The sequence below is a fragment of the Haliea sp. E17 genome, assembly GCF_048323675.1.
Taxonomy (GTDB): Bacteria; Pseudomonadota; Gammaproteobacteria; order Pseudomonadales; family Halieaceae; genus Mangrovimicrobium.
Map to the genome: position 1 here is coordinate 114618 of NZ_JBLWFK010000005.1, position 230686 is coordinate 345303.

The following is a 230686-nucleotide window of genomic DNA, read 5'->3' on the forward strand; positions in this document are numbered from 1 at the left end:
TTCAACTCGTCCTGCAGGGCCTGTTGCAGCGCCGCGGGGTCGGTCAGTTCCTTGCGCGATACCCGCTGGGTGAGGCGGCCGATGATATCCATGGTGGCGTCCACCCCGACGTCCGCCAGCAGCAGGCGCGACTCCAGTTCCTCGAGCAGGTCGGCATCGATTTCCTTGCGCCCGAGGAACAGGTTGCCCAGCCCCTGCACCAGGTTGTCGCTGGTACGACTGAGGCCGCGGCGCAGGCGGGTAAACAGGCCGGGCTTGTCCTGCTCCCGGGCGGGCTTGTCCGCCGCAGCGGGAGCGGACACCGGGTCAGGTTCCGGCGACAGCGCGGCCGCTTCCGGCTGAGGCTGGGGTGCGGCAGCTTCCGCCTCCGGGGCTGCCTCAACGGCGGGCGCTATAACCGCCGTTGTCGTGACAGCGGGCTCCATCGGTGCCGCTTCCGGCTGCAGGTCCCGCGCCACAGTTTCAACCAAAGCGGGCTCAGTAGTGCCCTCGGCACCACTGTCTGCGCCGGGTAGTACGGCCTCCTCGGCAGGGGCCTCGGCCACCGGCTTCTTTTTGCGTTTGAAAAACTTCATATCGATCATGCTAGAGTGTGCAGTCGCCAGAACGGCGCCCGCGAAAGCCAGCTATCCTACCATTCCTGAACAGGGTGAAGAAATGTCGCGTACCTCCAACCGCCGGGGTCAAAGTGTTTTGCGCATTATCGGCGGCCAATGGCGCGGACGGAAACTCGGCTTCACCCCCGCGGAGGGACTGCGACCGACCACCGACCGGGTGAGGGAAACCCTGTTCAACTGGCTGGCGCCCGACATTCACGGGGCGCGCTGCCTCGACCTGTTCGCGGGCAGCGGCGCACTGGGGCTGGAAGCCCTGTCGCGCGGCGCGGCGCACTGTGACTTCGTCGATAATTCCGCCCAGGTGATTCGCCAGTTGTACGAGCACCTGCAGGTGCTCGACGCCGTGTCACGGGCCCGGCTGGTCCAGGCCAACGCCCTGGAATTCCTGCGCCGGCCGGAAAAGCCCTGGGATATCGTATTCATCGACCCGCCCTTCGGGCTCGGCCTGGCGGCGCCCTGCTGCGAACACCTGCAACAACCCGGCATGCTCAGCGATAACGCGCTGGTGTACGTGGAAACCGCGACCGGGGAGGCGCCGCCACAGGTACCACCCAGGTGGCAGTGCCATCGGGAAAAGGTCGCGGGGGGTGTCGCCTACCGGCTGTACATTGTGAGCGCGGGGTGAAACGGTATACCATCCGCAGCTCTTTTGCCGTGACAGGAACCCCGCGATGCGTACCGAGACCGTGATCTACCCGGGCACCTTCGACCCGCTGACCAATGGCCATGTGGACCTGGCCGAGCGGGCTTCGCGGCTGTTCGACCGGGTGGTACTGGGGATCGCCTACAGCGAAAAGAAAACGCCGCTGTTTTCCCTGGAGGAACGCATCGAGCTCTGCCAGTCCTGCCTCGCGCACCTCGACAATGTGGAAGTGGTCGGGTTTTCCAACCTGCTGATCGACTTCGCCCGCAGCCAGGGCGCTCGCTGTGTGCTGCGCGGCCTGCGCGCGGTAGCCGACTTCGAATACGAATTCCAGCTGGCAAACATGAACCGGGCAATGTTTCCTGAGTTCGAGAGTATCTTCCTGACACCCTCCGAGCACCTGTCGTTCATCTCCTCGTCACTGGTACGGGAGATTGCCAGCATGCGCGGTGACATCACGGCCTTCGTGCCGCCGCAGGTAGCGGCGGCACTGGAAAAGAAATTTGCCTGATTAGGGCGCCGGCGGCGAACCCGCCGGCCCTGGATTACTGCGCGGCCTCGGCCTCGTCGCCTTCACTCGCCTCGCGCACCAGTTCCACGTCCTTGTAGGTGTAGCCGGTGTTGCGGCAGCCGAGACAGCGGGCGAACGTCGCCGCACCCGGGCCGATGATCAGCTTGTCCGCCGCTTCGCCGGCGTGCCCCGCCAGCAGGGTGAAGGGCAGGCTCACCAGCCAGACCGCGGCTCCGCCTACCGTCATCACCGCACCCAGCGGCCGTGCGACCACCAGGTCCCCTACCATGGCCCATTCGTTGGGGCTTTCATCGATCGCGCTTTCCGCCCAGAGCATCTGTGGTGCCAGCAGGCAGGAAATCAGAAATGCTGTCGCGGCGCGGTGTGCGCCCATATGTTTTTTCATTGTTTTCAGTCCCCCGGAGCTCACACCCCGTCCCCTGTGATTCTCCTAAGTGTAGCCTGTTCAGCGCTGGCAGGTCACGCAATAGACCGTGGCCCTCTGGCCTAATCTGGAGTTTTTTAAAGTTTTTCCGCAGCGGTTGCAGGGCTGCCCCTCCCGGCCGTATACGGCCAGTTGCTGGGCGAAATAACCGGGCTTGCCATCACCGCCGACGAAATCGCGCAGCGTGGTTCCGCCCTGGCCTATGGCGTAAGTAAGTACTTGCTTAATTTCCTCGGCGAGGCGCTGGTAGCGGGGCAGGGAGATGCGCCCCGCCGCGCGGTCGGGGCGAATTCCCGCGGCGAACAGGGCTTCGGCGGCGTAGATATTGCCCACCCCGACGACGATCTTCTGGTCCATGACGAAGGGCTTGACCGGCCCCTTGCGCTTGCGCGAGAGCGCGAACAGGTGCTCCCCGCTGAAGGCCTCCGACAAGGGTTCCGGTCCCAGGCCCGCGAGCAGCGGGTGACTCTCGCCCGGGGCCACCCACAGGCAGCAGCCGAAGCGGCGGGGGTCGTTGTAGCGCAGGGCGACACCGCCTTCCAGTTCGATATCGATATGGTCGTGCTTGCCGGTGGGGCTGCCGGCTTCCACCACCCGCAGTGATCCGGACATGCCCAGGTGTACCAACAGGCTGCCGCGCGCGGTATGGAAAAGCAGGTACTTGGCCCGGCGTTCCGCGGCCTCGACGGTGCTGCCGGCAAGCAGGCCCGGCAAATCCGCCGGCACCGGCCAGCGCAACCGCGGCTCGCGCACCACCATGCGCCGGATCCTGCGGCCGACGATGTGCGGCGCCACGCCGCGGCGCGTGGTTTCTACTTCGGGCAGTTCAGGCATGGCGTCGTTCGCTTGGAAAAGTGCGCCAATGATAAACCTTCAGGCACAAAAAACCCCGGGTATTCCGGGGTTCTTTGGGGCGGGTCAAAATCCGGGCTTACTTGATTTTGCCTTCCTTGTAGACGACGTGCTTGCGGACGACGGGATCGTACTTCTTGATTTCCATCTTTTCCGGCATGTTGCGCTTGTTCTTGTCGGTGGTATAGAAGTGACCAGTGCCGGCAGTGGAGTTCAGGCGAATCTTGTCTCTCATGATTGCTCTCCGGGCTTAAACTTTCTCGCCGCGAGCGCGCAGCTCGGCGAGGACGGTGTCGATGCCTTTCTTGTCAATGATGCGCATGCCCTTGGAGGACACTCGCAGACTGACGAAACGCTTCTCTGACTCCACCCAGAAACGGTGCTGGTGGAGGTTGGGCAGGAACCGACGACGGGTGCGGTTCTTTGCGTGCGATACATTGTTTCCGGTGACCGGTCGCTTGCCGGTGACCTGACATACTCTTGCCATGATGCTCTCCCAAGTCGCGGGATATAGGTAAACTGGTTGGCTTGCCGGCCCCCTCAAAAGGGTGCCAGCTGCGCGGAGCGCGACTTTATACCAGAAGGGATTTTCCATATCAAGGAAATTTCCAAAAGACTTTCGAGCGTGCTGGCTTACTTCGATCCGTTCTGGCGCTCCGTCGCCGGCGCAGAACTCGTCACTACCGGGTAGAACACGCCAAAAAGCGCACATCCCTGTGCAGGCTCGGGCGGCGACGTCCTGTCGCCGCACGGTTCTACCCGGTAGTGACGAGCCCTGCGCCTCACCCGGGGCACAGGCAACGACGATTTGGTGCCACTAAGCTGGCGTAATCCGGCTCCTCGCCTCGGACACCGGACTGCTATCAAAGCAAACCCTGCTCCGCAAACGAAAACTCCCTCCCCCGCCCCACGATAATGTGGTCCAGCACCCGGATATCCAGCAGGCCCAGCGCCGAGCACAGGCGCTCGGTGATGCGCCGGTCCGCTGCGCTGGGCTCGGCGATACCCGAGGGGTGGTTGTGGGCGAAGATCAGGGCGGCGGCGCTGTACTGCAGGGCGCGCACGGCGACTTCCCGGGGGTAGACGGCGGCGCCGTCGAGGGTGCCGAGGAAGAGGTCCTCGCAGCGGATAACGCGGTGCTGGTTATCGAGGAAGATCACGGTGAACACCTCGCGGCTGCGGCCGCCGAGGTGGTGCTGGAGGAAACGCCGGGTGGCGGCGGGGCTGGAGAGCACGTCGGAGCCGTCGAGTTCCTGCAGGGCCTGGCGGCGGGCGAGCTCCATCGCTGCCTTCAATATAGCTAGCTTTGCATTGCCGACTCCCGGGCAGGCCAGCAGGCTCGAGGCATCGGCGCGGGTGAGGCCGGTCAGGCCGCCGCAGTGCTCGAGCAGTTCCCGGGCAAGGCCGACGGCATTGCAGCGGCTGTAACCGGTTTGCAACAGCACGGCCAGCACTTCGGCGTCGGATAGTGTCGCGGCGCCGTGACTCAACAGGCGGTCGCGTGGACCTTCTCCCGGTTCCCAGGCCATAGGGGCTCCTCCCTGAGCATGCCTGACTCGGTGTCAAATGACCGGGGCAGGTGGTATCTTTCCCTTCCTCAAGCTGGGGTATTGTGACAATTCAGGCGCGCCAATGGGACATCTTTTCAATCGCAATGTACTGCTCGGTGTGAGCGGCGGTATCGCGGCCTACAAATCGGCGGAACTGGTGCGCCAGCTGCGCAGCCTGGGCGCCAACGTGCGCGTGGTCATGACCCACGGCGCCCGCGAATTCATCACCCCGCTGACCCTGCAGGCGCTGTCCGGCAACCCGGTGCATACGGAATTGCTGGATGAAGAAGCGGAACAGGGCATGGGCCACATCGAGCTGGCCCGCTGGGCCGACCTGCTGCTGATTGCCCCCGCCACCGCGGACCTGATCGCCCGGCTGGTTGCCGGACGCGCCGACGACCTGCTCTGCGCGGTGGCGCTCGCCACAGCGGCGCCGAAGCTGATCGCGCCAGCCATGAACCAGCAGATGTGGCGCGACCCGGCCACAGCGGCCAATATCGCCACCCTGGAACAGCGCGGCCTGCGGCGCATCGGACCCGCGGAGGGTGAGCAGGCCTGTGGCGACATCGGCCCCGGTCGCATGGCGGAGCCGGTGGATATCGCCGCCGCCGCAGCCGACCTGTTTCCGCGCAGCCTGCTGGCGGGCAAGCGGGTCCTGATCACGGCGGGCCCGACCCGCGAGGCGCTGGACCCGGTGCGCTACCTGTCCAACCACAGCTCCGGGAAAATGGGCTATGCACTGGCCCAGGCCGCCGCCGAGGCCGGCGCGGTCACCACCCTGGTGAGTGGCCCGGTGGCCCTGTCCGTGCCCGAGCACGTGCAACGCCACTCGGTGGAAAGCGCGACACAGATGCTCGAAAAGTGCCTCGAACTGCTCGATGAATGCGACATTTTTATCGCCTGCGCCGCGGTCGCGGACTACCGTCCGGCGAATGCCGCGGGCGACAAGATCAAGAAGGGCCCGGACGAGATCACCCTGCAACTGGTCAAGAACCCGGATATCGTGGCCACGGTTGCCGGGCGCGAGAACCCGCCCTTCACCGTGGGCTTCGCCGCGGAGACCCGCAATGTGGTGGAGTACGCGCGCGGCAAACTGGCAAACAAGAAACTCGACATGATCGTCGCCAACGACGTTTCCGACCGCGCTATCGGCTTTAACAGTGAACAGAACGAAGTCACCGTCATCTGGCCCGCGGGTGAAGAAATCATTGCACGCGCCAGCAAGCTGACCCTTGCCGGCAGGATCATCGAACTGGTCGCCCGGGCGGAAGCGGCAAGCCGGAATGGTTAAATCGGGCAGTTTGCAGGTGCAGCGCAGCCTGCGAAGGTAATATCATGCCCTGCGGGGAATGCAACGGCCGGGGAAAATGCTGGACAAGCTGAAGAAGAAAACGGAAAACGCGGGCAAGCAGAACAGCAGCGCCGCGCGGGGGATATCGGCATCCGGCAACAGCATCTATGCCGTGACCGGCGTGGGACTGGGTGTCGTGGCCCTGGTCCTGATACTCAGTTTCGCGTTTTTGCTGCTGGTTCGGGAGCCCTCCATACGCTCCAGCCAGATGGCGCAAGTCTCCGGCGCCTATTCGGAACAGCAGGCCAATAACCTCAACGCCTACCTGAGCCTGCTGCTGCAGCGCCTGCAGCGCGCCGCCACTTCCAGCCAGGCGGCGAGCGCGATCGCCAGCGGCGACGCCACCGCGGTGGGCACCGCCGCCGCGGCCATGCTGCCGTACTTTCCCGACCTCAGCGAACTTCGCCTGGTTCCCGTGGGGGAGATGGGCACCGCGGAACTCAACCCCGGCGACTACGGCCTGCACAACCTGATCGAACTCGACATGGTGCGCCGGGCCGCCCGCGGCGAGCAGGTCCTGCCGGAATCCTTCCAGGTGGGAGAGCGCTGGGTCACCGGCCTCGCCACCCTGGTCAAGGACTCGGTGAACCCCCTGCAGCGGGCAGTCATGCTCGCCTCGCTGGATAACAGCGCCTTCGAAACCGCCCTGACCGCCATCAACCCGGATACCGGGGCCTACGCGCTGGAACAGCTGTACACCAACCGCGACGGCAGCACCAGCACCAGCACCATCGCCAGTGTCGGCTTTGGCCAGGTCACCAAGTACCAGAGCTTCGCGGTCATCCCCGACACCAACTGGCGCATCGTGTTCACCCCCGCCGCGAGCCTGGTGAACGAACTGGGCGGAAGCTCCCGCTCACTGTATGTGGTGCTTGCCATGTGCCTGGTAGCAATGCTCGGCGGTTTCGCCATTGTTGCGCTGCGCATTCCCAAACTGATAGAACTCGACGCATTCCGTATGCTTGACGCGGCCGACCGCAAAACCGACCTGACCCTGGGAATTCCCCAGCTGGTGGATGTCGCCCGGCAATTGCGCCGCGCAACGCTGCGGGCCGTGCGCAGCAGCGGGCCCACCGAGTCCGCCTCCCGCGCCCAGGCCGCCGACCCGGACGGATTCGAACTGGTGGACCTGGCCGACGCGGAGGACCTGGGCGAAGTACTGGAACTGGATTCGGAACTTTCGGAGCCGGCCGACGCGCCGGACATACCACGGGACTTCCCCGCCCATATCTTCCGCGCCTATGACATCCGCGGCAACGCCAGCAGCGAACTGACGCCGGAACTGATGACCAGGATCGGCGGTGCCCTGGGCACCATCGCCGGGGAGAGGCAGCTGCAGAGCCTGGTGGTGGGCGCCGACGGCCGCAACTCCAGCCCCGCGCTGAAGAATGCGCTGATTCGCGCGCTGATGGAATGCGGGCGCGACGTCATCGACATCGGCCTGGTGCCAACCCCGGTCCTCTACTTCGCCACCCGCCATCTCAGCGCGCATTCGGGCCTGATGATCACCGGCAGCCACAACCCGAAATCCGACAACGGCCTGAAAATGGTCCTCGACCAGGAAACCATCCACGCAGGGGCTATCCAGAACCTGCGCGACCGGGTCCTGCAGGGCAACTTCGCCCGCGGCAAGGGCCGGCTGGTTGCGGAGAACCTGGTGCCCGCCTACATCGACCACATCCAGCAGGACATCGCCATCGCGGTGCCCCTGAAAATCGTTATCGATGCGGGCAACGGGGCTACCAGTGAAATTGCGCCGCTGCTGTTCGAGGAGCTCGGCTGCGAGGTGGTACGCCTGCACTGCAGTGTCGACGGCAATTTCCCCAACCATCCGCCCGACACTTCCAATGAAGCCAACCTGGAGGACCTGATAGTCCGGGTACGCGAAGAACAGGCGGACTTCGGCGTGGCCTTCGACGGCGACGGCGACCGCCTGGCCGTGGTCACCGGCAGCGGTCGCATCCTTCGTTCCGACGTTCTGCTGATGATCTTTGCCCAGGATGTGGTCTCCCGCAATCCTGGCAGCGACGTGGTCTTCGACGTCAAGTGCAGCCGCAACCTGACCGAACTGATCACCCGCTGTGGCGGCCGTCCGGTATTGTGGAAAACCGGCCACGCCTTCATGAAACAGAAAATGGCGGAGACCGGCGCCCTGCTCGGCGGGGAGTTTTCCGGCCATATCTTCTTTGGCGAGCGCTGGTTCGGTTTCGACGACGGCATGTACGCCGCGGCGCGCTTGGCGGAAATCCTCAGCACCCAGGGTGACAGCCTCGACACCATCGTCGATGCCTTCCCCGCCAGCGTGAATACCGCGGAGATATTGATTCCCGTCCCCGATGCCAACAAACTGTCGCTGATGGAGCGCATTGTCCGCAATGCGGATTTCTCCGGCGGCTCGGTCAATACCCTGGACGGCATCCGGGTCGACTTTCCCGAGGGCTGGGGCCTGTTGCGCGCCTCCAACACCAGCGCTGCCCTGACGGCCCGCTTCGAAGCCCGGGGCGAGCAGGAACTGGAATCGATCATGAGCGAATTCCGCGAACAGATCGCGCTGGTCGACCCCTCCCTTGATATAAAATTCTGAGCCCCCGGCTCGCAGGAACTGGAACATGTCTCTCAATCGCGATTCCGCACTCAATGTCGCCAAGGTACTGACCGAGGCACTACCTTATATCCAGCGCTTCACCGGCAAGACCGTGGTGGTCAAATTCGGCGGCAACGCCATGGTCGATCCCGAATTGCACGAAAGCTTCGCCCGCGACGTGGTACTGATGAAGCTGGTCGGCATGAACCCGGTGGTGGTGCACGGCGGCGGCCCGCAGATCGGTTCGCTGCTGCAGAAACTCAACATCAACAGCGAGTTCGTCGACGGTATGCGGGTCACCGACGAGCAGACCATGGACGTGGTCGAGATGGTGCTCGGGGGCAGCGTCAACAAGGAGATCGTCTCCTCCATCAACCGCAATGGCGGCAAGGCCATCGGCGTCACCGGCAAGGACGGCCAGTTGATCCGTGCGCGCAAGCTCAAGGTCACCCGTAACGTACCCGGGATGGACGCTCCGGAGATCATCGACATCGGCCACGTGGGCGAAGTTGCGCAGATCGATACCGAGGTCATCGACCTCATTCTCGGCAGTAACTTCATCCCGGTGATCGCCCCCATCGGGGTCGACCGGGAAGGCCACAGCTACAACATCAACGCCGACCTGGTAGCGGGCAAGCTGGCCGAGGTGATGCAGGCCGAAAAACTCATGCTGCTCACCAACGTACCGGGGCTGCTGGACAAGAACGACAACATCCTCACCGGGCTGTCCACTGCGCAGGTCGACGCGCTGATCGCGGACGGCACGATCTATGGCGGCATGCTGCCGAAGATCGGCTGCGCCCTGGACGCGGTCAAGGGCGGGGTCGCCAGCGCCCACATCGTCGACGGCCGGGTGCCCCACGCAGTCCTGCTGGAAATCTTCACCGATGAAGGGGTGGGCACGCTGATTACCAACCAGCGCGGATGAATGTGCAAACTGAGGCCTGAATCACAGCAGAAATACGTTGCGCTTGTTGCAGCTCCGATAGGTAATCGCTAGCATGAGCAACGGTCAGCTGCCACTTGTCACCACCCATGCCACCTAAAAGATCGCAACGGCGCCAGCAGATTCTGGAAGCGCTTGCCCAGATGCTTGAGGCCAACCCGGGCAACCGCATCACCACCGCGGGACTGGCCCGGCAGGTGGGTGTTTCCGAAGCTGCGCTGTACCGTCACTTCCCCAGCAAGTCAAAAATGTTCGAGGGCCTGATCGAGTTTATCGAGGAGACCCTGTTCAGCCGCATCAAGCTGATCCTCAACGAGGAACAGACCGCGGCGGGGCGCTGCGAAAAGATGCTGACCCTGCTGCTGGCGTTTACCGAGCGCAATCCCGGCATCACCCGCATCCTGACCGGCGACGCCCTGGCGGGCGAAACCGAGCGCCTGCATGCCCGGGTTGCCCAACTGTTCGATCGCTTCGAAACCCAGATCAAGCAGGTTATCCGCGAAGCGGAAATGCGTGAGGGCCTGCGCCCGGTGATTCCCCTGCCCGCGGCCGCCAACCTGCTGATGGCCACCGCCGAGGGGCGAATTTCACAGTATGTGCGCTCCAACTTCCGCCGCTCGCCGACCGAAGACTGGAAAGCCCAGTGGGATTTGTTGATGGCAGATTTCTTCAGGGATGCCGTCAGCCAGCCGGTACCGGGGGGATTCGCCCGGCCCGCCAGCCAGGCCTGAGAAGTCAGCGACGCGGGTCGATCTGGCTGCCCGATCCGCTTTTTGCCGAGCTCCGGTTGGCCATCTGCCGGCGAAATTCCACCATGTCCTCGAGTTCGCCAAAGCGTTCGATATCCGCGGCATAGGTGGCTTCCACAGCTTCGATTTCCACTTCCCGGTCGGCAATTGCATTGTCGGTGATGCCGATTTCCGACTGCAGGTCGCTGATTGCTTTGAGGTGTTCCTCACTCACCGACTGGCCCCGGCGCTGCGCCTCCGCCGCCTGGGACTGGTAGTTTTCCACCTGCTGCCGGAGTGAGCGCTTGTTGCTTTTCAGGATGCTGACCCGGATGCGCAGGTCGCCGAGGGCGCGCTCCCGCGCGGCCTCGATATCTTCCACCGAACTGTAGCGGCGCAGCAGGGATTCGTCCCATTTGCGCAGGCGCTCCGCCTCTTCCTGGGCGCGCATCTCATTCGCCACCGCGGCCTGCTGTTCGGCAGTGACCTGGGGCGGCACCACGCGGATCACCACACCGTCCTTGTTGAGAACCTCGTAGCCATTCTTCACCGACTCCGGCGGGATGTTGTCGTCCATCACCGTATTGCCCTCGCTGTTCTTGTAGCGGTAGAGATTCGCCGCCTGCACAAGGCTGGCGGAGACGGCGCATACGAGGGCGAGGCACAGGGCTGTGGTGTTTTTGCTCATAGGGCCAATATAGGGTCTCCCGGGGGGGGCGGGCAAGTCACACGCCGTATTGCTGGCGATAGTCCTTCATCGCAGCGACGACGCCCTCCGGGGCGGATGCCGACGCTTCCAGGTAGTCGATGATGTGGCTCATGTCGATAATGCTGAACACTGGCAGGCCGTGACTTTCCTCCAGCTCCTGGATCGCGGAAAGCTCGCCCGCTCCGCGTTCCTGGCGGTTGAGGCCGATTACCACGCCGGCCGCGGTCGCGCCGGCGCCCTCGATCATGGCGAGAACTTCGCGCACCGCAGTACCCGCGGTGATGACATCGTCGATCACCAGCACCCGCCCCTGCAGGGGCGCGCCTACCAGGATGCCGCCCTCGCCGTGATCCTTGGCCTCCTTGCGGTTGTAGGCAAAGGGAATGTCGATGCCATGCTGGTCGGCGAGGGCGATCGCCGTGGCAGCGGCCAGGGGAATGCCCTTGTAGGCGGGGCCGAGCAGCACATCGAACTGGACCCCGGAATCAACGATCCGCTGGGCGTAGCAGCGGCCCAGCGCCGCCAGGGCGCGCCCGCTGGCAAAGGCGCCTGCATTGAAGAAATAGGGGCTGCGCCGGCCGGATTTGAGGGTGAACTCGCCAAAGCGGAGCACTTCGTACTCGCGCGCGAGCTGTATGAAATCGGACTGGTATTGCTGCATCAGGTATCCGGCCTCGTTGTGGTGTCCCAGGTACTCCCCCGCACAGGGAACTGGGCTTTGTATTCAGCCGCATCCCCCGATAGAATGAGGGGTCATCCACTCCCGGCCGCCCTCTGTAAAAACCAATCCCAAGGGGAGGTTCAGCGGTCGTGGGAATAACTGTGGAAGAATTAGCTGTTTGTGGACAATTACCCACCCTTTCGGGGCAGCAGGAGTGCTGCTCCGCCGAGGGCTCAGGTATCATACACGCTCAATACACAAGGGACCATGCATGAGGATCATCAGCTTCAGCGCCGACGGCATCAGGGAGGCGGCTGAAAAAGGTTTTTACGACTGGCTGGAGGAACAGGACGCGGACTTTGTCTGCATCCAGGACCTGCGCTGCTCGGAGTATGACCTTCAGGACAACATGTATTTCCCTCCGGACTACAACCCCTACTTCCTCGATAATATCGACGGCAAGACCAACGGGGTGGCCCTGTACTGCCGCAAACTGCCCAAAGCCATCATGACCGGCCTCGGCTTTACCGAATTCGACATGGAAGGCCGCTACATCCAGGCGGACTACGAGAACATCAGTGTCGGCTGCCTGCTGGCGCCCTACGCCGCCCCCGGCGACGCCGACCAGCTGGCCCGCAAGCAGGAATTCTTCCAGCTGCTGGGCAACCACCTGCAGAAAGTGCGCAACAAGCGCCGCGAGTTCATTATCTGCGGCGGCTGGCATATCGCCCACACCCCCGGCGATGTCGAGGACACCGAGCGCAACAGCACCCTGCCCGGCTTCCTCGCCGAAGAGCGCCAGTGGATCAACGAACTGCTGGAAAACGGCTACGTCGACGCCTTCCGGGAAATCAACTCGGACCAGGATGAATTCAGCTGGTGGCCCGACGGCGATCCCGAGAGCGGCAACGGCTGGCGCACCGATTACCACATCGTCTCCCAGGGGCTGAAATACAGCGTGGACTACGGCGCCATCTACAAGGTGAAAGAGTTCTCCACCCACGCCCCGGTCATCATGGATTACGACATCGAGCTGTAGGGCCTCAGCAGAGGCCCCGGCCGCTCAGCAAGCTGTAATCAACCCTCCGCCAACGCCGCTTTTTGCGCGGCGACCAGTTGGCCGATACCCCCGGCCGCCAGGTCGAGCATGGCATTCAGGTCTTCGCGGGCAAATGGCATGCCTTCCGCGGTGCCCTGCACCTCGATAAACCCGCCATCTTCACCCATGATCACGTTCATGTCGGTATCCGCCGCCGAATCCTCCGGGTAATCGAGGTCCAGCACCGGCACGCCCCGGTATACGCCCACCGAAACCGAGGCCACCATCTGCAGCAGCGGGTCGGTCCTGATCAGCTTCTTGCGCTGCAGGTGGTTGATGGCATCGACCAGCGCCACGCAGGCGCCGGTAATCGAGGCGGTGCGGGTGCCGCCGTCGGCCTGGATCACATCACAGTCCACGGTGATAGTGAATTCGCCGAGTTTCTTCAGGTCGATCGCGGCGCGCAGGGAGCGGCCGATCAGGCGCTGGATTTCCACCGTGCGCCCGCCCTGCTTGCCCCGCGCTGCTTCCCGGTCCATGCGCGACCCGGTCGAACGCGGCAGCATCCCGTACTCCGCGGTTACCCAGCCACTGCCGCTGCCGCGCAGGAAGCGTGGCACACCCTCCTCCACCGAGGCGGTGCAGATGACCCGGGTATCGCCAAACGACACCAGCACGGAGCCCTCCGCGTGACAGGTGAAGTGTCGTTGGATGGAAATATCCCGGAGCTGGTCCGGCGCGCGGCCACTGGGTCGTTGCATCAATCTACTCCTTCGTCTGGGGGGCGACAGTATACGCAATCGGCCCGCCCGGCGTACTGTGCCCCCCCAGTGCAAGCTGATAAACTTCGCTCTTTGGTTTGCAGCAGGAGCCGCAGCGTTGACCAGCATTCGCAGTATGACCGCATTCGCCCGGGAGAGCGGCAGCACCGAACGGGGCGTGCTTACCGTGGAGCTGCGCACGGTCAACCACCGCTACCTCGACTGCAATTTCAAGCTGCCAGACGACCTGCGCGCCCTGGAACCGCAACTGCGCGAACAGCTGGCCAGCAAACTGACCCGCGGCAAGGTGGACTGCCTGGTCCGCCTGCAGGCCACCGCCACCCAGGCCAGCGGTTTCAACGTCAACAGTGAAGCCCTCGCGCAACTCGCTGCCGCCGCGGACCTGGTTGCCGGGGAATTCAAACTGCGCAAACCCAGCGCCCTCGAAGTCCTGCAGTACCCCGGCATCTGCCACGCACCGGACAGCGACGAGGAGACCCTGCAGCAGGCTGCCAGCCAGCTGTTCGGCAAGACCCTCGATTCCCTGTTGCGCTTTCGCGAGCGGGAGGGCGAAAAGCTCGCCGCCCTGGTCGTCGAGCGGCTCGCCCTGGTAGATGCCGAAGTCGCCACCACCCGCGCGGCGCTTCCCGCGCTGCGCCAGCACCAGCACCAGCGCCTGCAGCAGCGTATCGCCGAGCTGGGTGTCGAGGTCGACCAGGGACGGCTGGAGCAGGAACTGGTCTACCTGGCCCAGAAAGCCGACGTGGACGAAGAGCTCGACCGCCTGACCACCCACTGCGAGGAAGTGCGCCGGGCCCTGAAAAAAGGCAGCCCCTGCGGCCGCCGGCTGGACTTCCTGATGCAGGAACTCAACCGCGAGGCCAACACCCTGTCCTCCAAGTCCAACTCCAGCGGCACCACCCAGAGCGCCGTGGAGCTGAAAGTGCTGATCGAGCAAATGCGCGAACAGATCCAGAACATCGAATGAGGTCAGGACACCGCAGATGAGCCCCACTGGAACCCTGTACACCGTCTCCGCCCCTTCCGGCGCCGGCAAAACCAGCCTGGTCAATGCGCTGATCGACAGCAGCAAGAACCTGCGCGTTTCGGTCTCCCACACCACCCGCGACAAGCGGCCGGGAGAGACCGACGGTGTCGACTACCACTTCATCTCCGAAACGCAATTCCTCGGCATGCTGGAGCGCGCCGAATTCCTCGAGCACGCCAATGTCTTCGGCAACCTCTACGGCACCTCCCAGCTCTGGGTCGAGGAGCAACTTGCCGCCGGCATCGACGTCATTCTCGAGATCGACTGGCAGGGCGCCGCCCAGGTCAAGCGCCTGCGCCCGGATACCCTGTCCATCTTTATCCTCCCGCCCTCGCGACTCACCCTGCTGCAGCGCCTCACCGCCCGCGGCCAGGACGACGCCGCCACCATCGACGGCCGCATGGCCAAGGCGGTGGAGGAGATGTCCCACTACGTCGAAAGCGATTTCCTGGTGGTCAACGACGATTTCGACCACGCCCTGGCCGGGCTGCAGTCGATCATCCAGTGCCAGCGGCTCAAGACCAGCAAGCAGCAGGTGACCCAGGAGGCCCTGCTGGGTTCGCTGTTCGACTGAACCCCACCGCTGTTTGTACACAAAGTATCTGTTAAAAGGCTTCGATCCATAGCACCAGTCACGGCCGTCACCCCCCGCCACCAGATGTGCCGGGGCTAGAGTGTGAGGCGCAGCCTGCCCGGAACCCGGGCCAGCCAACCGACGCGTACTTTTCACGCTGGAGCGAACCCCCACTCCCGGGGTATAATTTCTGGTTCTGTTTTATTGCCTTATCTGAGGACGATTCACCAATGGCACGTGTAACCGTAGAAGATTGCCTGGAAAACGTAGCGAACCGTTTTGAACTGGTCATGGTCGCCAGCAAGCGCGCCCGCCAGATGGCCACCGGCGGCAAGGACCCGCTGGTCGAGGAAGAATCCGACAAGCCCACCGTTATCGCCCTGCGCGAGATCGCCGACGGCCTGATCACCCCGGACATCCTGCTCCGTGAAGACGAACTGGACGCCGAGGATGAGCTCGCCGAGGTGATGATGGAGGCGGACCACGAGTCCCGCTAAAACTCTCTGGCATCGACGCTGTCCGGTCCCCCGCCCATGACTGCATTACAAAGCCTTGATGCCTTTAACGCCCAGCTCCGGGGTTACCTGACCCCGGAGCAGAGCAACCACGTCATACGTGCGTACTATTTCGCTGAGCAGGCCCATTTCGGGCAGTTACGGCGCAGCGGTGACCCCTACGTCTCCCACCCGCTGGCGGTAGCCAGCATCCTCGCCGAAATGCACATGGACCACCAGAGCCTGATGGCCGCCATGCTGCACGACGTTATCGAGGATACCGGCATTCCCAAGGCCGCCATCAGCGAACAGTTCGGCACCGCGGTGGCCGACCTGGTGGACGGGGTCAGCAAGCTGACCCAGATGGAATTCGAGTCGCTGGAAGAAAAGCAGGCGGAGAATTTCCAGAAGATGGCCATGGCCATGGCCCGCGATATCCGCGTGATCCTGGTCAAGCTGGCGGATCGCCTGCACAACATGCGCACCCTCGGGGTGCTGCAGCCCGCCAAGGCCCGGCGCATCGCCCGGGAGACCCTCGACATCTACGCGCCGATCGCCATGCGCCTGGGCATGAACAACGTGCGCATGGAATTCGAGGACCTCGGCTTCAGCGCCCTGCACCCGATGCGCTCGCGGCGCATCGAGACCGCCCGCGAAAACGCCCGCGGCCGGCGCAAGGAACTGGTGGACAAGATCCGCCAGCAGATCCAGGCCACCCTCGAACACGAGGGCCACGAGGCCGAGGTGATCGGCCGCGAGAAACACCTGTACAGCATCTACAGCAAGATGAAGTCCAAGCGGAAATCCTTTTCCGAGATCATGGACATCTACGCCTTCCGCATCATCGTCGATTCGGTGGACACCTGTTACCGGGTGCTCGGCTGCATTCACTCGCTGTACAAACCGGTGCCCGGGGAATTCAAGGACTACATCGCCATTCCCAAGGCCAATGGCTACCAGTCCCTGCACACGGTGCTGATGGGCATGCACGGCGTGCCCATCGAGATCCAGATCCGCACCCGCGAGATGGAGGAGATGGCAAATAACGGCATCGCCGCCCACTGGCTGTACAAGAGCGAGTCCGACTCCGCCAACGGCAGCCACCAGCGCGCCCGGGAATGGGTGCAGGGCCTGCTGGAGATGCAGCAGCGCGCCGGCAACTCGCTGGAGTTCATCGAGAGCGTCAAGATCGACCTGTTCCCGGACGAGATTTACGTCTTCACCCCCAAGGGGCGCATTTTTGAACTGCCGCGGGGTGCCACCCCGGTGGACTTCGCCTACGCAGTGCATACGGATGTCGGCAACAGCTGCGTGGCGTGCCGCATCAACCGGCGCCTGGCGCCGCTGTCGGAACCGCTGCAGAGCGGCCAGACCGTGGAAATCCTCACCGCCCCGGGGGCCAGCCCCAACCCCTCGTGGTTCAATTACGCGGTCACCGCCAAGGCGCGCACGAATATCCGCCACTACCTGAAGCACCAGACCAGGGACGATTCTGTCGCTCTCGGCCGGCGCCTGCTGGATCGCGCGCTGGCCTCGCTGGACAGCAGCCTCGACAGCGTTCCATCCGATGAGATCGAAGAGTACCTGCGCGAGCACGGATACCCTAAACTCGAGGACATGCTCGAGGATATCGCCCGCGGCAACCGCCTGCCGGCCATAACCGCCCAGCAAATCCTGGGCGCCGAAAGCGCCGAGCAGCCGGAACCGGAGGACACTGAACCGGTGGCCATTCGCGGTACCGAAGGCTTTATGCTCACCTTCGCCCGCTGCTGCCACCCGATCCCCGGGGACCCGATCGAGGGCTACCTGAGTTCCGAGAAAGGCGTCGTGGTGCACCGCGAGCGCTGTCGCAACCTCGCCGAGATTCGCGAGAACAGCGACCGCCTGGTGGCACTGCGCTGGGACGAACGGGTGGAGGGCGACTACGCCGTGGAACTGCGCATCGAGGTGGAAAACCGCCGCGGTATGATCGCGGTGATCGCCACGCGGATTAACGCCATGGGCGTCAACATCGAAAAAATTTCCACCGAGGACAAGGACTACCAGTTCACCTACGTCGACCTGGAAATCCTGGTCCATAACCGCATACACCTGGCGCGCATCATGAAGCGCCTGCGCAGCATCAGCCATGTGCGCCGGGTAACCCGTTTCAAGACGGGCTGATCGCCTCACCGACAATAAGCCGCCAGTAGCACACCAGCAGGAGTAGTATCGTGACCAACCGCGCCATTATTTCCACCCCCCGGGCTCCCGAGGCCATCGGCCCCTATTCCCAAGCCGTGAAGGTCGGCAACACCGTGTGGATTTCCGGGCAGATTCCCCTGGTCCCGGAGACCATGGAACTGGTCCAGGGGGACATCCGCGCCCAGGCGACCCGGGTGTTTGAAAATCTCGCGGCGATTGCCGAGGCCGCCGGCGGCAGTCTCAACCACGCGGTCAAGATCAACATCTCACTGACCGACCTCGGTGATTTCGCCGCGGTAAACGAGGTGATGGCCAGCTTCTTCAATGAGCCCTACCCGGCGCGCGCCTGTGTCCAGGTCGCTGCGCTGCCGAAAGCCGTCGACATCGAGGTGGAGGCCATTCTCTCGGTCTGAGGTCGGTCGGCGAATACCCTGGAATCCCGGATGGCGAGCCTCGCCGGCGACCCGGTTACCCAGCTTCGCGGCGTCGGCCCGAAACTGGCGGAAAAGCTCGCCGAGGCCGGCATCCACCGGGTGGAAGACCTGCTCTTTCACCTGCCGCTGCGCTACCAGGACCGCACCCGGATCACCCCCATCGCTGCCGTCCGCGAAGGCGATGACGTGGTGGTGGAAGGCGAGGTGCGCATAGCGGACGTCGCCTTCGGCCGCCGCCGCAGCCTGGTGGTGCGCCTGCAGGACGGCAGCGGCACGCTCACCCTGCGCTTTTTCCATTTTTCCGCCGCACAGAAGAATGCCCTGCAGGCCGGGACCCGGCTGCGCTGCTACGGACAGGTGCGGCGCGGCGCCAGCGGCGCCGAGATGTACCACCCGGAATACCGCCGGGTAGAGGAGGGCGAGTCCTCCGTGGAAGACACCCTCACCCCGGTCTACCCAACGATCAACGGACTCGGCCAGCAACAGTGGCGCAATCTCTGCGGCCAGGCGGTCACCCGGCTGCGCGGTGCCGCGCCGCCGGAACTGCTGCCGCCACTGGCGGACTTTCCCATCGGCCTGGTCGACGCCCTGAGCTTCCTGCACGCGCCCCCTCCAGATGCCCCGGTGGCCGCCCTGCGCGACGGCGAACACCCGGCGCAACTGCGCCTGGCCCTGGAGGAACTGGTGGCCCACCAGCTCAGCCTGCAGGACCTGCGCGCCCTGCAACAGCGCGAGGGAGCGCCGGCGCTGCGCCAGGGCGAGGCCCTCCTGCAGCAGTTTCTCGCGGGCCTGCCCTTTTCCCCCACCGCCGCCCAGCAGCGGGTGATCGGCGAGATCCGTGCCGACCTCGCCGAACCCCGGCCCATGCTGCGCCTGGTACAGGGGGATGTCGGTTCCGGGAAAACCCTGGTCGCCGCGGCGGCGGCGCTGCTGGCCATCGCCAGCGGCTACCAGGTGGCGGTGATGGCGCCCACGGAAATCCTGGCCGAGCAGCACCGGCGCAATTTTTCCGCCTGGTTCGAGCCGCTGGGGATCGCCATCGGCTGGCTCAGCGGGCGCAGCAAGGGCCGTGCCCGCAGCCAGGCCCTGGCGGCCATCGCCAGCGGTGAGGCCGGGCTGATCATAGGCACCCACGCGCTGTTCCAGGAGGACGTCGCCTTCCAGCGGCTGGGGCTGGTGATCGTCGACGAGCAGCACCGCTTTGGTGTTCACCAGCGCCTGACCCTCACCGAGAAAGCCGGCGCCGAGGTCGGCCGCCCCCACCAACTGGTCATGACGGCGACACCGATACCCCGTACCCTGGCCATGGTCGCCTATGCCGACCTCGACTGTTCGGTGATCGACGAACTGCCCCCCGGGCGCAAACCGGTGGATACCGTGCTGATCGACAACAAACGTCGCGACCAGGTCGTCGCCCGGGTGGCCGCGGCCTGCAGCAGCGGGCGCCAGGCTTACTGGGTGTGTACCCTGGTGGAAGAGAGCGATGTGCTGCAGGCGCAGGCGGCCGAAGCCACCGCCGAGGAACTGCGCACTGCGCTGCCGCAATTGCGCGTGGGGCTGATCCACGGGCGCCTGAAAAGCGCGGAAAAGGACGCCGTAATGACCGGTTTCAAGGCCGGCGAACTCGACCTGCTGGTCGCCACGACGGTCATCGAGGTGGGTGTCGACGTGCCCAACGCCAGCCTGATGATTATCGAGAACCCGGAGCGCCTGGGCCTGGCCCAGCTGCACCAGCTGCGCGGCCGGGTGGGACGCGGTGATACCGCCAGCCACTGTGTACTGCTCTACCAGTCGCCGCTGTCCCGCAACGGGAAACAGCGCCTGGGGGCCATGCGCGCCAGCAACGACGGCTTCTTCATCGCCGAGAAGGACCTCGAACTGCGCGGCCCGGGCGAAGTGCTCGGCACCCGGCAGACCGGCCTGATGGAATTTCGCGTCGCCCGGCTGCCCGAGCACAACCACCTGCTGGACCGGGTCCAGGCCATCGCGGGGGAAATCCAGGCCCGGCAACCGCAGCTCGCCGGTCCCCTGGTGCGGCGCTGGACCGGCAGCAGCCAACGCTATGCCAAAGTCTGAGTCCGCCGCTTGCCCGCGGGCGCCGGATGGCGCATCCTGCGCCGCCATGCCCACTCGCGAACCACACTGGCGTCCCGCCGAACGCTTCACCAACGCCGAGCTGCCCGCGGTCCATCGCCGCTGGCTGCTCGACGATGGCTCCCTCACCGGGCGCCTGATCGAACTCGACGCCGGCAGCTTCGGTGTGCGGCGCCTTTACCAGGGCTGGTCGGTACCGCGGTTGTCCGAACGCCGCCTGCTCAATCTCCCCGCACGTCAGACTGCGATTGTCCGCGAGGTCCTGCTGACCCTCGACAACCGCGCCGTGGTGTTCGCCCGCAGCGTCTTGCCAGTGGCCATCCTGCAGGGCCGGCTCGCCCACCTGCGGCGCCTGCAGAACAAACCCCTCGGGGCGATCCTGTTCCGCGACCCGGGCATGCAACGCAGCCCCTTTGAGCTGGCTCGCCTGCCCGGCGACAGCGGCTACCTGCCCCGCGAACTGTGGCAGCCGCAAGCCCTCTGGGGCCGCCGCTCCTGCTTTCGCCTGCGCGGCCACGACCTGATGGTCTCCGAGGTCTTCCTGCCCGGCTTTACACCCTGGGAGGCGATCCTGCCGGTGCACCGCACCCAGCGGGGCAAGGTCAGCGCGGCGATCCTGCACCGGGATGTCGGCGACTGATTCCCTGCGGATAACCAATAGCCACTTGTAGTTTGCCTCGAGTTCTGGATTTGCAGGATTCCCGCCGAGCGCGATCCGGAACATGCCTGCTGGAACACGTCAAAAAGCGCACGTCCCTGTGCAGACTCGGGTGGCGACATCCATGTCGCCTCACGGTTCCAGCAGGCATGTTCCGGCTCACACTCTACCTGCGGCGCGAGATTCCAATTGCATCTCCATCAAACCTTCTGGTGGTTAGAATTCCACGCCCAGAGCAAGTAAGCTTGGTGTCCCTTTCGTATAATTGCCACCATGCCCGGAACACCTTCACTTAAAGCGCTGCTGCAACTGATGCGCGCCGACAAACCCATCGGTACTCTGCTATTGCTCTGGCCAACCCTGTGGGCGCTGTGGATCGCCGCGGGCGGCGTGCCGGACCTGTCGTTGCTGGTGATTTTTATCCTCGGCACATTCCTGATGCGTTCGGCGGGCTGCGTCATCAACGACCTCGCCGACCGCCACTGGGACGGCAGTGTGCAGCGCACCCGGCAGCGCCCGCTGGTAACCGGGGCGGTCACCGTGCGCCAGGCGCGTATCGTCTTCGTGCTGCTGCTCGCTGCCGCCTTCTGCCTCGTACTTCTGACCAACCCTCTGACGGTGAAACTTTCGTTTGTCGGCGCAGCACTGGCTGCAATCTATCCTTTTACCAAACGCTTTACCCACTTCCCGCAAGTGGTGCTGGGTGCCGCTTTCTCCTTCGGCATACCGATGGCTTTCAGTGCCCAGACCAATTCACTGCCCCCGCAACTGTGGCTGATCTACGCGGCCAACCTGCTGTGGACGGTGGCCTACGACACCAAGTACGCGATGGTCGACCGGGACGACGACCTGGAGGTCGGCATCAAATCCACCGCGGTGTTCTTCGGCGAGCACGACCGCCTGATGGTGGGCCTGTTCCAGCTCGGCTTCCTGGTCGGCATGCTGCTGGTGGGGGCCGCCTTCGGCCTGGGTTTGTGGTACTACCTGGGACTGGCGGCAGCCGCGGTGCTGTGCGGCTATCACCAGTACCTGATTCGCGAGCGCGACCGGCAGGCCTGTTTCCGCGCCTTCCTGCACAACAACTGGGTGGGGGCGGCGATTTTCCTCGGCCTGGTGCTCGATTTCGCACTGTCGGGAAATCCATGAACCTGACCGCCGAGTTTCTCACCAGTATCGCGGAAATCCCGGCGCAGGAGTGGGAGGCGGTTTGCGGTACCGACTACCCCTTCCTGCGCCACCATTTCCTGCTGGGCCTGGAAACCGCCGGCTGTACCACGGAGGACAGCGGCTGGCAGCCCTGCCATTTGCTGTTGCGGGACGACAGCGGCAGCGCCCTTGCCGCCCTGCCGCTGTACCTGAAATCCCACTCCTACGGTGAGTATGTCTTCGACTGGTCCTGGGCCCAGGCCTGGCAGCAGGCGGGGCTGAACTATTACCCGAAGCTGGTGAGCGCGATTCCTTTCACCCCCGCGACCGGGCCGCGGCTTTGCCATCGGCCCACAATTTCACGCGAGCAGGCCTGGCAGGCGGCTTTGTCGGCCCTCGAGACCTTCGCCGGCAAACACGCCATTTCCGGCTGGCACCTGTTGTTTCCGGAGCGAGCTGACTCCGACTACCTGCTCGCGCAGGGTTACGCCCAGCGCCGGGCCGTGCAGTTCCACTGGGTCAACGAGGGCTACGGCTGTTTCGACGATTTCCTCGCCACCTTCGCCAGCCGCAAGCGCAAGTCCCTGCGCCGCGAACGGCGCCTGGTAGAAGAACAGGGGCTGGCGCTGGAGACCCTGGAGGGCGATGCCATCAGCGCGCAGGACTGGGAAACCTTCCACCGCTTCTACCAGCTCACCTATGCCAAGCGCAGCGGCCATGGCGGCTACCTCACGCGGGAATTCTTCACCCGGGTGGCGGCGGGGATGGGCTCGCAGGTGATCATGGTGATTGCCCGGCTGGCGGGTGAAGCAGTAGCCGCGGCGCTCTATTTCCGCTCGTCGGACACGCTCTACGGGCGCTACTGGGGCTGCCAGCGGGAGTTCGACTGCCTGCATTTCGAGGCCTGTTACTACCGCGGGATCGAGTACTGCATCGAACAGGGCATTGCCCGCTTTGATCCGGGAGCCCAGGGCGAGCACAAGATCCAGCGCGGGTTCCGGCCGGTGGAGACGGTGTCCAATCACTGGGTCGCGGATGAGCGGCTGCGGCGGGCGGTGGCGGATTTCACCCGGCGGGAGGGGCCGCACATAGAGGCTTACCGGCGGGAGGCGGAGACCCTGCTGCCTTTTCGGCGCTGAGCCAGGTGGACTCCTTTTCCGGTGGCAGGCCTGTCTCATCGACACTGACCATTTGGGAGACTTCCATTCACTCGGAGAACTTTCACCTGGTACTTCGTCGCACGGCCCGCTGAAGCGCATGTCCCTCACCGGGACCGCCAAAAAGCGGCATCCATGCCAGGCTCGGGCTCGGCCATCCATGGCCTCGCACGCCCCGGTGAGGGACATGCGCTTCAACACGCCTCTGGTGGTACCAGGATAAAAGTGAGTGACCTTTTCTTGCTGACCGCTTTTCAGGAACGCCAGACCACCAGTCGATTGTTCGCCGGCATGGCATTGTCTTCCTGCAATGTAAAACCCGCCGATTCAGCCAAAGCATTTACCGCTTCGAAATCGCGAATGGCGCTGTAGGGACTCTGTTGTGCCAGCCACTGGTCGAAACGTGAATTGCTTTCCGAGGTATAGGCGCCGTTGTAGTTGAAGGGGCCGTAGATCGCCAGCAACGTGCCTTCGGGGGCGCTGTCACCCAACTCGGCGAAGAAGTCCTCCACCGAGGAGAAGGGCATGATGTGCAGGCTGTTGGCGCTGAAGATCGCGGTGGGAACGGTGATGGGCCAGGGGCGCTGGCTGACGTCCAGTACCAGCGGCGGGCGCAGGTTGGTGCCCGCGTAGTGTTCGCAGCGCGGCATCAGGACGGGAAGGTGCTCCGGCAGCTCCGTGGGTTGCCAGCTGAGGTGGGGCAGGTGTCCGGCGAACCAGGTGGCGTGCTGGCCGGTGCCGGAGGCCACTTCCAGGACTGCGTTGCGATCCGCGAACACGCGGCTGAGCACCTCGAGAATCGGCGCCTTGTTGTTTTCGCAGGCCTGGGAAAACGGCAGTGCGTCCATGCTCAGCCCTTCGCTGCCGGCGCTGTGTCGCGGGTGAAGACCCATTCGTGGGCGGTGGAATCGGCCTTGCTGTAACGGTAGCCGTCGAGGCGGTATTTTTTCAGCTCGGCGGGGTCGTTGAGTTCCTTGTCGATGATGTAGCGTGCCATCTGGCCGCGGGCTTTCTTGGCGAAGAAGCTGATGATTTTGTACTTGCCGTTTTTCAGGTCCTTGAACACGGGCGTGATCAGCTCTGCGCTGAGTTCGCCGGGTTTGACCGCGCGGAAATATTCGTTGGAGGCGAGGTTGACCAGCACCGGGCTGCCGGATTTTTTCAGCTGCTTTTCCAGCTGCCGGGTGATTTCGTCGCCCCAGAATTCGTAGAGGTTTTTGCCGCCGCGGTTGGCGAACTTGAGACCCATTTCCAGGCGGTAGGGCTGCATCAGGTCCAGCGGGCGCAGCAGGCCGTAGAGACCGGAGAGGATACACAGGTGTTGCTGGGCAAAGGCCAGTTGTTCGCTGCTCAGGGTTTCCGCCTCGAGTCCGGTATAGACGTCGCCCTTGAAAGCCAGTACGGCCTGCTTGGCGTTATCCAGGGTGAACGGCGTCGACCAGTTCATGAAGCGGCGGTGATTGAGTTCGGCGATGTTCTCGCTGACACCCATCAGGCTGCGGATATCCGCGGGGCTGAGGGCACGGGCATCCTCCACCAGTTCGGCGGAGCGCTCGATAAACTGCGGCTGGGTACTGCGGCGGGTGGTGGGCGGGGTGTCGAAATCCAGGGTTTTGGCCGGGGAGATGACTGTCAGCATCGGGTCCTGCTCTTGGTAAGTGGCTTTGCAAGGGTGTCCCCTTCAATGAGACGGCTATGATACTCTGCACGCCAAGCAATAAAAACGCCTCCCGGGAAATGGGCCTGACAGTTTCTATCATCGCAGCTATCGACCGTTTCACGGACTTCAGCGGCCGCCTGCTGGCCTGGCTGGTGCTGGCCATGGCGCTGGTGACCAGTGTCGTCGTGGTGATGCGCTACGGCTTCAACACCGGCTCCATCGCCGCCCAGGAAAGCATCACCTACATGCACGCCTGCCTGTTCATGCTCGGCGCCGCCTATGCGCTCAAGCACGGCGCCCATGTACGGGTAGATATTTTCTATCGCGGCTTTTCGCCGCGCGGCAAGGCCTGGGTCGACGCCCTGGGCGGCGTCATCTTCCTGCTGCCGATGTGCGTGTTCATAGCGCTGACCAGCTGGAACTTTGTCACCGGGTCCTGGGCCATCGGCGAGGTTTCCACCGAGCCCGGTGGCCTGCCCTTCGTCTACCTGCTGAAATCCCTGATCCCGGCGATGGCGATCAACCTCCTGTTGCAGGGTGTGGCGGAGACCCTGCGCGCCCTGAATGTATTGCGGGGCATTGACTGACCGTGGTCGAGTACGCCTCGCTGTACATGTTTGCCGCGGTCTGCCTGCTGCTGATGCTGGGCTATCCGGTGGCGTTTACCCTTGCCGGCACGGCGCTCGGTTTCGCCGCGGGCGGTATCCTGCTCGGCCATTTCGACGCGGGCTTCCTCTCCGCCCTGCCCGGCCGCGTCTTCGGCACGATCAACAACACCACCCTGATCGCGGTGCCGCTGTTCATCCTCATGGGCACCATCCTGGAAAAATCAAAAATCGCCGAGGAACTGCTCGGCAGCATGGCCCGGGTGTTTGGCAGCCTGAAGGGCGGCCTCGGTATATCGGTGGTGGTGGTCGGCGCCCTGCTCGCGGCGAGCACCGGCATCGTCGGCGCCACCGTGGTGACCATGGGCCTGCTATCGCTGCCCAGCATGCTGCGCGCGGGCTATTCGCCCGCACTCGCCACCGGCACCATCTGCGCCACCGGTACCCTCGGGCAGATCATCCCGCCCTCCATTGCACTGGTGCTGCTCGGCGATATTCTCGGCAACGCCTACCAGCAGGCACAGCTGAAGATGCACGTGGCGGCGACCAAGACAGTCTCGGTGGGCGACCTGTTCATCGGTGCGCTGGTCCCCGGACTGATGCTGGTAGTGGCCTATATCCTCTACCTCTGGTGCGTGGCGCACCTGAAACCAGAAGCGGCTCCCCCGGCGGAGGAAACCCGCATCTCCTCGCGGGAAGTGCTGCAGGGACTGCTGCCGCCGCTGGCGCTGATCGCGCTGGTACTCGGCTCCATCCTGCTGGGCGCCGCGACCCCTACCGAGGCGGCGGGCTTTGGTGCGGTCGGCGCCCTGCTGCTGGCACTGCTGCGGCGCCAGCTGAGCCTGCAGCGCCTGCGCGAAGCGGTCATCAGCACCATGGAAGTGACCTGCATGGTGTTCATGATCCTGATCGGCGCGGCGATATTTTCGCTGGTGTTTCGCGGTTTTGGCGGGGAGGAGCTGATTCACCACCTGTTCGAGCAACTTCCGGGGGGCGTGCTCGGGGCTACCCTGGTGGTGATGGTGGTCATTTTCCTGCTCGGTTTCATCCTCGATTTTATTGAAATCACCTTTGTCGTGGTGCCGATCGTCGCGCCGATCCTGCTGGCCATGGGGCTCGACCCGATCTGGCTGGGGGTCATGATCGCCATCAACCTGCAGACATCCTTCCTCACCCCGCCCTTCGGTTTTGCCCTGTTTTACCTGCGGGGCGTGGCGCCACCGGACTTGCACACCGGGGCTATCTACCGCGGCGTTCTACCCTTTATAATCATTCAGCTCCTGCTGATTGTGGCACTGTGGTACTGGCCCTCCATAGCAACCTGGCTGCCCACCTTACTCAAGTAACAGGGATTTCACGCGCAACGGATTCAGGCTCCCGACATGAACGATATCGACTCCAATCCAGTCCCCCAGGGTGAACTGGCACTGCAAACTGTGGCGATGCCCAGGGATACCAATCCCAGCGGCGATATCTTTGGCGGCTGGCTGGTCTCGCAGATGGACCTGGCGGGCATGGTCACCGCCAGCGAAGTGGCCCGCGGCCGCGTCGCCACCGTCGCCATCGAGGGCATGGCCTTCCTGACCCCGGTCCACGTCGGCGCGGTGGTCACCTGCTACTGCGATGTGCTGGAGATCGGCCGCAGCTCGGTGCGCATCGTCGTCGAAGTGTGGATCAACTCGAAGCACGACGGCGAACCGCTCAAGGTGACCGAGGGCGAGTTCGTCTTTGTCGCCATCGACCAGAACGGCCGTACCCGGGCCATCAACCGCTAGGCACTTTTCCCCGGATTTCTCCGGCCCGCCCACACAGGCGGAATCAAGGCCAGGGCAAAAAAAACGGCGCTACCATTACAGTAGCGCCGTTGCTGTTTTTGTCCCGGCGGGCCATCGGGATGACCCGCCGGGAGTCTGGGGTCACTTCACATCGAAGCGGTCGGCAGTCATCACCTTGGTCCACGCGGCGACAAAGTCGTCGACGAACTTCTGCTGCGAGTCGTTCTGGGCGTAGAACTCGGCTACCGCGCGCAGCTCGGAGTTGGAACCGAAGATCAGGTCCACCGGGGTGGCGTTCCACTTGACCTTACCGGTCTCGCTATCGGTACCGATGTACAGGCCCGGGGTCCCGGATTTCTCCCACTGGGTGGACATATCCACCAGGTTGACGAAGAAATCGTTGCTCAGGGTTCCGGGCTTGTCGGTCAACACGCCGTAGCTGCTGCCGTCGGCATTGGCGCCGAGGACGCGCATGCCGCCGACCAGTGCAGTCATCTCGGGCACGGTCAGGTCGAGCAGCGCAGCCTTCTCCACCAGGGCGACAGCCGGCGGGCGCGGGTAGTCCGCAGCGATATAGTTGCGGAAGCCATCAGCCTTCGGTTCCAGCACCGCGAAGGAGGTCACGTCGGTCATTTCCTGGGTGGCGTCGGTGCGGCCGGGTACGAAGGGTACCTCGATCGTGTAACCGGCATCCCCGGCGGCCTTCTCGATCGCCGCGGCACCACCGAGAACGATCAGGTCAGCCATCGAGACCCTGGTCTTGCGACCGTTGAAGTCCTCCTGGATCGCCTCCAGTTTGCCGAGTACCTTGGCAAGTTCAGCCGGATTGTTGGCCGCCCAGTCCTTCTGCGGTGCCAGGCGAATGCGCGCGCCGTTGGCACCACCGCGCATGTCGGTGCCGCGGAACGATGACGCCGATGCCCATGCGGTGCGAACCAGTTCGGGGACGGTCAGGCCAGAATCGAGAATTTCCTTCTTCAGCTTCTTGATGTCCTTGTCGGAGACCTGCTTGTAGTCGGCCTTCGGCACGGGATCCTGCCAGATGAAGGTCTCCTGCGGCACCCAGGCGCCCAGGTAGCGGGACGTCGGGCCCATGTCGCGGTGGATCAGCTTGAACCAGGCGCGGGCATAGGCCTGCTCAAACTCCTCCGGGTGCTCGAGCCAGCGCTGGGTAATCTTGCGGTAAGCCGGATCCTCTTTCAGCGCCAGGTCCGTGGTGAACATCATCGGCGCGTGGCGCTTGCTGGCGTCGTGTGCGTCGGGAACCATCCCCGCGCCCTTGCCATCCTTCGGCTGCCACTGCTGCGCGCCACCGGGGCTGGTGGTCAGTTCCCACTCAAAGCCATAGAGGTTCTGCAGGTAGTTGTGGGTCCACGCGGTCGGGTTCACCGTCCAGGCGCCCTCCAGGCCACTGGTCACGGTGTCCGCGCCCTTGCCCGTGCCACACTTGTTTTTCCAGCCCATACCCTGGTCTTCCAGCGGTGCCGCCTCCGGCTCAGGACCGACGCAATCGGCGGCCTTGTGGGCGCCGTGGGCCTTGCCGAAGGTATGGCCACCGGCGATCAGCGCGGCGGTTTCCTCGTCATTCATCGCCATGCGGCCAAAGGCGTCGCGAATCGCCTGCGCCGCTGCCAGCGGGTCCGGGTTTTTGTGCGGACCTTCGGGATTGACGTAGATCAGGCCCATTTCCGTGGCGCCGAAGGGTCCTTCGATGCGGCCTTCCGCATTGCGGCGCTGGTCGGTCAGCCATTCGCCCTCGGGACCCCAGTTGACATCTTCGGGCTCCCACTCGTCTTCCCGGCCGAAGGCAAAGCCCAGGGTCTTGAAGCCCATATCGTCCATCGCCATATTGCCGGCGAGCACAATCAGGTCGGCCCAGGAGACCGCATTACCGTATTTTTCCTTGATCGGCATCAGCAGGCGGCGGGCCTTGTCCAGGCTGGCGTTATCCGGCCAGCTGTTCAGGGGGGCGAAACGCTGCATGCCGCCATCGGCGCCGCCGCGGCCGTCGATCGTGCGGTAGGTGCCTGCGGCGTGCCAGGACATGCGGATGAAGAACGGTCCGTAGTGACCGAAGTCCGCGGGCCACCAGTCCTGGGAGGTGGTCATCAGCGCCGCGAGATCTTTTTTCAGGGCATCCAGGTCCACGGTCGCGAAAGCGTCCGCATAGTCGAATCCGGCAGCCGTGGGTGCTGCAGAAGCCGTGGAGTCACGCAGTGGTGTCAGGTCCAGTCGGTTGGGCCACCAGTAATCGTTGTCGCGCACCGCCATTTCATCGGCGATGGCGGATGCAGAACCAATCGCACACAGCGTGGCGATGGTCACGGCCTTACGCAGGGTCGTTAGTTGTTTCATCGTTGTCCTCACTTCCTGGTATTCATTTGGGCGTTTATTTATGGGTAGCGAGGAAACGTCCTGCAAAACGCACTGACCAACCACTCGGTAAATCAATCCCGCTACCTGTAACCAGCATAGACGCAGGAAGTCCGATAGGCACAATTTGAAAAATAGAACCTGACGTTCGGTTTTTTATTAGTTCAGAGGACTGACAACCCCTGGATCAGAGGCCGTCGCCGATGATGTCGTCGCGCATGTTGAGGTAGGACTGCTCGGATATGTGGTGGTATTCGCGCACGTTGCGGTAGAAGTCACTGTAGGACGTGTAGACGCGGGCCGACAGGGGGTCGCGGGCGGTCAGTTCCTGCATCGCCTGGCGGGTACCCTGCCAGAAAGCGCGCAGCACATCCTCGGGGAAACGGCGCACCTGCACGCCGTCGGTATTCACCAGTTCCACCAGCGCCTCGTTGTTGCGCGCGGTGTACTCGGCGAGCATGTCCTCGCTGGCCGCCCGGGCCGCGGCGCGCACGATGGCCTGCAGGTCAGCGGGCAGGGCCGCCATGGACTGCTCGTTGATAATGAACTCGAGGATCGAGCCCGGTTCATGCCAGCCAGGGTAGTAGTAGTATTTGGCGACTTCCTGGAACCCCATGATGCGATCGTTGTAGGGACCCACCCACTCGAGGGCGTCGATGACGCCGGTTTGCAGCGAGGTATACAGCTCGCTGCCCGGCAGGGTGATGGAGGTACCGCCCGCCGCGGTAAAGACCTCCCCGGCGAGGCCGGGAATACGCATTTTCAGGCCCTGCAGGTCGGCCACCGAGTTGATCTCGCGGTTGAACCAGCCGCCCATCTGCACCCCGGTACTACCGCCGGGAAGGGGAATCAGGTGGAATGGCGCGTAGGCTTCCTGCCACAGCTCCAGGCCGCCCCCGTAGTAAAGCCAGCCGTACATTTCCTGGGCGTTGAGGCCGAAGGGTATCGCAGTGAAGAACACCGAGGAGGGCACCTTGCCTTTCCAGTAGTAGGCGGCGCCGTGCCCGGCATCTGCCACCCCCTGGGAAACTGCGTCGAACACGCCGAGGGCGGGCACGATTTCACCGGCGCCATAGACCCGCACGGTAAGCCGGCCGTTGCTCATCTCCCCGATGCGCTTGGCGAACAGCTCCGGCGCGCTGCCGAGGCCGGGAAAGTTCTTCGGCCAGGTCGTCACCAGCTTCCAGTGGAAGGTCTCGGTCTGGCCGGCCTGCGTCGCCTGCAGGTCGCGACTGCCCGCTCCCGCCTTGTCCCTTGCCCAGAGGCCGATCACCAGCACCAGCGCGGCAACCAGCGCGAGGATGATCAGTGGAGAGAAACGCTGTTCCAGTGTGGGTTTGGACATTCCCCGGTTCCTGTTTCTATTGTTATAGCAGCTGCAGGTTGGCGTACTGCAGCACCAGCCACTTGGCGCCCTCGTCGTCGAAGTTGACCTCGACCCGGGCGCTGCCGCCCCGCCCCTCGAAGTTTAGCACGGTGCCCTCGCCAAAAATCTGGTGGTAGACGCGCTGGCCGAGGCTGATGCCGGTGTCCGGCACGGCGGCGCGCTCGAAACTGCTCACCGGCCTTGCCACCGTATTGTTGATGCGCACTTCCTGCAACAACTCCGCCGGAATCTCGCGCAGGAACCGCGATGGCGTGTTGAAGCTCTCACTGCCGTGCAGGCGGCGGGATTCGGCATAGGTGATGTAGAGTTTCTGCATGGCGCGGGTAATGCCGACATAACACAGGCGGCGCTCCTCCTCCAGGCGCCCCGGCTCCTCGACCGACATGCGGTGGGGGAACAGGTTTTCCTCCATCCCGGCGAGAAACACCAGCGGAAACTCGAGGCCTTTGGCGGAGTGCAGGGTCATCAGCTGGACACTGTCCTCGTGCTCGTCGGCCTGGGCGTCGCCGGCATCCAGCGCGGCGTTGGCGAGGAATTGCTGCAGCGGCGAAAGCTCTTCCGCCGGGTCGGCCTCGAACTGGCGCGCCGCGGCGACCAGTTCCTCGAGGTTCTCCACCCGCGCCTGGCCCTTCTCACCCTTTTCCAGGCGGTGGAACTCCAGCAGTCCCGAGCCCTGCAGTACGTGATCCACCAGCTCCTCCAGGGGCAGCTGGTCGCTGCCGCTGTCCAGTTCGTCGATCAGTACGGTGAAGCCCTCCAGCGCGCTCAGCGCCCGCGCCGGCAAGAGTTTTTCCTCGCCGACAACCCCGATCGCCTGCCACAGGGTGACCCCGCGCTCCCGGGCGGTATCGCGCACCTTGTCCAGGGTCTTGCCGCCAATGCCCCGCGGCGGAGTATTGATCACCCGCTCCATCGCCGCGTCGTCGCCGCGGCTGGGCAACAGGCGCAGGTAGGCCAGGGCGTTGCGGATTTCCAGCCGTTCATAGAAACGCTGGCCGCCGTAGATACGGTAGGGCAGGCCCGCCCGCAGCAGCGCTTCTTCCAGTACCCGGGACTGTGCGTTGGAGCGGTAGAGGATAGCCGCGGAGGACAGGGATTCCCCCTCTTCCCGCCAGCGTTCGATCTGGTCGACGATAAAGCGCGCCTCGTCGTGTTCATTGAAGCCCGCGTAGACGGTTATGGGTTCGCCCTGGTCGCCCGAGGTCCACAGCTCCTTGCCGAGCCGGCCGAAATTGTTGGCGATGACGGCATTGGCCGCCTGCAGGATGGTCTGGGTGGAGCGGTAGTTCTGCTCCAGCCGCACCGTCTGCACCGGATGGAAATCGTCGCTGAAGCGCTGGATGTTCTCGATTTTGGCACCCCGCCAACCGTAGATGGACTGGTCGTCGTCACCCACGGCGACCACCGGTATGCGGTTTCCGGCCAGCACCCGCAGCCAGGCGTACTGGATGGTATTGGTGTCCTGGAACTCGTCCACCAGTATCTGGCGGAAGCGCTGCTGGTAGTGCGCCAGCACCTCCGGGTGCTGCAACCAGAGTTCGTGGGCGCGCAACAGCAGCTCGGCAAAATCGACCAGCCCGGCGCGTTCGCAGGCGGTTTCGTAGGCGCGGTAGACCTCCAGCATGGTGCGGGCGAAGAAATCCCCGGGCGGGGGCTCGATATTGCGTGCGCGCAGCCCCTCGTCCTTCTGCGCATTGATGTACCACATCGCCTGCTTGGGCGGCCAGCGGCTCTCGTCCAGCTGCAGTTCCCGGCACACCCGCTTGACCAGCCGCAGCTGGTCGTCGGCATCGAGGATCTGGAACTCCTGAGGCAGGCCGGCCTCGCGCCAGTGGGACTTGAGCAGACGGTGGGCGAGGCCGTGGAAGGTGCCCATCCACAGCCCGTGGCCGCGAATCTGCAGCATTTCCTCCACCCGCGAGCGCATTTCGCGCGCGGCCTTGTTGGTAAAGGTCACTGCCAGGATCGAGCCCGGCGACAGGCCCTCGGCGCGGATCAGCCAGGCAATGCGGTGCACCAGTACCCGGGTCTTGCCGCTGCCGGCACCGGCCAGCACCAGCAGGTTCTGGTTATCGGCGGCAACGGCCTCCCGTTGGGCCTGGTTCAACCCGGAAAGAATATCGGAAACGTCCATCGGGCCATTCTACCCGAGAGGTAGCCGGATGGGTTCGGATTTTAGTGGCCGCAGCGCACCAGGCGGAGCGGAAACAAGATAATTCACCCCGAGTAAATGGATGATCGGCGGCGGTCTGGTAGTATCGAAACCGGGATCATCACGAGTGACACAGGCAGATGAGCGACAATAAATTCCGGGACGACGATTACGACTGGGAAGAATCCCGCTTCGACACCATCGAGGAAGACGAATATGAAACCTCCGATCGGGATAGCGACTTCGCAGCTATCTACACCGAGGAAGACGAAGATATCGATGCGCCTCCCGGCAACATCGTCGGGGAACTCGAACTATGGGACTTCGTTGAAGAAGAGGATGACGGGGAAAAGTTTGACCGGGACACACTGTCCGACCGGAACAGTGATATGGAACTCGTCGAAGAAGTCTCCATCTGGGATACCGACGAGAGCGACCAAGCCTACTGGGTTGAAACTGAGAATAAAGGCCGGGGCGGGAGCGACGCGCCCCGCGAGCGACACCTGTCGCTCGGCCTGATAATTGTCGCTATCGTCGCCCTGGCCCTGCTGGCATTCGGCGGTTACGGCACCATCGAGCAGCGGGCGACGCTGCGCGAAGAAGTCCGCCAGCTGCAGGCCCAGCTGGCGACTTCTGCGCCACCAGCGGAAGTCAGCGCCAGCCGCGCGGCCGCCGAGGAAGCCGCTGGCCGCAATCGCGAACTGGCTGAGGAAGTCGAGCAGCTGTCACAGGAGAACCGCAGCCTGCAGGCTATCGTCAACGGCCTGGAAGCACAGTTACAGACCCAGCAAAATGCCCTGGACCGGACTGTGGCGAGCACCGTAACCACGCCCCCGGTCCCTACCCCTAGCACCCCGTCGAAAACCACTGCCACAAGCACCTCGCCGGCGACCACGGCAACCGGCAGCCCGGGTACCTGGTTTGTCAATTTCAGTTCCTATAATCAGCGCGAAACCGCTGAGAAATGGTCGGGTAAACTGCAGCCCGAAACCGGCAAGGTCATCGTGGCAAGCGGGGAAAGCGCGGGGCGCACCGTCTATCGCGTACGCGTGGTCGGGCTGTCGGACAAGGCAACCGCCGACCAGGTGGCGCGCGCGCTGGAAATAGAATTCAAGCTGCCCAAACTCTGGGTGGGCCAGGAGCGCTGACTTGGCAGATTCAACCCGGGCTGCTAATGTTTTCCTCCCCGAATAACCAAGACACAGGAAGCTCCGATGAAACCATTCACTCTCACTGCCCTGGCCCTGATCCTCGGTGCGAGCCAGGCCATTGCCGCCGATTGCAGTGCGCCCGAAAAACCCGTCCTGCCGGACGGCGCCACCTCTACCATGGAGCAGATGCTGGAGGGGCAACAGGCGGTCAAGACCTACCAGGCCGAGAACATCGCCTACCGCGAATGCCTGGAACCCGCCATGGAGGAGGCCAAGCTGGCGGCGGAACAGGGCGATAGCGACGAGGAATCCGATGAGGCGACCCAGAACTTCATGGCAATCCAGGATGCCTACAACGCGTCCGTGACCGCTGAAGAAGAGGTAGCCGGCCAGTTCAACACCGAAGTTCGCGAGTACAAGGCCGCCAACCCCTGATCCCGGTTCGACCCGGCAGCGGATACCGGAACCCGACCGGTATCCGCTCATTTCCCCCCAGGCTTCTGTTGGCCTATAGTCCCAAATTCTACGCTGTCACCCGTTCCAGGCGGATTCGGTACAAGCGGTTTCCGGAATCAATCGACGCAAGGTAACGACAATGCGGTGGGTTCGCTGTTTTCTCCTGGTCATTGCCGGTACGGCGCTCGCCTCCTGCCGCCTGGCATTCGAAACCCAGGGCACCGGGTTCATCTACGCTGAAACTGCCGCGCAGGTCTACCGCAACGGGCGTGTGCTGGAGATCAACGAGGATTTCGACGAGCGTTTCCACGCCATTCCATTCCCGGGGCGCCAGTTTGCGCGCTGGCATTTTCTCTGCGCGAACACCTACGCTGCATGCCCGCTGCAGGTAGGGCAGAACCTGTGGGCCCGGGATCAGCAATTCCCCCTGCGGGCGGAATTCACCGATCACTACGCGGGTCCGCTGAAACTGGTTGATTTCGACCTGTGGTGGTATCCGCAAAGCCGTGAATGGCGTATGCCGGCAAACTCCGTGGCCATCGCCGGTATCCCCGACCTCGACGAAGCCCGGTTTTTCATGGCGACGATCGACCGCAAACGCGTCATACCCGGCACACTCCGCGGCGGTGACTACGTATTCCCCCTGGCGCGGAGCGATGACCCCGATGACTTCTGGCCGTTTATCAGCGCGCGCGACCGCGATGGCCTGATCGCCAGCGCGTCCATCGACCTTCGGTTCCAGGAACTGGCCGCCGCCGAACTGCACCCCTACAACAGCACCAGCCGCTGGGCTGAGGTCCTGCATGATTGTGCGGCGCCACAGGGCCTGTTTGACCTGTGCAATTTCGACACCCTGCCCTTCATCGGCGGCACCACCGATACGCTCGCTGTCACCGACATCATGCAGCGCACCCTGGTATCCCATGCGTGGATGGGCAAGCGGCTGCGGGAGGTGCTGCTGGAACTGCCGCCGGAACTGCTGCAAATGTTCCGCAGCGTGACCAGTGTGGTTATCAGCAGCGAAATACGGCCTTCATTCTATTCACCCGCCACCGGAGCCATTTACCTGGACCCGGACGATTTGTGGCTGACGCCCACGGAACGCCGCAGTATCAGCAGCGAACCGGACTACCGGGAGGAATACGGCTCGGTATTCCGCTTTTTCCCCTTCTGGCTGTATGTCGAAGGCCGCACCGAAGCCTGGATTCCCTCGGCTGAGTGGCCGGATGGTGTCGAGCGCAGTGTTGCAGACATTCTCCGGCCCATGGCCACCCTGCTGATCCACGAACTCACCCATGCCAACGATTCGGTGCCTGCCGCGCAACTGGTGCACACAACCGGCAATGCGACACCGCTTGATATGTTCAGCAGGGTCTACGACTTTTCGCCGAGCGCGCAACTCGCGGCCACGTACCCGCTGGCTTCCGCATTGCTCTATGAATTGGCCGACAGTCTTTACTACGGCGCGGCACCGGGCAGCAACCTGCTGCAATTGACCGCTCGGGATGTGGGGCTGGAATTTGGCAGTGAATACGCCAACGACCTCTATGCCTTCTCCAGCCGGGCGGAGGATACCGCCATGCTGGTGGAAGAGGTGCTCTCCAACCACTTTTTCGGCATCGAACGGATCGTGGCGTTTGTCGATGATCCGGGCTCTGACTATCGGCCGACCTGCGACGACTACACACTGCGCTGGGGGCGTCGCAATCGCGTGTTCGACCCGGCAATCAAACAGCGGGCCCGGCTGGTCATGGCGGATATTCTCGACGACAGTGACCTGTCAGCCTACCTGGATGATACGCCCGCCCAGCAAGCCCTGACTGCGGGACAGGGCCTGTGCGACTACTTCGACCTGCGCACCTTCGACAGTGCCAGCCGCGGCCAGTCCCTGCCCCTGCCCCAGCGCGTGGCCCGACAGCGGGAGCAGGTCAGCCATCACCGCAATATCCAGCAGGTCCTCGAGGGCCGGCACAAGGTTCACAGCGAGCAGTAAGCGCACTCAGAACGGGAATACCAGCAGGAATCCCCGCGGGGAATGGGTCAGCGCAACGCTGACGATATAGCCCGCCGTGCACAGCGCCGCCACGTAGGCCAGGCTGCGCCCGAGCCCGGTGGTGGCGAACCGCAGGGTGATCATGCCGAGCAGGATGTAGATCACCAGGGCTATCAGCTTGGCCTCCAGCCAGCCCACCGCGAGGGGCGAAACCCGCCAGAGCCACAGCATGCCCAGGGCCGAAGCCAGCAGCAGGGTATCGACGACATGTGGCAGGACCCTGGCCAGGCGGTGCTGCCGCAGGGAATTACCGGTGAGCGCCCAATAGCCGCGCAGGGTGAATCCCGTTATCGAAATGAACGCGCAGGAGACATGCAGTAACTTCAACAGCGAGAACACGGCGCTGGAAAACTCAGGCCTGTGTTAGCGGGCGCGGCGAAGGTATTGCGCGCCTGCGGCGTCCATCGGCCCGGGCGCCCACCAGCCCCCTGCTCCCGGCGGCTATCCCGGTCATTCCACGGTGACGGATTTCGCGAGGTTGCGCGGTTTGTCGACATCCGTCCCCTTTTGCACTGCCACATGGTAGGACAGCAGTTGCAGGGCGACGGTGTAGACAATCGGTTTCACCACCTCCGGACAGTGGGGCATGTTCATGACGGTGACCCGGGCGTCGCTGTGCAGGCCGGCGTTGCGGTCCGCGAACACGAAGAGTTCACCGCCGCGCGAACGCACCTCTTCGAGGTTGGACTTCAGCTTTTCCAGCAGGTCATCCCCCGGCGCCACGGCAACCACCGGCATTTCGTCGTCGACCAGGGCCAGTGGCCCATGCTTGAGTTCGCCTGCGGGGTAGGCCTCGGCGTGGATGTAGGAAATTTCCTTGAGCTTCAGGGCGCCCTCCATGGCGATCGGGTACTGGATACCGCGACCGAGGAACAGCGCGTGATACCGGGGAATAAATTCCTCGGACAGGGCCCTGATTGCATCGTCGAGTTCAAGCGTCTGCTGTACATAGTCCGGCAGCTGCCGCAAGGCGTTGAGCAACTCCTGTGCCTTCTCCTCACCCAGGCCACGGCGCCGTCCCAGCACGAGCGTCAACATCAGCAGGGCCACCAGCTGGGTGGTGAATGCCTTGGTGGAAGCAACACCGATTTCGGGGCCGGCCCGGGTGAGGAATACCAGGTCGCTTTCCCGCACCAGGGAGCTGCTGGCGACGTTGGTGATCGCCAGGCTGCCTATGAACTCCCCGGGCGCAACATTGCGCAACGCGGCGAGGGTATCTGCTGTCTCGCCGGACTGGGAAATGGTCAGCAGCAGCGTACCGGGCTGCGCGACCCGGCTGCGGTAGCGGAACTCCGAGGCCACCTCCACCTGGCAGGCAACGCCGGCCAGTTCCTCCAGCCAGTAGCGGGCGACCATTCCCGCGTGAAAGCTGGTGCCGCAGGCGACAATCTGGATGCGTTCCACCTGGTCGAACAGGGCCCCGGCGGCGGCGCCGAAGGCGCGGTCGGTTACATCCTCGTTGCCACCGGCATTGAAGGTGGCCGCCAGCGCCCTGGGCTGTTCGTGTATCTCCTTCAACATGAAATGGCTAAAGCCGCCGAGTTCGGCGGATTCGACCACGTCATTGATCCGGGTCATCTCCCGCCGCTGTTCCCGATCCTCGAGGTCGAACACGCGGACACTGGACGGGGTCAACTGCACCAGGTCTCCCTCTTCGAGGTAGATGAAGCGGTCCGTCACCTGGCGCAGTGCGAGCTGGTCAGAGGCGAGGAAGTTCTCACCGATACCGACACCGACCACCAGGGGGCTGCCGCGCCGCGCGGCAACCACCGTGTCCGGATGGGCGGTATCGATTGCGGCGATCGCGTAAGCGCCCTCCAGCCGTGCCACGGCTGTGCGCATGGCAGTGGCGAGGTCCTTGCCGCCGCCGGCCAGCTGCTGGTGCAACAGGTGCACAATGACTTCGCTGTCGGTGGCGGAGTGGAAGGTGTACCCCGCGGACTGCAATTCGCCGCGCAGCTGTTCGTGGTTTTCAATAATCCCGTTGTGGACCAGCGCCAGGCGCTGCCCGGAAATATGCGGGTGGGCATTGACCGCCGAGGGCTCGCCGTGGGTTGCCCAGCGGGTGTGGGCGATACCGATACAGCCCAGGAAGGGCTGCAGCTGCTGGGCCGTTTCCAGTTCCGCCACCTTGCCCAGGCGTTTGTGCAGGAGCAGGTTGTGCTCGTTGTCGAGCAGGGCCATCCCTGCGGAGTCGTAGCCCCGGTATTCCAGGCGCCGCAAACCCTCCAGCAGGATCTCGGAAACCTCGCGCCGCGCCGCGGCTGCCACAATGCCACACATCGTCAGTGACCCTCCTTGTTACTGCTGTTTGGCCGTTGCCAGCCCTGGATATTGCGCTGGCGCCCGCGCGCCACCGCCAGTTCGTTTTCCCCTACCGCCATGGTCAGCGTGGAGCCGGCGGCCACGAATCCGCCGTCCGCGATCTCCACCGGCGCCACCAGGGTGCTGTTGGAGCCGACGAACACGCCATCGCCGATGGTGGTGCGGTGTTTGTTCACGCCATCGTAATTGCAGGTGATGGTGCCGGCGCCGATATTCACGCCCTCACCCATCGCACAGTCGCCGATGTAGGTCAGGTGGTTCACCTTGCTGGCGACCCCGATGTCCGCGTTCTTGGTCTCGACGAAATTACCGATGCGCGCGCCGGCGGCCATCCGGGTGCCCGGGCGCAGGCGGGCGAAGGGGCCCACGCTGGTATTCTCAGCGAGCACGGCGCCCTCGAGGTGGCTCATGGCGTGGACTGTACTGCCCGCGCCAATGGCCACATCGCGAAGTACGCAGTTGGGCCCGATGGACACCCCGTCACCGAGGGAGACCTCGCCCTCCAGCACCACGTTGACGTCGATGCTGACATCGCGCCCGCAATGCAGGGTTCCGCGCAGGTCGAAGCGCCGGGGATCGGCGATGGCGACGCCCTCGCGCATGAAGGCATGGGCGCGGCGCAGCTGGTATTCGCGCTCCACCGCGGCGAGCTGGACCCGGTCATTGACCCCCAGTATCTCGATTTCCGACAGCGCCAGTTGCGCCGCCACCGCCAGGCCGTCGCTGACGGCGAGACCGAGGACATCCGGCAGGTAGTATTCGCCCTGGCTGTTGGCGTTACCCACCGCGGGCAGGTACCTGGCGAGCAGGCTCGCGGGCGCTGCCAGCACCCCGGAGTTCACCTCGCGCAGGGCGCGCTGTTCCGGATTGGCGTCCTTTTCCTCCACCACAGCCACTACACTGCCGTCGGCGGCACGGATGATCCGGCCGTAACCCTGCGGATCGCCCACCTCTGCGGTCAACAGCGCCGGCGCCTGGTCAGCCTGCGCCACGAGGGCGCGCAGGGTCGCGGTTTCTATCAGTGGCACATCGCCGTAGAGCACCAGCACCACACTGTCTCCGGCGATGTCCGGCAGTGCCTGCAGGACCGCGTCCCCGGTGCCCAGTTGCTGCGCCTGCACCACCCAGTTGAGGTCTTCACCGGCCAGTGCCGTGCGGACCTCATCGGCGCCGTGCCCCACGACAACGTGGATGGCCACGGGATCCAGGGCGCGGGCGGTCGCGATGACATGGGCGAGCATCGGCCGGCCGGCCACCGGGTGCAGCACCTTGGGCAGCGAGGATTTCATGCGGGTGCCCTGCCCTGCGGCAAGTATCACGATATCGAGTTTCATGGCCCTGGTCCCAGCGTGCCCACCGGGCTCGCTGTCAGCGATTTATTGACATAAGTTTTGGATTAAGCGCATAGTAAAAATCAAGTATTGGCAATACAACGCCATTTGTCACAAATTTAATGACAACGAATGAAACTGGATAGCCTGCGCCAGCTGGGTCTCGACGAGCGCGAGATCAACATCTACCGGGCGCTGCTGCGGCTGGGGCCGGCATCCATCCGCGACGTCGCCGCGGATGCGGGCATCAACCGCGGCACCACCTACGAAACCCTGAAACAGCTCGCCGCCAAGGGTGTGGTCAATTACTTCCCCCGGGGCAAGCGCCGCGTGTTCCAGGCCGAGGAACCGGAGCGCCTGCTGCAACTGGGTGAACAGAAACAGCAGGCGCTGACCCAGGCCCTCGACCAGTTGCGCACCGAGGTCATTCCGGCGCTCAAGCAGTCACAGGCAAAATTCAGCCCCGGCAATGTGCGCTTCTACGAGGGCGATGACGGGGTCGAGCTGGTGCTGCGGGATATCCTCGACAGCGCCGGCCGCGACCCGGAGCGCGGGTACTCGGTGATTTCCACCCGCACCCTGCGCCGCCACCTCTATCGCCCGTTTCCGAATTTTACCCGCCTGCGCGAGAGCCGCGGCATCCGGGTGCGGGTAATCGCGGTGGGTGAAGGCGGCGACGAAGCCGAATACGCCGAGCGCAAATGGCTGCCGACCAGCACCGACCCGGACGCCTCCTATATCGCCATCTATCCGCCGAAAGTGGCCATGATCACACTGGCCGAGGAAAACTATCCCGTGGTGATCATCATCGATTCCGCGGCGATTGCGGCTACCCAGCAAATTCTCTTTGATACCCTCTGGCAACTACTCTGATCAGGCGCAAAACAGCGCATTCGACAGGCGGGCTCAACCCCTCTCAAATAGCAGGCACAAATCGCATTGCGATTTGGACTTTGCGTTCTAGTATAAGAAGCCAGGTCTTTATACACACAGGGGAATAAAGCGATGTTCAGGGGTGGCGTAGGTAAGCGTGTCAGCCGCGGTTTGCTGGTATTTTCCACGATGCTGTGTGCCGGTCAGGCAATGGCACAACCATCCATCGAGATTACAGCGGTAACGCTCGTTGAATGTAGTGAAGATCGCTTTACCGCAGAAATTGACGTCACGTTTAACGTGCCCGATCCCAACGACCAGGCCATCATGTACCGCATTGAGGTACCCCGGGGTACCGTTGTCCTGGACAATAGTTCGAGCCTGAGTAACCCTATTTATGTCTCCCCCCAAGCGGGCTGGTCGGTCGGCGCGACGTACCCGCCATCATTGACCTATCCGTATAGCGGAACCGTGACATACTACATTGCCGACAGCAGCTCCAATGAGTTGTCCTCTTCCTATTTCGATTTCACCTGTTCCGGGGTCGACACCGGCTCGGCGACCCTGCCGCCCCCACCGGCACTGCCCGCGCCACCTGCACCACCTGCACCGGTTCCCCTGTTCGGAAGTTGGGCCTTTGCCCTGCTGTCGGCCTGCATAGCCGGCCTTGGCGGGTTCCGCCTGCGCTCACGACGCAGCTAACCTCGCCCTTCACGGCCGTAACGCCACGGGTGGAAACAGATTCCACCCGTGGTATTCGCTTATGCGCCGCTTTACTCTATGCTGCACGCGTTATCCAACCTGTATCGGGTTCATTCAAGGTAAACGCACATGACTCGCACGGTACACTTTGCGGCGATTCAACTCGCCATGAGCTGGGACATCGAGGCCAACCTGCACAAGGCGGAGTCTGCCGTGCGCGACGCGCATGGCCGCGGCGCCCAGGTGATCCTGCTGCCCGAGCTGTTCGCCACGCCCTATTTTTGCAAGGCCCAGGTCTACCCACACCTGGACCTGGCGCAGCCGCTCGAGGGCAATCCGGTTATCGCCCGCTTTGCCGCCCTCGCCGCCGAACTGGGGGTCGTTCTGCCTGTCAGCTATTTCGAACTCGACGGCAGCACTCACTACAATTCGCTGGTCATGATCGACGCCGATGGCAGCGTGCTCGACAACTACCGCAAGAGCCATATTCCGGACGGTCCGGGTTACTGCGAGAAGTTTTACTTCACTCCCGGCGACACCGGTTTCAAGGTGTGGGAAACACGCTTCGGCCGCTTCGGGGTCGGCATCTGCTGGGATCAGTGGTTCCCGGAAACCGCGCGCTGCTGCGCCCTGCTGGGCGCCGAGGTCATGTTCTTCCCCACCGCCATCGGCTCCGAGCCACAGGACCCGACCCTCGATTCCAGCGGTCACTGGCAGCGGGTCATGCAGGGCCACGCCGCCGCCAACATCCTGCCGGTCATCGCCGCCAACCGCACCGGCGTGGAAATCGACGACGGCGTGAAAACCACGTTCTACGGTTCATCGTTTATCGCCGACCATACCGGCGAGAAAATTGTCGAGGCCGGTCGCGATGAGGAAACCACCCTGATTACCGCCATAGACCTCGATGCCTGTGCCACCTATCGCCGGTCCTGGGGCCTGTTCCGCGACCGCCGGCCGGAACTGTACTCAGTGATCAGCGGCACCGCGCGGAAACCCTCTTGAACAGCAAGCCACTGCCAAGCCGTCCCGCGGCCGACGGTTTCCACATGCCCGGTGAGTACGCCGCGCAACAGGCCGTGTTGATGGCCTGGCCGCAGCGACCCGACAACTGGCGGGAGGGGGCGCGCCCGGCGCAGGCCGCGTTCGCCGCCGTCGCCGCTGCGATCCTGCCCGCCACCCCGGTGCACATGTGCGTTGCGGACGCCGATTATGACGCTGCCCGCGATGCGATGCCCGCAGGGGTGACGCTGCTGCGAATTCCCAGCGATGACTGCTGGATGCGCGATATCGGCCCCAGTTATGTGATCAACGGCGCCGGCGAATTGCGCGGCGTGGACTGGCAGTTCAACGCCTGGGGCGGCGAGGTCGACGGCCTCTATCCCGATTGGCGCCAGGACGATGCGCTGGCCTCCCAGCTGCTGGACCTGCGCGGCGAACAGCGCTACCGTGCCCCGCTGGTCATGGAGGGCGGCGCCCTCCACGTCGATGGCGAGGGCACCTGCTTTACCACCGAGGAGTGCCTGCTGCACCCCGGGCGCAATCCGCAACTCGACCGGGCCGCCATCGAACAACTGGTCAGTGACTACCTGGGCGTCAGCCGCGTGATCTGGCTACCGAGGGGTGTCTATAACGATGAAACCAACGGCCACGTCGATAACCTCATGCATGTGGTTCGCCCCGGGGAAGTGGTACTCACCTGGTGCGATGACCCGGGTGATCCCATGTACGCTATCTGTCGCGAGGCGATGACGGTACTGGAAGCGACGCCGGACGCGCGGGGCCGCAAACTGCGGGTGCACAAACTCCCGCTGCCGGGACCTCTGTATATCAGCGACGAGGAAGCGGCTGGAGTAGCAGCCACGGCCGGAATGTCCCGCCGCGCTGGCGAACGCCTCGCCGGTTCCTACGCCAATTTCCTGGTCACCAATTCACGGGTGGTGTTTCCCCTGCTGGATGCGCGGCACGACCAGGAGGCGCACAGGATCCTCGCCGAGCTCTTTCCCGAACGGGAAGTCGTGGGCGTGCCGGGACGGGAAATACTGCTCGGCGGCGGCAATATCCACTGTATCACCCAGCAGATTCCCCTGGCCTGACCCCAAAAAAAAGCCCCGGCGATTGGCCGGGGCTCTGGATACGCGAAACGGACGGGCCTTAGCCGCGGCCGGCCCGGTTTTTCATCTTGCGCAGGGTGGCGAGCTGGGCAGCGGCTTCCGCCAACTGCGCGGAGGCGCGACCGTAGTCGAACTCGCCGCTCTGGTTGGCAAGGGCGTGCTCCGCTTCGCGGCGTGCTTCCTCGGCCGCGGCCTCGTCAACGTCATCGGCGCGCAGTGCGGTGTCTGCCAGGATGGTAACCACGCCGGGCTGCACTTCGAGGAAGCCGCCGGAGACGTAGTACACTTCCTCGTCACCTTTTTGCGTCACGATGCGAACCGGGCCCGGTTTCAGGGCGGTGAGCAGCGGCGCGTGGCCGTAGTTCACACCCAGTTCACCTTCATTGCCGCTGGCGACCAGCAGTTCGACCAGTCCGGAGAAGATTTCCTCCTCCGCGCTGACGATGTCACAGTGAATAGTCATAGCCATAAGTCTGGTGGCCTCTCCCTAACGAGTCAGGCTTAAAGTTTCTTCGCCTTCTCGACGGCTTCTTCAATGCTGCCGACCATGTAGAACGCCTGCTCCGGCAGGTGATCGTACTCGCCAGCGAGAATCGCCTTGAAGCCGGCGATGGTGTCTTTCAGGGACACGTACTTACCTGGAGAACCGGTGAAGACTTCCGCCACGTGGAAGGGCTGCGACAGGAAACGCTCGATCTTACGCGCGCGGTCCACGGTCTGCTTGTCTTCCTCGGACAGTTCGTCCATACCGAGGATGGCGATGATGTCCTTCAGCTCCTTGTAGCGCTGCAGTACGGTTTGTACACCGCGGGCAGTATCGTAGTGCTCGTTGCCGATCAGCAACGGATCCAGCTGGCGCGAGGTGGAGTCGAGCGGATCTACTGCGGGGTAGATACCCTTCGCGGCGATGTCACGGGACAGTACCACGGTCGCGTCAAGGTGGGCGAAGGTGGTCGCGGGTGACGGGTCGGTCAGGTCGTCCGCCGGTACGTATACCGCCTGGATGGAGGTAATGGAGCCCACCTTGGTGGAAGTAATACGCTCCTGCAGTACGCCCATCTCTTCAGCCAGGGTCGGCTGGTAACCTACCGCGGAGGGCATACGGCCCAGCAGTGCGGATACTTCGGTACCGGCCAGGGTGTAACGGTAGATGTTGTCGACGAACAGCAGTACGTCACGGCCCTCGTCACGGAACTTCTCGGCCATGGTCAGGCCGGTCAGGGCCACGCGCAGACGGTTGCCCGGCGGCTCGTTCATCTGGCCGTAGACCATCGCCACCTTGGAGTTGCTGAAGTTTTCGACGTCGACAACCTTGGATTCCTGCATCTCGAAGTAGAAGTCGTTACCTTCACGAGTACGCTCACCCACACCGGCGAATACGGACAGGCCGCTGTGCTCGGTGGCGATGTTGTTGATCAGCTCCATCATGTTAACGGTCTTGCCCACGCCGGCGCCACCGAACAGGCCGATCTTGCCGCCCTTGGCGAAGGGGCAGACCAGGTCGATAACCTTGATGCCGGTTTCCAGCAGTTCTTCCGCGGCAGCCAGTTCCTCGTAGGTAGGTGCGGCGCGGTGAATCGAGGCTCGCTCTTTCTCGCCAATGGGGCCGCACTCGTCAATCGGGTTGCCGAGTACGTCCATGATGCGGCCGAGGGTTTCGAGGCCCACGGGCACGGAGATCGGGGCGCCGGTGTTGGCGACCGCCAGACCGCGCGACAGGCCCTCGGAAGAACCCAGTGCAATGGAGCGCACGACGCCGTCGCCGAGCTGCTGCTGTACTTCCAGGGTCAGGCCTTTTTCGGTGACAGTCAGTGCGTCATAGACCTGCGGCACTGAATCGCGCGGGAATTCCACGTCGATTACCGCGCCAATGATTTGTACGATGCGTCCGCTACTCATGTTCGGATCCTCTCTAAATAAATTCTTTCAACCCGGGGTCAGAGCCCTTTTTCGCAGAGCGAAAAAGGGCTCTGACCCCTATTGTTTAGCTAATCGCCGCGGCGCCGCTCACAATTTCCGACAGCTCCTGGGTGATCGCCGCCTGCCGCGCCTTGTTGTAGATCAGCTGCAGGTCTTCAATCAGGTCACCGGCGTTGTCGGTGGCGTTTTTCATCGCCAGCATCCGCGCTGCCTGTTCACAGGCACCGTTTTCGACGACCGCCTGGTACACCTGCGACTCGATATAGCGCTTCAGCAGGCCTTCCAGCAGTTCTTTTGCATCGGGCTCGTAGATGTAGTCCCAGTGGTGCTTCATCTCGTCCGACGCTTCCGCTTCCAGCGGCAGCAACTGCTCGACCGTGGGCGACTGGGTCATGGTGTTGACGAACTCGTTGCTCACCAGGAACAGGCGATCGATGCGGCCTTCCTCGTAGGCGTCGAGCATGGCCTTGACGCCGCCGATCAGGTCGCTGAGCGTGGGCTCTTCGCCGAGATCGCGAACCGCTGCGATCACATTGCCACCGTAGCTGTTGAAAAACGCGGAGGCCTTGGCACCGACCAGGCTGAGATCGATCTCGACCCCTTGCTGGTGCCACTCTTTCATCGCCCTGACGGTGGTCTTGAACAGGTTGATGTTCAAGCCGCCGCACAGGCCGCGATCGGTGGACACCACGATGAAACCGACGCGTTTGACTTCGCGCGTTTCCATGTACATGTGGCGGTATTCCGGCGCCGCGTTGGCCAGGTGGCCGACCACGGCACGCATGCGACGGGCGTAGGGCTTGCCCAGCTGCATGCGCTCCTGCGCCTTGCGCATCTTGCTCGCCGCTACCATTTCCATCGCACTGGTGATCTTCTGCGTGCTCTGGATGCTGGAGATCTTGGTGCGGATTTCTTTTCCGACTGCCATCTGCAGGTCCTCGGGCGCTTACCAGGTCTGGGTGGCTTTGAACTTCTCGATCGCGGACTTGAAGGTCGCGGCGATCTCGTCGTTGTAGTCACCGGTAGCGACGATCTTGTTCATCAGCTCGCCGTGTTCGCCGTGCATGTAGGACAGCAGCGCCGCTTCGAAATCACCGATCTTGGCGACTTCCACGTCGTTCATGTAGCCCTCGTTGGCGGCGTACAGCAGCACGCCCATATCGGCAACGCTCTGCGGCGAGTACTGCTTCTGCTTCATCAGTTCGGTTACGCGCTCACCGTGGTCCAGCTGGGCCTTGGTGGCGTCGTCGAGGTCTGATGCAAACTGGGAGAAGGCCGCCAGTTCACGGTACTGCGCCAGTGCGGTACGGATACCACCGGACAGTTTCTTCATGATCTTGGTCTGCGCGGCACCACCCACACGGGATACCGAGATACCGGCGTTCATCGCCGGGCGGATGCCCGCGTTGAACATGTCGGCCTCGAGGAAGATCTGGCCGTCGGTAATGGAGATCACGTTGGTCGGTACGAAAGCGGATACGTCGCCGGCCTGGGTCTCAATCACCGGCAGTGCGGTCAGTGAGCCGGTCTTGCCTTTGACTTCACCGTTGGTGAACTTCTCGACGTAGTCGGCGTTGACCCGCGCGGCGCGTTCCAGCAGGCGTGAGTGCAGGTAGAACACGTCACCGGGATAGGCTTCACGGCCCGGAGGACGACGCAGCAACAGGGAGATCTGGCGGTAGGCCCAGGCCTGCTTGGTCAGGTCATCGTAAATGATCAGGGCGTCTTCACCGCGGTCGCGGTAGTACTCGCCCATGGTGCAACCGGCGAAGGGCGCCAGGTACTGCATGGCGGCCGGATCGGAGGCAGTTGCTGCGACCACGATGGTGTGTTCCATCGCGCCGTGTTCTTCCAGTTTGCGCACAACGGCTGCAACCGAAGACGCCTTCTGGCCAACGGCGACGTAGATACACTTAATGCCGGTGCCTTTCTGGTTGATGATGGCGTCGACCGCGATGGCGGTTTTACCGATCTGGCGGTCGCCGATGATCAGCTCGCGCTGGCCGCGACCGATCGGCACCATGGCGTCGATGGCCTTGAGGCCGATCTGTACCGGCTGGTCGACCGATTGACGGGCAATTACGCCCGGCGCAACTTTTTCCAGAGCATCGGTGAGGCTGGTGTTGATCGGGCCCTTACCGTCGATCGGGTTACCCAGGGCGTCGATTACGCGGCCCTGCAGCTCGGGTCCGACCGGCACTTCCAGGATGCGCCCGGTGCAACGGCAGCTCTGGCCTTCCGCCAGCGACTTGTAGTCACCGAGGATTACCGCGCCGACAGAATCGCGCTCGAGGTTCAGCGCCATACCGTAGATGCCGCCCTCGAACTCGATCATTTCACCGTACATCACGTCGGCCAGACCGTGGATACGAATAATACCGTCTGTGACGGAAACTACGGTGCCCTCGTTGCGGGCCTCGCTGGAGACATCCAGCTGCTCGATGCGCTGCTTGATAATCTCGCTGATTTCAGATGGATTCAGTTGCTGCATGCTCTGTTCCTCAAATCCTTTACCCTGACGCGTGTCAGGAGTTCATTGCCTCGGCCAGCTTGTTCAGGCGGCCGCGCACGGAGCCGTCGATCACCAGATCACCCGCCCTGATAAGTACGCCACCAAGAAGATTGCTGTCGGTGGAGGTGCTGACTTGCACTTCTCGCTCAAGTTTCCTGCCGAGTGCCTGGGACAGCTTGTCCAGGGCCGCGGCATCCAGGTCGAATGCGGAGATGACCTCGACATCCACCCGTTGTTCCAGGCTCGCCTTGAGTTGCTCGAACTGGCCGCGAATATCCGCCAGCAGCGCCAGGCGCTTGTTGCCCGCCAGCACTTTCACGAAATTCTTGAAATCCGCGCCAGTGGCATCACCGCACAGGTCGTTCAAGGCCTTCGCCTGTTGTTCGCTGGTATACGACGGACTGTCCAGCAACTTTGCGACGCGCGCGTCGGCAGCCACCGCCGCACAGGTTGCCAGTTCCTCGGACCACTGCGCCAGGACACCTTTTTCGCGGGCATGCTCGAAAGCTGCCCGGGCATAGGGACGTGCCAGTGTGCTTAGTTCAGCCATGTTGACCCTGCCTTAAAGCTCGGAAGCCAGTTTTTCGACCAGCTCACTGTGCGCATTCTGGTCGATCGCCGCACCGAGAACTTTTTCCGCGCCGGCCAGCGACAGTGCGGCGACCTGCTTGCGCAGTTGCTCGCGGGCACGGTTCGCTTCCTGTTCAATTTCAGCCTGGGCAGATGCCTTGACCCGGTCCGCTTCAGCAACGGCCGCGTGTTTGGCTTCTTCCACCAACTGGTTGGCGCGCTTGTTGGCAGCGTCGATAATGCCCGCGGCCTCTTCCTTGGCTTCTTTCAATCGCTCAACAGCCTTCTCTTTGGCCAGCTCGAGATCGTGGCTTGCACGATCAGCGGCGGCCAGGCCATCGGCGATTTTCTGCTCCCGCTCTGCCATGGCAGCCAGGATCGGCGGCCAGACATACTTCATGCAGAACCACACGAAGACCACGAAGGCGACCATTTGCCCGATAAGCGTAAGATTGATATTCACGCTCTACTCCTCACTGGTTGCTGGGGGCCGATACTCTGTACTTCCCGGCCCCGTGAATCGAAAAACCCGTTAGCCAGCAACAACGAAGATCAGGTACATCGCGATACCAACACCGATAATGGGGATCGCGTCTACCAGGCCGGCGCCCAGGAAGAAGGTCACCTGCAGTTTGGGGGCCAGTTCCGGCTGGCGAGCAGAGCCTTCGATGAGCTTACCGCCCAGCAGGCCAACGCCGATAGCGGCACCCAGACCACCCAGACCCATCATGATGGCGGCAGCAACGTAGATCAGTTCCATGGTTTTCTCCTAACGTTAAGAACCAGTATGTGGTTGATTAATGATCTTCATGGGCCATGCTGAGATACACGATCGTCAGCACCATGAAGATGAAAGCCTGCAGGGTGATTACCAGAATATGGAAAATCGCCCAGCCAATCTGCAGCAAGCCCGCGGGCGCCATCCAGGCGATACCGGCACTGAACAGCGCTGCAATCAGGATAAAAATCATTTCGCCAGCGTACATGTTGCCGAACAGACGCAGGCCGAGTGAGAAGGGCTTGGCCAGCAGGCCCACCACTTCCATGAACAGGTTCACCGGGATGAAAATCCAGTGGTTGAAGGGGTTCAGGGTGAGCTCCTTGACGAAGCCGAAGCCCTTCACCTTGATCGAGTAGTAGAGCATCAGGATGAACACGCCGACCGCCATGCCCATGGTGATGTTGGGGTCGGTAGAGGGCACGATCTTCTGATAGTCGACGCCGAGCAGCATGAGTGTGCTGGGGATCAGGTCTACCGGGATCAGGTCCATCAGGTTCATCAGGAACACCCAGACGAAAATCGTCAGGGCCAGGGGAGCAATCAGTTTGTTATGGCCGTGGAAGGTATCCTTCACGGTGCCGTCGACGAAGCCGACGATCATTTCCACCGCGTTGACCAGGCCGCTGGGCACGCCGGATGAGGCTTTTTTTGCGACGCTGCGGAACAACCGGCAAAAGATGATGCCCAAGCCAATCGACCAGAGCATGGAATCGACATGAATAGCGGTAAACCCCATCGCCGAAGCTTCAACGCCACCGTGGGCCATGGTCCACACGCCGCCATCGCCGACGATGCTGCCGTCGTAACGCTCATAACCCGCCGGCAGCTTGCCATAGGTGAGGTTTGACAGGTGGTGGACAATATATTCGGAGACTGTCTGTGATTCGCCTGAAGCTGCCATCAATGGTGACTCTTGGGTCTGACTTTCATCTCAGCGGCCGCAACAGCAGCCAGCTACCTATTAATTGTATTGCCAGCATCGCCATATACCCGGCGAAGACTGCGAAGCCGTGAATCGGCCTCATGCTGGCGAAAACGACGGCAAAGCCAGCCGCGCTCAGCATAAATTTGCCCACTTCCCCCGCGTAACTCGCTTGGGCGATCCGCCGTGCGTCGCCGGCTCCTCGCCTGCGGAACGCCTGCAGTGCGAAATATGCCTGCGGCACGATCGCAACCAGGCCGCCGGCCGCCATCGACCGGGCTATAACCGGCGCGTATGCCGCCATCGGGAGGCACACGATGCTTAGGATCGCCAGTTGAGCCAGGGTGATACGATGGACGGGAGGCCGCGCTATTTCAGCACCTCGCATTAGCGCCTCGCCGGTCTCCCCACACCAAAAGCCACACGGGTTTTAATCCTCGTACAGGGCGGCGCGCATTATAGGTTGAATGCCCCGGGGGTTCAACCAAAGGCGGCGCCGCGCAGGTATTTATTCGCCACACGCAAGCCCGTGATATTCCAGCAGTTTTTTTCCGGCTCCCGGTACCAGTCGGAGCACATACAGGATATTGTATCTGGGTAATTATTGAGCACCATATAATGTGTCTGGCGGTGCCTGATCGCGCTGCTGACTGGCCCACTGCAGCCCTGTTTTCCTACCATTATTTAATGTGTTTCAGGATGCCGTCCAGTTCGTCCAGGGAATTGTAATTGAGGATCAATTTACCCTTTCCCTTCGCCCCGTGCTGAATCTGTACTTTCGCCCCCAGCCGGGCTGACAGGTCGTCCTGCAGGTGGCGGATATTGGGGTCGATCGCCACCTCGGTGGCGGGTTTTTCCCGCGCCGCCAGCAACTGCCGCACCAGCGCCTCGGTCTGGCGCACGGAGAAACCCCGGGCCACCACCTGGCCGGCGGCGTGCGACTGGTCGCCGTCGCTCAACGCCAACAGGGCCCTGGCGTGACCCATTTCCAGGTCGCCGTGCTCCAGCATGCGCCGCACATCGTCCTGCAGGCTCAGCAGGCGCAGCAGGTTGGTCACCGTCGAGCGGGATTTGCCCACCGCCATGGCCACTTCCTGCTGGGTCAGGCCGAACTCATCCTGCAGGCGTTTCAGCGCCACCGCCTCCTCCACCGGGTTGAGATCCTCGCGCTGGATATTCTCGATCAGCGCCATGGCGATGGCGGCCTCGTCCGGCACGTCGCGGATCAAGGCGGGAATGGTGTCGAGCCCCGCCAGCTGGGTGGCGCGCCAGCGGCGCTCACCGGCAATGATTTCATACCTGGTGTCTGAAATCGGCCGCACTACGATGGGCTGCATCACGCCCTGGGCCTTGATACTGTCGGCGAGTTCCTGCAGCGATTCGGGTTCGATATCGCGACGCGGCTGGTATTTCCCGCGCTGGATCAGGTCGACTGGCAATTCGCGCAGCGGCGCTTCCGGGTCGGCACCGGTCCCACTGGCGGCGGCACCGGGCTGTTGCGCCGGTATCGCACTGGCGCCCAGCAGTGAGTCCAGACCTCTTCCCAGTTTTTTGGCCGCCATGCTCAGGGTTCTCCGTTCAATCAGTGGGCTGCGCAAGCGCTGCCAGTTCCGCAGTCGCCGACTCCAGGTCTGCGCGGCGGACTATCTCCCCGGCGAGCGCCATGTAGGCCTTGGCCCCGCGGGAATAGCGGTCATAGTACATCGCGGGCACCCCGTGGCTGGGCGCCTCTGCCAGGCGGATATTACGCGGAACCACCGTGCGGAAAACCTTGTCGCCGAAGTGGGTGTGCAGCTGGCTGGACACCTCGTTGGTCAGGGAATTGCGCGGGTCGTACATGGTCCGCAGAATGCCCGTGACGGTCAATTCGGGATTCACCGTCTGGGCGATACGGCCGACTGTGCCGAGCAGGTCGGACAGGCCCTCCAGGGCAAAATACTCACACTGCATCGTCACCAGCACCCCGTTGGCCGCAACCAGCGCATTCAGGGTCAGCATGTTCAGGGACGGCGGGCAATCGATCAGGATGTAGTCGTAGGCGGCGCTCACCACGGCGAGGGCGGCGCGCAGGCGGCGTTCCTTGTTCTCGACATTGACCAGTTCGACTTCGGCCGCAGTGAGGTCGCTGTTCGCGGGCAGCACGTGATACCCGGCGGGGACCGGACGCTGGATCACCTCGGCGACGGTGGCCATGTGCACCAGGACATCGTAGGCGCCGACCTCCACGGTGTACTTGTCCACGCCGCTGGCCATGGTGGCGTTGCCCTGGGGATCGAGGTCCACCAGCAGTACCCGTTTTTTCATAGCGGCTAGCGCGGCAGCCAGATTGACGCAGGTCGTGGTCTTGCCCACTCCGCCTTTCTGGTTAGCAATAGCGAGTATGTTTGCCACGTATCCCCATCCTGTTAATGGCCGCCTGAGTCGCGAGGTACCAGTTCCAGGAGATGGCGCTCAGCATCCAGCCCTGGCACCTTCAGCGGGTGGGAGGCTCGCAGTTCGCACTGGTCCTGGACCGCCTGCAGCTCCGCCTCCGGAAACACCCCTTTCATGGCGAGGAAACTGCCGTCCGCGGCGAGCAGGTGCCGGCAGCCGGTCACCATGTCGCTGAGCGATGCGAAAGCCCTGGAAAGTACAGCATCGTAAACACCACCGTCGTGGAACTCCTCGACCCGCGCATGGTGCACGGTCATATTATCCAAGCGCAGGGCAGTTTTCACCTGAAACAGGAAGCGGGTTTTCTTGACGTTGCTGTCGAGCAGGTGAATTTCCTGCTCGGGGTACACGATTGCCAGGGGTATGCCGGGCAGGCCGGCGCCGGTACCCACATCGATCAAGCGGCCCCGGGGTACATGGGGAACAATGGCGAGGCTGTCGAGCAGGTGGCGTCGCACCATTTCCAGCGGGTCGCGCACCGCGGTCAGGTTATAGGCCCGGTTCCATTTTTGCAGCATCGCCAGGTAGTCGAGCAGTGCGCCCTGCACCGCTGCATCTTCGGCTACACCCAGTTGCCTGCAACCTTGGGCCAGTATCTGCGCCAGTTCCGGGTTCAAGTCAGGCCAGTTTGCGGTCGCTGGAGGTGGACAGGCCGGCCAGCAGGCCGCGCTTTTTCAGGTAGATCAGCAGCAGGGAGACCGCCGCCGGCGTGACGCCGGGAATCCGGCTGGCGCGGGCCAGGGTTTCCGGCTGCGCGGCGCCCAGTTTCTGCTTGACCTCGTTGGAGAGACCGTCGACCTGCTGGTAGTCGAAGCCCTCGGGCAGGCGGGTGTTCTCATGCCGGCGCAGGCGCTCGATCTCGTCCTGCTGGCGATCGATGTAACCGGCGTATTTGGCCTGGATTTCCACCTGTTGTGCGGCCTGCAGGTCTTCCGTGGGCACACCCTTCAGGTGGGCAATATCGGCGTATTCGAGTTCCGGGCGGCGCAACAGGTCCAGCAGCGAGTATTCCCGGGTCAGCGGTGAGGTCAGTTTCCCGGACAGGGCCTCGGCAGCCTCGGTGCCGGGCTGTACCCAGGTGCTGGCCAGGCGCGCGGTTTCCTGTTCCATAGCTTCGCGCTTGCTGGCAAAGCGCTGCCAGCGGCGCTCGTCGACCAGGCCGAGTTCGCGGCCCTTTTCGGTCAGGCGGATATCGGCGTTGTCTTCACGCAGCAAGAGGCGGTGCTCGGCACGCGAGGTGAACATGCGATAGGGTTCGCTGGTACCGAGGGTAATCAGGTCGTCGACCAGTACGCCGATGTACGCCTCGTCGCGCCGCGGGCACCAGGCACTTTCGCCGCGGGCAGCGAGGCCGGCATTGAGGCCGGCGAGCAGGCCCTGCGCCGCGGCCTCCTCGTAACCGGTGGTGCCGTTAATCTGGCCGGCGAGATAGAGGCCGGGCAGGACCCTGCTCTGCAGGGAATACTCCAGGTCCCGGGGATCGAAATAGTCGTATTCGATGGCGTAGCCGGGCCGGGTAATGTGCGCCTGCTCGAAACCCTTGATGGAATGCACCAGGGCGACCTGGACGTCGAAGGGAAGACTGGTGGAAATGCCGTTGGGATAGAGCTCCGGGGTATTCAGGCCCTCGGGCTCGATAAACACCTGGTGCGAGTCCTTGTCGGCAAAGCGGTGGATCTTGTCCTCGATGCTGGGGCAGTAGCGCGGACCAATACCTTCGATCACCCCGGAGAACATGGGTGAACGATCGAGGCCGCCGCGAATGATGTCGTGGGTCTGGGCGTTGGTGTGGGTGATCCAGCAGCAGCGCTGCTGCGGGTGCTCCGCCACATCGCCGATAAACGACATGACCGGCATCGGCTGGTCACCCCACTGCTCTTCCAGGCCGTCGAAATTCACCGTGCGCGCGTCAATCCGCGGCGGCGTCCCGGTTTTCAGGCGGTCGACGCGAAACGGCATCTCCCGCAGGCGCCGGGCCAGCGCGATGGATGGCGGATCACCGGCGCGACCTCCGGAGCTGTTCTCGAGACCGATGTGGATTTTGCCGCCGAGGAAGGTACCGGTGGTCAACACGACCTGCGCGGCGCGGAACACCACGCCCATCTGGGTTACCACACCGGCTACCCTGCCCTGTTCGACCACCAGGTCATCGACTGCCTGCTGGAAAATAAGCAGGTTTTCCTGGCCCTCAAGAATCTGCCGGATGGCATTGCGGTAGAGCACCCGGTCGGCCTGGGCGCGGGTTGCGCGCACCGCCGGTCCCTTGCGTGAATTCAGGGTGCGGAACTGGATGCCGGCGCGGTCGGTGGCGCGGGCCATGGCGCCGCCGAGGGCATCCACTTCCTTGACCAGGTGGCTCTTGCCGATGCCGCCGATGGCCGGATTGCAGGACATCTGGCCGAGGGTGTCCACACTGTGGGTCAGCAACAGGGTTCGGCAACCCATGCGCGCGGCAGCGAGGCAGGCCTCGGTCCCGGCGTGTCCGCCGCCGACGACAATAACATCGAACTGTTGCTTGAAATTCACAGCCGGGCCCTCGCAGCCTGACAATTCCGGGGGGCGCGATTATACGGCTGCAGTGGCGGCTGTTCAAAATTTGTTCTGGTATTTTGTGTCATGGAATCCCGAAAAACTGCCAGCTGGCGTCTGCATGACTTCATGTTTGCAGCCGTTTGGACAAATATAGGCCAGGTTGTAGAGTATTTTCCGCTAATTTCGCCATCAACTGGAATCGATCATGGACTGGATACTGTGTTGCCTCGCGGCGTTTGGCCTCGTTTCTCTCTATCTCAGCCTGCAACCGCGCAACGTCAAACGCAAGGCCATTCCCTGGTCGGTATTCGGTGTCTCCCTGCTAACCACTGAACTGGCCTGGCTGTGGCTGCCGCTGCAGATCCTCCTCAGCCTGCTGCTGGTAGCCGGCGGCGCCCTGGACAGCGTGATCGGCAAGCTTTCACTGCTGGTTCTGCTGTTGTCCTGGTGCGGACTCGCCTGGCATATCTGGCAGAGCCGGGCAGCCGCCGAAGTGCTGGAAGACGCACTGTGCGAAGGACTCGGCAAACACTACCGCGAACGGCTCGACGCGCGGCGGGTCGCGCAACTGCGCCAACAGGTGGGCTTTGCCGACTGGAAGCTGCCATTCCGGATGACCCGTCCGGGCGTCGAGGTGATTCGCGACATCCCCTATGGTCCGCTCGGCATGCGCCAGCACCTCGATATCTACCGACCGCAACAACGCCGGGGTAATTGCCCGGTACTGCTGCAGATACACGGCGGCGCCTGGACCATGAGCCGCAAGGAAGACCAGGGCCAGCCCCTGATGTGGCACCTGGCAGCCCGCGGCTGGATATGCGTTGCGGTCAATTACCGGCTCAGCCCCAGCGTCGGTTTTCCCACCCACCTCGAGGATTGCAAACGCGCCCTGTGCTGGATTCGCGAGAACGGTGCGGACTACGGCATGGATACCGATTTCATCGCCGTCACCGGCGGTTCCGCCGGTGGTCATCTCGCTGCGCTGGTGGCGCTGACCGCCAACCGTCCGGAGCTGCAGGCCGACAATCCGCAAACGGATACCGCGGTACAGGCGGCAGTGCCGCTCTACGGCATCTACGATTTCGTCTCCCGGTTCCAGCAGTACCGCTACCCGGAACCGCTGAAGAAATTCCTGATCGGCCGGGTAATGTACGAGGACGAAAGCGCCAACCCCGAACTGTGGGACCTGGCATCCCCGGTAACCCTGGTGAATGCCGAGGCACCGCCGTTTTTTGTTTTGCACGGCACCCAGGACAGCCTGATCCCGGTACGCGATGCCCAGCTGTTCGTGGAGAAACTCCGTGCGGTGTCACAGCAGGCCGTAGTGTACGCAGAACTGCCCTACGCCGAACACGGCTTTGAACTGTTTCACTCCCAGCGCGCGGAGCTTACCGTGGATGCGATACACCGCTTCCTCGAGTGGTCCTACGCGAAGCACCTGCAACAATCACCCGGCGTAGCGGGCGAGGAATTGGCTCAGGCCACGGGCGGGGGTTGATCACACCTGCAGCGGCAGGCCGGGCAGGGTTTCACACCAGGCCAGCAAGTCGGCAAACACCTGCTCGTGTTCCGGTTCATTGAAAATTTCATGGTACAGCCCGGGGTAGAGCTTAAGGGTCTTCTGCTTGCTGGAAACGCGTTCAAACAACAGCTTTGAGCCCTTTGGAGAGGTCATCGAATCGGCTTCACCGTGCATCAGCAGGAGGGGCAGGGAGATTTTTTGTGCCTCCTCCTGCACCCGTTGCATGGTCGCGAACAACTCGCTGACGAATCGCGCGGAGTACTTGCCGTGGTGAACCAGCGGATCGCTGGTGTATTCCTGTACTACCCGCGGGTCGCGGCTGATACCGCCCGCTTCCAGTTGCATCACGCCCAGCGTCGGCAAAAAGCGCGACAGCAGGCGGATCAAACCTATCTGTAAAGCGCCGGGCTCGAGTTCCGAGGCAATCGCGGGGCCGGAGAGCGCGCAGCCGATAAATTCCTGCTGGTGACCGATCAGGTAATCGGCGCTGATCAGGCCGCCCATGCTGTGCCCGAGTAATACGATCGGCAGGCCGGGAAAATCGGCGGAAATCTTTTCGCGGAATTCCCCGAGACTCTCCCGGTACTGGCTGAAGCGCTCCACATGGCCATAAGTGCCATCCGACTTGCCGTGGCCGGGATGATCCAGTGCGGCAACCGTGAAACCATGTCCGGTCAGAAAACTGGCAAGGGGCTGGTAGCGGGAACAGTGCTCGCCGGCACCGTGCGCGATCAGCACCACCGCGCGCGGCTGCGGGGCAAACCAGTACTGGAAGTAGAGCGACAGCCCATCGGGTCCATTGAAACGACCATCCCTGTGTGTTTCAGCCATGGAAAATCTCCCCCCTCACTGGTCGATACAAGGTTTTGCGGGTTGTCGCGAGTGGCTTGTGCCAATCCGTGAATTTTGGTTAGCATGGCCAGGCGGGATCAATAATAACACCATGGAGTCAAGCTATGTCTGGATTTCACGTGGTACCCCCTGTCCTCGGACTCGCCGGCCTGGCAGTCGCGTTTATCATCTATCACATCATGGTTCGCCACGATCACGGCGACGGCACCGTCAAGCATATCGGTGACCAGATACACCTCGGTGCAATGGTCTTCATGCAGCGGGAATACCGCATGCTGGGGATTTTCGCGCTGGTGCTGCTGGCCTGCCTGTATGTCTCACCGCTGGGAGCCGACACTGCAGTCGCCTTTCTGGTCGGGGCGGTATCCTCTGCCAGCGCCGGGTTTCTCGGTATGTTCGCCGCTACCAAAGCCAACGTTCGAACGGCGGTGGCGGCCAACAAACACGGCCAGGATGCAGCCCTCGCGATTTCATTTTACGGCGGCTCCATCATGGGCCTGTGCGTCGCGTCGCTCGGATTGCTCGGCCTGGGAACCCTGTACTGGTATTTCGGCGGCGACCCGGAAAGTGCCCACGCCATCCACGGTTTCGGGATGGGTGCTTCGACGGTGGCCCTGTTCTCCCGGGTCGGGGGCGGGATCTTCACCAAGAGCGCAGATGTCGGTGCCGACCTGGTCGGCAAGGTCGAGGCCGGGATTCCCGAAGACGATCCACGCAACCCCGGAGTGATTGCCGACAACGTCGGCGACAACGTCGGCGACATTGCCGGCATGGGATCCGACATTTTCGAATCCTATTGCGGCTCGATGATTGCCTGTATCGCGATCGCATCGACCATGTCCGTGCATTCCCAGGGCGCACTGATGTTCCTGCCACTGGCCCTGGCAAGTATCGGCCTGCTGGCCTCCCTCTGCGGCATCGTGCTTGTGCGCGCCCGCAGCAACGCCGCACCGGAGGTTGCGTTGCGCTCCGGCACCCTGGCTGCGCCCGTGGTTTTCGCGATTGCCGCCTGGTTCCTGGTGGAGTCGATGGGCCTGGATAGCACAATCTGGTGGTCGGTAGTCTGCGGGGCCGTTGGTGGCGTCTGCATCGGCCTCATTACCGAGTACTACACCGGTTCGAGACCGGTGGAACGGATCGCCCGGTCCGGTGAGACAGGACCGGCCACAGTCATGATTACCGGCCTGGCGGTCGGGATGCAGTCGGTGGTGCTGCCGGTTCTGGTACTGGCCGGCATCATCTTCCTTTCGACCTGGCTCGCCGGGCTTTACGGTGTGGGCATTGCGGCAGTTGGCATGTTGGCTACCGTGGGCATCACCATGGCGATCGATGCCTACGGACCGGTGGCGGACAATGCCGGTGGGATCGCAGAGATGGCCGGCATGGGTGAGGAAACCCGCAAGATCACCGACGGACTCGACGAGGTAGGCAACACCACGGCGGCGATCGGCAAGGGCTTCGCGATCGGCGCCGCAGCGCTGGCCGCCCTGGCGATAATCGCCGCCTTCGTCCAGACCGTCGAGGTCCACAATCCCGGATTCAGCCTCGAACTGTCCAACCCGGTGGTCCTGGTGGGAATGTTTATCGGCGGTACGATTCCCTTCCTGATCGCATCGATCACCATGACTGCTGTCGGTGAAGCGGCGTTTGACATGATCAACGAGATCCGGCGGCAGTTCCGCGAAATTCCCGGACTGCTGGAAGGCAATGCAGAGCCGGATACCGCGCGCTGTGTCGATATCGCCACTTCCGCGGCGCTGCGGCGGATGCTGTTGCCCGGCGCGATAGCGGTGGTAGCGCCGGTACTGGTCGGCTTTGGTCTCGGTGCAGCCGCCCTCGGCGGGATGCTCGGAGGCGCATTGCTGGCCTGCGTACTGATGGCACTGATGATGGCCAATGCCGGTGGTGCCTGGGATAACGCGAAGAAATTCGTGGAGAAAGGCAACCTGGGCGGGAAAGGTTCGACTACCCATGCGGCGACGGTGGTTGGAGATACCGTGGGCGACCCTTTCAAGGATACCTCGGGTCCAGCCATGAATATCCTGATCAACGTGATGGCAATCGTCAGTCTGGTGATTGCGCCCCTACTCTGACCACCAGCCGGTTCACCTCGTCATTCAGCAGCAGGGAAGCGCGAACTTCCCTGTTCGCTGAATGCTGTCCTGCCATTTAATGGTAGTCACATATGCTCTCCGGGTCCTATTACGCAGTCTTACAAAATAGAGAAAAGTATAAATATATTGATGTATAGGATTAGAGGATTGTTGTTGTAGTTATTATTAGGGCAGCCTCCACTTGTGAGTAACCAAAGAAAAGCGCGTAAAAGCAGTAAGTTACGTCAATGACAAGGCAGCGGAGAACACCTGAAACCGGCGTGTGGAGGCGGTGGGTTGAGCGGGGATGGTTTCTGGACAAAATCGGCCCCCGGTTTCCGCGAAGGTCTTATCCCGGATTCGTCCCTCCTTCCGTTCAGGGTTTGTCCCAGCAGTTTTCCCCAGGGCCAGGCAGCCGCTGCCGAGGCTGTGGTGAGCCTGTCATTTAGCTGTGGATGTTTTTGATGTCTGTGGTTTGCCTGTGGATATGGCGGGGATACTGCGTCGATGGGCTGGGGTTTACTTGCCGATGCAGAAGCTGGAAAAGATTTCACCGAGCAACTGGTCCGAGGTCACGGCACCGGTAATTTCCCCCAGGGCGTCCTGGCACAGCCTCAGGTCTTCGGCCAGCAGTTCACCGGCACCAGCCTGTTCCAGTTGGTCACGCCCCGCCTCCAGCGCCTGGCGGGCTGCGGCCAGTGCGGACAGGTGGCGCCGCCTGGCACTGAAGCTGCCTTCACCGGCGTAGCCCATACACTGTTTCAGGTGGGTGCGCAGCAGGTCCAGGCCTTCACCGGTGCGTGCTGACAGGGAAATGACGGTATAGCCATCGCGCTCGACAAGGGCGCAGGGCTGGCCGCTGATGTCAGTTTTATTGAGGATGACGCAGACCGGAATATCCCGGTCCAGTTGCTCGCGAATGGCCGGCCAGATCTGCGCGGGATCCTGCGCGACGGCGGTATTTGAACCATCCACCACCAACAGGATGAGGTGGGCGCTGTTCATCTCGTTCCAGGCCCGCCGAATTCCCTCGCGCTCGATGTCATCGGGGCTGTCGCGCAAACCCGCAGTATCGACGATGTGCAGGGGCAGCCCGTCGATCTGGATATGCTCGCGCAGTACATCCCGGGTTGTGCCCTCGATGGGCGTAACAATTGCGGTGTCCTGCCCTGCCAGGGCGTTCAGAAGGCTCGATTTTCCCGCATTGGGACGTCCGGCGATCACCAGTTTCATGCCCTCCTGAACCAGGGTACCCTGGCGGGCCTCCGACTCAACGCTGGCGAGGTGGTCGAAAATCTCCTGCAACTGGCGTTGTACCTGGCCATCCGCGAGGAAATCGATTTCCTCTTCGGGAAAATCGATGGCTGCCTCCACGTATACCCGCAGCCGTGTGACCCTCTCTACCAGGGCGTGGATGCGCTGGGAAAAAGCGCCCTGCAGCGAGCGCGTGGCATTGAGCGCGGCCTGTTCCGTGGTGCTGTTGATCAGGTCGGCAATCGCCTCGGCCTGGGTCAGGTCGAGTTTGTCGTTGAGATAGGCGCGCTCCGAGAATTCGCCGGGGCGCGCCTGCCGTGCACCCAGCGCCCTGCAGACGTCCAGCAGAAGGTCGAGAATGACCGGGCCGCCGTGCCCCTGCAGTTCAACCACGTCTTCTCCGGTAAAGGAGTGGGGAGCGGGAAAATAGAGGCTGATGCCGGAGTCCAGGACCACACCCTCGCGATTGCGGAACTGGCAGTAGTGCGCGAGGCGCGGCTTCAGTGATTTGCCGGTGATGGCGGTGGCGATGGGCAGGGCCCGGGCCCCGGAAAGCCGCAGGATACCGATGCCCCCGCGTCCGGGGGCAGTGGCGATGGCGACGATGGTGTCGCCATCCAGTAGCGCAGTGTGCATGGCAAACTCTCCCTGCGCGGGGTGCGTCGGGTCAGGCCGTGTCGGATTTCTCGATTTGCCGGGTGATTACCCATTGCTGGGTAATGGACAGCAGCTGGTTAACTACCCAGTACAGTACCAGGCCGGCGGGGAACCAGAGGAAGAAGAAGGTAAAAATAATCGGCAGCCACTGCATGACTTTCGCCTGCATCGGATCCGGCGGCGGCGGGTTCAGTTTCTGCGCGAACCACATACAGGCGCCCATGATGATCGGCAGGACAAAATAGGGGTCCATCACCGACAGGTCCTTGATCCACAGCATGAACGGTGCCTGGCGCAGTTCGACGCTTTCCATCAGCACCCAGTACAGGGCGATAAATACCGGCATCTGTACCAGGATCGGCAGGCAACCGCCCATCGGGTTGACTTTCTCCTTGCGGTAAAGCTCCATCATGGCCTGCGACTGCTTTTGCTTGTCGTCGCCGTAGCGTTCGCGCAGTTCGACAATTTTCGGCTGAACCTTGCGCATTTTCGCCATTGAACGGTAGCTGGTGGCCGACAGTTTGAAGAACGCACCTTTCACCAGTACGGTCAGCAGGATGATCGACACACCCCAGTTACCGACCAGGCTGTGTATCTTGGTGAGCAGCCAGAACAGCGGCTGCGCGATCCACCACAACCAGCCGTAGTCGACCACCAGGTCGAGGTAGGGGGAAATTTCCTTCAGCCGGTACTGGTCCTTGGGTCCCGCATAGAAGGATGCGCCGACGGTTCCGCTGCTACCCGGATCGACGGTCAGGACCGGGCTGGTAAAACCGATGATATTGAAGCCGGAGCGGGTAGTGCGCATGCTGTAGTTGTTGGTCTGTTCCGGGTTGGGAATCCAGGCGCTGATGAAATAGTGCTGGATGAGTGCCACCCAGCCACCCTGGATCGCTTCGCGGAAGGGCTTTTCCGCGATGTCGTCAAACGAGTACTTGGCGAAGTTGTCTTCCGGCGTGGTAATCGCCGCACCGAGGAAGGGGTGCAGGCCCATACCCGAAGATGTGCTCGGCCCGGGTGAATTGTCGCGCTTGATCTGGCCGAACAGGTTGCCCTGCCAGCGCTGGTCGCTGCCGTTGTTGACCAGGTAATCGACCTTGATCAGGTAATCGCCGCGCGTGAAGGTAAATCGCTTGGTAATGCCGACGGCGCCTTCGCCCTGCCACTGCAGGTCGACGACCAGCTGGTCCTGGCCATCCGCCAGCTGGTAGCTTGCCTGCTTGCTGGAGAAGCTGGCGCGGCCGGACTGGTCAATGCCGTCCTTGCCGATCAGGCCACTTTGCGCAACGTAGATGCGCTGGTTGGTCTGCTCCATCAGCACAAAGGGCTGGTCCGGCGTGTCGATGTGCGCCGGGTGCCGGGGCAGGGCCACCTGGGTAATGTCGCCGCCATTGAGGTCGATATTGACCTGCAGACTGTCGGTGCGGACGGTAACCTGGCTGTGCCGGGTTTTATGTTCCGCGGTAGCAAGACCCGTCGCTGCTGGTGTATCAGCCTGAGGCAGCGAGGGGACTTCATCGCTGTGGTCGCCATTCTCGACGAGTGACGGCAGTTCGGCGGCAGTTTCACCGGCCTGTACCTGGGCAACCGGTGCTGCGGCCGCAGCCTTGTGTGACTCCTCGAAGGCGACCCACTTGGTCAACAGCATAAAGGAGAGGACCGCGAGGGCGCCAATAAGCAGTGAACGTTGCAAATCCATGGTTATAGTCTGAGCATCAGTGTTTGTGGTGACAGGGTGGAACCGTATCCACACCGCCTTCGTGCCAGGGATGGCATTTGGCTAATCGGCGCAGGGCCAGCCAGCTGCCCCGTGCGACGCCATGTTCGCGGATGGCCTGCTGGGCGTAACTGGAACAACTGGGGTAAAAGCGGCAGTTGTTGCCAAGGAACGGGCTGATAGCCAGCTTGTAGCAGGAAATCAGGAAAATGAGGGCTTCACGCATCAGGGGTCATGGCTCTCGAGTGACCGGGAGGCATTGCGGCTCAGCTTTTGCCATTGCTGCCGCAATATAGTGGATAGCTGGTCATTGTCCAAACAATCCATTCCCTGGCGGGCCAAAAGAATCACATCCATCGGCGGCTGGGATGCCGGCAGGTGGCGGAAAAACTCCCTTGCGACTCTCTTGATCCGGTTGCGCTGCACCGCCAGGCGGACATTTCGCTTGGCAATGACAAGACCCAGACGATGTCCGGGTTCCTGGTTATAGGTCGCAAGTAAAAGCAGGTGCTTGTGACCTGCCTTTACTTTGACGTCATTGAAGACCCGCTGGTAATCCCCGGCATTGAGAAGGCGACTTCGTTTGCTGAAGTGGCAATCACTCTGTACCAAGGGACCTGCCTCAGGTCAGTACAGCTGCCTTATCAGGCAGTCAGTACTTTGCGGCCCTTGGCGCGACGACGGCTCAGCACCTGGCGGCCGTTCTTGGTAGCCATACGGGCGCGGAAGCCATGGGTACGTTTGCGCTTCAGAACGCTGGGCTGGAATGTTCTCTTCATGCTTGCTTACCTGAAAAAGGTTTAAAGTGACCCGCTCTCGGGACCGTGGCCCCTGGCGGCAAAAAAAGGCTGGCTATTCTAGGGTAAGGGTGGCGCGAATTCAATCTGGCCTGAAAGTAAATTTAACCGCTTCCCGCAGCGCGGCGCGACGGGTGCCGGAGGGCGTTTTCAGGCACTGCTGCCATAATCCGCAGAGGCCTTGAGGGCCCTGTGTTGCAGCCATCGCCCCACAATTTTTCAATATTTTATTAACAACTTATCCACAGTCCGGCAAAATTATTTTTTTTCCGGCGAGCTGAACAAAAAACCATCAATAATGATCTAACTATATGAAAATAAAAGATAAAATAATTTCAGGGCACTCGGAAATTTTTGTGGATAACTGCCAGTCGCAGCGCTATTATCTCCACTCCGGAGCGTGTTCTGGCCGGGTACCAAAAAAATATACGACTTTGCAGAAATGGCGAGAGTTTTATCTTCGCCGTGGGGGATTATTTTGCCTGGAATGGTGTGGGAGCAATGTGTTGAACGGTTGCAGGATGAGTTGCCATCAAAACAGTTCAATACCTGGATACGCCCGCTGCGGGCAAGTCTGGATGGCCAATTGCTTCGACTGTTTGCCCCTAACCGCTTCATCAAGGACTTTGTTTCCGACAAGTTCGCAGCCCGCATTTCAGAGCTGATCGCCGAGCAGGAATCCGGCGCGCCGATGAACGTAGTCTTCGAAATTGGCGGCCAGAGTGTCGGCGGCATAGCCACCAGCACAATGAACCACTCACCGGCGCCGGCAATGCAGGAACTGCCAACCATTCCGCCCGCGGTGTCGGGCAGCGCGGTGGCCTCCGGTTATAGCGCCGCTGCGCGGCCGGTGCGCGCAGTGGCCAAGGTGTCCCCGGATACCGCACGGCAGGCAGAAATCGAAGGCTCCCTGCAGCACCAGCACAACCTCGTCGAGACTTATACCTTCACCAATTTTGTTGAGGGCAAGTCAAACCAGCTGGCACTCGCGGCTGCCCGTCAGGTAGCAGAGAATCCGGGGGATTCCTATAACCCGCTGTTCCTGTATGGCGGAGTTGGCCTGGGCAAGACCCACCTGATGCACGCCGTGGGTAATGCGCTGAAACTGCGCAAACCCGATGCGAAGATCGTCTATTTGCACTCCGAGCGTTTTGTCGCCGATATGGTAAAGGCGCTGCAGTTGAATGCCATCTCGGACTTCAAGCGCTACTACCGCTCGGTAGATGCCCTGCTGATCGATGATATCCAGTTCTTCGCCAAAAAAGACCGTTCGCAGGAAGAGTTTTTCCACACTTTCAATGCCCTGCTGGAAGGTGGACAGCAGATGATCCTCACCTGTGATCGCTATCCCAAGGAAATCGACGGCCTCGAGGAGCGGCTGAAATCCCGTTTTGGCTGGGGCCTGACGGTGGCGGTAGAACCCCCCGAGCTGGAAACCCGGGTGGCTATCCTGATGAAAAAGGCCACCCAGGCACGCATCAACCTGCCGCCAGATGCCGCGTTTTTTATCGCCCAGCGCATCCGCTCCAATGTGCGCGAACTGGAAGGCGCGCTAAAGAGAGTGATTGCAAGTGCTCACTTCATCGGCCGCGAAATCGATATCGACCTGATCAAGGACAGCCTAAAGGATTTGCTGGCGCTGCAGGACAAGCAGGTCAGCCTCGACAATATCCAGCGTACGGTCGCCGAGTATTATAAGATCAAGGTCGCCGATCTCATGTCCCGGCGCCGCAGTCGATCCGTCGCCCGTCCGCGCCAGGTGGCGATGGCGCTGTCCAAGGAGCTGACCAATCACAGCCTGCCTGAGATCGGTGACAGCTTTGGCGGCAGAGATCACACGACAGTCTTGCACGCATGTCGTAAAATCAAGGAACTCCGCGAAACCAACTCGGATATTCGCGAAGATTACAAAAATTTGCTGCGATCCCTCACCACCTGAGGGGCCACGAAATCTGGGCGCGGTCCCGGCGACCGCAATACCTACCGGTTTAAGGAACGACACTACCTATGAAGTTCACTGTTTCGCGGGATGCACTGCTCAAGCCATTGAATCTTGTTGCGGGTGTAGTCGAGCGCCGCCAGACGCTGCCGATTTTGTCCAATGTCCTGTTGGTGGTGGACAAGGATCATTTGTCACTGACCGGGACAGACCTCGAGGTCGAACTCATCGGCCGGGTGCCCCTGGCGGAGTCTCGCGATGAAACCGGCGAAGTGACGGTGCCGGCACGCAAGCTGGTGGATATTTGTCGTTCATTGCCCGACGGTAGCGACATCCAGTTCAGTGTCGAGGAAAGCAAGGTCACCGTCAGCTGTGGTCGCAGCCGCTTTACCCTGTCCACCCTGCCCGCCCGGGAATTTCCCAGTCTTGAAGACAGCATGGGCACTCATCAACTGAGCCTGAAGCAGGGACAACTGAAGCGCCTGATAGACCGCACGGCTTTCGCCATGGCCCAGCAGGATGTGCGCTATTACCTGAATGGCATGCTGTGGGAAATAAAGGACCACAAACTGACGGTGGTGGCGACGGATGGTCATCGCCTGGCGCTGTGTTCGCTTCCCGGGTCGCTGGAAGTGGAAAGTGACACCCAGGTTATCCTCCCCCGCAAGGGTGTTCTGGAACTCGGCCGTCTGCTGCTCGATGATGAAGGTGATATCCGTATAGTGATCGGCAGCAATCATATTCGCGCCACCACGGCGGATTTCACTTTCACCTCGAAACTTGTCGATGGGAAATTCCCTGATTACCAGCGGGTAATGCCGCGCAACGCCGACAAGATCGTTATCGGTTCACGGCTCGAGTTGCGCCAGGCCTTCGCACGTACCGCTATCCTTTCCAATGAAAAATACCGCGGCGTGAGGTTGAAGCTCGAGGAAAACAACCTCGATATCATTGCCAATAACCCCGAGCAGGAACAGGCGGAAGAAAGCGTATCCGTGGAATATTCCGGTGGTGAACTGGAGATTGGTTTCAACGTCAGCTACCTGCTCGATGTACTCGGCGTCCTTTCAGGCGAAAAAATCAAGCTGGCGCTTTCCGATCCGAACAGTAGCGCGCTGCTCGAAGAGGTCGAAGATGACGGTGATTCGCGCTATGTGGTCATGCCGATGCGCCTCTAAACGAGGCGCCTCCAAGCGCTGATGCCTGCATCACTGCTGTATCGCCTGCAGATTTCCGGGGTTCGTAATCTTCGCCAGGTCAGGCTCGATGAGCTGGGCCCGGTGAATGTATTTTTTGGTCCCAACGGTTCAGGCAAAACCAGTGCCCTGGAAGCAATCCATCTTCTCGGGATGGCGCGGTCGTTCCGCGGCAACCCCCGCTCGCTGATCACCCACGGAGAATCCAGTTGTACCGTGTTCGGCCAGCTCGTGCAGGGCAATATCGGCCTCGGTGTTGAGCGCGAGATGGGTGGGGAGGCGCGCATCAGGGTCTCCGGAAACCCCATCCAGTCTGTTTCAGAGCTCGTTGAGTACCTCCCCCTGCAGGTAATCAACGCTGACTCCTTCGATCTGCTCAACGGCCCTCCAGCAGGACGGCGCCGTTTTCTCGACCTCGGTGTGTTCCACGTGGAACATGGCTTCTACCCCCAATGGAAGCGCTACCAGCGGGGTATAAAGCAGCGGAATAACTTGTTGCGCCGTGGTAAAATTCCGGATCCGCAATTACCGGTTTGGACCAGGGAAGTCGCGGACACCGGTGAAGCAATAACCAGCTTCCGACGCGCGTACTTCGAGCGGTTGGCCACACGATTCTTATCCTATGTCCAGTCACTCGCGCCGGCGCTCAGCGGTATCGAACTGCGCTATCGCCGAGGTTGGGACAGCAAACTTGAGCTGATCCAGGCCCTGGAGAGTTCTCTGGTGTCTGACCTGGACCAGGGGTTTACCCACGTCGGGCCGCAACGCGCGGATGTGCGTGTGCTGATCGAGGGTCGTCCCGCGGCGGAGGTGCTGTCCCGGGGCCAACAGAAGCTGGTGGTTTGCGCGCTGAAGTTGGCCCAGGGTGAAATCATGGCCGAAGCGGGTGGCAGGAGCTGCATTTATTTGATCGATGACCTGCCCTCTGAGCTTGATCGGCATCATGCAGCTCTGGTCTGTAGTGCGATAGCGGCGATGGACAACATTCAGGCTTTCGTGACCTGTGTAGAAGGCGATGATCTTCGCAGCGTCTGGCCACCAGAGAAGTTGGAACAGCTGAAAATGTTCCACGTGGAACATGGAACCATCACAAGTGTGACAATACCCGATTGAAGCGCGGGTCCAGGAATTGGAAAACATGAGCGAAACCGAACAGAACTACGATTCCAATAGCATCAAGGTACTCAAGGGCCTGGATGCTGTCAGGAAGCGCCCCGGGATGTATATCGGCGACACTGACGATGGAACCGGCCTGCACCACATGGTCTTTGAGATTGTCGATAACTCCATCGATGAGGCGCTGGCAGGTTATTGTTCGCGCATCGATGTAGTCATCCACCCCGATGAATCTGTCACCGTGGGCGACAACGGTCGCGGCATTCCCACGGAAATGCACGAAGAGGGTGTATCTGCCGCAGAAGTCATCATGACCGTGCTGCACGCCGGCGGTAAGTTCGATGAAAACTCCTACAAGGTTTCCGGAGGCCTGCACGGCGTGGGGGTCTCGGTTGTTAACGCCCTCTCCGAGGAGCTGACCCTGACGATTCGCCGTGCCGGGAAAATGCACGAGCAGGTGTATCGCCACGGGGTACCCCAGGCGCCGCTGGCGGCGATAGGCAACACCACTACCACTGGCACCTCCGTTACCTTCAAGCCCTCAAAGAACACCTTCAGCAATATCGAGTTCCATTTCGATCTGCTGGCCAAGCGCCTGCGCGAGCTCGCTTTCCTGAATTCCGGGGTGTGTATCGTCCTTAAGGACGAGCGCAGTGGCAAGGAGGAGACCTACAGCTATGACGGCGGCCTGCGCCAGTTCGTGGACTTCCTGAACCAGAACAAGACTCCAATCAACAAGCCCTTCTACTTTCAGCTGGATACCGATGAAGGCATCGGGGTGGAGATTGCACTGCAGTGGAATGATTCATTCCAGGAAAATATCCTCTGCTATACCAACAACATTCCCCAGCGCGATGGCGGTACCCACCTGGCCGGATTCCGGGCCGCCCTCACCCGCAGCCTGAACGGTTATATTGAGCGAGAAGGCCTCGGGAAAAAATCCAATGTGGCGACAACCGGGGACGACGCCCGTGAGGGGCTCACCGCGATTATTTCCGTTAAGGTTCCGGACCCCAAGTTCTCCTCGCAGACCAAGGACAAACTGGTCTCTTCAGAGGTGAAAACCGCCGTGGAACAGGCCATGAACCTGCGTTTCAACGACTACCTCCTGGAGAACCCCCAGGAAGCCAAGTCCGTGGTCGGAAAAATGCTCGATGCGGCCCGCGCGCGCGAAGCGGCCCGCAAGGCTCGCGAGATGACTCGCCGTAAAGGTGCCCTGGATATTGCCGGACTGCCCGGCAAGCTGGCGGATTGCCAGGAAAAGGATCCGGCACTCTCTGAGCTGTTCCTGGTAGAGGGTGACTCCGCCGGAGGTTCGGCCAAGCAGGGCCGCAACCGGCGTTTCCAGGCGATCCTGCCCCTGAAAGGTAAAATCCTCAACGTTGAAAAAGCCCGCTTCGACAAGATGCTGGGTTCTGCTGAAGTCGGCACGATTGTTACTGCCCTGGGCTGCGGTATCGGCAAAACAGATTTTAATCCGGATAAACTGCGTTACCACAGCATCATCATCATGACCGATGCAGACGTGGATGGATCCCATATCCGGACCCTGCTGCTGACATTCTTTTTCCGCCAGATGCCGGAGCTGATTCAGCGGGGGCATGTCTACATCGCCCAACCCCCCCTGTACAAGATTGCCCGCGGCAAACACCATGAATATCTCAAGGACGACGATGCGCTGAACCAGTACCTGACCCAGTCCGCCCTCGATAATGCGGCGATCTACGTCAACCCGAGTGCCCCGGCCATCACTGGCGAAGGACTGCAGTCGCTGGTCAACGAATATCGCTCCGTGGCGGCCACGGTTGATCGTCTGTCGCGACTGTACTGGCCGGATGTCCTGTGGGAAATGATGTACACCCAGACACTCGATGTTGAGCAGATGTCTGACGAGTCCGTGGTTGCAGCCTATACCCGGAAGTTAAGTGAGCGCTTACAAACCTTAGATTCCAATACTAACCAGTACTCTGCCGTAGTCCGGCGCAATCCCGAACGCGAAATCTATTACCCCGTGGTCAAGCTCTTCGCCCACGGCGTGGAATCCGAGTCCGAGTACGGCCGCGAGTTCTTTGCCTCCGCGGAATACCGCCGCCTGGTGGCATTGGGTGCAACGCTCACCAACCTGATCGATGACGAGGGCTACTTCCAGCGTGGGGAGAAGTCTCTGGCGACCACCGATTTTGTCGAGGGTTTGAGCTGGCTGATGGCTGAGGCGCGCAAGGGCTACACTATCCAGCGCTACAAGGGTCTCGGTGAAATGAACCCGGACCAGCTGTGGGAAACCACCATGGACCCGGATGCCCGTCGCCTGCTGCAGGTGACCATCGAGGACGCTATCGCCGCAGACCAGATCTTCACTACCCTGATGGGAGACCAGGTGGAGCCGCGCCGCGACTTCATCGAGGAAAACGCCCTGTCGGTCGCCAATCTCGACGTGTAGCCGGAATGTCCGGGCCGCTATCGCTGCGGCCCCTGACTTCCCTGGACAATCCTGCTGCCGGAGTAGCCATGCCTCGCTGCTGCCCCGGGACTCCTGCCAGCCCGGCTGTCATCCGGCACCCGGAAAAACGAAGTTCCATCCACTGTCCGCACAAACAGGTTCCCGGTGATTGCCAGGACCGCCCCTCGTTTCACCGCCTGCCGGCGCAACTCATCGCACTATCCATGCGACTCGTCGCCTGAGCACCGCAACCCGGCGAAACGCCCTGTTTAGGCCGGGCGCTTGCCACTATCTTTGTCTGCAAGGCTGGTCGGTACGGGATGCCGGCCTCTTAAAAAAGGAAATTCTCTAAAGGTAGGGAGCGGGAAAATGAAAACGAATTTGCTGAAAAAACTGGTTGGTACTTCGGTTGCACTGCCGGTCCTGGCACTGGCCCTGGCTGGCCCGGTTGCCGCCCTGGATGAAACCACGGTACGGGCGTCCAACGTGCCCTCTGAAAAAGTGAGCTACAAGCGCTCTGAACTGACCACCTCCGAAGGCCGGGCGCGTGTGGAGCAGCGTATCCGCCGCGCCGCGGAAGATGTATGTGGCCATTCCGATTACCGGCGTTCAGGCAGCCTGCATGTGTCGGCAAAGCGTGAGGAATGCTATGACCGCGCAGTGGACGCAGCGATGAGCCAGATTGGCGCTGACCAGGTGGCCACCACCGACTGAACAAGGCAACTCCCGGTTCCTGCAACCCCTGGTGGGAACCGCCCCGGGGCGCTGCTTGCGGAGGCAGCGCCCCATTTTAGTGTCAGGAATCTGCCTCCACTGACTCGGGGAGTGCGTTTTCCGGCTCTCCGTTATCGGGCGCGCTGGTTTCGCCCTCATTCTCCAGTGGGGCCTCTGGCAGCTCGATGGCCTGCAGACGCTCCACCTCGAAATCCGCGTGCAGCGGGTCGAGTTCCACCATATTCTTGCTCGCCTTGCTGGAGAGCTGCCGGAAGCGCTCCACCTTGCCGATCAGGCCCTGCTGGCCCGCCAGACCGATGACCGTCTGGTTATAGTGGTTGCTGGCCGTATTCAGGGTTGCCCCGAGCTTCTGCAGGCGCTCGGCGACCAGGCAGACCTGGTTGTAGATGTCCCCGGCCCGCGCACTGATTTCCCGCGCCTCGCGATTACTCTGGTCGATGCGCCAGAGGTTGGCGACGGTGCGCAGGATGGGCATCAGGGTGGTGTGCGAGACCATCACCACACCGCGCTGGTAACCGTAGTTGAACAGGTCGCGGTTCATTTTCAGGGCCTCGATATAGGCGGGCTCAACGGGCATGAACATCAACACGAAATCGGGGCTGACCATACCGGGCAGGTTGGCGTAGTCCTTGGCGTGGAGGTCGTCGATGTGCCGGCGCACCGCCGCTGCGTGGGCGGCAAGGGCGGTTTCGCGCTCTTCATCGCTGTCTGCGGAAATCGCCCGGTCGTAGTCGATCAGCGAGACCTTGCTGTCGATGACCAGGCTCTTGTTGTCCGGCAACTTGATTACGAAGTCCGGCATCCGGCGCTTGCCCTGCGCATCGGTGAAGCTCTCCTGCCCGCTGTAGTGGTCCCCCGGCAGCAGGCCCGCGAGTTCCAGCGTGCGCTCGAGCTGCGCCTCACCCCAGTTGCCGGCGGTTTTCTTGTCGCCCTTGAGCGCTGTGGCCAGGTTGCTGGCCTGGGTGTTCATGGCCAGCCCCACTTCCAGGACCTTCCTGATCTCGGCTTCGAGGGCGGACTGCCCCTTGACCGACTCGGTATGTACCTGGTTGATACGGCTCTGGAACTCGGTGATCTGCTGCTTGAAGGGGCGCAGCAGGAGGTCCAGTGATTCCCGGTTCGAGGCGCTGAGGTTCCTGCCCTTTTCCTCGAAGATACGGTTGGCCAGCACCTCGAACTCCTGTTTCAGGTTATCGCGGGCTTCCTGCAGCAGCTTTAGCTGCTCTTCGTGGCGCTCGCGCTTTTCTTCCTGCTGGGTCTGCAGGCGGGTGTGGTCGTTCTGCAGGGACTGGAACCGCTGCCCCAGGCCGGCGAAGTCGGCCTGCAACTGGTTGAGCTGCTGGGCTTTTTCCTCGAAGCGTTGCGCCAGCTGCTGTTCGCGGGCGTGCAAACCGGCGTAGCGGATTCCCGCCTCGTTAAGCTGCGAATGTAGCAGCTGGGCCTGGGTCTCGTGGCCCGCGCGCAGCTCGCTCACCGCCCTGCTGCCGCGCAGCGAGGCCCAGAGCAGGCCCAGTGCCAGCCCGAGCAGGCCGGCAACGGTACAGGACAGGGCCAGCACGTAGTCGGGGTTATCGAAAAACTGTTGTAGTGTCATGCCGCCAGTGTAATGCAAACAGGCGCCAAAAGCGGGCTTTTCCCCGCTTTGGCGTCACTACCTGTAGCGTTTTCGGGCCGGTTTCAGTCCTTGCCGACGACCAACTGGGAGATATCCGCTACCTGCAGGAACTCATCGCGCAATTGCTTGAGCAGGTTGAGCCGGTTGTGCCGCAGTTGCGGGTCCTCGGCGTTGACCATGACGTCGTCGAAGAAGCGGTCTACCGGTTCGCGCAACTCGGCAAAGGTTGCCAGGGCGTCGCGATAGTTTTCACTGGCCAGGTGTTCGCCGGCGACCTGCGCCAGCCGGTCGAGAGAATCGGCCAGGTCCTGCTCGGCGGGTTCCTGTAGCAATGCCCGGTCGACGGCGGCGAAGCTGAACCCCGCCTCGAGTTTGCCGAGAATGTTGGAAACCCGCTTGTTGGCCGCGGCGAGGGCGCCGGCTTCCGGCAGCTGGCTGAAGGCGTGAACGGCGTAAACCCGGCGCTGGATATCCAGTGGCTTGCTGATATTGCGGGCGGATACGGCGCGGAACACCTCGGCGGGAATCGCCTCGTCCTCGTACCAGGCGCGGAAGCGCTCCAGCATGTAGTCCAGCACCTGCGCCGCTGTGCCATCGGCGATGACCCCGGCGGGATACTGGTCCACCGCCAGGTCGAGGCAGTCGCGCAGGTCCAGGTCCAGCGCCCTTTCCACCATGATACGCAGCACGGCCAGGGAGGCGCGACGCAGGGCGAAGGGGTCGCGGGAGCCGCTCGGCGGCTGGCCGATGCCGAAAATACCGACGATGGTGTCGAGGCGGTCGGCGATACCCAGGGTTGCCGCAACCGCGGCCTCCGGCAGTCGGTCACCGGCAAAGCGCGGCCAGTACTGCTGCGCCAGCGCCGCGGCGACCTCGGCGGCTTCGCCGTCGTTGCTCGCGTAATAGGAGCCGGCAATACCCTGCATGTCCGGGAACTCCAGCACCATCTCGGTCACCAGGTCGGTCTTGGCGAGCAGGGCGGCGCGCGCCGCGAGCACGGGGTCGGCACCGATCGCCGGAGCGAGGGCCTCGGCCAGGGCCTGCACCCGGCGGGTCTTGTCCGCCAGTGTGCCGAGCTGTTGCTGGAAGACGATGGATTCGAGCTTTTCCACGCGGGCCGCGAGCGGCGTCTTGCGGTCGGTCTCGTAGAAGAACGCGGCGTCGGACAGGCGCGGGCGGATCACCCGCTCGTTGCCGGCGATCACCTGGATCGGGTCCTTGCTTTCGATATTCGACACGGTGATGAAATTGGGCATCAGGCGCCCTGCCCCATCGACGACGTGGAAGTACTTCTGGTGTTCCTTCATCGAGGAAATCAAGGCTTCCTGCGGTACTTCGAGGAAGCGCTCCTCGAAAGAGCCGGTGAGGGCGACAGGCCACTCTACCAGGCCGGTCACCTCGTCCAGCAGGTCCGCATCGATCACCGCGGTGGCCTGCAGGGCGCTGGCTTCGACTTCCACCTGGTCGCGGATCGAGCGCTGGCGCTCTTCGAAGCTGGCGATAACCTTCGCCGCGGCCAGCTTTGCCGGATACTCCTCGGGGCGCGCCAGTTCGATGTCGTAGGCGCCGTGGAAGCGGTGACCGCGAGTGCGGTTGCCCGTGGGCAGGTCCAGGACGCGGCCGTGATCGCAATTCTCTCCCAGCATCGCCACCACCCAGTGTACCGGGCGTACGAATTCTGTCCGGTTGGCACCCCAGCGCATGCGCTTGGGTATCGGCAGTGCAGCGATTGCCTCGTGGATGATGTCGTTCAGGGCATCGGCGGTCGCGGCGCCGGCCTCGGTGCGGCGCAGGCCGAGTCGCGGGCCCTTGGGGGTGTCGATGATTTCCAGTGCGTCCGGGTCGATGCCCTGCTTTTTCGCGAAGCCGGCAGCGGCGGGCGCCCAGTTGCCATCGGCATCGCGGGCGCGGTCGGCGGGCGGGCCGAGCAATTCCACCTGCTTGTCGGCGCCCTGTAGTTGTACCCCGGCCACCAGCACGGCGAGGCGCCGCGGCGTCGCAAACCACAGCACCTCGCCGTGGCCCAGCTCGCGCTGGGACAGGCCGTCGACGATACCGTCGCGGAACGCGAGGCCGAGGGACTTCAGGGCCTTTGGCGGTAATTCCTCGGTGCCGAGTTCAACCAGCAGCGTATCCGTACTCATGCCGCGCTCTCCTGTGCCAGCCGTTCGAGGACCTCGCAGCGCAGGCGTTCCTCAGCGAGCGGGAAACCCAGCGCGGCGCGGGCGTCAAAGTAGGCCTGGGCCACGGCGCGGGCCAGGGTGCGCACCCGCAGGATGAAGCGCTGGCGCTCGGTCACGGAAATCGCGTGCCGGGCGTCCAGCAGGTTGAAACTGTGGGATGCTTTCATGACCATCTCGTAGGCAGGCAGGGGCAGGCCGGCTTCCACCAGCCGCAGGGCCTCTTTCTCGCACTGGTCGAAAAAGCCGAACAGGTAGTCGACGTCAGCTTCCTCGAAGTTGTAGCGCGACATTTCCACCTCGTTCTGGTGGAACACGTCGCCGTAGGTGACCTTGCCCGCGGGACCCTCGGCCCAGACCAGGTCGTAGATGCTGTCCACACCCTGCAGGTACATGGCGATGCGCTCGATACCGTAGGTGATCTCGCCGGTGACGGGATAGCACTCGAGGCCGCCGGCCTGCTGGAAATAGGTGAACTGGGTCACTTCCATGCCGTTGAGCCAGACTTCCCAGCCCAGGCCCCAGGCGCCGAGGGTGGGCGATTCCCAGTTGTCCTCGACAAAGCGCACGTCGTGGACGTCGGTGTCGATGCCCAGCGCAGCCAGTGAATCCAGGTAGAGCTGCTGGAACTCCAGCGGCGAGGGCTTCATGACCACCTGGAACTGGTAGTAGTGCTGCAGGCGGTTGGGGTTCTCGCCGTAGCGACCGTCGGTGGGCCGGCGGCTGGGCTGCACGTAGGCGGCGTTCCAGCTCTCCGGACCCACGGCGCGCAGGAAGGTCGCGGGGTGGAAGGTACCGGCGCCCACTTCCATGTCCAGCGGCTGCAGCACGACGCAGCCGCGCTCCGCCCAGAATTGCTGTAGCCTCAGGATAAGTTCCTGAAATGTCGAAGGTTTACTCTGTATCTCTGCCAAGGGACTGCCCCTGCGGTGGCTGCAAAAAGCCCGGTATTATACAGGCTCTTTTGTCGGCATAATACGCGCTTTGCCCGAAAGTGACCCCCGCCCATGAACGGCATCAAGGCTGGCCTGGTTAAGCTCATCCTGCGCCTCAGTGCCCTGCTCCCGCTGCGCTGGGTGCGCGCCCTGGGACGCGCGGCGGGGCGTGTTGCCTGGTGGCTGAACAGCGGCGGTCGCCGCGTCACCCAGCGCAACATCGACCTCGCCTTTCCCGAAAAAACCCCGGACCAGCGGCGCGAGCTGGCCCGGCGCAGCCTGCAGTCTACCGCTGAGCTGGCTCTGGAAATGGGGCACGTGTGGCTGCGGTCCTGGAATTATGTGGACGGCCTGATCGAGTCCGTCGAAGGGGCGGAACTGGTGACGCAGGCCCTCGCCGCGGGCCGCGGTGTGGTGGTGCTCGGGCCGCACATCGGCAACTGGGAAGTGCTCGGCCTGCATCTCGCCACTCTGGGTCCGGCGGTGTCCCTCTATGAACCGCCCCATCTCGCCGGGCTGGACGGTATTGTCCGCGCCGCCCGTGAACGCAGTGGCGCCACCCTGGTACCGACCGACAGCCGCGGGCTGGCGACCCTGCTGCGCTGTATCAAGCGGGGCCACATCGCCGGAATCCTGCCGGACCAGGTGCCGCGCCATGTCAACGCAGGGGAAAACGTGGCATTCATGGGGGTGCGTTGTTTTACCCCTACCCTGGCCTCGCAGATGATCCGGCGCAGCGGCGCGGTCGCCCTGTTTGCCATGGCCCTGCGCAGTTCGCGGGGTTTTCGCATCGTCTATTTCCCAGCGGACGACGCAATTTATGCGGACGACATCCTGCAGTCGCTGAGCGCGCTGAACCGCGGCGTCGAAACCTGCGTGCGCGCCGCGGAAGATCAGTACCAGTGGGAATACAAACGCTTCAAGGTGCGCCCGAAAGAAGGACCGGGCGCGTATCATGATCTCTGACAGGTAGCCTTTCCTATGTTGGTTTTCGGCAAAATGATCGGTGGGCTGATCGGCCTGCTTACCCTCGGTCCCATTGGATTGGTGCTGGGGCTGTTCGTGGGGCACATGTTCGATCGCGCGCTGGCGAGCAATTTCCGTTTCGCCTCGCCGGAGAACCTCGCCCGCATCCAGCGTTCCTTCTTTGAAACCACCTTTTTGTTGCTCGGGTACCTGGCCAAGTCCGACGGGCGGATTTCCGAACAGGAAGTTGCGCACACCGAGCAGGTCATTAGCAACATGGGCCTGTCCGGCGCCCAGCGCAGCGAGGCGATCGCCCTGTTCAAACGCGGTGCGGCGGCGGAGTTCTATCCACAGGCGGCGGTGTCGGGCTTTCTCGAGACCTGTGGACGGCAGCCGCAACTGCAGCAGGCGATGCTGCTGTTCCTGGTCGGGCTGGTGCTGGCCGACCACCAGATCGACCGAGCGGAACACCAGGCACTCACCCGTATCGCGGGGCTGATGGGGTACGGTGAGGCGCAGCTGGAACAACTGTTGCGGATGGCCCAGGCGCAGTCAAGGTTTCACGGCGGATCGCGGTCGGCAGGCCCCGAGGCGGCGAAGGACCGCTTCGCCGAGGCCTGCACGGCGCTCGGGGTAGACGCCAATGTCGACCAGAAGACCCTGAAGCGCGCTTACCGCAAGTTGATGAGTGAGAACCACCCGGACAAGCTGATCGCCAAAGGTGTGCCCGAGGACATGATCAAGCTGGCGACCGAGCGCTCACAGGAAATCCAGTCGGCCTACGAAGTGGTCTGCGAGGGGCGGGGTTTCCGCCACTAGGCGAACGGCACTCCCCGGGCGGGTTGCACCAGCAGCGGATAGAGCGCCAATTGCGCTGACCGGTTCTGGTGTCAGGTGCGCCAGAACGCCGGGGTAAACAGCACCAGCAGGGTGAAAATCTCCAGCCGGCCGAGCAGCATGGCAAAACAGAGAATCGCCGTTGTCGGCTCGCTCAGGGCGCCAAACCCGCTTGCCACGCCGCCGATCCCCATGCCCAGGTTGTTGAGGCAGGCCGCCACCGCGGAGAACGCAGTGACGAAATCCAGGCCGGTCATCATCAGCAGGAGCAGCAGTACGATATAGATCGTGGTGTAGATGGCGAAAAAGCTCCACACCGCGCTGACGATACTCGCCTCGACCCGGCGCCGCCCCACCTTCAGCGGGATCACCGCCTGCGGGTGCACCAGCTGCTTCAGTTCGCGCACGCCCTGCTTGGCGATCAGCATCAGGCGCATCACCTTGATGCCGCCGGCGGTGGAGCCCACGCAGCCGCCCATGCAGGAGAAGAATATAGCCATGATGGGAATGGCGATCGGCCACACGGCGAGGTTCTCGGTGGAGTAGCCGGTGGTGGTGATAATGGAAATCACCTGGAATACCCCGTGAATAATGCTCTCCTTGTGGCCGTGGGTGTTGGAATAGATCAGCAGCGCGATGGTGGTGAGGATGCACACGCTGACAGCCGCCAGGTAGAAGCGGGTCTCCGAGTCCTGGCGGTAGACCGACAGTGTGCGGCGGCGGAAGGCCAGGAAGTGCAGGCCGAAGTTCATGCCCGATACCAGCATGAAGATACTGGAGGCAATCAGGATGGCGTCGCTGTCGAAGAAGCCCAGGCTGGCGTCGTGGGTGGAGAAACCGCCCAGGGCGATGGTGGAGAAGGCGTGACCGATGGCATCGAAGGCGGACATGCCCAGCACATAGTAGGTGGTGGCGCAGGCGATGGTCAGGATCACGTAGACCAGGAACATCGCCTTGGCGGTACCGGCGATCCGCGGCGTGAGTTTGTTGTCCTTGGAGGGCCCCGGCGTTTCCGCCTTGTACAGCTGCATCCCACCGACGCCGAGCATCGGCAGCACCGCTACCGCGACGACGATGATGCCGATCCCGCCCATCCACTGCAGCAGCTGCCGGTAGAACAGGATTGAGGGCGCCAGCTGGTCGAGTCCGGTAATCACCGTGCCGCCGCTGGAAGTCAGGCCGGAAATGGACTCGAAGATCGCCTCGGTGGGCGCCAGTTCGATCCCCTCGGCGAGGGCGAAGGGCAGTGCGCCGAAGATCCCCAGCACCGTCCAGAAGAGCGAGGTGATCAGGAAGCCGTCGCGGATACGCAGTTCCTGCTCCACCTTGCGCAGCGGCGCCCACATCAGCAGGCCGGAAAAAAAAGTGATGCCGAGGGCAGACAGGAAACCGACGGCGGAGTGATCATCGGCCAGCAGCGCCATGAACAGCGGCGGCACCATGGTCATGGAGAACACCATCAGCAGTATGCCGAGTACGCGCAGGGTGACGGCAAAATGCATGTGTCGTCAGCTCCTAGAAAAAGCCGAAACCGACCGCGAAGAGTTTTTCCACGGCGCGAATGGTGTTCTTGTCGACGAGGAAGAGGATCACGTGGTCGTCGGTTTCGATGACCACGTCGCCGTGGGCGATCAGCACCTGGTCGCCGCGCACGATGGCGCCGATGGTCACCCCATCGGGCAGGTTGATCTCGTCGAGGCGGCGGCCGACCACCCGCGACGAGTAGGGGTCGCCGTGGGCGGTGACCTCGATTGCCTCGGCGGCGCCCCGCCGCAGGGAATGTACATTGCTGATGTCGCCGCGGCGCACGTGGGTCAGCAGGCTGCCGATGGTAATCTGCTGGGGCGAGATGGCAATGTCGATCTCATCCCCGACCAGCTCGGAATAGGCGGGATTGGCGATCAGGGTAATGACCTTTTTGGCGCCCATGCGCTTGGCCAGCATCGACATCATGATGTTGGATTCGTCGTTGTTGGTCAGGGCGCAGAACACGTCGCAGTTTTCGATGTTTTCCTGCGCCAGTAACTGCGGTTCCGAGGCGCTGCCGTTGAGCACGATGGTATGGCGCAGGCGTTCGGAGAGTATCTTGCAGCGGTCGTAGGACTTCTCGATGACCTTGACCCGGTACTTGTTCTCAATGCTCTGGGCCAGGGTGGCGCCGATATTGCCGCCGCCGGAAATCATCACCCGCTTGTAGGGCTTGTCCACCTTGCGCAGTTCGCTCATCACCGAGCGGATGTGTTCCCGTGCGGCAATGAAGAACACCTCGTCGCCGGCCTCGATGACCGTGTCGCCCTCGGGAATGATCGGCCGGTTCTGGCGGAAAATCGCGGCGACCCGGGTGTCCGCGTGGGGCATGTGGTTGCGGATCTCGCGCAGTTCGTGGCCGACGATCGGCCCATCGTGGTAGGCCTTTACCGCCACCAGCTGGATGCGGCCGTTGGCGAAATCCAGTACCTGCAGTGCACCGGGGTTCTCGATGAGCTGCTCGATACTGCGGGTGACCAGTTGTTCCGGACCGATGATGACGTCTACAGGTATGTGCTCGCGGGTGAACAGTTCCGCCTGGTGGGCCAGGTAATTGGGGGAGCGCACCCGGGAGATCTTGGTCGGCGTGTTGTAGAGCGTATGCGCTACCTGGCAGGCCATCATGTTGATCTCGTCGGAATTGGTGACCGCGATGAGCATATCGGCGTCTTCGGCGCCGGCCTTGTACAGTGTGGCGGGATGGGATGCCGCGCCGAGTACCACGCCGATATCGAGGCGGTCCTGCAGCGCGCGCAGCTTGCCGCTGTTGGTGTCCACCACAGTGATGTCGTTCTGCTCGTTTGCGAGGTGTTCTGCCAGGGTGCCGCCGACCTGCCCCGCACCCAGAATGATAATTTTCATAACTCGCCGACCCTGTTAGGGCCTGTATGCCGTGCTGACAAAGTTTCTGTACCGGCCCGCGGGAGGTTCACCGGCTACCGGGTGTCTATTTGGCATTAACAGGCGCTGAGCTCCGGGAACGATAAAGAAAAGCCCCGGAGAATGTAAGCCACCGCAGGGGAAATTGTGCACAATGCCCGGCTCAGGCTTTTCTTAATACCGCATAAAACAGGCCATCAGGACCCCCGGTTTCCGGCAGTAGCTGCCGGCCGGTGGTGGTGGCAATCCCCCATTGCGCCGCGATGGGCTCCAGGGCGGCATCGCTCGTTGCCGCTGCGAATGCGGCGACGACATCGTCGTTTTCCGCCGGCAGGATCGAACAGGTCGCGTAGACCAGCCGGCCGCCGCCGCGCAACAAAGGCCACAAGCCCTCGAGAATCGCGCGCTGGAGCTGGCCCAGTGCGGCGATGTCCTCGCGGCGGCGCAGTACCTTGATATCCGGGTGGCGGCGGATCACGCCGGTGGCGCTGCAGGGGGCGTCCACCAGTATGCAGTCGAAGGGGGCAAACTCCGCCACGGCGGCTGGCGCACTGGCATCGCCGGCGACGCAGGTGGCCCGCAGCTGGAGCCGCTGCAGGTTTTCCTCGACCCGCTGCAGGCGGCTGGCGTCCACATCCATCGCTACGAGGCTGGCGATGGCGGGCTGGATCTCCAGCAGGTGGCAGCTTTTCCCCCCGGGCGCCGCGCAGGCATCGAGTATGCGTTCGCCCGCCCGGGGTGCCACGACCGGGGCGGCCAGCTGGGCGGCCTCATCCTGCACACTGACCGCGCCGCTGGCGAAACCGGGTAAGTCCATGACATCCACCGGCTGGTCCAGGTAGATTGCCTGGGGCGAAAAACTGCCGGCGCGGCAGCCGATGCCGGCGGCGGCGAGCTGCTGCAGGTAGCTGTCGCGGTCACCGCGCAGCTGGTTGCTGCGCAGGGTCATTGGCGGACGCTGGTTGCTGGCGTCGATGATTTGCTGCAGTTGTCCGGGCCATTGCTTTTGCAGTTCGCGGTACAGCCACTCCGGCTGGGCCGCCTGTTGCGCCGGGGACAGCCGGGCGAAAAGCGTTTCCCGCTCGCGCAAAAAACGGCGCAACAGGGCGTTGGTCAGGCCCTTGGCCCAGGGCTTTTTCAGCCGGGCCGCCGCGGCGACGGTTTCCGCCACGGCGGCGTGATCGGGAATCCGGGTGTCTTCAAGTTGGTAGAGGCCGCACAGCAGCAGGCCCTGGACGTCGCGGTCGCGCTCGCGCAATGGCTTGTCGAGGAGCTGGTCGAGCAGGCCCAGCAGTGTCGGTGCACTGCGCAGGCTGCCGTAGCAAAGCTGCTGCAACAGCGGGCGGTCCGCCAGGGCGACCCGCGCCAGCGCCGGGGGCAGGGCCTGGTTCAGGGAGCGGCCAGCGAGAACCTGGCCGAGGACCTGTGCGGCGGTGGCGCGGGGGTTGGTCGCCATCAGGCAGGGTCGGCCGCGCGGGTGAATTGCGCCCCGCGGCGCAGCAGGTCGCCGCTGCCGTTGAGGATCTGGGCGGCATCCAGCGGTTTGCCGCCCGGCAGTTGCAGGCGGGTCAACAGCAGCTGGCCGCTACCGGTATTCACCAGGATGCCCTCCCGGGAGACCTGCAATATGCTGCCCGGGGGTTCCGGCAGCGGTGCATTGCCAGCCACCCTGCCCTCCCAGACCTTGATGCGCTGGCCGTCGAGGTGACTGAAGCAGACCGGCGCCGGGTTGAAGGCGCGAACCTGCCTGCCAAGTTGTTCAGCGGATTGCGTCCAGTCGAGCTGGGCCTCCTCCTTGCTGATTTTGGCCGCGTAGCAGGTGGCAGTTTCGTCCTGTACCTCGGCCCGGGCCTGGTGGCCCGGCAAGTCGCCGAGGACCTCCAGCAACAGGGGCGGGCCGACGTCGGCCAACTCCGCCTCGAGGCTCGCGGCAGTGGTCTGCGCGCTGAGCGGAATGTCCCTGCGGGCCAGCATGGCACCGGTGTCGAGACCGGCGTCCATCTGCATGATGGTGACGCCCGAGGACGCGTCACCCGCCTCGATAGCCCGCTGGATCGGCGCCGCGCCGCGCCAGCGGGGCAACAGTGAGGCGTGGACATTGATGCAGCCATAGCGCGGCGCATCGAGCACCGGCTGGGGCAGGATCAGGCCGTAGGCCACCACCACGAGGACATCCGCCTGCAGCGAGGCGAATTGCGCCTGTGCCCCGGCGTCGCGCAGGCTCTGCGGCTGGTACACCGGCAGCCCGGCCTCCAGGGCCACCTGCTTGACCGGGCTGGCCTGCAGTTTCTTGCCGCGACCCGCGGGCCGGTCGGGTTGGGTATACACGCCAATGAGTTGGTGCTCACTATCAATAATGGCCTTTAAATACTGGGCAGCGAAGGCCGGCGTGCCGGCAAAAACAACTCTCATGGCGGCCATGCTCAGGCGCGGCGGCGCTGGGTCTTTTCCAGCTTTTTGCGGATACGGGTACGCTTCAGCGGCGAGAGGTAGTCGACGAACAACTTGCCGTCCAGGTGGTCGATCTCGTGCTGCAGGCAGATCGCGGCGAGGCCCTCGAGTTCATCGGTAAAGTGCTCGCCGTTGCGGTCCTGCGCGCTGACGCGGATGCGCCGCGGCCGGTTCACGGTCTCGTAGAAACCGGGTACCGACAGGCAGCCTTCGTCGTATTCGCCCAGTTCGGGGTCGAGGACTTCAATCTCGGGATTGATAAATACCATCGGCGCGCTCTGGTCGTCGGACAGGTCCATGACCAGCAGGCGCTCGTGCACATCGACCTGGGTGGCGGCGAGACCGATGCCCGGGGCGGCATACATGGTTTCAAGCATATCGTCGATCAGGCTGCGGGTGGCGTCGGTGACGCTGCCGACGGGACTGGCGACGGTGCGCAGCCGGGGATCGGGAAATTCAAGTATCTCGAGAGTGGCCATGGGGTGTCTTGCTCACTGCCAGCCGTAACAGGCTGTAGAAATAGTAACTTTAGGCTTGCCAGCGACACAACGCGGCAGCACACTTGCTACTATTATACTGTCCGGGAATAAGGGGCGCCCAGTGTTTGAGAGTCTATCTGGGTGACATTGCCGGCCAGTCGCCGTGCGGACACCGCAGGTGGCTGCTCTGGGGAGCCGTCGCGACCACAGGTCGGGCGCAGCATAACAAGGCCATGCAGGGACGAAAACAATGAAAGTAAGGTCACTCTCACTGGGACTGCTGCTGGCGTCGCTGTTCTTCAGCGCCTGCCTGCAGGCGGTGGAATTAAAGGACGATGTGCCGGAAACCTATATCGTCAAGAAGGGTGACACCCTCTGGGGTATCTCCGGCATGTACCTCGACGAGCCCTGGCGCTGGCCGGAGCTGTGGGACGTCAACCCGCAGATCGACAATCCCCACCTGATCTTCCCCGGCGATGAACTCTACATTATCTGGGTCGACGGCCAGCCCCGCCTGCGCTTGCGGCGCGGCGACCTCAAGCTGGAGCCCAGCATGCGGGTATCCGCACTGGACCTGGCCATACCTGCGATCCCGCTGGACCAGATCGAGGCGTTCCTGCTCTACCACCGCATCATTCACGCCGATGAGCTGAACAATTCCGCCTACGTGGTAGCCGGTGCCCAGGAGCACCTGATCAGCGCACCGGGCGACCACATCTTCGGCCGCGGCCCCTTCCCCGAAGGCGAGCGCGCTTACGGCATCTACCGCACCGGCGATACCTACCGCGACCCGCTGACCGACGAGCTGCTGGGCTACCAGGCCAAGGACATCGGCAATGCCAAGCTGCTCTCGAGCAGCGAGGAAGCGATCAAGGAACTGGAGATCAACCGGGTCACCGAAGAGGTCAGGATTGCCGACCGCCTGTTGCCGCTGCCCGAGCGGGTACTGGATTCCACCTTCTACCCCAAGGCGCCCAACGTGCCGGTCGAAAACGGCTACATGATCGCGGTTGACGGCGGGGTTACCCAGATCGGCGCGATGGATATCGTGGTGATCAACAAGGGCGAGCGCGACGGCATGGAGGTGGGCGATGTGCTCGCCGTCTACCAGACCGGTGAACTGGTCTTCGACCAGGTTGCTGAAGAAAATGTGCGCCTGCCGGACGTTCGCGCAGGACTCGCCATGGTGTTCCAGACCTATGAAAAGGCCAGCTATGCGCTGGTGTTGAAGTCCAATCGACCGCTTAAGGTGTTGGACAAAGTCAAGAATCCCTAGCACTATCTCCCGGGGGCAGCAGGATGCCGCCCCCCGCCAGGCTGTAGCGACCACCACCTGACATCAAGGACGATGTATGGATGCTGTTCACCCCTCCGGCAGTGCCGATGCGCTGCTGCGCCCGTCTGATTGCACCTTCCCCGCGTTGCTGCGCAGCATCCCCGATCCGCCGCAACAGTTGTATGTTCGCGGCGATCCCGGCCATTTGCAGCGGCCGATGCTGGCCCTGGTGGGGGCCCGCAATGCCTCTGTCGCGGGCCTGCAGGCGGCGACATCCCTCGCGGCGGCCGCCGTCAGGGTCGGGCTCACGGTGTGCAGTGGCCTGGCCACGGGTATCGACGCGGCCGCCCACAGCGCGGCACTCGACGCCGGCGGCAGTACCGTGGCGGTGATGGGCACCGGCATCGACGCGATCTACCCGCCGGGCAACCGCCAACTGGGGGAGCGCATCACCGCTGCCGGATGCCTGGTCACGGAATACCCGCCCGGAACACGGCCACTTCCCCACCACTTCCCCTGCCGCAACCGCATCATCAGCGGATTATCACTTGGCGTGGTGGTGGTCGAGGCGGCGCTGCGCAGCGGCTCGCTGATCACCGCGCGACTGGCGCTGGAACAGGGCCGCGAGGTCTTTGCCCTGCCCTGGTCGAACGCCCATGGGGGCGGTGCGGGCTGCCTGCACCTGCTGCGCGATGGGGCTAAAATGGTCCAGGGAATCGACGATGTGCTCGAGGAGATCGGCAGCCTTTACGCCGCGCTGCGGCAGGCCGCGCCCCGCCAGTCAGGCGCGGCGCCGGAGGTAGCAGATGAGGAACCCGGACTGCTTGCGCTGATCGGGGATGCCGAGGTCCCGGTGGACCAGTTGATCCAGATCGCGGGACTGCCCGTATCTGCTGTGCTGGCCCGTTTGTCGGCCCTGGAACTTGCCGGCCGGATCAGGCGCGGGTCGGTAGGTTATTATCGCGCGGACTGAGGCTTTATTGGCTTGCCAAGCGCTTGCCGCTCTGGTTAAATTTCGCGCTTTTTTCCGGGCAGCCTCGCCCTTAGACAGCCTGTGGAGCATTTCGATGAGCAAACCTTTTGTCGCGATTGTCATGGGGTCGGATTCCGACCTGCCGGTGATGGAAGCCTGTTTCGCGGTTCTGCGCGATTTCGGCATTGCCTTTGAGGCCCGCATTACCTCGGCGCACCGCACCCCTGAAGTCACCAAGTCGTATATCAAGGACGCGGAATCCCGCGGCTGCGCGGTGTTCATCGCGGCTGCTGGCATGGCAGCGCACCTGGCCGGTGCGGTCTCCGCCACTACCGTCAAGCCGGTGATCGGCGTGCCGATGAATTCCTCACTGGACGGCCTCGACGCGCTGCTGTCCACCGTGCAGATGCCCGCCGGCATCCCCGTTGCCTCGGTCGCCATCGGCAAGGCCGGCGCCAAGAACGCCGCCTACCTCGCCGTGCAGATCCTGGCGACTTCCGATGCAGAGCTCGGCCAGAAGCTGCGCGACGAGCGCGCCGCCAACGCCGCGGCCATCGCGGAAAAAGACGCGGCCCTGCAGGCCTCGCTCAAGGCTTGATCGGGCCGGGCAGCACTGCGCCGGGCCTGGGGTCCGGCATTCCCCCGCTGCGCCTGGCGATGGCGGTGCAGGCACTGCAACGCGAAGGCGTCGTCGCCTGCCCCACCGAGGCCGTGTGGGGCCTCTCCTGCGATCCGCAATCTGAGCGCGCGGTAGGCCGCGTGCTCGAATTGAAGCAGCGTCCGGTGGAAAAGGGGCTGATCCTGGTCGCGGCCAGTGAAAGCCAGCTCGCCTTCCTGCTGGAAGGCCTGCCCGGGGAGCAGCGCCAGACCCTCTCCGCCAGCTGGCCAGGTCCCAACACCTGGCTGGTGCCCCACCACGGGCGGGTGCCGCCGTGGGTGCACGGGCGTTTTGATACCGTCGCCGTGCGGGTCAGCGGCCATCCCGGGGTGCAGGCGCTGTGCCGGGCGTGGGGTGGTCCCCTGGTCTCCACCTCTGCCAATCCCGCCGGCGCACAACCGCCCCGCCAGCGCTTCCAGGTGCGCCGTTACTTCGGCGATTCGCTGGACTATATCCTCCCGGGCGCGGTGGGCCGCTCCGGACGGCCGAGCCAGATCCGCGACCTCGCCAGCGGCAAAACCTTCCGCGCCTGAACAATTGCACTCGCGCCTGTCGGTGCCCTGCCGGTGTGCGTATAATGCACCCGCGGTGGTACCGAGGAAGTCACACATGCAGATAGAACAGGTCAAAAATTACCTGCTTTCCCTCCAGGACAACATCTGCTCGGCGCTGGCCGAGGAAGATGGCGAGCGCGATTTCATTACCGACGAATGGCAACGAACCGAAGGCGGTGGCGGACGCAGTCGCGTCCTCAGCGAAGGTGCGGTGTTCGAGAAGGCGGGGGTCAACTTTTCCCACGTCAGCGGCGCCAACCTCCCGCCATCGGCCAGCGCCTCGCGGCCGGAACTCGCCGGGCGCAGTTTCCAGGCCATGGGGGTGTCGCTGGTTATCCACCCGCGCAATCCCTATGTGCCGACCTCACACGCCAATGTGCGCCTGTTCGTGGCCGAGCGCGAGGACGCCGAACCGGTATGGTGGTTCGGCGGGGGCTATGACCTGACCCCCTACTACGGGAATCGCGCTGACTGTATCGAGTGGCACCGCACCGCGGAGCGCGCCTGTGCCCCCTTCGGGGCGGACGTCTACCCGCGCTTCAAGGGTTGGTGTGACGAGTATTTCCACCTGCGCCACCGCGGCGAACCGCGCGGCGTGGGCGGCCTGTTCTTCGACGACCTCAACGAGTGGGACTTCGACACCAGTTTCGCTTTCATGCGGTCGGTCGGTGATTCCTACATCGAGGCCTACCGGCCGATCGTCGCTCGCCGCAAGGACACGCCATGGGGCGAGCGCGAACGCCAGTTCCAGCTCTACCGCCGGGGACGCTATGTCGAATTCAACCTGGTGTACGACCGCGGTACCCTGTTCGGCCTGCAATCCGACGGCCGCACCGAGGCGATCCTCATGTCGCTGCCGCCGCTGGTGCGCTGGGAGTACGACTATCACCCGGAGGCCGGCAGCGCGGAAGCGGAACTGACCGCCTACTACCTGCAGGACCGGGACTGGCTGGCGGAGGCTGGCGCATGAATGAGCGCGACAAGTACGCGGTATTCGGCAACCCCATCAAGCACAGCAAGTCCCCGGTAATTCACACCGCCTTCGCGGCCCAGTCCAACCAGTCCATGCAGTATCGGGCGGTGCGGGTCGATGAAGGCGATTTCGAGCGCGCCGCCCGGCAGTTTTTCGGCAACGGCGGCGCCGGCCTCAACGTTACCCTGCCCTTCAAGGAAGAGGCCTTCCGGCTGGCGGACCGGTGCAGCCAGCGGGCCCAGCGAGCGGGTGCGGTGAACACCCTGACGCTGGCCGAAGACGGCCTGATCGAGGGTGACAATACCGATGGCATCGGCCTGGTGCGCGACATGGTCGCCAACCTCGGCTGGGTGATCCAGGGCCAGCGGGTGCTGATCATCGGCGCCGGCGGCGCAGTGCGCGGCGTGCTGGAGCCGCTGTTGCGGGAGCGCCCGCGCTCGGTACTGATCGTCAATCGCACCGCTGAACGCGCGGCTCAGCTGGCCCAGGAGTTTGCTGATCTCGGCACCCTGGAGGGCGGTGGCATGGAGTGCCTCGAAGGGCGCCAGTTCGATCTGCTGATCAATGCCAGCAGCGCTGGCCTCGCGGGCGAGATGCCGGAGCTGCCCAGCGCCGTATTGACCGAGCGCAGCTGCTGCTATGACATGATCTACGGCTCCCAGCCTACGCCGTTCATGCGCTGGGCCGCCATGCACGCGGCATGGGCGGTGTCCGATGGCCTGGGCATGCTGGTGGAACAGGCGGCACAGTCGTTCTACCTCTGGCGCGGCGTGCGCCCCGCGACCCAGCCGGTAATCCACGAGATCCGCGAGGCTATGGAAGCCGCCTAGGCATTGCCGTCCGGCCTATTTTCCGCCGGCGGCGTTCTCCAGTTCCGCGATATGCTGGTCCTTCAACCTGACGTAATTGCCGGCACTGTAAGTGAAGTAGGCCAGTTCCCGCTCACTGAGCGGCCGCACCTCCCGTGCCGGGCTGCCGGCATAGAGAAAACCGCTGCACAGGGTCTTGCCGGGAGTCACCAGTGCGCCGGCGGCAATCACCACGTCGCATTCCACCACCGCGCCGTCCATGACGGTGGCGCCCATGCCCACCAGCACCCGGTCACCCACCCGGCAACCGTGCAGGACGGCGGCGTGGCCGATGGTGACATCGCAGCCGATATCCAGCGGGTAACCCTCCGGGTTGTAGGGGCCGGCATGGGTGATATGCAGCACACTGCCATCCTGGATACTGCTGCGGGCGCCGACCCTGATCCAGTGCATGTCGCCGCGAATGGCGACCTGGGGCCAGACCGATACGTCGTCGCCGAGGGTGACGTCGCCGAGCACCACAGCGCTGGGGTCGACCAGCACTCGCTGGCCCAGTTGCGGGGTCATCCCCTGGAAGGTGCGTACACTGGTGGCGGTGTAGTGTTTCATGGCGGGACTCAAACCGGATTCTGCAAGCTGTTACAATAGCGCCTGTATCACCCCGTTAATACCCCGGAGCAGCATTCCATGACCACGCCCACCCAACGCCGACGTTTCATTGCCGGGGCCGTTTGCCCCCGCTGTGGCGCCATGGACAGGATCGTCGTCGATATGGACACCGAACGCCGTGAATGCGTTGCCTGCGACTTCAGCGAAGAGCGACCCACGGACGCGCCCGCCCGGGAAATCGCCACCCGGGTCACCCGGGCAGCCGCCCGGCGCAGTGAAACCCCCGCGGAAGTCGTCACCCTGGTGGATCCCGCAAAGCCCCGGGGCGGCTAACCGCCACTCAGGCGCAGGCGCACGGCCGGCCGGCCATTCCTGAAGCTGTGGCTGGAGATGGGAACGATGTCGGAGGGCGACCGCCCCGGGATCATTTTCACCCGGTCCCAGATGTATTCGCGGTCCAGCAGACCGGCGGCGGTTTGCTGGACCCGCTGTTCCAGGGCGGTGGCAAAGCTGTCGCCCAGCAGGTAGTGCACGATGAGGTTGGCCTCGGTCATGTCCACCGGGACCAGCGGCCGATGCAGGTGCCGGATGTGGTGGTCATTGACCTCCTCGAGCACGCGGTGGGCGAGGAAGGCTTCGTCCAGCAACGCTTCCAGGCCGCCATCGACGGGCAGTTCGTCGGGTGGATCGAGGAAATAATCCTCGGCCATCCGCAGGAAGGGTTCGGCATAGTCGTAGAACGAGTATTGTTTGCTCACGGCAGTGACGAGAGCGAGGCTGCCTGGCACGCTCTCTACGTAGTCGACGACGAAACCCATCAGCGCGTCAATTGGCTCTTCGTCGGGCAGGATCAACTTCTCCCGCACCGCACTCAGGCGTTGCTTCAAGTGGCGACGAAACTTGCCGGTGCGAGCTTCGTGGCTGATTGCCGCCCTGATGGATTCCCTGATTCCGGGTTGGGCCATGGGTAGTAGCCGGTAGCGGGACGGGGACATTAATCCAGCTGCTGGCCGGGACACGACGGCCGGCTTGCACCACCCGAGGCACCAGACCAGTCAGCTTCAGCTTTGAGGCTAGTACAAATCTGACTAATTTCTAGTCAGGCTGCAGGCAGCCAGAGACCCAGCCGGGACATCCTGCGGTAGCGGCGGTAGAGCGTTATGCCCCTGGCGATGTTGAAAGCGGTGAACGAGAGCCACAGGCCGTGGTTGCCCATTGGCAGGGTGAGGTACCACAGCGGCAGGTAGACGCAGCACAGGCTGAACAACATGGTCAGCATCATCTGCCGGGTTTCACTGGCACCGATGAAGACCCCGTCCAGCAGGTAGGCCGGTGCGGCCAGCAGGGGCATGGCAATCAGCCAGGGGTAATAGGTGCGCATGAGCGTGCGCAGCGCGTCCAGGTCCGTGAGCACGGTAACAAACAGCGGCTGCAATACCAGCAACCCGGCGCTCAGGCACGCGGCGCAGCCCGCTGACCACAGCGCGCAGCGCCGGACCACGGCATAAAAGCCGGCGAGGTCGCGGCCCCCGAGCTGGTGACCGGACATGCCCTCCGCCGCGTAGGCAAAGCCGTCGAGGCCGTAGGCCGCCATCAACAGCAGGTGCATCATCAGGGTGTTGGCGGCGACGATTTCGCTGCCGAGGTTTTCCCCCTGGGCGGTGAAAAACGCGAAGCCGAACAACAGGCAGACGGTGCGTACAAACAGGTGGCGATTGCTGCGCAACAGGTGAGTGTAGGCACTTATATCGCGCAGTCGCCCGACCAGGCGGCGGGGGTGGAAGCCCCGCAGCTGATAATGGACGCAGGCCAGTGCTACCGCGCAGCCGAGATACTCGGCGATTACCGTGGCCAGCGCCGCCCCATCGCTGCGCATGTCCAGCCCGACAACCAGCAGGAAATCGAGGGCGATGTTGGCGAGGTTGGTGAGGATGACGATGAGCATGGGCGACCGGGTGTCCTGGCGGCCGATGAACCAGCCGACCACCGTGTAGGTCAGCAGGACCGCGGGTGCGCTGTAAATCCGGATGCGGGCGTAGGACTCTGCCAGGCCGTGGAGCTCCACCGCCGGCGACATCAGGGCGAGGCCGGCGCCGATCAGCAGGGGGTGCAGCGCCAGCACCAGGGTGGCCAGCAGCAGCGCCAGGACCGCCGAGCGCAGCAGGACCAGTACCGAGCCGTCCCGGTCTCCCGCGCCCTCCGCACGGGCGACCAGCCCGGTGGTGCCCATGCGCAGGAAGCTGAATCCCCAGTACAGGAAACTCAGCAGGGCAGCACCGACCGCGACCGCGGCGAGGTAGCGGCTGTTGCCGAGGTGGCCGAGGATCGCCGAGTCCACCAGGCCCAGCAGGGGGATGGAAAGGTTGGAGAGAATGGCCGGCCAGGCGATGCCCCATATTTTGCGGTCGATGTGAGCTGCGGGTTCCATATCGTGCTTTTGCGGTCCTGAAATCCCCGCCCCGGCGCTACCCCGCGGCGTTTTGCGGTCGCCGGACTGGCGCTTAATGCTTGGGAAATGGCTTGGAGTGTGGTTATACTTCCGATGTTTTGCGGGTGCGACTGATTGTCGCACCAATCGCAAAACACAGTCAGCTGGTAATTCATACCCTGTCACCTAACCGGTCGCGAGAGGCTCTCGTACCGCCGGATTGTTGATGCGGGCATTCGCCAAAGGCGATCAATAATAGCCAGGTGAACCAGCTGTCGGGGTATAAAATTCTAAAACTCAAGACAATGGAGAACACGGGCAATGTGTTTTGAAGCGAAGCGGCTCCTGAAGCTCGCGCTTGGTCCTGTGCTACTACTGTGGGGGTGCGTCGCCCTGGGGTATGGTGGCGAAGCGAACCAGGTGAACATGGCTCCGGGGGCGACGGAAGTCGGCCTCGAGATTTACAACCTGCACATGATCATCCTGGGCATCTGTACGGTGATCGGCATCGGTGTGTTCGGGGTGATGTTCTACTCCCTTTATGCGCACCGGAAATCAAAAGGGGCCGTACCGGCGACCTTCCACGAGAACACCAGGGTCGAGATCATCTGGACCATCATCCCGTTCTTCATCCTGGTCGGCATGGCCTGGCCTGCAACTTCCACACTCCTGCAGATCTACGACAACGAAGACGCCGAACTCGACGTCCTCGTCACCGGCTACCAGTGGAAGTGGAAATACGAATACCTGAATGAGGACGGCGAGAACGTCGCCTTCTTCAGCAACCTGCGCACCCCGCAGAGCGAGATTCGCAACACCGCACCCAAGGGCGAGCACTACCTGCTGGAAGTGGACGAGCCCCTGGTGCTGCCCGCCGGCAAGAAAGTGCGTTTCCTGGTGACCGCCAACGACGTTATCCACTCCTGGTGGGTGCCGGAACTGGCCGTGAAAAAGGACGCGATCCCCGGCTTCATCAACGAGACCTGGACCCGCACCAGCGAGGAAGGCGTCTACCGTGGCCAGTGTGCTGAACTGTGCGGCAAGGACCACGGCTTCATGCCGATCGTGGTCGACGTGGTCAGCGAGAGCGAATTCAAGGACTGGATGGCCAGCAAGCAGGCCGAGGCCGCCGAGATCAAGAAACTGATGGCCCAGTCCTTCACGATGGACGAGCTGATGGCGCGCGGCAAGGCGGTCTACGACCGCAACTGCCTGGCCTGTCACGGTGCCAATGGTGAAGGCGGCGTGGGCAAGGCCATCGCCGGCAGCCCCGTGGCCACCGGCGACCTGGCGCATCACCTGGATGTCGCCATCCACGGTGTCCCAGGCACGGCGATGCAGGCCTTTGGCGGCCAGCTCAACGATGTCGACATGGCGGCGGTAGTGACCTTCCAGCGCAATGCATTCGGCAACAACATGGGCGACATGGTTCAGCCCATTGATGTCTTCAACCACAAGAAAGGCTGATCGGAGGACTTAACGATGGGTGATCATCATCACGGCCCTGCGAAGGGCATTTCACGGTGGCTCTTTACCACCAACCACAAAGACATCGGCACCATGTACCTGTGGTTCTCGTTTGCGATGTTTATCCTTGGCGGCTCGTTCGCCATGATCATCCGTGCCGAGCTGTTCCAGCCCGGCATGCAACTGGTAGAACCCGAGTTCTTCAACCAGATGACCACCCTGCACGGGCTGGTGATGGTGTTCGGGGCGATCATGCCCTCCTTCGTCGGCCTCGCCAACTGGCTGATCCCGATGATGATCGGCGCGCCGGACATGGCCCTGCCGCGGATGAACAACTGGTCCTTCTGGATCCTGCCGCCGGCTTTCCTGCTGCTGGCTTCCACACTGTTCATGGAAGGCGGCGCACCGCAGGCCGGCTGGACCTTCTACGCTCCGCTGTCAACCACCTACGCCGGGCCGTCAGTCACCATCTTCATCTTCTGTATCCACATTCTGGGCCTGTCGTCCATCATGGGGTCGATCAATATCATCGCCACCGTGATGAACATGCGCGCCCCGGGGATGACCTATATGAAGCTGCCGATGTTCGTCTGGACCTGGCTGATCACCGCCTTCCTGCTGGTGGCGGTGATGCCGGTTCTGGCGGGGGCGGTGACCATGATGCTTATGGACGTGCACTTCGGCACCAGCTTCTTCTCCGCCGCGGGCGGTGGTGACCCGGTCCTGTTCCAGCACGTCTTCTGGTTCTTCGGACACCCCGAGGTGTACATCATCATCCTGCCGGCCTTCGGCGTGGTCTCGCAGATCATCCCGGCGTTCTCGCGCAAGCCGCTGTTCGGCTACGACTCCATGGTCTACGCCACCGCGTCCATCGCGATCCTGTCCTTCGTCGTGTGGGCCCACCACATGTACACCGTGGGCATGCCCTTCGCCGGTGAGCTGTTCTTCATGTACGCGACCATGCTGATCGCGGTACCCACGGGGGTGAAGGTGTTCAACTGGATCTCCACCATGTGGCGCGGCTCGCTGACCTTCGAGACGCCGATGCTGTTCTCCCTCGGTTTCCTGGTGCTGTTCACCCTGGGTGGTTTCACCGGCCTGATGCTGTCCATCGCGCCGGCGGACTTCCAGTACCACGACACCTACTTCGTGGTCGCCCACTTCCACTACGTGATGGTGGCCGGTGCGGTATTCTCCATGACCGCGGCGATCTACTTCTGGCTGCCCAAGTGGTGCGGCAAGATGTACAACGAGACCATGGGCAAGACCCACTTCTGGATCTCCTTCGTCGGCTTCAACCTCACCTTCTTCCCGCAGCACTTCGTCGGCTTGGCCGGCATGCCGCGGCGGATTCCCGACTACGCGCTGCAGTTCGCAGACTTCAATATGATGTCCAGCATTGGCGCGTTCATCTACGGTGCCTCGCAGATCCTGTTCCTGTACAACGTGATCGCGACCATCGTGGCGGGCAAGCCGGTTTCCGATGAGAAAGTCTGGGAAGGCGCCGAAGGCCTGGAGTGGACCGTACCCACCCCGGCGCCCTACCACACCTTCGAGACACCGCCGAAGATCGACCCGGCGCACGCGCACTCGTAAGGGAGAATCGGTACCGTGATCCGGATCAGCGCCAACCCCGCCATCAACACCGTCATCAAGCTGGTGGCGGTGGCGGTGTGCATGTTCGCGTTTGTCTTCGTGGTCATGGTGCCCCTCTATAACGTGTTGTGTGATGCCCTGGGCATCAACGGCAAGCCGTCTGGCGAGGCCTACACCTCGGTGCAGGCCGGCATTGACGACAGCCGCACCGTGACCGTGCAGTTCATCGCCCGCAACAACGATGGAATGTTGTGGGAGTTCGAGCCCAGCGTCACTGCGATGAAAGTCCATCCCGGCGCCAGCAATGAAACGGTATTCTTTGCCTTCAACCCCCTCCCCGAGGCGATGGTGGGCCAGGCGATACCGAGTATTTCGCCCAGCCGGGCGGCCGAATATTTTCACAAGACAGAATGCTTCTGTTTCCACCAGCAACCGCTGGAGGCCAAGACCTCCGCGGAGCTGCCGCTGCAGTTCATCGTCGATCAGGCGCTGCCGGCGGATATCAGGACCATTACCCTGTCCTATACCCTGTTTGATGTAACAGATATGGCGGATGACGGCGTCGCCGCACGCTGACGTGCAGGTTGGGGAACCTGCGGCCCAATAACGGAGATATAAAGATGACAAGTCCAACATCCACCGAGTACGAAAAGTACTACGTGCCGGAACAGAGCAAGATGGCGGTGATGGCCACCATCGGCCTGATACTCAGCATTTTTGGCGCCTCGCAGGTCATCAACGACCGGACCTTTGGCGATGGCATCACCGGCGGTTCCTGGTCGATTCTGCTGTTTGGCCTGTTTTTCTTCATGGCCACCCTGTTTGTCTGGTTCCGCCAGGCAATCCGGGAAAACATGGCCGGCCTCAACAGCGCCCAGCTGAAGAAATCCTATGTCCTGGGTATGTTCTGGTTCATCTTTTCCGAGGTGATGTTCTTCTTTGCCTTCTTCGGCGCGCTGTTCTACGTGCGCAACCTGGTCGGACCCTGGCTGGCCGGCGAGGGTGAAGCGGGCCGCATGAACGGGCTGCTCTGGGAGGGCTTCCAGTACGACTGGCCGATGAAGCAGACCCCGCAGGAAGCCGTCGGCGGCGCCGCCTCGCAGATGATCGCGAATAACGGTACCTTCGTTTCCGCGCATACCAGTATGGCTTTTGGCGACGCCCACGCCTGGTACCAGTGGCTGCCCCTGTGGAACACCATTATCCTGCTGAGTTCCAGCTTTACCGTGCACATGGCGCACATGGGCATCCTCAACGGCAACCGCACCAAGTTCAACAGCTGGCTGGCGATCACCGTGGGCCTGGGCATGCTGTTCCTCTGCGTGCAGTTCTACGAGTACTACGAGGCCTATGAGCACTTCGGCCTGACCCTGAACTCGGGTATCTACGGTTCCACCTTCTTCATGCTCACGGGCTTCCACGGTTTCCACGTGTTCATGGGGATGACCATGCTGCTCATCCAGCTGTTGCGCAGCTTCAAGGGCCACTTCACCGCCGACGACCATTTCGGCTTCGAGGCCTCCAGCTGGTACTGGCACTTTGTGGACGTGGTCTGGGTATTCCTCTTCCTGTTCGTCTACATCCTCTGACAGGAAGGGCTGCCCGGGTCGGGTGGCCCGGCCGGAAGCGGCGAAGCATCGACGGGGCAGCTAATGCCCCGCTCGATCAGCCAGCCCACTTCTGGCGTACATTCCCGGAGCGCCCTGCCTGAACGCCGGGTATCGAAGATCAATCAAAGTAAACTTGCAGCCAGAATGCTGCGTAGATATTTGCCCGGGGCCGGCTATTCGCTGGTTTCAGTGGCCGTGGCTCGAGGACCGCTGTCCCAGGGGTTTGAATGACCCAGGCGGCCGGTGGCGACACCGAAGGTTATCAGACCCATCAGGGCTACCGCGAGGGTGAGGCGGACGCCGAGGGAATGGAAGGTGCGCCGGCTGTTCTTGTCGCCCTGGTCCACCATCAGGTAATAGAAGCCACTACCCAGGCTGGCTACCAGGGCCAGCATCAATATGACTATCGCTACTTTTAACATAACCGCTCCCGATCTGAAGACGCAGTATAAACCACTGTTAGCCAATGGGTCCGGATTGTGCGGATTCGGGGGAGCGTTGAAAGCAGGGCTTGAGGCGGGTCTGGTCGCGAGGCTTATTTTCCCCAGTGGAACACGCCAAAAAGCGCACTTCCATGTGCAGGCTCGGTCCGCGACGTCCTGTCGCCTCACGGTTCCACTGGGGAAAATAAGCCTCACACCCAGCCCCTTCGCCCAGACTCATTCCCACGGTTGCGAATATGAGTAGTCGGCTCCAATTCGATTTCGAGTGGCGCATCACGCTGTTCACCCTCTGCCTGCTCCCCCTGCTTATTTCGCTGGGGTTCTGGCAGTTGCAGCGCGCCGCGGAGAAACAGCTGCTGGCCGGGGATTTCGCCCGCAAGCAGGCCCAGGCGCCGGTGTCACTCGCCGAACTGGGAAGCCGGGAGCCGGGCTACCTGTCCTTTTTGCCGGTGCGGCTGGAGGGCCACTTTCGGCCGGAGCAGAATTTCCTGCTCGACAACCGGATGCACGGGGGGCACTACGGCAACGAGGTGCTGACTGTGTTCGAACTGGTGGATGGTACGCTCGTGCTGGTCAATCGCGGCTGGGTGCCGGCGGACCCGGCGCGCCTTGAAGCCACGTTGATTCCGGCCTTGCCTGAATCCGCTGTCGGCAGTGCGATTACCGGGCAGGTTTACGTGGCGCCCGGGAAGCCCTATGTGCTCTCGGAGGACGCGGTGGGTCCCGGTTGGCCGAAAACCCTGCAGTCCGTGGACATGCAGCTGGTCGCCAAAATCCTCGGCGCGGCGCCCTTCCCCTACTCCGTGCGGATCGATGCGGACCAGCCCGCGGCGTTGCAGGCGGACTGGCAGGTGATTAATATCAGCCCCGCCAAACACCGGGGTTACGCCTTCCAGTGGTTCAGCATGGCGGTGGTGTTGTTGCTGCTCTACCTGTTTCGCAGTACCAACCTCTGGCAATTGATAAGAGGTGCGCAAACCACGCGCGCCGACGACGAGTAGTTTATGAGCGAATCAACACAACAGCGCGGCAACCGGCTGGTCCTGCTGACCATCGTGGGGCTTCCGGTGACCATGTTTCTCACGGCCACCTGGCTGTGGTACTACGTGGCCAACGGCCACCTCGACCTGGTCGGTGCGCTGGGCACGGCGAACCGGGGCAGCCTGGTGCAGCCGCCGCGGCAGATTGATGACGTGATCCTGCAGGGCAGCGCCGGTCCGCAACGCTACGCGGACTTCCCGCCGAAGTGGACGCTGGCGGTGGTCAATGCCGGCGCTCGCTGTGAGGCGACCTGCGAGCATACGCTTTATGAGACACGGCAGATTCACAAGGCGCTGGGCAAATATTTCGACCGCATCGACCGGCTCTATCTCGGCGATGTCGCGCCGGCGGACGCCCGCCTTGCCGTGGCTGAATTGAGTGACGGCACGCAGCTGCCGGAAAGCTTTGCCAGCTATCTCGAACAGCAGCACCGCGAACTGGTCCCGCTGACCCTGGCGCCGGAAGACCTGGCGGCGGTGTTCCCGGAGTGGCGGGAGGATCAAACCACCTGGTACCTGCTCGACCCGGCGGGCTGGGTGATGATGTCCTACAATAGCGCGATCAGCTACAAGGACGTGATTGCCGATCTCAAATTCCTGCTCAAGAACTCCAGCGAATAGGTAGCGCCATGGCCCAGGCACACAGTACAGGCGCCGCCAGCTGGCGCGATTACAAAGAACTCACCAAACCCAACGTGGTCCTGCTGATGATCCTCACCTCGGTGATCGGCATGTTCATGGCGGTGCCGGGAATGGTGCCTCTGCGGGTGTTGATTCTCGGCAACCTCGGCATCGCGCTGTGCGCGGGCGCCGCCGCAGCCGTGAACCACCTGGTGGATCAGCGCGTCGACCTGCAGATGGCGCGCACCGAGAACCGGCCGGTGGCCCGTGGCCGGGTCGGTAATGTCCAGGCGGCAGTTTTTGCCCTGGCGCTGGGTGGCCTGGGCATGGCCATCCTGATCGTGTTTATCAACCCCCTCACCGCCTGGCTCACGTTTGCCTCGCTGGTGGGCTACGCCTTCGTCTACACCATGTTCCTGAAGCGGGCGACGCCGCAGAACATCGTCATCGGCGGTCTCGCCGGCGCGGCGCCGCCACTGCTCGGCTGGACCGCGGTGACCGACGAGATTCACGGGCACGCCCTGCTGCTGGTGCTGATCATCTTCGCCTGGACCCCGCCCCACTTCTGGGCCCTTGCCATCCATCGCCGGGAGGAATACGCCTCGGTGGGTATTCCCATGCTGCCGGTCACCCACGGCGTGGCCTTCACCAAGCTGCAGATCCTGCTCTACACCATCCTGATGTTCCTGATCACCCTGCTGCCCTTCGCCACGCACATGAGTGGGCCGCTCTACCTCTTGGGCGCCGTGGTCTTGGGTATCGGTTTTCTCTACTGGGCGGTGGAGTTGCTGCGTGACAAAAATCCCAAGGCGCCGATGGAAACCTTCAAGTATTCGATCATATATCTCATGGCACTGTTTGTAGTCATGTTGGTGGATCACTACCTTTTCCCGGTGCAATTGCCATGAGCCAGCCCTCCACGCACAATCCCGACCAGCGCAGGCGGATCTGGCTGACGGTCGTCCTGGTACTCGGCTTTATCGCCTTCATCGTGGCGGGCTTCGTGCACCGGGTGCAGCAACCGCGGATCATCACGCCGGGCGAGATGAAGGCCAACGGCCTCTACCTGTTGCCCACCCCGCGCAATTTCGGCGAACTGAACCTGGTCGACCATCGCGGCGAACCTTTTACCCGCGCGCGACTCGAAGGCCACTGGACCCTGGTCTTCTTCGGCTTTACCCACTGCCCGGATATCTGCCCCACCACCATGAGTTTTCTCAACGACTTCAGCGCCTCGCTCGCTGGTACCGAAACCGAGGATACCCAGGTGGTGATGGTGACCGTCGATCCCGCACGCGATACGGTGGAGCAACTGGCGAGCTACGTGCCCTTTTTCAACCCGGCGTTTATCGGCGTGACCGGGGAATTCCTCGACGTACACCGCTTTGCCACGGCCCTCAATACGCCGTTTCGCAAGGTGCCGGGACAGGGCGATAACTACCAGGTGGAGCACAGTGGCAACGTCGTCCTGATCAACCCGCGAGGGGACTACCACGGTTTCTTTCGACCGCCGCTGGATGCCGCGAAGATGAAGCTTACGCTGCGCTCGGCGCGAGCGCTGTGGGAGCACGGCTGACCGGGAAGCGGAGGCCGCAAAGCAAAGCACGAGACAGAAATTCCCGGCCGCAGGGGGGCAGTGCCAGCCCCCTCGCCGTCCGGGCAGCAATTGAGGAGGTAGAAGTGAGTTCCAATTCAGGTAATGCGCCGCTGGTGCTGGTGGATGGCTCATCCTATCTCTACCGGGCTTTCCACGCCCTGCCCATGCTGACGACCTCCTCCGGCCAGCACACCGGCGCGGTGCGCGGGGTCATCAGCATGCTGCGCAGGTTGCTGGTCGAATACCCCGACTCCCCGGTGGCGGTAGTCTTCGACGCCAAGGGCAAGACTTTCCGCGACGACATTTTCACCGAGTACAAGGCCCACCGCCCGCCGATGCCCGATGAGCTGCGCGAGCAGGTCGAGCCGATCCACGCCATCGTCCGGGCCATGGGCCTGCCGCTGTTGTGCGTGCCCGGGGTCGAGGCGGATGACGTTATCGGCACCCTGTCGCGGCAGGCCAGCGCCGCGGGGCGCCCGGTGGTGATCTCCACCGGCGACAAGGACATGGCGCAGCTGGTGGATGCCAACACGACCCTGGTCAACACCATGACCGAGACCACCCTCGATATCGCGGGTGTACAGGAAAAATACGGTATTCCGCCCGAGCTGGTCATCGACCTGCTGGCGTTGATGGGCGACAAGGTGGATAACATTCCCGGGGTCGCCGGGGTCGGCGAAAAAACCGCGCTCGGCCTGCTACAGGGCCTCGGTGGCCTGGATGCGATCTACGCAAATCTCGACAAGGTGGCCGGGCTGTCCTTCCGCGGTGCCAAGTCCCTGGCGCCGAAGCTGGAGGAAGAGAAGGACAATGCCTACCTCTCCTACCGCCTCGCCGAGATCAAGACCGATGTCGAGCTCGAGGAGAGCCCCGCCGATATCGCCAACAGCGAACCCGATCGCGACGCCCTGATCGACTGGTTCAGCCAGCTGGAATTCCGCGGCTGGCTGGAAGAACTGCTGGCCGGTGACGGTGCAGCGGTAGCGGCGACAGAGACCGGGAATGTCGACTACGAGATCGTTACCGAACAGTCACAGCTGGACAGCTGGATCGAGGTACTGCGCCAGGCCCCGCTGTTCGCCTTCGATACCGAGACCACCAGCCTGAACTACATGGAGGCCCGCATCGTCGGGGTCTCCTTTGCCGTGGAGGCCGGCAGGGCCGCCTACGTGCCCCTCGCCCACGACTACCTCGGCGCGCCGGAGCAACTCGATCGCGACGCGGTACTGGCGCAGCTGCGCCCCCTGCTGGAGGACCCGGACTGCCTGAAGGTCGGACAGAACCTGAAGTACGACATGAGCGTGCTGGCGAACCACGGCATCAGCCTGCGCGGGATTGCCTTCGATACCATGCTCGAGTCCTACGTGCTGGACTCCACCGCCACCCGCCACGACATGGACAGCCTGGCGCTCAAGTACCTCGGCCGCAATACCATCCACTTCGAGGATATCGCCGGCAAGGGGGCCAAGCAGCTCACTTTCAACGCGATCAAGGTAGAGGACGCCGGCCCCTATGCTGCCGAGGATGCGGACATTACCCTGCGCCTGCACCAAACCCTGTGGCCGCGGCTGGAAAGCGAGGGCCGCCTGGCCTCGGTGCTGCGGGAGATCGAACTGCCGCTGGTACCGGTGCTGTCGAAAATCGAGCGCCAGGGCGCCCTGCTGGACGTGGGCATGCTGCACCGGCAGAGCGAGGAACTGGGCAAGCGGCTGCAGGAGCTGGAGGCCGAGGCCCACACCGCCGCGGGGCAGGCCTTCAACCTGGGCTCCCCCAAGCAGCTGGGCGAGATCCTGTTCGACAAGCTGGAACTGCCGGTGGTCAAGAAAACCCCCAAGGGCGCGCCCAGCACCGCGGAAGAAGTGCTGCAGGAACTGGCGCTGGACTACGAGCTGCCGCGCCTGGTGCTGGAGCACCGCGGCCTGTCCAAGCTCAAGTCCACCTATACCGACAAACTGCCGGGCATGGTGAATCCTGCCACCGGGCGGGTCCACACTTCCTACCACCAGGCGGTGGCCGCCACCGGGCGGCTGTCGTCCTCGGACCCCAACCTGCAGAACATCCCGATCCGTACCGAGGAAGGCCGGCGTATCCGCAAGGCCTTTATCGCCCCCGAGGGCTACCGCATCGTCGCCGCCGACTACTCGCAGATCGAATTGCGCATCATGGCCCACCTCTCTGCCGACCCGGGCCTGCTGGCCGCCTTCCAGGAGGGGCGGGATGTCCACCGCGCCACAGCCGCGGAGGTCTTCGAGGTCGCCCTCGACCAGGTGTCCGGTGAACAGCGGCGCAAGGCCAAGGCCATCAACTTCGGCCTGATCTACGGGATGTCGGCCTTCGGCCTGGCCAAACAGTTGCACCTGGGGCGCAACGAGGCCCAGGCGTACATCGATCGTTATTTCGAGCGCTACCCCGGCGTCGCCGACTACATGGAGCGCACCCGGGAACAGGCGCGGGAGCAGGGCTACGTGGAAACCCTGTTCGGCCGGCGCCTCTACCTGCCCGATATCAACGCCCGCAACCGCATGCGCGCGCAGGCGGCGGAGCGCACGGCGATCAATGCGCCGATGCAGGGCAGCGCCGCCGACATCATCAAGCGCGCCATGCTGGCGGTAAACGGCTGGCTGGAAGCCGATGCTGTCGCGGCGCGTATCATCATGCAGGTGCACGACGAACTGGTGCTGGAAGTGGCGGAAGATGTCGTCGACGCGGTATGTGAACAGCTCTGCCAGCGGATGTCGTCGGCGGCGGAGCTGTCGGTGCCCCTGCTGGTCGAGGCCGGGGTGGGCGCCAACTGGGATGAGGCCCACTGAGAGCCGGCACGGCCGGCGGCTGCGGGTCCGGCCTGGCCGGCGATGCGACACTGGAAAATATTTTTGCGTCGCAATGAACTTTTTCACAGCAGGCCAGTCTGATTGTTTGCAGCAAACGCTGCACCCCTGTTGAAGACTCCTCTCCATGGGTCTTCGCAAGCAAGTCTCTTTCCCCAGAGACCCTAGTATCCCGGTTGCCTTCCCCCCTAGAGGCAACCGGGTTTTTTATGTCTCCTCGTTTTCCTCCCCGTCGTCGTACACACTGGTGTCGGTCAGCCAGTTGTAGAGCACCTGCTCCAGCTCCTTCAGCCCGGTGTGCTTGAGAGAGGAAAACAGCTGCACGCTGACGAGCTCCCCGGAGTCCTTCAGGGCCTTGCGCACAGCCAGTAAGCTGTTGTTTGCCGGACCTTTTTTCAGTTTGTCCGCCTTGGTGAGGAGAATGTGCACCGGCATCCCGGCGGCCATCGCCCAGTTCAGCATCTGCTGGTCGAACTCCTGCAGGGGGTGGCGCACGTCCATCAACAGCACCAGCCCGCGCAGGCTCTGGCGGTGCGAGAGGTAGCGTTCCAGTTCCTTGGTCCAGGCCTTTTTAACCGCCAGCGGGACCTTGGCGAAACCGTAGCCCGGCAGGTCGACCAGCCGCTGCTGCGCGGAAAGTTCGAAATAATTGATCAACTGGGTACGCCCCGGGGTGCGGGAGGTCTTGGCGAGCTTGCCATTGCCTGTCAAACTGTTGATCGCACTGGATTTTCCCGCATTGGATCGGCCGGCAAAGGCGACTTCCCAGCCGTGGTCCTCGGGGCTCTGCTCCAGGCGGGCGGCGCTGGTCAGGAAGCGCGCCGCGCGAAAATTGGGTGCGGGAGGGGTATTCGCCGAAAGCTCTTCGGACATTGTATGCTTGTGCCTTTTTAGGTGTCGGTATGTTGTATATAATGCCACAGCTTTTTTGCCTGTAATCAAATGCTTGCGCGGTAATCTCACCGCCCGTTAGGTATGGGGTACAAATGAAACGAATTGTTGTAGCTGCACTGACGATATGGGCCACCGCCGCGGTTGCCCAGCCTGACATGGACAAGTACAACAAGAGCTGTGCTGTCTGCCACGCATCAGGGGCGGCCAACGCGCCGAAAACCCACGATGTCGAGGCCTGGAAGCCGCGACTCGACAAGGGAATGGAAGTCCTGCTGCAATCCGTTTCCAGTGGCGTCAATGCCATGCCGCCCAAGGGTATGTGCTTTGACTGTACCCCGGAAGATTACCAGGCGCTGATTGAATTCATGTCTTCGCCGGCTAAATAGGGCGTCGCGGGCACCACCGAACTGCTGGAAATACGATGAAAAAAATCCTAATAATCTCTTCCCTGTTGCTGGGACTGGCCCAGACTGTAACCGTTAATGCTGCGGGTGATGCCGCCGCCGGCAAGGCGCAGGCCGCCGTCTGTGGCGCCTGCCACGGGGCCGATGGCAACAGCGCTGCTCCCACCTTCCCGAAACTGGCGGGGCTGGGTGAAAAATACCTGCTGAAACAAATGACGGATATCCGCGATGGCGCCCGTCCGGTGCCGACCATGGCAGGCCAACTGGATGGCAAGAGCGACCAGGCGCTGGCCGACCTGGCGGCCTGGTTCAGCAGTCAGCCGCGCAGTGGCGGCCAGACCGACCCGGCGCTGCTGCCACTGGGTGAAAAAGTGTTCCGCGCCGGCGTGGCCGAACGCAATGTGCCGGCCTGTATGGCCTGCCACTCGCCGAACGGCAAAGGCAACGCCCCGGCCGGCTTCCCGCCCCTCGCCGGCCAGCATGCGGACTATATCGCGACCCAGCTGAAGGCCTACCGCCAGGGCTATGAAGACCCCGCCGGGCGCACCAATGATGGCGATGCCAAAATCATGCGCACCGTGGCTTTCGGCCTGTCCGACAAGGAAATTGAGGCCGTAGCCAGCTACGCTTCTGGCCTCAAATAAACGCCGTTCACGTAAAAAGGTGGCAGTTTGCCACCTTTTTTTATCCCTGCCAGAACCGTTTGCGGTGATGGTTGTCAGAAAATCGCGAGACTAACTAGGAGAGCAGTCTGATGTTGAAGCGAACCCTGTGGGCCCTGTCCCTTTGCCTGTTGCCCCTGTTTGCCGTGGCTGAGGGTGCCGCCGAGTGGAAGGCCGGCGAACACTACGACGTGATTACACCGGCCGAGCGCACCACCAATACCTCGAAAATCGAGGTGGCGGAGTTCTTCTGGTACGGCTGTGGCCACTGCTTCAAGTTCGAACCGGTTCTCCGCGCCTGGATCAAGCAACAGCCGGAAGACGTCTATTTCCGCGGCATACCCGCCATGTGGGGCGGCCCCATGGAACTGCACGCCAAGGCCTACTACACCGGCCTGGCCCTCGGTGAGTCGGAAAAAATCAACGATGCCATGTTCAACGCCATGAATATCGACCGCAAGCCACTGAAGAGCGAAGCGGAAGTTGCCCAGGTGTTTGCCCAGCAGGGAATCGAGGAAGACAAGTTCGTCCAGATGTTCAACTCGTTCGGCGTTGACAGCCAGGTACGCCAGGCCTCTGCGGCGGCGCGCGGGGCGAAAATTACCGGCACCCCGGCGATGATGATCAATGGCAAGTACATGATTTCCCCGCGCAAGGCGGGGAGCTATGAAAACATGCTGAAGATTGCGGATTTCCTGATCGCACAGGAACGCGGTGCCGCCGCTCCCGCGGCTGAGCAGGCATCCCTCTAAGCCCCTGCTTCTTCGGGGGCGCCCTCCCGGCGCCTCCGAACCACACCCTCCTGCCCTGATTTTCCCAACAGCACATACGACAGCGCACCGTGCCGGCTCCTTTACAGGTCGTCGCCGCGAGCGCCTGTTGAGCCCACTACCGGAATGACCGCCCGCTCGGCCAGCGCTGCCCCTGCCGGTGCGGCCGGGGCTCTAGATATCCAGCCAGGCGGGTACCGGCAGCCCCTTGTTCTGCAGGAATACCGGGTTGAACAACTTGCTCTGGTAGCGGTTGCCGTAGTCGCAGAGGATGGTGACGATGGTATGACCCGGCCCCAGTTCCCGCGCCAGGCGCACCGCGCCGGCGATATTGATCGCACTGGAGCCGCCCAGGCACAGGCCCTCGTGTTGCAGTAAATCGTAGATGTAGGGCAGCGCCTCCTCGTCGGCAACGTGCCAGGCGTGGTCCACCTTCGCCTGCGCGATATTGTCGGTGATGTGGTTGATACCGATGCCCTCGGTAATCGAATGACCTTCACTGGGCTCCAGGGCACCGCGGGTGAAGTGACTGAACAGCGATGCGCCGCTGGGGTCGGCAAGTCCGATCTGTACGCCGGGGTTCTTGTCCTTCAGCGCAGTGGAAACGCCCGCCAGGGTACCGCCGGTACCGACGGCACAGATAAAACCGTCCACCTTGCCGTCAGTCTGTTGCCAGATCTCCGTGCCGGTGGTGCTGGCGTGAATTTCCATATTGGCGAGATTGTCGAACTGCCGGGCCCAGATGGCGCCATTGGGTTCCTTTTTCCCCAGCTCGTGTGCGAGGCGCTGCGCCGTGTGGATGTAATGATTCGGGTCCGAATAGGACGTCGCGCCCACCAGGTGCAGGTCGGCACCGAGCAATTCCAGGGTATCGATCTTTTCCTTGCTCTGGGTGATGGGCATGACCACGGTGCTCTTGTACCCCAGCGCGTTGGCCAGCAGGGTCAGGCCGATGCCGGTATTGCCGGCAGTGCCCTCGATAATCCGCCCCCCGGGCTGCAGTTCACCGGCGGCCTCCGCGGCGCGAATGATACCCAGTGCCGTGCGGTCCTTGACCGATTGCCCGGGGTTGAGGAATTCCGCCTTGCCGAGGATGGTGCAGCCGGTCAGTTCGGAGACCTGGCGCAGGTGAAGCAGCGGGGTGTTGCCAATGAGCTGGGTGACGTCGGCGGCGGTGTACACGGGGCGGAATCTCCGGGGGAACAACCGGGGCAGTATGCCACAGGGGGGCGCATCGGTCAGGCTGTCGTCAGAAGTTCGTTAGTCAGTACTCCTGTCGCTTCGAGCCGGCCCACGCGAGCTACCGGGCTTCCCGAAAACCGCAAAAACGGCGTCCTGCCAGCTTGGCTTCGGCCATCCATGGCCTCAGACATTTTCGAGAAGCCCGGTAGCTCGCGCGGTCCTCCCCACTGCCACCTAACAAGATCCCAGTTTCTATTAGGCTGGGTATTGTCACTGAGAGAGGGCCGCATTCCCGGCTAGTGCTCACCGGGGCGTCCGAGGACATGGATGGACCGGCCGGCGCTCCGGGAGGTCGAGCCTGCACAGGGATGTGCGCTTTTTGGCGGTCCCGGTGAGCGGCAAACGGGAATGCGGCCCGTGACCAAAGCACCCTACAGCACAGTCCGATCGTCAATATGCTCCAACGGCAGTTCCGTCCGCTGGATCACCCGCCGCAACTCGAAACTCGAGTGCACACCGGTAACCCCGGGAATGCGGGTCAACTTGCCGAGCAGGAATTTCTCGTAGTACTCCATATCCGCGACCACCACTTTCAGCAGGTAGTCCGCGGCCTGCCCGGTAACCACCGAGCACTCCATGACCTCGGGAAAGCTCATGACCTGCTCTTCGAAAGCCTGGAAGCGGTCCGGGGTGTGGCGGTCCATGCTGATGCCGATATAGGCGGTCAGCTTGAGGCCGAGGCGCGACTGGTCCAGCAGGGTGACATGGCCGCGGATCAGGCCCGATTCCTCGAGGCGCTTGACCCGCCGCGAGCAGGGGGTGGGCGAGAGCCCCACCAGTTCGGCGAGTTCGAGGTTACTTATGCGCGCGTTGCGCTGCATGGCCGCGAGGATGCGGCGGTCTGTGCGGTCGAGTTTCATGGTGATAAATACCCGCTAAGCCATATGATAAGCAATTATTAACTAACAAAAGGTATATTTGTAGCTTAATAGCGCAATTAAAAGTGAAATGAGCGCCATGTTTGCAATCATTCGCTAGGCCCGTGGTCCTATAGTATGTCCAAGGCTGAGCACTGCCCTTCCCATCTGGCCGGGATTACCCCTCCTGCGCCGCGGGCGTCGCCCCACAAGGGCGGCGGGGCACAGCCCCAAATCATCAACGACAAGGATTAGCGCCGTGAGCCAGTTCGACCATCGCAAGTACAAGCCCTTTGAGACCATCCGCAAGACCGATCGCCGCTGGCCGGACCAGGTCATCAGCCAGGCCCCGCGCTGGGCCAGCGTGGACCTGCGTGACGGCAACCAGGCGCTGATCGAGCCGATGACGGCGCGGCAGAAGTCGCGGTTGTGGGACCTGCTGGTGAAGGTCGGCTTCAAGGAGATCGAGGTGGGTTTTCCCTCGGCCTCCAGCCATGACTTCGATTTCGTGCGCGAGTTGATCGACAACAACCGTATCCCGGACGATGTCACTGTGCAGGTACTGGTGCAGGCGCGCCCCGAGCTGATCGAGAAGACCTTCAAGGCGCTGGAAGGCGTGCGCCGGGCGGTGGTGCATGTCTACAACTCCACCTCCACTGTGCAGCGCGAGCAGGTCTTCGGTCTCGATCGCCAGGGTATTATCGATATCGCGGTCAACGGCGCGAAACTGGTCAAGGAACACGCGGCGAAGTATCCGCAGACCGAGTGGGTATTCGAGTATTCGCCGGAAAGCTTTACCGGCACAGAGATCGACTTCGCGGTGGAAGTCTGCAACGCGGTGACCGAGGTCTGGCAGCCGACGCCGGAGAAACCGGTCATCCTCAACCTGCCGGCTACCGTGGAGATGAGCACGCCCAACGTGTATGCGGACCAGATCGAGTGGTTCTGCGACAACGTGGCCCGGCGCGACAGCATTATCATTTCCCTGCACACCCATAACGACCGCGGCTGCGGCGTGGCGGCAGCGGAGCTCGGCGTGATGGCCGGCGCCGACCGGGTGGAAGGTACCCTGCTCGGCAACGGCGAGCGCACCGGCAACATGGATATCGTCACCATGGCGATGAACCTCTACAGCCAGGGTGTTGACCCGATGCTGGACCTGTCCAACATGGACGAGATCATCCAGACCTGCAAGGAGTGCACCCAGTTGCCGGTACACCCGCGGCACCCCTGGGCGGGCGAGCTGGTATTTACCGCGTTTTCCGGCAGCCACCAGGACGCGATCAAGAAGTGCCTGTCCAAACAGGAAGGGCGCGAGCACTGGGAAGTGGCCTACCTGCCGATCGACCCGGCGGACATTGGCCGCTCCTACCAGGAGGTCATCCGCATCAACAGCCAGTCCGGCAAGGGCGGCATCGCCTACGTGCTCGAGCGCGATTACGGCATCGCCATGCCGCGCTGGCTGCAGATCGATTTCAGCCCGGTGGTGCAGGCCTACGCCGAACAGCAGGAGACCGAGGTCGGCTCCGAGGCCATCCACGAGCTGTTCCAGCAAACCTACCTCAACGGCGAGGGGCGCTGGGACCTCGGCAACTACCAGGTAAACCGCGAGGACGGCATGGACCGCCTGCAGGCGGAACTCACCCGCGGCAGCGCCAGGGAGACCATAACCGGTACCGGCAACGGCGTGGTGGCGTCCTTCGTCAACGCGATGGAACAGTTCACCGGCAAGCAGATCGTGCTGGTGGAATACAGCGAACACGCCCTCAGTCACAGCGCCGATGCGGAAGCCATGTGCTACATCCAGCTGAACATTGCCGGCGAGCGCTACTGCGGCTGCGGACGCAGCCACGATATCGTGCAGGCCTCGCTGGACGGCATCCTGCGGGCCATCAACAAGGCCGCGCTGGGCGATTCCGAGGCCGCCGCCTGAACCGCGGGAGCCCGCCGATGACGGCAATGAAAGCGCCGGACCTGGCGGACGTCGAGGCGGCCCGCCAGCGGATTCGCAATCACGTTCACCAGACGCCGGTCATGCACAGCCGGTTGCTCGATGAACTCACCGGTTCCACGGCCCGCTTCAAGTGCGAGCACCTGCAGCGGGTCGGCGCGTTCAAGGCCCGCGGGGCCTTTAACGCGGTGCTGGGCCTGGATGATGCCGTCGCCGCGAAGGGCGTCGCCACTCATTCCTCGGGTAACCACGGTGCCGCACTGGCACTGGCGGCGAGCGTCCGGGGCATCGCCGCACATGTCGTCATGCCAGCGAATACGCCCGCGGCGAAACGGGCGGCGGTGGCGGCCTACGGCGGGCACATCGTCGCATGTGAGCCGACGCTGGCGGCGCGCGAACAGGCCCTTGAGGCCGTGCTCGCCGAGACCGGCGCCCACCCGGTGCATCCCTACCACGACCCGCGGATCATCGCCGGCCAGGGCACGCTTGCCCTGGAGCTGCTGGAACAGGAGCCGGACCTGGAGGTCGTGGCTGTGCCCGTGGGTGGCGGCGGCCTGCTCTCGGGGGTGGCCACGGTGATCAAAAGCCTGCGCCCGTCGATCGAGGTGATCGGCGTCGAGCCCGCCGGTGCCGACGATGCCTTCCGCTCCTTCGGCTTCGGTGAACTGCAGGGCCAGCCGAACCCCGTCACCATTGCCGACGGCCTGCGCGGGGCTCTCGGCCAGCTCAATTTCGAGATCATCCGCCAGCGGGTGGACACCATCGTCACGGTGACCGACGAAGAAATTGTGGAGGCAATGCAATTACTGTGGACTCGCCTCAAGCAGGTGGTCGAGCCCTCCGGGGCGGTGAGCTTCGCTGCCCTCCTCGCCCACCCGGAACGTTTTGCCGGGCGCCGCGCCGGGGTTATATTGTCAGGCGGTAATGTGGATCTGGATTCACTGCCCTGGTAAGAGCATAACCCGCGGGAGAGGCGATGCGCCGTCGCAACTGGGTTCCTGTCATACTGTTCGCGCTGCTGCTGACGGCCTGCAGCAGCACGACTTTCGTCTACAACCGCCTCGACTTCTTCATTCCCTGGTATGTCGGCAAGTACGTCGACCTGGATCGCGCGCAGGAAGAGCAACTCGATGCCCTGCTCGTGCCGTTCCTGCAGTGGCATCGCCAGGATGAGCTTCCCGCCTACAGCAACTGGCTGGCGACGGTACGTGAAGGGCTCAAGGCGCCGCTTGATGTGGCGCAATTGCGCGCCTGGGGCGAGCAGACGCAGGCGGCCTGGGATCGGGTAGAGCTGCGCGGCCTGGACTGGATGATCGCCATCGGTGAAAACCTCAGCGATGCGCAGGTCGCTGCGTTTATCGCCGAGTTGCGGGAAACCCAGGCGGAATACGAGGACGAGGACCTCAGCCGCGACAATGACCAGTACCGCGAAGAGGCACGGGAAAATCTCGAAGACCAGCTCGAGGATTTCCTTGGCCAGATCAACGACGCCCAGGAAAGTATGCTCGACAGCGCTGTGGCACAGCTGTGGCGGGCGGACCGCACCTGGCTGGCGGAACGGGCGCGCTGGCTCGATCGCCTCGAGCAGATACTGCAGCGCCAGCCGGGCTGGCAGGAGGAGCTGCGCCGGGCGGTCATCGAGCGGGAGAGCTTCAACTCAGCCGAGTACCTTGCCACCTACGAGCACAACTCGACAGTGCTCTACGCGGTGATAGCCGAGGTGATCAACAGCCGCAGCGAGCGCCAGGACCGGCATTTGCAGCGCAAGCTGGATGGTTTGCAGCGCGACCTGGCGAGGCTCGCCGCGCCTGCCGGGGAGCCTGGCGCAGCAGGCTCCTGAAGGCGTTCCTCCTGCTGCATACGCCGCAGGTGCCGGTCCAGGCTATTGCCGCGCAGTGCGCGGGGGCCGGCCCGCGCCAGATTACCGTCTGCTCAGGTCTTGATGACTGTCCTGGCGATGGCCTCCATTGCCAGCATGCGCTCGCGCCGGGCGGCGGGAGAGACCGGTGACATCCCCGCCTCGTCGTCCGCCTGCCCCCAGTTGAGAATTGGCCCCCTGGCAAGGTGATTGAATCCCGCTTCGGCCACCTCGTCCGGGCTCGCCAGTCCCTCGGGCGGCGGCAGCTCGTTGCGCGCCAGGATCTCGCGCAGTGCGGGCGTATCGGTGCGCCCGAGCATGAAGTTGAGGACGTCGACGCCGTAGGGGCGCAGCTCGGACCAGAGGCTCTCGCCGAAGCTGAGCATGAAGGATTTGCTGCCCGCGTAGACCGCCAGTCCGCCCATGCCGCCGTAGCTGACGCCGGAGCCGAGCAGGAGGATACCGCCGCGTTCCCGCTCGCGCATCTGGCCGCCGAGGGTGTGGCACAGCTGCAGGCTGGTGGTGACGTTGAGGTGCATCAGCCCCAGCCAGGCCTCGACGGGCGCGTCGAGAAAACGGGCGGTGACGGTATCGGCTCCCGCGTTGGCAATGTACAGCCCGACTTCGCGATCACCGACCGCTTCGATGATGGCTGCGGCCGCGTCCGGGGCGGCGAGGTCCGCGGTTACCACCAGGGTTTCGATCCCCTGGTCCCGCTGCAGCTCAGCGGCGAGTTCCCGCAGGGGTTGTTCGCGCCGGGCAACCAGAATACAGTTCAGCCCCTGCGCGGCAGCCCGCCGGCTGAACGCCGCACCGGTGCCCTCGGAGGCGCCCGTGATCAATGCCCAGGGACCGTACTTTCCGGCGAATGTCGTCATGTCGTTTTCCGTTATCTGTCGGTCGGTGAATTTCACTTGCCGCATCCTACCAGCCAGGCTCCGGAGGTCCATAATTGTGAGCGCTGAATTGACACTGAAAGCGGGTATTTACCGGCATTTCAAGGGCGGTGAATACCGGGTTGAGGGTGTCGCGCGGCATTCGGAAACCCAGGAGCAACTGGTGGTCTATACGCCGCTCTACGGCGAGGGTGGGCTGTGGGTGCGGCCGCTGTCCATGTTTCTCGAAACAGTCTCCCACGCGGGGGAAACCGTACCGCGCTTCGCCTATGTCGGGCCTGCCGGCTGAAGCGCCTGGCCCACATCGCCCTGGTCCAGCGGGTCTCCAGCCGCTCAGTCGTCGCCGCGCAGCGTCAGGCTGTAGTCGTCCTTTAGCGGGAACTCCACGCCGGACACCGGGCGGGTTGCGTAGGGTTGCTCCAGTGCGGCGACCTCCTCCGCACTGAGCTCCAGTTGCAGGGCATCGATCGCGCTGCCCAGGTGATGTGGCCTGGTGGCGCCGATGATGGGCGCACTGACGCCCGGTTGGCGCAGCACCCAGGCAAGCGCCACCTCGGCCGGGCTGACCCCGCGCGCCAGGGCGATTTCCCCCAGTGCCGCGATAATCCGCTGGTCGCTGGCCTCGTATTCACCCTGGAAAGAACTGTAGCGGTTGGCACGGGTGCGGGCGGTCTGCTCATTCGCGGGCCGTACCAGCCTGCCCCCCGCCAGCGGGCTCCAGGGAATGACGCCCACGCCGCTGTCGCGGCACAGCGGCAGCATCTCCCGCTCCTCTTCGCGGTACAGCAGGTTGAGCTGCGGCTGCATGGACACGAAGGGAGTCCAGCCGCGGCTCCGGGCGGTGTGCTGCAGCTTGCTGAATTGCCAGGCCATCATCGACGAGGCGCCGAGGTAGCGGGCCTTGCCGGCCTTGACGATGTCGTGCAGCGCCTCCATGGTCTCCTCGACCGGCGTGTGGGGGTCGAAGCGATGGATCTGGAACAGGTCGACGTGGTCCATGCCCAGCCGACCCAGGCTCTGGTCGATGGCGCTGAACAGGGCCTTGCGCGACAGGCCGCCGGTATTCGGCGCCGGGCGCCAGGCGCCGTAGGCCTTGGTGGCCACCACGACTTCATCGCGGCTGGCCATATCGCGCAGGACGCGACCGGTTATCTCCTCGGAGGTGCCGGCGGTATAGATGTTGGCGGTATCGAAGAAGTTGATCCCCGCTTCCAGCGCCCGGCGGAAGTAGGGTCGGCTCTCCCGTTCATTCAGTACCCAGCCCCAGAAGCTGCCGCCACTCGCCGCATCGCCAAAACTCATGCAGCCGAGGCAGAGGCGGGAAACCTTCAGCCCGGTGTGTCCCAGGTTGACATAGTGCATAGCGCATTGCCTGTTGGAATTATTGCAATGAGATTAGCACAGGACCCGCTGCCGTAGCGGAGCGGGCCCTGTGGTCGAGCGGCGCTGCTCCTGCGGCCTTGCGTTCAGAAAGGAATATCGTTGTCGCCGAAGTCTTCCGGGGTGGGGAAAGGCGGTGCCTCGTCGTAGGGGGGCGGGTTCTCGCCCTGCCCTGCGCTTTCCACGCGCCAGCCCTGCAGGTTGTTGAAGTAGCGGCCGTTGTACTCGCGGCCGCGAATGTCGAAGGTGACCGTCACTTCCTGTCCTGGCTGCAGCGCATCCAGCAGCGTGACCTTGTCCTGCACGAACTCGACGAGGATTTCCTGCGGGTATTTGCCGTCCTCTACAGTGACCACCATTTCCCGCTTGGTAAAGCCGCTGTTGAAGGTTTTCGCGTCGAATATCAGTTTTACCTTGCCGGTGAGTTCGTATGCCATGAATACCCTGTATGTCTGCTCCGGTGGTTGGTTGACGCCGGATAACCCGGCTGCGCTTGCGGATTTCAGTCCAGCAGCGAGAGATCGCGCACCGCGCCCTTGTCCGCGCTGGTGGCCATCTTCGCGTAGACCTTGAGCGCTGCGCTGACCTTGCGCGGGCGGACCTTGGCCGGTTGCCAGGCGGCCTCGCCCTTCGCTTCCATGGCGGCGCGGCGCTGGGCCAGTTCCTCGTCGGTCAGCCGCACGTTGATCGAGCGCCCGGGGATATCGATGTCGATGATATCGCCGTGCTCGACCAGGCCGATGGCGCCGCCGGCCGCTGCCTCGGGTGAGGCGTGGCCGATGGACAGGCCCGAGGTGCCGCCGGAGAAGCGGCCATCGGTGAGCAGCGCGCAGGCCTTGCCAAGTCCTTTCGATTTCAGGTAGCTGGTGGGATACAGCATTTCCTGCATGCCGGGCCCGCCGCGGGGGCCCTCGTAGCGGATGATGACCACGTCACCGGCCTTGACCTTGTCGGCGAGAATGTCGGCGACGGCGTCTTCCTGGCTCTCGCAAATGTAGGCGGGGCCGGAGAATTGCAGGATCGACTCGTCGACGCCAGAGGTCTTCACCACACAGCCGTCCGCGGCGATATTGCCGGTGAGCACCGCGAGGCCACCCTCCAGTGAGAAGGCGTGCTCGAGGGAGCGGATGCAGCCGCCTTCGCGGTCGTCGTCCAGGGACGGCCAGCGGGTGTCCTGGGAAAATGCCGTCTGGGTGGGGATGCCCGCCGGCCCGGCCTTGTAGAACTGGTGTACTTCGGCGTCGTCGGTGCGCTTGATGTCCCACTGCTCCAGCGCGGCGCCGAGGGTCGGGCTGTGCACGGTGGAGCAGCCGCTGTGCAGCAGGCCCGCCCGGTCGAGTTCGCCGAGAATGCCCATGATGCCGCCGGCGCGGTGCACGTCCTCCATGTGGTATTTCGGCGTGTTCGGCGCGACCTTGCACAGTTGCGGCACCTTGCGCGAGAGCCGGTCGATGTCCGCCATGGTGAAATCCAGTTCCGCTTCCTGGGCCGCGGCCAGCAGGTGGAGAATGGTGTTGGTGGAGCCGCCCATGGCGATATCCAGGCTCATGGCGTTCTCGAAGGCCTGGAAGTTGCCGATGTTGCGCGGCAGTACGGATTCGTCGCCCTCGCCGTAGTAGCGCTGGCACAGCTCTACCACTACCTGGCCGGCGCGGTGGAACAGTTTCTCGCGGTCGGCGTGGGTGGCGAGGGTCGAGCCGTTGCCGGGCAGTGACAGGCCCAGCGCCTCGGTCAGGCAGTTCATCGAGTTGGCGGTGAACATGCCGGAGCAGGAGCCGCAGGTGGGGCAGGCAGAGCGCTCGTACTCTGCCACTTTCTCGTCGGAGGCCTCGCTGTCGGCGGCGATGACCATCGCATCGACCAGGTCGAGCTTGTGTTCGGACAGTTTGGTCTTGCCCGCCTCCATCGGTCCGCCGGAGACGAACACCGCTGGGATGTTCAGGCGCATGGCGGCGTTGAGCATGCCGGGGGTGATCTTGTCGCAGTTGGAGATACAGACCATGGCGTCGGCGCAGTGGGCGTTGACCATGTACTCCACCGAGTCGGCGATCAGGTCGCGCGAGGGCAGGCTGTAGAGCATGCCGTCGTGGCCCATGGCGATGCCGTCGTCCACCGCGATGGTGTTGAATTCCTTGGCCACGCCGCCGGCCTTCTCGATCTCCCGGGCCACCAGCTGGCCCAGGTCCTTGAGGTGCACGTGCCCCGGGACAAACTGGGTGAAGGAGTTGACCACGGCGATGATGGGTTTCTTGAAGTCCTCATCCTTCATGCCGGTGGCGCGCCACAGCGCGCGGGCCCCGGCCATGTTGCGGCCGGCGGTGGAAGTCTTGGAGCGATAGTCAGGCATCGTGCTAGTCCGTTGCGGCGCGCTGGATTGGCGCCTGCTGGTGAAGAAAATCAGGCTGCGCAGGATAGCAAATTAACGGGTGCTTGTATCGGCGGGCGGGGCTGGCGGGAGCCCAGAAACAATTCACCCGCGACAGGGCGCGGGTGAACAGGCGTTGTTATTGGTGTTGCTGTTAAAGCTTTACTGCCCTGCTGCTCAGGAGCTGGCGATAGCTTCGTCGCGGCTGCGGAATTTCTGCAGCTCGCTGTTGTAGCTCTCGGCCACTTCCTGGGCGCGGCTCACGAAGTAGTTGTGCTCCAGGTAGCCGAGCTGGTCAGAGCGGCATTCCAGGTATTTTTCCACACCGGCAACGTAGGCCTTGGTGGCTTCCTGGGCCGCGTACATGGCTTCGGCGTCAACGGCGGCGCCGTTGGGGATGGCCGGTGCTGCAGCCGGGCGGCTCGCCAGACAGGCGGCGTTGACGTTGGCGGCCAGCAGCAGTGCCGGTACAGCCAGTAGTGCTTTCTTCGCTTTCATGATGTTACTCCTTGGTGGTTGGTTGAATGTGTTACCCATTCGTTACATATGTTCCCACAATCAAATTTCAATGCAAGGGGTAATTTGTGAATTAATTGCGACATAGCACTGATAAATAAGGATTTTTTGTTCATTTCGTGATCGCCATTGGTGCGCTGCACCAGTTTAGTAACACTATTTGCACCATCTGGTAACATAATTGACATTTGTCAGGCCCGCGCGCGCTGCCGGAAATTCCCCGTGCGCCCGCGCGATTGTGCTGTTACTCATTGAAAACACTGGATTTTTGATCTTGCAGGTACTACGGTTCGCGCAGCGCCCTCACTGCTATAAGGACTTTCCATGCCCGCAATGCCGCGCCTGGCACTTTTTTTTGCGTTTTCTGCCCTGGTTGCCTGTGATGGGGGTAACGATCACCACCCGGGTACCCCGACAGTGCCCGCGGAGCCTCCGCGACCCCGGCTGGAATTCATCAGCAGTGCATCGCCGATAGACCTCGAGGGTATCAACGCGCGTTTCGCCGCGGACATTCCCTACGGCGAGGGAGAGCGCAATCGCCTGGATATCTTCCTCCCCGAGGACTGTGACGAGTCCACGCCACTGGTCATCCACATCCACGGCGGCGGATTCACCGGGGGCGATAAAAGTAACGCCTACGACCTCTTCCCCGGGCATATCCGGGAGCTGCTGCAGTCCTGTGTGGCCTACGCGAGTATCAACTACACGCTGCTCAGCGTGCCCGAAGCGGGCGAAGGCATATCCCTCAGCGAAGCCCAGGGCGGAGTCCTGACCTCGTTACAGGACAGCGCCCGCGCCCTGCAATTCCTGCGCTACTACTACGAGAGCCTGCACCTGGACCCGGAAAACGTCGCCCTGTACGGGGTGTCCGCCGGCGCCGGCACCAGCCTGTGGCTGGGCACCCACGACGACCTGGCCCTGGCAAATGCGGAAGACCCGGTGTTGCGGGAGTCCACGCGGGTCCGCGCGGTGGGGGCACTGGCAACCCAGTCGACCTATGACCTGCTGCGCTGGGAACAGGTGCTGCTGCCGGTAACCGAACCGCTGCAGGCGTACCTGGGTGGGACCGATATCCCGACCATCGCCGCTACCCTCGGTGTCACCAACTACCTGCTGGTGTTTCTCGGGGTCGAGACAGTCGAGGACATCTATTCGCCGGGCAATGCTTCCTACCGGGAAAATGTCGATATGCTGGGCCTGATGGACGCCGGTGACGCGCCGGTCTTCGTGAAGAACTTCCGCACCGGCTTTGACGATCCGCTCAACATGCTGTTGCACCACGGCCTGCACGCCCTCGCGGTGAAGGCCCGTGCCGACGAAGTGGGCCTGGAGAGCGTGGCCTACTCGTCCGATCCGGATTTCCCGCTGACCGATCCCTCCGGTGAGGGGATTGTTTCCTTCCTGAGCCGGCACATCCGCTAGCAGGCGGGGCACTGCCCCGCCACCAGTCGTGAGCGCCGGGAGCTACAGCGGTTTGAAGAAAACCTTGGAGTTGCGCTGCAGGTTGTACAGCGCCTGTTTGCGGCCCGGCAGTGACTCCCGGGTGGCCTCCACGAAGCCCTGTTCCCGGAACCAGTGGCCCGTCTGGGTGCTGAGGACGAACACCCGGTCCAACCCCATGGCCCGGGCCTCGGCTTCCAGCTCCCGCAGCAGGCGGTCGCCGCGTTTGCCGCGCCGGTAATCCGGGTGGCTGACGACGCAGGCAATCTCGCCGCAGCCATCCTCGGGAAAGGGATATAATGCGGCGCAGGCGATAATGCGCCCGTCGCGCTCCAGCAGGCGGAATTGCTCGATTTCATTCTCCAGCAATTCGCGCGAGCGTTTGACCAGGATGCCCTGCTGTTCCAGCGGTTCGATCAGTTCGAGAATACCGCCGACATCGTCGATCCCCGCGCGCCGGCAGGTTTCGAAGTCCGAATCGGACACCAGCGTGCCGCTGCCATCGTGGGTGAACAGCTCTTCCAGCAACGCGCAGTCGTCGCGGTAACTGATGATGTGGCAGCGCGGTACGCCCAGCTGGCAGGCGCGGCTGGCGGTCTGCAGCAGGGTTGCCTGCTCCGCGCTGGCGGCTATTACGGATTCCACCTCACTCACCGCCAGCTGGCGCAATAACTTGCCATCCGCGGTGGCTACGCCCGCGTCCGTGCCGAACAGGATCAGCTTGTCGGCGCCGATCGCCGCGGCGCAATTCATCGCCACGTCTTCCAGCGCCAAATTGAAAATTTCCCCGGTAGGCGAATAGCCGAGCGGTGAAACCAGCACGATGGTCTCGTTGCGCAACTGGTACTGGATGCCCTCGGCGTCGACCCGGCGCACTCTACCGGTGTGCTGGAAATCGACCCCATCAACCACGCCGATCGGTTTCGCGGTGACAAAATTACCGCTGCAGACACGCATCTTCGCCCCCAGCATCGGCGAGTTGGGCAATCCCATGGACAGCAGCGCCTCGATCTGGGCGCGCAGTGAGCCGGCGGCGTCCTTTACATGCTCGAGGGCGGTGGTATCAGTAACCCGCAGGTCCTCGTGGACCGCGCTGTCGATTCCCGCCGCCTCCAGACGCTGGGCGATTTGCGGGCGGGCGCCGTGCACCAGCACGAGTCGCACGCCGAGGCTCTCCAGCAGCGCGATGTCGTGGATGATGTTGGGGAAATTCGGGTCCTGGGCTACTTCGCCACCGAACATCAGCACGAAGGTCTTGCCCCGGTGCAGATTGATGTACGGCGCGGTATTCCTGAACCAGCGGATGTGTTCCCGGCCCTGGGTGCTCACCTGTCTGTGCCTGTGTCGTTTGTTCGAACCGGAAAGGGTACCGAAAGTGGGTCGGTTTCACTAATGGCAATTTTGCACAGCTGTTCGGACTGTTTTGTCTACTTGTGGTGTGGCGGTGGGGTAGGTGGTAATCGAGCCGGCCCGGATACAGGAATACCCTGCACCGGGACCGCCAAAAAGCGCACATCCATGTGCAGGCTCGGCCTCGGCCATCCATGGCCTCGGACGCCCCGGTGCAGGGTATTCCTGTATCCGGGCCTCTTTCGGTGCCATTCCCCGGCATACAGCTACCTGTAGCAAGGGGCGATTAAGCAGCCATAAACAAGAGTCGCCGAATCGTTAATGGGAAATACTGGTTTGCCACTGAAAGAGGACTGAATGCGTGATATGGCCACACGAAAACGTCCGAGGACATGGATGTCCGAGGCCGAGCTGCCATGGATGGCGCTTTTGCGTTTTTCGGGTGGCCATATCACGCATTCAGGCCGGGTATCGAAGCACGGATACCAGAATCCGAATGCAAACTCAGTATGGGTACCGGAGTACCGAGCCAGGATGGTGGAAAGTCGAATCCCGGCTTGAGTTGGTACGAGGGGCTCGATTACAAGCAGTAGTGCCGAATAAACAGCGCCAACAGGTCCACACAGGGATGAATCTGCTCCAGCGGCAGGAACTCGTCCGGCTGATGTGCCCGGTCGATCGACCCTGGTCCAAGGACGATCGTCTCCATACCGAGTTGCTGCAGGAAAGAAGCTTCCGTGGCAAAGGCCACCGCCTCCGCGCTGTGGCCGGTGAGTTGCTCCGCCAGCCGCACCAGCTCACTGTCCGCGGGCTGTTCGAAAGGCTCGACATCCTCGATCAGCTGGCGCACCTCGATCGCGAGGTCGCGTTGCACGCCCAGTGCCCGCAGCCGGGACTGGAGTTCCGCGAGCACCGCCGCATTGCTGCCCGCGGGGGTGAGGCGCAGGTCGAAGTGCAGTTCGCTGTGGCCGCAGATACGGTTGGGGCTGTCGCCGCCGTGCACCCGGCCGAGGTTGAGGGTAGGGGTCGGGACCTCGAAGGCCGGGTTGGGGTAGCGCTGCCCGAGTTCGCCGCGGTAGGCGAGCAGCTCGCCCATGACCGCGTGCAGGCCCTCCAGGGCGCTGTTGCCCAGGGAGGGATTGGAGGAGTGCCCCGCCCTGCCGGTGATGCTGGCGCCGAGCATCATGATGCCCTTGTGCATGCGCACCGGCACCAGCGAGGTCGGCTCGCCGATGATGGCGGCCCGGGCTTTCGGGTAGCCGGCGGCGGCGAGGCTGCGCGCGCCGCACATGGTGCTCTCTTCGTCCGCAGTGGCGAGAATGATCAGCGGTTGTTTGAGCGCGGTACCGGTGAAGCGCTCCGCGGCGGCGAGGGCCAGCGGGAAGAAGCCCTTCATGTCGGTGCTGCCGAGACCGTAGAAACGGTTGTCGCGTTCGTCCAGTGACAGCGGGTCGCTGTGCCAGCGGCCCTCGTCGAAGGGTACGGTGTCGGTGTGGCCGGCGAGGACCAGTCCCCCGGGCCCGCTGCCGCGGGTGGCGACCAGGTTGGCTTTGTGGCCACTGGCGGAGAGCGGCTGGATTTCGGTGTGGAAACCGAGGTCCTCGAGCCAGCTTGCCAGCAGTTCGACGACCTGGCGGTTGCCCTGGTCCCAGCCTGGGTCGGTGGAACTTACCGAGGCGGAGGCGACCAGTTGCTCCAGTCGGGAGCGGATACGTCTGTCGGAGTCGGGCATGGTGTCGTGGCGGGCGCGCGGCGCAGGGCGAGTTCAGCCAAGTCTATGCAAGGCGAGCCGCTACGCCAATAGCGCCGCCGCTCAGGCCGAGAAGATTCCCTTGAAGACGAAGAAGAACAGGATCGCCAGGCCCGCGCCCGCCGGCAGGGTGATCAGCCAGGAAATGAAGATGTTGCCCACTACCTGCAGGTTCAGCGCGCCGATACCGCGGGCGAAGCCCACGCCGAGTACCGCGCCGACCAGGGTGTGGGTGGTGGAGATCGGCAGGCCGGTAGCCGATGCCAGCACCACGGTGCTGGCGGCGCCCAGCTCCGCGGCGAAGCCGCGGCTGGGGGTGAGCTCGGTGATCTTGCGGCCGACGGTTGTAATGACCCGCCAGCCGTAGGTGGCAAGGCCGACCACGATGCCAAGGGCGCCCACCAGCAGGATCCACCAGGGCATGGCCGATTTCGCGGCGATCACGCCGCCGGACTGCACGATGCCGGCGATCGCGGCCAGCGGGCCCACCGCGTTGGCGACGTCGTTGGAGCCGTGGGCGAAGGCCATGGAGCAGGCGGTGAACACCATCAGGATGGCGAATACCCGTTCCACGTTGCCGAAGCGGCTGCCCGGCACGCTGGTCTCGGGGACGCGCCGGATCAACAGTGCGCCGAAGCCGGCAACGACCAGGCCGATGAGCGCAGAAATGGGCAGGGCATTGGCAAACTGGCTGCCGAGGCCCAGGTCGAAATGCAGGCCGACGTGCTTGAGGCCCTTGAGCAGGGTGACCATGGCGATCATGAAGCCCACCATCCACATGTACACCGGAATGAACTTGCGGGCGCGTTCAAAGGGGTTTTCGGTGTCGAGGATCAGGCGCTTGACGCTGATGAACAGGCCGAAGGAGATACTGCCCGCCAGCACCGGCGATACCACCCAGGAGGCCACGATACCGCCGACCTTGTCCCAGTGAATGGCCTCCACCGAGATACCGACCGCGGCGAAGCCGACGATGGCGCCGACAATCGAGTGGGTGGTGGAGACCGGCCAGCCCTTCATGCTGGCGATCAGCAGCCAGGTGCCCGCCGCCAGCAGCGCGGAGAGCATGCCGTAGACCATCAATTCGGGGTCATCAGCCAGTACCTCCGGGTCGATGATGCCCTTGCGAATGGTTGCGGTGACCTCCCCGCCGGCGAGGTAAGCGCCGAGGAACTCGAAGACCATGGCGATCAGGATCGCCTGGGTGATGGTCAGCGCCCGTGAGCCCACCGAGGTGCCCATGGCGTTGGCGACGTCGTTGGCGCCGATACCCCAGGCCATGAAAAAGCCGAACAGGCAGGCCATCACGAGGAATACCCCGCCGTATTGCGCGATGATTTCCATGAGTCGGTGTTCCTCTTGTTCTTACTTGGCGAGCAGGATCTGCAGGTGGTTGCCGACGTTTTCGGCGGTATCCGCGACTTTGCCGATGGCGGCAATGGTGCGGTAATAGAACATCACGTCCACCGGTTTGCACTCGTCCTCGATGCGGTAGAGGGCGCGGCGCAGATTGAACTGCTGTTTATCAGTCTGGCGTTCCAGCCGGTGCAGTTCCTTGAGCATCGACTCGACCAGTTTCACCTCGCGGCCGCTGAATCCCACTTCCAGCAGTTCATCCAGTTCCTGGATAGCGTTCAGGGCCTGTTCCACGGTGGCGACGCAGGTTTGGGTAAATTCGAGGGTGGCGGGGAAAATGGCATCGGGAAAGCGCAGGTCGCGGCTCAGGACGATGCCGCAGATGTCCTTGGCGGTATTGGCGACCTGGTCCTGGATGCCGATCAGCGCCAGCAGGTCGGAACGCGGCACCGGCAGGAACAGGCTCTTGGGCAGGTGGCGACGCACCGAGCGCTTGAGCTTGTCGGCTTCCTTCTCCGCCTTGTTGACCGCGCGGTTGAGCTCGTTGGCGAGCTTCCAGTCCGCATCCGCGGCGGCCTGCATGAACGCAGGGAGGTGGCGGACGGCCTCGCAGGCGACCTGCATGTGTTCCTGAATCGGGCCGATCGGTGAGCGGCCGAAGAGGTTGCTCAGTGGGTTGCTGCTCGGCATGCTGTGGCTCCGGAAATCCGTTGCTTCAGGGGGCGCATTATAGGCACTGTGGGCCCGGACGCCAGAGCTTTTGTCGATAGCGCCAGTATTACTGCCGGGAAGGGCATTGCCCTGTGCTAGCATTATTGCCCTTGGGGCGCATGCGCTGATCGGGAATCCGTATTTCATGGCGACAAACCAGAGCTTGCACAGCGGTGAACAGAAGCTGGACCTGGGCAACCTCGCCCGCCAGCTGCATGCCGACGGCCGTATGGGCAAGGCCGAGCTGGAAAAGGTACTGAAACTGGCGCGGGTCTCCGTGCATCCCCTGGTCGCACTGGCTGAATTCAAATTCCCTGATCTCGCCAATCCCGGCCAGACCCTGGAAATGGATGTCCTGCTGGGCTGGCTGGCCCGGCGCTGCGGGCAACCGGTCTATTCCATCGATCCACTCAAGATCAACGTTAGCGCGGTCGCCGAAGTGATGTCCCGCGCCTTTGCCGAGCGCCACCGCATCCTCGCAGTCGAGGTGCGCGACAACGACGTGCTGATTGCATCGGCGGAACCCTGGATTCGCGGTTGGGAGGGCAACCTCGAACACGTGCTGCGCAAGCGGGTGATGCGGGTGCTGGCGGACCCCAGGGATATCGCCCGCCACACCGCGGAGTTCTATACCATGGCCGGCTCGGTGCTCGGCGCGCGCCGCTCCGACCAGGCCGACCTGCGCACCGGTACCGGCAACCTGGAGCAGATGCTGGAACTCGGCTCCATGCGCGAGCTGGACGCCAACGACCAGCATGTGGTGAGTATTGTCGACTGGTTGCTGCAGTACGCTTTCGAACAGCGCGCCAGCGATATTCACATCGAGCCGCGACGGGATATCGGCAACGTCCGCTTTCGCATCGACGGTGTCCTGCACAGCGTCTATGAATTGCCCGGCAAGGTCTGCGCGGCGGTGACCAGCCGGGTCAAGATTCTCGGCCGCATGGACGTCGCCGAAAAACGCCGTCCCCAGGATGGCCGGCTGAAGACCCGCACCCCGGAGGGCAACGAGGTCGAGCTGCGTCTCGCCACCCTGCCCACCGCGTTCGGCGAAAAACTGGTGATGCGGATTTTCGACCCGGACATGCTCAACAAGAGCTTCCGCCAGCTCGGCCTCGCGGCGGACGATCTCGACAACTGGAACCGCATGACCAACATGGGCAACGGGATCGTCCTGGTCACCGGCCCAACCGGCTCGGGCAAGACCACCACGCTCTATTCCACCCTGCGCCAGCTGGCGACCTCCGAGGTCAATGTCTGCACCATCGAGGACCCGATCGAGATGATGGAGCCGGCCTTCAACCAGATGCAGGTCAACCACGGCATCGGCCTGGACTTCGCCACCGGGGTGCGCGCGCTGATGCGGCAGGACCCGGACATCATCATGATCGGCGAGATCCGCGACCTGGAAACCGCCAACATGGCGGTGCAGGCGGCCCTCACCGGCCACCTGGTGCTGTCCACCCTGCATACCAACGACTCGCCCAGCTCCCTGTCCCGGTTGCTGGAACTGGGGGTGCCCGCCTACCTGATCAAGGCGACCGTGCGCGGGATCATGTCCCAGCGGCTGGTGCGCATCCTCTGCCCCCACTGCAAGCGAATGGAGCCGCTCGACGCGGATGCCTGGAACCAGCTGGTGTCGCCCTGGCAGCTGGCGCCGCCGGCCCAGGTGGCGCGCCCGGTGGGCTGCAAGGCGTGCCGCAATACCGGTTACATGGGGCGCCAGGGCATCTATGAGGTGCTGGTCTGCAGCCAGCCGGTGCAGGCGGAAATCCACTCCCACCTCGAGGCGGCAAGGGTCCGCGAGGTAGCCATGGCAGAAGGCATGCAGACCCTGCGGCTCTCCGGTGCCGCCAGGGTGGCCCGCGGTGAGACCACCATCGAGGAAGTCCTGCGGGTCGCGCCGGCGCTGGAGAGCTGAGCAGGCGATGGCGATCGATACCCAGGGACTGCCGGAGCCACTGGCCGCCGAAGCGCAGACCCAGTGGCAGCGTATCCTGGAGCGGGCGGCGCAAGCCGCGGCGCTGGAGAGTGCGGCGGCGCAGGCACCGGTGTCCGGCCAGATTGCGCGGGTGCTGGCCTGCAGTCCATTCGTCGCCGACTTTGGCCGCAGCCACCCGGAGCGCCTGCTGGCGCTGATGCAGGACCCCTGGTTGCAACGGCCGGTGGATGCCGGGACCATCCGCGCGCAGCTCGCCAGCCAACTGGCGGCAGGGGATGTGGAACTTAACCCGCAGCTGCGGCGCTTCCGCCAGTACCATATGGCGCGCATCATCTGGCGCGACTTCTGCCGCCTGGCCGACACCCTGGAAACCATCACCACCACCTCGGCGCTGGCCGACGCCTGCATCACCGAATCGCTCGCGGTGCTGGCCCCGGCGCTGGAAGCAAAGCTCGGCTGCCCGATCGGGCGTTTCAGCGATGAGCCGCAACAGCTCATCGTGCTGGCGATGGGCAAGCTGGGGGCCAACGAACTGAATGTGTCATCGGACATCGACCTGTTGTTCGTCTACCCCGAAAGCGGCGAGACCCGGGACGGCAAGCGCTCGGTCAGCAATGAGCAGTTCTTCACCCGCCTCGGCCAGGGCCTGATCAGCGCCCTCGACCAGCACACCGCGGAGGGCTTCGTTTTCCGCGTCGACATGCGCCTGCGCCCCTACGGCGAGAGTGGCGCGCTGGTGCACAGCTTCGCCGCGCTGGAAGAGTACTACCAGGACCAGGGCCGTGACTGGGAGCGCTACGCCATGATCAAGGCGCGCCCGGTGACCGGCAGCCCGGAGCGCTACGTCGACCTGATGAACGCCCTGCGGCCTTTTGTCTTCCGCCGCTACGTCGATTTCAGCGCCATAGAAAGCCTGCGCAGCATGAAGCAGATGATTACCGCCGAGGTGCGCCGGCGCGGGCTCGAGGAAAACGTCAAGCTGGGTAGTGGCGGTATCCGCGAGGTGGAATTCATCGTCCAGTGTTTCCAGCTGATTCGCGGCGGCCGCGATCTCGGACTGCAGCAGCGGGAACTGCTGCGGGTGCTGGATGAATGCGTCACTCTGGGCTGCCTCCCGGCCGCCGCCGCGGACGAGCTGCGCGCGGCCTACCTGTTCCTGCGCGACAGCGAGCACGCCATACAGGGCTACCAGGATCGCCAGACCCAGGAGCTGCCGGTGGACGACCTGCCGCGCCTGGCGCTGGCTACGGTAATGGGTTTTGCCAGTTGGGGAACTTACCTCGCGGCCCTGCAGGACCATCGGCAGCGCGTGGCGGCGCATTTCGCCGAGCTGATTGCGCCGCCAGAGGAGGAGTATGGTGAGCGCGAGGAAGATCCGGGTTACCTCTGGCAGGATGACCTCGAACCGCAACCGCTGGTCGAGCTGGGCTATCGGGACGCCGCAGCCGCCTGTGCCGAGCTGACGCAGTTGCGCGCCAGCCCCCGGGTGGCCTCCCTGCAGGTCACCGGCCGCGACCGCCTCGACCAGTTCATGCCGCAACTGGTGCTGGCCTGCGCCGAGACCGACGACCCGGACCTTGCGCTGCAACGGCTGCTGCCGCTGGTAGTCGCGGTGGCACGCCGCAGCGCCTACCTGGTGCTGCTGCTGGAAAACCCGCCGGCGCTGCACGAACTGGTGCGCCTGTGCGCCGCCAGCCCGTGGATTGCCGACCAGATGTCGCGTCACCCCGCCCTGCTGGATGAGTTGCTCGACCGCGGCAGCCTCTATCACCCGCCGGGCAAGGAGGAGTTGCGCAGCCTGCTGACCCAAGAGGTGGCGCGGATTCCCATCGAGGATCTCGAGGCGCAGATGGACGCCCTGCGCTACTTCAAGGCGGCCCAGGTGTTGCGTGTGGCGGCCAGCGAGATCGCCGGCCGGCTGCCGGTGATGAAGGTTAGCGACAACCTCACCTGGATCGCCGAGGTGGTACTGGAACAGGTGTTGGCGGTGGCCTGGGCGGACCTCAACCGCAAGTACGGGGAACCGGCGCGGGACAGTTCGGGTTACGGTATGGCGGTGTTCGGATACGGCAAGCTGGGGGGTATCGAACTCGGGTACGGCTCCGATCTCGACCTGGTATTTGTCAGCAACAGCCAGCGCCAGGGGGCGACCGACGGCGAGCGCAGTATCGACAACGCGGTGTTCTACACCCGCCTCGCCCAGCGCATCATCCATATCCTGGAGGCGCGCATGGCGCTGGGACAGCTCTACGAAGTCGATATGCGCCTGCGTCCGGACGGCGATTCCGGGGTCCTGGTGCCCAGCGTGGAAGCCTTCGGCAATTACCAGCGCAGCGGCGCCTGGACCTGGGAGCACCAGGCGCTGGTGCGGGCCCGCAGTGTCGCCGGCGATCCCCTTGTCGCCGACCAGGTGGAGGCGATCCGCCGGGAAATCCTCTGCCAGCAGCGCGATGCAACTGCGCTGGCCGGGGAGGTGGTCGGCATGCGCCAGCGCATGCGCGAGCACCTCCTGCCGCAGGAAGATGCCGGGCGTTTCCATTTGAAACAGGGTACCGGCGGTATCGTGGATATCGAATTCATGGTGCAGTACGCGGTGCTGGCCTGGTCCCACGGTTGCCACCAGCTGGCCCGCTGGCCGGACAATATGCGCATCCTCGAGACCCTGGCCGCCACCGGCCTGTTTACGGCGCAGCGCGCCGCGGCACTCGGCGCAGCCTATCTCGCCTTCCGCAGCGCCTCCCACCAGCTCGCCCTGCAACAGCTGCCCGGGGAAGTCGACGCCGTGGAGTTTGCCGGTCATCGCGAGGCGGTACTCACAGCCTGGCGGGAGCTCTTCGGCGCAGGCAGCGAGGGGGGGTAGCCGCCATGCTAATCGCCTTTGTCGTCTTCGAACCGGGTGAACTGGCCGCAGTAGGTATCGACCTGCGGCAGTTGCTGCGCCAGGCGCGCGCCCGCGGCCACGCCTGCTGTGTCTACAGCACCGCTGCCGCGGACAATCCGGTGGATGGCGTGTCCTGGCGGCAGTTGCCGGTGCGGGAGCGGGGGCGCCATCGGCGGCACGCCGCCTTCCTCGAGGCGCTGCAGGAGGCGCTGGCACGGGATCCGGCGCGCGCGGTGCTGGGATTTGAGCCGCTGCCGGGGCTGGATGCAGTGCTGTGTGCCACGCTGCCGCGGGCGCAATCGTCACCGGGACGATCGCTGTCACCGCGCCGTTGGCTCTCCCGGAGAGGTGGTGCGGAGCAGTATTTTCGCGCACTCGAGTCGCGTTTTTTTCGCGCAGGTGGGGCTGGCCTGATGATGTACCTGTCCACCGCGCAGCAGGCCGCTTACCAGCAGCAATACGCCCTGCCGTCTGCCGCCGGCCTGGTCCTGCCTCCGGGCGTGGCGACCTGGAACACCGGCCCGGAAGAGGCCCGCAAGATTCGCCGGGACCTGCGCCAGCGGCTGCAGGTCGCCGAGGGGGAGCTGCTCCTGCTGTTTGCCGGGAGCGATTTCCAGCGCGCCGGCCTGGCGCGGGCGATTCACGCCCTGGCCCACGCCCGCGGCGAACAGGTTCACCAGAAGCTGCGCCTGTTGGTCGCGGCGGACGGTCGCTATCGCAGTTATCACCACCTCGCCCGCAAACTCGGCGTGCGCGACGCCGTGGAATTCCTGCGCAACCGGGAACCGCTCGACGCAGTGCTGCTTGCCGCCGATACCCTGGTGCACCCGGCGCAAGCCGAGGCGGCCGCGCCGTTATTGTTGCGCGCGCTGCTCGCCGGGCTGCCGGTCATCACTACCGAAGACAGTGGTTACGCCGACCATATCGCGGCAGCCCGCGCCGGCCTGGTGATGCGGCACCCCTTCCGGCAGGCAGACCTCGACCACGCGGTGCTGCGCTGTATCGACGGCATCTACCGCGCCCAGTGCCGGGAGTCGGGCACCCGCTACATCGCCATGACCGACCTCCACACCCAGCTGGAGACCTGCCTTGCCCTGCTGGAACGCCACGCGACCGACGCTGCGGGGGTGGGCGCGCCCGGGAGCAGGTAGTAAGATGGCCGCCCCTGGATAAATCGGAACGTAGAGGGCAACCCGTTGACCGCAACTATCCTGATTACCGGCGCGGGCGGCCAGCTCGGCCAGGAACTCGCGCGCAGCATTCCCGCCGGCATGCGGGGGATTGCGTTGGGCCGCGCCGAACTGGATATCGCCGATGCGGAACAGGTTCACTACACACTGGCCGCGCTGGCGCCTGCGGTGGTCATCAACGCCGCCGCCTATACAGCGGTGGATCGCGCCGAGTCTGAGGTCGTTGCGGCCATGGCTGTTAACGCCGCGGGCCCGGCAGCGCTGGCAGCAGGCTGTGCGCAAGTCAACGCCCGCCTGATCCATATTTCCACTGACTTTGTCTTTGACGGCGCGGCTGCAACGCCCTACGCGCCGAATGCGCGCCCGGCACCGCTGGGTGTCTACGGTCGCAGCAAGCTGGCCGGCGAGCAGCGCCTTCGTGGCATCCTGCCCGAGGCGTTGGTCCTGCGCACCGGCTGGGTGTATTCGGCCCGTGGCGCCAATTTTGTCAAGACCATGCTGCGCCTGATGGCCGAGCGCGATACGCTGACCGTGGTTGCGGACCAGGTCGGCACACCGACCTGGGCTGCGGGCCTCGCCGGGGCGATCTGGGCGGCCGTGGATCGCCCCGCAGTCAGCGGGACCTATCACTGGAGCGATGCCGGCGTCTGCAGCTGGTATGACTTCGCCGTAGCCATTGCCGAGGAGGCGCTGGCGCTGGGCCTGCTGCAGGGCATGCCAGCCATCCGCCCGATCCCCGGCAGCGCCTACCCGACCCCGGCCCGGCGCCCCGCGTTCAGCGTGCTGGATAAAACCTCCTCCTGGCGCGACCTGGAACTGGAGCCGGTCCACTGGCGGCAGAACCTGCGGCGAATGCTGGCCGAACTGGCCGCCGAGAAAAGTCTGTAAACGAGGAACCCCGAATGTCCCGATCCCTGCTGGTCACCGGCGCCGCCGGCTTCATCGGCGCCAACTTCGTGCACTACTGGCGCCGCCAGTATCCGCAGGACACCATCGTCGCCCTGGATGCCCTGACCTACGCCGGCAACCGCGCCAACCTGGCGTCGCTGGAAGGCAGTGAGGGCTTTCATTTCCTGCACGCGGATATCCGCGATTACGCGGCCGTCCTCGCCGCCCTCGGCCGCCACGCCGTCGACACCCTGGTGCACTTCGCCGCGGAGAGCCACGTGGACCGCTCGATCAGCGGCCCCGCGGCCTTTATCGAGACCAACGTGGTGGGTACCCAGGTCCTGCTGGAAGCGGCCCGGACCCACTGGCTGGGCGGCGACAGCCCGCGCCCCCACCGCTTTCACCATGTCTCTACCGACGAGGTCTACGGCTCGCTGGCAGCGGACGCCCCGGGCTTTCACGAAGAGCAGAAATACGAACCCAACTCGCCCTATTCCGCCAGCAAGGCGGCCTCGGACCACCTGGTGCGCGCCTGGCACCACACCTATGGCCTGCAGGTGAGCACCAGCAACTGCTCCAACAACTACGGGCCCTACCACTTCCCGGAGAAACTCGTTCCCCTGTGCCTGACCAATATCCTGCGCGGCCTGCCGCTGCCGGTGTACGGCGATGGCAGCAATATCCGCGACTGGCTCTATGTCGAGGATCACTGCCGTGGCATCGAGAAAGTGCTGCTGCAGGGCGTGGTCGGGGAGACCTACAATATCGGCGGCAACAACGAGTGGAACAACCTCTCCATTGTCGAGTTGCTCTGCGAACGGCTGGACCGGCGCTTTGCCGGGGACGCCGGATTGCGCGAGCGCTTCCCGGACTCACCCTGTGCGCGAGGGGAGTCCGCGCGGGACCTGATCCGCTTTGTCGAGGACCGGGCGGGCCATGACTGGCGCTACGCCATCGACGCGGCGAAGATTGCTGCCGATCTCGGATTCCAGCCGGTGGAGACCTTCGAAACCGGGATCGAGAAGACGCTGGACTGGTATCTCGCGAACGAAGCGTGGTGGAGACCCCTGCTGGCCAACTGAGTGACTGCCCTCCGGGCGTGCCAGCGCAGCTGAAGCTGCCCGGAACACGCCTAATCGAACAGCGGAATCGCGTCCCAGGCCAGGCCCTCGGCATCCTTGCCCGACAGCGCCGGTGATTCGCCTTCCGGCACCGGCCACTCGATGCCGACAGTCGGGTCGTTCCAGGCCAGTGCTACCTCGCTGGCGGGGTCGTAGAAATCCGTGCATTTGTACTGGAAGTCAGCGGAGTCGGAGGTGACGTAGAATCCGTGGGCAAAGCCCGGCGGTACCCAGAGCATCTGCTGGTTGGACGCCGACAGTTCCACCCCGAACCATTTGCCGAAACTCGGTGAGGAGCGCCGCAAATCCACGGCGACGTCGAACACGGAGCCGGCGACTACCCGCACCAGCTTCCCCTGGGTGTGCTGCGTCTGGTAGTGCAGGCCGCGCAGGATGCCGCGGCTGGAGCGGCTGTGGTTGTCCTGCACAAAGCCCAGGTCGAGGCCGGCCTCGGCAAATACCCGCGCGTTCCAGCTCTCGAGGAAGAATCCGCGCTCGTCGCCGAAGACCTTCGGGGTGATCACCATCACGTCCCGCAGGGGCGTGGTTTCAAACATCATTGAATACAACTCCGTTTTCGCCGAGCAGGCCTTTCAGGTAGAGGCCGTATCCGCTTTTTTCCAGGGGCATGGCCAGGGCGAGCAGTTCCTCGGCGGAGATATAGCCCATACGGAAGGCGACCTCCTCTGGGCAGGCGATTTTCAGGCCCTGGCGCACCTCCACCACGCGGATGAAATTGGCCGCGTCGAGCAGGGAGTTGTGGGTTCCGGTATCCAGCCAGGCGGTGCCGCGGCTCATGACTTCGACGTTGAGGTCGCCGCGCTGCATGTAGTGGCGGTTGACGTCGGTGATTTCCAGTTCGCCGCGGGCGGAGGGCTTTACCCCGCGAGCGATCTCCACCACGTCGTTGTCGTAGAAATAAAGCCCGGTGACAGCATAGTGGGATTTCGGTTTCGCCGGCTTTTCCTCGATGTCCCGCGCGATGCCCTCGGCGTCGAAAGAGACCACGCCGTACCGCTCCGGGTCCTGTACGTAGTAGGCAAAAACCGAGGCGCCGCTGTCACGCTGGGCAGCGCTGCGCAATTTCTGGGTGAAGCCGCCACCGTAGAAGATATTGTCCCCGAGGACCAGTGCGACGCGGGAGTCACCGATAAACTCCTGGCCGAGGATGAATGCCTGGGCGAGGCCGTCCGGGCTCGGCTGTGCCGTATAACTGAGCTGGATGCCCCACTGCGCCCCATTGCCGAGCAATTCGCGGAAGGCGGACTGATCGCGGGGCGTGGTAATGACAAGGATGTCGCGAATGCCCGCCAGCATCAGGGTGGCCAGCGGATAGTAGATCATCGGCTTGTCGTACACCGGCATCAACTGCTTGGAGACGGTGCTGGTCAGCGGATGCAGCCGGGTGCCGGTGCCACCGGCGAGGATGATACCCTTGTAGGCAGTGCTGGTCATGGTTTGCTCGGATTGGGGCGTACCGCGGGATTATAGCGGAATCCCCGGTGACTTTCCGGTGGCTGGATTTTTGCCTCCCTGCTGCTTAGAATTTGGAGTCCTGCCGCTGAAGTAAATTTGCGTCATTTCCGTCCCGGGCCCCGCACCTCCCCCAGCGGTGAAATTGAGGAAGCTGATATCAGCCAGCCAGAAACAATCCAGGCCGAGGCGCTGCCCCGGGTCGCAGCCAGCCCTTTGGCGCCGGTTCAGGCGCAACCACTGCGCATTGCGCTGCTGGGGTACCGCAGCAATCCCCACGGCGGTGGCCAGGGAATCTATCTCTATTACCTGAGCAAGGCACTGGTGGACGCCGGTCACCGGGTCGACGTGATCTCCGGCCCGCCCTACCCGCGGCTGGATCCCCGGGTGGGCTTTATCCCCCTGCAGAGCCTCGATCTCTATCGCAACGGACTGCGCTCCCTGCGTCCGCGCCACCTCTCCTCCATGAGCAATGTCATCGAGTGGAGCAGCAAGCTGACCGGCGGTTTCGCGGAACCCTACACCTTCAGCCGCCGGGCGGTAAAGTTCCTGCGCCGCCACGGCCATCGCTACGACATCATCCACGACAACCAGTGCCTTGGTTACGGCATGCTGGAGTTGCAGCGCATGGGCCTGCCGCTGGTGACCACGGTGCATCACCCGATCACCAGCGACCTGCGCATCGCACTCGCCGCATCGAACTCGTTCCGCGAACGCCTGCTGATCCGGCGCTGGCATTCTTTCCTCGGTATGCAGGCCCGGGTGATCCGCCAGTTACACCACGTGGTGACGGTATCGGAAACCTCCCGCCAGGACATCGCCCGGGATTTCGGACTGCAGCCGGCGGGCATCGATCTCGTTCCGATCGGCATTGATACCGAGCAGTTCCGCCCGCTGCCGGAGATACCGCGTCGCCCCCAGCGCCTCATGGCTACCTGCTCCGCCGACGCGCCACTCAAGGGCCTGCGCTACCTGATCCGGGCCTACGCCCAGTTGCTGTCGCAGTGGCCGGAGCTGGAATTACTGGTCGTCAGCAAGCTGCGCCCCGGGGGTGAAACCGAACAATTGATCCAGCAACTCGGGCTTGCCGGTCGGATTCGCTTCGTCAGCGGTATCAGCACCGAACAGATGGTGAAGTATTACGCCGAGGCGACCATTGCGGTGGTGCCCTCCGTCTACGAAGGCTTCGGCCTGCCGGCGGGCGAGGCCATGGCCTGCGCGGTCCCGGTGGTGTCCACGGACGGCGGCGCCCTGCCCGAGGTGGTGGGCGATGCGGCGCTCCAGGTGCCGGCAAAATCCGCCGATGCCCTGGCCGCGGCCATCGACAGCCTGCTGCGTGACCCGCAGCGCAGGGAGCAGCTGGCCCGTGCCGGGCGGGAGCGGATTCTGGAGAAGTTCAGCTGGGCGCGTTGCGCCGAGCGGATGGCAGGCTATTACCGGGAGGTACTGCTGCGTGCAGACGGTTGATTTCGGGCACCTGCCGCTGGCCGCCGGGGATGTGGTCCTCGATCTCGGTTGCGGTGAGGGCCGGCACGTGATTTCCGCCTACCTGTCGGCCCAGGTGCATTCCATCGGCGTGGACCTGTCCCTGCCCGACCTGCTGACCACCCGGGAAAAAATGCGCGACTTCGACGCGCCCGCCGATGACGGGCGCAGCTTCGGTCTCTCCTCCGCGAGCGCGCTGGCGCTGCCCTTTGCCGACAACACCTTCGACAAAATCATCTGCAGCGAGGTACTCGAGCATATCCCCGACTACCGCGCCGCGCTGCGCGAGATCCAGCGGGTGCTGAAGCCCGGCGGCCTGTTCTGCGCCAGTGTGCCCCGCCGCTGGCCGGAAAAACTCTGCTGGCTGCTGAGCGAGGAATACCACAATACCCCCGGCGGGCACATCCGGATTTTCCGCGCGGCCGAATTGCGCAGGGAAATCGAATCCCTCGGCCTGCAGCACTACCACCGCCACTGGGCGCACGCCCTGCATGTCCCGTTCTGGTGGTTGAAATGCCTGTTCTGGGGCAACGACGAGCAGTGGCTGGTGCGCCAGTACCACCGCCTGCTGGTCTGGGACATCATGCAGCGGCCGCGCCTGACCCGGGTCAGCGAGCAGCTGCTCAACCCGCTGATGGGCAAAAGTGTGGTGATGTATTTCCGCAAGGGGGCGACCGCGTGAGTGGCCTGTACCTCAGCCGCGGTCTCTACCCCGAGGAGTTCCTGCGGCCGACGGTCCAGTTCATCCTCGACTGCCAGCGCCCCAGCGGAGAAATTCCCTGGTTTCCGGGCGGCCATACGGACCCCTGGGATCATGTGGAAGCAGCCATGGGCCTGGCCATCGGGGGAGAATACGCGGCGGCGCGCCGCGCGTTCCGGTGGCTGCAGCAAATGCAGCTGGAGGACGGCAGCTGGTGGGCCTCCTACCGGGACGGCGAGGTCGACTGCAAGGAAGGCCGCCGCGAGAGTAATTTCGTCGCCTACGTGGCCACCGGGGTCTGGCATTACCACCTGATCAGCCAGGAGCGGGATTTCCTGCGCGACATGTGGCCCATGGTCGAGCGCGCGATGGCCTTCGTGCTGTCGCTGCAGACCGAACACGGCGACATCCACTGGGCGGTCGATGTGGCCGGTGAGCCGAAGCGGGACGCGCTGGTCACCGGATGCTCCTCGATTTACAAGAGCCTGGAGTGCGCCTGCAATATCGCCCAGACCCTCGGCCAGCCGCGTCCCGACTGGCTGTTGGCCCGGGAACAGCTCGGCCTTGCCCTGCGCTCGCGTCCGGAGCGCTTCGATCGCACCTGGGAGAGCAAGGCCCGCTACTCCATGGACTGGTTTTACCCGGTGCTGGCCGGCGTGTTGCCGCAAGCCGAGGCACGCGCCCGGCTGAAAGCGCGCTGGGAAGAGTTTGTCGAGAACGGCCAGGGTTGCCGCTGTGTTGCCGACCAGCCCTGGGTTACCGTGGCGGAGTCCTGCGAGTTGGTGCTCGCGCTGCTGGCGGCCGGCGACCACGCCCGCGCAGTCAAGGTCTACAGCTGGCTGCAGCAGTGGCGCCTGCCCGATGGCAGTTACTGGACTGGCTACCAGCTGGTCGAGGAACTCCTGTGGCCCGACGAGAAGCCGACCTGGACCGCGGCGGCGATACTGCTCGCGGCGGATGCCCTGACCGGGCACACGGCTGCCGCGGAACTGTTCTGCGCGGTAAATCTGCTGGACGAGGATGCCGGCCAGCGACAGCGCCGGGTGGACTGACAGGCCCGGATTCTAGAGGCGTCGCAACAGCCCCAGGCTGCCGGCGCGTTCCACTTCCCGGTACAGGCCCGAGGCCAGTGCCATGCGGTAAATCGCGAAAGGCGCCTGTCCGCCCTCGTAGGCGTCCTCGAAGAGGTCGTGAATCGCCAGTGTGCCACCCGGTAAAACCCAGGGGCTCCAGCAGCGGTAATCGAGCAGCGCCGCATCCAGGCTGTGCCCGCCATCGATAAACAGCATACCGAGCGGCGTGCGCCACTGGCGGCCGGCGGCGGCAGAGCCGGCTACCACGGGCACCACGGTATCCTCCAGTTGTGCGGCGCGGATGTTGCGGCGAAATTCCCCAAAGCTGTCGAACTGGGCCGCGTTGCGGTCGAACAGGTCCGGGTCGTGGAAGAATTCCCCCGGCTGGTGTTCTTCCGATCCGCGGTGGTGGTCGAGGGCGAATACGGTGGCGTCGACCTGGCGACAGGCCAGCCCCAGGTAGATTGTCGATTTCCCACAGTAACTGCCGATTTCCAGGACCGGCCCCAGCCTGCCGGCCTCCAGCGCGTGGCGGTACAGCGCCTCCCCCTCGTCACTGGCAAGAAAACCCTTGATGGCATCGATGTTGTCGGGGAGGTCGGGGATCATGGCATTGGCTGTGTTACGGGGCAGGAAAAGTTAGCGGGTTTGTACGGTGGAGGCAAGGATCGCGCACAGCGATACGCATCGGCGCGAGGCTTGAGGTATTCTGGGCCCCGTAAATCCCGGTCTGGAGCCGCCGATGCGCTACCTGTATAGCGCCCTGTTCTATCTCTTGTTGCCCGCCGTGCTGCTGCGCATGCTGTGGCGCTCGCGCCGCGCCCCCGCCTACCGCAGGCGCCTGGGAGAGCGTTTCGGAGTTTTTCCCGGCCTGCAGGGTAACAGCCAGCCAGTGATCTGGATTCACGCCGCTTCCGTTGGCGAAACCCAGGCGGCCAGGCCCCTGATCGAGGACCTGCAGGAGCGCTTCCCGGAAGCCCGGCTGGTTGTCACCACCACCACGCCGACCGGCTCGGCACTGGTGCGTGGCCTGTTCGGCGACGCGGTGTTTCATGTCTACTGCCCCTGGGACCTGCCCGGTGCGGTGCGCCGGTTCCTGCGTCGGGTGCAGCCCCGGGTGCTGGTGCTGATGGAGACCGAACTGTGGCCCAACCTGCTGCACCACAGCCGCCGCCAGGGCTGTCGGGTGTTGCTGGCCAATGCCAGGATGTCGCAGCGTTCCGCCCGCGGCTATGCCCGCTTCGGGCGCCTGACCCGACAGATGCTCGCAGACCTCGATCTCGCCGCCTGCCAGTCGGCGGAGGATGCCGCGCGGCTGGTGGACCTGGGCCTGGACCCCGGGCGGGCAGCGGTCACGGGCAGTCTGAAGTTTGATTTCGCCCTGGATGCGCAGCTGCAATCGCTGGCAGCGCACTTGCGCGCGCAGCTGAACCGCCCGGTGTTGCTGGGAGCGAGTACTCACCCCGGCGAAGAAGCAGTGATTCTGGAGGCATTCCGCAGTGCGCGAACGGTGGTGCCGGACCTGCTGTGCCTGCTGGTCCCCCGACATCCGGAACGTTTCAACGAGGTTGACGGCCTGTGCCGCGCCGCCGGTTTTGTCGTGGTCCGCCGTTCCAGCGGTATTGCGGTGCAGGCGACCGATGACATTCTGCTGGGCGACACGATGGGCGAGCTGCGCCTGTTCTGCGGGGTGGCGTCGCTGTGCGTGGTCGGCGGCAGCTTTATTCCCCACGGTGGACAGAACCCCCTGGAGGCGGCGGCCTGGGGAGTGCCGCTGCTCTGTGGCCCGCACATGTTCAACTTCAGCGAGATTACCCGCTTGCTGCTGGCGGGTGGCGGTATGCAGCAACTGGCCGGCGGTGCAGAACTGGCGCCCTGTGTCCGCGGGCTGTTGCAGGATTCTGTGCGCTGTCAGGCGATGGGCAGTGCGGCGCTGGCCGTGGTGGCGGCAAACCGCGGAGCGCGGGAGCGAATAGTGGCAATGGTGGCCGGGCTGTTGCCCGGCCACTGAGAGGGTTTACCTGGTAGTCGTCGTGGTCGCGCTGGCGCTGGGCGGTGGCGCTTCCTTGAGGAAGGAGTTGAGCTTGATGACATCCTCGGGGCTCAGCAGGCCGGCCTGTTCCTTTAGCTGCAGCAGGTCGATGACGTAGTCGTAGCGGCTGTTGGAGTAATCGCGCTCCGCCGCGTACAGGGTCTGCTGGGCATTGAGTACGTCCACCACGTTGCGGGTACCGACTTCATAGCCCGCCTGGGTGGCGTCCAGGGCGCTCTTCGAGGAGACAATGCTCTGCTTGCGCGCGGCTACCCGGGTGACGTCGCTCATGACGGTCATGTGCAGTGAGCGGGTGTTGGTAACCGTGTTGCGCATCAGGTTGACGCGGCTCTCCTGCGCGGCGAGGTATTCCTGCGCGGACCTGCGCCGCTGGGCGCTAATGCCGCCGCCGGCGAACAGGGGCATCTGTACCCGCAGCTCCCACACATCGCCCTCGCTGGTGTTATAGGGCGAGGTGAGGAAGTCCGTGGCCGGCCTGATGGTGCGGCTGCCGTCGGTTTCGTTGTCCGAGTAGGCGTAGGTACCGGTGATGGTCGGTGCGTGCTCGGAGGTGCTGGAGTGCGACGCCTGGCGCGCGGCCTCCTCGGCGTAGCGCGCAGCCTGCAGGCTGAAGTTGTTCTGCAGGGCGAAATCCACCCAGGCCGCGCGATCGGTCGGTTGCGGCGGGGTGATGGGGAAATCCTCGCCGAGTACGTTTAGGTTGTCGTGTTTCTGCCCGGTGAGCACCGAGAGCTGTTCCAGCGCCACCGCGACGCTGTTTTCATCGACGATACGGTTGACCTGCGACAGGTCGTAAGCGGCCTGGGCTTCGTAGACATCGGTAATGGCGATCAGGCCGACGTCGAAGCGCTGCTGGGTCTGTTCCAGCTGGCGTTCAAAGGCCCGCTCCTGGGCCTTGGAGGCCTCCAGGTTATCCTGGGCCCGCAGTACCGCGAGATAGGCCTGCACCACGCGCACGATCAGGTTCTGCTGATTGCCGGCAAAGGTGGATTCGGCCTGCTTGGTCAGTTCCTTGCCCTGCTTGAAGTCAAACCAGGCGGCGAGGTCAAACAGCGGCTGGCTGAGGGAGACCTGCCAGCCCTTGGTGATGGTATCCGTGGTGGTATTGCTGTCGACACTGACGACGCCGTCCGGACCCAGTTGCAGGTTCTCGGACTTGGTATCGTAGTCGGAGCCGGAGCGGGCGTATTGCGCGCCGACCTGGGGCAGCAGTCCGGCGAGCCCGAGGTTCTTCGCTTCCCGGTTGGCCATGTACTGGGCTTCCTCGGTTTTCAGCTGGGCATCGTTCTCCAGGGCGAGTTCGTAAATGTCCAGCAGAGAGTCAGCTCGTGCAGGCATTGCCGCAAACGCTACAGCCAAGGCCAGGAGTGCTACTCCGGTCTGTTTCATGTTGTTTCCTCATTTATGCTGCGCCGCGTTAAAGGTCGCGCTGCGGCGCAAGTGTACCAGTCTGGGGTTGGGCTTGTATTGTGTGATGAGCAGCGCAAAAATGCCCGTAGCGCCGAATATCATAAGTGTTACACTCAAGCCATGTCCACGCTGGGGTTCCTTTGGCCAGGCTTGCCTGGGGCGTGGTGGTGAAGCCTCGGGAGGCGTTTTTGCAACACGCGAAACACAGACAGCCAGTATTGGACCTCGTCGAACTGCATGCAGTTTGCGAGGCCAATTACGCGCGTCTGATTCGACTTTTCCCCAACTATGAAACCACCAACCGGCGTGAATTCCTCGTCGGTGGCGCACATGTGACCGTCGAAGTCGCCGATCGTTCACGCTATACGACCATTTTCCGGGTGCAGCAACTGCACGGCAGTGATCGCTGGCTCGGTAGCCTGCGTATGGAGGTGCGCGCCTACCACGATGCCGGAATGCTGGAAGTGGGCAGCTTCCAGTCACATCGCCGGGTGCAGCCGCGTTATGGCTACCCCAATCCCAAGATGCACCAGCAGGACGAGAAGGCCCAGCAGAACCGCTTCCTGGCGGACTGGCTGGAAAATTGTCTGGCGCACGGCCGCAGTGCCGCCTGCGTTGACCCCCGGGCCTGAAGCCGCCCGACGCCGCCGATTTCCATGCCGTCCCCGAACGACAAGCAGTGCAGCATCACCCCTGCCGGCGACAGTGTGCACCTGGTCCAGTTGACCGACACCCATCTCTGCGCAGAGCCCGGCGGTACTCTTTTGGGTATGGATACCGATCGTTCCCTGCAACTGGTGATCGACCAGGTGCTGCGCGAGCGCAGCCACATTGACCTGTTGCTGGCCACCGGCGACCTCTCCGACCGCGGTGCGCAATCCGCCTACCGCCGCCTGCAGGGCTACCTGCAGCGGATTCCCGCTACTGCCTGCTGGCTGCCCGGCAATCACGACAATCGCCAGGAAATGGCTGCGGCGCTCGGCGACAGCGGCGAGTTGTGTGGCGCGATTCTCGCAGGTAACTGGCAAATTGTGATGCTCGATTCGCAGGTGCCCGGGGAAGTGGGAGGCTGCCTCGGGGAGACAGAACTGGCGCGTTTGCGCGATGCCCTGGTGCGAGCGCAAGACAATACATGGCATACGCTGGTCTGCCTGCACCACCAGCCGGTTGCCATCGGCAGTGAATGGCTGGATGAACAGATGGTCAGTGACGCCGACGCCTTCTGGTCGCTTGTCGACGCCTTTCCCGGGGTGGTGCGCGGCGTACTGTGGGGGCATGTGCACCAGCACATCGACCGCCGTCGCGGCGCTGTTGCCCTGATGGCCTCGCCCTCCACCTGCGTGCAGTTTGCCCCGGGCAGCAGCGGCTTCAAGGCCGACGACCAGCCCCCGGGATACCGCTGGCTGGAGTTGACCCGGGATGGCGACATTCGCAGCGGCGTGTCGCGGGTGACCGGTGCGGATTTCAATGTGGACCTCGAATCCTGCGGATATCTCTAGCCGGGAGACCGCGGCAGAGCCGCCCGGGCTGTAAACCCCAGCGCATGACACCAGCATCGCAGCCAGGCGGGCGGCCCCGACCGCAGTGGCCGCGGGTGTATCGCCGATGGGAAATTTCAGCTAGTACACACGCCCGCAGCCAGCCTCGTGTACAATGACCCGGAACCTGTTTTCCAGCACCCCAGAGCCTGAATGAGCCAGTACACCGCAGAAGATATCGAGGTCCTCACCGGTCTCGAGCCCGTGCGCAAGCGCCCGGGCATGTATACCGACACCACCCGCCCCAACCACCTGGCCCAGGAAGTCATCGACAACAGCGTCGACGAGGCCCTGGCCGGCCACGCCGACCAGATCGATGTCACCCTGCACGCCGATGGCTCACTCACCGTCAGTGATAACGGCCGCGGCATGCCGGTGGATATCCACCCGGAACAGGGCAAGCCCGGCGTCGAGGTGATCCTCTCCACACTGCACGCGGGGGGCAAGTTTTCCAACAAGAGCTACCAGTTCAGCGGCGGCCTGCACGGGGTGGGCGTCTCGGTGGTCAACGCGCTCTCCAGCGACCTGATCGTGACCATCCGCCGCGATGGCGGCGTCCACCGCATCCGCTTTGCCGGTGGTGAAAAGGTCTCCGACCTCGAGGTCATCGACAGCTGCGGCAAACGCAATACCGGCACCACGGTGACCTTCACTCCGGACCCGAAATATTTCGATTCAGTGAATTTCTCGGTGGGACGCCTCACCCACCTGTTGCGCGCCAAGGCCGTGTTGTGCCCCGGGCTGCGGGTGAAGTTCAGGGACGAAAAAAAGAACGAGAGCGAGGAGTGGTACTACGAGGACGGCCTCAGCGATTACCTGGCCGACACCACCATCGATTTCCCGGTGGTGCCGGAGCAGCCCTTCATCGGCAGCTTCAGCGGCTCCAACGAGGGTGTGGACTGGGCGGTGCAATGGCTGCCGGAGGGCGGTGAGGTTACCGCGGAATCCTACGTCAACCTGATCCCGACACCCCAGGGCGGCACCCACGTCAACGGCCTGCGCACCGGCCTGCTCGACGCCATGCGCGAGTTCTGCGAGTTGCGCAGCCTGTTGCCGCGGGGCGTCAAGCTGACCCCCGACGATATCTGGGACCGCTGTGCCTACGTGCTCTCCTCCAAGCTGGAGGACCCGCAGTTCTCAGGCCAGACCAAGGAGCGCCTGTCCTCGCGTGAAGCCGCGGCCTTTGTCTCCGGGGTCGCCAAGGACGCCTTCAGCCTGTGGCTGAACCAGCACACCGTGGAAGCCGAGAAAATTGCCGAGCTGTGCATCAACAACGCCCAGAGCCGCCTGCGCAGCGCGAAAAAGGTGGTGCGCAAAAAGGTCTCGGCCGGCCCTGCCCTGCCCGGCAAGCTGGCCGATTGCTCCGGGGAGGACACCCGCCGCTCCGAGCTGTTCCTGGTGGAGGGCGACTCCGCGGGCGGCAGCGCCAAGCAGGCCCGGGACCGCGAGTTCCAGGCTATCCTGCCCCTGCGCGGCAAGATCCTGAATACCTGGGAAGTGGACTCCCAGGAAATCCTGGCCTCCCAGGAAGTACACAATATCTCGGTGGCACTGGGTATCGATCCCGCCAGCGACGACCTCTCCGGCCTGCGCTATGGCAAGGTGTGCATCCTCGCCGACGCGGACTCCGATGGCCTGCACATCGCCACCCTGATCTGCGCCCTGTTCGTCCGCCATTTCCCGGCACTGGTATCCGCAGGGCACGTCTATGTGGCGATGCCGCCGCTGTACCGTATCGACATCGGCAAGGAGGTCTACTACGCCCTCGATGAAGGCGAGAAACAGGGCGTGCTCGACCGTATCGAGGCGGAAAAAATCCGCGGCAAGGTCAACGTCCAGCGCTTCAAGGGGCTCGGTGAGATGAACCCCCTGCAACTGCGGGAAACCACCATGGACCCGGATACCCGGCGCCTGGTCAGGCTGGTCCTGGACGCCGGCGACGGCACCCACAGGATGCTCGACATGCTGCTGGCGAAGAAGCGCGCGTCGGATCGCAAGAGCTGGCTGGAAAGCAAGGGCGACCTGGCGGAGGTTGTTTAGGCTTCACGGTGGAAATGGTTTGCCGAGCGCGCAACTTGTGCCATGGTTACGGGCCGATTCACCCAGCGACAACAGGAGATTACCCATCATGCTGAAGAAACTGCTTTGTGGCGTAACGATGCTCTCGTGCGCCTTTCCCGCTCTCGCCCAGTGGGAACTGGATAACGCGCATTCCAGTATCTATTTCATTTCCATCAAGAATAATGCCGTTGCCGAAACCCATCACTTCGGCGGGTTGGTAGGTTACATTGGCGAGGACGGCCAGGTCTCCCTGACCATCGATCTCAACAGCGCCGAGACCATGATCCCGATCCGCAACGAGCGCCTGCGCGAGATGCTCTTCGATACGGCGACCTTCCCGACCGCCACGGTGAGTGCGAAGGTTGATCCGGCAATTCTCGATGAGGTCGGCAAGGGCGCCACCATCACTACCGAGGTGCCGGTTACCCTGTCCCTGCACGGCCTTGAGCAAACCATCAGCGCGCCGCTGACGGTGTTCAGCGACGGCGCCAGCATGCGCGCGATGACCTCACAACCGCTGATCATCAAGGCCGGTGACTTCGGTCTCGACGGCGGTATTGAGGCGCTGCGTGAAGTGGCGGGACTCAAGGCGATCAGCACCGCTGTGCCGGTGAGCCTGAACCTCTCCTTCAAGGAAGCCGCGAAGTAAGCGGCGCCTGACTCCCCTGCCCCGATTACCCGGCCTGCCCAGGGCCGGGGATCACCTGGTTCCCCCGCTCCCGGAAATTCCTTCAGCGCTGGTTTCCGCGGCGGTGTTTACTGGCCAACAAAGAATTTCTGCACACCTTCGAAAAACATCTGCACGGAAATAATCACCAGGATCATACCCATCAGGCGTTCCATGGCGGTCAGGCCGCGGTCGCCCAGCGTGCGCAGCAGCAGGGGCGCCGACATCAGCATGATGGCCGCCGCCGCCCAGGCGCCGACGAGTGCCAGGGTCCAGTCCAGCATGCGGCCGGGGTTGGAGGTGACCAACAGCATGGAAATCGCCAGTGCGGAGGGGCCGGCGACCATGGGAATGGCCAGGGGCACGATGAAAGGCTCCCCCTGGGGCATCTGGCCCATGATGCCGTGGGGCGAGGGGAAGATCATGCGCAGGGCGATCAGGAACAGGATGATAGCCCCGGCGATGCTGATGGACTCCTGGCGCAGCCCCAGCAATTCGAGCAACGCGCCGCCGCCCCAGAGAAAGATCAGCAGTACCACCAGGGCGATCAGCAGCTCGCGGATCAGCACCTTCTGCCGCCGGGCCGGGTCCACATCCTTGAGAACTGCAAGGAATACCGGCACGTTCCCCACGGGGTCCATGACGAAAAGCAGGGTGATAAAGGCTGAAGTGATTTCCATGGGGATAAAGGATAGCCTAAGCGCTGCTCCTGAAGGAATGCATGTGAATGAAAGACGCCGCGGCAGATCTCGCTTCAATCCGCGCCCTGCTCCAGGCCGGTCAATTCGAACCGGCGATCAACCACTGCATGGAGCTGGTGCAAGCGCTGCCCGACCTCTGGGAAGCCTGGTACCTGCTAGGCTGCGCCTGTCGCGGCGCTGGCGACCTGGCTAACGCCCAGATGGCACTGCGCGGGGTCCTGCAGGCGCAGCCGGATAACCTGCCCGCGCTGCGGGAACTGGCCCAGGTGCTGGAGTTGATGGACGAGCTGGTCGCCGCCACGGAAATCTACCGGCGAATTTATCACCTCGATCCCACTGACAGCTTCGCTTCCCTGAAGCGTGGTGACATCCTCTCGGCGCTCGGCCGCAGCAGTGACGCGCTGGCCTGTTATCGCGCGGTGCTGGCTGGCGATCCCGACAACCTGGCAGGGCTGCTCAGCGCTGGCCACGCAGCGCGGGCGCTGGGCGAAAAGCCTGCAGCGATAGACAATTATCGCCGCGCCTGCCGCGCTCATCCCACCAGCGGTACCGCCTGGCACAGTCTCGCCAACCTCAAGGACTATGTTTTCAGTGACGCGGAACTGGACGCCATGGAGCACTCGCTGGCGGCCGGCAGCGAGCAGGATGCCGCGGCGCTCGGTACCCTGTTCGCCCTGGGGTCGGCCTATGACCAGCGGGGGGAGTTCGATAGGGCCTGGTCCTGCTACCGGCGGGGGAACCGGCTGGGGGAATCCCTGCGCCCCTGGAGCGCGGAGGCCTTTCAGGCGGAAGTGGACGCGGTGATAGAGGCCTTTCCCGCGCAGCAACTGGCAGTCACTTCGCGAACGCCCCCTTCGCAGCCCTCCCCCATTTTCATTGTCGGCCTGCCGCGTTCCGGCTCGACCCTGGTGGAGCAGATACTGGCCAGCCACAGCGCCATCGAAGGCACCCGGGAATTGCCTTCCCTGCCCCGCCTGACCCGCAGCCTGCGCTCGCGCAGCGACCCCCGGCAGCGCTATCCGCATATCGTGGCATCGCTGGGGCCGGGCGACCTGGAATTGCTGGGCAGGGATTACCTGAATGCCTGCGCCCCCCAACTGCGTTCGGGACGGGCTTTTTTTACCGATAAACTGCCCAATAACTTCCTGCACATCGGCTTTATCCAGATGCTGTTTCCGGGCGCGCCGATCGTGCATGTGTACCGCAACCCGCTGGATTGCTGTGTCGCCAATCTCCGGCACCACTTCGCGCGGCAACAGAATTTCGCCTACAGCGAAGAGCGCATGGCCCATTATTTCAACCAGTACCGGCGCCTGATGGCGCACTGGGAGGGCTTACTGCCGGGGCGTATCGTCAATGTCGGCTATGAACAGCTGGTGACCGATCCCGAGGGTGAAATCACCCGGCTGCTGGAGGCGCTGGGAGTGGGCTTCGAGGAGAGCTGCCAGAGGTTTTACCAGAGCGGGCGCGAAGTCCATACGGCGAGTTCCGAGCAGGTGCGCCAGCCAATCTATACATCCTCCATCGGCATCTGGAAGCGTTACGCAGCGCAGCTTGGAGATTTGCAGGCCCTGCTGGCCCGGTAGGCAGTTTCAGGCGGCAATAAAAAAACCCGCGCCGTGAAGCGCGGGTTTTCAATTGGGAGGCACCGGCCCTGGCCGGTGCCGTTAACCCCGCTTAGAAGCGCAGGGTGATGCGGCCGTAGTACTCACGGCCCAGTGCATCGTAGTAGGACTGGTTGTACTCGGGCCAGCCGGTTTCGGTCGGATCTTCGTTCGGACCTTCGTCGGTGACGTTGTTTACACCCAGCTGGACAGACCAGTTGTCGGTGATGTCCCAACCGCCGGAGAGGTTGAAGCGCCACTGGTCGTCGACAGTCTCACCACCGATGATGTCGCCCGGATCGAAGAAGCGGGCGTTGATACCTTCCATCTCACCCAGGTAGGTGACGAAGGCAGTGGCGTAGAACGAGTCCATGTACCAGTTGACGGTGAAGTTGGCCTTCCACTCGGGGATGGAACCTTCTTCCAGGTAGTCAACGACCGGGTCGTCCGCGGTGAACTGGTCATCGTAGGTCAGCATGTAGGTGGAGTTGGTCTTGAACACCCACTGGCCGATCGCCGTATCGATGGAGTAGGACAGCGCGAAGTCGATACCCTCGGATTCCAGGAACGACAGGTTCTGGGCAGTCGCGTTGATCACCTCGATGAAGCCGGTGGTCGGGTTGCGAGTGATCAGGTTGCCGTAGGTGTCGGGGTCGTTGGCAATGGTCTGCGCATCGATCTCGTTGACGATGTCATCGATGTTGATGTGCCACCAGTCAGCGGAGAACTGCCAGTCGCCGGCGAACTCAAACTCGAATACCGCGCCCACGTTCCAGCTCTCGCCGGTTTCCGCGTCGAGGTCCGGGTTGGCGCCGGAGTTGGAGTCGATGTACAGCTCGCCGTTACAGGCCGCGATGGAGCTGCCCGGGCCGATGCTGCCGCCGGCCGCCGCACAACCCTGCGGGTCGGTGATCTGCTGGAAGCCAAACACCGGGTCACCGTAGACGCGGGCCAGGTCGGGCGCGCGGAAGGTTTCACCCCAGCTGGCACGCAGCAGCAGCGGGTCGATGGGACGCCACTCGACGGCGAACTGGAATACGGTGCTGTCACCGAAGTCGCTGTAGTCGTCGTAGCGTACCGCACCGGTTACTTCAACACTGTCGAATACCGGGATCAGGATCTCACCGTAGGCGGAATCCCAGGTCCGGGTGCCGGCACCGCCAGAGGCGCCAGTGGACAGGATTTCGTTGTTCTTGGACGCTTCGTCGGCGTCGCGGGTGAAGTATTCCTTGTAGGTTTCGATACCGGCCGCGTACTTGACGGTGCCAGCAGGCGCCTCGGCGATATCGCCCTGGAAGCTCAGGTAAGCGCCCGTCAGGGTGGATTCGTCGTTGGCAGTCGGGTTGTACCGGGTGGCGGCCAGGTCGGAGGCGGAAATGGGCTTCAGCAGGGAGTTGCCGTTGGCGCCATTGGTCTCGCCGATGATGTAGCGGAAGAAGCTTTCCGCGCTGGCGTAGCCGGGAGAATTGGTATCGACCGCCTGGCGGCCCCAGTTCCAGCCCAGCTGCCAGTCGTGGTCGTCGAACAGCTTGCCGTCCAGCTCCGTGGCAAAGCGGAAGTTGTCCGTCTTGTAGTCTTCGGTACGCGGGCCGTACTCGATGGCGCGGCGGGTGTAGTAGTAGCCGCCGTCGGGCAGGTCGGCGAAGTCGCCGTCAAAAGCCGTGGCCTGGTCGAGGAAGGCGTTGCTGCCAGAGCGGTCGGAGATGGCTTCAACCATGCCGTTTTCGACGTAGAAGGTGTACTCGTCGATCGGCATCGCTTCAATTTCCTTGTGGACATTGGAGCGGGTGTAGTTCAGCGTAGTTTTCAGGCTGATGTCATCGGTGAAGTCGAAACGGTTGCGCAGCATGGTGGACAGCCGGTCCTGTTCGGGGAACAGGTGACGGTAGTTGGTCCGGTTGAAACCACAGATGTTGGTGCCGGGAATGATATCCCAGGGCTGCATGCCGCGAGCGGTACACTCTTCGGGGCTCAGGGTCTTGACCGGCAGGCCGGAGAAGCTGCGCAGTGCCGCACCGTAGGAGCTGTAGGAGCCCCACTGGTTGTCGAAGGCGAAGTCGTCACCGATGTCGAAGTTCTTGCGCTGGTTGGCGAACAGGTCTTCCTTGTTCTCATACTCGATGAAGAACATGGTGGACGACTTGTCGCTGGTGGTACCCGCGATCATGGACGCGGTCTGGGTGGCGCGGCCGCCCTCGTCGGTGTCGGAAGCGCGAACGCTGAACTCGACGCCTTCAAAATCGTCTTTCATGATGATGTTGATAACACCACCCATGGCGTCGGCACCGTAAATCGCCGATGCACCGGAGGTCAGCACTTCCACGCGCTCGATGGCGCCGATGGGAATGTTCGCGGTATCGGTGAAGGTGATGGTGCCGCCGGCGCCTACCGGGTAGGAGGGCACACGCAGGCCGTCGATCAGGGTCAGTGAGCGACCGAGACCGGCGCCGCGCAGGTCAATGCCGGATGCGGCAGGCGTAAAGCCGAAAGTTTCCTGCTGGGTCAGCGAGCCACCGGTGTTCTGGGTCAGGCTGTTCAGGATGTCCTGGGTGCTGGTGAAACCCTGGCTCTTGATGGCTTCCGAATCTACGGATACCACCGGAGTAGGGCCGGTGAACTGGTCGCGGGCGATGCGCGAACCGGTAACTACGACCTCTTCTACCTGTTCTTCTGCTGCGTTGCCCTGGGCGAAGGCAAGCTGAGGCAGGAATGCCGCTGCTCCCAGGCCCATTGCGGCAGAGACCGCTAGAGTGAGACGATTTTTCCTCAACATATGAAATACCCCTGTTGTATGTTCATTCAGTATCTTCATTCAATCGTGAGGTGGCCGCGGATAGCCACTGTACACCCAATGTAAACGAAGAAAGGGGAGTCGGCCTCATGTGGCACGGGCAGAAATGTGACAAATTCACACTTTTGCCCGGGAACTTGTCAAAGTACCAAAATTTGGTCTCAGGAATGCAGGGTAAGTCCCTGAAATAGAAAGACTACTTTATCTTTTTGACGCCCACGGAACGGCCGCTGGCGACGTGTTCCATCTCGAAAAAGCCCAGTGTATTGCGTCGGATGGTGACGGCCGTGTCCTCTCCCGGGTAATAAAAGCGGCCACTCACGCGCTGTTCCCAGACCTCGCCATTGTCCAGGTAGAAACGGGTTTTTCCTGACCAGCCCTTGAATGGGGGCTTCACGTTGGCGCTAAGACCCTCGATCTCTTCCAGCGACTTCACGGCGTCGGAGCTCTCGCGCAAGCGGGGTGCTTCCCACGCGGTGTAGTGGATCAGCCACTGGTTGAGGGCGTCACGCTCCTGCGGACTGAGTTTATCAAGGCCAGCCGCGCGATACTCCTGATCGGACATCAGGCCTTCTACGCCGGGGAAATCCCCGCTGGGTTCCGCTGCCAGCGACAGGTTGGACCCGTTTGCCAGTGCCAGCAGGGTGAGGAATGAAATGGAGGAAAAACGCATGGGTGGCCTCTGCATATTGGGGGACTTTGCCGCGCCGTATTGCGCGCGCTGCTGTTGCGAAGCATTCGGGCAAGGCGCGGATTAATGCGCCAGGCCGCGAAGGCTAGAAACGCTGGCTCAAGCGCGTATACCAGAACCGGCCTTTCAGGTCGTGAGTCCTGCCGTCGATGTTATCGTTAAAGGCAGACACCGCCAACGGCGCATCGTTATCGAACAGGTTGTCTATCCCGAGAGTCAGGCGCAGGCCCTCGAGGAAATCGAGGCGATAGTTGAGCTGGATATCCTGAACCACCCAGCTCTTTATATGCCGTGTGCGGTTGCTGTCCGGCACCTGCTCGCGCAGGCTGTCCACATAGTTCAGCTGATAGCCCACCTGCCAGCGCTTGCGGTTCCAGCGCAGGTCGAGCTGAGCCTTCCATTGCGGAATGCCGCCGAGACCCTCGGAAGCGGCGTCGCGGAAGGTGCCGGCGATATCCAGTTCCGGTGCGCTGGCGTCCTGCTGGGAAAGGTATTCCCGGATCCAGCTGGCGCTGCCGGATACCTGGAGCTGGCCCAGCGGCCCCGCCTGTCGCTGCCAGTTGAGGCCGAAGTCCGCACCGCTTACCCGGCGCCGGCCGATATTCAGGTTGTTTGCCCGCACCAGTACCAGGTTGCCGGATGCGTCCCGCTCGACCCGGTCGGCGAAACTGCCGTTGCGCGCGTTCTGTTCGACGATGTACTGGGCGCTGGACGCGACCACATCGTCCTGGTCGATGCGGAACATGTCGCCGGAAAATGACAGCCCGGGCACTTGTGGCGGCGTCCACACCAGGCCCAGCCCCCAGGTATCCGAGGTTTCCGGCTCCAGCTTCGGGTTGCCCCCTTCGAGGGTCAGGAACTGGTTGAGGCTGGGGTCGGATTGCGCACTGCAGCCCGGCAGCACGCCCACATTGGCCGCCTGGGCGCAGGGGTCGTTGAGGAAAGCCTGGTTCTCGGTGACACCTTCATAGAGTTCGTTCAGGCTCGGTGCCCGGAACCCGCTCGCGTAGCTGGCGCGCAGGGCCAGTGCGGGTCCGGTCTGCCAGCGCAGGGCGAGGCCGGGGTTGGTGCTGCCGCCGAAATCGCTGTAATGGGAGAAGCGCACGGCCGCCTCGATGTCCAGCGAAGCCTTCCCGTCGGGACGCTTCCAGACGGGAATCCGGCTTTCCGCGTAGACCTCGGAGATGTCCCGACTGCCCCGGGTTGGCTCGAAATTGGTGGCGCCGATGACGTCGGTGGTGCTGAGCAGGGCGCCCGGCTGCTTGCGGGTGGCCTCGCGGCGGTGTTCCATGCCGACGGCCAGGTCGATTCGGCCCGCCGGTAAACCGGCCAGCGCGCGGCTGATGTTGAGGTCGACGGTGGACAGCTTGTAGTAACCGCTGACTTCACCCGATGCCGCGATGTAGCCGGCCTGGTCCGCGGTGAGGCTGCCGGTGGGCCCGGTGATGTCTATCGCTATGCAGTCGTCGAGTGGCGGACCCTGGCAGTCCCGGGCAGGGCCGATGCCGCGGCGCAGGTGGTCGGCATTGACGATGGCGTAGTTGGTTTCAACCGCTTCACTGCGGCTCCAGTCATAGCCGATATCCCAGTACCAGTCGGACCACAGGCCCTCGAGGGCGAGGCCTGCGCGCATGACCTCGGACTCGTTGCGCTGGCGCCGGTCGGGCAACTCCAGCAGGCGCCGACGCACGTCGGTGAGCGGCACACCGAATTGGTTGTAGGGGTTGTCCGCGGCGACCACCAGGGGCTCCTGTTGCATGGCAGTAAAGATGGGGGTGGCCGCCAGCACCGATTCGGCATCGGTTTTCAGGTAGCTCAGCTCCATGCTGCCGGTGACCCAGTCGTCGAAGTCATAACTGCCGTTGGCATACAGGCTGGCCCGGTCGAAGGGCACCACGGCGGTGGTGTACTGCTGGTAGTTGAAAAGGTCTTCACTGGTGGCTTCGCGATACCCCTGGGGTGTCGCGATCAGGGTCTGGCCATCGGGCAGAGTGACCCGCGCATCCGCTGTCGCGCTGGATCGCTGGTCGGTGCCGCCCAGCGCCCGGGTGTCGGCGTTGGCGGAAATGTCGCGGTCGCGACTGTAAATGGGCTTTTGCTGGTACAAAGAGCCGCTGATGAATACCGAACCCCGGCTGAAACCGGTGCCGTATTGCAGCGTCTGGGCGTCGGTTTCGAGGTCGTCGCGGTCGGTGGCGCCGTAGAAGCCCTCGGCCAGGAAGCCGCTGAACTCGGTTTTGGTGATGATATTGACGACGCCGGCAATGGCATCGGAACCATAAATCGCCGAGGCGCCGTCCTTGAGGATCTCGATCCGCTCCACCGCCGCCGGGGGAATGCTGTTGAGGTCCACGGAATCCCCGGCAAGGCCGTCATTGGCAACCCGGCGGCCGTTGATCAGCACCAGGGTGTTATTGGCTGGCAGGCCGCGCAGGGTCACGGTTGCGGTGCCATCGCCACCGTTGGAAATGGCCGTGCTGGTGGCGTTGCCGGAAACCGCGGGCACGAATTTCAGCAGTTCACCGATACTCTGGGAACCACTGAGTTCCATTTCATTACGCGTAATGATGTCAACTGGTCCGCCGCCGGTATAGCTGGAGCGCCGGATTCTCGAACCGGTTACCCGGGTGCTGTACACATAGGTCTCCTCGAGCCCGGGAACATAGACCGGGTGGGAGTCCAGCAGCTCCCGGGGGTTCGGGCAGTCCGGGCAGTTGTCGGCAAACACCGCGATAACGCTCTGGTCCACCAGTTCCCAGTGCAGCCCGGAGTCTTCCAGCAGGCGATCGAGCGCCTCGTCGAGGGTGAAGTTGCCGGACAGGGTGTCGGCCGGCAGTCCGCGCAGGGCGTGGTCGGAAAACACGATGGACAGATCGCTCTGCCTGCTCAGCTGAATCAGTGCCGTGGACAGCAGCGGGGCGTCAATCTGGAAGCGGATGGTGGTTGGGGCTGACGCGACGGCGGTGGGGCTGGTGAAACTGAGTACGGCCCATAACAGGGCCGGCCCTCCGAGAGCCTGGATGCCCCGACATCGGGTGATTGGCGTCGCTTGCGTACAGGACATAGGTAGCCGTGGCAGCGGCCACGGCCGCATTGGTTCTATGGCGTAAACAAGGGATTGTACCCCGAGGGGGGAAGCCTATGGCAACGCTATCAGTCGATAGGCGTGATTTTCACCAATTGCACGGTATCTTCATCCAACTGCCGGGCTTCGAGCTGCAAACTGACTTCCAGGGCCCGCACGATGGACTGTGGCTGCTCGAGGTCGAATACCCCGGAGACCGTCAGCGTGGAAAGCCCGGGGGAGCCCAGCAGGTAGGTGGTCGGGTAATAGCGCTGCAGCTGGGCTATCAGGTCGGACAGGGGAATGCCGTCGGCCACCAGGCGTCCCTCGCGCCAGGCCAGGCGTTGTTGAACGGACAGTTCTGATTGCTGTGACACGTCCCACTCCCCGGGGGAGGCCTGGAGTGACTGGTGCAGGTGCAGCAATTCGACCCTCGGCGCGCGGTTGGCGACTGCGCCGAGTTCAGTAACGCTGACCACACCTTCGGTGACGGTGACTTCGGTAGCAGTGTCGCGCACGTACACGTCAAAAGCGGTGCCCAGGGCCGTGACCCGGGTATTTCCAGCGTCCACTTCGAAGGGTTTTGACTTGTCCTTCTGCACGGAGAACCAGGCTTGCCCGCGCTGCAGGTCGATGTAGCGCTGGTCGTCACTGTAGACGACCCGGATGACGGTTTCGGTGTTCAGCAGTGCATGGGAGCCATCCGGGAGTTCGATATCCGCGCGCTCGCCCATGGCGGTACGGTATATGTCGCCCGCCGGCTGTTCGTTGCCGCCGGTCCAGAACAGGACGGCCAGCATCAGGGTTGCCGCGGTGGCCACCGCGGCAGGGATCCAGCTACGCTGAACGACACGGAAAAAGCTGCGGGTCTGCTGCGGCTGTGCCTGCAACATGATCCCCAGTTCGCCCCACAATGCTTCCGCCGCATCCATCGCCTGGCAGTGAGAATCACTCTCCGCCAGCCAGAGGGCAAAATCCCGGCGATCGGCCTCACTGACGGTGTCCGAACGCAGGCGGGCTATCCAGGCCAGGGCCGCTTCTTCTGCTGCGCGGTCCTGGCGATTAGCTGTGCTGTTCACGTGGTTTCCCTACTTCCGGTGCCAATTCCTGCGGAGTACTGGGCCCGGCGTGTGTTGATTGTGTAATTGTAACGAACGAGAGCGCCAGTGCCTCAATGCCCCGGCGAATTATCGCCAGCTTTTGCATCACTGGACCCCCTCCGTGTTTTCGAGGGCGGTGCGGCATTCCCGCAGCGCCTGGAGGATGTATTTTTCCACGCTGGAGACGGATACCCGCAGTTCCTCGGCGATCGCGCTGTAGGACATTCCGCTCTGCCGGTGCATCAAAAAAGCCTGCCTGGCCTTGAAGGGCAGGGTGTTGATCGCCTCGTTCACCGCGGCGAGCCGCTGCCTCGCGGCCAGGATCTGTTCCGGTGAAGCGCTGGTCGAGGCCAATTCGATTTCCTCCGGTGCCCGTTGTTCCCGCGCCAGAAAACGAAAGTGCAGCTTGCGCCGGCGCAGCTGGTCTACCGCCAGGTTGCTGGCGGCCTGGTAGAGGTAGGCGCGGGGGTTTTCCAGCTGCTCCGGGGTTTCCAGCCGGTGCAGGCGGATGAACACCTCCTGTACCAGCTCGGCGGCCTCGTCGGGGTTGCCCAGTCGCTGTGCGAGGAAGCTCTCCAGGGCCGCGCGGTGATCGTGGACCAGTTCGGCGATAAACCTGTTTTTGTCGTTTTCCACCACGGGATCATGCCACCCATCGCAACCGTGGCGCCAGTCGAATTCACCGGCCCCGCCTGGCGCTGGTTCCTGCCGGGTCCTAGAACAGGACCCGTGAGCGAATCGTGCCTTCCACCGCGGCCAGTTTGGCCAGCACGACGTCACTGTATTCCGCGTCCACATCCATTACCACGTAGCCGATTGCCTCGTTGGTCTGGAGGAACTGGGCCGATACGTTGACGCCCGTTTCAGAGAACACATTGTTGATCGCGCTCATCACGCCCGGCACGTTGTGGTGGATGTGCAGCAGGCGGTGCTTGTCCTCGTGTTCCGGCAGGGCGACCTCGGGGAAGTTGACCGAGGAGGTGGTAGTGCCGTTGTCCGAGTAGCGGGCCAGCTTCTCCGCCACCTCCATGCCGATATTTTCCTGGGCCTCGACTGTGCTGCCGCCGATATGCGGGGTCAGGAAGGTGTTGTCGAACTTGCGCAGGGGCGAGACGAACTCCTCGTCGTTGGAGCGCGGCTCGACCGGGAAAACGTCGATCGCGGCGCCACCCAGTTTCCTTGTCTCGAGGGCGGCGGCGAGCGCGTCAATATCGACCACGGTGCCGCGCGAGGCATTGATCAGGATGGCGCCATCGGGCATCTGGGCGAGCTGGTCGGCCCCGAACATGTTGCGGGTGGAGGGGGTGTCGGGCACGTGCAGGCTGACCACGTCGGCACTGGCCAGCAACTGGTTGAGGCTCGGAACCTGGCGGGCGTTGCCCACCGGCAACTTGTTGACCACGTCGTAGAACAGCACCTGCATACCCAGGCTCTCGGCGATGATGCCGAGCTGCATGCCGATATTGCCGTAGCCAACGATGCCGAGCTTCTTGCCGCGAATCTCATAGGAACGGGTGGCGGTTTTCATCCACTCGCCGCGGTGGGCGGCGGCGTTTTTCTCGGCGATGCCGCGCAGCAGCAGGATCGCCTCCGCGATGACCAGTTCGGCGACGCTGCGGGTGTTGGAAAACGGCGCGTTGAAAACGGCAACGCCCCGAGAGGTCGCCGCTTTCAGGTCCACCTGGTTGGTGCCGATACAGAAACAGCCGACGGCCACGAGCTTTTTCGCCGCCTCGAAGACTTCTTCCGTCAGCTGCGTGCGGGAGCGTATACCCACAAAGTGGGCGTTGGCGATGGCGGCTTTCAGGTCCTCGGTGGGCAGTGCCTTGCTGTGCACTTCCACGTTGGTATAGCCGTCGCGCTCGAGGGTTTCAATGGCAGAGGGGTGGACCCCCTCCAGCAGCAGGAATTTGATCTTTTCCTTGGGCAGTGACTGTCTGGCCATGTGCGGTCGGTCCTGTTGAGATGGCGTCGCCCCGATCGGAAGTGGGGCGGAAAAAAGGCGGCGTATGGTACCATATGCGGCCGTTGAATCAGCGCTGTGTGAAAATTACCCAGCCCGGCCACTTGGCTGGTGCGTGGCGCGCGCGTGACGGATACTTGCCGGTGGAACACGCCAAAAAGCGTACATCCATGTACAGGCTCGGTCGGCGGCATCCCTGTCGCCTCACGGTTCCACCGGCAAGTATCCGCCACACACGCTAAATCGAACCCCCAGATTACTGAATAGAACCCGGAGAGGCCTCTTGGCTGCAATCGATCCCGCACTGCAAAGCGCATTTGAAGCCATCGTCGGCGCCGACCGCGTATTGACTGACGAGGAGTCGCTGCAGCACTACGGCCGCGACTGGACCCGCTTTTACCCGCCCATGCCCTGCGCAGTGGTGTTGCCGGGCAGTATTGCCGAAGTGCAGGACGTGGTGCGCCTCGCCGCCCGGGAAAACCTGGCCATCGTCCCCTCCGGCGGCCGCACCGGGCTGAGCGCCGGTGGCGTGGCCAAAAACGGGGAGCTGGTGCTGGCCCTGGACCGCCTCAACCGGATCGAGGATTTCAATCCGGTGGACCGCACCGTGCGCTGCGGCGCCGGCGTCGTTACCGAACAATTGCAGCAATATGCAGTGGAGCAGGGCCTGTTCTATCCGGTGGACTTCGCCTCCTCCGGTTCCAGCCAGCTCGGCGGCAATATCTCCACCAACGCCGGCGGCATCAAGGTCATCCGCTACGGTATGACCCGCGACTGGGTGGCCGGGCTCAAACTGGTGACCGGCACCGGCGAACTGCTCGATCTCAACCGCGGGCTGGTGAAAAACAACACCGGCTACGACCTGCGCCACCTGGTCATCGGCGCCGAGGGCACCCTCGGCATCGTGGTCGAAGCCACCATGCAGCTGGACCAGCCGCCCCAGGACCTGGCGGTCATGGTCCTCGGCGCCCCCGACATGGGGGCCATCATGGAAGTGCTCGCAGCCTTCCGTGCGGAAGTCCCCCTCTGCGCCTTTGAATTCTTCTCCGAACCGGCCCTGAAAAAAGTGGTGGCCCACCAGGGCCTGCCGCGGCCCTTCGAGACCGAGTGCGAATACTACGCCCTGCTGGAATTCGAACAGACCGGCGAAGACACCCTGGACCGCGCCATGGCCGCCTTCGAGCGCTGCGTGGAAGAGGGCTGGGTGCTCGACGGCACTGTCAGCCAGAGTCTCTCCCAGGCGCAGAACCTGTGGCGCCTGCGCGAGGACATCTCGGAGACCATCACGCCCTGGACGCCCTACAAAAACGACATTTCAACGGTTATTTCCCGGGTGCCGGAGTTCCTGGCCGAGGTGGAAGAGGTGGTCAACGGGGCCTACCCGGACTTCGAAATCATCTGGTTCGGTCATATCGGCGACGGCAACGTGCACCTGAACATCCTCAAGCCGGAGGCGCTGGACATCGATGTGTTCCGCGAGCAGTGCGGCGAAGTGTCCAAGCTGGTGTTCGATATCGTGCAGCGCTTCGGCGGCTCGGTGTCGGCGGAGCACGGGGTTGGCCTGCTGAAAAAAGACTACCTGCAGTATTCGCGCTCGCCGCTGGAAATCGAGATCATGCGGCAGATCAAGAAGGCCTTTGACCCGCAGGGGATCATGAACCCGGGCAAGATTTTTGATCTCTGATTTATCAGTTGGTTGATTTCCAGTGCTTTTGGAGCTGAAAGCCTGACTTATGCAAACCGGTTAACTTCGTTTGTAGGAAACTCCGGGCCTTCGATGGTCCCGACGTGATGCAACTGGTCCTGTGGGCCACTCTGTCTTGTGTTCATGTTTGGCCCTGAGAGTCGTCCCGAGTCCTTTCGGCAAATACCCCCCGCGAAAACCGCCAAAAAGCGCACATCCATGTGCGCTTTTTGGCGGTCCCGACCAGGCAACAACACCTGACCGATTCGCGGATCGTCAAAGTGATGAGCGGGTAAAAACCGCGGACCCAGTAGACAGGACTGGCCGCTACAACAACCGCAACGGCTCCTCCTGCAACGCCGCCAGCTGCTCCCGCAGCTCCAGGATATGCTCCGCCCAGTATCGCTCCGTATTGAACCAGGTAAAGGTGCGCGGAAACGCCGGGTCGTCCCAGCGGCGCGCCAGCCAGGCGGCGTAGTTCACCAGCCGCAGGGTGCGCAGCGGTTCGATCCAGCGCAACTGCCGGGGTTCGAAGTCGCAGAATTCCGAATAGCCCTCGATGAGTTCCGCAAGCTGCAGCTCCCGCTCGTGGGTCGGCCCTGAGAGAAACATCCACAGGTCCTGGATCGCCGGGGCCGTCACGCAGTCGTCGAGATCGACGAAGTGGGCGACATCGTCGCGCCAGAGGATGTTGCCCACGTGGCAGTCGCCATGGACGCGAATCTCGTCCTCCGCGGAGGGCTGGTACTGCTCCGTGACCCGCGCCAGCAGGTCTGCGGTCAGTGACTCATAGGCGGGTTGCAACTCGCGGGGGATGAATTCAGCCAGCAGGAATTCGCGGTTCTCCGCCAGCATGCGTTGACTGCAGATACGCTGGCGGTAGGCGAAGCGCGCGGCGCGGCCTACGGCGTGAATGCGCCCTAGGGTGCGGCCGAGGACCAGCAGGTTGTCGTAGTTGTCCAGCTCCGGCGGGTAGCCGCCACGGCGCGGAAACAGGGCGAACAGGAAGCCGCCGAACTCGTGCAGGGTTTCCCCTGAGCTATCGGCCAGGGGGGCCACCACGGAAATCTCCGCGGCACTCAGTTCCAGGGTGAAACTGTGCTCCTCCTGGACCTGCTCCCGGCTCCAGCGGCCGGGACGATAGAACTTGGCGATCATGGGTTCGCCGTCCTCGATGCCGACCTGGTACACCCGGTTTTCATAGCTGTTCAGGGCCAGCAGGCGGGCGTCGCAGAGGCGACCGGTGGACTCGACCGCTTCCATCACCAGTTCCGGGGTGAGTGCGTCGTAGGGATGATGGTTCACAGGCCCCTGCCTTTTCAATGTCCGGGCGCTGGCGTGCGCGCCAGGCACCAGAGTTCAACGTGCCGGGCGCCGGCCGATTTCAGGGTACGGGCGGCTTCGCGGGCGGTGGCGCCGGTGGTGAGTACGTCGTCCACCACGGCAATGCGGAGGTTGTCACAGGGCAGGCGGACAGTAAAGGCGCCGCGCAGGTTATGCGCCCGCGCCCGGGCGTCCATGCCGGACTGCGGCGCGGTTGCACGCCTGCGGACCAGCAGGCGGGGGTGGACCCGGGTTGCGGGCAATTTGCACACGAGCCGGTCGGCAAGCAGCTGGGACTGGTTGTAGCCGCGCTGCCACAGGCGGCGCCAGTGCAGCGGCACCGGCACCACCAGGTCAATGTCACCCGGTTCCCTGGCGCCATCCAGCCACAGCTGCGCCAACAATGGTGTCAGGTCATCCCGGCCGCTGAATTTCCACAGGTGGATCAGGTGGGCAAAACAGTCGCTGTAGAGCCAGGGGGCGATAACCCGGTCGAAAGCGGGAGGTTCGCGCTGGCAGCGGCCACAGATTCCCGGCCGGGGCAGGGGCAGTGCGCAGCGCTGGCAGGCGAGGGTGTTCGCGGCCAGTTCGCTGCGACAATCGCGGCACAGGGGCAGGTCGTTGCCCGACGCCCACTGGCAGAGGCAGCAGCGGGGAGGAAAGAGGCCGTTCAGCAATTGCGGCCACAGGCTGTCAACCTTCATTCCGGTCTCTGGTTGACAGCGCCCGGGCTGGCGGTATCATGCAACAATCCTCTGTTCCTTATTACCCTCAGGTGTTTTATGAACGACGCCATCGCCAGTCCTGTGTCCATGACCGAAGATATCCGCCACGACTGGAGCCGTGCGGAAATCAAGGCGTTGTTCGAACTGCCCTTCAACGACCTGCTGTTCCGTGCCCAGAGCATCCACCGCCGCTATTTTGACCCGAACGAAGTGCAGGTCAGCACACTGCTTTCCATCAAAACCGGCGCCTGCCCGGAAGACTGCGCCTACTGTCCCCAGAGCGCGCGCTACGACACCGGCCTGGAAGCGGAAAAGCTGATGCAGGTACAGGAAGTGCTGGAACAGGCCCGCGCCGCCAAGGCCGCCGGGGCCAGTCGCTTCTGCATGGGCGCGGCCTGGCGCTCGCCCAAACCGCGGGAAATGCCCCACGTGGTGGCCATGGTCAAGGGCGTGCGCGCCCTGGGGCTGGAGACCTGCATGACCCTCGGCATGCTGAGCTCCGAGCAGGCCCGGGAACTGGCCGAGGCCGGCCTCGACTACTACAACCACAATCTCGACACCTCGCCGGAGTTTTACGGCGATATCATCACTACCCGCACCTACCAGGATCGCCTCGATACCCTCGGCCACGTGCGCGAGGCGGGGATGAAAATCTGTTCCGGCGGTATCGTCGGCATGGGGGAGGGGCAGGGCGACCGTGCGGGCCTGCTGCAGCAGCTGGCCAATCTGCCGGAACACCCCGAGAGCGTGCCGATCAACATGCTGGTGAAGGTCGAGGGCACACCGCTGGATACCCAGGAGGACCTCGATCCCTTTGAGTTCATCCGTACCATCGCCGTGGCGCGCATCGTCATGCCCGCTTCACACGTACGGCTCTCAGCCGGACGCGAAAGCATGAATGAGGAAATGCACGCACTGGCCTACTTCGCCGGCGCCAACTCGATTTTCTACGGCGAGAAACTGCTGACCACCCCCAACCCGGAAGCCAATCGCGACATGGCCCTGTTCGCCCGGCTCGGTATCCGCCCGGAAGAGCGGGCGGTGGAAGCGCCCCCGGCCGATCCCCATCCGCAGTTCTACGACGCCGCTGCACAGGCCGCCGGTCGCGCCTGACCAGTGTGGTGGACGGCTTCGCGGCGCGTATTCGCGCCTCCCTGCAGCAGCGGCACGAGGCGAACCTTTACCGCCAGCGCCTGACGCTCGGCTCTGCCCAGGGCCCGCTGGTTGCCCTGGACGGCCGGGAATACCTGAACTTCTGCAGTAACGATTACCTCGGTCTGGCCAATCACCCCAGGGTGATCGAGGCACTCTGCGCCGGTGCCCGGCAATACGGGGCGGGCAGTGGTGCATCACACCTTGTATGTGGCCATTCCGAACCCCACCAGCAACTGGAAATAGCGCTCGCGGAACTCACCGGTCGCCAGCGGGCGCTGCTGTTCTCCTCGGGCTATGCCGCCAACTGCGGTGCGCTCACAGCGCTGCTGAAGAGCGGTGACCACGTGTTCGAGGATCGCCTGAACCACGCTTCCCTGCTCGACGGCGGCCGTTTCAGCGGTGCCCGTTTCCGCCGCTTCGCCCACAATGATCCCGCCGACCTGGCGCGCAAGATGGCCACTGCCGGCGGCAACCGGCTGGTGGTGGTCGACGGCGTATTCAGCATGGACGGCGACTGTGCCCCCCTGCAGCCACTGGCCGCACTCTGCCAGCGCGAATCCGCCTGGCTGATGGTGGACGATGCTCACGGTATCGGCGTGCTGGGCGAGTCAGGCGCCGGCAGCGTCGCCGCCGCCGGCCTCGACAGCGTACAGGTGCCGGTGCTGATGGCCACACTGGGTAAAGCCCTGGGAACGGCCGGCGCCTTTGTGGCCGGCGACGGGGAATTGATCGAATACCTGATCCAGGAGGCGCGGCAGTATATCTACACCACCGCGATCCCGCCGGCGGTGGCCGCGGCAACGCTGGCTTCGCTGGCGCTGCTGCGGGAGGAAGGCTGGCGCCGGGAGCACCTGGCGGCGCTGATTGCCCGTTTTCGCCAGGGCGCCGGGGAATTGGGCCTGCCCCTGATGCCCTCGACTACTGCGATCCAGCCGCTGCCGGTGGAGGACGCGGCCCGCGCAACCGCGCTCAGCGAGCGCCTGCGCCGGCGCGGACTGTTGATCGGCGCGATTCGTCCGCCGACGGTGCCGACCTCCCGCCTGCGCATCACGCTCACCGCCGCCCACAGCATGGCCCAGGTCGAGCAGTTACTGGAGGTGCTGGCCGCGGAGTGGGTTGCGCGCCAATGATTGCCGAGTACCTGCCATCCTCGGCCGCGAGCGGGCCGGAACTCGTGCTGCTCCACGGCTGGGCCAATAGCCGGGAGGTGTGGCGTCCGCTGCTGGCCCGGTTGCGGTCATGGGCCAACGTGACCCTGTTGGAATTGCCGGGGCTGGCGCCGGGTCGGCAGTCCGCGCCGAGCAGCAGCGACGACCTGGTGGCGGAGATGGCCCGGTGCTGCCCGCCCCGGGCGGTTTACGTGGGCTGGTCACTGGGCGGTGAAATCGCTGAAAAGTTTGCGCTTACCAACCCGGAAAGGCTTGCAGGGCTTGTAACTCTGGCGAGTAACCCGCGCTTTGTCGCAGAAGGCTCCTGGCCCGGAATGGCCCCCGGGACCTTTGCCGGCTTCCGTGAGGCGGCGGCACAATCCCCCCGCGGCGCACTGCGTCGCTTCGATGCCCTGCAGGCCGCGGGGTCCCGGCACTCGCGCCAGTTGTTGCGTCAGGTCGCGGCAAGTCGCGGCGACGCTACTGACGAGGCCCCGCTTGCGGGCCTCGACTGGCTGGCCGAACTGGACACCCGGGACGTCCTGCCGCAGCTGGCGGTACCCCAACTGCACCTGCTCGCTGCCAACGATGCCCTGGTGCCGGCAGGGCTCGCCGGGTCCCTGCAGCAACTGCTTATCTCCACCCCCGACGCAGCCGTGGAAGTCCTGCCGGAGAGCTCGCACCTCTTGCCCCTGGAGCACAGCGAATGGCTGGCAGGGCGCCTGCGCAGTGCCTGCGCAGCCTGGGGCCTGCTCGAGCCTGTGGCGCATCCAACCCAGGCCCTGGACAAGCGCGATGTGGCAGCGTCCTTCAGCCGCGCCGCCACCCACTATGACTCCATGGCCCGCCTGCAGCGGGATGTCGGCGAGGCCCTGCTGGAGCGTGGCGGACTGCCCCACACTGCGGTGCAGGAGGTGCTCGACCTGGGCTGTGGCACCGGTTTCTTCTGTTCCCGGCTGCGCGAGCGCTATCCCGCAGCCAGCTACACCGGGCTGGATATCGCCGAGGGCATGGCCCGCTACGCCCGCGACCAACAGCCGCCGGATACCGCCTGGCTGGTGGCCGATGCCGAGGCGCTGCCGCTGGCGGCGGGTTCCATGGACCTGGTGTTCAGCAGCCTCGCCATCCAGTGGTGCCTCAGCCCCACCGCCTGGCTGGCGGAACTGGCCAGGGTGCTGCGCCCGGGAGGTCGCTGTGTGTTCACCACCCTGGGGCCCGCCACCCTGCACGAGTTGCGCACTGCCTGGTCCGCGGTCGACGGGCACCAGCACGTCAATGAATTCCTGCCGGCGGCTGCGCTTGAGCAGGCGGCCGGGCGTATTCCCGGGGTGCGCCTGAATCTCAGCACGCGGATGTTCCGCATGGAATACGATGGCGTGCGGGACCTGCTGCTGGAGCTCAAGGGAATCGGCGCCCACAACGTCAACCAGGGTCGTCCGGCGGGTTTGACCGCGCCGGCCGCCCTGCGCCGCATGATGACTGCCTACGAGCAATTCCGCGAAGCGGGTCGCCTGCCGGCTAGCTACGAAGTGATCTTCGGCGAACTGGAGAAAACATGAGCAAGGCTTACTTTGTAACCGGGACCGATACCGAAGTCGGCAAGACGGCCGTCGCCTGCGCACTGCTGGCCGCGGCCCGGGCCAGGGGCTGCAGTACGGCGGCGGTCAAGCCGGTCGCCGCGGGCTGTGACGCACAGGGTCGCAACGACGACGCCCTGGCGCTGATGGCGCAGGTCAGCATCGATCTCGATTACCAGCAGGTCAACCCGGTGGCACTGGCGCCGCCGATTGCGCCGCATATCGCCGCGGCACAGGCCGGTCGCTTGCTGCGCTGCGGGCAGCTGGCCGGGCTTTGCCGCGGCGTGCTCAGTGAACGGGCTGATCTCACCCTGGTCGAGGGGGCCGGCGGCTGGCGGGTACCGATTTCCCCGCGGGAAACCCTCGCCGATCTGGCCGTAGACCTGAACCTCGGGGTTATCCTGGTGGTCGGCATGCGCCTGGGCTGTATCAACCATGCCCTGCTGACAGCCGAAGCCATCATGCGGGACGGCCTGAAAATTGCAGGCTGGGTGGCGAATCAGCCGGGCGAACAGATGGCCTGTCACAGTGAGAACGTGGCCACCCTGCGTGCCCTGTTGCCAGCGCCCTGTCTCGGGGAGTTGCCCCGTTTCTCGCCCTGGAACGCGCAGGTCGCGGCTCAATATCTCGACATTGACCCCCTGCTCTGTCCGGCGATGGCGGATACGGGAAACCGATAAACGGGGATTGACTTGTGGCGCGGGTTGGGGACAATGTGAACGCTGAACACATGGCCCCAGACCCGGGCATCTCCCTGCCTGTCGGTGGGGCATCCACCGAATGAGGTACGTACCATGCCAGAGTACAAAGCACCCCTGCGCGATATGCGTTTCGTCACCCATGAAGTCCTCGACGCCGAGCAGCAGTTCCAGGCACTGCCGGGCTACGAAGAGGCCACTGCCGACCTGGTTGACGCGATTCTCGAGGAAGGCGCCAAGTTCTGCGAAGGCGTGCTCGCGCCGCTCAATCGCAGTGGCGACCAGGAAGGCTGTCGCTGGAGCGAGGAAGGCGTCACCACCCCCAGCGGCTTCAAGCAGGCCTACCAGCAGTTTGTCGAAAACGGCTGGCCGGCGCTGGCGGCGGACGTTGAAGCCGGCGGCCAGGGCATGCCCAACCTGCTCGGCATCATCTTCAACGAGATGGGCGGCTCGGCCAACTGGGCGTGGATGATGTACCCGGGCCTCAGTCATGGCGCGGTAAAAACCATTGAAGCCCACGGCACCCCGCAACAAAAGGAGACTTTCCTGACCAAGCTGGTCTCCGGAGAATGGACCGGCACCATGTGCCTGACCGAATCCCACTGTGGCTCGGATCTCGGCCTGCTGCGGACCAAGGCGGAACCCCGCGCCGACGGCAGCTACAGCATCAGTGGCCAGAAAATCTTCATCAGTGCCGGCGAACACGATATGACCGACAATATCGTGCATATCGTCCTGGCGCGTCTTCCCGACGCGCCCGCCGGCACCAAGGGCATCTCCCTGTTCATCGTGCCGAAGATGCTGGTAAACGAGGATGGTTCCCTCGGCGAGCACAACAACGTGCACTGCGCTTCTATCGAGCACAAAATGGGTATCCACGGCAATGCGACCTGCGTGCTCAACTTCGACGGCGCGACCGGCTACCTGATCGGCCCGGAGAACCGTGGGCTGAACTGCATGTTCACCTTTATGAACACCGCCCGTATCGGCACGGCCGTGCAGGGCCTGGCCCACGCCGAGCAGTCTTTCCAGGGCGCCCTGGCCTACGCCCGCGAGCGCCTTGCCATGCGCAGCCTCAGCGGCCCGAAGAACCCCGACGGTGCCGCCGACCCGATCATCGTTCACCCCGACGTGCGCCGCATGCTGCTGACCCAGAAGGCGTTCTCGGAGGGTGGTCGCGCCCTGGTCTATTACCTCGCGCTGCAGGGCGATATCGTCGACAAGGGGACTGAGGATGAAGCCAAAGCCGCAGATGACCTGATGTCCCTGCTGACGCCGATCGCCAAGGCCTTCCTCACCGAGGTGGGCTTCGAGTGTGCCAACCACGGCGTACAGGTGTTCGGCGGCCACGGGTACATCAGCGAGTGGGGCATGGAGCAGATCGTGCGCGACGCGCGGATATCCATGCTCTATGAGGGCACCACCGGTATCCAGGCCATCGACCTGCTGGGGCGCAAGGTACTCGGCTCCGGTGGCCAGATGCTGCTGCAGTTCACCAGCATTATCGATGCCTTCTGCCAGGCCAACACCGCGGAAGAGGACAAGCCGTTCATCGACGCGCTGAACTCGGCCAAGAACGATTGGCTGGAGCTGTCCATGAAAATCGGCGAGGCCGCATTGCAGAACCCGGAAGAAGCGGGGGCTGCCTCGGTGGACTACCTGATGTACTCCGGTTACGTTACCCTCGCGTATTTCTGGGCCCGCATGGCGGTGATTGCACGGCAGAACCTGGATGGCGGCGAGGCGGACTTCTACCGCGCCAAGCTGATGACGGCGGAGTTCTACTTCAAGCGTCTGCTGCCCCGCACCCGGAGCCTGAAAGCCACCATGCTGTCCGGAGCGGATACCGTCATGCAGATGCCCGAGGAGCTGTTTGCGTTTTGAACCCACTGCTGTGCAGGGAGTTGCGGCCGCCGGCGCGGCGTGACATTTGCCCCCGTGGGGAGGAGAATGTTCCTCCCCATTACAGCTACCTGCAGTCATCTGCCATGAGCGACGATAACCAGCAAGTCCCGGACCGCAGCTACCAGAACCGGCTCTACCCGGAAGACCAGAAAAAGGTCGACGAATTTCTCCAGCGCGGTGTGAATTCAGTTGAGCGCAAGCCCTTCCGGCCTGTCGTCCTCTTCTTGATCCTTATCGCGGTGGTGTCCGGCCTGTCCTTCTTCAGCCAGTTCATGGCCCACGTCGCGGGCATCTACTAGCCCTCGGGGTGAGGATTCGCGGCCATCCGGGCTGGCCTGTGGCGGGAGAAAAACCGGCCGCGGGCTGCGCCGCGGCCGGGTGGTTGTCAGAAGTTGAAACCGATACCCAGGACATAGGCCCAGGCGCCGTCGTCGAAGGCGTCGTCGGCGTCGCTGCTGTCCTTGATACCCTCACCGTACACACCGCCAAGGCTGGCGCCCACGAAGGGGCGGGCATTGCCGCTCAGGAAGTGGTAGTTGACGTAGCCGCGGGTGCTGCCGTTCCAGAAGTCATCGCCTTCGCCCTCGGCGATCACAATGCTCTGGCGCAGGCCCAGGGATAGCGGGTCGGAAAGATACCAGCCGAGGTCGCCGGAAAAACCCAGGGCATTGTTGTCGAAGTTCTTGTCGCTGGTGCCGGTACCGGAAAGGGAGAATTCCCGATCGCCTTCGGCGGGGCCGGCGGCGAGCAGTGTCATCGGGAGGAGGGCGGTACAGAGGCCCATGGCTAATGCGTGTCTGATTTTTTTCATAACCTGCTCCTTGGGGCGAGTTTGATAGTCGATAGCAAGCCCTGCGCAATAGCCGCAGAGCTGGTACAGGAAAAACCGGGTGGTGAAATAGTTATGATTGCGGGCTGACGAAGCAGTGAGTGGTCCCGGTTACTCATGGGGCCGTTCATCAGCTATTGGTCTTGCCCGGGCTGCTGTCGCCGTAATCTGGCCGCGACAGGCACTCCCGGGGCAGACGACCAAAGCCTAGATCAGATTTCCGTTTTTGTGCGTGGCGTGCACCAAATTGGTGAATCATTCACGCAAAGGGCAGGTATGAGTCATTTGGCACTTGAATCAGGTCGCATGCAGTGACGGAGCCTACACCCCGTCTCACTGTGGCCGCCCTGCTTTGGCGCAGCACGGCACTGCTCACGCTGGCGCTCGGCGGCATCGGCATTCTGCTGCCGGGCCTGCCCACTGTTCCCCTGTGGATTCTCTCCGCCTTCTGTGCCGGCCGCGGCTGGCCTGCAGTGGAAACCTGGCTGCTCAATCATCCGCGGCATGGCCAGAGCATCCGCCTGTGGCGGCAGCACGGTGCGGTGCCGCGGCGGGCCAAGTGGGCTGCGACGCTCATGATGACCATTAGTTCCATAGTGATACTTGCTCTTCCGGTTCCGCTCTGGGCCAGGCTGGCAGCTCCGGCCTCGATGTTGATGGTAGCGCTGTGGCTGTGGCGTCGCCCGGAGCCCTAGCAGCGTTTACAGGGGGAACAGCAGGTCTGTGCGGATGATGTACTTGCGGCCGCGGCTGACCGGTTCGGAGCTGTGCAGGCAGTGCAGTGGGTGGAGCCCGTGGGGAAAGCACAGCGCACCGCCTGCGGGTGTGCGAACGTCGACCACCTTCACGCGAGAACCGCGCCGGGCCGGCAGGCCCGGGTTGTCGGCATCGGTGAGGAAGCGGGTGGCGCCGCCCTCGAAATCGGCGTTCAGGAAGATCAGGAAGGTCATGCGGCTGTAGTGCCCGGGAAAGGCATCGGTGACCAGTTCCCCGTCGATGACCCGGCTGCCGGGCCAGGCGCCATCGGTATGTGGCTGGAAGTAGTCGCCTTCGGCATAGCGGTAAAAACGGAAACGCTGGTTGAGGCCGGTACCGCCAGCGCCGTCAAACACGCCGGCTTCGTCCCCACAGCGCGCCGCTACCCGCTGCCAGATCACGCGGTGGGTGGTGTCGTCCACGATCCATACCAGGTTGTCGTTGTGCCGGATGGAGCGCGGCAGCGACACCGCGGCATCCGGCAGGTAGCCGAGCCGTTCACTCAGGTCGATCAGGCCTTGGCATTCCCCGGGAGACAGTAACGGGTCCAGCTGGAAGGCCCCCGGAACGCCGGGAACCGGCAGGCGCCTCGGCGGGTTCGCCGTGACCTCCGCCAGCGCCCCGGGATTTTCCCTGCGGCAGGCCCAGCTGGGCAGCGCCGGATGTTCGGCGCCAGGTTCCAGGGCGATCACATAAAAGTCCCCGATTGGGGGTGGGGATGCTTGGGACATGCTGCTGGTTAGGCGCTCGCTGGAAGTGGTGATGGGGTGGCATCAGTGACGTTTCGGCTAATATGATGCAGACTTGAGCGCCAAAACAGAAGGGAGAATAAGTATGAGCGACGAATCCAGCGCCGCAATCCGCGACGCCCGTAAAGACTGGGTGGTAGAGCACCGGGAAATGTACCTGCGATCCGGCGGTAGCCAGGGCCACATCATGGACCTGACGCCAGTGGGCGGGCATGATTTTGGCACCCACCTGCTCTTGAAGTACACGGGCCGCAAGAGCGGCAAGGTCTTTATCACGCCCCTGTGCTATGGCGCTATCGGTGGTGAGGTCGTCATCGTCGCCTCCAAGGGCGGCGCCGATCACCACCCGGCCTGGTATCTCAATGTGAGTGAAAGCCCCGAGGTCGAATTCCAGATAGCCACCCAGGCCTTTCGCGCGACCTGGCGCGAACCCGAGGGGGCGGAGCGGGAGAAAATCTGGAACTTCATGGTGGACAGCTATCCCTTTTACGCCAGTTACGCGGCGTCGACGGAGAGAGTTATACCGCTGGTGGTGATGAAGGCGATTGAGCCGATTGCCATCTTTATGGAATCGGAGGCAACGGGACAGCGCCAGTTCTGAGTGCTGCCGGGCCGCAGCGGTCTCCGCGGCGGCCCTCTTTCTCTCTGTACCGTACAACACTGTTGACTACAAAGTCTGATTGCGGCAAAGTCACACCCCCGGACAACGCGTGACCACCGGCCTCGACCCGCCCTGTGCCCCTGCGGAGATCTGCAACGGGATGGCGAGGTACCAAGCTGCAGGAACCAGACATGAAATGTGAAGCCCATAACGAAGTATCTCCCGCGGAAATAGACATTCCCTCCATACGGGCCAAATATCGCGAGGAGCGGCAGAAGCGTATCCGCCCGGAAGGCCAGCGCCAGTACGTGCGCCCCTCCGGCGATGCCTCCCAGGAATTTGCCGCCGACCCGCACCTGCCGATCGAGGCCCGGGAGCCGATTTCGGAAGATATCGATGTGATCGTCCTTGGCGGCGGCTTCGGCGGCCTGCTGGCGTCCTATTACCTGACCAAACAGGGTGTGACCAACTTCCGCAATATCGACAGCGCCGGAGATTTCGGCGGCGTCTGGTACTGGAACCGCTACCCCGGTATCCAGTGTGACAACGAATCCTACTGCTACCTGCCAATCCTCGAGGAAACCGGCTTCATGCCCTCGAAGAAGTTTGCCGATGGCTGGGAAATCCAGGGCTATTGCCGGGAGATCGCCGAACAGTTCGGTTTTGCCGAGCAGGCGGTATTCCACACCCTGATCACCACGCTGCGCTGGGATGCAGAGATCCAGCGCTGGCGCATCGCCACCAACCGCGGGGACGAGTTCCGCGCGCGTTTCGTGGTGATGGCCTGTGGCGTGCTCAACATGCCCAAATTGCCCGGGATTCCCGGCATCAATGAATTCAGGGGCAAGTTGTTCCACACCGCGCGCTGGGATTACGACTATACCGGCGGCTCCTACGGCAAGCCGGAACTCGACAAACTGCAAGACAAACGCGTTGCCCTGGTGGGAACCGGTGCGACCTCCATCCAGGCGGTGCCGCACCTGGCGGAGTGGGCGAAGGAGTTGTACGTGGTGCAGCGCACCCCCTCCAGTGTCGACGAGCGGCCCAACCCGCCGACTGATTCGGAATGGGTAAAAACCCTGCAGCCCGGCTGGCAGCAGGAGCGCCAGGACAATTTCCATCGTGGTGCCATGGAGGCGTTCGCGCCGGGTGAACAGGACCTGATCTGCGATTTCTGGACCGAGATCAGCCGCAACATGAACGCCAAACTGGAGGCGCGGGGCTGGCCGCAACTGTCCATGGAAGAGTTCATGGAAATGCGCGAGGTCGAGGACTACCTGCTGATGGAGCGTATGCGCCGCCGGGTGGAACAGTCCGTGGACGACCCGGAAACCGCGGAGGCACTGAAGCCTTACTACCGTTTCATGTGCAAGCGCCCGCTGTCGAGCAACGAATACTACCCGGCGTTCAACCGGCCCAACGTCAAGCTGATCGACGTAGCGGAAACCCAGGGCCTGGAGCGACTGACCGAGACCGGCTTCGTGGCCAACGGTGAAGAGCACGAGGTGGACTGCGTTATCTTCGCCTCCGGTTTCGAGGTCACCAGCGATCTCGAACGTCGCTGGGGCATGGAAGCAGTCGAAGGCCGCGACGGCCTGTCAATTTATGACCACTGGCGCGATGGTCCAGTGACCCTGCACGGCACCATGACCCACGGCTTCCCCAACCAGTTCTTCGTGGGTTACTACCAGGGCGGCATCAACGCCTCGGTCACCGAGCAGTTCGGCCGCCAGGGCGAACATATCGCCTACATCATCGCCGAGGCGCTGCGGCGCGGCGCGACCTATGTCGAGGCCAGCAGCGAGGCCCAGGACGCCTACGTGCAGAAATTCGAGGAAATGGTCCCCGACCAGAGCGCCTTCCAGGCGGACTGTCCGCCCAGCTACTTCAACAACGAGGGCGAGTCCAATCCGAAGTGGGGCCTGTTCCGGCCCTGGGGGCCGGGCTGGAACGATTTCATGGCGATGCTGCAGGCGTGGCGTGAAAGCGGTGACCTGCAGGGACTGATCGTCGAAAACCGCGAGTAAGTTAAGTACAGCGCTTGTTTACTGGCAGAAGCCCGGCCTCGATCCGGGCTTTCTTATTCCCGGCCCGCTGTCGGGGACTGCCGGTCACGTTGTCCGTGAAACAATCCGCAGGCCAGTCCGGGGTGCGCGGTGGAGTAGGGGCAGGGCCGGGACGCGGCGTCCATAAGCTGAGACAGGAGTAATCACGACCGCAAGCCCGCAGCAAAATGCCCGCCGCCACATTCGAATTTATGTCATAGTCCAGATTTAGACTTCGCCGTTTGTAACCGACACTTCCCTGATAGATGCTGAATCGCCGCTACCTGCTCAAGCAGGCCATGGTTGCCATGGCCGCCACACCCGCACTGGCCTCTTCTGCCCTGCGCGCCTCCCCTGCTGGGCGCGACCTGGCGGCCCTGTGTGTCCATACCCGCTACGATGCCACCCTGAAGGCAACCCTGCCGCGAGCCGCGCAACTGCGCATTGTCGCCCGCTCGGGGGCGCCCGCAGTGGCCGGTGGCGCCTATCGCTGGCACGGTGCACCGGACGGCGGCGCCTGCTTTCCCAGCGCGGCGGGCGGCTGGATCTATGTCTCCAACAGCGAGTTGCCCAAGGGTACAGCGACCACAATGGGCGGCGTCGGTGCGCTGCGTTTCAACGCGGCGGGCGAGGTAGTGGACAGCTACCCCATCCTGGAAAACACCCGCCTGAATTGTGCCGGCGGGCGCAGCCTCTGGGGAACCTGGCTTTCCTGCGAGGAATACGGCGAGAGCGGCCTGGTCTACGAATGCGACCCGGAAGGCAAAAAACCGGCCCGTGCGCGACCGGCGATGGGCGCCTTCACTCACGAGGCAGTGGCGATGGACCCGGCAACGGGGCGCGCCTACCTCACCGAGGACCAACCCAACGGTTGCCTCTACCGCTTCACTCCGGCGAGACCTGGTGACCTCGCAGAGGGACTGCTGGAACTCGCGGTGGCCGAGGGCATGCACCTCACCTGGCACCAAGTGCCGGATGCAAGCGCAAGCAAACGCCCGCTGCGCTACCAGGTGCCGGAAGCGGCACGCTTCCGCGGCGGCGAGGGCATCGTCTACAGTGACGGCGCCATCTACTTCACCACCAAGCACGATAACCGGGTCTGGCGCCTGCAGCTCGCGGACGACCGGCTCTCGGTGGTGTATGACGCCACGCTCCATGATTCGGCGGTATTGAGCGGTGTCGACAACCTGGAAATCGCCCCGGGGGGTGAATTGCTGGTAGCGGAAGACGGCGGCGACATGCAGATCGTTGCCCTGCTTGACGACTACCGCCCGGCTCCCCTGCTGACCCTGCACGAGCAGCCGGAATCCGAGATCACCGGGCCGGCGTTTTCGCCGGATGGTTCGCGCCTGTACTTCAGTTCCCAGCGGGGGTTCAGCGGCCGTTCCGAGGACGGGTTGACCTACGAGTTGATCCTGCCCTGATTGTTGGTTGTTCCGGGTTCCGGGTCTATGGGTTTGGTGGTTAGCCCGCCGCGCGCGATCCGGCAGGTGCCTGCTGGAACACGCCAAAAAGCGCACATCCATGTGCAGGCTCGGGTGGCGACATCCATGTCGCCACACGGTTCCAGCAGGCACCTGCCGGCTCACACGCTACCTGTTGTGCGATATACACATTGGGCATTTATTTCTGGCTAAAAACACAGCGTATTTTCACGAAGCGCGAAGCTATCGGATGAATGTTGCTCGTTCGCCGAGTGTTAACCACTGTGAGAGCGGCAGAACGCAATTCCCCCTACAGAAACCGTGAGGCGACAGGACGTCGCCGACCGAGCCTGCACATGGATGTGCGCTTTTTGGCGTGTTTCTGTGGGGGGAATTGCGTTCTGGTGCGATTATCGGAGTCCCATTTCCACTGAGACCGAACCCATACAATAAAATGACGAACGCAGGAGGAACGCGATTCAGGTGTATGTAGTTAGGGTAGGATTACGAAACAGGAACGGCAGATTTACCCGGCTCCCCGGCAATCTCCCGCACCAGCTTCGGCACCAGATATCCGGGTAATTGCGCACTGGTCGCTTTCCACAGTGCCACGGCTTCAACTTCCGCAACGTCGAAATGCGCCGCCCCCGCCACCCTGTCCAGCAGGTGCAGGTAGTAGGGCAGTACACCCGCCGCGAACAGGGCTTCACTGAGATCGACCAGCGCCTTCACGCTGTCATTCACCCCGCGCAGCAGGACCGACTGGTTGAGCACGGTAAAGCCCGCGCTGCGCAGGCGGCCCGTTGCTTCAGCCGTTTCCGCATCGATCTCGTTGGCGTGGTTGGCGTGAATGACGAAGACCGTGTCGAGGTTCGGCCGGGACAGGGCCGTGATCAGTTCATCGGTCACCCGCGCGGGAATCACCACCGGCAGCCGGGTGTGGACGCGCAGGCGGCGGACGTGGGGAATGGCGGCGATGGTGGATACCAGGTCATCGAGCTGCCGGTCGCCGGGCATCAGCGGGTCGCCGCCGCTGAGGATGACCTCGGAGATGGTAGTGTCCCCGGCGACCTCGGCCAGTGTATCGCGCCACTGCAGGCGGTTGACCCGGTTGTCCGCGTAGGGAAAGTGGCGGCGGAAACAGTAGCGACAGTTGACGGCACAGCCGCCGCTGACCAGCAGCAGGGCGCGGCCGCGGTATTTGCGCAACAGGCCCGGGCGGGCGTTGACCGCGCCGGTTTCGCCCACGGGATCGTTGCTGAAACCGGGCATCTCGAGGAGTTCGCGTTTGCTGGCGAGAACCTGGCGCAACAGCGGGTCGTCGGGGTCGCCCCGGCGCATGCGCCGGATAAAGGCACGCGGGACCTTGAGGGCGAAGCCCCTGGCCGCGGCCTCGCTGAGGCCCGCCTGTCCGGGCTCGAGGCCGAGCAGGTCGAGTAATTCCTCCCCACTGGTCACGACATCGCGCAACTGGCTCTGCCAGCTGGCGGGGCCGGCGATAGGCTGGCTGTTCAGGGTCATGGGAAGCTGGGGGGGCTGTTGATTCGGGCGGTCATTCTACCAGTTTCCGGGGCGTTCGCCTGCTACCGCTGGAACGCCGGATCAGGCGCGCAGAATCCGCCGCAACAGGCCGTCTTCGTGGCGCAGGCGCTCGCGCTCGACCAGCAATTGGCGAATCTGCTGCTCGATCTGTTGTTCGACCTGCTTGCGCAGGGACTTCTGCCGGGCTTTGGTCGGCGGCTTTTTGCCGGCGAGGGGCGCCAGGTTCAGCGGCTCGCCAAAGCCGATCAGGCAGCGTTGCAGTTTGGGAAACAGGGAGCTGAGGGCGCCCATTGGCAGGGGCGGAAGCAGGTCGGTGCGGGTGCTGTCGGTGAGCAGGCCGAGGCTGCGCAGCAGTACCCCCAGGGGGGTTCCGGGCAGTTCCTCCCCTTCGTAGAGATTGTCGTAGAACTCGTCGGGACCGACCATGGCAACCGGCACGATCGTATAGCCGTGTTTCGCGGCCAGGCGGATGAAACCGTAGCGCTCCTTCCACTGCAGGGTGTAGCGCTGGCGCTGCGGCTTGACCGACTCGTGGGCGCCCCCCGGATAGAGCAGGATGTTCTGCCGAGCCTCCATCAGTGCCTCGCCGACATCGGGGTGGCCCATCACCATGCCCATGTTCAGCAGGCGTTCACCGACGAGGTCGATGTTGAAGAACAGTTTGTCGGCCATCGGCCGCAGGAATATGCCGAGCTCCTCCTGCATGACTGGCAGCAGGACCAGGGTATCCAGGGCGAACAGGGAGTGATTGCCGATAAACAGGCAGGGACGGTCGGGAATTTTTTCCGCACCGTAGACCACCGGCCGGAAGAGCCTGCTGACAATGCGGTACAGGCAGCCGCCGTAGAGGTCGGCGGGGGTGTCCATCGATTGCGCGACAGCGATGTGGTGAGCCAGCCGGTCACCGGTCAGGGGCTGGTTGTCCCTGTCGAGGATTCCCGCCATTGACCCTACCTCCAGTTGCTCAGCCGAGTTTGTCGCGCAGGCTGTAGAATAGCATGCCCGCGACCAGTCCTGGCCAGCGCAGCAGGGTGCCGCCCGGGAAGGTATGCGTGGGCACGCGCGCCATGACATCGAAGCGTTCGGCGCTGCCGGCGACCGCTTCCGCCATTAACTTGCCGGCCAGTGTCGCGGTGGGTACGCCGTGGCCGGAAAAGCCCTGGGCACAGAACACGTTCTGCGACAGGCGGCTGAAATCCGGCATGCGGTTCATGGTGATGGCCAGGGTGCCGCCCCAGCCGTAATCGATGCGGGTATCGTGCAGTTCCGGGTATACCCGCAGCATGTACTTGCGGACAAAACTGGGGATATCCGCCGGGAACTTGCGGCTGTAGTTTTCACCGCCGCCGAACAGCAGGCGGTTGTCGGCGGAGAGCTTCCAGTAATTGATCACAAACAGGCTGTCGGACATGGAGACGTCGTCGCGAATCAGGCGTCGCGCCAGGGCGTCATCCAGCGGCTGTGTGGCCAGCATGAAATTGTTGATCGGCATGATGCGCCCGGCGGCGCGCGGGGCGAGGTTTTCCAGGTAGCCGTTGCAGGCCAGCAGCAGGTAATCCGCGCGTACTTCACCGCTCGCGGTTTTCACCCGTACCTGCTGACCCTCCTGCCAGGATTGCGCGCGGGAGTCCTCGTAAATCTGTGCGCCGGCATCGCTCGCGGCCCGGGCCAGGCCCAGTGCGAAATTCAGCGGGTGCAGGTGGCGGGCGCCCTTGTCGAGCACACCGCAGTGAAAACCCTGCCCGGAGGTCATTTCCGCCAGTTCGGCCCGGCCGACGAAACTTACCTGCGGGTAGTCGTACACGGAATGCAGGTGTTCGACTTCCTCGCGGAAATCATCCACTTCCTTCGCCTTGGCCGCGACGTGCAGGTTGCCGGTTTTCAGTTCGCAGTCGATCCGGTGCCTGGCAATCAGCTCGCAGACCGTGTCCACCGCTTCCAGGCCGAGCTGCCAGAGCGCTTTGGCATCTTCCAGGCCCACCAGCTTCTCCAGGGTGGCCTGGTCCGAGCGCTGCCCGGTGCCGACGTGGCCGCCGTTGCGCCCCGACGCCCCCCAGCCGACCCGGTTGGCCTCCAGCAGGATGACCGAGTATCCCCGTTCGCGCAGGTGCAGTGCGCTGGACAGGCCGGTATAGCCGCCGCCGACGATGCACACATCGGCCCTCGCGTCTCCGGCCAGGGTGGGGAATTCCAGGTTCTGGTTGGCGCTCGCGGCGTACCAGGAATCGACATGGGCTGTTTTTGGCATTGCGGCAATATACCGTTGCGTCGGTGGCTGCGCTCATAACACCATAGGGTTAAGCTTTGGGCAAAGCCCTTGAACGGCCTCAATTTCATCGCGATACTGCATCATCGCAGCAACCACGGTTACTCTATGAGTACTGACACCCAAGTCATCCAGGACTGGCTCCGGCAACACCAGATTTCCGAAGTGGAAGTCCTGGTCCCTGACATGACCGGCAACGCCCGGGGCAAGTTCGTCCCCGCCCACCAGTTCCTGACCATGGGTGAGCCCAAGCTCCCGGAAAGTATCCTGGTACAAAGCGTCACCGGGGAGTACTGCGAGGAACATTGGGAACTGGTCGAGCCGACCGACGCCGACATGGTGCTGCAACCCGACCCCGCCGCGATGCGCGTCGTGCCCTGGGCGCGCGAACCCACCGCACAGATCATCCACGACTGCTACAACAACCGCGGCGAACTGCATCCGCTGTCCACCCGCAATGTGCTGCGCAAGGTGCTCGACCTCTACGCCGCCGAAGGTCTCAAGCCGGTGGTCGCCCCGGAGGTGGAGTTCTACCTGGTGGCCCGCAACCTCGACCCGGACTATGTGCTGGAGCCGCCCAGCGGCCGTTCCGGCCGGCGCGAAACCTCGCGGCTTTCCTACAGCATCGACGCCGTGGCCGAGTTCGAGGACTTCGTCGAGGACATGTACGACTACGCAGAGGCCCAGGAACTGCAGGTCGACACCCTGATCCACGAAAACGGCGCCGCGCAGATGGAGATCAACTTCCTGCACGGCGACGCCATGAGCCTGGCCGACCAGGTTTTCACTTTCAAGCGCACCGTGCGCGAGACAGCGCACAAGCACGGCGTCTACGCCACCTTCATGGCCAAGCCGATGCAAAACGATGCCGGCAGTGCCCTGCACATTCACCAGAGCATGGTGCGGGCCGATACCGGGGAAAATATCTTTGCCGACAAGAACGGCAAGCACACCGACGCTTTCCTCAGCTATATCGCCGGCCTGCAACACTACACCCCGGAGTTGATTGCGTTCTACGCGCCCAACGTGAATTCCTACCGGCGGCTGGCGCCGGACATCGCGGCGCCGATCAACGTCAACTGGGGTGTCGGCAACCGCACCACGGCGTTCCGGGTGCCGGAAAGCGGCCCCGCCGCCACCCGTGTGGAGAACCGGTTCCCCGGTGCCGACGCCAACCCCTATCTCGCCTTCGCTGCGACCCTGGCCTCGGGATTCCTCGGCATGCAGCGCAAACTGCAGCCCACTGCGCCGCACCAGGGCACCGCCAACGAGGATGAAGTGGAAGTGGCGCGCACCCTGGAAGAGGGGCTGCGCAGCCTCGGCAGTTCTCCGGAGGTACGCGAGGTATTTGGCGCCCTGTTCCTCAAGGCCTTTGCCGCGGTGAAACGCGATGAGTTCGAGGAGTTCAACCGGGTCATATCTTCCTGGGAGCGGGAGCACCTGCTCCTCCAGGTGTAAGCGGAAAGCGCGGCTGCGAAAATGGGTGAAGCGGAAACCCTGTTCGGCAGCCGGGCCCACTACCGCTGGTTCACCGCCATCAAGTATGTCGTCTACCTGTTGCTGGCGATCAATGTCTGGCTGTTCCTGCAGGAGGAGCTGGCGGCTCTCGACCACACCTTCGTCGATGGCTTCAGGCTGTCGCAGGTCATCCAGGTGTTTTCCGCTACCATCGATACCGCCGCGTGGCTGTTGCTGCTGATCCTGTTCGAACTGGAGACCTCGGTTCTCGACGACAGGCGAATCCACGGGCTGGTCAAATGGGCACTGCACGGGCTGCGGTTGATTTGCTACGTCGCCGTCTTCTACGCCTTCACCGGTTATGTCGATGAACTCCTTGACCTCTATGACGTGACGCCCCTGCCCGACTTTAACGCCTGTGCCAGCCTCGGCCAGCACCTCTCCCTGCAACTGGACCTGGACGAGTACGCTCCCCTGACTGCCGCCAATTGCGCCGCAGTGGCCGGGCCGGTATTCCAGCTCAACGGCTTTTCCATCATCTCCCCCGGGGAAACCCTCACCAGTGCGCGCTGGCTGGCCTGGACCGATGTACTGAATTCCGCTGCCTGGTTGCTGGTGGTAATCGTGCTGGAAGTGGAGGTCCGACTGCAGTTGCGCGGCCAGCTCTCCGACCGGATGGTGCATTTGATGCGGGTGCTCAAGACGATTATTTATGCCACCCTCTTTTTCGCTGCGGCCTACTGGGGTTATGCTGGCGACCTGCTCGATTTCTGGGATGCGGCGCTGTGGCTGTTTGCCTTCATCTTCATTGAAATGAACGTGTTCGAGTGGCAGTACGAAACTGCCCACGGCACGTCGAAGGACACTGCCAGCGGCGACGCCTCTCCCGCCTGATTCCCGGCCTACACCCATGCAAACACGAGAAGACCTCGCCAGCCTGCGCTGGAACGCCGCCCTTGCGGCAGTCGAAATCATTGACCAGACCCGCCTGCCGCACGATTTGCAGCGGGTCACCCTGGATTGCCTCGACGATTACTGCCACGCGATCAGTGCCATGCTGGTGCGCGGTGCGCCGCTCATCGGTATCACTGCAGCCTATGGCCTCGCCCACGCGCTGGCCCAGGATGCCAGTGATGCGGGCCTGGCTCGCGCCAGCGAGCGCCTGCTGGCGACCCGCCCTACCGCAGTCAACCTGCGCTGGGCACTGGAGCGCATGGCGCAGCAGGTGGACGACCTGGCGCCCGAATTGCGTGCCGCGGCTGCACTGGAACAGGCCCACGCCCTGCGCGAAGCGGAAATCGCCAGTTGCGCTGCAATCGGCGAGCACGGTCTGGCACTGTTGCAGGCGCGGGCCGGTGAGCATGGGCCCTTGCAGGTCATGACCCACTGCAACGCGGGCGGGCTTGCCACCATCGAATGGGGCACCGCCCTGGCGCCGGTCTACCGGGCCCATGCGGCAGGGGTCCCGGTGCATGTGTGGGTGTCGGAAACCCGCCCGCGCAACCAGGGCACCCACCTCACCGCCTGGGAACTGCAGCAGGCCGGCGTGCCCTTTACCGTGGTGGCGGACAACAGCTGTGGCCAGTTGATGCGCGAGGGCCGGGTCGACTGCGTGATCGTGGGTTCGGACCGCACCGCCGCCAATGGCGACGTGTGCAACAAGGTGGGTACTTACATGAAAGCGCTGGCGGCGGCGGACAACCAGATTCCGTTTTACGTGGCACTGCCGGCGTCCACGGTGGACTGGCGCTGTGCCAGCGGGGCGGAGATACCGATCGAGGAACGCGGCGAGGATGAAGTGCTGGCGGTGACCGGCCGCATGGCCTCGGGCGCGCTGCAGACCGTCAGCCTGGCGGCGGCCGGCACCCGGGCTGCAAATCCCGCATTCGATGTCACTCCAGCGCGCCTGGTAACGGCATTGATTACCGAGCACGGGGTGTTTGCTGCCAGTGAAAGTGGCATGCAGGCCTTGCGGGCCCGCTGTCAGGACTTTTCGTTGACGCCGATGTGATCGATACGCGGGTACGGCCGCCACTGGAAGGTTTGCCGGTGATCGCAGATCAGGCAGCTGTGCTCGATGTCACCGCTGTGCGGGTCCATGGGGCCGCACTGGACCATCATACCCTTGCCGCAGGCATCACAGACGTAGTTGACCTCGATAGGGCGCACTTCGCGTTTGATTTCCGGCATGACAGTTAATTTCCTGCTCCGGCAAGGTTCGAACTGCCTGGTTTTTCGGGGGTAGCAAATGGAGGCCGCCGGGGGTGCCGGCGGCGGCAAGGCCTGGTAGCCAGACCGGGCGCTTATTCAGTAATCGCCCAGCTCCAGGTCGTAATAGCCCAGTTCTTCGCGGAGACGTTTTTCTTCCAGCCGCTGCTCAGCACGGCGACGCTTTTCAGCCAGCCGTTGTTTGTCTGAGGTATAGGGCGTCAGTTCGTCCATGTCGTCGTCGGACATTTCGCTGAAGATCGGCTCGAACATGTCGTCGAGGGAATCCGAGGAGGATTCCTGGCTGCGCTCTCCCATAAATCACCTCCCGATGATTTACAACCAAGATAACAGTTAAGACAGCAAAAACCGCTCTGTCTTAGCGCGGAGTAAATCAAAAAATTTCCGGGATGGCGAACTTTTTTTGCCAGTAAATTCTGCACAAAATTCGGGACAGCCCGCCGGCCTCTGCAGCCCTCCCTGGCTGGTTTTCGACGTCCTTGTCGGTTTCCACCCGGCGAGGCCGACGGGCTATCGGAAGTGGTAGTGCAAGTGCTATGCCAGTCGAGAATGGGCGCTTGTGACAGGCAATAGCCCCTGATTTCGCCGATTGGCGTTTCGCTGGCGCTGTCCGGACATGTCCGCTAACTGGACGAGACCTGGGCCAGGATCTCCCCGGCAACCTGTGCCGGGTCCAGCCCCCGGGTGTCGATACTGAGGGTGGCGTAGCGCTGGTAGAGAGGGGTGCGCTCGGCAAAGATCTCCGCGAAGCCCTGTTTGCTGTCGCTGGCGATGCCGCGCGGTGGCGCGGCCGCGACCCGCGCCTGCAGGGTGGCCAGTTCCGCGCGCAGGTAGACCACCGGACCCTGCGCAGCGAGCCGCTGCATAACCGCATCGCTGTAGACGACACTGCCGCCGGTAGCGATGACCGCACCGGAAAGGTCGAGTCCCAGGAGCACTTCCTCCTCGATTTCCCGCAACCGTCGATAACCGTCACGCAGCAGGATTTCCTCCAGCGTCGCCCCCTCGCGAACCTGGATGTCGACATCCGTATCCATAAAGCGCAGCCCGCAGAGCTTGGCGAGCAGAATGCCGACGCTGCTCTTGCCCACCCCGGGCATACCGATCAGGCTGATACTGGGTAACTGTTCCATGCACTGGCTCCATCGCTCAGTCGCCATTATCGGCAAGTGTGGCCGCGCCGGCCAGCGAGCGCTGGCCGCGTCACGGCCTGGCGCTGACCCCGGTGGCTTGCAGCCCGGGGGGGCTGTGGTTAGAGTGGCGCTTTTCACCTGCCCCCGTGTGACCGCCATGAGCCTGAAAACCACTCCCCTTAATACCCTGCACCGCGAGCTGGGTGCGAAAATGGTGCCCTTTGCCGGCTATGACATGCCCGTGCAATACCCCACCGGCATCATTCGCGAGCACCAGCACACCCGCGATCAGGCGGGCCTGTTCGACGTCTCCCACATGGGCCAGGTCGTGGTCTCCGGCCCGGGCGCCGCCGCCGCGCTGGAACGCCTGCTGCCGGCAGACCTCGAGGGACTCGGCGAACACCGCCAGACCTACAGCCTGCTGACCAACGGCGAAGGCGGCGTGCGCGACGACCTCATCGTGACCCGCTGGGGACCGGATACTTTTTTCCTGGTGGTGAACGCCGCCTGCAAGGAACAGGACATCGCCTACCTGCGCGAAAACCTGCCTGGCCTGGAAATCGATGTTCTCGAGGACCGCGCGTTGCTCGCCCTGCAGGGACCGCAGGCGCGCGCGGTCATGGCTGAACTCTGTCCCGGGGCGGCGCAACTGGTTTTCCTGCAGGGCGCCAGGCTCGCCATCGAGGGGGTGGACGCCTATGTCACCTCCTCGGGTTACACCGGTGAAGACGGCTTTGAGCTGTCCGTGCCCGCCGCCAGTGCCGATGCCATTGCCCGCAGCTTGCTCGCCCAACCCGCCGTCGAGGCTATAGGCCTCGGCGCGCGCGATTCCCTGCGCCTGGAAGCCGGCCTGTGCCTCTACGGCCACGAACTGACCGAGACCACCGACCCCGTCCAGGCGGGCCTGGCCTGGGCGATCGCCAAAGCCCGTCGCGTCGATGGTGCGCGCCCCGGCGGATTCCCGGGCGCGGACGTCATCCTCGACCGCCTGCAGAACCCGCCTTCGGTGCGCCGGGTGGGACTGGTCGTCGACGGCAAGCGCCCGGTGCGCGACGGCCAGTCGGTAATCAATGCCGAGGGCGACACCGTCGGCGATATCTGCTCCGCCGCCTTTGGCGCGACACTCGGCGGCCCCATCGCCATGGCCTACCTGAGCAGGGATTACGCAGAGCCGGGTACCCAGCTCGCCGTGGACGTGCGCGGCAAGCAGGTGCCGGTAACGGTGACCAGAATGCCCTTTGTGCCGCAGCGTTACTACCGCGGCTGACACCGCCTCTGCTCGGTCTGAATTGATAATCCCGGAATCTCGCTACAATCGGGGGTGTTCGGCCCAGCTATTCCCCGACGGGGCGTCCGAGGACAGGATGTCCGAGGCCGAGCCTGCACAGGGATGTGCGCTTTTTGGCGTCCCCGGCGGGGAATAGCTGGGTCGAACGCCCGCTCTACGAAGCGCCATAACAATTCTTGCGCCGAAGCCGACAACCTCCGTTTCAGCCACGCTCCGGCATCACCAGTCCTGACGCAGGAAATTCGTGAGTGTTTCAGGCTGCTGGGTCGCGTCTACTTACGAGTGGATGTGGACCAGAAAAATCAGTATGAATCCTATGGGATACCAGGATTCGAAGGAATGTTAACGAGCGGGTGAACGAAATCTAGTGTGCCCAATCCCGCTTCGCGCGAAACTGCCGCGACAGGTATTCCATCTGGTCCGCCAGAATCCGCTCCTTGGCGAGGAAGTGCCACTCGGAGGGATTGGGCCGGAAGGGCACCGCCAGCAGGGGCATGTGCGCCTCCTCCGGCGTCTTGTTGTCCTTCTGCCAGTTACAGCGCTTGCAGGCCGCCACCACGTTCTCCCACTTGTCGCGCCCTCCACGGGAGGTGGGCATCACGTGATCGCGGGTGAGTTCCGAGCGGGGATATTGCTGGCCGCAGTAGAGACAGCGGTGATCGTCGCGGCGAAACAGCGTGCGATTGCACAGCGGCGGGGTAAAGTCGCGGACGATGCGGCCCTGGGTGGCGATGATCGGTTGCAGGTCGATGCGGGAGCGGCGACCGGAAATGCGCTGGATTCCACCGAAAACCGGGGGAAGGGAATCCCCGATGCCGTAGATGACATCGCCTTTCGCATAGGCAGATACCGCCTCGTGAATGGTGATCCAGCCACGTGGCTGGCCCGCCATATCCAGTCTCAGGATCAAAGGCCTCGGGCTCCCACTCGCAGGTTCCGCTGATACGCTACTGCAAATCGGGGACAACCACAATCGCGATTTGTTACAGCGTGTGCCCTTACATCAGCGGGTGATCGCGCAGCGGCTGCTTGTCACACAGTCCCGGGTGGCGGATTCCGTAACTGGCCTCAAAGGCGTCGGCGGTCAGCGGGCGGTCAAAGAAGTAACCCTGGATGAGGTCGCAGCCCAGCTCCTTCAGGCGTTCGACAATGGCTTCCGTTTCCACGCCTTCGGCCACCACCTTCATGGAAAAGTTGTGGGCGAGGTCGATAACCGCCTTGACGATAGCGTGGTGCTTGCCACATTCGAGCATATTGCGGACAAAACTGCTGTCGATCTTGATCTCGTCGACCGGCAGGTCGCGGAAGTAGGACAGCGAAGAGTAACCGGTGCCGAAATCGTCCAGCGAAACCTGCACGCCGATCATGCGCAGGCGCCCCAGCTGGTGCAGCATGGTTTCGGTATCGCCCACCATAATGCGTTCGGTGACCTCCAGTACCAGGCGTCGCGGGGTAACGTTGTGAATGTCCAGCGCGTCGGTGACAACGGCGATGATCTGGTCGTCGAGGAGTAGCTGGGGAGTGATGTTGACAGCAATGGTGAGATCTTCGGGCCAGCGCGCAAGCCGCGCTACAGCCGACTTTATCGCCCACCAGGTGAGCGGCCGGATAATTTCCCGGCCCTCGGCCAGCGGAATGAATTCGGCCGGTGGAATGAACGAGCCGTCTGCGGTACGCCAGCGCAGCAGCGCCTCGGCACCTGCCAGCGTGTGGTAAATCGTGTGCACCTTGGGCTGGTAGTAAAGCTGCAGTTCGTTGCGCGCCAATGCCGACTCGAGGGCTTCGAGCAATTTGCGCTCGTTGTCTGCGCGGCTCTCGGCAACCGGCGTGTAGACACAGAAGTTGCAGGCGCTGGCCCGGGCTTCACGCAGCGCCAGGTTCGCCTGGCGCAAGGCCTCGTCGCTGTCGCACTGCTCGTCCGTAGCACTGGTGAACCCGGCCCGGAAACCGAGTTGTAACATACGGCCGAACTGGTTGTGCGGCTGCCTGAACAGACTTTCGAGTTTGCTGGTGGCCAGGGACAATTCGCCGCGCGAACTGATCCCGCGCAGGATGACAAAAATCCGGTTGTCACCCAGCTCCCGCCACTGGTCGCGGGGCCGCAGCCAGGCCTGCAGGCGTTTACTGAAAACGCTCTGGAAGTCTCCCAGCGACATGCGGCCGTGGCGGTCGAGCAGGATATCGGCGTCGGCGAGCTCGATGACACCTACCATGTTCTGTCCTGCGGAGATCACAGGAAATACTCCTCGCTGTCCACGCCGAAACTGCCGGGAAGCAGTTCGCGCGTTATCCAGCGTTCCTGGTCGGGCGACTGGTTGGCCAGGTCGAGAATCTCAACCGCGTCGAGGCGCTCCCGTTCCCTGTCCAGAACCACGACGACCTCGGGTTTCAGTCGACGGGTCTGGTTCTGCCGGGTGACGATGCCCACTTCCCCGCTGTTCAGTTCCACCAGCGTGCCGGTGGGAAACAGGCCGATGGCCTGGATGAATTGTTCCACCAGGGCACCCTGGAACAGTACGTCCTTGGCGTCGATCAACTCCTGGACCGCGTCATGTGAAGTGCGTGCCGTCGCCCAGGGGCGCGGTTTGATCATGGCATCATAGGTGTCGACCAGGCCGGCTATGCGCGCCAGCAGGGGAATCGCTGCGCCTTCGACACCGCGCGGGTAACCGGAGCCGTCCAGCCGCTCGTGATGATTTTCGACGATTGCCAGTACCTCGAAGTTGATGCGACTGGATTCCGCCAGCAGCTCGCTACCCATGGCCGGGTGGGCCCGAACGATGCGTCGCTGGCTATCGTCCAGCGCTTCGGTGTGGTGCAGTAATTGTTGGGGCAATTGGGTCATGCCCACGTCGCTCAGGGCGCAGCCGAGCGCGAGGGTTTCCAGGTCATCTGCCGGCAAGCCGATCTGGCGACCGAGGATAGCGGCCCAGACCGCCATGGAGACGCCGTGTTCGAAACGGTAGTCGCCACTCTCCTTTAACCTGACCAACGCCGCGGTGGCTTCCTGGTTGCGGAATATGGTCTTGATCAGGGGGTTTATGGCCTCCTGTACAGACTGGATGTCAGACTCCCTGCCGGCACGCAGGGAATCGAAAACAGTATCGAGGGCGGCTGCGGCGTTCTCGAAACACACCTTGGCTGCCTGCATGTCGGCCTTGAGTTCCAGGCGTTCACGCGGTGGCCGGTGAGTCGGTTCGGTGCACAAGGACAGGTGTTGGCGAGTACCCAGGTAGTCCGCGTCAACGTAAACGTGGTCCACGTACCTGGATACGTAGAGAATTTCATTGCTGTCCCGCACTACGAATCCCTGCAGTGCAAATGGGGTTTCCAGCCAGGGCCTGTCCAGTTCGGCAATAAACATTCCAGGCTGCAGGCTCATGGCGGGAAGTTTGACCAGTCGCATCCCAGACTCCGAAAAATGGCGCAGCTTGGGGCAACATAGCGGTGAATCCCGATAGGGGTCGACAGAATCGGCGGGATTTTGTGACCGGGTTCCCCCTGCGCGGGCGCGAGATGTGACCGGGGTCACGATAGAGTCAGGCTCGCGCTACCCAGCTGGCTTCAGCCAGAAGTTTCCCTGCCTGGATTACCCGGCCGGTAAACTGTTCCCCGGCGACAACTGCACCGACCCCGGCGGGAGTACCAGTCATGACGATATCGCCGTCCTCGAGCGTGGTGAATTTCGCCAGCTCCTTCAGGATGATCTCCGGCGGGTACAGCATCAGGCTGACGTCGCCGCGCTGGCGCGGCCTGCCGTCGACGTCCAGTTCCAGCGCCAGTGCGACGGTGCTGTCGATGCGGGCGAAGTCGCTGAACAGGGCCGCGCCATCGAAGGCCTTGGCGCGCTCCCAGGGCAGGCCCTTCTCCTTGAGCCTGGCCTGCAGGTTGCGTTTGGTCAGGTCCAGGCCAAAGCCGGCGGCCGCCACCCTGCCGCCCTCGACCAGCAGGGCGATCTCGCCTTCGTAGTGCAGGCTCTCGCCGCCCAGGCTGGCGAAAAGCTGCGAGCCAATCGCCGAGTTCGGTTTGCCGAACACCACCATGCTCTCTGGGACCTCGTTGCCCAGTTCCTCGATATGTGCCGCGTAATTACGGCCCACGCAGACAATCTTGCTCGGGCGGTAGTCCAGGTTGTCCAGTCGTACACTGTGCATTGCGTGTTATTCCTGCATGCCGTGATACAGCAGGCGCACCAGCAGGCGGGCGCCGTCGTTGTCCTTGAGTTCCGCGTAGCGGGGGCCTTCGCGCTTGCCGATATCGCGAATATCCGCCATCAGTTCCGGGTGGAACTGGCAGGTAAAGGAGCGGCGGATGGTGTGGGTTTCCCAGTCCTTATAGTAAATGCAGGTGGTGCCGACCTCGGTCCAGTCGTCACCGGCGACGCAGGTCTGGGACAGGATCTCGATGGCGTAGGGCATGCTCAGCAGCCAGGCCAGCGGCGTTACCGCGATCCGGTAGCGAATGGGCACCAGTGTGTCGTGCAGCAGCTTGTAGCCCCAGCTGGCGAACAGCGCCGCCTCTTCATTCACCTCGTCGCCATGGAACATGGAAATCTTCAGGGTGCGCTCGCTGCGCAGCATGGTGTCGATGACACCTTCCAGGTCGTCCGCCACCAGCGCATGGGTGTCGTAGAGCACGGACGGGATGTGGTCCTTCAGGACGTTCTGTGAGCCGTAGGGCAGCAGCTGTCTTTCCCCCACCTCCACCTGCTCGTTGGGCGCTACCGCGAAACAGCGGTCCTGCCAGCCCGTGGCGATCACCTCCCCGTTCTTGATTACCTGCAGGTTTTCACCCATCTCGCGGATATCGCCGGCGACCCGTTTGAGATTCGCCAGGATCCGGCCATTGTCGTCCAGCGGCAGGTGCGTGGTCGCCTCGATCTCGGTTACGGCGCGCCGCAGCAGGCGAATATGGGACGAGGCCGCGAGCTGGTGCCCGAGGCAGATGAATATGCTCGGGCCACTGTCGGTGGAGCGCCGCAGCAGCAGTTCATCCACCAGTGAAAGGAGGTCATCGAGACCCGCGGCGGCGCCGGCGAAGCTGTCCGGATCGTAGGCGGACGGGTTGCCGCCCTGGACGATGGTCGCGATTCCCGCGCTCATGGTGTGCGCCATGCGCCGCGGATTGAACACGCCGCTCTGCCACAGGGGGTAGAGGATGGTGTCGGCGTCGGCGACCTGTTGCAGGATATAGGCGACATTCTTGGAGGCGCGCACGGCCTCACCCTGCAGGTTGATCCCCACGTTCTGCCAGGGCTCAACTACGTGCACACTCTGGCGATAGACCTCGGGCAGGCCCAGCAGCAGTTCCAGCTCGTCCTCGCCGTTGATAACCTTTTCCAGCGGCGAGGCCACACCCCAGTCGAACAGGCTGCCATCGAGCAGCATGTCCCTGCCAGGGTAGGGGGAGGGCGAGGTGCGGTCGTTGAGGTAATAGCCAAGCAGGGCGTGGATGCTCTCCGGTGTCGCCGGGTGGTGCCCGAGGATGCCGGGGGAGGTCCGCCAGGCGAGTGATTCCAGGGTGGGTTTACGTTTCTTCTGCTGCGCTGTCATATCTTTGCTGTCGTCTCCGTAGCGGAATCCAGCTTCCTGAATGATCGCCGAAACTTCCAGTATCCGGCTAAAACCGGGTGTGGTCCAGAATTCCGGGGGCGGCTCGGTTACTGCTCCCGATTGGGAGCGAATCCCGCCGAGCGCGAAACGGAACACGCCTGCTGGCACACGCCAAAAAGCGCACGTCCCTGTCGCCGCGCGGTTCCAGCAGGCAGGTTCCGTCTCACACTCCAGCTTTCGGGCAATTTTCAGGCCCGGTAAAGCCAGTCCCTTTTAGCTGGCAATTGCCCGCCTGCTCCGTTGATAGCGGTACACCGTCAGCCCTGCGCTGGCGCTGAGCACCAGTGCGCAACCCAGCAACTTGCGAGCGGTGAATGGCTCGTCGAGGAAGATCGCGCTGCTGGTCAGGGCGCCGGGCAGGTAGAGATAGTAGATCATGCCCGAGTGCAGCGCCGGCAGTTCGGTACTCGACTTTACCCACAGGCCGTGGGCGAACAGGGTGCAGACCACGCCGAGGGCGAGCAGCTGGTAGTAGTCCGTGGTGCTGAGTTTCCAGTCAGTGAGGTCCCACAGAGGCAGGAAGATAATCAGGGCAAAGAAGAACTGGCCCCAGGTGCGCTCCAGTGTGCCGATGCCCTGGGCGCGCTGGTGCAGCAGGGGCAGGGCGGCGTAAAACAGGGCGGAGACCAGGCCGATGGCGATACCCATGGAGACCTGGTTCTGCAGGGAAAGTCCCGGAGAGACGATCACGCAGCCGGCAAAGCACAGTGCGATGGCCAGCCACTCGATGGGCGCAACCCGTTCGCCGTTGAACAGCCAGGCGAGTATCAGGTACTGCACGCTGTAGGTGGTGATGGTGAGCGCAGCGATGGCGGCGGTGGCGAGTTTGATACTGAAGAAATAGAGCAGCCAGTGACAGCCGAATACGACGCCGATGATCGCCAGTTGCAGCCACTGGCGCCGGGACAGCTCGCGCAGTTTGCCGCGCATCAATACCATCGGGCTCAGGGCGACGATGGCGATGGCGAGGCGGAATATGCCGATGGTGTACTCGTTGGCGCTGGTGGACTTCACCAGCACGGGAACCGCCGACATCATGAATACGGACGCGATGCCGACCAGGATGAGCTGCTGCCTGTGCATGCCGGGCTCCATCAGCTCGCCTCTGTGGCGGCCAGTGCTGCCCGGATTTTCGCTGCGCTCGCCTCGACGTCGGCGCGCAGTTGCGCCTCGTCGAGGCTCAGGATGCGCGCGTCCTCCATCAATACCTGTCCGGCAACGATGGTGGTGACCACGTCGGTGCTGTCGAGCACGTAGACCAGGTGGGAAACGATGTCATAGCGGGGCTGGTGGCGGACCTTGCCGAGGTCGACCTGGATGAGGTCCGCCTGCATGCCGGGCTTGAGCTGGCCGACCTGGTTACCCAGGCCGATGGCTGCGGCGCCCAGACGGGTCGCCATGGCGAGAGCCTCGGGTGCCGGCAGGACGGTCGGGTCACCGGCGGCGACCTTGTGCAGCAGGGCGGCCATGCGGATTTCCTCCCACAGGTCGAGGTCGTTGTTGGAGGCGGCGCCGTCGGTACCCAGTCCCACGTTGATGCCCGCGGCCAGCATCGCCGGCACCGGTGAAATACCGGCGCCCAGTTTCATGTTCGAGGTGGGGTTGTGAATCGGGCCGACGCTGCCTTTGGCGACGAGGGCGATATCGTCGGCATCGAGTTGGACCATGTGGGCCGCGATCAGCGGCGTGTCGAGCATGCCGAGGCCCGCGACATGTTTCACCGGGGTGGTGTCGAAGTGTTCGCGTACGTAGTCGCTCTCCGCGGGCGCTTCCGCCAGGTGCATGGTGATCGGGGCGTGGGCCTTTTGCGCCGCAACCACGGTTGCCGCGAGATGCTCCGGGGACACCGTGTAGGGGGCGTGGGGGGCGAATGCCGGGGTAATCCGCGGGTCCCGGCCCTGCCAGCGGGCGACGAAATCCTGTGCCGCGGCGAAGGAATCGTCCCAGCCCTTGAAGCCCGGGCTGGGAAAGTCAATGTGCGGTGCCCCGATCACCGCGCGCAGGCCGCAGCGCTGCACGACCTCGGCGATCTGGTCGGGATAGAAATACATGTCGACAAAGGTGGTGGTACCACCGCGGATCATTTCCCAGCAGGCGAGGGTGCTGCCGGTGCGCACGAATTCCGGGGTGACGAAGCGCGCTTCCATCGGGAAGACATAGTCCTGCAGCCAGGTCATCAGGTCGAGGTCATCGACCATGCCGCGGAACAGGGTCATCGAGGTGTGGGTGTGGCCGTTGACCAGCCCCGGGAGAATGACTCGCCCGGCGCCGGGAATCGTGCGACTGGCCTGGTATTGGGCGTCGACCTGCTGTCGCGGCCCGGCGGCCACGATGGTGTTGCCGCGAATGGCCACTGCACCATCCTGTAGCACGTTCGCCCCTGGCTCCATGCTGAGAAGATAGTCACCGTATACAATCAGGTCCGCCGGCTCGCCGTGGGCGTGCGCACCAAGTGCAAGCACAAGCACCAAAGCGGTGATTTTGAGGTTTTTCAAGGGTTTTCTCCACGCCGTTGCGGTCGGCGACCAGCTTAGCACTCCACGCGATCAGAGGATCAATTCAGGTAATAATTGACGCTTTGGTCAAGGTTTTAAGAGATTGGCACGCCGCGTGCCTGTCCTTACATTTTTTCCGGGGCCAACACTGTCCCGGGATTCCACACTACCTACACCACACCAAAATCAGGGAGTACCCATGCAGCCAGTCACCCGCCTTCGTATCGCGATCGCCAGCGCCCTCGGCCTCAGCCTTGGCGCGACTCTGCCAGCGCATGCACAACTCGAGGAAGTCATCGTCACCGCCCAGAAGCGTGAGGAAAGTGCCCTGGAGGTACCGCTGTCCCTGGCCACCCTGTCCGGGGAGAACTTTACCTCCCTGTTCCAGGGCGGTGCCGACGTACGCGGCCTGTCCGCACATGTGCCGGGCCTCTATATCGAGTCGTCCAATGGCCGGGTTGCACCGCGATTCTACATCCGCGGGCTGGGTAATATCGACTTCGACCTTGCCGCCTCCCAACCGGTATCGGTGGTAATGGACGAAGTGGTGATGGAGAACGTGGTGCTGAAGAGCTTCCCGATCTTCGACATCGAGCAGGTGGAAGTCCTGCGCGGTCCGCAGGGTTCCCTGTTCGGCCGCAATACCACGGCAGGTATCGTCAAGTTCGATTCGGTCAAACCCTCGCAGGAGTTCGACGCGAGCTTCCGCGTCGATGCGGGCTTTGACGACCTCGGCACGCTGAATTTCGAGGGCGCGGTGGGCGGGGGGCTCACTGACACCCTGTCCGGTCGATTGGCGGTGATGACCCAGAACCGCGACGACTGGATCGACAACGACTTCACGGGGGAAGAGGATGCGCTGGGTGGTTTCGAGGAGTATGCCGGCAAAGCCTGGCTGCTGTGGGAGCCCAGTGACAATTTCAGTGCCCTGCTCGGTGCGCACTACCGGGATCTCGACGGCACCTCGGCGATTTTCCGCGCCAATATCTTCGATCCGGGCAGCAATGACCTGAACCAGAACTACGACCGGGAGACGGTGTATTTCGACGAGGGTGACAACAACCCGCAGGAATACGAGGGCAGCGGTTACAGCCTGAAACTGGATTACTCGCTGGAATCCATCGTGCTGACCTCTATCACCGCCTTCGAGGAAGCGGATGGACGCAGCCTGGGGGACATCGATGGCGGCTACGGCGCTTCCTACCTGCCCTACATGGGGCCGGGTTTTATTCCCTTTAATTCGCAGACCCAGGACTCCGCCGACGTCGAGCAGTTCACCCAGGAGTTCCGTGTCGCCAGTATCGGCGGCGAGAAATTCAACTGGCAGGTAGGCGCTTTCTACTTCGATTCCGATCTCGATGTGGAGACCAAGCCCTTCTTCGTACCGCCGACCACGGTCACCCACGAGAACACCTCGTGGGCGGTATTTGGCCAGGGCGACTACGCGTTGACCGACCTCTGGACCCTGACCGCCGGTGTGCGGTACACCGACGACGACAAGGATTTCACCGCCCCCGGTTACAAGGTGGGCGCCGATGACCAGCAGTGGAGTGGCGATGTCGCCCTCTCCTTTGCCCTCACCGATACCTCCCTGGTCTGGGGCAAGATCGGCACCGGATTCCGCGCACCGACCATCCAGGGTCGCGACGTCGCCTTCGGCGCAGCACCCTCGGTAGCGGATTCGGAGACCATTACCTCCTTTGAGCTGGGCTACAAGGCTCAGTACGGCGACAGCTTGCGGGTCAACTCCGCGCTGTTCTATTACGAAGTCGAGGACATGCAGTTCACCGCGGTGGGCGGCCTGGACAACAGCATCCAGCTGATCAACGCCGACCAGGGTACCGGTATGGGCGCGGAGATCGACGTCGAGTGGCAGCCGCTGGAAAACCTGATGCTGACCTTCGGCGCGGCCTACGCCGACACCGAGATCGAGGACAACACCCTGCGTGTCGGCGGTTGTGGCAGCGGCATGTGCACCATCACCAATCCGGTGGATGCGAACGGTTTCGTGCTGATCGACGGCAACCCCTTCCCCAACGCACCGGAAACCACTTTCAACTTCACCCTCAGCTACTCCTACCCGCTGACCAACGCGGATGAGCTGTTCTTCTACACCGACTGGGCCTACCAGGGCGACACCCAGATCTTCCTCTACGAGGCCAAGGAGTTCGTTACCGACGGCCAGTACGAGGGCGGTGTGCGCGCTGGCTACCGGCTGAAGGACGGCGGCTGGGAGGTTGCGCTGTTTGGACGTAACATTACCGACGAGGAAAATGTGCAGGGCGCCATCGACTTCAACAACCTGACCGGCTTCACCAACGAGCCGCGGGTGTTCGGGGTCTCGGTCGCCGCGCGTTACTGAGTATTGCCAGCAGTCGGAGTTGTTGCATGAAGCAGTTGTTAGTGGCGGTAGCGCTGTGGGGTTTCCTGTCGCCCGCGGTTTTCGCGGCGGAAACCCCGCTGCCGGTGAAGGTGGTGGTCGTGACCATGTTCGAAACCGGGGAGGATACGGGCGACAAGGCGGGCGAGTTCCAGCGCTGGAAGGAACGCCAGAAGCTGGATACCGTTTACCCGGCCCCCTTCATGCACCACGACATCATGGCCAACACCGAGACCGGCGTGATCGGTATCGTCACCGGGATGGGTACCGCCAATTCCGCCGCCAGTGTCATGGCGCTGGGTCTCGATCCGCGTTTCGACCTGCGCCACGCCTACTGGCTGGTGGCGGGCATTTCCGGTTTCGACCCCAACGATGCCTCGCTCGGCTCAGTGGCCTGGGCGCGTTTTCTGGTGGATGGCGATCTTGCCCATGAGATCGATACCCGGGAGAAGCCGGCCGACTGGCCCGATGGCTATTTCCCCCTGTTCAGCCAGGGTCCCGACGACCAGGAGCGCCTGTCCTACAGCCTGGGCGAAGTGTTCGAGCTCAACGGCGCCCTCCTCGAATGGGCCTTCCAGCTCACCGAGGATACGCCCCTGCAGGACGACCCTTCGCTGGCGGCGACCCGCAAGCTCTATGTCGATTACCCGGTGGCCCAGCGCAAACCCTTTGTCCTGGTGGGCGACCAGCTTGCCGCGATGACCTTCTGGCACGGCAAACTGCTTAATGACTGGGCCAATCGCTGGGTCGACTACTGGACCCGCGGCGAGGGCGAATTCGTCAGCTCGGCGATGGAGGACACCGGTACCCTGCAGTCACTGAGCTACCTCGATGCAGCCGGCAAGGTCGACAAAAGCCGGGTACTGGTGCTGCGCACCGCTTCCAACTTCACCATGCCGCCGCCCGGCATTTCCGCCGCGGACTACCTGCGCCAGGAACAACACGACAGCTACGCTGGTCTCGATGCCTCACTGGAAAATGCCTACCGGGTAGGCAGCAAAGTAGTGGACACCCTGGTGGAGGGCTGGGATCGGTATCGCGATACAGCGCCGGCAGCAAAATAGGTTTGCCCTGCCGGGCGCGGTTGAGCAGTTGCCCGGCCTTTTCCTTTCACACCCGCGCGCCTCAGGCAGCGTGTTCGGCAGTTTCCCGGGCCAACAGGTCCCGCAACTCCGGGACGCAGGAGCCGCACTGGGTACCACAGCGCAATTCCTTGCCCAGCGCCTCCAGCGATTGCGCGCCCGCGGCGATGGCTCTGCAGATCTGGGCCTCCCCCACTTCCCAGCAGCTGCAGACCAGGCGTCCCGTTGATTCGGCGTCGGGGCTGAATCCCGCGAGGTAGTTGTGTACTTCCCCGCCGGCCAGTTGCTCGCCGCCCAGGGCGGACATCCAGCTGCGTTCTGGCAGGCACTCGCGCTGGCCGTGTAGAAACAGGGCGTACTCGATACGGCCGTCCCGGTGGCCCAGTTCGCGATAATCGCCGCGTGCGGCATCCTCATAGGTCGCGATGTCCACCGTGGCGGCACTGAGTTGCGGCTGCAGGGCCGCGTAGATCGCCGCGGGGCTGGCGCCGTCGGCAAGCAGGGTGAGGTAGCCACCGGCTACCGCGATGCGCGACCAGTAACCCAGGTCCCCTGGATGGTACTGACGGCGGGAAAACAGCAAGCCCCAGCTGGCGGCGTTGACCGGCAGCATCCGCGCCCCCGCAAACTTCGACTGCGGCTGGCCGGAGTGCGGATCGGTCACCGCGGGTATCAGCCCGCTGGCGCGGGCCTCGCCGGCGAACTGTCCGCTCCAGTGAATGGGGACGAAACTCTGCCCGGGGGCGATGCCCGGATCCAGCGTGGCAATGCCGATCACCCGGCCCTGCTCGTTTTCCAGTTGCACCAGGTCGCCGTCGGCAAACCCCGCATTGGCTGCATCTTCCGGGTTGACCGCGATACTGAAAAAATCCCGGTGCTGGGACAGGCGCGGAACCCGGCCGGTACGGGTCATGGTGTGCCACTGGTCGCGCAGGCGACCGGTATTCACCAGCAGGCCTTCGGCGACCGGCAACTCTGGTGTCACCGCGACCAGGCGGGCGCGACCGGAGGGGGTGGAAAAACGGCCGTCGGCGAACGGCTCAGGCCGGCCGCCCCCCGCGGGCAGGGGCCAGCGCAGGGGCGCCATGTCGGCGTAGTCGGTGTCGCTGATCCCGGCCAGTGCGCTGATATCGAAGGCGCGCTCGCCCCGGTTCTCGAACCCGGACAGGGCCGCGTGCTCGCGGAAGATATCCGCGGCATTGCGGTAGGCAAATTCGGCTTCGAAGCCCAGCCGCTGCGCGACCTCGGTGACCATCCACCAGTCCGGCTTCGCCTCGCCGAGGGGCTCGACCAGTTGCCGCTGCCGGGACATGACCCGCTCCGAGTTGGTCACGGTACCTTCCTTTTCGCCCCAGGGCGCGGCCGGCAGCAACAGGTCGGCGAATTCCGCGGTATCGGTTTGCGCCGTGCAGTCGGAGACCACGACAAAATCGCAGCGCTGCAGGGCGCGGCGCACCATGGCGCTGTCCGGCAGGCTGACCGCGGGGTTGGTGGCCATGATCCAGAGGAATTTGATCTCGCCGCGCTCTGCCGCCTCGAACAGTTCCACCGCCTTGAGCCCGGGTGCGCCCGCCATGTCGGTCGCGCCCCAGAAGCGCTGGACCCGGTCCACGTCCTGCGGGGCGAAATCCATGTGCGCGGCAAGCTGGTTGGCGAGCCCACCCACTTCGCGCCCGCCCATGGCGTTGGGTTGTCCGGTAATCGAGAAAGGCCCGGCACCGGGCTTGCCGATACGGCCGGTGGCAAGGTGACAGTTAATAATCGCGTTGCACTTGTCGGTGCCGGTAGCGGACTGCTTCACACCCTGGGAAAACATCGTCACGCTGCGTTCGTACTGTGTGAACCAGCGATAGAACTGCTCGATGTCGGCGGGTCGCAGGCCGGTTGCCGCGGCGACCTCACCTATTCCGATCCTGGCGCAGGCTGCGAGGGCTTCGCTGAAGCCTTCTGTATGCTGTTCAATGTAGGCTTGGTCGAGTGCACCTTTGTCCGCCAGGTATTGCAGCAGGCCGCCGAACAGGAATGCGTCGGAGCCGGGCCGCAATTGCAGGTGCAGGTCGGCGCCGTCGCAACTTGCGGTGCGCCGGGGGTCGATGACCACAATGCGCTTGTGCCTGCCCGCCTTGCGCGCCGCTTCCACCCGCTGGTACACCACCGGATGGGTCCAGGCGGCGTTGGAGCCGACCATCACCAGCAGCTCGCATTCCTCAACGTCGTTGTAGCTGCAGGGTACAACGTCCTCGCCAAAGGCCCGTTTGTGCGCGGCGACGGCGGAGGACATGCACAGGCGGGAATTGGTGTCGACATTGGCGCTGCCGAGAAATCCCTTCATCAGCTTGTTGGCAACGTAGTAATCCTCCGTCAGCAACTGGCCGGAAAGGTAAAACGCCACGGCGCCCGGCCCGTGGGTATCGCGGGTGTCGCGCAGGCGCTGGGTGAGGGTCGCCAGCGCGCTGTCCCAGTCGAGACGTTGGCCGTTCAGTTCCGGGTACAGGAGGCGGCCTTCCTCACCGAGGGTTTCCGCCAGCGCGGTGCCCTTGACGCACAGGCGGCCGTAATTGGCCGGGTGCTCTTTGTCCCCGACGACGCGGATCACCTGGGTCTCGCCAAGCTCGGCGCTGACACCGCAGCCGACGCCGCAGTACGGGCAAGTGGTATTGCAGGTTCGTTGCATCGGAGGTGTTTCGCTCTTCGTAACGCGGCCGGTTTCAGGCCGCTGCCGCTGCAGCATGGCTTTCGCCGACCTCGCGGCCGAACGCCAGTGCTGAGCGCAGGTTGCTGATGTCCTGGCCGCTGGCAATCAGTTCCGCGTACCAGGTGCCGCCGCGCTTGTCGCCGACCAGTACGGCACCGACCAGGCGATCGTCGCGGATGATCAGGCGGCGGTAGATGTCGCCGCTGCGCAACAGGAGTTGTTCCGCAGCATCGTCCAGTTCGCCGGCGCGAAAAATTTCCACGCCCGATATTTTTAACTGGGTCGGGTAATCCTCGATCCGGAATGGTGGATGGGGTTTACCCGACAGCTCCGCCGCAAGTACCGAGGCCTGCAGCCTGATCGGTGCGACCAGCCCGAAGGTGGCGTCGCCGAACTGGGAACATTCACCCAGGGCGTAAACGCCGGGGGCCGCACTTTGCAGGCGCTCGTCGACGAGTATACCGCGCTGCGTCGGGATACCCGCCTCCCGGGCGAGGCTGGCGTTGGGGGTAATGCCGGTGGCAAACAGCAACAGTTCGCAGGGCAGTTCTTCACCGTCATCGAGAGTGATGCCCGCGATCTCCTGGTCTGCTGTTGTCACCAGGCTGGCCACCTGCCGCCCCAGCCGGAAGTCGATGCCCCGGGACACCAGGTCGCGCTGCAGCTGGCGCCCGCCTTCGCTGTCGAGCTGGCGGTTCATCAGCGTGGTATTGCGATGCACGACGCAGGTGCTGAAGCCGAGGGCGTTGAGGCCGTGAGCCGCTTCCAGCCCCAGCAGCCCGCCGCCGACCACGACGGCACGGCCACCGGAGCCGGCGGCCAGATGGCGCAGCTTGCGAGTGTCGGCCACGGTGCGAAAGGCGTGTACACCCTGGATGCCACGGCAATCCACCTGGGGGCGGGCGACACTGGCGCCGGTGGCGAGGACCAGCCGGTCGTAGCTGTGGCGCTGGCCCGCACTGTCGACGACACACTTGTCCGCGGTATCGACCGACATGATACGGGTGCCGGTGAGAAAGCGCAGCCAGGGCGGATTGCCTTCGTCACCGCGCACTCCTCCGAGCATATCGAGGTCTTCCTCGGTGTTTTCACCCGCGAGCACATTGGATAGCAATACGCGGTTGTAACAGGCTTCGGCCTCGTCACCAATCACGGTAACGGCGTAAGGGTGCCGGGTTTTGCCCAGTTCCTGCAGCAGGTAGGCACTTGCCATACCCGCGCCGACGATCAGCAGTCGCTCGTGCATGGTCCGATCAGGCCGCCTCGGTGTCGGCCTTTTTGCCGGCGCCGGTAACGGGTGCTTCCCGCAGTGGCTTGGCGTTGAGCTGGGTTGCCGGATTGGTGTGCTTGGCGTAAAGGAATTCGAGCACCTGTTGCCGCAGGTGGACGAAGTCCGGGTCTTCTGCCAGTTCCAGTCGGTCCCGGGGGCGCGGCAGTTTCACTTCGAGAATCTCGCCAATGGTGGCAGCGGGGCCGTTGGTCATCATCACGATACGGTCGGAGAGCAGCACGGCTTCGTCCACGTCGTGGGTGATCATGATCACCGTATTGCCGAGGGTCGCCTGGATCTCCATAACCGAGTCCTGCAGCTGCGCCCGGGTCAGCGCGTCGAGCGCACCGAAGGGCTCGTCCATCAGCAGGACCTTGGGTTGCATGGCGAGGCAGCGGGCGATACCCACCCGCTGTTTCATGCCGCCGGAAATCTCGCTGGGCAGTTTGTTCAGGGCGTGGTCCATGTTGACCAGGCGCAGGTTGTGTTCGATCCACTCCCGCCGCTCGGCGCGGGTCTTGGTCTTGCGGAACACCTGGTTGACCGCGAGTTCCACGTTTTCGTAAACGGTGAGCCAGGGCATCAGCGAGTGGTTCTGGAACACCACCGCCCGGTCCGGACCGGGTTCGGTGACTTCCCTCCCCTCCAGGGCGACGCCGCCCTCGGTGGCGCGCAGCAGTCCGGCGACGATGTTCAATACGGTGGACTTGCCACAGCCGGAGTGGCCGATCAGGGACACGAATTCACCCTTGGCCATCTTCAGGTTGACGTTCTGCAGGGCGCGGAATTTTTTTCCGTTGGTATCGAACTCGATACCGACGCCGGTGATGTCGAGATATTTCTCTGTGCTAATCATTCTGAAGCTCCTCGCTACTAGCGCAGTACTGCGCTCTTGTCCCAGGTCACCCGCTTCTGCAGGGTCAGCATCATCTTGTCGAGCATGAAGCCGATCAGGCCGATCACCAGCACCGCCACCATGATGCGGCCCAGTGAGTCGGAACTGCCGTTCTGGAATTCATCCCAGACGAACTTGCCGAGGCCGGGGTTCTGCGCCAGCATCTCCGCCGCGATCAGGACCATCCAGCCGGTGGCCAGCGACAGGCGCAGGCCGGTGAATATCATCGGGATCGCCGCGGGAATGACGATCTTGCGGATATGCGTGCGCCAGGGCAGGGCCATGACCCGGCTGACGTTGACCAGGTCGCGGTCGATGCTGGCGACGCCCACGGTGGTGTTGATCAGCGTCGGCCAGAGGCAGCACAGGGCCACGGTGATCGCCGAATTGAGAAAGGATTTTTCCAGCAGCGGATCGTCGGCGGTGTAGGTGGCACTTACCACCATGGTGACCAGCGGCAGCCAGGCCAGCGGCGACACCGGTTTGAAAATCTGGATGATCGGGTTCATCGCCTTGTACATGCCGGCGCTGAGACCGCAGACGATACCCAGGGGAATAGCGACCAGGTTGGCGATCAGGAAGCCCACGGCGACGGTCAACAGGCTGGTACCGATCTGGTCGACGAAGGTCGGTTTGCCGGTGTAATCCCGCCACTTCACGGCGGCGTCGGGGTCTTTCTCGAGTTTTTTCGCGTTGCGCTCTTCCTGGCGCTGGTAAAACTCGTCCTCCTTCTGGCGTTCGCGCGAATGTTCCCCGGCGAGGTTCTGTACCTGCTCCCAGACCTGTGCCGGCCCCGGGAACTGGCCGAGGGAGGTTTCGATCCGGTCTGCTGAAAACTGCCACAGCAGCAGGAAACACACGATACCGATCGCGGGCAGCAGCATGCCTTCCAGGAAGGGCTTGGAGGTGACGCCGGCGACCATCTGCCGGAATCGGTCGTCGGGTCGCAGTGCTATTACATTGTCGGTCATGGTGTTGTCCTGCGTTGCGTCGTTGGCGCCGCTCCGCGACGGAGCGGCGCGATTTGCGGTTTAAAGGGTCTCGTCGCCTTTCAGGCCGATCGGGAACTGCTCCAGATAGGCGTTGGGCTGGGTGCCGTCGAAGACCTTGCCGTCGATGAACTCGGCTTGCGGTTCGCGGTAGCCGTCCTCGGTGGCGAAGTCGGGGAAGTCCTCGGCGGTCATTTCGCCCTCCTCGATCAGTTCTTTCGCCGCCAGCGCATAGATGTCGGGGCGGTAAACGCTTTTCGCCACTTCCGCGTACCAGTCATCGGACTTGGCTTCGCCGATCTGGCCCCAGCGACGCATTTGCGAGAGGTACCACACGGCGTCCGAGTAGTAGGGGTAGGTGGCGTAGTAGCGGAAGAACACGTTGAAGTCCGGTACGGAGCGCTTGTCGCCTTTCTCGTACTCGAAGGTGCCGGTCATGGAGTTGGCGATCACCTCGTAGTCGGCGCCCACGTATTCCGGGCGGGAGAGGATTTTCACCGCTTCCGGCCGATTGGCGTTGTCGTTCTCATCCAGCCATTTCGCGGCGCGCAGCAGTGCCTTGACCACACGGACTGTGGTGTTCGGGTATTTGTCGGTGAATTCCTTGGTCATGCCGAAGACTTTTTCCGGGTTGTTTTTCCAGATTTCATAGTCGGTAATGACCGGAACGCCGATACCCTTGAATACCGCCTGCTGGTTCCAGGGCTCGCCGACGCAGTAGCCGTAGATGGTGCCGGCTTCCAGGGTCGCCGGCATCTGTGGCGGCGGGGTGACGGAGAGCAGGGCGTCGGCGTTGATCTGGCCGGAGATGTCGCCCTTGGCCGGCGCGTAGTAACCGGGGTGGATGCCGCCGGCGGCGAGCCAGTAGCGCAGTTCATAGTTGTGGGTGGAGACCGGGAAAACCATGCCCATGTTGAAGGGCTTGCCTTCGGCCTTGTACTTTTCCACCACGGGTTTCAGGTAGTCGGCCTTGATCGGGTGGACCGGCTTGCCGTTTTCCATCGGCACGTTTTTCTTCATCTCTTCCCAGATGGCGTTGGAGACGGTAATGCCGTTGCCGTTCAGGTCCATGGAGAAGGGGGTGACGATGTGCGCCTTGGTGCCGAAGCCGATGGTCGCGGCGAGCGGCTGGCCGGCGAGCATGTGGGCGCCGTCGAGTTGGCCGTCGATGACACCGTCGAGCAGGACTTTCCAGTTGGCCTGGGCTTCCAGGGTGACGTAGAGGCCTTCGTCCTCGAAGTAGTGATTTTCGTAGGCGACCGCCAGCGGTGCCATGTCGGTGAGCTTGATAAAGCCGAACTTCAGTTCGTCTTTTTCCGGCTCGCCGATTTCGGCTGTCGCGGCGAGCGGGAGACTGGCTGCCAGCAGTGAGCCGAGGGCGACGACGCCCAGGCGCCGGCGGGTGAGGGACAAAATACCTTTGCGAATCATTGGAAACCCCTTGAGTTCTGTGTGTGAGTTCAACGAACGCTCCCCTCTGTTACTGGCCAGGGCCAGGTGAGGGAGAGCGGCGTTGCTCGAAAGGGGAGGTTCGCGATGTTGTCTGGTATACCGGCAAGTGTGCTACAAGAGTCGCGCCAACTCTTTAAATAGCGATTAAATACAGTAAGTTAGGTATTTCAGGTGGGTTGGGAAGCGGGCCGGAGGGGCAGCTGCCGCACCATGATAGGCCGCGGCGCTGGTTCGGGTGATTCGTTTCAGGGCGTGAGCATGAGGTCCGGGCCGAGTTCGATACCCGGCTCGATTTCCCAGGCTTCGGCGTGGCGGTTGAGGGGCTTGTAGTCCTGGTTGGGCGAGGCGATGTCGAGATGGCGAGCCGCTTCCCGGTACAGGTCGGTGCGCATGGTGCGCTGGACCAGGGATTTGATCTCGTCGTCGCTGAAATGCTTGCCCAGGGATTCGCCGATGTGCTGCGCCATGTGAATGCCGTCGGAGCGCCAGGGGAAGCCGGCCTGGAAGCGCCCGAAGACGTGGAAGTGTGGCATGTCCTGTGGCGTCCCGCCCTTGCTGAAGGCGAACTGGCCGGTAATCGAGGGGCGCAATACTTCCTCGGGCAGGTCGAGGTAGGCCGGGTCGGCGAGCACGGAAACGGTCTGTTCGCGATTGAAGGGGTGGGAGAGCCAGGTACAGGCCTCCATCAGCGCGAGGCGCAGGCGGAGGTGGCTCGCCGGGTGGTTCTGGTGCCAGCTCTCGGTGACGCCGAGCACTTTTTCCACGCTGTTGTTCCAGATTTCGTAGCCGGTGGCCTGCACCACGCCTATGCCGTACTGCACCGCCATGGTGTTCCAGGGTTCGCCGACACAAAAGCCATCTATGATGCCGCGGGCGAGGCTGTCCACCATCTGTTGTGGCGGCAGGATGATAATGCGTACATCGCGGTCCGGGTCGATGCCGCCGGCGCGCAGCCACTGGCGCAACTGCAGGGTATGGCAGGAGAAGGTGTGGGCCGAGGCCAGGGTGATCTGGTTGCCGGTCTGGCGCAGGTACTGGGCGAGTGCGGCAGCCGTCGCCCTGGCGCCGTTCAGCGGATTGCCGCCGAGTTCTGCCAGCGGTCCGGCCAGGGCCTGGCTGACGGTGATGGCGTTGCCGTTGAGGCTGAGCGAAAGGCCGGTGATGACGTCGGCGCGAATACCGCCGACCCCCAGGGTCGTGGCGATGGGCAGGGGCGCGAGCATCTGTGCCGCATCGAGTACCCCGGCGACCAGCTTGTCGCGCAGGTTGGCCCAGGAGACTTCCTCGTGCAGCTGGATATCCAGCCCGTACTTCTCGTAGTAGCCCAGCTCCTGCGCCATGATCAGGGGAGCACTGTCGGTGAGCCGCAGGAAGCCCAGTTCGAGCTCGCGCTTTTCAGCTGGCGGCAGACGTTTCACGTCGCTCATCAGTGTTTTCCTTTTAATTTGTTGCGCTCGAGGATGGAGATCACCTCGCGGGCGGTTTCGCCCAGGGTGCGGTTCTTGTCCATCGCCAGTTTGCGCAGGGTGGCGAAGGCTTCTTCCTCCTCCACCTTGTGTATCGACATCAACAGGCCCTTGGCCTTTTCCACCAGCTTGCGCTCGTCGAGCTGGCGGCGGGTTTCATCCAGCTGCTCGCGCAGGCTGTTGAACGCGGAGAATTGCGCCACGGCGATATCGATGGCGGCGCGCACCCGCGCAGGGTTGATGTCTTCGGCCTGGTAGGCGGTAACGCCGGCGCGAATGGCATCACTGATAAAACTCTGGTCGCCGGCCTCGGAAAACATCACCACGGGTCGCGGGTTGTGGGAGGAGGCGATGGTCAGGCTCTCCAGTACGTCGCGATCCGGAGAGTCGAGGGCGATGATGACCACATCGGGTTCCTGCTGCGCCATCTGGTAGAGCAGGCCGGAGGCTGTGGGAATCACCGAGAGCACCTCAAAGCCGACGTCCCGGAGTTTGTTCTCTACCGCGCTGGCGCGACTGCGATCGTCATCGACGAGGATGACGCGTAAAACTTTGCTACTGCTGGGCGTATTTGGCACGGTACGGTCTCGCCGGCGGGTTTTTGGCCCGCCGGCGTTTCAGGGTCCAGGATCAGATCTTGAATTGTACCGTCATCCACGCCTTGTCGACATCCACGTAGCTGTCGCTATCGGATGAAAAGCCGGCGTACTTGAGTTGCAGGCTGAGTTGCTTGGTGACCGGCCAGGTGGCGACAAGGTCCAGTTCCGTGCCGTAATCGGCGCCGGAATCCTCGGCCTGGAAGTCATGGTAATAGCCCGCGAGCTTGACCGGGCCCACCGCGCCGGCGATGCCGACGTACAGGTCCTCGATACCGTCGCCGGGGGTGACCAGGAACTGGTCCGCCCAGCCCTGGAACATGTGCAGGGTGGCGTAGGGGGTCTTGAAGCCAACACCATCGCCGGCACCGAGGACTTCATAGCCGAGGGTGGCAGTAAGGCCGACGACAGTGAAGGCACCTTCGAGCATGTAGTAGTCGGCGTCGTAGTCGACCGGGGCGTCATCGCCTTCGCTCTGGGTGGCGTAGGCCGCTTTCAGGCCGAGGGGGCCGAACTTGCCGGCGTATTCCACGCCGTAGGTGTCGGAGGAATTACCCGAGCTGCGGCCAGCGGGATAGGCTGGGTCGTAGTCGACGTCCAGCAGGTAGGCATAGGCGGCGACGCCGTGGTTCTCGGAGAATTTCCAGTCGCCGCGCAGCAGGTAGTTATCGCCGTGCAGGTCGGCGGGCTGTACCGGGCCGTCATCCGGGCCGAAGATGCGGTTGACGTTGTACACGTAGCTGGCGTCGAGGCTCAGGCCGCCGGTACTGTAGAGTGCGCGGAAGCCGTCGTAGGTCTGCTCGTTCTGGCGCCAGCCCACGCCGCCGACGAAACGCTGGTTGCCGTGCAGGATGCGCTGGCGGCCATAGGTGCCGCTGGCGCCGCCCGAGGCGTACTTGGCCCAGACCTGGTTGACGTCGGTACCTTCGGGGTCGGCGACCACGGGGTACTGGGTCTTGCCATTGGCGGTGGAGTTGTAGTCGTCGTCGCCGACGGTGGAGACATCGTCGACCTCCATCAGGAAAGAGAAACCCTTGTATGCCGCGGACCCGAAGGTCAGGCGGCTGCGCAGGGTCGAGGCCTCTGCGTCCTTGTCAAAACCATCCTGGTCCACAAATTCAAAGCGGTAGCGAAAATCCACTGAGGCCTTGCCCATGGTGAACATGTCGGTGAAGGACTCCGGTGCCGGGGCTGCTTCCTCGGCGGTGACCGGAACGGCGCAGGCGGCGATAACCGCTCCGGCCAACAGTGTGCGTGCCTGATTTGATACTGCCATCTGTGTGCTCCTTAAAAATAAAAAAAGCCCGCTCGACACATCCCTTGCGAGATGGTCGAGCAGGCTACGTTGCCGATGTTCGTGTGTGTGGTAGGTGTTCTCGGTCAACCAAAGCAATTACCGGGCCACCTGTTTCAAGTGCCTGTTATTTTGCGGATTTTGTCGGTTTTTCCGGAGTTTTCTGCACGCCTGTACTGCGCTGGAAATGGTGCGGCGCACGTTTTTGGACAGAAAATTGCACTGCAATCGTTCAGTGGAGCAGGAAAAACAGGGTGGCGAGCTGGGTCAGCGCGAGGATAGCGCAGAGAGTTTTCCAGACCAGCAGGGGGTCGCGCTCCAGCAGCGGGCGCTGGTCGTATTGCAGGTAGCGCGGGTTGGGGTGGCGGAGTTCGTGGGCGAATTCCATCACGTCACCGTGGCGGCGCTCGGGCTGGAAACGCAGGCCCTTGCGCAGTGCGCCATCCAGCCAGTGGGGGATGTGCGGATTGTAGCGATAGCTTTCGGTGTAGTGGGTGGCGAGGTAGTCGCGCCGGGTTTTGCAGTTTTCCAGTTTGCCGCCGAAGGGCAGCTTGCCGGTCAGCATTTCATAGCTGATAACGGCCAGCGCGAACTGGTCGGACTGGTAGCCGGGACGCGTTCCCAGGGTATATTCCGGCGCCGAGTAGGTGGCGGTGCCGAGGGCGATGTCCCGTTCCAGCGGTGAGCTGATCTCGCTGATGCCGCCGACCCGGCAGGCGCCGAAGTCCACCAGTTTTACCTGCCCGTTGCGGTCGATGAGGATATTGTCGGGCTTGAGGTCCTGGTGCAGCGTTTCCCGGCGGTGAAAGGCGCGCACGCCCTTGGCGATCTGCTCGATCAGGTAAACCGCTTCCTCTACCTGCGGGCGCGGGTTTTCCAGCATCCAGCGCGAGAGTGTGATCCCGGAAACATATTCGGTCAGGTAGTAGAGGCAGCTCTTCTTGCGCGGCGGCTCGACCACCCGCACTACGTAGGGGCTGTGGATGCGGGAGCCGATCCAGCTTTCCATGACAAAGCGCTCGATGTAGGCCGGGTCGTCCTCGAAATTCACCGAGGGCGTTTTCATGCAGAAGTTTTCGCCGCTTTCCACATCCACCACCTGGTAGACCTGGCTGCGGGAACTCGCGTGCAGTTCGCGGATTACCCGATACCCGTCCAGCACCATGTCCTGGTCCAGTAGCGGTGGGAAGCGCAACTCGGTGAGCTGGCCGACGACATCGTCGATGGCTGCCTCGGGCAGGCCGTCGATGCGCAGCAACTGGCAGCTGAGGTTGTCGGCGCTACCCGCGGCAAGCGCGGCTTCCGCGATGCGTTGGCAAAGTGCGGACAAGTCGCTGCCGGAGGATGCGCCCAGCAGCTTGCGCAACTGGGCCGAGGAAAGACTGTCGTGGATTCCGTCCGTGGTCAGCAGGAACAGGTCGCCCTCCTCCATCGCGATACAGCGGTAGTCGACGTCAAGGTGGACATCCATGCCCAGCGCCCGGGTCAGGTAGGCGTGATTCTCCGACACCGGCACGCTGTGGTCCGTGGAAAGTTGCAGCAGGTCGCCGTTGCGGTAGTGATAGATACGGCTGTCACCCGCGTGGAATACGTGGGCCTGGCGCGATTTCAGGATCAGCGCACTGAAGGTCGTGAGGTAACCGCGGGTGTTGTCGGCGTAACTGCGGCCGCGGTTGTACAGCCAGCGGTTGAGCGAAGTGAGTACCTGGCCCGCGGACTTTTTGGTGGTCCAGGTTTCCGGGGTGGAAAAATAGTCGTTGAGAAAACCGGTAACCGAGGCCTGGCTGGCCTCCTTGCCCGCCTCTGCCGCACTGATGCCATCGGCGATCACTGCCGCTGCACCCTTGGTGGCCAGCAGGACGCCCTCGGGAATGCGGATGCCGATGGCGTCCTCGTTGTCGGGCTTGCGGCCCGCGCTGCTGTACTGCCCCACTGTCAGCGCCAGTGCAGCGCAGGCCAGGTGGGGCGCCGGGGGCGGTACCGTTCCGTCCATAAGCTTACTCAAGCAACGTCGATCAGTTGTACCGTGCCGTCGGGAAGGACTTCGCGCATCTGCCCCGAGGGCTCTTCCAGCAGGAATTGTACGATAACGAGGCAGACGGCGGCGCTGCCGGCGATCACCAGGAAGAAGGTCGAGTTGTCTACGAATGAGAGCACGGTGAGGTAGGTGACGCCCCCGACATTGCCGTAGGCGCCGGCCATGCCGGCGATCTGCCCGGTCATGCGGCGCTTGATCAGCGGCACCATGGCGAAAACGGCACCTTCGCCGGCCTGGACGAAGAAAGAACAGGCCATGGTGGCGATGACCGCCGCCGGAATCCACCAGCCGGAATTCACCTGGGACATCACCAGGTAGCCCACGGTCAGCCCGGCGATCAGTATCGACAGCGAACGCTTGCGGCCGAAGGTGTCGGACAGGTAGCCGCCGCCAGGTCGCGCGACCAGGTTCATGAAAGCAAAACCCGACGCGAGGAAGCCGGCTTCCACTGCACCGAGATTGAAGGTGTCCATGAAGAACAGCGGCAGCATCGACACGACGGCCAGTTCAGAGCCGAAGGTGACAAAGTAGGCCCAGTCCAGCGCGGCGACCTGGCGGAATTTGTAGCGCTCGTATTCCGGCACGCCCTCGCGCAGGTGTTCCTTGTTGACCCGCCAGATCTGGCTGGTCTGGAACAGGAACAGCACGCTGAACAGCGCGTAGAGGCTGTACGTGGCGGTTGCGGAAAGCAGGCCGAGGTTGGAGGGGGACAATTTCCAGGCCAGCACCGCCAGTGCGATATACAGGGGCAGGGTCATGGCGATGTAGAAATACAGGTCGCGCCAGCTGCTCACCTCAAGCCCGCCGTTGCGCTTCGGCTTGAAGTAGGTGGACCCCCTGGGGGTGTTGCGGGCGCGCAGGTAGAAGAACATGCCATAGAAGAAGGCGATCAGGCCTGCGCTGGCGATGGCGTACCGCCAGCCGTCGTCGCCGCCATAAGCCAGCGCCAGGGTGGGCAGGGTCATGGCCGCAGCGGCGGAACCGAAGTTACCCCAGCCGCCGTAGATGCCCTGGGCCATGCCCACCTGGCGGGCGGGGAACCATTCACCCACCAGGCGAATGCCGATGACGAAGCCGGCGCCGACAAAACCGCCGAGAAAACGGAACAGCGCGAGCATTTCATAGGAAGTGGCAAAGGCGAAGCCCCAGCAGAAGAACGCAGAGATCATCAGTAACGCGCTGAACACCACGCGCGGGCCGAAGCGGTCCACCAGCATGCCAATGATGATTCGCGCGGGAATGGTCAGGGCGACGTTGAGTATCAGCAGCGCCTTGACCTGCTGGTCGCTGAGGCTGAAGGCCTCGCGGATGTGCGCCATCAGCGGGGCGTGGCTGAACCAGACGACAAAGGTGAGGAAAAAGGCGAACCATGCCAGGTGCAGGGTGCGGATGGCGGGGTCAGACAGATTCAATATCTTAACGGGGCTGCTCATGTCAGGAGCCTCCTTCAGCTGGGGATACAGGGTAACAGGATGAGGGTGGAAACAGTCTGTGATTGACCCGCCGTTGGGTCGGACTCGCAGAGGTCGCCGCCGGAGGCCGGGTGATTGGCATGGCGACATAGTAGGCACGGGTTTTGCAACGTTTATGCCAACGACATAGCTGAGGCGCTGAATTGCCCGGGAAACGCACGTTTTCAGGGCCTTAAGGCCGCCAATACGCACTAATTTCAGGATTCAACTCCAACGGTGGATGCGCAGATTTGGTGCGTATGCTCCGTCTTGCGCACCATTTGGGCACAACGATGTGCCTCTTCCACCCTTGAAGTACCGCCCCAGGCAAGCCTGACTTTTTGTACTTTCAGGAGAAGTTATATGAGCAAGCGCGAGATAGTTGTTGTCGGCAACGGCATGGTCGGCCATCACTTCGTGGAAACGCTGGTCAAGGCCGGAACCGGCGATCGGATAACCGTGATTGGCGGTGAACCCCGCCCCGCCTACGACCGGGTTCACCTGTCGGATGTCTTCGCCGGCCGCTCGCCGGAAGACCTGGCCATGACTACCCGCGAGACCTACAAGTCCTGGGATGTCAGTGCGCACTTCGGCGACCCGGTGGCGATTATCGACCGGGACAAGAAAGTGGTGATCACCGAGGGCGGCCAGCGCTTCGCCTACGACAAGCTGGTGATGGCAACCGGCTCCTATCCTTTCGTTCCGCCGGTGCCCGGCCACGAGCACAAGCGCTGCCTGACCTACCGCACCATCGACGACCTCGGCGACATCCGCTCCAAGGCGAAGGACAGCAAGATCGGCGTGGTGGTCGGCGGCGGCCTGCTCGGCCTGGAGTGCGCCAACGCGCTGAAAAATCTCGGCCTGGAAACCCACGTAGTGGAATTCGCCCCCGGCCTGATGGGCGTACAGCTCGACGACGGCGGCTCCGCCATGCTGCGCCGCAAGATCGAGGAGCTGGGGGTGACCGTGCACACCAGCAAGAACACCAAACAGATCGTCGCAGGCGAAGCCTGCGCCCTGCGCATGGAATTCGCCGACGACTCTGCGCTGGAAACCGACATGATCGTGTTCTCCGCGGGCATCCGCCCCTGGGACCAGCTCGGTCGCGACTGCGGCCTGGAAGTCGGCGAGCGCGGCGGCATCGTCATCGACCAGAAGTGCCGCACCTCCGACAGCGACATCTACGCCATCGGCGAGTGCGCCCTCTGGGGCGGCCGCATCTTCGGCCTGGTGGCCCCCGGCTACCGCATGGCGGAAACCGCCGCCGGCGCCATCACCAGCACCGAGGGCGCCCTGTTCCAGGGTGCCGATATGAGCACCAAGCTGAAGCTGCTGGGCGTAGACGTGGGTTCCATCGGCGACGCCCACGGCCGCACTGAAGGCGCGATGTCCTTCGTCTTCAGCGACCAGCGCGAGAATGTCTACAAGCGCCTGGTCACCAGCGCCGACGGCAAGCTGCTGCTGGGCGCGGTACTGGTCGGCGACTGCGATGACTACGACACCCTGCTGCAGTACTACCTCAACGGGATCGAGCTGCCCGGCGATCCGCAGGCCCTGATCCTGCCCAGCGTCGGCGGTGGCCCGATCGCGCTGGGCGTCGCCGCCCTGCCGATGACCGCCAGCATCTGCTCCTGCCACAACGTCACCAAGGGCGACATCGTCGCCGCCATCGACGGTGGCTGCTGCACCCTCGGCGACGTGAAGTCCTCGACCAAGGCCAGCACCGGCTGCGGCGGCTGCGCGGCGATGCTGAAAAACCTTGTCGACGACGAACTGACCTCTCGCGGCGTGGAAGTGGATACCAGCATCTGCGAGCACTTCCCCTACACCCGCCAGGACATCTACGGCATCGTCCGGGTGGAAAACATCCGTTCTTTCGACGAACTGCTGGACAAGCACGGCAGGGGTCACGGCTGCGATATCTGCAAGCCCGCGGTGGCTTCCATCCTCGCCTCCTGCTGGAACGACTATGTGCTGGAGGAGCAGCACTCCAGCCTGCAGGACACCAACGACCGCTTCCTTGCCAACCTGCAGAAAGACGGCACCTACTCGGTAGTGCCGCGGGTCGCCGGTGGCGAGATCACCGCCGAGAAACTCATCGTGCTCGGCGCGGTGGCGAAGAAATACGACCTTTACACCAAGATCACCGGCGGCCAGCGCATCGACCTGTTCGGCGCGCGGATGGAGCAGCTGCCGGCGATCTGGCGCGAGTTGGTGGACGCCGGCTTCGAAACCGGCCACGCCTACGGCAAGGCCCTGCGCACGGTTAAATCCTGCGTCGGTTCCACCTGGTGCCGCTACGGGGTACAGGATTCCGTGGGCATGGCCATCGTGGTGGAGAACCGCTACAAGGGCCTGCGCTCGCCGCACAAGCTGAAGAGTGCGGTGTCCGGCTGTACCCGCGAGTGTGCCGAGGCCCAGTCCAAGGACTTCGGCGTGATCGCCACCGAGAACGGCTGGAACCTCTACGTCTGTGGCAATGGCGGTATGAAGCCGCGCCACGCGGATCTCTTCGCCACCGACCTCGACGACGAGACCCTGATCAAATATATCGACCGCTTCCTGATGTTCTACGTCAAGACCGCCGACCGCCTGCAGCGCACCTCGGTCTGGATGGACAACCTCGAGGGCGGCCTCGACTACCTGAAGGAAGTCATTATCGAGGACAAGCTGGGCATCTGCGCGGAACTCGAGGCGCAGATGCAGCTGGTGGTCGACGCCTACCAGTGCGAGTGGACCACCACCATCAACGACCCGGTGAAAGTCGCCCAGTTCAACCACTTCGTCAACGCCGACGCGCCGGACAGCAACGTGGTCTTCGTGCGCGAGCGCGAGCAGATCCGTCCGGCGCGCCCCGATGAGCGCGAGGACCTGGCGCAGGACGTGCTGGCTACGGCCTCCTGATCGACGACTAACGACAAGAATTGAGGTTAATGAAAATGAGCAACTGGACAGACATTTGCAGCGTCACCGACTTCCTGCCCAACGCGGGCCGCTGCGCCCTGTTCGAGGGCGAGCAGGTGGCGATCTTCCGCATCAGCAGCAAGGGCAGCGACGCCTGGTTCGCGCTCTCCAACTACGACCCCTGCAGCGGCGCCAATGTGATCAGCCGCGGCATCGTCGGCAGCCAGGGCGAGCACCTGGTGGTCGCCTCCCCGGTCTACAAGCAGCACTTCCGCCTGGATACCGGCGAGTGCCTGGAGGAAGCGGGCGTGAGCCTGAAGACCTGGCCGGTCCGGGTCGAGGGCGAACGGGTACAACTGGCCAGCTGAGGCTTTCACCATGCTGTTTGGCAGAAAAAAGAAGAACCCCATTATCCTGCGCGACAAGGGCGTGGTGGAGTGGAAGTACGCCACCTGCGGCTACTGCTCCACCGGCTGTTCCATCGAGGTCGGCATCGACGCCCGGGGTGAGGCGGTGACTACCCGCGGCGTCGCCGATGCGCCGGTCAACCGCGGCAAGCTGTGTATCAAGGGAATCACCGAGGCGGAGATTTTCAAGGCCCAGGGCCGCGGCGTCGAACCGCTGCTGCGCGCATCCCGCCACGACGAGTGGCAAACCCCGGGCTGGGACGCGGTACTCGACAAGACCGCCGCCGAGTTCAAGCGCATCCAGGAAAAGTACGGCCGCGACAGCGTGGCGGTGGTGTCTACCGGTCAGATCCTCACCGAGGAGTTCTATACCCTCGGCAAGCTGACCCGCGGCCTGATCGGCACCAACAACTACGATGGCAACACCACCCTGTGCATGGCCTCGGCGGTGTCCGGTTACAAACGCTCCTTCGGTTCCGACGGCCCGCCTGGCTGTTACGACGACTTTTCCCACACCGACTGCCTGCTGGCCTTCGGCTCCAACCTGCCGGAGCAGCACCCGGTCATTTACTGGCGCCTGAAGGAGGCGCTGGAGGCGCGCAAGTTCCCGATCATCGTCGTGGACCCGCGGGTAACCATGTTCGCCCAGTTCGCGGACATTCACCTGCCGATCACCCCAGGCACCGACCTGGTGCTGCTCAACAGCCTCGCCCACGTGATTTTCGACGAGGGGCTGGCGGACCTGGATTACATCCATGCCCACACCAACGGCATCGAGGATTTCCAGGCGCTGGTGCAGCGCTACGACCCGGTCAGCGCGTCGCGCCTGTGCGGCATCGATGCCGACACCATCCGCAACGTCGCCCGGCTGTACGCCAGTGCCGGCGCCGCCATGTCGATCTGGACCATGGGCATCAACCAGAGCACCCACGGCTCCGACGGCGTCTGCGGCATCAACAACCTGAACCTGATCACCGGTAACATCGGCAAGCCCGGCGGCACCTCGTTGTCGATCACCGGGCAGTGCAACGCCATGGGTACCCGCGAGTGGTCCTCCTGCTCCGGCCTGCCCGGTTACCGGGCGCTGGAGAATCCCGCGCACCGCGAGGAAGTGGGCAGGTTCTGGAACGTGGACCCGGCATTTTTCCCGCAAAAGCGCGGCATGTGCATGACCGACATCTTCCCCGCCATCGAGTCGGGGCAGATCAAGGCTCTGTGGTTGGTGGCCACCAACCCGATGACCTCCATGCCCAACACCCAGCGCATGCGCAAGACCCTGGAAAAACTGGAGTTCTGCGTGGTGCAGGACGCCTACCAGGACGTCGAGGCGACCCAGTACGCCCACGCCTTCCTGCCGGCCTCGTTGTGGGCGGAGAAGGAGGGCTGCTTCACCAATACCGAGCGCCGGGTCAACCTGGTGACCCAGGTCAAGCCGCCGCTGGGTAATTCGAAGCCGGACCTGTGGATCTTCAACGAACTGGCAAAACGCTGGGATGTCAGCGCGCAGATGAAGTTTCCGGAAAGTGCCTCGGAGGTTTTCGACGAGATGCGCGCGCTGTCCGTCGGCACCGGCGCCAACGGCCACCAGCGCATGCTGGATATCTCCGGCATGAGCCACGCGAAAATCCTCGCGCAGCGCGGCATCCAGTGGCCGATGCGCGAGGGCGACGACACCGGCAACCAACGCCTCTACACCGACGGCGTGTTCCAGTTCCCCGATGGCAGGGCCAAACTGCTGGCGCTGGACTGGGTGGACAACAACGAGAAGCCCGACGCGGACTTCCCGTTCTGGCTCAACAGCGGCCGGGTGGTGGAGCACTTCCACACCCGTACGCGCACCGGCAAGGTCGGCAACTGCAACAAGTTCAGCCCGACGCCCTATATGGAAATGAACCCTGACGCGGCGGCGGAACTGGGGCTGAAAAACATGGAGTACGTCCGCTTGGTATCGCGCCGCGGTGACGCGGTGGTGATGGTCCAGTTGACCCAGCGGGTGCCCTTCAACATGGTGTTCATCCCCTTCCACTTCCACGACTGTGTCAATCGCCTGAGTCTCGGCCTGCTCGATCCCCACTCCCGCCAGCCCGCCTTCAAGCAGTGCTCGGTGCGGGTGGAGAAAACCGATCAGGTGGAAGCGGCGAAAATGAATGTCCAGATGCGGGCTTTCTGAGGCACATCGAAAACAAGAAATATACGCTATGACTGTCGAACTGTTTGAACCAATTGCCCGCTCGCGGAAGTCCGAATCGATTTTTCCGCTGCGGGATAACGAGCCGGAATACGCCCGGCTCAACGATCCGCAAACCGCGGAGCGCAACCGCTACGGCGACCTGATCGAGTTGAAGACCCTGGTCGATGAAGCGGTATCGCTGAATATCAACGGGGTCAGCGAAGTGGGTTTCAATCCCAATCGCCACAAGCAGCACGCGTTTCACTTCACCGCGGACAACTGCATCGGCTGTCACGCCTGTGAATCGGCCTGCTCGGAGAAAAACGACCTGCCGCCGCACCTGAGTTTCCGCTCGGTGGGCTACGTGGAAGGGGGTACTTACCCCAACTACACGCGCATGAATATCTCCATGGCCTGCAACCATTGCGACGACCCGGTGTGCCTGAAGGGCTGCCCGACCCGGGCCTACACCAAACACCCGGAATACGGCGCGGTGATCCAGGACCCGAACATCTGCTTCGGCTGCGGCTACTGCACCTGGGTCTGCCCCTACAACGCCCCGCAGCTGGACCCGGTGGCGGGCCAGGTGGAGAAGTGCAACATGTGCGTGGACCGGCTGGAAGTGGGCCTCAAGCCCGCCTGCGTCTCCGCCTGCCTCGGCAACGCGCTGAACTTCGGCGTGGTGGAAAACACCCCGGAGAACCGCCAGCAGATCGAGACCAGTATCCCCGGCTTCCCCGACCCGGAAATTACCCACCCCAACATCCGCTTCCAGCAGACCCGCAGCATGCCGCGGGAGGTGACCCGCACCGATTCCATGCCGGTGAAGTACCGCCGCGACGACAAGTCCGGCCGCTACCGCCCGGTGGTCGACCAGAAAGCCGGCAAGCAGCGCTCCTGGAACCTGGGCCGCCTGTCCAGCCGTGAAAACCCGTTGGTGGTATTTACCCTGGCGACTCAGGCGGCGGTTGGCCTGATGGCGATCCTCTTCCTCGGCAATCAGGCGGGAGTCCCGTCCCTGGTGGCCCTCGCCAACTCCCCGGCATACCCCGCAGCCTTGCTCTGCAGCCTTGGGCTGGTCGGCCTTGGCCTGCTGATGTCCGCCATGCACCTGGGTAAACCCCTGCGCTTCTACCGCGGTTTCAACAACTACCGGCATTCGCCAGTGGCGCGTGAAGGTCTTGGCGCCATGTTCTTCATGATCTTCACCGGCCTGCATTTCCTTTGCGTTCTGCCCGCGCAGGACTGGCTGCAGGCACTGTTCCCGCAGCTCGAGTCACTTGGCGGCCCGCTTGGCGCGCTGGCGCGGGTCTTTGGGCTGCTGGCCCTGGTTGCAGGTGCGACGTGTATCTACTACATGTACCGCTGTTACCGGATCAAGGCGCGACCTTTCTGGAACCACTGGCAGACGGCTACCGCCTTCATCGGTACCGCACTTTCGCTCGGTGGTATTGCCACTGCCGCGTTGGGTCTGCCGACGCTGCTTCTCCTGGGCGAGCCGGTGGGACCGCTGGCGCAGTGCAGCGCAGTTCTGATGCTGGCGGGACTGGTAGTAGAGGGCTTTGGCCTGTGGCGCCATGCCAACGATATGAATATCGCCGAGAGCGAAGGCGCGGTCTCACACTATGTGCAATGCACTACCTTCGGCAAAACCTACCTGTTGCGCAATGCCCTGCTCGGCATGGCGGCACTGGCTCTCGTGGGTTTCCTGGCGGCGGCGCCGACCGGAGCGGGCGCTATCGTCGCCCTGATGGTTATCGGCTCGGCTGTTGCGATCATGGCCCTGCTGGGTCGTGCCCTCTTCTACGTGCTGGTGATCCCCACCACCATGCCCGGTGCTTTTTTCTGGAAAAACAAGGGGTTCGAGGAGCACGCCCGGGAAATCGGGCTCGCCGATATGCCCCAGGTGGGGGTCGTTCCCCACCTGCATTGAGGCCCGGGTCAGCTGCCGCAGCGCAAAACAGGGGTTGCCGTACTGGCGATTTTCCAGGGCGTGGTGGCTCGCTTTCAATTGTCGCGGAGACGTGGTGACTGGCGTCGTTAACCAAGTATTCTATGTGCTGGTTCAATCACAGGAGAATAACAAGTGCGCGACGCCGAACTGACCCCCGAACTGCTGGCCTTCATTCGCGAACAGAAGGACCGCCAGGAAATACACGACTGCCTGATGCGCTACGCCCGCGGCGTGGATCGCCACGACAGGGAACTGATGGCCTCCGCCTATCACCCGGACGCCTATGACAAGCACGGCATTGCCGAGGGTGGTGTCGGCGAGTTCTGCGACTGGGCCATCGGCATGCACGGTGCTACCCAGACCGGTCACCAGCACATCATCAACAACCACAGCGTGGAAATTGACGGTGACGTTGCCCATGCGGAAACCTATTTCAGCTTCTGGGGCGAGAATCGCGAGGGTCCGCCGCTGATGGCTTTCGGCCGCTACATCGACCGCTTTGAAAAGCGCGACGGGCGCTGGGCGATTGCCTACCGGGTGTGCATGACGGAACAGACCGGGCACTTTATCCCCACCAACTACCCGGAGGAAGTGCGCAGGAAATCCGCATCGACGGGCCCCTGCACACGGGACAAGGGAGATTTGTCCTACGTCAGGCCACTGGGACCGGAGGCGGTGGTGCCCCGCGCCGGGTAAGCGCGGTACTCAATACTGGCGGTAGGGGTCTGTTGCCGCGTACTGCGGCTGGCACTCTCCCTGCATTTCCTGCCGGGAGGGGGTTTGCGGATCGAGCAGCATGGCGCTGAGGCTGGTGGCCGCCGCACGCCAGGCCGCAGTTGTCTGGCTATCGGCCCGATTGCCGAGCGCCTGCGATATCGTCCACAGCAGGGCTTCCTGGGCCTGTTGCAGTTCCGCGGCGCTGACGCCCTCGGCGCGCATGCGCTGCCCCAGGGCTCGCAGGGCGGGAGCCAGGTTTTCCACCAGGTCAAGGGTGGCGACGGCGGTATTCAGGAGCGCCATCAACTGGGATGCCTGGGCGGGGTCGCTGGCTTCCAGTCGTCGGCTCAGTGTGGGAGTGGTCTTTGCCAGTCGCTGGTAAAACAGAAGCGAAAATTGGTCTGCCATCGGAACGATTCTGGCCCAGGAGTCCTGTACCAGGGCGATCTGTATGGGTGTCATCCGTTGTTTCCTTTATTCCCCGGGTAAAAATACGCCCCACACCAACCGCTGCGTAAACAGATGCTGGGCGGGGCGCCATTGCCCTGGATGTTGCTTTCCGGACGCAACACATCGGTCCGGAATCGCTTGCGCGATAGCACGGTTTATACAGCAGGAACTGTGCCATTCTTTTAGTCTGTTGATTTATATAGATATATCTACGATTCAACGCCAGGCGGCAGGGGCTCTCCGGCCTTTCCAGGGGCGCCTGCACCATATTGGCGCCGGGTGTCACGCTCGCTTCCCGGCGCTAGCTTGCGGGTGGTTATCGCAATTAAATAAATCACTTGATTTAAAAAAATATGATGGCGTAGTATTCGCCGAGTGATTGCAGGAAGACGCCGGATGCAGGGTTCCGGGGTGTCCCGACAGGAGGAGGAATTGGAGCTGGCGAAACCCCGGCAGGTGAAGCCGCGCAAGCGCATGGACCCACGCCGGGAAACAACCCGGCAGGCCATACTGGAGGCCGCGGAAACCCTGTTTGCTGAACAGGGTATCGACGCTGTCTCCCTGCGGCAGATCGGAGCTGCGATCGGTGCGGGCAACACGGCGGTGGTGGCTTACCACTTCGGTGACAAGGAAGCCCTGATCGAGGCCATCCTGCGGTTTCGCCTGCCGGACTTCGAACGGCGCCGCGCCGAGTTGGCCGGGGCCTGGCGGGATGGAGAGGCGGGTATCCGGGAGATTCTCGAAGCGCTCTGGCTACCCCTGTTCGAGCAACGCAACGCTCAGGGCAGACGCAGTTACGCCGCGTTCCTGGCCAGCTTTGGACGTTCCGGCTGGGGCTGGGTGTGGACGGAGTCGGAGGCCCTGGTCCCGGTGACCGTGAGCCTTGCCACCCGCCTGCAGGCGGCGATGCCCCCGGCAGCCCGTCCCTGTTTCATGCCCCGGGTGCGGGCGGTATCGGCGCTGATTACCGCGGGAATCCAGGCGCTCGATCTGCAGGAGGATTTGCCCGGGGAACAGGAAAGGGTCCTGTTCGACGATCTCATTCGCATGGCCGCGGCGGCGCTGGGCGCGCCGGGGCCTGCCAACCAACAATAAAACGGGAAGCACAACAATGACTGAAGCAACGTTACACGCACAAATGGATACCGGTGCAGCGAGCGGGATCGAGGTGATCCCGGTGGCTGGAAGTATTGGAGCGGAACTGCAAGGCGTCCGCGTAGGCGGCGACCTCACACCCGACCAGGTAGCGCAGATTCGCGCAGCCCTGCTGCAATACAAGGTGGTCTTTTTCCGCGGGCAACACGACCTGGATGACGCCGGCCAGGAGGATTTCGCCGCGCTGTTCGGTCCGCTGCAAAAGCACCCGATGGTCGCCGCCTCCGGTGGCTCTGCCGCGCTCCTGGAATTGACCGAGGGCTACTCCGCGTCGGTCTGGCACACCGACCTCACGTTTGTCACCGAACCCTCGGCCTTCTCGGTCCTGCGCCCGATAAAGCTGCCCCCCTGCGGTGGCGACACCCTGTGGGCCAATGCCGCCATGGCCTACCAGCGGCTGCCGCAGCCGCTGCGGGTGCTGGCGGACAACCTCTGGGCGATCCATTCATCGGCCTTCGATTTCGACGCTGCATTCAATGCAGACTACCTTGCGCGGATGAAGGACTATGGCAGCAATCCCGCCCGGCACATCAGCGAAGTGGAGCACCCGGTGGTACACGTACACCCGGAGACCGGCGAGCGCTCGCTGATTCTCGGTTCCTGGGTGAAGCGTTTTGTCGGCCTCAACGGCCCGGACTCGGCCAAGATTTTCGAAATACTGCAGTCCTACGTTGCGATGCCGGAAAACACGGTGCGCTGGCATTGGCAGGCCGGGGATGTCGCCATGTGGGACAACCGCGCCACCCAGCATCGCGCGGTGCCCGACTACGGTGACGGCGAGCGCATCCTGCGCAGGGCAACGGTGCTGGGCTCCGTGCCGACCGCCATCGACGGCAGTCACAGCCGACAGCGCAAGACGCAGGCTTGACTGCCGGTTGTAGCGGCGCTCGGCCATGAGTGTCTCAACAGCTTTTTCTGCCCAGTTTGCCGACCTGCGCGCCGGGTGGCGCGCGCTGCTGGCAACGTCGCTGGGGCTTTCCTCGGGGATGGCGATCCACCCCTTCGTGATGAATGTGCTCGCCCCGCATGTGGTCAGCGGCATGGGTTGGTCGAAGGCCGACTTTGCGCTGGCGGCAATGGTCTCTGGCCTGGCGATCTTTTCCTACCCGGTGGTCGGCCGACTGGCCGACCGTTTTGGTGTGCGCCGGACGGGAGCGGTCGGTATTGCGGCGACGGTGCTGAGTTACCTCGCTATTGCTGCGCTGGACGGCCCCGTCGGCTACTACGTTGCGATCCTGATCCTGCAACTCACCCTCGGTGCGATGACTACCGGGCCGGTGTTCCTGCGCATGGTAATTGCCGCCTTTGATCGCAGTCGGGGCCTGGCCCTGGCCATCGCCGTTTCCGCCCCGGCGCTGGTCGCAGCACTGGCCAGCCCCCTGTTGGCGGCACTGATCGAGGTCGCCGGCTGGCGAACCGGGAGCCTGGCTGTCGCCGCCTATTCGCTGCTAGTGGGTGCCCTGGCCCTCGCGCTGGTGCCTGGCGCCGCGGGCAAAACCTCCGCAGGCGGGCCAACTGAAACCGCAGGTGAAAGCCCGGCCGGGGTTGGCTTTCGCGCGCTGTTTGCGAGCAGGGCATACCGCATCCTGATCGCTACCACGATACTGGTGAGCCTGCCCCTGGTGCTGACCCAGTCCCAGTTGTCGCTGGTACTGATCGACAACGGTATGAGCATGAGCGCTGCCGGCAGCATTGTGGGCCTGTTTGCCGTGGGTACGATCATTGGCCGCCTGCTGGCGGGACTGGCGCTCGACCGGTTTCCGGCTGAGTACGTCGGGGCTATAGCCTTTTGCCTGCCCGCTGTCGGAATGCTGTTGCTCGCTGCGCCCTGGGATACGACACCGGTGCTGGCCGCCGCGATCATCCTGATGGGGCTGGCTTTCGGTGCCGAGGGCGATGTCCTCGCCTACATGGTGTCGCGCTATTTTGACCTGGCGAGTTACGGCACCGCACTTGGTACGCTGTTCGCGGCCGTGGGCATTTCCGCGATGCTGGGCGCCCTGCTGTTGAGCCAGAGCCTGCGCCTGTGGCAGGGCTATACGCTGTTCCTGCTGGTTGCCTCGGTCAGCGTGCTGGCGGGTTGCCTCCTGCTGCTCGGCCTGCGGCGCGCTCATCCGGTCGGCAGCAGCAACCCGGCGGAGGACTCAATCGCCGCAATCGGTGAACACCAGGGTGGGGTTGCGGACCTGTAAGGTGCCGTTGGCCTGGTGCAGGATTCCGGCCTGGACATAATTGACACCCGGCGGCAGTTGCATCGCCACGCTGACCGGTACCCAGTCGCTCTTGCCCATGTGTGGTTCGTGGTCCAGTGTGGAGGTGCCGACGACCCTGCCGTTGGCTCGCGCCTGCAAGGTCAGGCCGCCGCCCTGTTTGAAGCCGTGCGCTGGCACCGGGGCTTGCATGTCGAGGCGTATTTCCGCGCGGTACGCTATGCCGCGGCCGCCCAGCTCGGGGTTGCGGATGCCCTGGCTGACAATGCCCCAGGGTTCGGTGCCGGTCTTGGTGATGGTCAGCACGCCGTCCTCCAGGGCATAACTGAAAGAGCGCCCCGCGGCGTGTTCGGAAACCGACCACAGTCTCTCCCTGCGCCCCCGGGTGAGGCTTTCGAACTCCGGATCCTGTAGCTGGTTGGTGACGGTGGATTCGCAGCGCCCGGGCTTATCCTCCGAGCTGCAGGCTGTCAGCAAGGTACAGGCGGCCAATCCCCAGAACCACTGTGCTACGCTCAATTGCATGTATATTCCCCGAGTGACGACAGGTCGATTGCGCGGGCCACTTTACCACAGCGGGGGAAAATAACCGGGGTGCGGAGATTGCGCGCGGCCCTGGCGTAGGCGACCATGCGCGCGACAGGGCCAGGTTGTGGGAGGTGCAGGGGCGGATGCAAAGTTACGGCAATGACTGGCACAGCCGGGAAGCGGTGTGCGAAGGCCTGCGCAGCCTCAGCGTGCGGGGCCTGAACCGGGGAACCTCCGGCAACGTATCAGTGCGAACCGCGGAAGGTATGCTGGTGACGCCCACCGGACTGGACCCGGAGTCGCTGGCAGCGGACCACATTGTGTCGATGGGCCTCGACGGCCGGGTCGATGCAGACCAACTGGTACCGTCCAGCGAGTGGCGTATCCACGCGGACATCTACAGCGCACGCCCGGAGGCGCAGGCGGTGGTGCACTGCCACTCGCCCTACGCCACGATTCTGGCGTGCGCCCGCCGGCCGATTCCCCCCATGCATTACATGGTCGCCGCTGCCGGTGGTGACGGAATTCCGTTGGCTGGCTACGCGACCTTCGGTAGCGGCGAATTGTCCAGCGCCGTACTCGCGGCACTGCGCGGTGTAAGCGCCTGCCTGCTGGCCAACCACGGCCAGGTGGCGGTGGCAGCGAGCCTGCCCGCTGCACTGAAACTGGCGTCTCTGGTGGAAGAAATGGCCCAGTGCTACTGGGGCACGCTCGCTATCGGCGGGCCAGTGCTGCTGGGGGAGACGGCGATGGACGAAGTGCTGGAGGCCTTTGCCAGTTATGGTCAACAGCGCCCGCACACTCCTCGGGAATAGGTACGGGCCGCCTGTGTCGATGCACGCGGGGCCGGGTCTGGCTGTTCCGGCAGGGTTCCCGATACCGCGCCGCGGGTGGGGACCGTGAACTGGCAGGATGGTGAAACCGCCGATGCCGTCCTGCGGCGGGCCTTTACCTGCCAGCTGTGGGCGCTGTCGCTAACCAAGCTGGGGGATGCGCTGGTCAGCAGCAGGCTGGTACTGGCCTGGATGCTTACGGCGATCGGCTCACCCCCGGTGCTGGTTGCGTTGCTGGTACCCCTGCGGGAATCCCTGGCGCTCCTGCCCCAGTTGTTCGTAGCGGCCTGGTTGCGCGCCCGCCCGGTGCGCAAGTGGTTCTGGGTTGCCGGCAGCGTAGGGCAGGCGCTGGCGCTGGCCGCCATGGCGCTCGCCCTGCTGGTGCTGCCCGGCGTCCAGGCGGGCGTGCTGGTGGTCGCGCTGCTGGCCGTGTTCAGCCTGTCACGGGGAGTCTGTTCGGTAGTTGCCAAGGACGTGCTGGGGAAAACGGTACCCCGCCGGCAGCGCGGCCGCCTGACCGGTTATGCGGCCTCCTTCGCTGGGCTTGCCACGCTGGCGGCCGCGGCCCTGCTCTGGTGGCTGCCGCAGGCGCAGGCGGATGCCCGGGTATTCGCAGCGTTAATCGCCTTCGCCGCGCTCTTGTGGGTAGCAGCGGCGTCGATTTATGCCGCTGTTCCGGAAGCCGCGAGCGTTACAGGTGACGGTGGCCGCCGTATCGGGGATGCATTGCGGGCGCTGTCGCTTGTTTACACTGATCGTCCCTTCAGGCATTTCCTGGTCGCGCGCATGTTGCTGGTGGCGACGGCGTTCTCGATTCCCTACCTGGTGGTGCTGATCCAGCGGTCGGGTGCCGGGGGCATGGGAGCGCTGGCTGCCCTGATGCTGGCAGAGGGAGCAGCAGGGCTGGTGTCCGGCGCATTCTGGGGAAGGTGGTCAGACCGTGCAGCCCACCTGGTGATGGCGGCTGCGGCGGCGCTGGGAGCGTTGGTGATAGCCATATGCCTGTGGCTGGGCGGGGAACAGGGGGCCCCCCTCGGTATGCCGCCGGTTGCCGCCTGCATGCTGTTCAGCGCCGCGATTGCGCACCACGGCGCCAGGATCGGCCGCACCACCTACCTGGTCGATATGGCCAGCGACAGTACTCGTCTCGACTACACCGCGGTGAGCAACACGGTAATGGGCGTGTTCCTGCTGGCAGGGGCGGGGCTGGGCCTGCTGGATGCACTGTGGGGTACCGCGGCGGTGCTCTGGTTCCTGCTCATGGTGGCGCTGTTGGCGGCGCTGTACTGCGCCCGCCTGCCGGCCGTGGAGTGAGCAGGGCCAGTCAGCTGCCGATGGCAGCGGGTGGCGGCAGGCCGAGATCCGCCAGTTCCTGCCAGAGGCTCTCCGGAATCTCCGCGGACAATCCCGCGATGTTTCGCGTCAGGGAGTGCAGGGTGCCGACACCGAGCAGTACCGAGGCCACCGCAGGGTGCGAAAACGGGAATTGCAGTGCCGCGGCGGCCAGTTCGACGCCGTGCGCGCCGCAGGCGCTGGCCAATTTTTCCACAGTTGCCATTACGTCCGGTAAGGCCGGGCCGTAGTTGTAGCGCGCCCCCGGCTGCGCTCCGGTGGCGAGAATGCCGGAGTTGAACACACTGCCCGCGACGATCGAGACATTGTGCTGCACACAGAGGTCGAGCAGGCTGCGCGCCGCGTCCTGCTCCAGCAGGGTGAAACGGCCCGCCAGCAGGAAGGCGTCCGGGTCCGCGTAGTTGAGGCAGTCCAGGCAGGTCTGGATTTCGTTGACGCCCAGGCCGTAGGCGCGGATGGCACCGGAGCGGCGCAATTCCTCCAGCGCCCTGATGCCGCCTCCCCTGAGGTCGGCAAGCCGGTCATCGGCATCCGCGCCATGGATCATCCGGTCGATATCGTGCACGTAGAGGATGTCCACCCGGTCCAGCCCCAGTCGCTGCAGGCTGTGCTCGTGGGAGCGCAGGATGCCCTCGTAGCTGTAGTCGTAATGCACGTTGAAGGGGGCCGGGTCGAAAAAGATGCCGTCCTCCTCCACGCCATCGATGGCCGGCTCGAGCAGTCGTCCGACCTTGGTGGAAATAACGAATTCGTCCCGCGGCTGGTCGCCGAGGAAGGCGCCGATACGCCGTTCGCTGCGGCCGCGGCCGTAGAATGGCGCCGTGTCGAAGTAGCGAATACCGGCGTCCCACACCGCGTGCAGCAGTGTCTCCGCCTCACTGTTGGTAATACGCCGATAGAAATTGCCGAGGCTGCCGCCGCCATAACTGGCGGCGGTCACCTCGAGACCACTGCCGCCCAGTGGGCGGCGCTGGGTAATATCCATGCGGTGTCCTAGAAGTTGAACTGCACGGTGGCGCCGTAGGTGCGCGGTGGCGCCGGCGTCATGTAGACCCCGGTGTTGCCGGTGGAGATCAACTGGATGTACTCCTCGTCGAGGGTGTTGTCCACGAACAGCCCGACCTCGTAGCGCCCGGAGGGCGAGACGAAATTGGCGGTCAGGTTGACCAGGGTGAGGTCGTCCTGGGCGCTCGCGCGCAGTTCACCGCCGGCGCCGGAGGTGAAGTCGTAGCTCGAGGAATAGCGCGCCGCGACGGTCGCGTTGCCGCTCCAGCCGACCGCGTCAAACAGGTAGGTGATGCTGCCGGTGGCGGTGTCGTCCGGTGCGAAGGGCACCTGGCGGTCCTCGAGGTCCTCGGCGGTGGCGGCGAGGGTGCCGCCCGGGCCGACGAGGTCATACACGGCGGCCCCGGGGAACTCGGTGAAGCGGGCGTGGGAGTAGGCGTAACCGGCCCGCAGCAGCCAGTGCTCGCCCGGTGCCCAGTCGATATTGATCTCGGCGCCATAGTTTTCCGCGCCGGCGGCGTTCTGCTGCATGATGCCGGAGCCGCCGCCGGTGATGAAGGCCACCTGCATGTCGGTCCAGTCGTAGAAGTAGGCGGCACCGGAGAGACTCAGGCGGCCGTCCTCGGAGCGGTACTTGGCGCCGACCTCCCACGCGTCGATTTCCTCCGGGTCGAGCACCGGGTCGAGGGTGAAGGAGGGGCTGTTGAAGCCGCCTGATTTGAAGCCCTGGGCGTAACTGGCGTAGTAGTGGGTATTGCCCGGGGTCCAGGAGAGCACCACCCGCGGGGAGACATTGTCGAAATCGGCGCTGCCGCTGTTCTTGCGCGGAATAGTGCCGCCGAACAGGGCCAGGGCGTCGTCGTCGTTGACCACCGAGTGGTCCTTGTCCTCATAGGTGTAGCGCAGGCCGCCGGAGAGCTTGAGGGTTTCGGTGATGTCCCAGGAGGCGTCGAAGTAGGCGGAGTAGGCGCTCAGGTCGTCGCGGTTGTCGAAGGTCGGCAACAGGTCGCCGAAGAACGCGCCACCGATACGGCCGGAGAAGCGCGCCTCGTTGTCCTCGTAGAACAGGCCCGCGACCAGGTTCAGCGGGCCGTCGTAATTGGAGGTCAGGCGCAGCTCATTGGTCAGGGTGTTGTCTTCCTTGCCATCGGCGCCGCCATTGTTAGGGCTGCGTCCGGACACCGTGCAGAAATACAGCAGTTCATCGACCACGCCGTCGTTGTCGGTACAGCCGTAGGCGCGGGTCTCGCGGTAGGCGAGGGTGTTGGTCAGGGTCCAGTCGCCGAGGGTCCAGTCGACCCGCAGGGATGCTTCGCTGGCCTCGGTGTCATCGCCGCCACCGCCCTCGCGGTTGGGGGACTGGGCGGTCTTGTAGAAATCCAGCCCGGTCTTGCTGCCATCGGGGTTGTAGCGCAGGCTGTGAATTGCCCCGTTGCCGTTGCGCCGGTCGTGGGAGAGCTTGGCGACCAGTCGCAGGTCGTCGCTGGGTTGCCACAGGGCCTTGACCCGGGCGGCATAGGTGTCGCCGGCGCCGACGCCGCTGGCATCGGCATTGGCTACCGCGACGTTATTGGCGTAGCCGTGGCGCTGTTCGTAGAAACCGGCGAAGCGCAGGCCGAAGGTGCTGGAGACGGGCAGGTTGAGTACGCCCTCCCCGCGCATCCATTCCAGGTTGCCGTAACCGCCTTTCACATAGCCGCTGACTTCATCCAGTTCCGGATCATTGGTCTGGATCACGATGGCGCCGCCGGTGGCGTTGCGGCCGTAGAGGGTGCCCTGGGGACCCTTCAGGACCTGCACCTGGGCGACGTCGACGGTGGCCTGGTAGGAGGAGGTCTGGGTCTGCAGGTAGGCATCGTCGAGGTAGACCGCGACACTGCCCTCGAGACCCGGCCCGGAGTAGCCGGTACCCACGCCGCGGATATAAATCGCGGAGATGCCGTCACCCGCGGTGGAGGTGTTGACGATGCCGGGGGTGCCCATCTGCAACTGGTCGGTGCTCAGGATTCGCAGGTTGTCCAGCGAGGACTGGTCAAAGGCGGTGAGCGAGATAGGCACATCCTCGATGCGTTCCGAGCGCCGCTGGGCGGTTACCAATACTTCTTCCAGCGCGGGTCCGGAGCCGCCGGATTGCGCGAAACCGGGCGCCGCAGCGGCGATGGCCGCGGCCAGCAGGGTCATGCGTGCCAGTGGACGGTGCAGTCCTGGTTTTTGGGTACGTATAGATAGCGGTGCAGGACAGGCCTGCGGTTCGGCAGTGTGGAGCATTGGGCAGCCCTCATTATTGGTTGTTATTTTACGGCCCGGGCACAGCAGGCTGAGTCCGGCCGGCTTGCCAGCAAAGTGTATGCCGTTGGAGCCGGTGGTGGGAAGGTATATACGCGCCTGGGCAATAGCTGCTGCCGCACGGTCCAATTGCCGTGGCCGTGTGGTGGCGGATTACTCGTCCGCGGGTCCCAGTGCCGCGGCGTAGGGATCGGCATCGTCCTCGCTGCCCGGGTAGCGATCGAGGTTGCCGATATCGAGGACCGGGGAGGCGTCGATGTGCTGGGCATCCATCATGTGCGCAACCCGCTGCAGGGCGGCGATGATCATGGTCTGCTCCCATTCGTGGAGGTCGGCGAACTGGCGGGCGAACTGGTCCTGCAGCGGGATCGGAGCATCCTTGAGTACCTGCAGGCCCTGGTCCGTCAGGCAGGCGTGCACCTTGCGGCGGTCCTTCTGTGAACGCTCGCGATAGACGTAGCCGCGTCGCTCCAGCCGGTCGAGGATATTGGTTACCGTGGCCTGGCTGAGGCTCACCTCGCTGGCCAGGTCGCCAATGGTGGTACCGCCCTCGCCGTTGCGGATCGCCTGCAGCAGGAGAATCTGGGGCGCAGTCAGGCCGGTAGTCTTCGACAGGTGCTTGGAATGCAGGTCGGTGGCCCGGATCACCCGGCGCAGGGCAATCAGTACTTCTTCTATTCGATCCAACTCGGTGCGTTCCTCTTCGGCGGGGTTGCCCATTATACGCAGGGCAGACGCGGAATGCGGTGCGGGTGCGGCGTTGATGCTTCGACTGCTGATAATTGTCTCCCAGTTGATACCTCTAAATGGCAAAATATGTTTTGTCATAAAAAGATAATATTCGTGAATACTGGTCATATTATGCGCATTATTTGAGATAAATGGAAGATTTCTGTATAGTCGCAACCAAATTTACTTAGTGGTCTAAATATTAGACATGGATATGAATGTTCCAAAGAGCGCTCTGCTTCTTCGCAAACCCCAGGCGCAGGACGGTGCTGCATTGCACGCGCTGATCGAGGCCTGCCCGCCGCTGGACCTCAATTCCGTCTACTGCTACCTGCTCCAGTGCAGCCACTTCGCCGCCACATCGGTGGTGGCGGAGCGGGCTGGCGAACTGGTCGGGGCGATCACCGGCTACCGGCCGCCGGCGCAGGGCGACACCCTGTTCATCTGGCAGGTGGCGGTGAGTGACAAGGCCCGCGGCGAGGGACTCGCCCGGCGCATGCTCAACCATATCGTGGATGGCGAGGCCTGTGCCGGCGTCGCCTTCATGGAAACCACAGTCACTGACGACAACAGGGCCTCCTGGGCCCTGTTCGAGAGCTTTGCCCGGCAGCGCGAGGCGCCCCTGCAACGCAGCCTGAAGTTCGACCGTGAAACACATTTCCTCGGCGCACACGACAGCGAATACCTCGCGCGTATCGGGCCCTTCCAGCGCTGAGCGCTGAACGAGACCTGTGAGCGCTTGATCGATTACTACGGAGAGACCCTCAGCATGAAGATTTTTGACGAGATTGAATCGGAAGTTCAAAGTTACGCGCGCTCGTTCCCGCGCGTATTCCACCGCGCCCAGGGGGAGTTCCTCTACGATGAAGAGGGCAACGAGTACCTCGATTTCCTCGCCGGCGCCGGCACCCTGAACTACGGCCACAACAATCCACTGTTCAAGCAGAAGCTGCTCGAGTACATCGAGCACGACGGCATCACCCATGGCCTTGACCTGCACACCCGGGCCAAGGGGGAATTCCTCGAGGCCTTCAATGAGAAGATCCTCAAGCCCCGCAGCATGAATTACGTGGTGCAGTTTACCGGCCCGACCGGCACCAACTCGGTGGAAGCGGCGCTGAAACTGGCGCGCAACGTCACTGGCCGCCACAACATCATCGCGTTCACCAACGGCTTCCACGGCGTGAGCCTGGGCGCCCTGGCAACCACCGGTAACTCCCATCACCGCAATGCGGCAGGAATCAATCTCTGTGGCGCCAGCCGGGTGCCTTACGATGCCTACCTCGGTGATGACATTGACACGACGGGCTACCTCGACAAGGTGCTGTCCGATTCCAGCAGCGGTGTCGACAAGCCGGCGGCGGTAATCGTCGAGTGTGTGCAGGGCGAGGGCGGGATCAACGCCGCTTCGCTGGAGTGGCTGCAGAACCTGGATAAAGTGTGCAAGAAGCACGAGGTGCTGCTGATCGTCGATGATATCCAGGCCGGTTGCGGCCGCACCGGCACCTTCTTCAGTTTCGAGGAAGCCGGTATCAAGCCCGACATCATCACCCTGTCGAAATCGCTTAGCGGCTACGGACTGCCCTTTGCGGTCGTGCTGATCAGCCCGAAACTGGACCAGTGGAAACCGGGCGAGCACAACGGCACCTTCCGCGGCAATAACCTGGCCTTCGTCACCGCCAAGGCCGCTATCGACCATTACTGGAGCAATGACCACTTCGCCGCCGACGTGCGTCGCAAGGGCGCGTATATCTCGCGCCGCCTCGAAGAGATTGTCGACAAATACGGTAACGGCAACTTCACCACCCGCGGTCGGGGCATGTTCCAGGGCATCAACTGCATCAACGGAGAACTGGCCGGCGCCATCACCCACCGGGCGTTCAGGAATGGCCTGATCATTGAAACCAGTGGCGCCGACGACCAGGTCGTCAAGCTGCTTTGCCCACTGGTGATTTCGGACGACAACCTGAAAAAGGGTATCGACATCCTGGAGCAGGCGATCCGTGAGATCTGCGCGGAAAACGGCGCAGTCCCCGCGGAGATCGATTACTTCGATGACGAGCGCGAAATTGCCTGAGCAGTTCGGTCGCCAAACACAGCCAACAGATACAGAGGTTTCAGCATGATAGTCAGACAACTGCAGGACGCGGAGCAGACCACACGCCGCGTCGTCAGCCCCGATGGCAACTGGGAGAGCGCCCGCATGTTGCTCAAGGGCGACAATATGGGCTTTTCCTTTCACATCACCACAATCTACAAAGGTGCCGATTTCCGCATGCACTACCAGAATCACCTGGAATCGGTGTACTGCATCTCCGGTCGCGGCGAGGTGGAAACGCTGGACGACGGCAAGAAGTACCCGATTACCCCGGGGACGCTCTACGTTCTGGACCAGCACGACAGGCACATGCTGCGGGCATTCGAGGAGATGAAAATGGCTTGCGTGTTCAATCCCCCGCTGAGCGGCAAGGAAGTGCACAATGCCGAGGGCGCCTATGAACTGGAGGCGGAGGCAATCGACGCATGAGTGCCCGCCACCACACGGTAGAAAAAATCGGCGGGACCAGCATGCTGGACTACGCAGCCGTGCGCGATAACATCATCCGCCACCCCGCGGCGCAGCGCGACGGCCTTTACCAGCGTGTGTTTGTCGTTTCCGCCTACGGTGGCATCACCAACCGCTTGCTGGAGCACAAGAAATCCGGACGGCCGGGTGTCTACGCCCTGTTTGCATCCAGTGAGTCCGGGCGCACCTGGCGCGAGGAACTGGACTCATTGCGCCTGGAAATGTACCAGCTCAACGCGGGTTATTTTAGTGATACCGCCAGTATTCACCGGGCCAACCAGTTCATCGATGAGCGCGTCGCCTCCGCGGAGGAATGCCTGCGCAACCTGGAACAGCTGTGCCGCCACGGCCATTTTTCCCTCCAGTCCCACCTGGCCACGGTGCGCGA

Annotated in this window: 207 protein-coding genes (2 of these 207 only partly in view); 104 read left to right on the forward strand and 103 right to left on the reverse strand. The window is 63.5% G+C overall.

Going from position 1 to position 230686, the window contains the following annotated elements:
* On the reverse strand, positions 1-575 hold the 5' end (the start) of the coding sequence (ftsY, locus tag ACNKU3_RS13960) for a signal recognition particle-docking protein FtsY (RefSeq protein WP_418260111.1). Its footprint begins 676 nt before the window's first position; 575 of the gene's 1251 nt are visible here — the first part of the coding sequence; it begins with the start codon at positions 573-575; its stop codon lies off the left edge, out of view.
* 82 nt (positions 576-657) lie between these two features.
* Here ftsY and rsmD point away from each other — a divergent pair, with 82 nt between their 5' ends.
* Positions 658-1242: a 16S rRNA (guanine(966)-N(2))-methyltransferase RsmD gene (gene rsmD, locus ACNKU3_RS13965; RefSeq protein WP_418260112.1), complete on the forward strand. Its 585-nt coding sequence runs from the start codon at positions 658-660 to the stop codon at positions 1240-1242.
* A gap of 46 nt (positions 1243-1288) precedes the next feature.
* Positions 1289-1771: a pantetheine-phosphate adenylyltransferase gene (coaD, locus tag ACNKU3_RS13970; protein WP_418260113.1), complete on the forward strand. Its 483-nt coding sequence runs from the start codon at positions 1289-1291 to the stop codon at positions 1769-1771.
* Between the two features lie 34 nt (positions 1772-1805).
* On the opposite strand, the gene ACNKU3_RS13975 is transcribed toward coaD, so the two are convergent.
* The 5 genes from ACNKU3_RS13975 to radC form a co-directional block, all read right to left on the reverse strand.
* A complete protein-coding gene (locus ACNKU3_RS13975) occupies positions 1806-2177 on the reverse strand; it encodes a hypothetical protein (protein WP_418260114.1) in 372 nt (123 codons plus the stop codon).
* Between the two features lie 60 nt (positions 2178-2237).
* Positions 2238-3050 carry a bifunctional DNA-formamidopyrimidine glycosylase/DNA-(apurinic or apyrimidinic site) lyase gene (mutM, locus tag ACNKU3_RS13980; RefSeq protein WP_418260115.1) on the reverse strand — a complete coding sequence of 271 codons (813 nt, stop codon included), beginning with the start codon at positions 3048-3050 and terminating at the stop codon, positions 2238-2240.
* Positions 3051-3147: 97 nt separating this feature from the next.
* Positions 3148-3303 carry a 50S ribosomal protein L33 gene (rpmG, locus tag ACNKU3_RS13985; protein WP_418260116.1) on the reverse strand — a complete coding sequence of 52 codons (156 nt, stop codon included), beginning with the start codon at positions 3301-3303 and terminating at the stop codon, positions 3148-3150.
* 15 nt (positions 3304-3318) lie between these two features.
* Positions 3319-3555, reverse strand: coding sequence for a 50S ribosomal protein L28 (gene rpmB, locus ACNKU3_RS13990; protein WP_418260117.1), 237 nt, complete (start codon positions 3553-3555; stop codon positions 3319-3321).
* Between the two features lie 376 nt (positions 3556-3931).
* Positions 3932-4597, reverse strand: coding sequence for a RadC family protein (gene radC, locus ACNKU3_RS13995; RefSeq protein ID WP_418260118.1), 666 nt, complete (start codon positions 4595-4597; stop codon positions 3932-3934).
* A gap of 103 nt (positions 4598-4700) precedes the next feature.
* On the opposite strand from radC, the gene coaBC reads away from it, so the two are divergent.
* The 4 genes from coaBC (at position 4701) to slmA (ending at position 10230) form a co-directional block, all read left to right on the forward strand.
* Entirely contained in the window at positions 4701-5909 is a 1209-nt protein-coding gene (coaBC, locus tag ACNKU3_RS14000) for a bifunctional phosphopantothenoylcysteine decarboxylase/phosphopantothenate--cysteine ligase CoaBC (RefSeq protein WP_418260119.1), read from the forward strand.
* A 76-nt stretch (positions 5910-5985) separates the two neighbouring features.
* Positions 5986-8553 (forward strand): phosphomannomutase/phosphoglucomutase, encoded by a 2568-nt coding sequence (locus tag ACNKU3_RS14005; RefSeq protein ID WP_418260120.1) that lies wholly within the window; start codon positions 5986-5988, stop codon positions 8551-8553.
* A gap of 25 nt (positions 8554-8578) precedes the next feature.
* Entirely contained in the window at positions 8579-9481 is a 903-nt protein-coding gene (gene argB, locus ACNKU3_RS14010) for an acetylglutamate kinase (RefSeq protein ID WP_418260121.1), read from the forward strand.
* Between the two features lie 107 nt (positions 9482-9588).
* Positions 9589-10230, forward strand: coding sequence for a nucleoid occlusion factor SlmA (gene slmA / locus ACNKU3_RS14015; RefSeq protein ID WP_418260122.1), 642 nt, complete (start codon positions 9589-9591; stop codon positions 10228-10230).
* Positions 10231-10234: 4 nt separating this feature from the next.
* Here slmA and ACNKU3_RS14020 read toward each other — a convergent pair whose 3' ends face one another.
* Positions 10235-10915: a hypothetical protein gene (locus ACNKU3_RS14020; RefSeq protein WP_418260123.1), complete on the reverse strand. Its 681-nt coding sequence runs from the start codon at positions 10913-10915 to the stop codon at positions 10235-10237.
* 37 nt (positions 10916-10952) lie between these two features.
* A complete protein-coding gene (pyrE, locus tag ACNKU3_RS14025) occupies positions 10953-11597 on the reverse strand; it encodes an orotate phosphoribosyltransferase (RefSeq protein WP_418260124.1) in 645 nt (214 codons plus the stop codon).
* Positions 11598-11868: 271 nt separating this feature from the next.
* Here pyrE and ACNKU3_RS14030 point away from each other — a divergent pair, with 271 nt between their 5' ends.
* A complete protein-coding gene (locus ACNKU3_RS14030) occupies positions 11869-12636 on the forward strand; it encodes an exodeoxyribonuclease III (RefSeq protein ID WP_418260125.1) in 768 nt (255 codons plus the stop codon).
* Positions 12637-12674: 38 nt separating this feature from the next.
* On the opposite strand, the gene rph is transcribed toward ACNKU3_RS14030, so the two are convergent.
* Positions 12675-13397, reverse strand: a complete 723-nt coding sequence (rph, locus tag ACNKU3_RS14035; protein ID WP_418260126.1) for a ribonuclease PH — start codon at positions 13395-13397, stop codon at positions 12675-12677.
* Positions 13398-13515: 118 nt separating this feature from the next.
* On the opposite strand from rph, the gene ACNKU3_RS14040 reads away from it, so the two are divergent.
* The 9 genes from ACNKU3_RS14040 to ACNKU3_RS14080 all read left to right on the forward strand — a co-directional run bounded on the left by ACNKU3_RS14040 (position 13516) and on the right by ACNKU3_RS14080 (position 23168).
* Positions 13516-14385 (forward strand): YicC/YloC family endoribonuclease, encoded by an 870-nt coding sequence (locus ACNKU3_RS14040; RefSeq protein ID WP_418260127.1) that lies wholly within the window; start codon positions 13516-13518, stop codon positions 14383-14385.
* Positions 14386-14401: 16 nt separating this feature from the next.
* Positions 14402-15019 (forward strand): guanylate kinase, encoded by a 618-nt coding sequence (gmk, locus tag ACNKU3_RS14045; RefSeq protein WP_418260128.1) that lies wholly within the window; start codon positions 14402-14404, stop codon positions 15017-15019.
* A gap of 230 nt (positions 15020-15249) precedes the next feature.
* Positions 15250-15516: a DNA-directed RNA polymerase subunit omega gene (gene rpoZ / locus ACNKU3_RS14050; protein WP_418260129.1), complete on the forward strand. Its 267-nt coding sequence runs from the start codon at positions 15250-15252 to the stop codon at positions 15514-15516.
* Between the two features lie 36 nt (positions 15517-15552).
* Positions 15553-17676 (forward strand): bifunctional GTP diphosphokinase/guanosine-3',5'-bis pyrophosphate 3'-pyrophosphohydrolase, encoded by a 2124-nt coding sequence (spoT, locus tag ACNKU3_RS14055; protein ID WP_418260130.1) that lies wholly within the window; start codon positions 15553-15555, stop codon positions 17674-17676.
* Between the two features lie 50 nt (positions 17677-17726).
* The gene (locus ACNKU3_RS14060; RefSeq protein WP_418260131.1) at positions 17727-18110 is read left to right on the forward strand and encodes a RidA family protein; all 384 of its coding nucleotides are present in this window, start codon (positions 17727-17729) and stop codon (positions 18108-18110) included.
* Between the two features lie 30 nt (positions 18111-18140).
* Entirely contained in the window at positions 18141-20207 is a 2067-nt protein-coding gene (gene recG, locus ACNKU3_RS14065) for an ATP-dependent DNA helicase RecG (protein WP_418260132.1), read from the forward strand.
* Complete coding sequence (locus ACNKU3_RS14070) at positions 20194-20865, forward strand: chorismate--pyruvate lyase family protein (RefSeq protein ID WP_418260133.1); 672 nt, start codon at positions 20194-20196, stop codon at positions 20863-20865. Before recG ends, ACNKU3_RS14070 begins: the two co-directional genes overlap by 14 nt.
* 291 nt (positions 20866-21156) lie before the next feature.
* On the forward strand, positions 21157-22029 hold the full coding sequence (gene ubiA, locus ACNKU3_RS14075; protein WP_418260134.1) for a 4-hydroxybenzoate octaprenyltransferase: 873 nt from the start codon (positions 21157-21159) through the stop codon (positions 22027-22029).
* Complete coding sequence (locus tag ACNKU3_RS14080; protein ID WP_418260135.1) at positions 22026-23168, forward strand: GNAT family N-acetyltransferase; 1143 nt, start codon at positions 22026-22028, stop codon at positions 23166-23168. Before ubiA ends, ACNKU3_RS14080 begins: the two co-directional genes overlap by 4 nt.
* A 272-nt stretch (positions 23169-23440) precedes the next feature.
* Here the strand turns inward: ACNKU3_RS14080 and ACNKU3_RS14085 are convergent, their stop codons facing one another.
* Positions 23441-24034, reverse strand: a complete 594-nt coding sequence (locus tag ACNKU3_RS14085) for a DUF938 domain-containing protein (RefSeq protein WP_418260136.1) — start codon at positions 24032-24034, stop codon at positions 23441-23443.
* 2 nt (positions 24035-24036) lie between these two features.
* Positions 24037-24825, reverse strand: a complete 789-nt coding sequence (yaaA, locus tag ACNKU3_RS14090; protein WP_418260137.1) for a peroxide stress protein YaaA — start codon at positions 24823-24825, stop codon at positions 24037-24039.
* A gap of 98 nt (positions 24826-24923) precedes the next feature.
* On the opposite strand from yaaA, the gene ACNKU3_RS14095 reads away from it, so the two are divergent.
* From ACNKU3_RS14095 to ACNKU3_RS14105, 3 genes are read left to right on the forward strand one after another with little or no spacing between them, the layout of a single operon-like run.
* Positions 24924-25433: a TRAP transporter small permease subunit gene (locus ACNKU3_RS14095; RefSeq protein ID WP_418260138.1), complete on the forward strand. Its 510-nt coding sequence runs from the start codon at positions 24924-24926 to the stop codon at positions 25431-25433.
* 2 nt (positions 25434-25435) lie between these two features.
* Positions 25436-26797, forward strand: a complete 1362-nt coding sequence (locus tag ACNKU3_RS14100; protein WP_418260139.1) for a TRAP transporter large permease — start codon at positions 25436-25438, stop codon at positions 26795-26797.
* 36 nt (positions 26798-26833) lie between these two features.
* Entirely contained in the window at positions 26834-27226 is a 393-nt protein-coding gene (locus tag ACNKU3_RS14105; protein ID WP_418260140.1) for an acyl-CoA thioesterase, read from the forward strand.
* A 141-nt stretch (positions 27227-27367) separates the two neighbouring features.
* On the opposite strand, the gene katG is transcribed toward ACNKU3_RS14105, so the two are convergent.
* The 3 genes from katG to uvrD form a co-directional block, all read right to left on the reverse strand.
* Positions 27368-29581, reverse strand: coding sequence for a catalase/peroxidase HPI (katG, locus tag ACNKU3_RS14110; RefSeq protein ID WP_418260141.1), 2214 nt, complete (start codon positions 29579-29581; stop codon positions 27368-27370).
* A 205-nt stretch (positions 29582-29786) separates the two neighbouring features.
* Positions 29787-30944, reverse strand: coding sequence for a TRAP transporter substrate-binding protein (locus tag ACNKU3_RS14115; protein WP_418260142.1), 1158 nt, complete (start codon positions 30942-30944; stop codon positions 29787-29789).
* Positions 30945-30966: 22 nt separating this feature from the next.
* On the reverse strand, positions 30967-33120 hold the full coding sequence (uvrD, locus tag ACNKU3_RS14120; RefSeq protein WP_418260143.1) for a DNA helicase II: 2154 nt from the start codon (positions 33118-33120) through the stop codon (positions 30967-30969).
* Between the two features lie 158 nt (positions 33121-33278).
* Here uvrD and ACNKU3_RS14125 point away from each other — a divergent pair, with 158 nt between their 5' ends.
* From ACNKU3_RS14125 to ACNKU3_RS14135, 3 genes are all read left to right on the forward strand, one after another.
* Positions 33279-34286, forward strand: a complete 1008-nt coding sequence (locus tag ACNKU3_RS14125; protein WP_418260144.1) for an SPOR domain-containing protein — start codon at positions 33279-33281, stop codon at positions 34284-34286.
* A 66-nt stretch (positions 34287-34352) separates the two neighbouring features.
* On the forward strand, positions 34353-34724 hold the full coding sequence (locus ACNKU3_RS14130) for a hypothetical protein (protein ID WP_418260146.1): 372 nt from the start codon (positions 34353-34355) through the stop codon (positions 34722-34724).
* 160 nt (positions 34725-34884) lie between these two features.
* Entirely contained in the window at positions 34885-36738 is a 1854-nt protein-coding gene (locus ACNKU3_RS14135) for a hypothetical protein (RefSeq protein ID WP_418260147.1), read from the forward strand.
* Positions 36739-36744: 6 nt separating this feature from the next.
* Here ACNKU3_RS14135 and ACNKU3_RS14140 read toward each other — a convergent pair whose 3' ends face one another.
* The 3 genes from ACNKU3_RS14140 to glmU all read right to left on the reverse strand — a co-directional run bounded on the left by ACNKU3_RS14140 (position 36745) and on the right by glmU (position 40457).
* Positions 36745-37125, reverse strand: coding sequence for a SirB2 family protein (locus tag ACNKU3_RS14140; protein WP_418260148.1), 381 nt, complete (start codon positions 37123-37125; stop codon positions 36745-36747).
* Between the two features lie 123 nt (positions 37126-37248).
* Positions 37249-39081 (reverse strand): glutamine--fructose-6-phosphate transaminase (isomerizing), encoded by a 1833-nt coding sequence (gene glmS / locus ACNKU3_RS14145; RefSeq protein ID WP_418260149.1) that lies wholly within the window; start codon positions 39079-39081, stop codon positions 37249-37251.
* Between the two features lie 2 nt (positions 39082-39083).
* A complete protein-coding gene (gene glmU / locus ACNKU3_RS14150) occupies positions 39084-40457 on the reverse strand; it encodes a bifunctional UDP-N-acetylglucosamine diphosphorylase/glucosamine-1-phosphate N-acetyltransferase GlmU (RefSeq protein WP_418260150.1) in 1374 nt (457 codons plus the stop codon).
* Positions 40458-40586: 129 nt separating this feature from the next.
* On the opposite strand from glmU, the gene ACNKU3_RS14155 reads away from it, so the two are divergent.
* From ACNKU3_RS14155 to aguA, 4 genes are all read left to right on the forward strand, one after another.
* Positions 40587-41327, forward strand: coding sequence for a TrmB family transcriptional regulator (locus ACNKU3_RS14155; protein WP_418260152.1), 741 nt, complete (start codon positions 40587-40589; stop codon positions 41325-41327).
* Between the two features lie 132 nt (positions 41328-41459).
* A complete protein-coding gene (locus tag ACNKU3_RS14160; protein ID WP_418260153.1) occupies positions 41460-42029 on the forward strand; it encodes a hypothetical protein in 570 nt (189 codons plus the stop codon).
* 129 nt (positions 42030-42158) lie between these two features.
* Entirely contained in the window at positions 42159-43034 is an 876-nt protein-coding gene (gene aguB, locus ACNKU3_RS14165) for an N-carbamoylputrescine amidase (RefSeq protein ID WP_418260154.1), read from the forward strand.
* A complete protein-coding gene (gene aguA, locus ACNKU3_RS14170) occupies positions 43031-44125 on the forward strand; it encodes an agmatine deiminase (protein WP_418260155.1) in 1095 nt (364 codons plus the stop codon). The genes aguB and aguA overlap by 4 nt, the downstream gene beginning before the upstream one ends.
* 58 nt (positions 44126-44183) lie before the next feature.
* On the opposite strand, the gene ACNKU3_RS14175 is transcribed toward aguA, so the two are convergent.
* From ACNKU3_RS14175 to mnmG, 13 genes are all read right to left on the reverse strand, one after another.
* On the reverse strand, positions 44184-44612 hold the full coding sequence (locus ACNKU3_RS14175; RefSeq protein WP_418260156.1) for a F0F1 ATP synthase subunit epsilon: 429 nt from the start codon (positions 44610-44612) through the stop codon (positions 44184-44186).
* A gap of 32 nt (positions 44613-44644) precedes the next feature.
* Positions 44645-46042, reverse strand: coding sequence for a F0F1 ATP synthase subunit beta (gene atpD / locus ACNKU3_RS14180; protein ID WP_418260157.1), 1398 nt, complete (start codon positions 46040-46042; stop codon positions 44645-44647).
* Positions 46043-46127: 85 nt separating this feature from the next.
* Positions 46128-46991 carry a F0F1 ATP synthase subunit gamma gene (gene atpG / locus ACNKU3_RS14185; RefSeq protein ID WP_418260158.1) on the reverse strand — a complete coding sequence of 288 codons (864 nt, stop codon included), beginning with the start codon at positions 46989-46991 and terminating at the stop codon, positions 46128-46130.
* A gap of 18 nt (positions 46992-47009) precedes the next feature.
* Positions 47010-48554: a F0F1 ATP synthase subunit alpha gene (gene atpA / locus ACNKU3_RS14190; protein WP_418260159.1), complete on the reverse strand. Its 1545-nt coding sequence runs from the start codon at positions 48552-48554 to the stop codon at positions 47010-47012.
* A gap of 34 nt (positions 48555-48588) precedes the next feature.
* Positions 48589-49125, reverse strand: a complete 537-nt coding sequence (locus tag ACNKU3_RS14195) for a F0F1 ATP synthase subunit delta (RefSeq protein WP_418260160.1) — start codon at positions 49123-49125, stop codon at positions 48589-48591.
* Between the two features lie 12 nt (positions 49126-49137).
* Positions 49138-49608 carry a F0F1 ATP synthase subunit B gene (locus tag ACNKU3_RS14200; RefSeq protein ID WP_418260161.1) on the reverse strand — a complete coding sequence of 157 codons (471 nt, stop codon included), beginning with the start codon at positions 49606-49608 and terminating at the stop codon, positions 49138-49140.
* A gap of 69 nt (positions 49609-49677) precedes the next feature.
* Entirely contained in the window at positions 49678-49905 is a 228-nt protein-coding gene (gene atpE, locus ACNKU3_RS14205; RefSeq protein WP_009020576.1) for a F0F1 ATP synthase subunit C, read from the reverse strand.
* A 37-nt stretch (positions 49906-49942) separates the two neighbouring features.
* Complete coding sequence (gene atpB, locus ACNKU3_RS14210; protein ID WP_418260162.1) at positions 49943-50827, reverse strand: F0F1 ATP synthase subunit A; 885 nt, start codon at positions 50825-50827, stop codon at positions 49943-49945.
* Positions 50828-50852: 25 nt separating this feature from the next.
* Positions 50853-51236, reverse strand: coding sequence for an ATP synthase subunit I (locus tag ACNKU3_RS14215; RefSeq protein WP_418260163.1), 384 nt, complete (start codon positions 51234-51236; stop codon positions 50853-50855).
* Positions 51237-51528: 292 nt separating this feature from the next.
* Complete coding sequence (locus ACNKU3_RS14220) at positions 51529-52410, reverse strand: ParB/RepB/Spo0J family partition protein (RefSeq protein ID WP_418260164.1); 882 nt, start codon at positions 52408-52410, stop codon at positions 51529-51531.
* 16 nt (positions 52411-52426) lie between these two features.
* Positions 52427-53239, reverse strand: a complete 813-nt coding sequence (locus ACNKU3_RS14225) for a ParA family protein (RefSeq protein WP_418260165.1) — start codon at positions 53237-53239, stop codon at positions 52427-52429.
* A gap of 14 nt (positions 53240-53253) precedes the next feature.
* Positions 53254-53898 (reverse strand): 16S rRNA (guanine(527)-N(7))-methyltransferase RsmG, encoded by a 645-nt coding sequence (gene rsmG / locus ACNKU3_RS14230; protein ID WP_418260166.1) that lies wholly within the window; start codon positions 53896-53898, stop codon positions 53254-53256.
* A 1-nt stretch (position 53899) separates the two neighbouring features.
* Positions 53900-55807, reverse strand: a complete 1908-nt coding sequence (gene mnmG, locus ACNKU3_RS14235) for a tRNA uridine-5-carboxymethylaminomethyl(34) synthesis enzyme MnmG (protein WP_418260167.1) — start codon at positions 55805-55807, stop codon at positions 53900-53902.
* Between the two features lie 211 nt (positions 55808-56018).
* Between mnmG and ACNKU3_RS14240 the strand changes: the two genes are divergently transcribed.
* The gene (locus tag ACNKU3_RS14240) at positions 56019-57311 is read left to right on the forward strand and encodes an alpha/beta hydrolase fold domain-containing protein (RefSeq protein ID WP_418260168.1); all 1293 of its coding nucleotides are present in this window, start codon (positions 56019-56021) and stop codon (positions 57309-57311) included.
* Here ACNKU3_RS14240 and ACNKU3_RS14245 read toward each other — a convergent pair whose 3' ends face one another.
* A complete protein-coding gene (locus tag ACNKU3_RS14245; RefSeq protein ID WP_418260169.1) occupies positions 57312-58166 on the reverse strand; it encodes a lysophospholipase in 855 nt (284 codons plus the stop codon).
* Positions 58167-58291: 125 nt separating this feature from the next.
* On the opposite strand from ACNKU3_RS14245, the gene ACNKU3_RS14250 reads away from it, so the two are divergent.
* Complete coding sequence (locus tag ACNKU3_RS14250; protein WP_418260170.1) at positions 58292-60280, forward strand: sodium-translocating pyrophosphatase; 1989 nt, start codon at positions 58292-58294, stop codon at positions 60278-60280.
* Between the two features lie 519 nt (positions 60281-60799).
* Here ACNKU3_RS14250 and mnmE read toward each other — a convergent pair.
* The 5 genes from mnmE to rpmH are packed head-to-tail and all read right to left on the reverse strand — an operon-like array spanning position 60800 to position 64687.
* Entirely contained in the window at positions 60800-62170 is a 1371-nt protein-coding gene (mnmE, locus tag ACNKU3_RS14255) for a tRNA uridine-5-carboxymethylaminomethyl(34) synthesis GTPase MnmE (protein WP_418260171.1), read from the reverse strand.
* 31 nt (positions 62171-62201) lie between these two features.
* Positions 62202-63890 (reverse strand): membrane protein insertase YidC, encoded by a 1689-nt coding sequence (yidC, locus tag ACNKU3_RS14260; protein ID WP_418260172.1) that lies wholly within the window; start codon positions 63888-63890, stop codon positions 62202-62204.
* A gap of 16 nt (positions 63891-63906) precedes the next feature.
* A complete protein-coding gene (gene yidD, locus ACNKU3_RS14265) occupies positions 63907-64134 on the reverse strand; it encodes a membrane protein insertion efficiency factor YidD (RefSeq protein WP_418260173.1) in 228 nt (75 codons plus the stop codon).
* On the reverse strand, positions 64134-64520 hold the full coding sequence (gene rnpA / locus ACNKU3_RS14270) for a ribonuclease P protein component (protein ID WP_418260174.1): 387 nt from the start codon (positions 64518-64520) through the stop codon (positions 64134-64136). Before rnpA ends, yidD begins: the two co-directional genes overlap by 1 nt.
* Positions 64521-64552: 32 nt before the next feature.
* Positions 64553-64687: a 50S ribosomal protein L34 gene (gene rpmH, locus ACNKU3_RS14275; protein ID WP_418260175.1), complete on the reverse strand. Its 135-nt coding sequence runs from the start codon at positions 64685-64687 to the stop codon at positions 64553-64555.
* 505 nt (positions 64688-65192) lie between these two features.
* Here rpmH and dnaA point away from each other — a divergent pair.
* From dnaA to ACNKU3_RS14300, 5 genes are all read left to right on the forward strand, one after another.
* Positions 65193-66644, forward strand: a complete 1452-nt coding sequence (gene dnaA, locus ACNKU3_RS14280) for a chromosomal replication initiator protein DnaA (RefSeq protein WP_418260543.1) — start codon at positions 65193-65195, stop codon at positions 66642-66644.
* Between the two features lie 68 nt (positions 66645-66712).
* Entirely contained in the window at positions 66713-67822 is a 1110-nt protein-coding gene (dnaN, locus tag ACNKU3_RS14285) for a DNA polymerase III subunit beta (RefSeq protein WP_418260176.1), read from the forward strand.
* 21 nt (positions 67823-67843) lie between these two features.
* Positions 67844-68953, forward strand: a complete 1110-nt coding sequence (gene recF, locus ACNKU3_RS14290) for a DNA replication/repair protein RecF (protein ID WP_418260177.1) — start codon at positions 67844-67846, stop codon at positions 68951-68953.
* Positions 68954-68978: 25 nt separating this feature from the next.
* On the forward strand, positions 68979-71396 hold the full coding sequence (gene gyrB / locus ACNKU3_RS14295) for a DNA topoisomerase (ATP-hydrolyzing) subunit B (protein ID WP_418260178.1): 2418 nt from the start codon (positions 68979-68981) through the stop codon (positions 71394-71396).
* 369 nt (positions 71397-71765) lie between these two features.
* The gene (locus ACNKU3_RS14300; protein ID WP_418260179.1) at positions 71766-72110 is read left to right on the forward strand and encodes a UrcA family protein; all 345 of its coding nucleotides are present in this window, start codon (positions 71766-71768) and stop codon (positions 72108-72110) included.
* Positions 72111-72192: 82 nt separating this feature from the next.
* On the opposite strand, the gene rmuC is transcribed toward ACNKU3_RS14300, so the two are convergent.
* The 3 genes from rmuC to glyQ form a co-directional block, all read right to left on the reverse strand.
* Positions 72193-73725, reverse strand: coding sequence for a DNA recombination protein RmuC (rmuC, locus tag ACNKU3_RS14305; protein WP_418260180.1), 1533 nt, complete (start codon positions 73723-73725; stop codon positions 72193-72195).
* Positions 73726-73808: 83 nt separating this feature from the next.
* The gene (gene glyS / locus ACNKU3_RS14310) at positions 73809-75890 is read right to left on the reverse strand and encodes a glycine--tRNA ligase subunit beta (protein ID WP_418260181.1); all 2082 of its coding nucleotides are present in this window, start codon (positions 75888-75890) and stop codon (positions 73809-73811) included.
* A complete protein-coding gene (gene glyQ / locus ACNKU3_RS14315) occupies positions 75887-76840 on the reverse strand; it encodes a glycine--tRNA ligase subunit alpha (protein WP_418260182.1) in 954 nt (317 codons plus the stop codon). The genes glyS and glyQ overlap by 4 nt, the downstream gene beginning before the upstream one ends.
* Positions 76841-76933: 93 nt before the next feature.
* Here glyQ and ACNKU3_RS14320 point away from each other — a divergent pair, with 93 nt between their 5' ends.
* Together ACNKU3_RS14320 and djlA are read left to right on the forward strand one after the other, a co-directional pair.
* A complete protein-coding gene (locus ACNKU3_RS14320) occupies positions 76934-77827 on the forward strand; it encodes a lysophospholipid acyltransferase family protein (protein WP_418260183.1) in 894 nt (297 codons plus the stop codon).
* A 15-nt stretch (positions 77828-77842) separates the two neighbouring features.
* Entirely contained in the window at positions 77843-78646 is an 804-nt protein-coding gene (djlA, locus tag ACNKU3_RS14325; protein WP_418260184.1) for a co-chaperone DjlA, read from the forward strand.
* A 71-nt stretch (positions 78647-78717) separates the two neighbouring features.
* On the opposite strand, the gene ACNKU3_RS14330 is transcribed toward djlA, so the two are convergent.
* From ACNKU3_RS14330 to def, 5 genes are all read right to left on the reverse strand, one after another.
* Positions 78718-80166: a TrkH family potassium uptake protein gene (locus tag ACNKU3_RS14330; RefSeq protein ID WP_418260185.1), complete on the reverse strand. Its 1449-nt coding sequence runs from the start codon at positions 80164-80166 to the stop codon at positions 78718-78720.
* A 13-nt stretch (positions 80167-80179) separates the two neighbouring features.
* Positions 80180-81553 (reverse strand): Trk system potassium transporter TrkA, encoded by a 1374-nt coding sequence (gene trkA, locus ACNKU3_RS14335; RefSeq protein WP_418260186.1) that lies wholly within the window; start codon positions 81551-81553, stop codon positions 80180-80182.
* Between the two features lie 181 nt (positions 81554-81734).
* Complete coding sequence (gene rsmB, locus ACNKU3_RS14340) at positions 81735-83027, reverse strand: 16S rRNA (cytosine(967)-C(5))-methyltransferase RsmB (RefSeq protein ID WP_418260187.1); 1293 nt, start codon at positions 83025-83027, stop codon at positions 81735-81737.
* Positions 83027-83992 (reverse strand): methionyl-tRNA formyltransferase, encoded by a 966-nt coding sequence (fmt, locus tag ACNKU3_RS14345; protein ID WP_418260188.1) that lies wholly within the window; start codon positions 83990-83992, stop codon positions 83027-83029. Before fmt ends, rsmB begins: the two co-directional genes overlap by 1 nt.
* Before the next feature lie 2 nt (positions 83993-83994).
* Complete coding sequence (def, locus tag ACNKU3_RS14350; protein WP_418260189.1) at positions 83995-84501, reverse strand: peptide deformylase; 507 nt, start codon at positions 84499-84501, stop codon at positions 83995-83997.
* A 250-nt stretch (positions 84502-84751) separates the two neighbouring features.
* Between def and ACNKU3_RS14355 the strand changes: the two genes are divergently transcribed.
* The 6 genes from ACNKU3_RS14355 (at position 84752) to aroE (ending at position 89765) form a co-directional block, all read left to right on the forward strand.
* Positions 84752-85777: a LysM peptidoglycan-binding domain-containing protein gene (locus tag ACNKU3_RS14355; protein ID WP_418260190.1), complete on the forward strand. Its 1026-nt coding sequence runs from the start codon at positions 84752-84754 to the stop codon at positions 85775-85777.
* A gap of 76 nt (positions 85778-85853) precedes the next feature.
* Positions 85854-86750, forward strand: coding sequence for a DNA-processing protein DprA (dprA, locus tag ACNKU3_RS14360; protein ID WP_418260191.1), 897 nt, complete (start codon positions 85854-85856; stop codon positions 86748-86750).
* Between the two features lie 94 nt (positions 86751-86844).
* Positions 86845-87348, forward strand: coding sequence for a 5-(carboxyamino)imidazole ribonucleotide mutase (purE, locus tag ACNKU3_RS14365; RefSeq protein WP_418260192.1), 504 nt, complete (start codon positions 86845-86847; stop codon positions 87346-87348).
* Between the two features lie 59 nt (positions 87349-87407).
* The gene (locus ACNKU3_RS14370; protein ID WP_418260544.1) at positions 87408-87941 is read left to right on the forward strand and encodes an L-threonylcarbamoyladenylate synthase; all 534 of its coding nucleotides are present in this window, start codon (positions 87408-87410) and stop codon (positions 87939-87941) included.
* Positions 87942-88017: 76 nt separating this feature from the next.
* Positions 88018-88932 (forward strand): oxygen-dependent coproporphyrinogen oxidase, encoded by a 915-nt coding sequence (gene hemF / locus ACNKU3_RS14375; protein WP_418260193.1) that lies wholly within the window; start codon positions 88018-88020, stop codon positions 88930-88932.
* Positions 88929-89765 carry a shikimate dehydrogenase gene (aroE, locus tag ACNKU3_RS14380; RefSeq protein WP_418260195.1) on the forward strand — a complete coding sequence of 279 codons (837 nt, stop codon included), beginning with the start codon at positions 88929-88931 and terminating at the stop codon, positions 89763-89765. Before hemF ends, aroE begins: the two co-directional genes overlap by 4 nt.
* Before the next feature lie 15 nt (positions 89766-89780).
* Here aroE and ACNKU3_RS14385 read toward each other — a convergent pair whose 3' ends face one another.
* Positions 89781-90353, reverse strand: a complete 573-nt coding sequence (locus ACNKU3_RS14385; RefSeq protein ID WP_418260196.1) for a gamma carbonic anhydrase family protein — start codon at positions 90351-90353, stop codon at positions 89781-89783.
* Between the two features lie 78 nt (positions 90354-90431).
* Between ACNKU3_RS14385 and ACNKU3_RS14390 the strand changes: the two genes are divergently transcribed.
* A complete protein-coding gene (locus ACNKU3_RS14390) occupies positions 90432-90686 on the forward strand; it encodes a YheV family putative metal-binding protein (protein WP_418260197.1) in 255 nt (84 codons plus the stop codon).
* On the opposite strand, the gene ACNKU3_RS14395 is transcribed toward ACNKU3_RS14390, so the two are convergent.
* Together ACNKU3_RS14395 and ACNKU3_RS14400 are read right to left on the reverse strand one after the other, a co-directional pair.
* Entirely contained in the window at positions 90683-91348 is a 666-nt protein-coding gene (locus ACNKU3_RS14395; RefSeq protein WP_418260198.1) for a hypothetical protein, read from the reverse strand. The genes ACNKU3_RS14390 and ACNKU3_RS14395 overlap by 4 nt on opposite strands.
* 104 nt (positions 91349-91452) lie before the next feature.
* The gene (locus ACNKU3_RS14400) at positions 91453-92781 is read right to left on the reverse strand and encodes an MATE family efflux transporter (RefSeq protein ID WP_418260199.1); all 1329 of its coding nucleotides are present in this window, start codon (positions 92779-92781) and stop codon (positions 91453-91455) included.
* A 426-nt stretch (positions 92782-93207) separates the two neighbouring features.
* Here ACNKU3_RS14400 and coxB point away from each other — a divergent pair, with 426 nt between their 5' ends.
* Genes coxB through ACNKU3_RS14420 form a run of 4 tightly spaced genes read left to right on the forward strand, consistent with a single transcriptional unit; the run spans position 93208 to position 97433 of the window.
* Entirely contained in the window at positions 93208-94248 is a 1041-nt protein-coding gene (gene coxB, locus ACNKU3_RS14405; RefSeq protein WP_418260546.1) for a cytochrome c oxidase subunit II, read from the forward strand.
* Between the two features lie 15 nt (positions 94249-94263).
* Positions 94264-95844: a cytochrome c oxidase subunit I gene (gene ctaD / locus ACNKU3_RS14410; protein WP_418260200.1), complete on the forward strand. Its 1581-nt coding sequence runs from the start codon at positions 94264-94266 to the stop codon at positions 95842-95844.
* 15 nt (positions 95845-95859) lie between these two features.
* Complete coding sequence (locus ACNKU3_RS14415; protein WP_418260201.1) at positions 95860-96420, forward strand: cytochrome c oxidase assembly protein; 561 nt, start codon at positions 95860-95862, stop codon at positions 96418-96420.
* Positions 96421-96464: 44 nt separating this feature from the next.
* On the forward strand, positions 96465-97433 hold the full coding sequence (locus tag ACNKU3_RS14420) for a cytochrome c oxidase subunit 3 (protein WP_418260202.1): 969 nt from the start codon (positions 96465-96467) through the stop codon (positions 97431-97433).
* Positions 97434-97627: 194 nt separating this feature from the next.
* On the opposite strand, the gene ACNKU3_RS14425 is transcribed toward ACNKU3_RS14420, so the two are convergent.
* On the reverse strand, positions 97628-97876 hold the full coding sequence (locus ACNKU3_RS14425) for a DUF2909 domain-containing protein (RefSeq protein ID WP_418260203.1): 249 nt from the start codon (positions 97874-97876) through the stop codon (positions 97628-97630).
* Between the two features lie 257 nt (positions 97877-98133).
* On the opposite strand from ACNKU3_RS14425, the gene ACNKU3_RS14430 reads away from it, so the two are divergent.
* The 5 genes from ACNKU3_RS14430 (at position 98134) to polA (ending at position 103965) form a co-directional block, all read left to right on the forward strand.
* Positions 98134-98898 carry an SURF1 family protein gene (locus ACNKU3_RS14430; protein ID WP_418260205.1) on the forward strand — a complete coding sequence of 255 codons (765 nt, stop codon included), beginning with the start codon at positions 98134-98136 and terminating at the stop codon, positions 98896-98898.
* 3 nt (positions 98899-98901) lie between these two features.
* Positions 98902-99558: a hypothetical protein gene (locus ACNKU3_RS14435; RefSeq protein WP_418260206.1), complete on the forward strand. Its 657-nt coding sequence runs from the start codon at positions 98902-98904 to the stop codon at positions 99556-99558.
* Between the two features lie 8 nt (positions 99559-99566).
* Positions 99567-100466, forward strand: a complete 900-nt coding sequence (gene cyoE / locus ACNKU3_RS14440; protein WP_418260207.1) for a heme o synthase — start codon at positions 99567-99569, stop codon at positions 100464-100466.
* The gene (locus tag ACNKU3_RS14445; protein WP_418260208.1) at positions 100463-101134 is read left to right on the forward strand and encodes an SCO family protein; all 672 of its coding nucleotides are present in this window, start codon (positions 100463-100465) and stop codon (positions 101132-101134) included. Before cyoE ends, ACNKU3_RS14445 begins: the two co-directional genes overlap by 4 nt.
* 104 nt (positions 101135-101238) lie before the next feature.
* A complete protein-coding gene (gene polA, locus ACNKU3_RS14450) occupies positions 101239-103965 on the forward strand; it encodes a DNA polymerase I (protein ID WP_418260209.1) in 2727 nt (908 codons plus the stop codon).
* A 225-nt stretch (positions 103966-104190) separates the two neighbouring features.
* Here the strand turns inward: polA and yihA are convergent, their stop codons facing one another.
* Positions 104191-104856 carry a ribosome biogenesis GTP-binding protein YihA/YsxC gene (yihA, locus tag ACNKU3_RS14455; protein WP_418260210.1) on the reverse strand — a complete coding sequence of 222 codons (666 nt, stop codon included), beginning with the start codon at positions 104854-104856 and terminating at the stop codon, positions 104191-104193.
* A 113-nt stretch (positions 104857-104969) separates the two neighbouring features.
* On the opposite strand from yihA, the gene ACNKU3_RS14460 reads away from it, so the two are divergent.
* The 3 genes from ACNKU3_RS14460 (at position 104970) to ACNKU3_RS14470 (ending at position 106695) form a co-directional block, all read left to right on the forward strand.
* On the forward strand, positions 104970-105263 hold the full coding sequence (locus ACNKU3_RS14460) for a c-type cytochrome (RefSeq protein WP_418260211.1): 294 nt from the start codon (positions 104970-104972) through the stop codon (positions 105261-105263).
* Between the two features lie 35 nt (positions 105264-105298).
* Positions 105299-105925, forward strand: coding sequence for a c-type cytochrome (locus ACNKU3_RS14465; protein ID WP_418260212.1), 627 nt, complete (start codon positions 105299-105301; stop codon positions 105923-105925).
* Positions 105926-106035: 110 nt separating this feature from the next.
* Positions 106036-106695 carry a thiol:disulfide interchange protein DsbA/DsbL gene (locus ACNKU3_RS14470; protein ID WP_418260213.1) on the forward strand — a complete coding sequence of 220 codons (660 nt, stop codon included), beginning with the start codon at positions 106036-106038 and terminating at the stop codon, positions 106693-106695.
* 192 nt (positions 106696-106887) lie between these two features.
* Here ACNKU3_RS14470 and ACNKU3_RS14475 read toward each other — a convergent pair whose 3' ends face one another.
* Together ACNKU3_RS14475 and ACNKU3_RS14480 are read right to left on the reverse strand one after the other, a co-directional pair.
* The gene (locus tag ACNKU3_RS14475) at positions 106888-107895 is read right to left on the reverse strand and encodes a cysteine synthase A (protein WP_418260214.1); all 1008 of its coding nucleotides are present in this window, start codon (positions 107893-107895) and stop codon (positions 106888-106890) included.
* A gap of 431 nt (positions 107896-108326) precedes the next feature.
* Complete coding sequence (locus tag ACNKU3_RS14480) at positions 108327-108815, reverse strand: Lrp/AsnC family transcriptional regulator (protein ID WP_418260215.1); 489 nt, start codon at positions 108813-108815, stop codon at positions 108327-108329.
* Positions 108816-109071: 256 nt separating this feature from the next.
* Between ACNKU3_RS14480 and leuA the strand changes: the two genes are divergently transcribed.
* From leuA to ACNKU3_RS14495, 3 genes are read left to right on the forward strand one after another with little or no spacing between them, the layout of a single operon-like run.
* On the forward strand, positions 109072-110745 hold the full coding sequence (gene leuA / locus ACNKU3_RS14485) for a 2-isopropylmalate synthase (protein ID WP_418260216.1): 1674 nt from the start codon (positions 109072-109074) through the stop codon (positions 110743-110745).
* Positions 110746-110762: 17 nt separating this feature from the next.
* Entirely contained in the window at positions 110763-111716 is a 954-nt protein-coding gene (locus tag ACNKU3_RS14490) for a pyridoxal-phosphate dependent enzyme (protein ID WP_418260218.1), read from the forward strand.
* 23 nt (positions 111717-111739) lie between these two features.
* Positions 111740-112603 (forward strand): DUF6279 family lipoprotein, encoded by an 864-nt coding sequence (locus ACNKU3_RS14495; RefSeq protein ID WP_418260219.1) that lies wholly within the window; start codon positions 111740-111742, stop codon positions 112601-112603.
* A gap of 92 nt (positions 112604-112695) precedes the next feature.
* Here ACNKU3_RS14495 and ACNKU3_RS14500 read toward each other — a convergent pair whose 3' ends face one another.
* Positions 112696-113499: an SDR family NAD(P)-dependent oxidoreductase gene (locus ACNKU3_RS14500; protein WP_418260220.1), complete on the reverse strand. Its 804-nt coding sequence runs from the start codon at positions 113497-113499 to the stop codon at positions 112696-112698.
* Between the two features lie 76 nt (positions 113500-113575).
* Here ACNKU3_RS14500 and ACNKU3_RS14505 point away from each other — a divergent pair, with 76 nt between their 5' ends.
* Positions 113576-113806 (forward strand): DUF1653 domain-containing protein, encoded by a 231-nt coding sequence (locus tag ACNKU3_RS14505; protein ID WP_418260221.1) that lies wholly within the window; start codon positions 113576-113578, stop codon positions 113804-113806.
* 44 nt (positions 113807-113850) lie between these two features.
* Here ACNKU3_RS14505 and ACNKU3_RS14510 read toward each other — a convergent pair whose 3' ends face one another.
* The 4 genes from ACNKU3_RS14510 to ACNKU3_RS14525 form a co-directional block, all read right to left on the reverse strand.
* A complete protein-coding gene (locus tag ACNKU3_RS14510; RefSeq protein WP_418260222.1) occupies positions 113851-114879 on the reverse strand; it encodes an aldo/keto reductase in 1029 nt (342 codons plus the stop codon).
* Positions 114880-114983: 104 nt separating this feature from the next.
* On the reverse strand, positions 114984-115334 hold the full coding sequence (locus ACNKU3_RS14515) for a DUF3127 domain-containing protein (RefSeq protein WP_418260223.1): 351 nt from the start codon (positions 115332-115334) through the stop codon (positions 114984-114986).
* 65 nt (positions 115335-115399) lie between these two features.
* Positions 115400-117244: a dihydroxy-acid dehydratase gene (gene ilvD / locus ACNKU3_RS14520; protein ID WP_418260224.1), complete on the reverse strand. Its 1845-nt coding sequence runs from the start codon at positions 117242-117244 to the stop codon at positions 115400-115402.
* Positions 117245-117439: 195 nt separating this feature from the next.
* Positions 117440-117760, reverse strand: a complete 321-nt coding sequence (locus ACNKU3_RS14525) for a hypothetical protein (RefSeq protein ID WP_418260225.1) — start codon at positions 117758-117760, stop codon at positions 117440-117442.
* Between the two features lie 342 nt (positions 117761-118102).
* Here ACNKU3_RS14525 and ACNKU3_RS14530 point away from each other — a divergent pair, with 342 nt between their 5' ends.
* Positions 118103-119200, forward strand: coding sequence for a hypothetical protein (locus tag ACNKU3_RS14530; protein ID WP_418260226.1), 1098 nt, complete (start codon positions 118103-118105; stop codon positions 119198-119200).
* A gap of 42 nt (positions 119201-119242) precedes the next feature.
* On the opposite strand, the gene argA is transcribed toward ACNKU3_RS14530, so the two are convergent.
* The 4 genes from argA to ACNKU3_RS14550 form a co-directional block, all read right to left on the reverse strand.
* Entirely contained in the window at positions 119243-120547 is a 1305-nt protein-coding gene (gene argA / locus ACNKU3_RS14535) for an amino-acid N-acetyltransferase (RefSeq protein ID WP_418260227.1), read from the reverse strand.
* A gap of 601 nt (positions 120548-121148) precedes the next feature.
* Positions 121149-122300, reverse strand: a complete 1152-nt coding sequence (gene argE, locus ACNKU3_RS14540; RefSeq protein ID WP_418260228.1) for an acetylornithine deacetylase — start codon at positions 122298-122300, stop codon at positions 121149-121151.
* Positions 122301-122381: 81 nt separating this feature from the next.
* Positions 122382-123662: an inorganic phosphate transporter gene (locus ACNKU3_RS14545; RefSeq protein ID WP_418260229.1), complete on the reverse strand. Its 1281-nt coding sequence runs from the start codon at positions 123660-123662 to the stop codon at positions 122382-122384.
* A gap of 21 nt (positions 123663-123683) precedes the next feature.
* Complete coding sequence (locus tag ACNKU3_RS14550; RefSeq protein ID WP_418260230.1) at positions 123684-124364, reverse strand: TIGR00153 family protein; 681 nt, start codon at positions 124362-124364, stop codon at positions 123684-123686.
* Between the two features lie 166 nt (positions 124365-124530).
* Here ACNKU3_RS14550 and ACNKU3_RS14555 point away from each other — a divergent pair, with 166 nt between their 5' ends.
* From ACNKU3_RS14555 to rfbB, 5 genes are read left to right on the forward strand one after another with little or no spacing between them, the layout of a single operon-like run.
* Positions 124531-126306 carry a GspE/PulE family protein gene (locus ACNKU3_RS14555; RefSeq protein WP_418260231.1) on the forward strand — a complete coding sequence of 592 codons (1776 nt, stop codon included), beginning with the start codon at positions 124531-124533 and terminating at the stop codon, positions 126304-126306.
* 7 nt (positions 126307-126313) lie between these two features.
* On the forward strand, positions 126314-129187 hold the full coding sequence (gene glnE, locus ACNKU3_RS14560) for a bifunctional [glutamate--ammonia ligase]-adenylyl-L-tyrosine phosphorylase/[glutamate--ammonia-ligase] adenylyltransferase (protein WP_418260232.1): 2874 nt from the start codon (positions 126314-126316) through the stop codon (positions 129185-129187).
* A gap of 5 nt (positions 129188-129192) precedes the next feature.
* A complete protein-coding gene (locus tag ACNKU3_RS14565; protein WP_418260233.1) occupies positions 129193-130359 on the forward strand; it encodes a glycosyltransferase in 1167 nt (388 codons plus the stop codon).
* A 45-nt stretch (positions 130360-130404) separates the two neighbouring features.
* Entirely contained in the window at positions 130405-131286 is an 882-nt protein-coding gene (rfbD, locus tag ACNKU3_RS14570; protein ID WP_418260234.1) for a dTDP-4-dehydrorhamnose reductase, read from the forward strand.
* A 14-nt stretch (positions 131287-131300) separates the two neighbouring features.
* Positions 131301-132368: a dTDP-glucose 4,6-dehydratase gene (gene rfbB / locus ACNKU3_RS14575; protein ID WP_418260235.1), complete on the forward strand. Its 1068-nt coding sequence runs from the start codon at positions 131301-131303 to the stop codon at positions 132366-132368.
* Between the two features lie 50 nt (positions 132369-132418).
* On the opposite strand, the gene rfbC is transcribed toward rfbB, so the two are convergent.
* On the reverse strand, positions 132419-132967 hold the full coding sequence (gene rfbC / locus ACNKU3_RS14580) for a dTDP-4-dehydrorhamnose 3,5-epimerase (RefSeq protein WP_418260236.1): 549 nt from the start codon (positions 132965-132967) through the stop codon (positions 132419-132421).
* A complete protein-coding gene (rfbA, locus tag ACNKU3_RS14585) occupies positions 132957-133862 on the reverse strand; it encodes a glucose-1-phosphate thymidylyltransferase RfbA (protein WP_418260237.1) in 906 nt (301 codons plus the stop codon). Before rfbA ends, rfbC begins: the two co-directional genes overlap by 11 nt.
* A 234-nt stretch (positions 133863-134096) precedes the next feature.
* Here rfbA and ACNKU3_RS14590 point away from each other — a divergent pair, with 234 nt between their 5' ends.
* Genes ACNKU3_RS14590 through ACNKU3_RS14600 form a run of 3 tightly spaced genes read left to right on the forward strand, consistent with a single transcriptional unit; the run spans position 134097 to position 137117 of the window.
* Complete coding sequence (locus tag ACNKU3_RS14590; protein ID WP_418260238.1) at positions 134097-135347, forward strand: glycosyltransferase family 4 protein; 1251 nt, start codon at positions 134097-134099, stop codon at positions 135345-135347.
* Entirely contained in the window at positions 135334-136047 is a 714-nt protein-coding gene (locus tag ACNKU3_RS14595) for a class I SAM-dependent methyltransferase (protein WP_418260239.1), read from the forward strand. Before ACNKU3_RS14590 ends, ACNKU3_RS14595 begins: the two co-directional genes overlap by 14 nt.
* Positions 136044-137117 (forward strand): prenyltransferase, encoded by a 1074-nt coding sequence (locus ACNKU3_RS14600; RefSeq protein ID WP_418260240.1) that lies wholly within the window; start codon positions 136044-136046, stop codon positions 137115-137117. The genes ACNKU3_RS14595 and ACNKU3_RS14600 overlap by 4 nt, the downstream gene beginning before the upstream one ends.
* 12 nt (positions 137118-137129) lie before the next feature.
* Here ACNKU3_RS14600 and ACNKU3_RS14605 read toward each other — a convergent pair whose 3' ends face one another.
* On the reverse strand, positions 137130-137747 hold the full coding sequence (locus tag ACNKU3_RS14605) for a class I SAM-dependent methyltransferase (protein WP_418260241.1): 618 nt from the start codon (positions 137745-137747) through the stop codon (positions 137130-137132).
* 133 nt (positions 137748-137880) lie between these two features.
* Here ACNKU3_RS14605 and waaA point away from each other — a divergent pair, with 133 nt between their 5' ends.
* Positions 137881-139149, forward strand: coding sequence for a lipid IV(A) 3-deoxy-D-manno-octulosonic acid transferase (gene waaA, locus ACNKU3_RS14610; RefSeq protein ID WP_418260242.1), 1269 nt, complete (start codon positions 137881-137883; stop codon positions 139147-139149).
* Positions 139150-139155: 6 nt separating this feature from the next.
* On the opposite strand, the gene ACNKU3_RS14615 is transcribed toward waaA, so the two are convergent.
* Positions 139156-140529, reverse strand: a complete 1374-nt coding sequence (locus ACNKU3_RS14615) for a TolC family outer membrane protein (RefSeq protein ID WP_418260243.1) — start codon at positions 140527-140529, stop codon at positions 139156-139158.
* A gap of 290 nt (positions 140530-140819) precedes the next feature.
* On the opposite strand from ACNKU3_RS14615, the gene ACNKU3_RS14620 reads away from it, so the two are divergent.
* The 4 genes from ACNKU3_RS14620 (at position 140820) to ACNKU3_RS14635 (ending at position 144849) form a co-directional block, all read left to right on the forward strand.
* The gene (locus ACNKU3_RS14620; protein ID WP_418260244.1) at positions 140820-141233 is read left to right on the forward strand and encodes a DUF1249 domain-containing protein; all 414 of its coding nucleotides are present in this window, start codon (positions 140820-140822) and stop codon (positions 141231-141233) included.
* Positions 141234-141257: 24 nt separating this feature from the next.
* Positions 141258-142100, forward strand: coding sequence for a 3',5'-cyclic-AMP phosphodiesterase (gene cpdA / locus ACNKU3_RS14625; RefSeq protein WP_418260245.1), 843 nt, complete (start codon positions 141258-141260; stop codon positions 142098-142100).
* A gap of 192 nt (positions 142101-142292) precedes the next feature.
* Entirely contained in the window at positions 142293-144179 is a 1887-nt protein-coding gene (parE, locus tag ACNKU3_RS14630; protein WP_418260246.1) for a DNA topoisomerase IV subunit B, read from the forward strand.
* Positions 144180-144267: 88 nt separating this feature from the next.
* The gene (locus tag ACNKU3_RS14635; protein WP_418260247.1) at positions 144268-144849 is read left to right on the forward strand and encodes a YceI family protein; all 582 of its coding nucleotides are present in this window, start codon (positions 144268-144270) and stop codon (positions 144847-144849) included.
* A 107-nt stretch (positions 144850-144956) separates the two neighbouring features.
* Here ACNKU3_RS14635 and ACNKU3_RS14640 read toward each other — a convergent pair whose 3' ends face one another.
* Positions 144957-145547 (reverse strand): YhgN family NAAT transporter, encoded by a 591-nt coding sequence (locus ACNKU3_RS14640; protein WP_418260248.1) that lies wholly within the window; start codon positions 145545-145547, stop codon positions 144957-144959.
* A gap of 47 nt (positions 145548-145594) precedes the next feature.
* Here ACNKU3_RS14640 and ACNKU3_RS14645 point away from each other — a divergent pair, with 47 nt between their 5' ends.
* Positions 145595-147154, forward strand: a complete 1560-nt coding sequence (locus ACNKU3_RS14645; RefSeq protein WP_418260249.1) for a tetratricopeptide repeat-containing sulfotransferase family protein — start codon at positions 145595-145597, stop codon at positions 147152-147154.
* 91 nt (positions 147155-147245) lie between these two features.
* Here ACNKU3_RS14645 and ACNKU3_RS14650 read toward each other — a convergent pair whose 3' ends face one another.
* The 6 genes from ACNKU3_RS14650 to serA all read right to left on the reverse strand — a co-directional run bounded on the left by ACNKU3_RS14650 (position 147246) and on the right by serA (position 156763).
* Complete coding sequence (locus tag ACNKU3_RS14650) at positions 147246-149903, reverse strand: TonB-dependent receptor (protein WP_418260250.1); 2658 nt, start codon at positions 149901-149903, stop codon at positions 147246-147248.
* Between the two features lie 256 nt (positions 149904-150159).
* Positions 150160-150636 (reverse strand): hypothetical protein, encoded by a 477-nt coding sequence (locus ACNKU3_RS14655; RefSeq protein WP_418260251.1) that lies wholly within the window; start codon positions 150634-150636, stop codon positions 150160-150162.
* A 103-nt stretch (positions 150637-150739) separates the two neighbouring features.
* Entirely contained in the window at positions 150740-153718 is a 2979-nt protein-coding gene (locus ACNKU3_RS14660; RefSeq protein WP_418260252.1) for a TonB-dependent receptor, read from the reverse strand.
* Between the two features lie 89 nt (positions 153719-153807).
* The gene (locus ACNKU3_RS14665) at positions 153808-154797 is read right to left on the reverse strand and encodes a FecR family protein (RefSeq protein ID WP_418260253.1); all 990 of its coding nucleotides are present in this window, start codon (positions 154795-154797) and stop codon (positions 153808-153810) included.
* 126 nt (positions 154798-154923) lie between these two features.
* A complete protein-coding gene (locus ACNKU3_RS14670; RefSeq protein WP_418260254.1) occupies positions 154924-155454 on the reverse strand; it encodes an RNA polymerase sigma factor in 531 nt (176 codons plus the stop codon).
* Between the two features lie 79 nt (positions 155455-155533).
* Positions 155534-156763, reverse strand: coding sequence for a phosphoglycerate dehydrogenase (gene serA, locus ACNKU3_RS14675; RefSeq protein WP_418260255.1), 1230 nt, complete (start codon positions 156761-156763; stop codon positions 155534-155536).
* Positions 156764-157064: 301 nt separating this feature from the next.
* Between serA and ACNKU3_RS14680 the strand changes: the two genes are divergently transcribed.
* Positions 157065-158465 carry an FAD-binding oxidoreductase gene (locus tag ACNKU3_RS14680; protein ID WP_418260256.1) on the forward strand — a complete coding sequence of 467 codons (1401 nt, stop codon included), beginning with the start codon at positions 157065-157067 and terminating at the stop codon, positions 158463-158465.
* Between the two features lie 327 nt (positions 158466-158792).
* On the opposite strand, the gene ACNKU3_RS14685 is transcribed toward ACNKU3_RS14680, so the two are convergent.
* Together ACNKU3_RS14685 and ACNKU3_RS14690 are read right to left on the reverse strand one after the other, a co-directional pair.
* On the reverse strand, positions 158793-159770 hold the full coding sequence (locus ACNKU3_RS14685; RefSeq protein ID WP_418260257.1) for a serine/threonine protein kinase: 978 nt from the start codon (positions 159768-159770) through the stop codon (positions 158793-158795).
* Positions 159771-159784: 14 nt separating this feature from the next.
* Positions 159785-160492 (reverse strand): ComF family protein, encoded by a 708-nt coding sequence (locus tag ACNKU3_RS14690; protein ID WP_418260258.1) that lies wholly within the window; start codon positions 160490-160492, stop codon positions 159785-159787.
* A 78-nt stretch (positions 160493-160570) separates the two neighbouring features.
* On the opposite strand from ACNKU3_RS14690, the gene bioB reads away from it, so the two are divergent.
* The 6 genes from bioB (at position 160571) to ACNKU3_RS14720 (ending at position 167295) form a co-directional block, all read left to right on the forward strand.
* Positions 160571-161626 (forward strand): biotin synthase BioB, encoded by a 1056-nt coding sequence (bioB, locus tag ACNKU3_RS14695; RefSeq protein ID WP_418260259.1) that lies wholly within the window; start codon positions 160571-160573, stop codon positions 161624-161626.
* A gap of 8 nt (positions 161627-161634) precedes the next feature.
* Positions 161635-162798 carry an 8-amino-7-oxononanoate synthase gene (bioF, locus tag ACNKU3_RS14700; protein WP_418260260.1) on the forward strand — a complete coding sequence of 388 codons (1164 nt, stop codon included), beginning with the start codon at positions 161635-161637 and terminating at the stop codon, positions 162796-162798.
* A complete protein-coding gene (gene bioC, locus ACNKU3_RS14705) occupies positions 162795-164375 on the forward strand; it encodes a malonyl-ACP O-methyltransferase BioC (protein ID WP_418260261.1) in 1581 nt (526 codons plus the stop codon). The genes bioF and bioC overlap by 4 nt, the downstream gene beginning before the upstream one ends.
* The gene (gene bioD / locus ACNKU3_RS14710; protein ID WP_418260262.1) at positions 164372-165073 is read left to right on the forward strand and encodes a dethiobiotin synthase; all 702 of its coding nucleotides are present in this window, start codon (positions 164372-164374) and stop codon (positions 165071-165073) included. The genes bioC and bioD overlap by 4 nt, the downstream gene beginning before the upstream one ends.
* 114 nt (positions 165074-165187) lie before the next feature.
* Complete coding sequence (locus ACNKU3_RS14715; RefSeq protein WP_418260263.1) at positions 165188-166975, forward strand: acyl-CoA dehydrogenase C-terminal domain-containing protein; 1788 nt, start codon at positions 165188-165190, stop codon at positions 166973-166975.
* A 104-nt stretch (positions 166976-167079) separates the two neighbouring features.
* Positions 167080-167295, forward strand: a complete 216-nt coding sequence (locus ACNKU3_RS14720) for a DUF3094 family protein (protein WP_418260264.1) — start codon at positions 167080-167082, stop codon at positions 167293-167295.
* 86 nt (positions 167296-167381) lie between these two features.
* Here the strand turns inward: ACNKU3_RS14720 and ACNKU3_RS14725 are convergent, their stop codons facing one another.
* Positions 167382-167807: a hypothetical protein gene (locus tag ACNKU3_RS14725; protein WP_418260265.1), complete on the reverse strand. Its 426-nt coding sequence runs from the start codon at positions 167805-167807 to the stop codon at positions 167382-167384.
* A gap of 329 nt (positions 167808-168136) precedes the next feature.
* Between ACNKU3_RS14725 and ACNKU3_RS14730 the strand changes: the two genes are divergently transcribed.
* Positions 168137-168520, forward strand: coding sequence for a YbaN family protein (locus ACNKU3_RS14730; RefSeq protein ID WP_418260266.1), 384 nt, complete (start codon positions 168137-168139; stop codon positions 168518-168520).
* Positions 168521-168526: 6 nt separating this feature from the next.
* On the opposite strand, the gene ACNKU3_RS14735 is transcribed toward ACNKU3_RS14730, so the two are convergent.
* Positions 168527-169273: a prolyl hydroxylase family protein gene (locus ACNKU3_RS14735; protein ID WP_418260267.1), complete on the reverse strand. Its 747-nt coding sequence runs from the start codon at positions 169271-169273 to the stop codon at positions 168527-168529.
* 142 nt (positions 169274-169415) lie between these two features.
* Here ACNKU3_RS14735 and ACNKU3_RS14740 point away from each other — a divergent pair, with 142 nt between their 5' ends.
* The 3 genes from ACNKU3_RS14740 to ACNKU3_RS14750 all read left to right on the forward strand — a co-directional run bounded on the left by ACNKU3_RS14740 (position 169416) and on the right by ACNKU3_RS14750 (position 173400).
* Positions 169416-169931 carry a nitroreductase family deazaflavin-dependent oxidoreductase gene (locus tag ACNKU3_RS14740; RefSeq protein ID WP_418260268.1) on the forward strand — a complete coding sequence of 172 codons (516 nt, stop codon included), beginning with the start codon at positions 169416-169418 and terminating at the stop codon, positions 169929-169931.
* A gap of 191 nt (positions 169932-170122) precedes the next feature.
* The gene (locus ACNKU3_RS14745; RefSeq protein ID WP_418260269.1) at positions 170123-171958 is read left to right on the forward strand and encodes a flavin-containing monooxygenase; all 1836 of its coding nucleotides are present in this window, start codon (positions 170123-170125) and stop codon (positions 171956-171958) included.
* Between the two features lie 284 nt (positions 171959-172242).
* Positions 172243-173400, forward strand: a complete 1158-nt coding sequence (locus ACNKU3_RS14750; protein WP_418260270.1) for an alkaline phosphatase PhoX — start codon at positions 172243-172245, stop codon at positions 173398-173400.
* A 504-nt stretch (positions 173401-173904) separates the two neighbouring features.
* Here the strand turns inward: ACNKU3_RS14750 and epmB are convergent.
* From epmB to ACNKU3_RS14765, 3 genes are all read right to left on the reverse strand, one after another.
* The gene (epmB, locus tag ACNKU3_RS14755; protein ID WP_418260271.1) at positions 173905-174921 is read right to left on the reverse strand and encodes an EF-P beta-lysylation protein EpmB; all 1017 of its coding nucleotides are present in this window, start codon (positions 174919-174921) and stop codon (positions 173905-173907) included.
* A gap of 81 nt (positions 174922-175002) precedes the next feature.
* Positions 175003-175887: a lysophospholipid acyltransferase family protein gene (locus tag ACNKU3_RS14760; RefSeq protein WP_418260272.1), complete on the reverse strand. Its 885-nt coding sequence runs from the start codon at positions 175885-175887 to the stop codon at positions 175003-175005.
* A 19-nt stretch (positions 175888-175906) separates the two neighbouring features.
* Positions 175907-177190, reverse strand: a complete 1284-nt coding sequence (locus ACNKU3_RS14765) for an NAD(P)/FAD-dependent oxidoreductase (RefSeq protein WP_418260273.1) — start codon at positions 177188-177190, stop codon at positions 175907-175909.
* Between the two features lie 126 nt (positions 177191-177316).
* On the opposite strand from ACNKU3_RS14765, the gene ACNKU3_RS14770 reads away from it, so the two are divergent.
* From ACNKU3_RS14770 to mtnA, 3 genes are read left to right on the forward strand one after another with little or no spacing between them, the layout of a single operon-like run.
* A complete protein-coding gene (locus tag ACNKU3_RS14770) occupies positions 177317-178666 on the forward strand; it encodes a glutamine synthetase family protein (RefSeq protein WP_418260274.1) in 1350 nt (449 codons plus the stop codon).
* Positions 178667-178687: 21 nt separating this feature from the next.
* Positions 178688-179560 carry a hypothetical protein gene (locus tag ACNKU3_RS14775; protein ID WP_418260275.1) on the forward strand — a complete coding sequence of 291 codons (873 nt, stop codon included), beginning with the start codon at positions 178688-178690 and terminating at the stop codon, positions 179558-179560.
* Positions 179561-179576: 16 nt separating this feature from the next.
* Complete coding sequence (gene mtnA, locus ACNKU3_RS14780) at positions 179577-180677, forward strand: S-methyl-5-thioribose-1-phosphate isomerase (protein ID WP_418260276.1); 1101 nt, start codon at positions 179577-179579, stop codon at positions 180675-180677.
* Here mtnA and ACNKU3_RS14785 read toward each other — a convergent pair.
* From ACNKU3_RS14785 to ACNKU3_RS14795, 3 genes are all read right to left on the reverse strand, one after another.
* Complete coding sequence (locus tag ACNKU3_RS14785) at positions 180650-180856, reverse strand: type II citrate synthase (RefSeq protein ID WP_418260277.1); 207 nt, start codon at positions 180854-180856, stop codon at positions 180650-180652. The two genes, mtnA and ACNKU3_RS14785, sit on opposite strands and share 28 nt — an antisense overlap.
* 117 nt (positions 180857-180973) lie before the next feature.
* The gene (locus ACNKU3_RS14790) at positions 180974-181192 is read right to left on the reverse strand and encodes a PA3496 family putative envelope integrity protein (RefSeq protein ID WP_418260278.1); all 219 of its coding nucleotides are present in this window, start codon (positions 181190-181192) and stop codon (positions 180974-180976) included.
* Positions 181193-181518: 326 nt separating this feature from the next.
* Complete coding sequence (locus ACNKU3_RS14795) at positions 181519-182028, reverse strand: shikimate kinase (protein WP_418260279.1); 510 nt, start codon at positions 182026-182028, stop codon at positions 181519-181521.
* Positions 182029-182185: 157 nt separating this feature from the next.
* Here ACNKU3_RS14795 and gcvT point away from each other — a divergent pair, with 157 nt between their 5' ends.
* Positions 182186-183295 carry a glycine cleavage system aminomethyltransferase GcvT gene (gene gcvT, locus ACNKU3_RS14800; RefSeq protein ID WP_418260280.1) on the forward strand — a complete coding sequence of 370 codons (1110 nt, stop codon included), beginning with the start codon at positions 182186-182188 and terminating at the stop codon, positions 183293-183295.
* A 385-nt stretch (positions 183296-183680) separates the two neighbouring features.
* Here gcvT and ACNKU3_RS14805 read toward each other — a convergent pair whose 3' ends face one another.
* The 7 genes from ACNKU3_RS14805 to ACNKU3_RS14835 all read right to left on the reverse strand — a co-directional run bounded on the left by ACNKU3_RS14805 (position 183681) and on the right by ACNKU3_RS14835 (position 191423).
* Positions 183681-184208 (reverse strand): HNH endonuclease, encoded by a 528-nt coding sequence (locus ACNKU3_RS14805; RefSeq protein WP_418260547.1) that lies wholly within the window; start codon positions 184206-184208, stop codon positions 183681-183683.
* Between the two features lie 106 nt (positions 184209-184314).
* Entirely contained in the window at positions 184315-185550 is a 1236-nt protein-coding gene (locus ACNKU3_RS14810; RefSeq protein WP_418260281.1) for a putative bifunctional diguanylate cyclase/phosphodiesterase, read from the reverse strand.
* Entirely contained in the window at positions 185547-186722 is a 1176-nt protein-coding gene (locus tag ACNKU3_RS14815) for an HD-GYP domain-containing protein (RefSeq protein ID WP_418260282.1), read from the reverse strand. Before ACNKU3_RS14815 ends, ACNKU3_RS14810 begins: the two co-directional genes overlap by 4 nt.
* Before the next feature lie 133 nt (positions 186723-186855).
* Positions 186856-187470, reverse strand: coding sequence for a fumarylacetoacetate hydrolase family protein (locus tag ACNKU3_RS14820; protein WP_418260283.1), 615 nt, complete (start codon positions 187468-187470; stop codon positions 186856-186858).
* Between the two features lie 6 nt (positions 187471-187476).
* Positions 187477-188868, reverse strand: coding sequence for a hypothetical protein (locus ACNKU3_RS14825; RefSeq protein ID WP_418260284.1), 1392 nt, complete (start codon positions 188866-188868; stop codon positions 187477-187479).
* A 273-nt stretch (positions 188869-189141) separates the two neighbouring features.
* Positions 189142-190011, reverse strand: a complete 870-nt coding sequence (locus tag ACNKU3_RS14830) for a DMT family transporter (protein ID WP_418260285.1) — start codon at positions 190009-190011, stop codon at positions 189142-189144.
* Positions 190012-190022: 11 nt separating this feature from the next.
* Positions 190023-191423 carry an amidohydrolase family protein gene (locus ACNKU3_RS14835; RefSeq protein WP_418260286.1) on the reverse strand — a complete coding sequence of 467 codons (1401 nt, stop codon included), beginning with the start codon at positions 191421-191423 and terminating at the stop codon, positions 190023-190025.
* Positions 191424-191622: 199 nt separating this feature from the next.
* Here ACNKU3_RS14835 and ACNKU3_RS14840 point away from each other — a divergent pair, with 199 nt between their 5' ends.
* Together ACNKU3_RS14840 and ACNKU3_RS14845 are read left to right on the forward strand one after the other, a co-directional pair.
* Positions 191623-193785, forward strand: coding sequence for a TonB-dependent receptor (locus ACNKU3_RS14840; protein WP_418260288.1), 2163 nt, complete (start codon positions 191623-191625; stop codon positions 193783-193785).
* Positions 193786-193811: 26 nt separating this feature from the next.
* The gene (locus tag ACNKU3_RS14845; RefSeq protein ID WP_418260289.1) at positions 193812-194867 is read left to right on the forward strand and encodes a purine nucleoside permease; all 1056 of its coding nucleotides are present in this window, start codon (positions 193812-193814) and stop codon (positions 194865-194867) included.
* 61 nt (positions 194868-194928) lie between these two features.
* Here ACNKU3_RS14845 and ACNKU3_RS14850 read toward each other — a convergent pair whose 3' ends face one another.
* The 10 genes from ACNKU3_RS14850 to ACNKU3_RS14895 form a co-directional block, all read right to left on the reverse strand.
* Entirely contained in the window at positions 194929-197559 is a 2631-nt protein-coding gene (locus ACNKU3_RS14850) for a molybdopterin-dependent oxidoreductase (RefSeq protein WP_418260290.1), read from the reverse strand.
* 34 nt (positions 197560-197593) lie between these two features.
* On the reverse strand, positions 197594-198826 hold the full coding sequence (locus ACNKU3_RS14855) for an NAD(P)/FAD-dependent oxidoreductase (protein ID WP_418260291.1): 1233 nt from the start codon (positions 198824-198826) through the stop codon (positions 197594-197596).
* Between the two features lie 7 nt (positions 198827-198833).
* Positions 198834-199706, reverse strand: a complete 873-nt coding sequence (locus ACNKU3_RS14860; RefSeq protein ID WP_418260292.1) for an ABC transporter ATP-binding protein — start codon at positions 199704-199706, stop codon at positions 198834-198836.
* 17 nt (positions 199707-199723) lie between these two features.
* Entirely contained in the window at positions 199724-200668 is a 945-nt protein-coding gene (locus ACNKU3_RS14865) for an ABC transporter permease (protein ID WP_418260549.1), read from the reverse strand.
* Between the two features lie 108 nt (positions 200669-200776).
* Positions 200777-202165 carry a CmpA/NrtA family ABC transporter substrate-binding protein gene (locus ACNKU3_RS14870; RefSeq protein WP_418260293.1) on the reverse strand — a complete coding sequence of 463 codons (1389 nt, stop codon included), beginning with the start codon at positions 202163-202165 and terminating at the stop codon, positions 200777-200779.
* Between the two features lie 266 nt (positions 202166-202431).
* Positions 202432-203613, reverse strand: a complete 1182-nt coding sequence (locus ACNKU3_RS14875; protein WP_418260294.1) for a CmpA/NrtA family ABC transporter substrate-binding protein — start codon at positions 203611-203613, stop codon at positions 202432-202434.
* Entirely contained in the window at positions 203613-204230 is a 618-nt protein-coding gene (locus ACNKU3_RS14880; RefSeq protein WP_418260295.1) for an ANTAR domain-containing response regulator, read from the reverse strand. Before ACNKU3_RS14880 ends, ACNKU3_RS14875 begins: the two co-directional genes overlap by 1 nt.
* A 52-nt stretch (positions 204231-204282) precedes the next feature.
* Positions 204283-205524, reverse strand: a complete 1242-nt coding sequence (locus ACNKU3_RS14885; protein WP_418260296.1) for an alginate export family protein — start codon at positions 205522-205524, stop codon at positions 204283-204285.
* Positions 205525-205774: 250 nt separating this feature from the next.
* A complete protein-coding gene (locus ACNKU3_RS14890) occupies positions 205775-207535 on the reverse strand; it encodes a protein kinase domain-containing protein (protein ID WP_418260297.1) in 1761 nt (586 codons plus the stop codon).
* An 8-nt stretch (positions 207536-207543) separates the two neighbouring features.
* The gene (locus ACNKU3_RS14895; protein WP_418260298.1) at positions 207544-209013 is read right to left on the reverse strand and encodes a NarK family nitrate/nitrite MFS transporter; all 1470 of its coding nucleotides are present in this window, start codon (positions 209011-209013) and stop codon (positions 207544-207546) included.
* Between the two features lie 381 nt (positions 209014-209394).
* Between ACNKU3_RS14895 and nirB the strand changes: the two genes are divergently transcribed.
* From nirB to ACNKU3_RS14920, 5 genes are all read left to right on the forward strand, one after another.
* Entirely contained in the window at positions 209395-211935 is a 2541-nt protein-coding gene (gene nirB, locus ACNKU3_RS14900; protein WP_418260299.1) for a nitrite reductase large subunit NirB, read from the forward strand.
* A gap of 35 nt (positions 211936-211970) precedes the next feature.
* A complete protein-coding gene (gene nirD / locus ACNKU3_RS14905; RefSeq protein WP_418260301.1) occupies positions 211971-212303 on the forward strand; it encodes a nitrite reductase small subunit NirD in 333 nt (110 codons plus the stop codon).
* Positions 212304-212313: 10 nt separating this feature from the next.
* Positions 212314-214512 carry a molybdopterin oxidoreductase family protein gene (locus ACNKU3_RS14910; RefSeq protein WP_418260302.1) on the forward strand — a complete coding sequence of 733 codons (2199 nt, stop codon included), beginning with the start codon at positions 212314-212316 and terminating at the stop codon, positions 214510-214512.
* Positions 214513-214540: 28 nt separating this feature from the next.
* Entirely contained in the window at positions 214541-216445 is a 1905-nt protein-coding gene (locus ACNKU3_RS14915) for a DmsC/YnfH family molybdoenzyme membrane anchor subunit (RefSeq protein WP_418260303.1), read from the forward strand.
* A 153-nt stretch (positions 216446-216598) separates the two neighbouring features.
* Positions 216599-217162, forward strand: coding sequence for a nuclear transport factor 2 family protein (locus tag ACNKU3_RS14920; RefSeq protein ID WP_418260304.1), 564 nt, complete (start codon positions 216599-216601; stop codon positions 217160-217162).
* Between the two features lie 9 nt (positions 217163-217171).
* Here ACNKU3_RS14920 and ACNKU3_RS14925 read toward each other — a convergent pair whose 3' ends face one another.
* Complete coding sequence (locus tag ACNKU3_RS14925) at positions 217172-217645, reverse strand: globin domain-containing protein (protein ID WP_418260305.1); 474 nt, start codon at positions 217643-217645, stop codon at positions 217172-217174.
* 399 nt (positions 217646-218044) lie between these two features.
* Here ACNKU3_RS14925 and ACNKU3_RS14930 point away from each other — a divergent pair, with 399 nt between their 5' ends.
* From ACNKU3_RS14930 to ACNKU3_RS14940, 3 genes are read left to right on the forward strand one after another with little or no spacing between them, the layout of a single operon-like run.
* Positions 218045-218728, forward strand: coding sequence for a TetR/AcrR family transcriptional regulator (locus tag ACNKU3_RS14930; protein WP_418260306.1), 684 nt, complete (start codon positions 218045-218047; stop codon positions 218726-218728).
* A gap of 16 nt (positions 218729-218744) precedes the next feature.
* A complete protein-coding gene (locus ACNKU3_RS14935; RefSeq protein ID WP_418260307.1) occupies positions 218745-219656 on the forward strand; it encodes a TauD/TfdA dioxygenase family protein in 912 nt (303 codons plus the stop codon).
* A gap of 25 nt (positions 219657-219681) precedes the next feature.
* Entirely contained in the window at positions 219682-220980 is a 1299-nt protein-coding gene (locus ACNKU3_RS14940) for an MFS transporter (RefSeq protein WP_418260308.1), read from the forward strand.
* On the opposite strand, the gene ACNKU3_RS14945 is transcribed toward ACNKU3_RS14940, so the two are convergent.
* Complete coding sequence (locus tag ACNKU3_RS14945) at positions 220933-221523, reverse strand: hypothetical protein (RefSeq protein WP_418260309.1); 591 nt, start codon at positions 221521-221523, stop codon at positions 220933-220935. The genes ACNKU3_RS14940 and ACNKU3_RS14945 overlap by 48 nt on opposite strands.
* Positions 221524-221669: 146 nt before the next feature.
* Between ACNKU3_RS14945 and ACNKU3_RS14950 the strand changes: the two genes are divergently transcribed.
* Positions 221670-222341 (forward strand): class II aldolase/adducin family protein, encoded by a 672-nt coding sequence (locus ACNKU3_RS14950; RefSeq protein WP_418260310.1) that lies wholly within the window; start codon positions 221670-221672, stop codon positions 222339-222341.
* An 84-nt stretch (positions 222342-222425) separates the two neighbouring features.
* Positions 222426-223673 carry an MFS transporter gene (locus ACNKU3_RS14955; protein WP_418260311.1) on the forward strand — a complete coding sequence of 416 codons (1248 nt, stop codon included), beginning with the start codon at positions 222426-222428 and terminating at the stop codon, positions 223671-223673.
* A 10-nt stretch (positions 223674-223683) separates the two neighbouring features.
* On the opposite strand, the gene ACNKU3_RS14960 is transcribed toward ACNKU3_RS14955, so the two are convergent.
* From ACNKU3_RS14960 to ACNKU3_RS14970, 3 genes are all read right to left on the reverse strand, one after another.
* Positions 223684-224697, reverse strand: a complete 1014-nt coding sequence (locus tag ACNKU3_RS14960; protein ID WP_418260312.1) for an aldo/keto reductase — start codon at positions 224695-224697, stop codon at positions 223684-223686.
* A gap of 8 nt (positions 224698-224705) precedes the next feature.
* Positions 224706-226898: a TonB-dependent receptor gene (locus ACNKU3_RS14965; protein ID WP_418260313.1), complete on the reverse strand. Its 2193-nt coding sequence runs from the start codon at positions 226896-226898 to the stop codon at positions 224706-224708.
* Between the two features lie 258 nt (positions 226899-227156).
* Positions 227157-227732, reverse strand: a complete 576-nt coding sequence (locus ACNKU3_RS14970; protein ID WP_418260551.1) for a MarR family winged helix-turn-helix transcriptional regulator — start codon at positions 227730-227732, stop codon at positions 227157-227159.
* Positions 227733-227946: 214 nt separating this feature from the next.
* Here ACNKU3_RS14970 and ectA point away from each other — a divergent pair, with 214 nt between their 5' ends.
* The 4 genes in view from ectA to ACNKU3_RS14990 are tightly spaced (at most 54 nt apart) and all read left to right on the forward strand, a layout consistent with a single transcriptional unit that may run on beyond the window.
* Complete coding sequence (gene ectA, locus ACNKU3_RS14975; protein WP_418260314.1) at positions 227947-228447, forward strand: diaminobutyrate acetyltransferase; 501 nt, start codon at positions 227947-227949, stop codon at positions 228445-228447.
* A 54-nt stretch (positions 228448-228501) separates the two neighbouring features.
* On the forward strand, positions 228502-229809 hold the full coding sequence (gene ectB / locus ACNKU3_RS14980) for a diaminobutyrate--2-oxoglutarate transaminase (RefSeq protein WP_418260553.1): 1308 nt from the start codon (positions 228502-228504) through the stop codon (positions 229807-229809).
* Between the two features lie 45 nt (positions 229810-229854).
* Positions 229855-230259 carry an ectoine synthase gene (locus ACNKU3_RS14985; RefSeq protein ID WP_418260315.1) on the forward strand — a complete coding sequence of 135 codons (405 nt, stop codon included), beginning with the start codon at positions 229855-229857 and terminating at the stop codon, positions 230257-230259.
* A protein-coding gene (locus ACNKU3_RS14990; RefSeq protein WP_418260316.1) for an aspartate kinase crosses the window boundary here: on the forward strand, positions 230256-230686 show its beginning. 1024 nt of this gene lie beyond the right edge of the window; only the first 431 of its 1455 coding nucleotides appear in the window; it begins with the start codon at positions 230256-230258; its stop codon lies off the right edge, out of view. Before ACNKU3_RS14985 ends, ACNKU3_RS14990 begins: the two co-directional genes overlap by 4 nt.

Excerpts from the sequence above, each read along its gene's own strand:
- rsmD (WP_418260112.1), top strand. The coding sequence starts at position 658 with ATGTCGCGTACCTCCAACCGCCGGGGTCAAAGTGTTTTGCGCATTATC.
- coaD (WP_418260113.1), top strand. The coding sequence starts at position 1,289 with ATGCGTACCGAGACCGTGATCTACCCGGGCACCTTCGACCCGCTGACC.
- ACNKU3_RS13975 (WP_418260114.1), bottom strand. The coding sequence starts at position 2,177 with ATGAAAAAACATATGGGCGCACACCGCGCCGCGACAGCATTTCTGATT.
- mutM (WP_418260115.1), bottom strand. The coding sequence starts at position 3,050 with ATGCCTGAACTGCCCGAAGTAGAAACCACGCGCCGCGGCGTGGCGCCG.
- rpmG (WP_418260116.1), bottom strand. The coding sequence starts at position 3,303 with ATGAGAGACAAGATTCGCCTGAACTCCACTGCCGGCACTGGTCACTTC.
- rpmB (WP_418260117.1), bottom strand. The coding sequence starts at position 3,555 with ATGGCAAGAGTATGTCAGGTCACCGGCAAGCGACCGGTCACCGGAAAC.
- radC (WP_418260118.1), bottom strand. The coding sequence starts at position 4,597 with ATGGCCTGGGAACCGGGAGAAGGTCCACGCGACCGCCTGTTGAGTCAC.
- coaBC (WP_418260119.1), top strand. The coding sequence starts at position 4,701 with ATGGGACATCTTTTCAATCGCAATGTACTGCTCGGTGTGAGCGGCGGT.
- ACNKU3_RS14005 (WP_418260120.1), top strand. The coding sequence starts at position 5,986 with ATGCTGGACAAGCTGAAGAAGAAAACGGAAAACGCGGGCAAGCAGAAC.
- argB (WP_418260121.1), top strand. The coding sequence starts at position 8,579 with ATGTCTCTCAATCGCGATTCCGCACTCAATGTCGCCAAGGTACTGACC.
- slmA (WP_418260122.1), top strand. The coding sequence starts at position 9,589 with ATGCCACCTAAAAGATCGCAACGGCGCCAGCAGATTCTGGAAGCGCTT.
- ACNKU3_RS14020 (WP_418260123.1), bottom strand. The coding sequence starts at position 10,915 with ATGAGCAAAAACACCACAGCCCTGTGCCTCGCCCTCGTATGCGCCGTC.
- pyrE (WP_418260124.1), bottom strand. The coding sequence starts at position 11,597 with ATGCAGCAATACCAGTCCGATTTCATACAGCTCGCGCGCGAGTACGAA.
- ACNKU3_RS14030 (WP_418260125.1), top strand. The coding sequence starts at position 11,869 with ATGAGGATCATCAGCTTCAGCGCCGACGGCATCAGGGAGGCGGCTGAA.
- rph (WP_418260126.1), bottom strand. The coding sequence starts at position 13,397 with ATGCAACGACCCAGTGGCCGCGCGCCGGACCAGCTCCGGGATATTTCC.
- gmk (WP_418260128.1), top strand. The coding sequence starts at position 14,402 with ATGAGCCCCACTGGAACCCTGTACACCGTCTCCGCCCCTTCCGGCGCC.
- rpoZ (WP_418260129.1), top strand. The coding sequence starts at position 15,250 with ATGGCACGTGTAACCGTAGAAGATTGCCTGGAAAACGTAGCGAACCGT.
- spoT (WP_418260130.1), top strand. The coding sequence starts at position 15,553 with ATGACTGCATTACAAAGCCTTGATGCCTTTAACGCCCAGCTCCGGGGT.
- recG (WP_418260132.1), top strand. The coding sequence starts at position 18,141 with ATGGCGAGCCTCGCCGGCGACCCGGTTACCCAGCTTCGCGGCGTCGGC.
- ACNKU3_RS14070 (WP_418260133.1), top strand. The coding sequence starts at position 20,194 with ATGCCAAAGTCTGAGTCCGCCGCTTGCCCGCGGGCGCCGGATGGCGCA.
- ubiA (WP_418260134.1), top strand. The coding sequence starts at position 21,157 with ATGCCCGGAACACCTTCACTTAAAGCGCTGCTGCAACTGATGCGCGCC.
- ACNKU3_RS14080 (WP_418260135.1), top strand. The coding sequence starts at position 22,026 with ATGAACCTGACCGCCGAGTTTCTCACCAGTATCGCGGAAATCCCGGCG.
- ACNKU3_RS14085 (WP_418260136.1), bottom strand. The coding sequence starts at position 24,034 with ATGGACGCACTGCCGTTTTCCCAGGCCTGCGAAAACAACAAGGCGCCG.
- yaaA (WP_418260137.1), bottom strand. The coding sequence starts at position 24,825 with ATGCTGACAGTCATCTCCCCGGCCAAAACCCTGGATTTCGACACCCCG.
- ACNKU3_RS14095 (WP_418260138.1), top strand. The coding sequence starts at position 24,924 with ATGGGCCTGACAGTTTCTATCATCGCAGCTATCGACCGTTTCACGGAC.
- ACNKU3_RS14105 (WP_418260140.1), top strand. The coding sequence starts at position 26,834 with ATGAACGATATCGACTCCAATCCAGTCCCCCAGGGTGAACTGGCACTG.
- katG (WP_418260141.1), bottom strand. The coding sequence starts at position 29,581 with ATGAAACAACTAACGACCCTGCGTAAGGCCGTGACCATCGCCACGCTG.
- ACNKU3_RS14115 (WP_418260142.1), bottom strand. The coding sequence starts at position 30,944 with ATGTCCAAACCCACACTGGAACAGCGTTTCTCTCCACTGATCATCCTC.
- uvrD (WP_418260143.1), bottom strand. The coding sequence starts at position 33,120 with ATGGACGTTTCCGATATTCTTTCCGGGTTGAACCAGGCCCAACGGGAG.
- ACNKU3_RS14125 (WP_418260144.1), top strand. The coding sequence starts at position 33,279 with ATGAGCGACAATAAATTCCGGGACGACGATTACGACTGGGAAGAATCC.
- ACNKU3_RS14130 (WP_418260146.1), top strand. The coding sequence starts at position 34,353 with ATGAAACCATTCACTCTCACTGCCCTGGCCCTGATCCTCGGTGCGAGC.
- ACNKU3_RS14135 (WP_418260147.1), top strand. The coding sequence starts at position 34,885 with ATGCGGTGGGTTCGCTGTTTTCTCCTGGTCATTGCCGGTACGGCGCTC.
- glmS (WP_418260149.1), bottom strand. The coding sequence starts at position 39,081 with ATGTGTGGCATTGTGGCAGCCGCGGCGCGGCGCGAGGTTTCCGAGATC.
- glmU (WP_418260150.1), bottom strand. The coding sequence starts at position 40,457 with ATGAAACTCGATATCGTGATACTTGCCGCAGGGCAGGGCACCCGCATG.
- ACNKU3_RS14155 (WP_418260152.1), top strand. The coding sequence starts at position 40,587 with ATGAAACTGGATAGCCTGCGCCAGCTGGGTCTCGACGAGCGCGAGATC.
- ACNKU3_RS14160 (WP_418260153.1), top strand. The coding sequence starts at position 41,460 with ATGTTCAGGGGTGGCGTAGGTAAGCGTGTCAGCCGCGGTTTGCTGGTA.
- aguB (WP_418260154.1), top strand. The coding sequence starts at position 42,159 with ATGACTCGCACGGTACACTTTGCGGCGATTCAACTCGCCATGAGCTGG.
- ACNKU3_RS14175 (WP_418260156.1), bottom strand. The coding sequence starts at position 44,612 with ATGGCTATGACTATTCACTGTGACATCGTCAGCGCGGAGGAGGAAATC.
- atpD (WP_418260157.1), bottom strand. The coding sequence starts at position 46,042 with ATGAGTAGCGGACGCATCGTACAAATCATTGGCGCGGTAATCGACGTG.
- atpG (WP_418260158.1), bottom strand. The coding sequence starts at position 46,991 with ATGGCAGTCGGAAAAGAAATCCGCACCAAGATCTCCAGCATCCAGAGC.
- atpA (WP_418260159.1), bottom strand. The coding sequence starts at position 48,554 with ATGCAGCAACTGAATCCATCTGAAATCAGCGAGATTATCAAGCAGCGC.
- ACNKU3_RS14195 (WP_418260160.1), bottom strand. The coding sequence starts at position 49,125 with ATGGCTGAACTAAGCACACTGGCACGTCCCTATGCCCGGGCAGCTTTC.
- atpE (WP_009020576.1), bottom strand. The coding sequence starts at position 49,905 with ATGGAACTGATCTACGTTGCTGCCGCCATCATGATGGGTCTGGGTGGT.
- atpB (WP_418260162.1), bottom strand. The coding sequence starts at position 50,827 with ATGGCAGCTTCAGGCGAATCACAGACAGTCTCCGAATATATTGTCCAC.
- ACNKU3_RS14215 (WP_418260163.1), bottom strand. The coding sequence starts at position 51,236 with ATGCGAGGTGCTGAAATAGCGCGGCCTCCCGTCCATCGTATCACCCTG.
- ACNKU3_RS14220 (WP_418260164.1), bottom strand. The coding sequence starts at position 52,410 with ATGGCGGCCAAAAAACTGGGAAGAGGTCTGGACTCACTGCTGGGCGCC.
- ACNKU3_RS14240 (WP_418260168.1), top strand. The coding sequence starts at position 56,019 with ATGGACTGGATACTGTGTTGCCTCGCGGCGTTTGGCCTCGTTTCTCTC.
- ACNKU3_RS14245 (WP_418260169.1), bottom strand. The coding sequence starts at position 58,166 with ATGGCTGAAACACACAGGGATGGTCGTTTCAATGGACCCGATGGGCTG.
- ACNKU3_RS14250 (WP_418260170.1), top strand. The coding sequence starts at position 58,292 with ATGTCTGGATTTCACGTGGTACCCCCTGTCCTCGGACTCGCCGGCCTG.
- mnmE (WP_418260171.1), bottom strand. The coding sequence starts at position 62,170 with ATGCACACTGCGCTACTGGATGGCGACACCATCGTCGCCATCGCCACT.
- yidC (WP_418260172.1), bottom strand. The coding sequence starts at position 63,890 with ATGGATTTGCAACGTTCACTGCTTATTGGCGCCCTCGCGGTCCTCTCC.
- yidD (WP_418260173.1), bottom strand. The coding sequence starts at position 64,134 with ATGCGTGAAGCCCTCATTTTCCTGATTTCCTGCTACAAGCTGGCTATC.
- rpmH (WP_418260175.1), bottom strand. The coding sequence starts at position 64,687 with ATGAAGAGAACATTCCAGCCCAGCGTTCTGAAGCGCAAACGTACCCAT.
- dnaA (WP_418260543.1), top strand. The coding sequence starts at position 65,193 with ATGGTGTGGGAGCAATGTGTTGAACGGTTGCAGGATGAGTTGCCATCA.
- dnaN (WP_418260176.1), top strand. The coding sequence starts at position 66,713 with ATGAAGTTCACTGTTTCGCGGGATGCACTGCTCAAGCCATTGAATCTT.
- recF (WP_418260177.1), top strand. The coding sequence starts at position 67,844 with ATGCCTGCATCACTGCTGTATCGCCTGCAGATTTCCGGGGTTCGTAAT.
- gyrB (WP_418260178.1), top strand. The coding sequence starts at position 68,979 with ATGAGCGAAACCGAACAGAACTACGATTCCAATAGCATCAAGGTACTC.
- ACNKU3_RS14300 (WP_418260179.1), top strand. The coding sequence starts at position 71,766 with ATGAAAACGAATTTGCTGAAAAAACTGGTTGGTACTTCGGTTGCACTG.
- rmuC (WP_418260180.1), bottom strand. The coding sequence starts at position 73,725 with ATGACACTACAACAGTTTTTCGATAACCCCGACTACGTGCTGGCCCTG.
- glyS (WP_418260181.1), bottom strand. The coding sequence starts at position 75,890 with ATGAGTACGGATACGCTGCTGGTTGAACTCGGCACCGAGGAATTACCG.
- ACNKU3_RS14320 (WP_418260183.1), top strand. The coding sequence starts at position 76,934 with ATGAACGGCATCAAGGCTGGCCTGGTTAAGCTCATCCTGCGCCTCAGT.
- djlA (WP_418260184.1), top strand. The coding sequence starts at position 77,843 with ATGTTGGTTTTCGGCAAAATGATCGGTGGGCTGATCGGCCTGCTTACC.
- ACNKU3_RS14330 (WP_418260185.1), bottom strand. The coding sequence starts at position 80,166 with ATGCATTTTGCCGTCACCCTGCGCGTACTCGGCATACTGCTGATGGTG.
- trkA (WP_418260186.1), bottom strand. The coding sequence starts at position 81,553 with ATGAAAATTATCATTCTGGGTGCGGGGCAGGTCGGCGGCACCCTGGCA.
- rsmB (WP_418260187.1), bottom strand. The coding sequence starts at position 83,027 with ATGGCGACCAACCCCCGCGCCACCGCCGCACAGGTCCTCGGCCAGGTT.
- fmt (WP_418260188.1), bottom strand. The coding sequence starts at position 83,992 with ATGGCCGCCATGAGAGTTGTTTTTGCCGGCACGCCGGCCTTCGCTGCC.
- def (WP_418260189.1), bottom strand. The coding sequence starts at position 84,501 with ATGGCCACTCTCGAGATACTTGAATTTCCCGATCCCCGGCTGCGCACC.
- ACNKU3_RS14355 (WP_418260190.1), top strand. The coding sequence starts at position 84,752 with ATGAAAGTAAGGTCACTCTCACTGGGACTGCTGCTGGCGTCGCTGTTC.
- dprA (WP_418260191.1), top strand. The coding sequence starts at position 85,854 with ATGGATGCTGTTCACCCCTCCGGCAGTGCCGATGCGCTGCTGCGCCCG.
- purE (WP_418260192.1), top strand. The coding sequence starts at position 86,845 with ATGAGCAAACCTTTTGTCGCGATTGTCATGGGGTCGGATTCCGACCTG.
- ACNKU3_RS14370 (WP_418260544.1), top strand. The coding sequence starts at position 87,408 with ATGGCGGTGCAGGCACTGCAACGCGAAGGCGTCGTCGCCTGCCCCACC.
- hemF (WP_418260193.1), top strand. The coding sequence starts at position 88,018 with ATGCAGATAGAACAGGTCAAAAATTACCTGCTTTCCCTCCAGGACAAC.
- aroE (WP_418260195.1), top strand. The coding sequence starts at position 88,929 with ATGAATGAGCGCGACAAGTACGCGGTATTCGGCAACCCCATCAAGCAC.
- ACNKU3_RS14385 (WP_418260196.1), bottom strand. The coding sequence starts at position 90,353 with ATGAAACACTACACCGCCACCAGTGTACGCACCTTCCAGGGGATGACC.
- ACNKU3_RS14390 (WP_418260197.1), top strand. The coding sequence starts at position 90,432 with ATGACCACGCCCACCCAACGCCGACGTTTCATTGCCGGGGCCGTTTGC.
- ACNKU3_RS14395 (WP_418260198.1), bottom strand. The coding sequence starts at position 91,348 with ATGTCCCCGTCCCGCTACCGGCTACTACCCATGGCCCAACCCGGAATC.
- ACNKU3_RS14400 (WP_418260199.1), bottom strand. The coding sequence starts at position 92,781 with ATGGAACCCGCAGCTCACATCGACCGCAAAATATGGGGCATCGCCTGG.
- coxB (WP_418260546.1), top strand. The coding sequence starts at position 93,208 with ATGGCTCCGGGGGCGACGGAAGTCGGCCTCGAGATTTACAACCTGCAC.
- ctaD (WP_418260200.1), top strand. The coding sequence starts at position 94,264 with ATGGGTGATCATCATCACGGCCCTGCGAAGGGCATTTCACGGTGGCTC.
- ACNKU3_RS14420 (WP_418260202.1), top strand. The coding sequence starts at position 96,465 with ATGACAAGTCCAACATCCACCGAGTACGAAAAGTACTACGTGCCGGAA.
- ACNKU3_RS14425 (WP_418260203.1), bottom strand. The coding sequence starts at position 97,876 with ATGTTAAAAGTAGCGATAGTCATATTGATGCTGGCCCTGGTAGCCAGC.
- ACNKU3_RS14430 (WP_418260205.1), top strand. The coding sequence starts at position 98,134 with ATGAGTAGTCGGCTCCAATTCGATTTCGAGTGGCGCATCACGCTGTTC.
- ACNKU3_RS14435 (WP_418260206.1), top strand. The coding sequence starts at position 98,902 with ATGAGCGAATCAACACAACAGCGCGGCAACCGGCTGGTCCTGCTGACC.
- cyoE (WP_418260207.1), top strand. The coding sequence starts at position 99,567 with ATGGCCCAGGCACACAGTACAGGCGCCGCCAGCTGGCGCGATTACAAA.
- ACNKU3_RS14445 (WP_418260208.1), top strand. The coding sequence starts at position 100,463 with ATGAGCCAGCCCTCCACGCACAATCCCGACCAGCGCAGGCGGATCTGG.
- yihA (WP_418260210.1), bottom strand. The coding sequence starts at position 104,856 with ATGTCCGAAGAGCTTTCGGCGAATACCCCTCCCGCACCCAATTTTCGC.
- ACNKU3_RS14460 (WP_418260211.1), top strand. The coding sequence starts at position 104,970 with ATGAAACGAATTGTTGTAGCTGCACTGACGATATGGGCCACCGCCGCG.
- ACNKU3_RS14465 (WP_418260212.1), top strand. The coding sequence starts at position 105,299 with ATGAAAAAAATCCTAATAATCTCTTCCCTGTTGCTGGGACTGGCCCAG.
- ACNKU3_RS14470 (WP_418260213.1), top strand. The coding sequence starts at position 106,036 with ATGTTGAAGCGAACCCTGTGGGCCCTGTCCCTTTGCCTGTTGCCCCTG.
- ACNKU3_RS14480 (WP_418260215.1), bottom strand. The coding sequence starts at position 108,815 with ATGAAACTCGACCGCACAGACCGCCGCATCCTCGCGGCCATGCAGCGC.
- ACNKU3_RS14490 (WP_418260218.1), top strand. The coding sequence starts at position 110,763 with ATGACGGCAATGAAAGCGCCGGACCTGGCGGACGTCGAGGCGGCCCGC.
- ACNKU3_RS14495 (WP_418260219.1), top strand. The coding sequence starts at position 111,740 with ATGCGCCGTCGCAACTGGGTTCCTGTCATACTGTTCGCGCTGCTGCTG.
- ACNKU3_RS14500 (WP_418260220.1), bottom strand. The coding sequence starts at position 113,499 with ATGACGACATTCGCCGGAAAGTACGGTCCCTGGGCATTGATCACGGGC.
- ACNKU3_RS14510 (WP_418260222.1), bottom strand. The coding sequence starts at position 114,879 with ATGCACTATGTCAACCTGGGACACACCGGGCTGAAGGTTTCCCGCCTC.
- ACNKU3_RS14515 (WP_418260223.1), bottom strand. The coding sequence starts at position 115,334 with ATGGCATACGAACTCACCGGCAAGGTAAAACTGATATTCGACGCGAAA.
- ilvD (WP_418260224.1), bottom strand. The coding sequence starts at position 117,244 with ATGCCTGACTATCGCTCCAAGACTTCCACCGCCGGCCGCAACATGGCC.
- ACNKU3_RS14525 (WP_418260225.1), bottom strand. The coding sequence starts at position 117,760 with ATGAAAGCGAAGAAAGCACTACTGGCTGTACCGGCACTGCTGCTGGCC.
- ACNKU3_RS14530 (WP_418260226.1), top strand. The coding sequence starts at position 118,103 with ATGCCCGCAATGCCGCGCCTGGCACTTTTTTTTGCGTTTTCTGCCCTG.
- argE (WP_418260228.1), bottom strand. The coding sequence starts at position 122,300 with ATGCCCGACTCCGACAGACGTATCCGCTCCCGACTGGAGCAACTGGTC.
- ACNKU3_RS14545 (WP_418260229.1), bottom strand. The coding sequence starts at position 123,662 with ATGGAAATCATCGCGCAATACGGCGGGGTATTCCTCGTGATGGCCTGC.
- ACNKU3_RS14550 (WP_418260230.1), bottom strand. The coding sequence starts at position 124,364 with ATGCCGAGCAGCAACCCACTGAGCAACCTCTTCGGCCGCTCACCGATC.
- ACNKU3_RS14555 (WP_418260231.1), top strand. The coding sequence starts at position 124,531 with ATGGCGACAAACCAGAGCTTGCACAGCGGTGAACAGAAGCTGGACCTG.
- glnE (WP_418260232.1), top strand. The coding sequence starts at position 126,314 with ATGGCGATCGATACCCAGGGACTGCCGGAGCCACTGGCCGCCGAAGCG.
- ACNKU3_RS14565 (WP_418260233.1), top strand. The coding sequence starts at position 129,193 with ATGCTAATCGCCTTTGTCGTCTTCGAACCGGGTGAACTGGCCGCAGTA.
- rfbB (WP_418260235.1), top strand. The coding sequence starts at position 131,301 with ATGTCCCGATCCCTGCTGGTCACCGGCGCCGCCGGCTTCATCGGCGCC.
- rfbC (WP_418260236.1), bottom strand. The coding sequence starts at position 132,967 with ATGATGTTTGAAACCACGCCCCTGCGGGACGTGATGGTGATCACCCCG.
- rfbA (WP_418260237.1), bottom strand. The coding sequence starts at position 133,862 with ATGACCAGCACTGCCTACAAGGGTATCATCCTCGCCGGTGGCACCGGC.
- ACNKU3_RS14605 (WP_418260241.1), bottom strand. The coding sequence starts at position 137,747 with ATGATCCCCGACCTCCCCGACAACATCGATGCCATCAAGGGTTTTCTT.
- waaA (WP_418260242.1), top strand. The coding sequence starts at position 137,881 with ATGCGCTACCTGTATAGCGCCCTGTTCTATCTCTTGTTGCCCGCCGTG.
- ACNKU3_RS14615 (WP_418260243.1), bottom strand. The coding sequence starts at position 140,529 with ATGCCTGCACGAGCTGACTCTCTGCTGGACATTTACGAACTCGCCCTG.
- cpdA (WP_418260245.1), top strand. The coding sequence starts at position 141,258 with ATGCCGTCCCCGAACGACAAGCAGTGCAGCATCACCCCTGCCGGCGAC.
- parE (WP_418260246.1), top strand. The coding sequence starts at position 142,293 with ATGAGCCAGTACACCGCAGAAGATATCGAGGTCCTCACCGGTCTCGAG.
- ACNKU3_RS14635 (WP_418260247.1), top strand. The coding sequence starts at position 144,268 with ATGCTGAAGAAACTGCTTTGTGGCGTAACGATGCTCTCGTGCGCCTTT.
- ACNKU3_RS14640 (WP_418260248.1), bottom strand. The coding sequence starts at position 145,547 with ATGGAAATCACTTCAGCCTTTATCACCCTGCTTTTCGTCATGGACCCC.
- ACNKU3_RS14645 (WP_418260249.1), top strand. The coding sequence starts at position 145,595 with ATGAAAGACGCCGCGGCAGATCTCGCTTCAATCCGCGCCCTGCTCCAG.
- ACNKU3_RS14650 (WP_418260250.1), bottom strand. The coding sequence starts at position 149,903 with ATGGGCCTGGGAGCAGCGGCATTCCTGCCTCAGCTTGCCTTCGCCCAG.
- ACNKU3_RS14655 (WP_418260251.1), bottom strand. The coding sequence starts at position 150,636 with ATGCGTTTTTCCTCCATTTCATTCCTCACCCTGCTGGCACTGGCAAAC.
- ACNKU3_RS14660 (WP_418260252.1), bottom strand. The coding sequence starts at position 153,718 with ATGTCCTGTACGCAAGCGACGCCAATCACCCGATGTCGGGGCATCCAG.
- serA (WP_418260255.1), bottom strand. The coding sequence starts at position 156,763 with ATGGCCAGACAGTCACTGCCCAAGGAAAAGATCAAATTCCTGCTGCTG.
- ACNKU3_RS14690 (WP_418260258.1), bottom strand. The coding sequence starts at position 160,492 with ATGAAGGTTGACAGCCTGTGGCCGCAATTGCTGAACGGCCTCTTTCCT.
- bioB (WP_418260259.1), top strand. The coding sequence starts at position 160,571 with ATGAACGACGCCATCGCCAGTCCTGTGTCCATGACCGAAGATATCCGC.
- bioC (WP_418260261.1), top strand. The coding sequence starts at position 162,795 with ATGATTGCCGAGTACCTGCCATCCTCGGCCGCGAGCGGGCCGGAACTC.
- bioD (WP_418260262.1), top strand. The coding sequence starts at position 164,372 with ATGAGCAAGGCTTACTTTGTAACCGGGACCGATACCGAAGTCGGCAAG.
- ACNKU3_RS14715 (WP_418260263.1), top strand. The coding sequence starts at position 165,188 with ATGCCAGAGTACAAAGCACCCCTGCGCGATATGCGTTTCGTCACCCAT.
- ACNKU3_RS14720 (WP_418260264.1), top strand. The coding sequence starts at position 167,080 with ATGAGCGACGATAACCAGCAAGTCCCGGACCGCAGCTACCAGAACCGG.
- ACNKU3_RS14725 (WP_418260265.1), bottom strand. The coding sequence starts at position 167,807 with ATGAAAAAAATCAGACACGCATTAGCCATGGGCCTCTGTACCGCCCTC.
- ACNKU3_RS14740 (WP_418260268.1), top strand. The coding sequence starts at position 169,416 with ATGAGCGACGAATCCAGCGCCGCAATCCGCGACGCCCGTAAAGACTGG.
- ACNKU3_RS14745 (WP_418260269.1), top strand. The coding sequence starts at position 170,123 with ATGAAATGTGAAGCCCATAACGAAGTATCTCCCGCGGAAATAGACATT.
- ACNKU3_RS14750 (WP_418260270.1), top strand. The coding sequence starts at position 172,243 with ATGCTGAATCGCCGCTACCTGCTCAAGCAGGCCATGGTTGCCATGGCC.
- epmB (WP_418260271.1), bottom strand. The coding sequence starts at position 174,921 with ATGACCCTGAACAGCCAGCCTATCGCCGGCCCCGCCAGCTGGCAGAGC.
- ACNKU3_RS14760 (WP_418260272.1), bottom strand. The coding sequence starts at position 175,887 with ATGGCGGGAATCCTCGACAGGGACAACCAGCCCCTGACCGGTGACCGG.
- ACNKU3_RS14765 (WP_418260273.1), bottom strand. The coding sequence starts at position 177,190 with ATGCCAAAAACAGCCCATGTCGATTCCTGGTACGCCGCGAGCGCCAAC.
- ACNKU3_RS14770 (WP_418260274.1), top strand. The coding sequence starts at position 177,317 with ATGAGTACTGACACCCAAGTCATCCAGGACTGGCTCCGGCAACACCAG.
- ACNKU3_RS14775 (WP_418260275.1), top strand. The coding sequence starts at position 178,688 with ATGGGTGAAGCGGAAACCCTGTTCGGCAGCCGGGCCCACTACCGCTGG.
- mtnA (WP_418260276.1), top strand. The coding sequence starts at position 179,577 with ATGCAAACACGAGAAGACCTCGCCAGCCTGCGCTGGAACGCCGCCCTT.
- ACNKU3_RS14785 (WP_418260277.1), bottom strand. The coding sequence starts at position 180,856 with ATGCCGGAAATCAAACGCGAAGTGCGCCCTATCGAGGTCAACTACGTC.
- ACNKU3_RS14790 (WP_418260278.1), bottom strand. The coding sequence starts at position 181,192 with ATGGGAGAGCGCAGCCAGGAATCCTCCTCGGATTCCCTCGACGACATG.
- ACNKU3_RS14795 (WP_418260279.1), bottom strand. The coding sequence starts at position 182,028 with ATGGAACAGTTACCCAGTATCAGCCTGATCGGTATGCCCGGGGTGGGC.
- gcvT (WP_418260280.1), top strand. The coding sequence starts at position 182,186 with ATGAGCCTGAAAACCACTCCCCTTAATACCCTGCACCGCGAGCTGGGT.
- ACNKU3_RS14805 (WP_418260547.1), bottom strand. The coding sequence starts at position 184,208 with ATGGCGGGCCAGCCACGTGGCTGGATCACCATTCACGAGGCGGTATCT.
- ACNKU3_RS14815 (WP_418260282.1), bottom strand. The coding sequence starts at position 186,722 with ATGCGACTGGTCAAACTTCCCGCCATGAGCCTGCAGCCTGGAATGTTT.
- ACNKU3_RS14820 (WP_418260283.1), bottom strand. The coding sequence starts at position 187,470 with ATGCACAGTGTACGACTGGACAACCTGGACTACCGCCCGAGCAAGATT.
- ACNKU3_RS14825 (WP_418260284.1), bottom strand. The coding sequence starts at position 188,868 with ATGACAGCGCAGCAGAAGAAACGTAAACCCACCCTGGAATCACTCGCC.
- ACNKU3_RS14830 (WP_418260285.1), bottom strand. The coding sequence starts at position 190,011 with ATGCACAGGCAGCAGCTCATCCTGGTCGGCATCGCGTCCGTATTCATG.
- ACNKU3_RS14840 (WP_418260288.1), top strand. The coding sequence starts at position 191,623 with ATGCAGCCAGTCACCCGCCTTCGTATCGCGATCGCCAGCGCCCTCGGC.
- ACNKU3_RS14845 (WP_418260289.1), top strand. The coding sequence starts at position 193,812 with ATGAAGCAGTTGTTAGTGGCGGTAGCGCTGTGGGGTTTCCTGTCGCCC.
- ACNKU3_RS14850 (WP_418260290.1), bottom strand. The coding sequence starts at position 197,559 with ATGCAACGAACCTGCAATACCACTTGCCCGTACTGCGGCGTCGGCTGC.
- ACNKU3_RS14855 (WP_418260291.1), bottom strand. The coding sequence starts at position 198,826 with ATGCACGAGCGACTGCTGATCGTCGGCGCGGGTATGGCAAGTGCCTAC.
- ACNKU3_RS14860 (WP_418260292.1), bottom strand. The coding sequence starts at position 199,706 with ATGATTAGCACAGAGAAATATCTCGACATCACCGGCGTCGGTATCGAG.
- ACNKU3_RS14865 (WP_418260549.1), bottom strand. The coding sequence starts at position 200,668 with ATGGTCGCCGGCGTCACCTCCAAGCCCTTCCTGGAAGGCATGCTGCTG.
- ACNKU3_RS14870 (WP_418260293.1), bottom strand. The coding sequence starts at position 202,165 with ATGATTCGCAAAGGTATTTTGTCCCTCACCCGCCGGCGCCTGGGCGTC.
- ACNKU3_RS14875 (WP_418260294.1), bottom strand. The coding sequence starts at position 203,613 with ATGAGCGACGTGAAACGTCTGCCGCCAGCTGAAAAGCGCGAGCTCGAA.
- ACNKU3_RS14885 (WP_418260296.1), bottom strand. The coding sequence starts at position 205,524 with ATGGCAGTATCAAATCAGGCACGCACACTGTTGGCCGGAGCGGTTATC.
- ACNKU3_RS14890 (WP_418260297.1), bottom strand. The coding sequence starts at position 207,535 with ATGGACGGAACGGTACCGCCCCCGGCGCCCCACCTGGCCTGCGCTGCA.
- ACNKU3_RS14895 (WP_418260298.1), bottom strand. The coding sequence starts at position 209,013 with ATGAGCAGCCCCGTTAAGATATTGAATCTGTCTGACCCCGCCATCCGC.
- nirB (WP_418260299.1), top strand. The coding sequence starts at position 209,395 with ATGAGCAAGCGCGAGATAGTTGTTGTCGGCAACGGCATGGTCGGCCAT.
- nirD (WP_418260301.1), top strand. The coding sequence starts at position 211,971 with ATGAGCAACTGGACAGACATTTGCAGCGTCACCGACTTCCTGCCCAAC.
- ACNKU3_RS14910 (WP_418260302.1), top strand. The coding sequence starts at position 212,314 with ATGCTGTTTGGCAGAAAAAAGAAGAACCCCATTATCCTGCGCGACAAG.
- ACNKU3_RS14915 (WP_418260303.1), top strand. The coding sequence starts at position 214,541 with ATGACTGTCGAACTGTTTGAACCAATTGCCCGCTCGCGGAAGTCCGAA.
- ACNKU3_RS14925 (WP_418260305.1), bottom strand. The coding sequence starts at position 217,645 with ATGACACCCATACAGATCGCCCTGGTACAGGACTCCTGGGCCAGAATC.
- ACNKU3_RS14935 (WP_418260307.1), top strand. The coding sequence starts at position 218,745 with ATGACTGAAGCAACGTTACACGCACAAATGGATACCGGTGCAGCGAGC.
- ACNKU3_RS14940 (WP_418260308.1), top strand. The coding sequence starts at position 219,682 with ATGAGTGTCTCAACAGCTTTTTCTGCCCAGTTTGCCGACCTGCGCGCC.
- ACNKU3_RS14945 (WP_418260309.1), bottom strand. The coding sequence starts at position 221,523 with ATGCAATTGAGCGTAGCACAGTGGTTCTGGGGATTGGCCGCCTGTACC.
- ACNKU3_RS14950 (WP_418260310.1), top strand. The coding sequence starts at position 221,670 with ATGCAAAGTTACGGCAATGACTGGCACAGCCGGGAAGCGGTGTGCGAA.
- ACNKU3_RS14960 (WP_418260312.1), bottom strand. The coding sequence starts at position 224,697 with ATGGATATTACCCAGCGCCGCCCACTGGGCGGCAGTGGTCTCGAGGTG.
- ACNKU3_RS14965 (WP_418260313.1), bottom strand. The coding sequence starts at position 226,898 with ATGACCCTGCTGGCCGCGGCCATCGCCGCTGCGGCGCCCGGTTTCGCG.
- ectA (WP_418260314.1), top strand. The coding sequence starts at position 227,947 with ATGAATGTTCCAAAGAGCGCTCTGCTTCTTCGCAAACCCCAGGCGCAG.
- ectB (WP_418260553.1), top strand. The coding sequence starts at position 228,502 with ATGAAGATTTTTGACGAGATTGAATCGGAAGTTCAAAGTTACGCGCGC.
- ACNKU3_RS14985 (WP_418260315.1), top strand. The coding sequence starts at position 229,855 with ATGATAGTCAGACAACTGCAGGACGCGGAGCAGACCACACGCCGCGTC.